This window comes from Streptomyces sp. NBC_00569 (assembly GCF_036345255.1).
Taxonomy (GTDB): Bacteria; Actinomycetota; Actinomycetes; order Streptomycetales; family Streptomycetaceae; genus Streptomyces.
In genome coordinates this window covers 2854898-3085583 of sequence record NZ_CP107783.1, presented here as the reverse complement: position 1 = coordinate 3085583, position 230686 = coordinate 2854898, and the positions used below count along the sequence as shown (strand labels likewise).

187 protein-coding genes and 1 pseudogene (2 of these 188 cut by a window edge) are annotated in these 230686 nt (G+C 71.8%); 100 read left to right on the top strand and 88 right to left on the bottom strand.

What is annotated here, in order from left to right:
* Positions 1-45, top strand: the final stretch of a protein-coding gene (locus OHO83_RS13870; RefSeq protein WP_266675034.1) for a glycosyltransferase family 2 protein. 1431 nt of this gene lie to the left of the window's left edge; 45 of the gene's 1476 nt are visible here — the last part of the coding sequence; its start codon lies beyond the left edge, outside the window; its stop codon occupies positions 43-45.
* 50 nt (positions 46-95) lie between these two features.
* Entirely contained in the window at positions 96-2843 is a 2748-nt protein-coding gene (locus tag OHO83_RS13865; RefSeq protein WP_330279550.1) for a bifunctional glycosyltransferase/CDP-glycerol:glycerophosphate glycerophosphotransferase, read from the top strand.
* A 22-nt stretch (positions 2844-2865) separates the two neighbouring features.
* Here the strand turns inward: OHO83_RS13865 and OHO83_RS13860 are convergent, their stop codons facing one another.
* From OHO83_RS13860 to OHO83_RS13830, 7 genes are all read right to left on the bottom strand, one after another.
* The gene (locus OHO83_RS13860; RefSeq protein WP_330279549.1) at positions 2866-3216 is read right to left on the bottom strand and encodes an NTP pyrophosphohydrolase; all 351 of its coding nucleotides are present in this window, start codon (positions 3214-3216) and stop codon (positions 2866-2868) included.
* 98 nt (positions 3217-3314) lie between these two features.
* Positions 3315-5447, bottom strand: a complete 2133-nt coding sequence (locus tag OHO83_RS13855) for a 3-hydroxyacyl-CoA dehydrogenase NAD-binding domain-containing protein (RefSeq protein WP_330279548.1) — start codon at positions 5445-5447, stop codon at positions 3315-3317.
* Complete coding sequence (locus OHO83_RS13850; RefSeq protein ID WP_266675038.1) at positions 5444-6670, bottom strand: thiolase family protein; 1227 nt, start codon at positions 6668-6670, stop codon at positions 5444-5446. The genes OHO83_RS13855 and OHO83_RS13850 overlap by 4 nt, the downstream gene beginning before the upstream one ends.
* 134 nt (positions 6671-6804) lie before the next feature.
* Positions 6805-7515 (bottom strand): ferritin-like domain-containing protein, encoded by a 711-nt coding sequence (locus OHO83_RS13845; RefSeq protein WP_330279547.1) that lies wholly within the window; start codon positions 7513-7515, stop codon positions 6805-6807.
* A 100-nt stretch (positions 7516-7615) separates the two neighbouring features.
* The gene (locus tag OHO83_RS13840; protein ID WP_266675040.1) at positions 7616-8899 is read right to left on the bottom strand and encodes a ribonuclease D; all 1284 of its coding nucleotides are present in this window, start codon (positions 8897-8899) and stop codon (positions 7616-7618) included.
* A gap of 84 nt (positions 8900-8983) precedes the next feature.
* Positions 8984-9646, bottom strand: a complete 663-nt coding sequence (locus OHO83_RS13835) for a response regulator transcription factor (RefSeq protein ID WP_266675041.1) — start codon at positions 9644-9646, stop codon at positions 8984-8986.
* A gap of 357 nt (positions 9647-10003) precedes the next feature.
* Complete coding sequence (locus OHO83_RS13830; RefSeq protein WP_266675042.1) at positions 10004-10681, bottom strand: DUF3000 domain-containing protein; 678 nt, start codon at positions 10679-10681, stop codon at positions 10004-10006.
* A gap of 110 nt (positions 10682-10791) precedes the next feature.
* Between OHO83_RS13830 and hemE the strand changes: the two genes are divergently transcribed.
* Together hemE and OHO83_RS13820 are read left to right on the top strand one after the other, a co-directional pair.
* Positions 10792-11859 carry a uroporphyrinogen decarboxylase gene (hemE, locus tag OHO83_RS13825; protein ID WP_329433690.1) on the top strand — a complete coding sequence of 356 codons (1068 nt, stop codon included), beginning with the start codon at positions 10792-10794 and terminating at the stop codon, positions 11857-11859.
* 316 nt (positions 11860-12175) lie between these two features.
* Complete coding sequence (locus OHO83_RS13820; RefSeq protein ID WP_266675044.1) at positions 12176-12529, top strand: hypothetical protein; 354 nt, start codon at positions 12176-12178, stop codon at positions 12527-12529.
* A gap of 19 nt (positions 12530-12548) precedes the next feature.
* On the opposite strand, the gene OHO83_RS13815 is transcribed toward OHO83_RS13820, so the two are convergent.
* Complete coding sequence (locus OHO83_RS13815) at positions 12549-13928, bottom strand: FAD-dependent oxidoreductase (protein WP_329433688.1); 1380 nt, start codon at positions 13926-13928, stop codon at positions 12549-12551.
* Positions 13929-13955: 27 nt separating this feature from the next.
* Positions 13956-14948: a DUF4349 domain-containing protein gene (locus tag OHO83_RS13810; RefSeq protein ID WP_330279546.1), complete on the bottom strand. Its 993-nt coding sequence runs from the start codon at positions 14946-14948 to the stop codon at positions 13956-13958.
* Between the two features lie 149 nt (positions 14949-15097).
* Between OHO83_RS13810 and hemG the strand changes: the two genes are divergently transcribed.
* Complete coding sequence (gene hemG / locus OHO83_RS13805; protein ID WP_329433685.1) at positions 15098-16564, top strand: protoporphyrinogen oxidase; 1467 nt, start codon at positions 15098-15100, stop codon at positions 16562-16564.
* A 4-nt stretch (positions 16565-16568) separates the two neighbouring features.
* Positions 16569-17288, top strand: a complete 720-nt coding sequence (gene hemQ / locus OHO83_RS13800; RefSeq protein WP_266675048.1) for a hydrogen peroxide-dependent heme synthase — start codon at positions 16569-16571, stop codon at positions 17286-17288.
* An 80-nt stretch (positions 17289-17368) separates the two neighbouring features.
* Here hemQ and OHO83_RS13795 read toward each other — a convergent pair whose 3' ends face one another.
* The 4 genes from OHO83_RS13795 to OHO83_RS13780 all read right to left on the bottom strand — a co-directional run bounded on the left by OHO83_RS13795 (position 17369) and on the right by OHO83_RS13780 (position 22180).
* Positions 17369-18961, bottom strand: coding sequence for an alpha/beta hydrolase (locus tag OHO83_RS13795; RefSeq protein WP_330279545.1), 1593 nt, complete (start codon positions 18959-18961; stop codon positions 17369-17371).
* A gap of 150 nt (positions 18962-19111) precedes the next feature.
* Positions 19112-19882: a TIGR04222 domain-containing membrane protein gene (locus tag OHO83_RS13790; RefSeq protein ID WP_266675050.1), complete on the bottom strand. Its 771-nt coding sequence runs from the start codon at positions 19880-19882 to the stop codon at positions 19112-19114.
* A gap of 107 nt (positions 19883-19989) precedes the next feature.
* Entirely contained in the window at positions 19990-20733 is a 744-nt protein-coding gene (locus OHO83_RS13785; protein ID WP_266675051.1) for a DUF4142 domain-containing protein, read from the bottom strand.
* A 103-nt stretch (positions 20734-20836) separates the two neighbouring features.
* Positions 20837-22180 (bottom strand): DUF692 domain-containing protein, encoded by a 1344-nt coding sequence (locus tag OHO83_RS13780; RefSeq protein ID WP_330279544.1) that lies wholly within the window; start codon positions 22178-22180, stop codon positions 20837-20839.
* A gap of 649 nt (positions 22181-22829) precedes the next feature.
* Between OHO83_RS13780 and OHO83_RS13775 the strand changes: the two genes are divergently transcribed.
* The 20 genes from OHO83_RS13775 (at position 22830) to OHO83_RS13680 (ending at position 52381) form a co-directional block, all read left to right on the top strand.
* Entirely contained in the window at positions 22830-24695 is a 1866-nt protein-coding gene (locus OHO83_RS13775; protein WP_330279543.1) for a phage tail sheath family protein, read from the top strand.
* A gap of 34 nt (positions 24696-24729) precedes the next feature.
* Positions 24730-25254, top strand: coding sequence for a phage tail protein (locus tag OHO83_RS13770; RefSeq protein ID WP_100591276.1), 525 nt, complete (start codon positions 24730-24732; stop codon positions 25252-25254).
* A gap of 133 nt (positions 25255-25387) precedes the next feature.
* Complete coding sequence (locus OHO83_RS13765) at positions 25388-26116, top strand: T4 family baseplate hub assembly chaperone (protein WP_330280773.1); 729 nt, start codon at positions 25388-25390, stop codon at positions 26114-26116.
* Positions 26109-26831: a hypothetical protein gene (locus tag OHO83_RS13760; protein WP_266675055.1), complete on the top strand. Its 723-nt coding sequence runs from the start codon at positions 26109-26111 to the stop codon at positions 26829-26831. The genes OHO83_RS13765 and OHO83_RS13760 overlap by 8 nt, the downstream gene beginning before the upstream one ends.
* A 60-nt stretch (positions 26832-26891) precedes the next feature.
* The gene (locus OHO83_RS13755) at positions 26892-27722 is read left to right on the top strand and encodes a Pvc16 family protein (protein ID WP_266675056.1); all 831 of its coding nucleotides are present in this window, start codon (positions 26892-26894) and stop codon (positions 27720-27722) included.
* 33 nt (positions 27723-27755) lie between these two features.
* Positions 27756-29717, top strand: coding sequence for an ATP-binding protein (locus OHO83_RS13750; protein ID WP_266676705.1), 1962 nt, complete (start codon positions 27756-27758; stop codon positions 29715-29717).
* Between the two features lie 71 nt (positions 29718-29788).
* Entirely contained in the window at positions 29789-30040 is a 252-nt protein-coding gene (locus OHO83_RS13745; protein WP_266675057.1) for a hypothetical protein, read from the top strand.
* Complete coding sequence (locus tag OHO83_RS13740; RefSeq protein WP_330279542.1) at positions 30037-36558, top strand: eCIS core domain-containing protein; 6522 nt, start codon at positions 30037-30039, stop codon at positions 36556-36558. The genes OHO83_RS13745 and OHO83_RS13740 overlap by 4 nt, the downstream gene beginning before the upstream one ends.
* A gap of 79 nt (positions 36559-36637) precedes the next feature.
* Positions 36638-37186, top strand: a complete 549-nt coding sequence (locus tag OHO83_RS13735) for a HEAT repeat domain-containing protein (RefSeq protein ID WP_266675059.1) — start codon at positions 36638-36640, stop codon at positions 37184-37186.
* Between the two features lie 57 nt (positions 37187-37243).
* On the top strand, positions 37244-37930 hold the full coding sequence (locus OHO83_RS13730; protein WP_266675060.1) for a hypothetical protein: 687 nt from the start codon (positions 37244-37246) through the stop codon (positions 37928-37930).
* An 11-nt stretch (positions 37931-37941) separates the two neighbouring features.
* Complete coding sequence (locus OHO83_RS13725) at positions 37942-38307, top strand: hypothetical protein (protein WP_330279541.1); 366 nt, start codon at positions 37942-37944, stop codon at positions 38305-38307.
* Positions 38300-39439, top strand: a complete 1140-nt coding sequence (locus OHO83_RS13720) for a hypothetical protein (RefSeq protein ID WP_329433670.1) — start codon at positions 38300-38302, stop codon at positions 39437-39439. The genes OHO83_RS13725 and OHO83_RS13720 overlap by 8 nt, the downstream gene beginning before the upstream one ends.
* 62 nt (positions 39440-39501) lie before the next feature.
* Entirely contained in the window at positions 39502-40038 is a 537-nt protein-coding gene (locus OHO83_RS13715; protein ID WP_266675063.1) for a phage baseplate assembly protein V, read from the top strand.
* Positions 40039-40057: 19 nt separating this feature from the next.
* Positions 40058-40393, top strand: coding sequence for a hypothetical protein (locus tag OHO83_RS13710; protein ID WP_266675064.1), 336 nt, complete (start codon positions 40058-40060; stop codon positions 40391-40393).
* On the top strand, positions 40390-40782 hold the full coding sequence (locus OHO83_RS13705; protein WP_266675065.1) for a GPW/gp25 family protein: 393 nt from the start codon (positions 40390-40392) through the stop codon (positions 40780-40782). The genes OHO83_RS13710 and OHO83_RS13705 overlap by 4 nt, the downstream gene beginning before the upstream one ends.
* The gene (locus tag OHO83_RS13700; protein ID WP_330279540.1) at positions 40779-43904 is read left to right on the top strand and encodes a putative baseplate assembly protein; all 3126 of its coding nucleotides are present in this window, start codon (positions 40779-40781) and stop codon (positions 43902-43904) included. The genes OHO83_RS13705 and OHO83_RS13700 overlap by 4 nt, the downstream gene beginning before the upstream one ends.
* Entirely contained in the window at positions 43891-47721 is a 3831-nt protein-coding gene (locus OHO83_RS13695) for a putative baseplate assembly protein (protein ID WP_330279539.1), read from the top strand. The genes OHO83_RS13700 and OHO83_RS13695 overlap by 14 nt, the downstream gene beginning before the upstream one ends.
* A complete protein-coding gene (locus OHO83_RS13690) occupies positions 47721-49889 on the top strand; it encodes a hypothetical protein (protein WP_330279538.1) in 2169 nt (722 codons plus the stop codon). The genes OHO83_RS13695 and OHO83_RS13690 overlap by 1 nt, the downstream gene beginning before the upstream one ends.
* 54 nt (positions 49890-49943) lie before the next feature.
* Positions 49944-51500 carry a DUF6519 domain-containing protein gene (locus OHO83_RS13685; RefSeq protein ID WP_330279537.1) on the top strand — a complete coding sequence of 519 codons (1557 nt, stop codon included), beginning with the start codon at positions 49944-49946 and terminating at the stop codon, positions 51498-51500.
* The gene (locus OHO83_RS13680) at positions 51500-52381 is read left to right on the top strand and encodes a peptidoglycan-binding protein (protein WP_266675070.1); all 882 of its coding nucleotides are present in this window, start codon (positions 51500-51502) and stop codon (positions 52379-52381) included. The genes OHO83_RS13685 and OHO83_RS13680 overlap by 1 nt, the downstream gene beginning before the upstream one ends.
* Before the next feature lie 49 nt (positions 52382-52430).
* Here the strand turns inward: OHO83_RS13680 and OHO83_RS13675 are convergent, their stop codons facing one another.
* From OHO83_RS13675 to OHO83_RS13650, 6 genes are all read right to left on the bottom strand, one after another.
* Positions 52431-53207, bottom strand: a complete 777-nt coding sequence (locus OHO83_RS13675; protein WP_389564412.1) for an aminoacyl-tRNA hydrolase — start codon at positions 53205-53207, stop codon at positions 52431-52433.
* Between the two features lie 58 nt (positions 53208-53265).
* Positions 53266-53460: a hypothetical protein gene (locus OHO83_RS13670; RefSeq protein ID WP_266675071.1), complete on the bottom strand. Its 195-nt coding sequence runs from the start codon at positions 53458-53460 to the stop codon at positions 53266-53268.
* Complete coding sequence (locus OHO83_RS13665; RefSeq protein WP_330280772.1) at positions 53453-54361, bottom strand: polysaccharide deacetylase family protein; 909 nt, start codon at positions 54359-54361, stop codon at positions 53453-53455. Before OHO83_RS13665 ends, OHO83_RS13670 begins: the two co-directional genes overlap by 8 nt.
* A gap of 98 nt (positions 54362-54459) precedes the next feature.
* The gene (locus tag OHO83_RS13660) at positions 54460-55323 is read right to left on the bottom strand and encodes an ABC transporter substrate-binding protein (protein WP_330279536.1); all 864 of its coding nucleotides are present in this window, start codon (positions 55321-55323) and stop codon (positions 54460-54462) included.
* Positions 55324-55471: 148 nt separating this feature from the next.
* Entirely contained in the window at positions 55472-56305 is an 834-nt protein-coding gene (locus OHO83_RS13655) for a polyphosphate kinase 2 family protein (RefSeq protein WP_266676711.1), read from the bottom strand.
* Between the two features lie 198 nt (positions 56306-56503).
* On the bottom strand, positions 56504-57895 hold the full coding sequence (locus tag OHO83_RS13650) for an alkaline phosphatase PhoX (RefSeq protein WP_266675073.1): 1392 nt from the start codon (positions 57893-57895) through the stop codon (positions 56504-56506).
* 178 nt (positions 57896-58073) lie between these two features.
* Here OHO83_RS13650 and OHO83_RS13645 point away from each other — a divergent pair, with 178 nt between their 5' ends.
* Positions 58074-58616, top strand: coding sequence for a hypothetical protein (locus OHO83_RS13645; protein ID WP_329433657.1), 543 nt, complete (start codon positions 58074-58076; stop codon positions 58614-58616).
* 13 nt (positions 58617-58629) lie between these two features.
* Here OHO83_RS13645 and zapE read toward each other — a convergent pair whose 3' ends face one another.
* Positions 58630-59772 (bottom strand): cell division protein ZapE, encoded by a 1143-nt coding sequence (zapE, locus tag OHO83_RS13640; protein ID WP_330279535.1) that lies wholly within the window; start codon positions 59770-59772, stop codon positions 58630-58632.
* Between the two features lie 37 nt (positions 59773-59809).
* On the opposite strand from zapE, the gene OHO83_RS13635 reads away from it, so the two are divergent.
* From OHO83_RS13635 to msrB, 4 genes are all read left to right on the top strand, one after another.
* Positions 59810-60583, top strand: coding sequence for a pyrimidine reductase family protein (locus tag OHO83_RS13635; protein WP_329433655.1), 774 nt, complete (start codon positions 59810-59812; stop codon positions 60581-60583).
* Between the two features lie 144 nt (positions 60584-60727).
* Positions 60728-61201, top strand: coding sequence for an indole-3-glycerol phosphate synthase (locus OHO83_RS13630; protein ID WP_266675077.1), 474 nt, complete (start codon positions 60728-60730; stop codon positions 61199-61201).
* 105 nt (positions 61202-61306) lie between these two features.
* The gene (gene murC, locus OHO83_RS13625; protein ID WP_266675078.1) at positions 61307-62701 is read left to right on the top strand and encodes a UDP-N-acetylmuramate--L-alanine ligase; all 1395 of its coding nucleotides are present in this window, start codon (positions 61307-61309) and stop codon (positions 62699-62701) included.
* A gap of 13 nt (positions 62702-62714) precedes the next feature.
* Positions 62715-63122: a peptide-methionine (R)-S-oxide reductase MsrB gene (gene msrB / locus OHO83_RS13620; RefSeq protein ID WP_227297957.1), complete on the top strand. Its 408-nt coding sequence runs from the start codon at positions 62715-62717 to the stop codon at positions 63120-63122.
* Between the two features lie 26 nt (positions 63123-63148).
* On the opposite strand, the gene OHO83_RS13615 is transcribed toward msrB, so the two are convergent.
* The 3 genes from OHO83_RS13615 to OHO83_RS13605 form a co-directional block, all read right to left on the bottom strand.
* Positions 63149-63610, bottom strand: coding sequence for a hypothetical protein (locus tag OHO83_RS13615; protein ID WP_266675080.1), 462 nt, complete (start codon positions 63608-63610; stop codon positions 63149-63151).
* Positions 63611-63720: 110 nt separating this feature from the next.
* On the bottom strand, positions 63721-65028 hold the full coding sequence (locus OHO83_RS13610; protein ID WP_330279534.1) for a cytochrome P450: 1308 nt from the start codon (positions 65026-65028) through the stop codon (positions 63721-63723).
* On the bottom strand, positions 65025-65816 hold the full coding sequence (locus OHO83_RS13605; RefSeq protein ID WP_330279533.1) for an alpha/beta fold hydrolase: 792 nt from the start codon (positions 65814-65816) through the stop codon (positions 65025-65027). Before OHO83_RS13605 ends, OHO83_RS13610 begins: the two co-directional genes overlap by 4 nt.
* Positions 65817-66132: 316 nt before the next feature.
* Here OHO83_RS13605 and OHO83_RS13600 point away from each other — a divergent pair, with 316 nt between their 5' ends.
* The gene (locus OHO83_RS13600; protein WP_266676713.1) at positions 66133-66918 is read left to right on the top strand and encodes a pentapeptide repeat-containing protein; all 786 of its coding nucleotides are present in this window, start codon (positions 66133-66135) and stop codon (positions 66916-66918) included.
* A gap of 14 nt (positions 66919-66932) precedes the next feature.
* Here OHO83_RS13600 and OHO83_RS13595 read toward each other — a convergent pair whose 3' ends face one another.
* Together OHO83_RS13595 and OHO83_RS13590 are read right to left on the bottom strand one after the other, a co-directional pair.
* Positions 66933-68999, bottom strand: a complete 2067-nt coding sequence (locus OHO83_RS13595) for a prolyl oligopeptidase family serine peptidase (protein WP_266675082.1) — start codon at positions 68997-68999, stop codon at positions 66933-66935.
* Positions 69000-69067: 68 nt separating this feature from the next.
* Positions 69068-69538 carry a universal stress protein gene (locus OHO83_RS13590; RefSeq protein WP_266675083.1) on the bottom strand — a complete coding sequence of 157 codons (471 nt, stop codon included), beginning with the start codon at positions 69536-69538 and terminating at the stop codon, positions 69068-69070.
* Positions 69539-69682: 144 nt separating this feature from the next.
* Between OHO83_RS13590 and cyc2 the strand changes: the two genes are divergently transcribed.
* Positions 69683-71995 (top strand): germacradienol/geosmin synthase Cyc2, encoded by a 2313-nt coding sequence (gene cyc2 / locus OHO83_RS13585; RefSeq protein WP_330279532.1) that lies wholly within the window; start codon positions 69683-69685, stop codon positions 71993-71995.
* Here the strand turns inward: cyc2 and OHO83_RS13580 are convergent.
* Positions 71992-73230: an RNA-guided endonuclease InsQ/TnpB family protein gene (locus OHO83_RS13580; RefSeq protein ID WP_330279531.1), complete on the bottom strand. Its 1239-nt coding sequence runs from the start codon at positions 73228-73230 to the stop codon at positions 71992-71994. The genes cyc2 and OHO83_RS13580 overlap by 4 nt on opposite strands.
* Positions 73231-73292: 62 nt before the next feature.
* On the opposite strand from OHO83_RS13580, the pseudogene OHO83_RS13575 reads away from it, so the two are divergent.
* Together OHO83_RS13575 and OHO83_RS13570 are read left to right on the top strand one after the other, a co-directional pair.
* A pseudogene (locus OHO83_RS13575) lies at positions 73293-73649 on the top strand (multicopper oxidase domain-containing protein); the annotation flags it as partial.
* Positions 73650-73739: 90 nt separating this feature from the next.
* Positions 73740-74336, top strand: coding sequence for a PDZ domain-containing protein (locus OHO83_RS13570; RefSeq protein ID WP_330279530.1), 597 nt, complete (start codon positions 73740-73742; stop codon positions 74334-74336).
* A gap of 36 nt (positions 74337-74372) precedes the next feature.
* Here OHO83_RS13570 and OHO83_RS13565 read toward each other — a convergent pair whose 3' ends face one another.
* The gene (locus tag OHO83_RS13565; RefSeq protein ID WP_330279529.1) at positions 74373-75170 is read right to left on the bottom strand and encodes a metallophosphoesterase; all 798 of its coding nucleotides are present in this window, start codon (positions 75168-75170) and stop codon (positions 74373-74375) included.
* A 185-nt stretch (positions 75171-75355) separates the two neighbouring features.
* Here OHO83_RS13565 and OHO83_RS13560 point away from each other — a divergent pair, with 185 nt between their 5' ends.
* Positions 75356-76510, top strand: a complete 1155-nt coding sequence (locus OHO83_RS13560; RefSeq protein WP_443066045.1) for an aminopeptidase P family protein — start codon at positions 75356-75358, stop codon at positions 76508-76510.
* Between the two features lie 5 nt (positions 76511-76515).
* Positions 76516-77442 carry an aminoglycoside phosphotransferase family protein gene (locus OHO83_RS13555; protein ID WP_330279528.1) on the top strand — a complete coding sequence of 309 codons (927 nt, stop codon included), beginning with the start codon at positions 76516-76518 and terminating at the stop codon, positions 77440-77442.
* 6 nt (positions 77443-77448) lie between these two features.
* Here OHO83_RS13555 and treZ read toward each other — a convergent pair whose 3' ends face one another.
* Positions 77449-79197 carry a malto-oligosyltrehalose trehalohydrolase gene (gene treZ, locus OHO83_RS13550; RefSeq protein ID WP_330279527.1) on the bottom strand — a complete coding sequence of 583 codons (1749 nt, stop codon included), beginning with the start codon at positions 79195-79197 and terminating at the stop codon, positions 77449-77451.
* A 136-nt stretch (positions 79198-79333) separates the two neighbouring features.
* A complete protein-coding gene (locus tag OHO83_RS13545) occupies positions 79334-80284 on the bottom strand; it encodes a GNAT family N-acetyltransferase (RefSeq protein ID WP_329433642.1) in 951 nt (316 codons plus the stop codon).
* Positions 80285-80479: 195 nt separating this feature from the next.
* Between OHO83_RS13545 and OHO83_RS13540 the strand changes: the two genes are divergently transcribed.
* Positions 80480-81037 carry a DUF1707 and FHA domain-containing protein gene (locus OHO83_RS13540; protein WP_266675091.1) on the top strand — a complete coding sequence of 186 codons (558 nt, stop codon included), beginning with the start codon at positions 80480-80482 and terminating at the stop codon, positions 81035-81037.
* Positions 81038-81081: 44 nt separating this feature from the next.
* Here the strand turns inward: OHO83_RS13540 and OHO83_RS13535 are convergent, their stop codons facing one another.
* On the bottom strand, positions 81082-82332 hold the full coding sequence (locus tag OHO83_RS13535; protein ID WP_329433641.1) for a M14 family zinc carboxypeptidase: 1251 nt from the start codon (positions 82330-82332) through the stop codon (positions 81082-81084).
* A gap of 175 nt (positions 82333-82507) precedes the next feature.
* On the opposite strand from OHO83_RS13535, the gene OHO83_RS13530 reads away from it, so the two are divergent.
* Positions 82508-84061 carry a cytochrome P450 gene (locus tag OHO83_RS13530; protein ID WP_330279526.1) on the top strand — a complete coding sequence of 518 codons (1554 nt, stop codon included), beginning with the start codon at positions 82508-82510 and terminating at the stop codon, positions 84059-84061.
* Between the two features lie 111 nt (positions 84062-84172).
* Here OHO83_RS13530 and treY read toward each other — a convergent pair whose 3' ends face one another.
* The gene (gene treY, locus OHO83_RS13525; protein WP_330280771.1) at positions 84173-86596 is read right to left on the bottom strand and encodes a malto-oligosyltrehalose synthase; all 2424 of its coding nucleotides are present in this window, start codon (positions 86594-86596) and stop codon (positions 84173-84175) included.
* A 90-nt stretch (positions 86597-86686) separates the two neighbouring features.
* Between treY and OHO83_RS13520 the strand changes: the two genes are divergently transcribed.
* Entirely contained in the window at positions 86687-87970 is a 1284-nt protein-coding gene (locus OHO83_RS13520) for an MFS transporter (RefSeq protein WP_330279525.1), read from the top strand.
* Here the strand turns inward: OHO83_RS13520 and glgX are convergent.
* A complete protein-coding gene (glgX, locus tag OHO83_RS13515; protein WP_266675095.1) occupies positions 87924-90038 on the bottom strand; it encodes a glycogen debranching protein GlgX in 2115 nt (704 codons plus the stop codon). The genes OHO83_RS13520 and glgX overlap by 47 nt on opposite strands.
* A 160-nt stretch (positions 90039-90198) precedes the next feature.
* Between glgX and OHO83_RS13510 the strand changes: the two genes are divergently transcribed.
* The 4 genes from OHO83_RS13510 (at position 90199) to OHO83_RS13495 (ending at position 94530) form a co-directional block, all read left to right on the top strand.
* Positions 90199-90987 (top strand): Tat pathway signal sequence domain protein, encoded by a 789-nt coding sequence (locus OHO83_RS13510; protein WP_266675096.1) that lies wholly within the window; start codon positions 90199-90201, stop codon positions 90985-90987.
* A gap of 43 nt (positions 90988-91030) precedes the next feature.
* Positions 91031-92344, top strand: coding sequence for a copper amine oxidase (locus OHO83_RS13505; RefSeq protein ID WP_330279524.1), 1314 nt, complete (start codon positions 91031-91033; stop codon positions 92342-92344).
* Positions 92345-92444: 100 nt separating this feature from the next.
* The gene (locus OHO83_RS13500) at positions 92445-93698 is read left to right on the top strand and encodes an SAV2148 family HEPN domain-containing protein (protein WP_266675098.1); all 1254 of its coding nucleotides are present in this window, start codon (positions 92445-92447) and stop codon (positions 93696-93698) included.
* A 109-nt stretch (positions 93699-93807) separates the two neighbouring features.
* Positions 93808-94530, top strand: a complete 723-nt coding sequence (locus tag OHO83_RS13495; protein ID WP_266675099.1) for a 3'-5' exonuclease — start codon at positions 93808-93810, stop codon at positions 94528-94530.
* An 80-nt stretch (positions 94531-94610) separates the two neighbouring features.
* Here OHO83_RS13495 and OHO83_RS13490 read toward each other — a convergent pair whose 3' ends face one another.
* The gene (locus OHO83_RS13490) at positions 94611-97448 is read right to left on the bottom strand and encodes a glycosyl hydrolase family 95 catalytic domain-containing protein (protein ID WP_330279523.1); all 2838 of its coding nucleotides are present in this window, start codon (positions 97446-97448) and stop codon (positions 94611-94613) included.
* Between the two features lie 191 nt (positions 97449-97639).
* A complete protein-coding gene (locus OHO83_RS13485; protein ID WP_329433631.1) occupies positions 97640-98512 on the bottom strand; it encodes a phosphotransferase enzyme family protein in 873 nt (290 codons plus the stop codon).
* 293 nt (positions 98513-98805) lie between these two features.
* Between OHO83_RS13485 and OHO83_RS13480 the strand changes: the two genes are divergently transcribed.
* Genes OHO83_RS13480 through OHO83_RS13470 form a run of 3 tightly spaced genes read left to right on the top strand, consistent with a single transcriptional unit; the run spans position 98806 to position 101875 of the window.
* A complete protein-coding gene (locus tag OHO83_RS13480) occupies positions 98806-99741 on the top strand; it encodes a carbohydrate ABC transporter permease (protein ID WP_389564358.1) in 936 nt (311 codons plus the stop codon).
* A gap of 17 nt (positions 99742-99758) precedes the next feature.
* Positions 99759-100592 (top strand): carbohydrate ABC transporter permease, encoded by an 834-nt coding sequence (locus OHO83_RS13475; RefSeq protein WP_329059487.1) that lies wholly within the window; start codon positions 99759-99761, stop codon positions 100590-100592.
* Complete coding sequence (locus OHO83_RS13470) at positions 100589-101875, top strand: ABC transporter substrate-binding protein (RefSeq protein ID WP_266675103.1); 1287 nt, start codon at positions 100589-100591, stop codon at positions 101873-101875. Before OHO83_RS13475 ends, OHO83_RS13470 begins: the two co-directional genes overlap by 4 nt.
* A gap of 21 nt (positions 101876-101896) precedes the next feature.
* Here OHO83_RS13470 and OHO83_RS13465 read toward each other — a convergent pair whose 3' ends face one another.
* The 3 genes from OHO83_RS13465 to OHO83_RS13455 are packed head-to-tail and all read right to left on the bottom strand — an operon-like array spanning position 101897 to position 104081.
* Complete coding sequence (locus OHO83_RS13465) at positions 101897-102847, bottom strand: PDR/VanB family oxidoreductase (protein ID WP_266675104.1); 951 nt, start codon at positions 102845-102847, stop codon at positions 101897-101899.
* The gene (locus tag OHO83_RS13460; protein ID WP_330279522.1) at positions 102844-103008 is read right to left on the bottom strand and encodes a hypothetical protein; all 165 of its coding nucleotides are present in this window, start codon (positions 103006-103008) and stop codon (positions 102844-102846) included. The genes OHO83_RS13465 and OHO83_RS13460 overlap by 4 nt, the downstream gene beginning before the upstream one ends.
* Entirely contained in the window at positions 103005-104081 is a 1077-nt protein-coding gene (locus OHO83_RS13455) for an aromatic ring-hydroxylating dioxygenase subunit alpha (protein WP_330279521.1), read from the bottom strand. Before OHO83_RS13455 ends, OHO83_RS13460 begins: the two co-directional genes overlap by 4 nt.
* A 462-nt stretch (positions 104082-104543) precedes the next feature.
* On the opposite strand from OHO83_RS13455, the gene OHO83_RS13450 reads away from it, so the two are divergent.
* The 4 genes from OHO83_RS13450 (at position 104544) to OHO83_RS13435 (ending at position 109344) form a co-directional block, all read left to right on the top strand.
* The gene (locus tag OHO83_RS13450; RefSeq protein WP_329433626.1) at positions 104544-105383 is read left to right on the top strand and encodes an SDR family oxidoreductase; all 840 of its coding nucleotides are present in this window, start codon (positions 104544-104546) and stop codon (positions 105381-105383) included.
* Positions 105384-105389: 6 nt separating this feature from the next.
* The gene (locus OHO83_RS13445) at positions 105390-106727 is read left to right on the top strand and encodes an NAD(P)/FAD-dependent oxidoreductase (RefSeq protein WP_266675108.1); all 1338 of its coding nucleotides are present in this window, start codon (positions 105390-105392) and stop codon (positions 106725-106727) included.
* A 92-nt stretch (positions 106728-106819) separates the two neighbouring features.
* Complete coding sequence (locus tag OHO83_RS13440; protein WP_266675109.1) at positions 106820-108304, top strand: cytochrome ubiquinol oxidase subunit I; 1485 nt, start codon at positions 106820-106822, stop codon at positions 108302-108304.
* On the top strand, positions 108304-109344 hold the full coding sequence (locus OHO83_RS13435) for a cytochrome d ubiquinol oxidase subunit II (protein ID WP_266675110.1): 1041 nt from the start codon (positions 108304-108306) through the stop codon (positions 109342-109344). Before OHO83_RS13440 ends, OHO83_RS13435 begins: the two co-directional genes overlap by 1 nt.
* Before the next feature lie 37 nt (positions 109345-109381).
* On the opposite strand, the gene OHO83_RS13430 is transcribed toward OHO83_RS13435, so the two are convergent.
* The 4 genes from OHO83_RS13430 to OHO83_RS13415 all read right to left on the bottom strand — a co-directional run bounded on the left by OHO83_RS13430 (position 109382) and on the right by OHO83_RS13415 (position 114412).
* Complete coding sequence (locus tag OHO83_RS13430; RefSeq protein WP_266675111.1) at positions 109382-110962, bottom strand: GMC oxidoreductase; 1581 nt, start codon at positions 110960-110962, stop codon at positions 109382-109384.
* A gap of 172 nt (positions 110963-111134) precedes the next feature.
* A complete protein-coding gene (locus OHO83_RS13425) occupies positions 111135-111650 on the bottom strand; it encodes a gluconokinase (RefSeq protein ID WP_330279520.1) in 516 nt (171 codons plus the stop codon).
* Entirely contained in the window at positions 111647-112588 is a 942-nt protein-coding gene (locus tag OHO83_RS13420; protein WP_329433620.1) for a cyclase family protein, read from the bottom strand. Before OHO83_RS13420 ends, OHO83_RS13425 begins: the two co-directional genes overlap by 4 nt.
* 3 nt (positions 112589-112591) lie before the next feature.
* On the bottom strand, positions 112592-114412 hold the full coding sequence (locus OHO83_RS13415) for a glycoside hydrolase family 15 protein (RefSeq protein WP_330279519.1): 1821 nt from the start codon (positions 114410-114412) through the stop codon (positions 112592-112594).
* 544 nt (positions 114413-114956) lie between these two features.
* Between OHO83_RS13415 and OHO83_RS13410 the strand changes: the two genes are divergently transcribed.
* Together OHO83_RS13410 and OHO83_RS13405 are read left to right on the top strand one after the other, a co-directional pair.
* Positions 114957-115877 (top strand): aldose 1-epimerase family protein, encoded by a 921-nt coding sequence (locus OHO83_RS13410; RefSeq protein WP_330279518.1) that lies wholly within the window; start codon positions 114957-114959, stop codon positions 115875-115877.
* 290 nt (positions 115878-116167) lie between these two features.
* On the top strand, positions 116168-117946 hold the full coding sequence (locus OHO83_RS13405) for a cation:proton antiporter (protein ID WP_330279517.1): 1779 nt from the start codon (positions 116168-116170) through the stop codon (positions 117944-117946).
* Between the two features lie 141 nt (positions 117947-118087).
* Here the strand turns inward: OHO83_RS13405 and OHO83_RS13400 are convergent, their stop codons facing one another.
* Entirely contained in the window at positions 118088-118864 is a 777-nt protein-coding gene (locus OHO83_RS13400) for an IclR family transcriptional regulator (RefSeq protein WP_266675117.1), read from the bottom strand.
* 10 nt (positions 118865-118874) lie between these two features.
* On the bottom strand, positions 118875-119300 hold the full coding sequence (locus OHO83_RS13395) for a MarR family winged helix-turn-helix transcriptional regulator (protein WP_266675118.1): 426 nt from the start codon (positions 119298-119300) through the stop codon (positions 118875-118877).
* Between the two features lie 245 nt (positions 119301-119545).
* Between OHO83_RS13395 and OHO83_RS13390 the strand changes: the two genes are divergently transcribed.
* The 6 genes from OHO83_RS13390 to OHO83_RS13365 all read left to right on the top strand — a co-directional run bounded on the left by OHO83_RS13390 (position 119546) and on the right by OHO83_RS13365 (position 125833).
* A complete protein-coding gene (locus OHO83_RS13390; protein ID WP_330279516.1) occupies positions 119546-120502 on the top strand; it encodes an SDR family NAD(P)-dependent oxidoreductase in 957 nt (318 codons plus the stop codon).
* Positions 120499-121386, top strand: a complete 888-nt coding sequence (locus OHO83_RS13385) for an amidohydrolase family protein (RefSeq protein ID WP_389564334.1) — start codon at positions 120499-120501, stop codon at positions 121384-121386. The genes OHO83_RS13390 and OHO83_RS13385 overlap by 4 nt, the downstream gene beginning before the upstream one ends.
* A gap of 11 nt (positions 121387-121397) precedes the next feature.
* Positions 121398-122885, top strand: a complete 1488-nt coding sequence (locus tag OHO83_RS13380) for an acyl-CoA synthetase (protein ID WP_330279515.1) — start codon at positions 121398-121400, stop codon at positions 122883-122885.
* 71 nt (positions 122886-122956) lie between these two features.
* Complete coding sequence (locus OHO83_RS13375; protein ID WP_330279514.1) at positions 122957-123412, top strand: MaoC family dehydratase; 456 nt, start codon at positions 122957-122959, stop codon at positions 123410-123412.
* A gap of 46 nt (positions 123413-123458) precedes the next feature.
* Positions 123459-124670 (top strand): macrolide-inactivating glycosyltransferase, encoded by a 1212-nt coding sequence (gene mgt / locus OHO83_RS13370; RefSeq protein ID WP_330279513.1) that lies wholly within the window; start codon positions 123459-123461, stop codon positions 124668-124670.
* A 203-nt stretch (positions 124671-124873) separates the two neighbouring features.
* The gene (locus OHO83_RS13365) at positions 124874-125833 is read left to right on the top strand and encodes a CDP-alcohol phosphatidyltransferase family protein (RefSeq protein ID WP_266675124.1); all 960 of its coding nucleotides are present in this window, start codon (positions 124874-124876) and stop codon (positions 125831-125833) included.
* A 74-nt stretch (positions 125834-125907) separates the two neighbouring features.
* Here the strand turns inward: OHO83_RS13365 and OHO83_RS13360 are convergent, their stop codons facing one another.
* Positions 125908-128160 (bottom strand): MMPL family transporter, encoded by a 2253-nt coding sequence (locus OHO83_RS13360; protein WP_330279512.1) that lies wholly within the window; start codon positions 128158-128160, stop codon positions 125908-125910.
* A gap of 398 nt (positions 128161-128558) precedes the next feature.
* On the opposite strand from OHO83_RS13360, the gene OHO83_RS13355 reads away from it, so the two are divergent.
* The 3 genes from OHO83_RS13355 (at position 128559) to OHO83_RS13345 (ending at position 130756) form a co-directional block, all read left to right on the top strand.
* The gene (locus OHO83_RS13355; protein ID WP_266675126.1) at positions 128559-129770 is read left to right on the top strand and encodes a S8 family peptidase; all 1212 of its coding nucleotides are present in this window, start codon (positions 128559-128561) and stop codon (positions 129768-129770) included.
* A 73-nt stretch (positions 129771-129843) separates the two neighbouring features.
* On the top strand, positions 129844-130395 hold the full coding sequence (locus OHO83_RS13350) for a DUF1697 domain-containing protein (RefSeq protein WP_266675127.1): 552 nt from the start codon (positions 129844-129846) through the stop codon (positions 130393-130395).
* Complete coding sequence (locus tag OHO83_RS13345) at positions 130388-130756, top strand: nuclear transport factor 2 family protein (RefSeq protein ID WP_266675128.1); 369 nt, start codon at positions 130388-130390, stop codon at positions 130754-130756. The genes OHO83_RS13350 and OHO83_RS13345 overlap by 8 nt, the downstream gene beginning before the upstream one ends.
* Positions 130757-130786: 30 nt before the next feature.
* On the opposite strand, the gene OHO83_RS13340 is transcribed toward OHO83_RS13345, so the two are convergent.
* Positions 130787-131221, bottom strand: coding sequence for a hypothetical protein (locus tag OHO83_RS13340; RefSeq protein ID WP_266675129.1), 435 nt, complete (start codon positions 131219-131221; stop codon positions 130787-130789).
* Positions 131222-131313: 92 nt separating this feature from the next.
* Here OHO83_RS13340 and OHO83_RS13335 point away from each other — a divergent pair, with 92 nt between their 5' ends.
* Positions 131314-132321: a ketopantoate reductase family protein gene (locus tag OHO83_RS13335; RefSeq protein ID WP_330279511.1), complete on the top strand. Its 1008-nt coding sequence runs from the start codon at positions 131314-131316 to the stop codon at positions 132319-132321.
* A 51-nt stretch (positions 132322-132372) separates the two neighbouring features.
* Complete coding sequence (locus OHO83_RS13330) at positions 132373-132960, top strand: TIGR03086 family metal-binding protein (RefSeq protein ID WP_266675131.1); 588 nt, start codon at positions 132373-132375, stop codon at positions 132958-132960.
* A 104-nt stretch (positions 132961-133064) separates the two neighbouring features.
* On the opposite strand, the gene OHO83_RS13325 is transcribed toward OHO83_RS13330, so the two are convergent.
* The 12 genes from OHO83_RS13325 to OHO83_RS13270 form a co-directional block, all read right to left on the bottom strand.
* Positions 133065-133814 carry a sirohydrochlorin chelatase gene (locus tag OHO83_RS13325; protein WP_330279510.1) on the bottom strand — a complete coding sequence of 250 codons (750 nt, stop codon included), beginning with the start codon at positions 133812-133814 and terminating at the stop codon, positions 133065-133067.
* Positions 133815-133821: 7 nt separating this feature from the next.
* Positions 133822-134745 carry an ABC transporter permease gene (locus OHO83_RS13320; RefSeq protein WP_266675133.1) on the bottom strand — a complete coding sequence of 308 codons (924 nt, stop codon included), beginning with the start codon at positions 134743-134745 and terminating at the stop codon, positions 133822-133824.
* Positions 134732-135523: an ABC transporter ATP-binding protein gene (locus tag OHO83_RS13315; RefSeq protein WP_266675134.1), complete on the bottom strand. Its 792-nt coding sequence runs from the start codon at positions 135521-135523 to the stop codon at positions 134732-134734. Before OHO83_RS13315 ends, OHO83_RS13320 begins: the two co-directional genes overlap by 14 nt.
* Positions 135524-135572: 49 nt before the next feature.
* Positions 135573-136688 carry an aliphatic sulfonate ABC transporter substrate-binding protein gene (locus tag OHO83_RS13310; protein WP_266675135.1) on the bottom strand — a complete coding sequence of 372 codons (1116 nt, stop codon included), beginning with the start codon at positions 136686-136688 and terminating at the stop codon, positions 135573-135575.
* A 230-nt stretch (positions 136689-136918) separates the two neighbouring features.
* Complete coding sequence (locus tag OHO83_RS13305; protein ID WP_266675136.1) at positions 136919-138277, bottom strand: sulfate adenylyltransferase subunit 1; 1359 nt, start codon at positions 138275-138277, stop codon at positions 136919-136921.
* Positions 138278-139216 carry a sulfate adenylyltransferase subunit CysD gene (gene cysD, locus OHO83_RS13300; protein ID WP_266675137.1) on the bottom strand — a complete coding sequence of 313 codons (939 nt, stop codon included), beginning with the start codon at positions 139214-139216 and terminating at the stop codon, positions 138278-138280.
* A 91-nt stretch (positions 139217-139307) separates the two neighbouring features.
* Positions 139308-139874 (bottom strand): adenylyl-sulfate kinase, encoded by a 567-nt coding sequence (gene cysC / locus OHO83_RS13295; RefSeq protein WP_266675138.1) that lies wholly within the window; start codon positions 139872-139874, stop codon positions 139308-139310.
* Positions 139874-140596, bottom strand: coding sequence for a phosphoadenylyl-sulfate reductase (locus OHO83_RS13290; protein ID WP_266675139.1), 723 nt, complete (start codon positions 140594-140596; stop codon positions 139874-139876). Before OHO83_RS13290 ends, cysC begins: the two co-directional genes overlap by 1 nt.
* Complete coding sequence (locus OHO83_RS13285; RefSeq protein ID WP_100591340.1) at positions 140593-140772, bottom strand: hypothetical protein; 180 nt, start codon at positions 140770-140772, stop codon at positions 140593-140595. Before OHO83_RS13285 ends, OHO83_RS13290 begins: the two co-directional genes overlap by 4 nt.
* 28 nt (positions 140773-140800) lie before the next feature.
* The gene (locus OHO83_RS13280; protein ID WP_266675140.1) at positions 140801-142498 is read right to left on the bottom strand and encodes a nitrite/sulfite reductase; all 1698 of its coding nucleotides are present in this window, start codon (positions 142496-142498) and stop codon (positions 140801-140803) included.
* Between the two features lie 116 nt (positions 142499-142614).
* Complete coding sequence (locus OHO83_RS13275; protein ID WP_323136396.1) at positions 142615-142698, bottom strand: putative leader peptide; 84 nt, start codon at positions 142696-142698, stop codon at positions 142615-142617.
* A gap of 197 nt (positions 142699-142895) precedes the next feature.
* On the bottom strand, positions 142896-143462 hold the full coding sequence (locus OHO83_RS13270; RefSeq protein WP_266675141.1) for a GNAT family N-acetyltransferase: 567 nt from the start codon (positions 143460-143462) through the stop codon (positions 142896-142898).
* Positions 143463-143572: 110 nt separating this feature from the next.
* Here OHO83_RS13270 and OHO83_RS13265 point away from each other — a divergent pair, with 110 nt between their 5' ends.
* Positions 143573-144628: a M36 family metallopeptidase gene (locus OHO83_RS13265; protein ID WP_330279509.1), complete on the top strand. Its 1056-nt coding sequence runs from the start codon at positions 143573-143575 to the stop codon at positions 144626-144628.
* Between the two features lie 152 nt (positions 144629-144780).
* Positions 144781-146340: a right-handed parallel beta-helix repeat-containing protein gene (locus tag OHO83_RS13260; protein ID WP_330279508.1), complete on the top strand. Its 1560-nt coding sequence runs from the start codon at positions 144781-144783 to the stop codon at positions 146338-146340.
* A 36-nt stretch (positions 146341-146376) separates the two neighbouring features.
* Here OHO83_RS13260 and OHO83_RS13255 read toward each other — a convergent pair whose 3' ends face one another.
* Entirely contained in the window at positions 146377-147573 is a 1197-nt protein-coding gene (locus tag OHO83_RS13255) for a DUF3472 domain-containing protein (protein ID WP_330279507.1), read from the bottom strand.
* Between the two features lie 881 nt (positions 147574-148454).
* Here OHO83_RS13255 and OHO83_RS13250 point away from each other — a divergent pair.
* From OHO83_RS13250 to OHO83_RS13230, 5 genes are all read left to right on the top strand, one after another.
* Entirely contained in the window at positions 148455-149504 is a 1050-nt protein-coding gene (locus tag OHO83_RS13250) for an ABC transporter permease (protein ID WP_266675145.1), read from the top strand.
* Positions 149505-149617: 113 nt separating this feature from the next.
* Positions 149618-150481: a carbohydrate ABC transporter permease gene (locus OHO83_RS13245; protein WP_266676723.1), complete on the top strand. Its 864-nt coding sequence runs from the start codon at positions 149618-149620 to the stop codon at positions 150479-150481.
* A gap of 39 nt (positions 150482-150520) precedes the next feature.
* Positions 150521-152173, top strand: coding sequence for a hypothetical protein (locus tag OHO83_RS13240; RefSeq protein WP_330279506.1), 1653 nt, complete (start codon positions 150521-150523; stop codon positions 152171-152173).
* 68 nt (positions 152174-152241) lie between these two features.
* Positions 152242-153429, top strand: coding sequence for a Gfo/Idh/MocA family protein (locus OHO83_RS13235; RefSeq protein WP_330279505.1), 1188 nt, complete (start codon positions 152242-152244; stop codon positions 153427-153429).
* Between the two features lie 156 nt (positions 153430-153585).
* Positions 153586-154371: a DeoR/GlpR family DNA-binding transcription regulator gene (locus OHO83_RS13230; RefSeq protein WP_329433593.1), complete on the top strand. Its 786-nt coding sequence runs from the start codon at positions 153586-153588 to the stop codon at positions 154369-154371.
* Positions 154372-154418: 47 nt separating this feature from the next.
* Here the strand turns inward: OHO83_RS13230 and OHO83_RS13225 are convergent, their stop codons facing one another.
* Positions 154419-155546 carry a ricin-type beta-trefoil lectin domain protein gene (locus tag OHO83_RS13225; RefSeq protein WP_266675149.1) on the bottom strand — a complete coding sequence of 376 codons (1128 nt, stop codon included), beginning with the start codon at positions 155544-155546 and terminating at the stop codon, positions 154419-154421.
* A 223-nt stretch (positions 155547-155769) separates the two neighbouring features.
* Between OHO83_RS13225 and OHO83_RS13220 the strand changes: the two genes are divergently transcribed.
* Positions 155770-156654 carry an SIS domain-containing protein gene (locus OHO83_RS13220; protein WP_329433589.1) on the top strand — a complete coding sequence of 295 codons (885 nt, stop codon included), beginning with the start codon at positions 155770-155772 and terminating at the stop codon, positions 156652-156654.
* A 42-nt stretch (positions 156655-156696) separates the two neighbouring features.
* Here the strand turns inward: OHO83_RS13220 and OHO83_RS13215 are convergent, their stop codons facing one another.
* On the bottom strand, positions 156697-157974 hold the full coding sequence (locus OHO83_RS13215) for a GAF domain-containing protein (RefSeq protein WP_330280770.1): 1278 nt from the start codon (positions 157972-157974) through the stop codon (positions 156697-156699).
* A 330-nt stretch (positions 157975-158304) separates the two neighbouring features.
* On the bottom strand, positions 158305-159951 hold the full coding sequence (locus OHO83_RS13210; protein ID WP_330279504.1) for an acyl-CoA dehydrogenase family protein: 1647 nt from the start codon (positions 159949-159951) through the stop codon (positions 158305-158307).
* 18 nt (positions 159952-159969) lie between these two features.
* On the opposite strand from OHO83_RS13210, the gene OHO83_RS13205 reads away from it, so the two are divergent.
* Complete coding sequence (locus tag OHO83_RS13205) at positions 159970-161145, top strand: YihY/virulence factor BrkB family protein (RefSeq protein WP_266675152.1); 1176 nt, start codon at positions 159970-159972, stop codon at positions 161143-161145.
* Between the two features lie 51 nt (positions 161146-161196).
* Entirely contained in the window at positions 161197-161889 is a 693-nt protein-coding gene (locus tag OHO83_RS13200; protein ID WP_266676727.1) for a DUF6597 domain-containing transcriptional factor, read from the top strand.
* A 14-nt stretch (positions 161890-161903) separates the two neighbouring features.
* Here OHO83_RS13200 and OHO83_RS13195 read toward each other — a convergent pair whose 3' ends face one another.
* A complete protein-coding gene (locus OHO83_RS13195; RefSeq protein WP_330279503.1) occupies positions 161904-162920 on the bottom strand; it encodes an Lrp/AsnC family transcriptional regulator in 1017 nt (338 codons plus the stop codon).
* Between the two features lie 112 nt (positions 162921-163032).
* Between OHO83_RS13195 and OHO83_RS13190 the strand changes: the two genes are divergently transcribed.
* Positions 163033-164484, top strand: coding sequence for an MFS transporter (locus OHO83_RS13190; protein ID WP_330279502.1), 1452 nt, complete (start codon positions 163033-163035; stop codon positions 164482-164484).
* Positions 164481-165665: a M20 family metallopeptidase gene (locus tag OHO83_RS13185; protein WP_330279501.1), complete on the top strand. Its 1185-nt coding sequence runs from the start codon at positions 164481-164483 to the stop codon at positions 165663-165665. The genes OHO83_RS13190 and OHO83_RS13185 overlap by 4 nt, the downstream gene beginning before the upstream one ends.
* A 31-nt stretch (positions 165666-165696) precedes the next feature.
* Here OHO83_RS13185 and OHO83_RS13180 read toward each other — a convergent pair whose 3' ends face one another.
* From OHO83_RS13180 to OHO83_RS13155, 6 genes are all read right to left on the bottom strand, one after another.
* Complete coding sequence (locus tag OHO83_RS13180; RefSeq protein ID WP_330279500.1) at positions 165697-166110, bottom strand: VOC family protein; 414 nt, start codon at positions 166108-166110, stop codon at positions 165697-165699.
* A gap of 91 nt (positions 166111-166201) precedes the next feature.
* Positions 166202-167116, bottom strand: a complete 915-nt coding sequence (mmuM, locus tag OHO83_RS13175) for a homocysteine S-methyltransferase (protein WP_330279499.1) — start codon at positions 167114-167116, stop codon at positions 166202-166204.
* Positions 167117-167162: 46 nt separating this feature from the next.
* Positions 167163-168074, bottom strand: a complete 912-nt coding sequence (locus OHO83_RS13170) for an SAM-dependent methyltransferase (protein WP_266675157.1) — start codon at positions 168072-168074, stop codon at positions 167163-167165.
* Between the two features lie 91 nt (positions 168075-168165).
* Positions 168166-169245, bottom strand: a complete 1080-nt coding sequence (locus OHO83_RS13165; RefSeq protein ID WP_330279498.1) for a hypothetical protein — start codon at positions 169243-169245, stop codon at positions 168166-168168.
* Between the two features lie 98 nt (positions 169246-169343).
* The gene (locus tag OHO83_RS13160; protein WP_330279497.1) at positions 169344-172223 is read right to left on the bottom strand and encodes a glycoside hydrolase family 2 TIM barrel-domain containing protein; all 2880 of its coding nucleotides are present in this window, start codon (positions 172221-172223) and stop codon (positions 169344-169346) included.
* Between the two features lie 15 nt (positions 172224-172238).
* Positions 172239-173465 carry an ROK family transcriptional regulator gene (locus OHO83_RS13155; RefSeq protein ID WP_330279496.1) on the bottom strand — a complete coding sequence of 409 codons (1227 nt, stop codon included), beginning with the start codon at positions 173463-173465 and terminating at the stop codon, positions 172239-172241.
* 139 nt (positions 173466-173604) lie between these two features.
* On the opposite strand from OHO83_RS13155, the gene OHO83_RS13150 reads away from it, so the two are divergent.
* On the top strand, positions 173605-174297 hold the full coding sequence (locus OHO83_RS13150) for a pyridoxamine 5'-phosphate oxidase family protein (protein WP_266675161.1): 693 nt from the start codon (positions 173605-173607) through the stop codon (positions 174295-174297).
* A gap of 60 nt (positions 174298-174357) precedes the next feature.
* Positions 174358-175677 carry a radical SAM protein gene (locus OHO83_RS13145; RefSeq protein ID WP_330279495.1) on the top strand — a complete coding sequence of 440 codons (1320 nt, stop codon included), beginning with the start codon at positions 174358-174360 and terminating at the stop codon, positions 175675-175677.
* A gap of 388 nt (positions 175678-176065) precedes the next feature.
* Here OHO83_RS13145 and OHO83_RS13140 read toward each other — a convergent pair whose 3' ends face one another.
* The 3 genes from OHO83_RS13140 to OHO83_RS13130 form a co-directional block, all read right to left on the bottom strand.
* On the bottom strand, positions 176066-176533 hold the full coding sequence (locus OHO83_RS13140) for a peroxiredoxin (RefSeq protein ID WP_266675163.1): 468 nt from the start codon (positions 176531-176533) through the stop codon (positions 176066-176068).
* Positions 176530-176952: a DoxX family protein gene (locus OHO83_RS13135; RefSeq protein WP_389563782.1), complete on the bottom strand. Its 423-nt coding sequence runs from the start codon at positions 176950-176952 to the stop codon at positions 176530-176532. Before OHO83_RS13135 ends, OHO83_RS13140 begins: the two co-directional genes overlap by 4 nt.
* Before the next feature lie 89 nt (positions 176953-177041).
* The gene (locus OHO83_RS13130; protein ID WP_329433577.1) at positions 177042-178316 is read right to left on the bottom strand and encodes a DUF1906 domain-containing protein; all 1275 of its coding nucleotides are present in this window, start codon (positions 178314-178316) and stop codon (positions 177042-177044) included.
* A 424-nt stretch (positions 178317-178740) separates the two neighbouring features.
* On the opposite strand from OHO83_RS13130, the gene rsgA reads away from it, so the two are divergent.
* The 3 genes from rsgA (at position 178741) to OHO83_RS13115 (ending at position 181863) form a co-directional block, all read left to right on the top strand.
* Positions 178741-179850 (top strand): ribosome small subunit-dependent GTPase A, encoded by a 1110-nt coding sequence (gene rsgA / locus OHO83_RS13125; protein WP_266675165.1) that lies wholly within the window; start codon positions 178741-178743, stop codon positions 179848-179850.
* A gap of 124 nt (positions 179851-179974) precedes the next feature.
* A complete protein-coding gene (locus tag OHO83_RS13120; RefSeq protein WP_266676733.1) occupies positions 179975-181375 on the top strand; it encodes a DNA-3-methyladenine glycosylase 2 family protein in 1401 nt (466 codons plus the stop codon).
* Positions 181372-181863 carry a methylated-DNA--[protein]-cysteine S-methyltransferase gene (locus tag OHO83_RS13115; protein WP_266675166.1) on the top strand — a complete coding sequence of 164 codons (492 nt, stop codon included), beginning with the start codon at positions 181372-181374 and terminating at the stop codon, positions 181861-181863. The genes OHO83_RS13120 and OHO83_RS13115 overlap by 4 nt, the downstream gene beginning before the upstream one ends.
* Here the strand turns inward: OHO83_RS13115 and OHO83_RS13110 are convergent.
* The 6 genes from OHO83_RS13110 to OHO83_RS13085 form a co-directional block, all read right to left on the bottom strand.
* Positions 181860-182228 carry a PPOX class F420-dependent oxidoreductase gene (locus tag OHO83_RS13110; protein ID WP_266675167.1) on the bottom strand — a complete coding sequence of 123 codons (369 nt, stop codon included), beginning with the start codon at positions 182226-182228 and terminating at the stop codon, positions 181860-181862. The genes OHO83_RS13115 and OHO83_RS13110 overlap by 4 nt on opposite strands.
* 77 nt (positions 182229-182305) lie before the next feature.
* Positions 182306-183736, bottom strand: coding sequence for an amidase (locus tag OHO83_RS13105; protein WP_330279494.1), 1431 nt, complete (start codon positions 183734-183736; stop codon positions 182306-182308).
* A complete protein-coding gene (locus tag OHO83_RS13100) occupies positions 183733-185427 on the bottom strand; it encodes an MFS transporter (RefSeq protein WP_330279493.1) in 1695 nt (564 codons plus the stop codon). Before OHO83_RS13100 ends, OHO83_RS13105 begins: the two co-directional genes overlap by 4 nt.
* A gap of 175 nt (positions 185428-185602) precedes the next feature.
* Positions 185603-187930: a glycosyl hydrolase family 95 catalytic domain-containing protein gene (locus OHO83_RS13095; RefSeq protein ID WP_330279492.1), complete on the bottom strand. Its 2328-nt coding sequence runs from the start codon at positions 187928-187930 to the stop codon at positions 185603-185605.
* A 153-nt stretch (positions 187931-188083) separates the two neighbouring features.
* On the bottom strand, positions 188084-188566 hold the full coding sequence (locus OHO83_RS13090) for a DUF456 domain-containing protein (RefSeq protein ID WP_266675171.1): 483 nt from the start codon (positions 188564-188566) through the stop codon (positions 188084-188086).
* 85 nt (positions 188567-188651) lie between these two features.
* Entirely contained in the window at positions 188652-189677 is a 1026-nt protein-coding gene (locus OHO83_RS13085) for a winged helix-turn-helix transcriptional regulator (RefSeq protein WP_330279491.1), read from the bottom strand.
* A 198-nt stretch (positions 189678-189875) separates the two neighbouring features.
* On the opposite strand from OHO83_RS13085, the gene OHO83_RS13080 reads away from it, so the two are divergent.
* The 4 genes from OHO83_RS13080 to OHO83_RS13065 all read left to right on the top strand — a co-directional run bounded on the left by OHO83_RS13080 (position 189876) and on the right by OHO83_RS13065 (position 197796).
* Positions 189876-193622: a S8 family peptidase gene (locus OHO83_RS13080; RefSeq protein ID WP_330279490.1), complete on the top strand. Its 3747-nt coding sequence runs from the start codon at positions 189876-189878 to the stop codon at positions 193620-193622.
* A gap of 154 nt (positions 193623-193776) precedes the next feature.
* Entirely contained in the window at positions 193777-195318 is a 1542-nt protein-coding gene (locus OHO83_RS13075) for a protein phosphatase 2C domain-containing protein (RefSeq protein ID WP_330279489.1), read from the top strand.
* A gap of 68 nt (positions 195319-195386) precedes the next feature.
* Positions 195387-197132: a pyruvate dehydrogenase gene (locus OHO83_RS13070; protein WP_266675175.1), complete on the top strand. Its 1746-nt coding sequence runs from the start codon at positions 195387-195389 to the stop codon at positions 197130-197132.
* 136 nt (positions 197133-197268) lie between these two features.
* On the top strand, positions 197269-197796 hold the full coding sequence (locus tag OHO83_RS13065; protein WP_330279488.1) for an ATP-binding protein: 528 nt from the start codon (positions 197269-197271) through the stop codon (positions 197794-197796).
* Between the two features lie 62 nt (positions 197797-197858).
* Here the strand turns inward: OHO83_RS13065 and OHO83_RS13060 are convergent, their stop codons facing one another.
* On the bottom strand, positions 197859-198938 hold the full coding sequence (locus OHO83_RS13060; RefSeq protein WP_266675177.1) for a DUF2637 domain-containing protein: 1080 nt from the start codon (positions 198936-198938) through the stop codon (positions 197859-197861).
* Positions 198939-199154: 216 nt separating this feature from the next.
* Complete coding sequence (locus OHO83_RS13055; protein ID WP_266675178.1) at positions 199155-200000, bottom strand: (2Fe-2S)-binding protein; 846 nt, start codon at positions 199998-200000, stop codon at positions 199155-199157.
* A gap of 141 nt (positions 200001-200141) precedes the next feature.
* Between OHO83_RS13055 and OHO83_RS13050 the strand changes: the two genes are divergently transcribed.
* On the top strand, positions 200142-200918 hold the full coding sequence (locus OHO83_RS13050) for a GntR family transcriptional regulator (protein ID WP_323186947.1): 777 nt from the start codon (positions 200142-200144) through the stop codon (positions 200916-200918).
* 53 nt (positions 200919-200971) lie between these two features.
* On the opposite strand, the gene OHO83_RS13045 is transcribed toward OHO83_RS13050, so the two are convergent.
* Positions 200972-201733 (bottom strand): hypothetical protein, encoded by a 762-nt coding sequence (locus tag OHO83_RS13045; protein WP_266675180.1) that lies wholly within the window; start codon positions 201731-201733, stop codon positions 200972-200974.
* Between the two features lie 164 nt (positions 201734-201897).
* Positions 201898-203628, bottom strand: a complete 1731-nt coding sequence (locus OHO83_RS13040; protein ID WP_330279487.1) for a PucR family transcriptional regulator — start codon at positions 203626-203628, stop codon at positions 201898-201900.
* 336 nt (positions 203629-203964) lie between these two features.
* On the opposite strand from OHO83_RS13040, the gene OHO83_RS13035 reads away from it, so the two are divergent.
* The 5 genes from OHO83_RS13035 (at position 203965) to OHO83_RS13015 (ending at position 210873) form a co-directional block, all read left to right on the top strand.
* A complete protein-coding gene (locus OHO83_RS13035; RefSeq protein WP_266675182.1) occupies positions 203965-204855 on the top strand; it encodes an FAD binding domain-containing protein in 891 nt (296 codons plus the stop codon).
* A complete protein-coding gene (locus tag OHO83_RS13030; RefSeq protein WP_330279486.1) occupies positions 204855-205475 on the top strand; it encodes a (2Fe-2S)-binding protein in 621 nt (206 codons plus the stop codon). The genes OHO83_RS13035 and OHO83_RS13030 overlap by 1 nt, the downstream gene beginning before the upstream one ends.
* 4 nt (positions 205476-205479) lie before the next feature.
* Positions 205480-207879, top strand: a complete 2400-nt coding sequence (locus tag OHO83_RS13025; RefSeq protein WP_266675184.1) for a xanthine dehydrogenase family protein molybdopterin-binding subunit — start codon at positions 205480-205482, stop codon at positions 207877-207879.
* Between the two features lie 305 nt (positions 207880-208184).
* Positions 208185-209642 carry an NCS2 family permease gene (locus OHO83_RS13020; protein WP_330279485.1) on the top strand — a complete coding sequence of 486 codons (1458 nt, stop codon included), beginning with the start codon at positions 208185-208187 and terminating at the stop codon, positions 209640-209642.
* A gap of 55 nt (positions 209643-209697) precedes the next feature.
* A complete protein-coding gene (locus OHO83_RS13015; RefSeq protein ID WP_266675186.1) occupies positions 209698-210873 on the top strand; it encodes an XdhC family protein in 1176 nt (391 codons plus the stop codon).
* Here the strand turns inward: OHO83_RS13015 and OHO83_RS13010 are convergent.
* A complete protein-coding gene (locus OHO83_RS13010) occupies positions 210822-212609 on the bottom strand; it encodes a hypothetical protein (RefSeq protein WP_330279484.1) in 1788 nt (595 codons plus the stop codon). The two genes, OHO83_RS13015 and OHO83_RS13010, sit on opposite strands and share 52 nt — an antisense overlap.
* Before the next feature lie 85 nt (positions 212610-212694).
* Between OHO83_RS13010 and OHO83_RS13005 the strand changes: the two genes are divergently transcribed.
* Positions 212695-214158: a hypothetical protein gene (locus tag OHO83_RS13005; RefSeq protein WP_330279483.1), complete on the top strand. Its 1464-nt coding sequence runs from the start codon at positions 212695-212697 to the stop codon at positions 214156-214158.
* A gap of 34 nt (positions 214159-214192) precedes the next feature.
* On the opposite strand, the gene OHO83_RS13000 is transcribed toward OHO83_RS13005, so the two are convergent.
* Positions 214193-214633 (bottom strand): SRPBCC family protein, encoded by a 441-nt coding sequence (locus tag OHO83_RS13000; RefSeq protein ID WP_330279482.1) that lies wholly within the window; start codon positions 214631-214633, stop codon positions 214193-214195.
* A 137-nt stretch (positions 214634-214770) separates the two neighbouring features.
* On the opposite strand from OHO83_RS13000, the gene OHO83_RS12995 reads away from it, so the two are divergent.
* Positions 214771-215985 carry a cytochrome P450 family protein gene (locus tag OHO83_RS12995; protein WP_330279481.1) on the top strand — a complete coding sequence of 405 codons (1215 nt, stop codon included), beginning with the start codon at positions 214771-214773 and terminating at the stop codon, positions 215983-215985.
* 26 nt (positions 215986-216011) lie between these two features.
* Here OHO83_RS12995 and OHO83_RS12990 read toward each other — a convergent pair whose 3' ends face one another.
* Positions 216012-216809, bottom strand: a complete 798-nt coding sequence (locus tag OHO83_RS12990; protein ID WP_266675191.1) for a polysaccharide deacetylase family protein — start codon at positions 216807-216809, stop codon at positions 216012-216014.
* A gap of 651 nt (positions 216810-217460) precedes the next feature.
* Here OHO83_RS12990 and OHO83_RS12985 point away from each other — a divergent pair.
* The gene (locus tag OHO83_RS12985) at positions 217461-218912 is read left to right on the top strand and encodes a hypothetical protein (RefSeq protein ID WP_330279480.1); all 1452 of its coding nucleotides are present in this window, start codon (positions 217461-217463) and stop codon (positions 218910-218912) included.
* Here the strand turns inward: OHO83_RS12985 and OHO83_RS12980 are convergent.
* From OHO83_RS12980 to OHO83_RS12970, 3 genes are all read right to left on the bottom strand, one after another.
* Positions 218885-219814, bottom strand: coding sequence for an oxygenase MpaB family protein (locus tag OHO83_RS12980; protein ID WP_330279479.1), 930 nt, complete (start codon positions 219812-219814; stop codon positions 218885-218887). The genes OHO83_RS12985 and OHO83_RS12980 overlap by 28 nt on opposite strands.
* A 137-nt stretch (positions 219815-219951) precedes the next feature.
* Positions 219952-221316, bottom strand: coding sequence for an MFS transporter (locus OHO83_RS12975; RefSeq protein WP_266675194.1), 1365 nt, complete (start codon positions 221314-221316; stop codon positions 219952-219954).
* A gap of 217 nt (positions 221317-221533) precedes the next feature.
* The gene (locus tag OHO83_RS12970; protein WP_330279478.1) at positions 221534-222199 is read right to left on the bottom strand and encodes a TetR/AcrR family transcriptional regulator; all 666 of its coding nucleotides are present in this window, start codon (positions 222197-222199) and stop codon (positions 221534-221536) included.
* Between the two features lie 128 nt (positions 222200-222327).
* Between OHO83_RS12970 and OHO83_RS12965 the strand changes: the two genes are divergently transcribed.
* Together OHO83_RS12965 and OHO83_RS12960 are read left to right on the top strand one after the other, a co-directional pair.
* Positions 222328-223203 (top strand): shikimate dehydrogenase, encoded by an 876-nt coding sequence (locus tag OHO83_RS12965; RefSeq protein ID WP_266675196.1) that lies wholly within the window; start codon positions 222328-222330, stop codon positions 223201-223203.
* Between the two features lie 64 nt (positions 223204-223267).
* Entirely contained in the window at positions 223268-225100 is a 1833-nt protein-coding gene (locus OHO83_RS12960) for a bifunctional sugar phosphate isomerase/epimerase/4-hydroxyphenylpyruvate dioxygenase family protein (RefSeq protein WP_330279477.1), read from the top strand.
* A gap of 26 nt (positions 225101-225126) precedes the next feature.
* On the opposite strand, the gene OHO83_RS12955 is transcribed toward OHO83_RS12960, so the two are convergent.
* The gene (locus OHO83_RS12955) at positions 225127-225588 is read right to left on the bottom strand and encodes a VOC family protein (RefSeq protein ID WP_266675198.1); all 462 of its coding nucleotides are present in this window, start codon (positions 225586-225588) and stop codon (positions 225127-225129) included.
* 271 nt (positions 225589-225859) lie between these two features.
* Between OHO83_RS12955 and OHO83_RS12950 the strand changes: the two genes are divergently transcribed.
* From OHO83_RS12950 to OHO83_RS12935, 4 genes are all read left to right on the top strand, one after another.
* The gene (locus OHO83_RS12950; RefSeq protein ID WP_330279476.1) at positions 225860-226693 is read left to right on the top strand and encodes an FAD binding domain-containing protein; all 834 of its coding nucleotides are present in this window, start codon (positions 225860-225862) and stop codon (positions 226691-226693) included.
* Positions 226690-229473: a molybdopterin-dependent oxidoreductase gene (locus tag OHO83_RS12945; protein ID WP_330279475.1), complete on the top strand. Its 2784-nt coding sequence runs from the start codon at positions 226690-226692 to the stop codon at positions 229471-229473. The genes OHO83_RS12950 and OHO83_RS12945 overlap by 4 nt, the downstream gene beginning before the upstream one ends.
* Before the next feature lie 61 nt (positions 229474-229534).
* Positions 229535-229696 carry a hypothetical protein gene (locus OHO83_RS12940; RefSeq protein WP_329433553.1) on the top strand — a complete coding sequence of 54 codons (162 nt, stop codon included), beginning with the start codon at positions 229535-229537 and terminating at the stop codon, positions 229694-229696.
* A 198-nt stretch (positions 229697-229894) separates the two neighbouring features.
* A protein-coding gene (locus tag OHO83_RS12935) for a diacylglycerol/lipid kinase family protein (RefSeq protein WP_330279474.1) crosses the window boundary here: on the top strand, positions 229895-230686 show its 5' portion. 567 nt of this gene lie beyond the right edge of the window; only the first 792 of its 1359 coding nucleotides appear in the window; its start codon is at positions 229895-229897; the stop codon falls past the right edge of the window.

The following is a 230686-nucleotide window of genomic DNA, read 5'->3' as shown; positions in this document are numbered from 1 at the left end:
GAGGGCTCGGACGCCCGCCTCGTCATCGAGTCCACGCAAGCCTGATCAACATCCGCTCCAGAGATGGGGTATTCGGCAGAAAACAGGAGTCATAAGTGTTCGATCCCGTCTACGACGTCGCCGTCGTCGTCCCCGTCTTCAACGTGGAGAGATATCTCCAGGAGTGCCTGGACTCGCTGGCGCGCCAGACGATATTCGACCGCTGCCAGGTGATTCTCGTCGACAACGGCAGCAGCGACAGCTCGCCTGCCATCGCCGCGGGATTCGCCGCCCAGCACCAGAACGTATGGGCGTTCGTCCACCCCACGGGGAAGGCCGGCGGCGCCCGTAACGCGGGAATGGACCTGGTCAGTTCCCGTTACATCACGTTCTGCGACTCCGACGACGTACTGCCCGAGGACGCCCTCGAAGTCATGTGGCGGACCGCGGTGAAGGAGCGCGTGCCGCTCACCATCGGACGTATGGAGACGTTCCCGGAGGCGACCAACTGGCCCTGGCTCCGCTACTTCGGGGCGAATGTCCAGGTGCATCCCGGTATCGAGAACATTCCGGAGATGATTCACGGCGGAAGCGCCTGCCACAAACTCTTCGACGTCGAGTTCATCCGCGCGAACAACATCCGGTTCCGCGAAGGCGTGCACTTCGAGGACGCGTTCTTCTCGGTTCCCGCCATGCTGCTCGCGGACCGCATCGCGATGGTGCCCAGCACGGTCTACCAGTACCGCAAGCGCGCCGCCGAGGACTCCACGATGGACAAGCTGTGGGAGCGCAAGGCGAACTACTGGGACCACCTCCTGCTGGAGGAGTACCTGATGACGCTCCGCCACCGCCTCTCCGGCCACCGGCAGGAGGTCCTCAACCGGTTCCTGGTGCGCAGCTACCAGGGCTTCGCCCTGCGCGCGCCGCAGGTCATGGAGGAGCAGGAGCTGTTCCAGCTCTTCACGCGGGCCCGCGCCGTCTACACCCAGCTGACGCCCGACGCGGTCATGACGTCCACCCACGACACCCGCCACCGGGTCCCGTTCCTCGCGATGTACATGAACTGGTTCGAGCTCTTCGCCCGCCGGGAGCAGGCGATCACCGGTGTGTACGGGCGGGCCGGTGACCTCTACCTCGACCTCTCGGTGCCGAGCGCGCTGCTCCCGCTGACCAAGGTCTCCTCCACCAGCGTGCACGTGGAACGCATCCAGGAGGACCCCGAGTCCGACGGGATCGTCGTGGCCGGCCGCTTCGTGCTCAACGGACTGCCGATGAACCGGCCCATGCGCAACCCCATGCAGCTGTGGCCGGAGACGAGCGGCCAGATGGTGACCGCGCGGCAGGTGTGGCGCAGCGACCTGAAGGCGACCCGTGACGATCTCGAATGGGGCGGATTCGAGGCGGTGGTCCCCGTAGGGGCCATCAAGGACGGCGAGTTCCCGCTGAAGCTGGTGTTCTGCACCTCCGGTCGTGACGTCTCCCGCCCGTGCATGACCACCACCGCGATGCTGCGCAGCGCCCGCGGCATGAACGTCGGGGGCCGCTGGGTCCTGCCGATGTCGAAGGGCAAGGACAACGCCGTTCTGCTCGTCCGGGAGGTCCAGGGCAAGGGAAGGGGAGCCGACAAGGACTGGGAGGAGTTCCTCCAGGGCATGGACGAGGACCAGAAGAAGCGCAAGGCGCCCTTCTGGCGGGCCCGCGCCATCCGGCGCGCCACGCTCAGGTTCTTCCGCCGCAAGGAGATCTGGCTGATCGCCGAGCGCAGGGACACCGCACAGGACAACAGCCTGCACCTGTTCAGGTACCTGCGTACGCACGAGCGCCGCCGCAAGGCGTACTACGTCATCGACAAGGCGAGCGCGGACCGGGCCAAGCTGAAGCGCCTGGGGAACGTGGTGGCCCACAGCTCGTGGAAGCACAAGCTGCTGATGCTGCACGCGTCGCTGCTGATCAACGCCTATGACATCGACTCGTACATGCTCCCCGACGGCTGGGACCGCGGGCAGTACCTCAAGCACCTCAACTGGCGCGTGGGCGCCAAGCGGGTCTTCCTCCAGCACGGAGTCACCGACGAGGACGGCAGCAAGGCCCTGCACCGCAACAGGACCGGCGTGGACCTGGTGTTCGCCACCAGTGACCGGGAAGCCCAGTACTTCTCCGAGCACATGCACTACGGCGAGCAGGCGAAGGCGCTCGGCTTCCCGCGCTTCGACGCGCTCCAGCCGGACCGCGGCGGCCGCCGCATCCTCCTCATGCCCACCTGGCGCAAGTACCTGACGATCCCCTCCTACCTCCAGCAGGAGGGCGCCGACCAGGACGCCGTCAACGAGATCTTCCGCGAGTCGGCCTACCGGGACTTCGTGGTACGGCTGCTGCGCGACCCGAAGCTGATGGAGGCGCTGGAGTACTACGACTACACGCTCGACTTCCTGCCGCACTACGAGATGCGGAACATGATCGACGGAGTCGTCCCGGACCACCCCCGGGTGCAGCGCCTGGACCAGACGAAGGTCAGCGTCCAGACAGCCCTGCGCCAGTGCGACCTGTTCATCACGGACTGGTCCTCGGTCCACTTCGACATGGCCTACCTCGGCACGCCGCTCGTCTACGCCCGGTTCGACCCGGACGAGTACTGGGCGAAGCACGCCAGGAAGGGCTACTTCGAGGCGGAGCACGACGGGTTCGGGCCGGTGTGCGGCAATGTCGACGAGGTCGTGACCGAAGTGATCCGCTACCTCGGCAACGGGTGCGCGCGCGAGCCGGAGTACGACCGCAGGGCGCGGGCGTTCTTCGCCTTCGAGGACCGCGACAACTGCGTTCGCGCGACGGCCGCGATCGCGGAGCTCGCGGCGTCGGACGGCTAGGACGTGTCGCGGCGCGCGTGTCTCACGCGGGCCGCACCGTCCGGGGTCCCACGCAGGTGGCACCCAACTCGCCCACGCGGCGACGCAGTTCACGGTCGGCGGTCACCACGGTGCACGGCCCTCCGGCGGCGGCGACCAGTTCCACGACGCGGTCGTCGCCGCTTCCCGCCGCCGATTCGACCCGTACGCCCGGCACCGACCCCACCCCGCGCGCCGCGCCCTCGACGACGAGCACGATGTCGACGTCCTCGCGCTCGGCGTGGGCCACCAGACTGTCCCGCAGCCGTTCGGCCGCGCCCCGCCGGTCGCGCCACCACCCGTCGGGAACCGAACCGACGACATTGGCACCGTCGACGATCAGCAGCATGGTCATGGGGTCCCGCCCTTCTCCCGCACGAGCGTACCCAGACCCCGCAAACGCCGGTGCCCGGCACGCCAGTTGGCATGCCGGGCACCGGGAACGCCGGGGAGTTACGCCGGAACGCTGGCCACGCCCTGCGCCAGGAACCGCTTGCCGGTCACCCGCTCGCTGACGCCCTCACGGTCCAGGTACGCGGTGATGCCGCCCAGGTGGAAGGGCCAGCCGGCGCCGGTGATCAGGCACAGGTCGATGTCCTGGGCCTCGGCGACGACGCCCTCGTCGAGCATGAGGCCGATCTCCTGCGCCACCGCGTCGAGCACGCGGTCACGGACCTGCTCCTCCGTCAGGACGACATCGCCCTGCTCGAGGAGCGCGGCGACCTCGGGGTCGAGCTCCGGCTTCCCGGAGTCGTACACGTAGAAGCCACGCTTGCCGGCCTTGACGACCGCCGCGAGGTTCGGGGACACCGTGAAGCGCTCCGGGAAGGCGCGGTTCAGGGTCTCCGAGACGTGCAGGCCGATCGCGGGACCGACCAGCTCCAGGAGCACCAGCGGGGACATCGGCAGGCCGAGCGGCTCGACGGCCTTCTCGGCGACCTCGACCGGGGTGCCCTCGTCGATGACGTTCTGGATCTCGCCCATGAAGCGGGTGAGGATGCGGTTCACGACGAACGCGGGGGCGTCCTTCACCAGAACCGCGGTCTTCTTCAGCCTCTTGGCGACACCGAAGGCCGTGGCCAGCGAGGCGTCGTCGGTCTGCTCGCCGCGGACGATCTCCAGGAGCGGGAGGATCGCGACCGGGTTGAAGAAGTGGAAGCCGACGACCCGCTCGGGGTGCTTCAGCTTCGACGCCATCTCGGTGACCGAGAGGGACGAGGTGTTGGTGGCGAGGATCGCGTGCGCCGGGGCGACCGCCTCGACCTCCGCGAACACCTGCTGCTTGACGCCGATCTCCTCGAAGACGGCCTCGATGATGAAGTCCGCGTCGGAGAAGCCCTCGGCCTTGTCCAGGACGCCGCTCACCAGCGCCTTGAGGCGGTTGGCCTTGTCCTGGTTGATGCGGCCCTTGCCGAGCAGCTTCTCGATCTCGGCGTGGACGTAGCCCACACCCTTGTCGACGCGCTCCTGGTCGATGTCGGTCAGGACGACCGGCACCTCGAGGCGGCGCAGGAAGAGCAGCGCGAGCTGCGAGGCCATCAGGCCCGCGCCCACGACGCCGACCTTGGTGACCGGACGCGCGAGCGACTTGTCCGGCGCACCCGCCGGGCGCTTGCCGCGCTTCTGGACGAGGTTGAACGAGTAGATACCCGCACGCAGTTCGCCACCCATGATCAGGTCGGCGAGCGCCTTGTCCTCGGCGTCGAACCCGGCCTGCAGGTTCCCGTCCTTCGCGGCGGCGATGATGTCGAGGGCGCGGTACGCGGCCGGGGCGGCGCCGTGCACCTTGCTGTCGGCGATGAACTTGCCGCGCGCGACGGCCTCGTCCCACGCGTCGCCGCGGTCGACCTCGGCGCGCTCGACGGCCACGTCGCCCTTGAGGACGTTCGCCGTCCAGATCAGCGACTGCTCCAGGAAGTCGGCGCCCTCGAAGATCGCGTCCGCGATGCCGAGGTCGAAGACCTGCTTGCCCTTGAGCTGGCGGTTCTGGTTGAGCGAGTTCTCGATGATGACCGAGACGGCCTTGTCGGCGCCGATCAGGTTCGGGAGCAGCGCGCAGCCGCCCCAGCCCGGGACCAGACCGAGGAAGACCTCGGGGAGCGAGAACGCGGGCAGCGCCTTGGAGACGGTGCGGTAGGTGCAGTGCAGACCGACCTCGACACCGCCGCCCATGGCCGCGCCGTTGTAGTACGCGAACGTCGGCACGGCGAGGCCCGAGAGGCGCTTGAAGACCTCGTGGCCGCCCTTGCCGATGGCCAGCGCGTCGTCGTGCTTCTTGAGGAGCTCGACGCCCTTGAGGTCGGCGCCGACGGCGAAGATGAACGGCTTGCCGGTGATGCCGGCGCCGACGATCGTGCCGTCGGCCGCCTCCTTCTCGACCTGGTCGATCGCGGCGTTCAGGTTCGCGAGCGAGGCCGGGCCGAAGGTGGTCGGCTTGGTGTGGTCGAAGCCGTTGTCGAGCGTGATCAGCGCGAACCGGCCCGCGCCGAACGGCAGGTCGAGGTGGCGTACGTTCGCCGACGTGACGACCTCGTCCGGGAACAGCTCGGCGGCGCCCTTCAAGAGCTCAGCGGTGGTGGTGCTCACTTGTCGCCTCCGGCGTCCTTGTGGTGCGGGTTCTCCCAGATGACCGTGGCGCCCATGCCGAAGCCGACGCACATCGTCGTCAGGCCGTAGCGGACCTCGGGCTGCTCCTCGAACTGGCGGGCAAGCTGCGTCATCAGGCGCACACCGGAGGAGGCCAGCGGGTGACCGAACGCGATGGCGCCGCCGTACTGGTTGACGCGCGCGTCGTCGTCGGCGATGCCGTAGTGGTCCAGGAAGGCGAGGACCTGGACGGCGAAGGCCTCGTTGATCTCGAAGAGGTTGATGTCCTCGATCGACAGACCGGCCTTGGCGAGGGCCTTCTCCGTCGCCGGGATGGGGCCGTAGCCCATGACCTCGGGCTCGACGCCGGTGAAGGCGTAGGAGACCAGGCGCATCTTGACCGGGAGGTTGTGCTCGCGGGCGAAGTCCTCGGACGCGATGATCGACGCGGTCGCACCGTCGTTCAGACCGGCGGCGTTGCCCGCGGTGACGCGGCCGTGCACGCGGAACGGCGTCTTGAGGCCGGACAGGTTCTCCAGCGTGGTGCCCGGGCGCATCGGCTCGTCGGCGGTGACCAGGCCCCAGCCGGTCTCGCCGACGTCCGGGTTGGTGTTGCGCACGGAGACCGGGACCAGGTCCTGCTGGATCTTCCCGTTCGCGTACGCCTTCGCCGCCTTCTCCTGCGAGCGCACGGCGTACTCGTCGGCGCGCTGCTTGGTGATCTGCGGGTAGCGGTCGTGCAGGTTCTCGGCGGTCATGCCCATGAACAGGGCGGACTCGTCGACGAGCTTCTCCGACACGAAGCGCGGGTTCGGGTCGACGCCCTCGCCCATCGGGTGGCGGCCCATGTGCTCGACACCGCCGGCGATGACGGCGTCGTACGCGCCGAAGGCGATGGAGCCCGCGGTGGCGGTGACGGCGGTCAGCGCGCCGGCGCACATGCGGTCGATGGAGTAGCCGGGCACGGACTGCGGGAGGCCCGCGAGGATGCCGGCGGTGCGGCCGAGGGTCAGGCCCTGGTCGCCGATCTGCGTGGTCGCGGCGATGGCGACCTCGTCGATCTTCGCCGGGTCGAGGGCCGGGTTGCGGCGCAGCAGCTCCCTGATGGCCTTCACGACGAGATCGTCGGCGCGGGTCTCGTGGTAGATGCCCTTCGGGCCCGCCTTGCCGAACGGGGTGCGGACGCCGTCGACGAAGACGACGTCCCTGACGGTACGAGGCACGATGGCTCTCCTCCAGATGCGGGATGGCACTGCCGCGCGGCACGCACCCGGGATGCGGGAAGCGCGCTGCGAATACCGTCATGCTACTTGCGGGTAACCAAGACGTGTAGTCCCCCCGGCCGGAGCGGCGAAGGTCACACCGCGCGATCGAGGATCGAGCGCACCACGGGCCCCGCCGAAGCGGTCACGTCACGGACGAACCGCACCCGTCCCACCCCGAACCCGCGCAGTGCCGAGCCGTGGTCGCAGGCGACGACGAGCGCCGCGGCGAGGAGCAGCGCCCGCCACCCCAGGAGCACCAGGCGCCCCAACGGGCGTGGCATCCGCGCGAAGGCCTCGCGCAGCCGCTCGCAGTGGAACGGCACATGCCGCACCTCGTCGGCGAGGATCGCCCCGGCCACCCGCGTCGTGAGCGCGTCGCCGGTGCCGTCGCGCAGCGCGCGGTAATAACGCAGCGCCACGACCTCGGCGACCATCAGGACCAGGAGTTCGAGCCGCAGCCCGAGAAGCCGGCGCAGCCGGACGAAGACGGTGTCGCTCCAGTGCGAGGTGAGCTGCGGCACCCCGCCGGCGCCGAGCAGCAGCCCGAGCAGCCGGGCGTGGTTCTGCTCCTCGGCCACGAAGAGCCGTACGGCGCGCGCGTACGGCGCGTCGCCCGCCCGGTCGGCCTTGGCGATCAGGTTCGCCCCGTCACCGCTCTCGCCGACCTGGAAGCGCCGCACGCTCCGCCAGATCGCGGGATGCACCCGCGCGCCTTGCTCCCAGGCGGGCTCCGGTGCCGCGGCCCGGCGCTCCCGCTCGTCCTCGAAGTCGCGCAGCCATGCCTCGTACCCCCTGGTGATCATGGGAGTGACCGTAGGCATGCCCTCCCCGCCGCGACGAGCGAAGAGGGGCCACCGGTACGAAACCGCGACGAACCCGGGGCGCCGCGCGGCGCCCCGGGTGTCAGGCGGTCTGCTTCAGTGCCGCGGTGAGCAGCGGCGTGACCTGCTCGATCTGCCAGAGCCGCGCCCCGTACCCGCGCAGCGCCTCGGCCACCGCCGCCTCGGAGCGGTCGCCCGGGGGCTCCCAGCACACGCGGCGGACCGTGTCCGGCGTGATCAGGTTCTCCTGCGGCATGGTCAGCCTCTCGGCCAGCGACGACACCGAGGCCCGCGCGGCGGAGAGCCGTGCCGCGGCGACGGGGTCCTTGTCGGCCCAGGCCCGCGGGGGAGGAGGCCCGGCGAGCGGGGCCCCGGGCTGCGGCAGCTCCGCGTCGGGCAGCTCCTTCGCCCGGTCCACGGCCGCCTGCCACTGCTCCAGCTGACGCCGGCCCGTACGGTGCCCGAAACCGGGCAGCGCGGCCAGCGCGTGCACATTCGCGGGAAGGGCAAGCGCCGCCTCGACGATCGCGCCGTCCCCGAGCACCTTGCCCGGCGACACGTCACGACGCTGCGCGATCCGGTCCCGCGCGGTCCACAGCTCCCGTACGACGGCCATCTGCCGACGGCGCCGCACCTTGTGCATCCCGGACGTGCGCCGCCACGGGTCCTTGCGGGGCGGCGCGGGCGGAGCCGAGGCGATGGCGTCGAACTCCTGGTGCGCCCAGTCCAGCTTTCCCTGCCGGTCGAGCTCCTTCTCCAGCGAGTCCCGCAGGTCCACGAGGAGCTCCACGTCCAGCGCGGCGTAGCGCAGCCACGGGTCGGGCAGCGGCCGCGTCGACCAGTCGACGGCGGAGTGGCCCTTCTCCAGGACGTAGCCGAGGACGTTCTCCACCATCGCGCCGAGCCCCACGCGCGGGAAGCCGGCCAGGCGCCCGGCGAGCTCGGTGTCGAAGAGGTGGCCGGGGACCATACCTATTTCGCGCAGGCACGGCAGGTCCTGCGTCGCGGCGTGCAGCACGCACTCGGCGTCGGCGATCGCGTCGCCGAGAGCGGACAGGTCGGGGCACGCGACGGGGTCGATGAGCGCGGAGCCCGCGCCCTCGCGGCGCAGCTGCACCAGGTAGGCGCGCTGCCCGTAGCGGTAGCCGGAGGCGCGCTCGGCGTCGACGGCCACGGGCCCGGTGCCCGCGGCGAAGGCCGCGACCACCTGGGCCAGGGACTCCTCGTCGGCGATCACCGGCGGGATGCCCTCGCGCGGCTCGAGCAGGGGGATCGGCACCTCCGCAACAGAGCCGCCGTCGTCCGGGGGTGCGCCCCCGGTGGTTCGCAGTGAACTGTCTGCTGCGGTCTCTTGGGCGTCGGTCACGTGTCAAGGGTATCTGTGTATGTACAGCGCCCGTCGACGGAACGTTCCGTCGACGGGCGATGAAGGTACGTAAACCAGTCAGGGTCAGTGGATGATTCCGGTGCGCAGAGCCACGGCGACCATTCCGGCGCGGTCTCCCGTGCCGAGTTTGCGCGCGATGCGGGCGAGGTGGCTCTTGACGGTCAGCGCGGACAGGCCCATCGAGACTCCGATGGCCTTGTTCGACTGGCCCTCGGCGACGAGCCGGAGCACCTCGACCTCACGGCCTGACAGTTCGCGGTAGCCGCCCGGGTGGCTCGGAGCACCCGGGGGGCGGCGGTGCATACGGGCCGCTGCGGACCCGATGGGGGCGGCGCCGGGGCGGGAGGGCATCCCGACGTTGGTGCGGGTGCCGGTGACGACGTAGCCCTTGACGCCACCCGCGAGGGCGTTGCGTACGGCACCGATGTCGTCGGCTGCGGAGAGGGCGAGCCCGTTGGGCCAGCCCGCGGCACGGGTTTCGGACAGAAGGGTCAGGCCGGAGCCGTCGGGAAGGTGGACGTCGGCGACGCAGATGTCGCGGGGGTTGCCGATGCGGGGACGAGCCTCCGCGACGGACGAGGCCTCGATGACGTCACGTACACCGAGCGCCCACAGGTGGCGGGTGACAGTGGAACGGACGCGGGGGTCGGCCACGACCACCATGGCGGTCGGCTTGTTCGGGCGGTAGGCGACCAGGCTTGCGGGCTGCTCGAGGAGAACGGACACCAGGCCTCCTGGGGTGCGGGACGGGACCGGCTCGGGGATGAAGCCGGGGCGAACCGTGCTTTCAAGGTCACAGACCTCTTCGGCAGTAAACCCGCCCGCCTTTAGAGAAAGATCACGATTTAGTGAGTAACAATTCGTGCAATTCGGACACGCGATCGATCATCCGAAGATCGAACCGAATCACAACGGGACCGGAACTCTTCGAGGTCCGGTCCCGATCGGTGCGGTCACTTCCCCTCGCCACCGGCGACGGAAGGCCGAAAATCGTCTGCCGATGGCTGTTCCTCGCCGCCCGTCAGGACTTCCGCATCGCCGCCGAGGTCTCTGGCGTCGCCGTTCGGGACTTCCGCACCGCCGTCAGGACTTCTGCGGACCCCGGCGCTGAGGCAGGGTCACCACCGACGCGTCCCCGGGAGCGGTCGGCGGCAGGCCCGCGATCTGGCTGAGCAGATCGCACCAGGCCGCCAGGTGAGAGGCCGTGTCCGGCACCCCGCCGAGCCCCTCACGCGGCGTCCACGAGGCACGGATCTCGATCTGTGACGCCGGCGCACGCTCACCGAGCCCGCCGAAGTAGTGGGAACTCGCCCGCGTCACGGTGCCGCTCGCCTCCCCGTACGACAGACCCCGCCCCTTGAGCGCGCCCGTCAGCCACGACCAGCAGACCTCGGGGAGCAGCGGGTCCGCCGCCATCTCCGGCTCCAGCTCCGCCCGCACCAGCGTCACCAGGCGGAACGTCCCGCGCCACGCGTCGTGCCCCGCCGGGTCGTGCAGCAGGACGAGGCGGCCGTCCGCGAGGTCGTCGTCGCCGTCCACCACCGCGGCCTCCAGCGCGTACGCGTAGGGCGCGAGGCGCTGCGGCGGCTTGGTCGGGTCCACCTCGATCTCCGGGCGCAGCCGCGTCGCCCGCAAGGCCTCGACCGCCGCCCGGAACGGCGGTGGAGCCGAGTCCACCGGATCCTTCGTCTTGCGCCCCTCCCGCTCCGATTCACTCATTCCCTCAGCGCCGTCCGACAGTCGTCCCTCAGCCGCAGCCATGCGGGGAAGATTAAGGGGAACGCGGGCTTCGCGCAGGGAGAGACACCCGGCACCCCCACCTCGATGTCCCCGCGCCCGGCGGGGTTCGCGCCCGTGCGAGACTTTCCGACGTGAGTGCCAACCTCCGCCCCACGGGCCAGCAGCCGACAGCGACGTACGAATCCGCCTTCCTCAAGGCGTGCCGGCGTGAGCCGGTGCCGCACACCCCGGTGTGGTTCATGCGGCAGGCCGGTCGCTCGCTGCCCGAGTACCTCAAGGCGCGCGAGGGCATTCCGATGCTCGAGTCCTGCATGATGCCCGAGCTCGTCGCCGAGATCACGATGCAGCCCGTGCGCCGCCACCACGTCGACGCGGCCATCTACTTCAGCGACATCGTCGTACCGCTCAAGGCCATCGGTATCGACCTCGACATCAAGCCGGGCGTCGGTCCCGTCGTCGAGCAGCCGATCCGCTCGCGCGCCGACCTCGCGCGGCTGCGCGACCTCACGCCCGAGGACGTCTGGTACGTCACCGAGGCGATCGGCCTCCTGACCGCCGAGCTCGGCTCCACCCCGCTCATCGGTTTCGCCGGCGCGCCCTTCACCCTCGCGAGCTACCTCGTGGAGGGCGGTCCGTCCAAGAACCACGAGCACACCAAGGCGCTCATGTACGGCGACCCGCAGCTGTGGGCCGACCTGCTCGACCGCCTCGCGGAGATCACCTCCGCGTTCCTCAAGGTGCAGATCGAGGCCGGCGCCTCCGCCGTCCAGCTCTTCGACTCGTGGGTCGGCGCGCTCGCCCCCGCCGACTACCGGCGCTCCGTGATGCCCGCGTCGTCCAAGGTGTTCAAGGCCGTCGAGGAGTACGGCGTGCCGCGCATCCACTTCGGCGTGGGCACCGGTGAGCTCCTCGGTCTCATGGGCGAGGCCGGCGCCGACGTGGTCGGCGTCGACTGGCGCGTCCCGCTCGACGAGGCCGCGCGCCGCGTCGGCCCCGGCAAGGCGCTCCAGGGCAACCTCGACCCGGCGGTCCTCTTCTCCACGCCGCAGGCGGTGGAGGTCAAGGCCCGCGAGGTGCTCGACGCGGCGGCCGACCTGGAGGGCCACGTCTTCAACCTCGGCCACGGCGTGCCGCCGACCACCGACCCGGACTCCCTGACGCGTCTCGTCGAGTACGTCCACACGCAGACCGCCCGCTAGGGCCTGTCCGGCGGATCTTGTCGCGGGCGCGGGGTCCGGCACGCCGATCTGCGGCGTTGTCGTCGGTTGCCAACGCTCCGCGTTGTCGCCCTCCTCCGCCTTGCATCTCGACGCACCAGACCCCGCTCACCAGCACAGATCAGCGCGGGCCCCCGAGTGCGACCTGATCCGCCGGACAGACCCTAGGGGTGGTGGGGGCGGGCCGGTGCCCGCCCCCGTCCCGCTGAACGAACAGCGCCCGCCTGAACGCAAGCCGCCCGCCGCGCGTACGTCATGCCGAGCAGTGTCCCGCCGCCCCACGCGAGGAGACCAGCCCATGACCGACCACCAGCCGGGTGCGCCTGTACCTCCCCTCACCGCCCTGCCGGACGGTGAGGCCCAGCTCGCCGTCGTGCTGCGCCTCACCTGGGAGGACCTGGCCGCGCTCGGCCAGGAGGCGGGCCGTATCGCCGCCCGCACGCACCGCCCGGTCACGCTCGACGAGGCCGTCAGCCACCGCCTGCGCACCCGCCTGCCCGCGTCCCACGCCAAGCCCCCGCAGCCCACGGCCGCTTCCGCCCTGAGCGCGGCCACCCCCCGCACCCCCGGCGACCAGGCGCGCCAGGCCATAGAGCAGATCAACGGCACCTCCACCCCGATGCCGCCCACCTCGGGCCCGGACGCGCCCTAGGGGGTGTCCGGCGGATCCCCTAGCCCCTGCGCACCGCCGCGCTCGACTTGCGGGCCGCCACCAGGATCGGGTCCCACACCGGTGAGAAGGGCGGTGCGTAGCCGAGGTCGAGGGCCGTCATCTGGTCCACCGTCATGCCCGCGGTCAGCGCGACCGCCGCGATGTCGACCCGCTTCGCGGCGCCCTCGCGGCCGACGATCTGCACGCCGAGCAGGCGGCCCGTGCGGCGCTCGGCGATCATCTTCACCGTCATCGGGGCCGCGCCCGGGTAGTAGCCCGCACGGCTCGTCGACTCGATCGTGGCGGACACGTACTGCAGACCGGCCCGCCGCGCGTCCTTCTCGCGCAGGCCGGTGCGTGCGATCTCCAGGTCGCACACCTTGCTCACGGCCGTCCCGACGACGCCCGGGAACGTCGCGTAACCGCCGCCCGCGTTCCTGCCGATGACCTGCCCGTGCTTGTTGGCGTGCGTGCCGAGCGCGATGTGGCGCTCGCGTCCCGAGACCAGGTCGAGGACCTCCACGCAGTCGCCGCCCGCCCAGATGTTCTCGTGGCCGCGCACCCGCATGGCGAGATCGGTGAGGAGCCCGCCGTGCTCGCCCAGGGGGAGCCCCGCGGCGCGCGCCAGCGAGGCCTCCGGGCGGACGCCGATGCCGAGGACGACGACGTCCGCCGGATACTCGTCGGACGTCGTCGCGACCGCCCGTGCCCGGCCGTCGTCGCCCGTGAGGATCTTGGTGACCTCGGCGTCGTCGACCATGGTGATGCCCATGCCGGTCATCGACTCGTGCACCAGGCGGCCCATGTCGGGATCGAGCGTCGACATCGGCTCCGGACCGCGGTTGACGACCGTGACCTCGTATCCGCGGAGGATCAGCGCCTCCGCCATCTCGACGCCGATGTAGCCCGCGCCGACCACGACGGCCCGCCGCCCCTGAGTCACGGCGAGCGAGTCGAGCAGCGCCTGGCCGTCGTCGAGGGTCTGCACGCCGTGCACGCCCGGCGCGTCGATCCCGGGAATCCGCGGCCGCACCGGCCGGGCACCCGTAGCGATCACGAGTTTGTCGTACGAGGTCCAGGCCTCCGTCCCCGTGTCGAGCGCGCGTGACCTCACCCGCCCGCCCTCGACGTCGAGTTCGGTCACCTCCGTGCGCATGCGCAGGTCGATGGATCGCTCCCGGTGCTCCTCGGGCGTGCGCGCGATCAGCTCGTCCCGCCCGGCCACCTCGCCGCCGACCCAGTAGGGGATGCCGCACGCCGAGTACGAGGAGAAGTGCCCCCGCTCGAAGGCCACGATCTCCAGCTCGTCGGGGCCGCGCATCCTGCGGGCCTGCGACGCGGCGGACATGCCCGCCGCGTCGCCGCCGATGACCACCAGTCGCTCACGTGTAGGGCTCATGCCCACCAAACTACGTCCGCGCCCCCGTCACTCCTCCTCGCCCCGCTCCCCGGCCGGCGGATGCGCGGGCAACGGGCCGAGCGCCGACGTCGGCGGCTGCGCGGCGGCGGTGGCCCCGCGCGGCAGCCGCGGCCGCACGAGACGCAGCCACACGAAGACCAGCAGGCCGCCCACCACGGCGAACGGCAGCACCGCGCCGACGGCCACCGCGAGCCAGCGGAGCATCGTCACGAACGCGCCCCAGCCACCCGCGACCGCGTCGGTGAATCCCGGGTCCTCGTCCTTGTGCCCCGCCGGCTTCACCGGGGTCTCGGTCAGCGACAGCGTGATCGTCGCCAGGCTCGTGCGGTCCTTGAGGGACGCCTGCTGCGCGAGCAGGGCCTCCAGATCGGATTCGCGGGTGCTCAACTCCCCTTCCAGAGCGACGACATCACTCAGCTTCGTCGCCTTGTCCATCAGCTCCCGGACCCGCGCCACACTCGCCCGCTGCGACGTGACGCGGCTCTCCACGTCGACGACCTGGTCGGTGACGTCCTGCGCCTTCACGTTCCGCTCGACGAGCCGGCCGGCGCCCGCGAGGTCCGCGAGGACCTGCTCGTAGCGCTCCTGCGGCACGCGCAGCACGACACGGGAACGCTCGTGCCCCCTGCCGTCGCGGTCGGTCGACTCGTTGCCCACGATGCCGCCCGCGTCCTCGGCCGCCGTGCGCGCCTTGTCGAGCGCCTGCGGGACGTCCTTGACCTGCACGGTGAGCGTCGCCGTACGGATGATGTGGACACCGGTCAGCTTCGGCGGCTCACGCCGGGACGACTTCGCGTCCGACTGTCCCCCGCCCGCCCCCTTCGCGGCGCCCCGGTCCGCGGCGGCCGCCTCGCCGCCCGCGGCCTTGGAGGTGTCCCCGCTGTCCGAGGCGCCGGCGCTGCACCCCGTCAGCGCCAGCGCCGCCACGAGCAGGACGGCGCCGGCCGCCCGTGTGCCGCGGCGCCCCGGCCGCTTTCCTGTGGTGCCTGATTTCCGCATCGACGTACCCCCGGAGGTTGGGTGGGACGGTCGGCCCCATGGACGGGCCCTGGCCGCCTCCTTTGACGGCCCGGCGACCCCTTTCGGTGGTTGCCGGGCGGTCCCGATGCGGTCACGGTCGGGACTCGCCGGTCTGAGACAGTGGGGGCATGCGCGAAGCGGACACAGGCACGGGAACGGGACAGGCCCCCAGGGCTGTCGTCATCGGTGGTGGCATCGCGGGGCTCGCCGCGGCCCACCGGCTGCTCGCGGCCGGCGCGCGGGTCACCGTTCTGGAGGCCTCGGGCCGCCTCGGCGGCAAGCTGCGCGCCGGGGAGATCGCGGGTGTACGGGTCGACCTCGGCGCCGAGTCGATGCTCGCCCGGCGCCCCGAGGCGGTCGGCCTCGCCCGTGAGGTGGGGCTCGGGGACCGGCTTCAGCCGCCGAGCACGGCCACGGCCTCGCTCTGGACCAGGGGCGAGCTGCGCCCGATGCCCAAGGGCCATGTGATGGGCGTCCCCGGCACGGCCGCCGCGCTCTCCGGGGTCCTGTCCGACAAGGGCCTGGCCCGCATCGAGCAGGACCGCGACCTGCCCGCCACCGAGTGCGGCGACGACGTCGCCGTCGGCGAGTACGTCGCCGAGCGCCTCGGCCGCGAGGTCGTCGACCGGCTCGTGGAGCCGCTGCTCGGGGGCGTCTACGCGGGCGACGCGTACCGCATCTCGATGCGCAGCGCCGTCCCCCAGCTCTTCGAGGCGGCCCGCGCCCACCGCTCCCTGACCGAGGCCGTCCGCGCCATCCAGGAGCGCGCGGCGCACAACCAGCAGACGGGCCCCGTCTTCATGGGCATCGAGGGCGGCATCGGACAGCTCCCGCTCGCCGTCGCCGAGTCGGTGCGCGCGCGGGGCGGCGAGATCCTCCTCGACAGCCCCGTCCACGGACTGCGCCGCACCCCCGACGGCTGGGAGGTCAGGGTCGACGACCACGTCATCGAGGCCGACGCCGTCGTCCTCGCCGTGCCCGCGCAGCAGGCGGCCCGGCTCCTCGACACCGAGTCGCCGGCCGCCGCCGCGGAGCTGCGCACCGTCGAGTACGCCTCGATGGCCCTGATCACCCTCGCGTTCCGGCGCGACGAGGCGAACCTGCCCGAGGGCTCGGGCTTCCTCGTGCCCCCGGTCGACGGCCACACGATCAAGGCGTCAACGTTCGCCTCGAACAAGTGGGGCTGGATCGCGGCCGAGGACCCCGGCCTGGTCGTCGTCCGCACGTCCGTGGGCCGCTACCAGGACGAGAAGGACCTCGCGCGCGACGACGACGGGCTCGTCGAGGTGTCGCGCCACGACCTGCGGGAGGCCACCGGCCTGGGCGCCACGCCCGTCGCCACGCGTGTCACGCGCTGGCACGAGGGCCTGCCCCAGTACCCCGTCGGCCACCACGCGCGCGTGGCCCGCATCCGCGGCCACGTCGCCGAGATCCCCGGACTCGCCGTGTGCGGGGCGGCGTACGACGGCGTGGGCATCCCGGCCTGTATCGCGAGCGCCTACGCCGCCGTCGACCAGCTGGACGGTGACCTGACCGGCGTGGAGGAGCTCACCGCACACCCGGTGCAGAGTCTGCACGGCGGCGCGGGAGAATAGCCCTATGAGTGACGACGCCCCCGCCAGGATCCCGAACGCAGGCAAGAAGGCAAAGGACCTCAACGAGGTCATCCGCTACACCCTGTGGTCCGTCTTCAAGCTCCGAGACGTCCTCCCCGAGGACCGGGCCGGCTACGCCGACGAGGTCCAGGAGCTCTTCGACCAGCTCGCCGCGAAGGACGTGACGGTCCGCGGCACGTACGACGTGTCCGGTCTGCGCGCCGACGCCGACGTCATGATCTGGTGGCACGCGGAGACCGCGGACCAGCTCCAGGAGGCGTACAACCTCTTCCGCCGTACGAAGCTGGGGCGCACCCTCGAGCCGGTCTGGTCGAACATGGCGCTGCACCGGCCCGCCGAGTTCAACCGCTCGCACATCCCGGCGTTCCTCGCCGACGAGACGCCGCGCAACTACGTGAGCGTGTACCCGTTCGTGCGCTCCTACGACTGGTACCTGCTGCCCGACGAGGACCGCCGCCGCATGCTCGCGGACCACGGCAAGATGGCCCGCGGCTACCCGGACGTCCGCGCCAACACCGTCGCCTCGTTCTCGCTGGGCGACTACGAGTGGCTCCTCGCCTTCGAGGCCGACGAGCTGTACCGCATCGTCGACCTGATGCGTCACCTGCGCGCCTCCGAGGCCCGTATGCACGTCCGCGAGGAGGTCCCGTTCTACACGGGCCGCCGCAAGACCGTCGCCGAACTCGTCGCGGGTCTCGCGTAGCTCATGTAGTTCCCGGGCCTGTACGCGAAGGGGCCGACCGGTCGTCCGACCGGTCGGCCCCTTCGTATGTGTGCCCGCGCTCAGCCCACGGCGAGCGGCGCAGGCTCGGGGTGCGGGGCGCAGGCGGCGGCGCGGGTCACCGGGACCCGCCCCTCCATCAGATACGCGTCGAGGTGGCTGTTGACGCACTTGTTGGGGCCGGCGGCGATGCCGTGGGTGCCAGCGCCGCGCTCCGTGACGAGGACCGACCCCGGAAGCCTGCGCCACAGCTCACGGGCGCCCTCGTAGGGGGTGGCCGCGTCCCGTTCGGCGGCCAGGATCAGCGTCGCGGGCAGCGCGCCGGGCGCGGTCCGTACGTCGACGGGGCGCTGGCGCGGGGCGGGCCAGTACGCGCAGGGCAGGTTCATCCAGGCGTTGTCCCACGTCTCGAACGGGGCGCGGCGCGCCAGTTGGGTGTTGTCGCGGTCCCAGACGCGGAAGTCGGTCGGCCAGGCCGAGTCGTTGCACTCGACGGCCGTGTAGACGGCCGTGCTGTTCTCGTTCCCGGCGGCCGCCGCGGCCTGCGGCGCGGCCTGCTCGGCGAGCGGCTTCGGATTGCCCTTCAGATACTCCGACAGCGCGCTCGCCCGCATCGCCCAGTAGTCGTCGTAGTACCCGGCCTGGAGATACGCGGACTGGAGCCGGCCGGGGCCGACGGTGCCGCCCGCGGGTTCGCTCGCGAGCCGCGCCCGGACCTTCTCGTAGCTCTGCTGCACATCGGAGGCGGTCGCGCCCAGGTGGTACGTCTTGTTGTGCTTGGCCACCCACTTCCGGAAGTCCGCCCAGCGCCGCTCGAAGGCCACCGACTGGACGAGGTTGTTGGTGTACCAGATCTGCTTCGGGTCGGGGTTCACCGCCGAGTCGAAGACCATGCGGCGCACATGCGTGGGGAAGAGCGTCGCGTACACGGCCCCGAGGTAGGTGCCGTACGACGACCCCATGAAGTTCAGCTTCTGCTCGCCGAGCGCGGCGCGCAGCACCTCCAGGTCGCGGGCGTTGTTGAGGGTCGTGTAGTGCCGCAGCGCGTCCCCGGCGTTCTTCGCACAGCCCTGGGCGTACGCCTTGGCCTGCGCGATCCGCTCCAGCTTGTACGAGGCGGAGGGCCGGGTCGGCGCCTGCGTGGGGGCCTTCGCGAACCGCTTGGGGTTCTCGCAGGACAGCGGGGCCGAGCGGCCCACCCCGCGCGGGGCGTAGCCGACGAGGTCGTACGCGGAGGCGATGCGCTTCCACTCCGGCATCGGCCCGACGAGCGGGAAGTACATGCCGGACGCCCCGGGGCCGCCGGGGTTGAAGACGAGGGAGCCCTGCCTGCGGACGGGCCTGCCGCCCTTCCGCGCCGTCGTGCCGGTGGCCTTCACCCGGCTGACGGTCAGTTGGATCCGCTTGCCGGCGGGGTGGGCGTAGTCGAGGGGGACGGAGACGGTGCCGCACTTGATGTGGGCCGGGAGGTGCTCCGCGGCGGCGCAGGTCCCGAAGGTGATTCCGGTGGCCGCGGCGCGGGCGGCTGCCACGGCGGTGCCGCGCAGTTCGGCGGTGTCGGGCGGGGTCCGGGTGTCGGCGCGGCCAGGGGCGGCGACGAGGGCGGTCAGGACCAGGGATCCGGCGGCCGCGTAGACGGCGGGGGCTGCTTTCATCGCTCTTGTGGGTCCCTTTCGTCCGGCCCTCGCACGGCCGTTTCGCGCGGCCTCTCGGGGCTGTCACCCGCCTGCCGGGAGCAGACGCGAACAAAAGGGATACTTCGTGCGGCAGTTGGCGAAGTAAAGCACCGGCCTGCCGGTGTCGGCTCAATGCCCCCGTTGAGCCGTCCCGAAGGCCTCGCGCAGGGCCGGGTCGGACACCGCGCGGACGCCGTGCACGGCGACGGCGGTCAGCAGGGCGGCCTCCCCGACGCCGTCACGTACGCCCCTCGGCAGGGCGCCGATCAGCCGCTGTCCGGTGGGGGAGGCCCAGCGCGTGTAGGGGTGGACCTCGAAGCGGGCGATGGCCAGACAGGACAGCGTGAGGACGAGGGGCAGCGCGAACCATGCGGCGACCAGCACGCCGTCTCCCTGCTCCCCGCCCGGCATCGTGAGCGACACCCCGGCCAGGACCACGACGGCGAGCGCGGCGGCCCGCACCTGGCGGACCGCGCCCGCGACCCCGCCGCGCGCCCCGTCGGGAACGGCGAGGCCCGCCGCGACGAGCCGGTCGGCCAGCGCCCGTACCGCGTCCGCGGCCGCCGTCGCCCGGCGCACCGCCCCTATCCGGGACTGCCCGTCGGGCCCGATGGCGCCTATCACCGAGCGCTCGATGTCGTCGCCGCCGACCGGGTCGACCACGGTGGCCCAGCCGGTGTGCGCGAGCAGCAGCCGCCGGCTGCGCGCCATCGAGACGAGGGTGAGATCGGCGACCCGGAACGGGCCGCCCGAAAGGAACGCGGCCTCGTACAGCGTCAGCTCGTGCGCCCCGCCCCCGGCCGGCTCGCTGTGCGCGGCGTGCGCCGCGGCGAGGCAGAGGCGCGCGCAGGACAGAAAGGCCGCGGCGCAGGCCATGAGCAGGAACAGAACCCAGAACATGGCGTTTTTCTATGTCACCTGTTCGGGTGGCGCCACGGGTTGTTCACCATATGGACAGAGCGTTGTCCGTATGTGACGTTCCGTTTTCCTCGCCTCCCCTTGTCGTGTCAGGGCTTGGGCCGGGAGGCCGCCGGAGGCAGCGGGAAGGACGGGGACGGGGAGAGGGGCGTCGGGGGAGCGGGGGACGCCACGGGGCCCGGCGGGGCGGGGGAGCGGGTCTCCGGCGGCGTACTCGCGCCGGCGGCGTCCCTCGCGAGGGCGTCGAAGTCGACCAGGCCCGTGGACTCCAGGACCTTGATGTGGTCGAGGACGGTCCTGTTCGCGTCGTCCGCCAGGTCCCGTACGAGCGAGTTGCGTGTCGTCGCGCGAACCTGGGCGACCAGCGAGAAGACCTTCCCGTGGGCCCGGCGCAGGATGTTGGCGAACTTCCGCTCGTAGTCGTCGCCGTGCGCCGCGCTCAGCTCGGACAGCCAGTGCCGCTGCCGGCTGTCGGGCTGGTTGGGGAGTTCGAGGCCGAGCCGCGCGGCGACCTCGCGCACGCGCGCGTCGAGGAAGGTGTGCCCCTCGACGAGGTGCTCACCCGCGGTCCGCACCGCCGTGCCGGTCCCTCTCGCCTCGGCCTGCTGCCCCGCGGGCAGCTCCCACAGTCCCGCGAGCCGCACCTTCGTGACGAACTCGCGGTCCAGGGCCGACAGGGGGCCGAACCCGGTCGGCACGGTCCCCGCGTCGAGCAGGTCCACGCCCGTGCCGGAGCGGTCGGCGTACGACCAGACCGGGAACACGAGAGCGGCGAGCGTGGTGACGAGCCCGGCGACGATGAGTCCGGTGCCGTTGACGAATCGGATGCGCATGGTGCCTCCTGGTGCGGCACCGCACGCTAGTCCGCTTCATGGACGTGGGCTCGGGTAACCCGGGGAATACGTCAACTGCGGTACGGGCGCGGGGTGATGGCGCTCAGGCCGACCGGAGAGCCGGCCGGCCCCGGTGCAGGACCGACCGCGCCGCGCGCGCCAGGCGTGCCCCCGGGTGCGTGGCCGGCGGGGTGGGCCCCGACCGCTCCCGCCACCACCGCTCCAGCTCCCGTCGCGCCCCGGCGTCCCCGGGTCCGCCGGAGTCGAGCAGATGCTCGGCGAAGTCGAGGGCGTCCCGGCGGTAGCCGTCCGTCATGGGCCGGCACCGCGCGTACGACAGGAACGCCGGGCGGTACGCGGCCGCGCCGAGGATCTCCGGCAGTTCGGGCGCCACCTTCGCCACGACGTCCGCCCGCTTGGCGCACAGTGCCCGGCTCTGGACCTTGAGCCGCACGCGGTCGAACCCCTCCGGCGCGGGCGTCCCCGCGACGAGGGCGGACAGGAGTGCTGCCTGCGCGAGCGCGAGCCGCTGACGGGTGGGGCCGGTGTCCTGCACGGCGCCGGTGTCCCGCGAGGCCGTGTCCGAGGGGGGCCGCACGGTGCGCCCCTCGGCGGGCGCGGTCGTCAACGTCCGCCTGATCTCGTCGAGTTCACGCTCCAGCTCCTGCGGGGCCGGGAAGTTCTCGTCGCGCTCCAGGAGGACTCCGGGGGGCGATACCCGGGACGCCAGGTCGGCGAGGATGTCCAGGACGGGGCGCGGCACGGGGTGCGCGTGGCTGTCGTGCCACACGCCGTCGCGTTCGAAACCGCCCGCCACATGCACGTACGCGATGGCCTCGACCGGAAGTTCACCGAGGGCCTTCGCGGGGTCCTCGCCGCGGTTGACGTGGTTCGTGTGCAGGTTCGCCACGTCGATCAGGAGGTGGACGCCGGTGCGCTCCACCAGCTCGTAGAGGAACTGGCCCTCCGTCATCTCCTCGCCGGGCCAGGAGAACAGGGCCGCGATGTTCTCCACGGCGAGGGGGACGGGCAGGGCGTCCTGGGTGATGCGGATGTTCTCGCAGAGCACGTCGAGGGCGTCCCTCGTACGCGGGACCGGCAGCAGATGGCCGGCCTCCAGCGGCTGTGACGCGGTGAGCGCGCCGCCCGCCCGTACGAAGGCGATGTGCTCGGTGACGAGCGGGGAACCGAGGGTCTCGGCGCGGGCCGCGAGGTCGGCGAGCCTGCCCTCGTCGGGCCGGTCGGCGCCGCCGAGGCCGAGCGAGACGCCGTGCGGCACGACGGTGACGCCGCGCTCGCGCAGCCGCAGCAGGGAGTCGGGGACGTGCCCGGGGCACACGTTCTCCGCGACGGCCTCGACCCAGTCGATGCCGGGCATCGCCTCCACGGCCTCCGCGATCTCCGGACGCCAGCCGATGCCCGTACCCAGACGCTCGATCCGCTGCATGGTTCCCCTCCTCCACCCCGGCCCGTGTGCCGTGCGATGCCGGTGTCATGACCCCGGCGGGCACCACCGAACCCAGGAGGGCGGACGTTCAGAGCTTCATTTGAGGTTCCGCGCGACGCCGGCGCGCGGGGCCGGGAGCTCGGCGCCGCGGCCTTACCCCGGTGGAATCGGCCACGGCGCGCTTCGTGCGTTCCGCAAGACTGCGCGGGCAGGAGAGCCTTGCGAACCGGCGCGGAGCCACGCCACCGCCGGAATTGTGAGCTACATCAGGACATGAGTTCCCTTCCCCTGCACCATCGGCTGTGTGAGTTCCGTGAACTACCTGCCCCGACATGTGCGCATCGTGTGCAGGTCACACAGGCCCCACTTCATCGAACCGACTTTCGGGCTGGCGTGAACGCGCCTTGCTCCCGCCATGCCCAACTACCCAAGGTGGGTGGGCACTTGAGCATCAGGAGTCACAAGCACGCGTGCTTGACCCGGGCGGCCGTCCGTCCGGGGCATCGACGGGGGAAGCTGATACGAGGTGTGCGGGCCGGCGCGGAATCGACGCGTCCGGAGACCACCGCGCGCCGCCTTTTGCCACACCTCTCCCTCTGCCGCCTCTTGGTGCCTTTCACCCGGTGCCCGAGAAGGGATAGGAGGGGGAATGCCGACGAATGCCGTGAGCGCCGCGAGGCCGACTTACCCGGGCGTCTACGTCGAAGAACTTCCCAGCAGCACGCGCGCCATCTCCGCCGTGACCACGTCGGTGACCGCGTTTGTGGGGCACACCCGGCGCGGCCCGCTCAACGAGCCGGTGCGCGTCACCGGATTCACCGAGTTCGAGCGGCGCTTCGGAGGGCTGAGCGCGCAGAGCCCGCTCGCCTACGCGGTGCACCAGTTCTTCGGCAACGGCGGCTCCGTCGCCGTGATCGTCAGGGTCGCCAAGGCGGGCAGCGGCAAGACCGCCTGCGTCGTCCTGGAGTCCACCGACGGCCGCAGCGAGAGCCCTGTGCTCGAGGTCCACGCCAAGGAACCCGGCGTGTGGGGCAACAGCCTGCGGGTCGCCGTCGACTACGACACGACGTGCCCCGACGAGACCTTCAACCTGCGGGTCCACGACGCCAGGGGCGAGGCCCGCGAGAGCTTCACCGGCCTGTCCATGGACGCCGGCAGCGGAACCTACGCGCCCACCGTGATCAACGCCGGATCGCGCCTCATCCGCGTCGACGCCGTGGGCGAGGGCCGCCCCGACCCGTCCGGCACCGTCTCCAAGCCGTTCGGCCACGAACTGCCCGACCTGGCCGTCGACCTGACGGTGAAGATCGGTGACGTGGAGCGTGAGTTCAAGCTCTACGACGCCGACTGCGACGGCGAAGCCCCGTCCTCCGTGGCCGAGCTGGCGCTGCTTCTGGAGCGCAAGCTGCGGGCGCTGCCCGACGCGCCGGGCCGGCACGCCTTCGCGGGTGTCGAGGTCACCGCGTTCGGCCGGCGCCTCCAGGTCGTCGCGGGCTCCACCGACCCCGAGGACGTCGTCCGCTTCCTGGGCGAGTGCGCCAACGACCTGGGCCTGGAGGCCTCGGTCAACCCGCCGGTGTTCCCGCTGGAGGGCGGCGAGGACGGCGAGGCCCCCGGCCCGCGCGACCTCATCGGCTCCGAGGCCGACAAGACCGGCATCCAGGCGCTGCGCGGGGTGGCCGACGTCAACCTGCTGTCGCTGCCGGAGCTGGCGTCGTACGAGAAGACCGAGGACGCGCTCACCGTCGTGTCCGCCGCTCAGAGGCTGTGCGAGGAACGGCGGATCTTCCTGCTGGTCGACGCGCCCGCCACCTGGGTGAGCGTGGACTCGGCGCGGGCGGGCCTGTCCGCCTTCGACGCCGTGCGCGGCAACCACGCCGGCCTGTACTTCCCGCACCTGCAGCTCACCGACCCGCTCACCGGGCGGCTGCGCGCCTTCCCGCCGTCCGGCGCGGTGGCCGGTGTCATCGCGCGCACCGACTCCGAGCGCGGTGTCTGGAAGGCGCCGGCCGGTACGGAGGCGCAGCTCGTCGGAGTGCGCTCCCTGACCGTCGATCTGACGGACCGCGAGACGGGACTGCTCAATCCGCTCGGTGTGAACTGCCTGCGCACCTTCCCGCTGGCCGGCCCCCTGGTGTGGGGCGCGCGCACGCTGGAGGGCTCCGACGCCCTCGACAGCGCGTGGAAGTACGTGCCGGTGCGGCGGCTCGCGCTGCAGGTGGAGGAGAGCCTCCAACGCGGGTTGCAGTGGGTCGTGTTCGAGCCCAACGACGAGAGCCTGTGGCAGCAGATCCGGCTGTCCGCCTCCTCGTACCTGCACACGCTCTTCCGTCAGGGCGCCTTCAAGGGCAGCACCCCGCGGGAGGCGTACTTCGTCAAGTGCGACAGCGAGACCACGACGGACGAGGACGTGGCGAACGGGATCGTCAACGTGCTCGTCGGTATCGCGCCGGTCCGTCCGGCCGAGTTCGTGGTCGTCAAGATCCAGCAGACGTCCGGGCAGTTCGCTCTCTAGCGGCCCGGGATCCAGGGAGAGCTGAAGGAAATCGATGGCTGAGTTCACGGTCAACGCCCATCGCTTCGACCCGTACAAGAACTTCAAGTTCCTGGTCCTGTGGGACGGACGTACGGTCGCCGGCATCAGCAAGATCAGTCCGCTGAAGCGGACCACGGAGGTCGTCAAGCACCGCCACGGCGGTGACCCCTCCTCCCCGCGCAAGTCGCCGGGGCGCTCGGAGTTCGAGGGCATCACCCTCGAACGCGGAGTGACCCACGACCCCGAGTTCGACCGCTGGGCCAACAAGGTCTGGCAGGTCGGCGCGGGCCTCGGCTCGGAGGTGTCCCTCGCGGACTTCCGCAAGGACCTCGTCATCCAGGTCCTCAACGAGGCGGGCCAGGTGGCCGTCTCGCACAAGCTGTACCGGACCTGGCCGAGCGAGTACCAGGTCCTCGGCGAACTGGACGCCAACGCCAACGCGGTGGCCATCCAGTCGCTGAAGCTCGAGTGCGAGGGCTGGGAGCGGGACTACGAGGTGCCCGAGCCGGAGGAGCCCTCGTTCCTCAACCCGGCCTGAGCGCTCCGCTGGAAGTGCCGCGACGGGTTGTCGTTCGTCTGCGGCTTCGTCGTGGCCGGTCGTGCGGTTCCCCACCCTCGCAAGGGTGTGCCGAACCGCCGCGACCCGCTCGGTCGAGGGAATCGGGGTGGGCATGGTGATCACCGGGGCGGCCGAACTGCTCGCTGCCTGGGAGGCGGGCCTCGGCGAGCCTCCGGTCGGGCGCGCGCTGCTGCTGCACCGCACGGCACGACCGGACGTCGGGGCGGAACGGCTGCCCGCACTGCCGGTGGGCGAGCGCGAGGCGGACCTGTTCGCGTTGCGCCGGGCGCTGTTCGGAGAGCGGATGCAGGTGCGCCTGGCGTGCGGGGCGTGCGGGGAGGACATGGAGTTCGACCTGGACGCCGGGGAACTCGCCGGGTCACTGGGCGGGCGCGGCGAGCCGGCCGTGCGGGTGCAACAGGACGGCTGGGACGTTGAGTTCAGACTGCCGGGCATCGCCGACCTGACCACCGCGGCCCGGGCGGCGGACCCGCGTACGGCACTGCTCGCGCGCTGCCTGGTCTCGGCGGTGCACGACGGGACGGCGGTAACGGCGGGGGAGTTGCCCGCGCCGGTGCAGCGCCGGATCGTCGAGGCCGTCGAGGCGGCCGACCCCGGCGCCGACCTGGCGCTCAACGTGGCCTGCCCCGAGTGCGGGCAGGCCACCCGGGCCGAACTCGACATCGCCACGTACTTGTGGACCGAACTGGACGCCTGGGCACGGGACGTGCTGCTCGACGTCCATCTGCTCGCCACCACCTACGGCTGGAGCGAGCCGGAGATCCTGGCGCTCAGCCCGACGCGGCGCCGCTACTACCTGGAGCTGTGTGCGGATGTCTGACTCCGAGGCCCCCGGGGGCTCGCCGGACTTCCTCGACCGGCTGCTCGCGCGGCACACCGCCCCGCGACCGGCCGCGGCGCGGGTACGGCCCCGGCTGCCCGGCCCGTTCGAGCGGGTCGAGGCGGTACGGGCCGCCGCACCGGCACCGGACGACGACACGCTGCTGTGGCCCGCGGCCGCGCCGCCGGCCGTCCCGCCGCCGGATGCGCCGGCGCCGACGGCCGTGGCGGCACGGACACACACGGAACGGGAGCGGACCGTCGTACACACGGAGCGGGCGGCCGAGCCGCAGGGGCCGCGTCCTGCTGCTCCGGCCCGCGCCGAGGCGCCGTCGCCGCGTCCCGCCGCCACCGTCGCGCGGGCGCTGCGGCCGCCGCCCGACAGCGGGCGGCGTGCGGCGGTGCGCGCGGAGCGGGAACCGGCACAGACCGCGGTGTCCGTGCCCGTCCCCCCGGGCAGGGACGTCGCTCCCCACGCCGTGTCGGCTGCGCTGCCCCCCAGCGCCGCCGACACGGCGGCAACGCGCGAAGCCGTACGGCAGGCCGCGGCCCGGCGACCGGCACGCGCCACCGAGCAGGTGGTGCAGGTGCAGATCGGGCGGCTCGAAGTGACGGCGGGCGAGGCGCCCGGCGCAGGACGGCCCCGGACCCCCGCCGCGGGGAGGACCGGGGCCACCCTGAGCCTCGCGGAATACCTGGCGCGGGGGCGCGAGTGAACCGCGAACACGGATCAGCACGACGACCAGCAGGCCGAGAGGAACCGAGGAACTGACGCCATGAGCAACGCACTTGCCCTCGCGCATGTCACCCAGGCCCTCGCCCTGCTGCTCGAGTCCAACCTGGGGCCCGAGATCGACATGGCCGTCAAGGTGGAGCCGCGCAAGCCGCCGGCCGACCCGCCGACCGAGCCCACCATCTCCGTCTTCCTCTACCAGGTCACGCCCGACACCTCGCAGCGCAACAACGACCTGCCGACGCGTGCGGCCGACGGCACGCTGGTCAAGCGGCCCGTCGCGGCACTCGACCTGCACTTCCTGATCACCGCGTACGGCGACGAGACGGAGCTGGTCGGGCAGCGGCTGATCGGCTCCGTGGTGCGCGCCCTGCACGAGATACCGGTCCTGCCGAAGGACATCATCGAACTCGCCGGGGAACGGCCGTACTTGGCGGGCAGCGATCTCGCCGAGTCGGCGCAGCGCGTGCGGTTCACGCCGACGGTGATGGACGTCGACGAGACGTCGAAGCTGTGGGGGATGCTCTACCAGACGCCCTACACCCTGTCGGTGGTCTACCAGGCGGCCCTCGTCCTCATCGACGGCCGGGAGACTCCGGTGGCGGGCAAGCCGGTGGAGCGGCCGGAGGTACGGGTGCTGCCGTTCGGCGCGCCGGGCGCGCCGGTCCCTCCAGGGGCGGAACCGTCTCCTGACGCGACATCAAATGATCGTTCTGCAGGCGACGCCGGGAAGCAGGAGACCGAAACCCCGGCCCGCACGAGCGCCAAGAAGGCGGCCAGGACCCCTGCGAAGGCCGTCGCGAAATCCCCGGCCAAGGCCCCGGCGCGCACACGCAAGACAGCGCCCCGGGCAGCCAAGCCCGCACAGGAGTGACACGGCATGGAGACGACGGGGGCAGGTGAGGACATGGGGACGCACGGACAGAACGCGGCGGAGGCCGACCCGGGCGGTGCGACGCTGACCGCGGAGATCCGGCGCGTCCTGGCCCGCGTCGACGCGCATGCGGCACGTGTCACGCACGGGAGCGGCGGCGCTCCCGGGGCGGAACTCGCCACGGCGCCCGGCGGCCCCGGCGCCGCCCCGCTCGACGCCCTCGTCTCCTGCTTCAGCATCACGCCCTTCGAGCGCGACCTCGTACTCCTCGCCGCCGCCCACGAACTGGAGCCCACGACCGCCGCCCGATGCGCCGCCGCCTGCGGTGATCCCGAACGGACCTACCCCACCTTCTCGCTCGCGCTGGCCGCGCTGGCCGAGCCGCACTGGAGTGCCCTGACGCCCGTGGCGCCGCTCAGACGCTGGCGGATCGTCGAGCTGGACGACGAGTCGCGGCTCACGACCTCCCGGCTGCGTCTCGACGAGCGCATCCTGCACTTCCTGCTGGGCTCGCCCTATCTGGACGCACGGCTGCACGGCCAGTTGCGCCGCACGCCGGCGCCTCAGGAGCTGACGCCGTCCTACGACCTGGCCGCGAGCCGGCTCGCCGAGGGCTGGGCGACGGCGGCGGACTCCGACGCGCCGCTCGTCGAGGTGACCGGCGGGGACCTGCGCAGCCGCGCCGACCTCGCCGCCGCGGCCGCCGCACGCTCGGGACTCGGGCTCTACTCGATGAGCGCCGAGGACGTGCCGTCCGACCCGGTCGAGCGCGACCGGCTCTCCCGGCTGTGGCAGCGTGAGGCGGTTCTGCTGCCCTCGGCCCTCCTCGTCGAGGTGGGCGAACTGGACCGCGACCAACGGGCGGCGACCGAGTCGTTCCTGGCCGGGGCCGCTGTACCGGTGGTGGTGTCGAGCGAGGATCCGCTGCGCTCGGAACGGTCGTACGGGGCCCGGGTCGTCGTGCCACGACTGGACGACGAGGAGCAACTCGCCCTGTGGGCCGGCGCGTTCGAGGGCGTGGACCTGGCCGGGAGCGAACTGCGGTCCCTGGTCGCCCAGTTCCAGCTGCCGCCGCATGTCGTGCGTTCCGCGGCCGCCGCCGTACACCGCCGGCTGCCGCACGAGGACGAGCTGGACGCCGCGGAACTCGCGTGGCGCGCCGGGCTCGACGAGGCGCGGATCGGCATGGACGAGCTGGGGCGGCGGATCGCGCCGCAGGCCGGCTGGGACGATCTGGTGCTGCACGATCGGCAGACGAGCGTGCTGCGCGAGATCGTCGCGCATGTGCGCCAGCGGGCAACCGTGCACCAGGAGTGGGGGTTCGCGGCCACCCTGCGCCGCGGCCTCGGCGTGACCGCGATGTTCGCGGGCGGCTCCGGCACCGGCAAGACGCTGGCCGCCGAGGTCATGGCGAAGGAACTCGGCCTCGACCTGTTCGTCATCGACCTGTCGCAGGTGGTGAGCAAGTACATCGGCGAGACCGAGAAGAACCTCCGCCGGGTCTTCGACGCCGCCGAACGCGGCGGCGCGCTGCTCCTGTTCGACGAGGCCGACGCGCTGTTCGGCAAGCGCAGCGAGGTCAAGGACAGCCACGACCGGTACGCCAACCTCGAGGTCAGCTACCTGCTGATGCGGATGGAGGCCTACCGGGGTCTGGCCATCCTCACCACCAACATGAAGAACGCCCTCGACACGGCCTTCCTGCGGCGCATCCGCTTCGTCGTCGACTTCCCCTTCCCGGCCGAGCACGAGCGCGCCGAGATCTGGCGCCGCGTGCTGCCGCCGCAGGCTCCGGTGAAGGACATCGACGCGTCGCTGCTCGCGCAGCTCACCGTGGCCGGCGGCTCGATCCGCAACATCGCCCTGTCCGGGGCCTTCCTGGCCGCCGAGGAGGGCGACCGGCTGCAGATGCGGCACATGCTCGCCGCCGCCCGCACCGAGTACCTGAAGCTGGAGCGCTCGCTGACGCCCACGGAGGTGCGCGGATGGGTGTGAGTTTCTCGCGCGATCAATCGCGGGGCCGATCGCGGAGCCACGCGCGGGACCGGGAGCCCTCGGCGATCCGTGTGGAGATCGGGGAGCTGGTACTCGACGGCTTCCGGGCGGATCCGGAGCGCGTCTCGGCCGCGTTCGAGAGTGAACTGACGCGGCTGGTACGGCTGCACGGCGTACCCCTGGCGGCGGACGGTTCCCTCGCGGTCGACGCGCTGTCCGGGCTGCCGCCCCTGCCCGCCGGACTGTCCGCGCGACGCCTCGGGCAGGAGCTGGCGCGTGCCGTGCACGAAGGGCTGAGCGGTCACGGGGAGGTGGGCCGGTGAGCTCCCGGACCCAGGACGCCCGTGCGGAGCAGACCGCCGAGCAGCGGCGCCGCAAGCGCAAGGAGCGGGCCGCCACGTCCCGTGCGCCCGAGCCGAAGAACATCGTCAGCGGCGCCGGACAGCCCCTCGACCCGGGCCTGCGACGTGAGTTGGAGGAGCAGCTCGGACACGATCTCGGTCGGGTACGGCTGCACACCGGCCGGGACGCCGGGCAGCTGACCGAGCTGCTCGGCGCGGACGCGGTCGCGGTCGGCCAGGACGTCTTCTTCCGCGAGGGCGCCTTCCGGCCCGGCACCGACGAGGGCCGCCGGCTGCTCACCCACGAGCTGCAGCACACGGTGCAGAACCCGCACGGCCTCGGCGCGCTGCGGGCCGGCCGCGAGCTCGGCGCCGTGAGCCTGCCGCAGCAGGCCATCGAGCGGGAGGCGGAAGCAGCTGCTCAGGCGGTCGTTCAGGAGGAGTCCGCCCCGCAGGTCGAGGAGGGGCAGGCCACTCCCGGCTGGCTGCGCTACGCCACCGTCGACGCCGACCGGATGCGCGCCGAGGCCGTCGACCCGGCCACCCTCGTGGACCGCCTCGCGGGCAACGTACTGCGTTCCCTGCGCGGCGACCCGACCGACGCGTCCGGCCGAGTGCGGCTCCAACTGGCGCGGATGTCACAGGAGTTGGAGGACGCGGTTGTCGAACGCCTGGAGAGCCGGCTGCTGACACCGGAGTACGACCGGCTCCTGGAGATCGCCGACGAGGCCCGCCCCGGACCGGTCGAACTCCAGCCCGGCGAGGTGCCGTTGCCCGAGCTCGACCTCTTCGAGGAACTCGGCGTCGAGCGCGTCCAGTGGCAGAAGAAGCAGGAGTCCGAGCGCAGTGCGGGCGACAAGCGTGCCGCCGACTCCCGCGAGGAGCAGCGGGACGCCGAGGCCCGCGACCAGAAGAGCGGCAGCGACCGCAGCCGGGCCCGCTCGGACGCCGCCGCCGAGGAGCAGGACTCCGACCGGCGCACGGAGCAGGAGGACGAGCGCAACGCCTCCCGGCAGCAGGCCAAGGAGGAGGAGCAGCAGGGGGAGGAGCAGGCGGCCGGCGACCGCGAGCGCACCGACCAGGCCTCCGACGAGCGCGCCCAGGGCGGGCAGGAGGGCACCGAACAGGCCAAGGAGGAGCGCAAGGAACAGCGCGAGCGCGAGGAGGCCGACCCGCAGCAGGCGAGCGCGCCGGGCGCCGACAAGCGCAAGCGGCAGGACGACCAGACCCAGCCGGGCGCCGGGTCGAAGAACGAGCAGCCGGACCCGAAGCAGAAGGCCCAGCCCGGACCCGTACGCCCGGAGAAGGTGGACGAGCGGGCCGAGCAGGCCGACTCCGCGCTGTCCGAACACGGCCTGAACGAGCAGGACGAGGACGGCGGCGCCGAGGCCGAGGCTCGGGAAGAGGAGCGGCCGCTCGGCCTCGAAGCGGGCGCCGACCAGGAGGTCGCGGGCGGCGAGGACGACGGCGACCGGGCGCCGGGCGCGCAGGACGAGCCCGCGATCAAGCCCGAGGACTACCTGCCGGACGCCGACCTTGACCTGTCCGCCGTACCGACCGCGGACCAGCTCGGGCCGGGCGCCGCCGCACCGTCGCCGCCCTCCTTCCCCACCCCGCCGCCGACAAAGGCGGAGAAGACCGAGCAGGAGCGGGAGAAGCGGGACCAGGAGGCGGACGAGGACAGTGCCGGCCCCGAGGCCAAGGCCCCCGGCCAGGACGACGGGCCCGTCGAGGGTGAGGCCCCGCAGCCCGAGAACGGGCCCGCCGCGCAGGCCCAGGACCGCAACACCAAGGACCTTCAGGAGACCGACAAGCCGCTCGACCAGGAGGTCGGCCCCGACCTCGCGACCCAGGACAAGGACCGGCCCGAGCCCGAGGCCGAGAAGCCCGACCCGGAGCAGCGGCAGGAGAAGGAGCAGACCAAGGGACCCGAGGACGACGGCATCGAGGCGGACGGCGACGACGAGCAGCCGGATGCCAGGGACGCGCAGGAGGAGAAGAGGGACCAGCAGGACCGTACGACCGCGGAGTCCCAGTCGGCCGCGGGTCCCGCCCCCACCGTGGTGAGCCCGGTGGCGGCGGCCGTGTCCCGGCCCGCCGGTGCGCAGACGCCCAGGACCCCGGTCGAGGACCGCGACCCCTCGCCCGCTGCCCGGCGCGGTGCCGAACCGCCCCGGTCCGAGCGCGAGGCGCCGCAGGCCAAGAGCCGGGTGCCCAAGGAGACCGGCCCCGGCGCGGCGCCGCGTGGACCGGTCGGTGCCGCCGAGAAGACGGGGCCGAACGTCGCCGCCGGACCGGGCGCCGCGCCCTCCGTCGCTCAGGCGGCGGTCAGCCCGGCGGCCGAGCAGACCGACGCGCCGGGCCAGACCGCTTCCGACACGGCCGCGCCCAGGCCCGAGGCGTCCCTGGAGAAGGACGGCGGCGGCTGCGCGCCGCCCGCGCCCGCGCCGGAGAAGGACGAGGGCGGGCAGGGCAGTTGTGGAGGGGGCGGCGGCGAGGCAGCACCCGAGGAGAAGCAGCAGGACCCGCCGGACGTCTCGGGGCAGGACCCCAAGGCCGCCGTGCAGACCGTCAGCAAGCTGGCGCCCGACCAGGCGGCGGCCGCCATGCCCGGGGTCGACAGGGCCGCGGACAAGAAGATCGGCGAGGAACAGAAGCGGCTCGACGCCGCCCCGCCGACGCGTGAACGTCCTTCGGGGGCACCGCAGACGCGTTCGGCGCCGGCCCAGGCCGCCCCCGCGGCCGCCCAGGTCACCGGCAAGGTGGAGAGGGTCGGCCCGGAGGACCAGGGCGAGAAGCAGAAGGCCAAGGGCGGTGACAAGGCCGGGGGCAAGGAGGCCACCGCCGATGTGCCGCCGCCGACGGCCCCCGCCGTGCCCGACAAGGGGCTCAGCGAGTCCGAGGCGAAGAACGTCGAGGCCGCGGCCGACGCCGTCCCGACCACCGACCCCGAACTCGAGAACAAGACGGTCGGCCCGGCACCCAAGATCCGCCTGGAGGGCGCCAGCGACCCGACCCGCACCGACGACCAGGCCAAGGCGCTCAAGGACAAGCAGGCCGACCTGCAGACGACCGGCCGCGACGACGCGGCCAAGCCCATGGGCGAGGACCAGATTTTCCCCAACGCGCCCCGGGAACAGCTCACCGGCAAAGCGTCCGGCGGTTCGGGGGGCGGCAAGGGGGGCGCCCTGGAGGCCACTCCCGCGCCGAAGGCCGGGGTCGGCGCCGTGGCCAAGCAGGAGAAGGGCACCGAGATCACCGGTGCCGCGGGCAAGGCACAGGGTGACCTCGGCACCAAGGAGAAGGAACACCAGCAGAGCGAGCAGCAGGCCAAGCAGGACAAGCAGACCGAGGTCGACCGCGAGGTCGACCGCAACACCCAGCAGCAGACCGCCGAACGCGGCCGCGTCGCGCGCGAGACACAGAAGCAGCGCGAGGACTGGCGGACCGAGCAGGACAAGAAGGTCGAGGACGCCGACAAGCAGTCCGACAACGAGCACGGCAAGAAGAACAAGGAGATCGTCAAGGCGCGCGACGACAAGGACAAGGAGGTCGGAGCGCGCAAGGACAAGGACAACGGCCAGATCGACACGGAGCGCGAGAACGCCGAGAAGGAGGCCAAGAAGAAGAAGGAGGAGAAGAAGCCCTCCGGAGGCCTGTTCGGCTGGATCGCCGACAAGGTCGCCGACTTCTTCAAGGGCCTGCTCGCGGCGGTCACCGCGGTCTTCGACGCCGCCCGCAAGGCCGTCAACGGGATCATCGACCAGTTCAAGGAGTGGGCCAACCAGGCCATCGACTTCGTACGGGACCTGGCGGTCAAGGCGATCAACGCGCTCGCCGACGTCCTGATCGCGCTCGGCGACACGCTCCTCGCGGCCTTCCCGGCACTCAGGGACCGTTTCCGCAAGGCGATCGAGGGCCTGCGGGACGCGGCGATCGCGAAGGTCAATCAGCTGGCGGACAGCCTGAAGAAGGCGGTCAACAGCCTCCTGGACGCACTCGCGGCCGGCCTGAACAAACTGCTCGACGTCCTGGAAGCGGGCGTCAAGGCGGTCATCAAGGCCTACCAGGCGATCATCGTCGGCGCGATCAAGTTCGCGCAGGCGGCGATCGAGGCGCTGGGCAAGTTCGCGGCACTGGTCGCCGACATCGCACCCGACCCGGGCGGCTGGATCTCGAAGGCGGGCAGCTCGGCCAGGACCGGTATCACCGACCACCTCTGGGGCGCCATCAAGGTGGCGGTCAAGGGCTGGTTCGACACCAAGGTCGAGGGCATCCTCGGCCTCGGCAAGGCGGTCATCGACGTCCTGGTCAAGGGCTGCGTCTCGATCAAACAGATCGGCAAGATGGCGTGGGACGCGATCATCGCGTCCCTGCCGATGATGATCGCGTCGCTCGTCATCGAGAAGGTCGTCTCGATGATCGTGCCGGCGGCCGGGGCGATCCTGACGATCGTCCAGGGACTGATGGCGGCGTGGTCGACGGTCAGCTCGATCCTGTCGGCGTTCTCGAAGTTCTGGGCCTATCTGAAGGCGGTGAAGGCGGGCCCGGCGGCGTGCCTGTTCGCGGAGGCGGTGGCGGCGGGTGTCGTGGCCCTGCTGGACTTCATCACCAACTTCCTGCTCCAGAAGCTGTCTTCGGCGACAAAGGGCGTCGGCAAGCGGCTCAAGGGCATGGCCCAGAAGATCATGGACGGCCTGAAGAAGGTCGGGGGCGGGGCGAAGAAGGCGGCGGGGGCGGCGGTCAATTCGGCTCGGGGGGCGATGCGCAACGCCCGACAGAAGCTCGCCGGGCCAGCCGGCTTCCGGAAGCCGAAGGGCGAGCCTTCACCTGACCTGAAGTCGCCTGTGAAGCCGAAGGACCACGCGACGCCCAAGGGGCCGGCGAAGAAGCCGGACGGGGCGGAGACGAAGCCGAAGGAGAGGGAGCCCGAGAAGGAGCAGGGTCCCGCCAAGGACAAGACGCCCGAGTCCGCTCCGAAGAAGAAGCAGAAGGAGATCGAGGGCCCCAAGCCGACCAAGCCCAAGAAGCCCAAGTCCCCGGTGGGTAAGGCCCTCTCGAAGGCCAAGGGCGCAGTCAAGGCTGCCCTGAAGAAGGTCGGCAACGCGGCGAAGACCCTCGGTCGGAAGCTGAAGAAGTCGAAGCTCGGCAAGGCACTCAAGAACGGCGCGTCCAAGCTGCGGAACTTCTTCAAGAAGAAGAAGGACCAGCTGCGGGACCACAAACGGCGGCAGCAGGAGCAGAAGAGGCAGAAGCAGGATCAGCGGAAGAAGGACGAGAAGTCGAAGGAGTCAAAGGAGGCGCGGCTCCAGAAGATCGCCGCGCGGATACGGCCGCTGCTTAAGCGACAGCTGGACAAGGGCACCGACCGGCGTGTTCTGCGGCTGGCTCTGGCCGCGCTGCAGCGCTGGTACCGGCTCACCGGTCTCGACATCATCGGCTCGGCCCTGTTCAACATCAGGGGCAGGCTCAACCCGGACGTCGAGATCCTCAGCGGCTGTGCCGAGGTCGACCGCGACGAGCTCCTCAAGTACATCCGGGTACTTGGCGCCGAGCTGCGGACGGGCACGGACCGGGAACGCAACGCCGGGCCCGGGGCAGCCCCGCCCGTCTCCTTCGGTCAGGTCACGCACCACGGCGGAACCAGCTTCGACGTGGAGCGCGACGTGCAGGGGGCCTCGGCCGGGGCCCTGGCCGAACACCTCGACACCGCGGCCGATCCGCAGACGGGCATCGATCTCCGAAAGCGGCGCAAGCAGGGCGACACCGACAACCTGAACTTCATCGGCAACCCGCCCCAGACGCCCACCACCCGGGTGGAGCGCAGGCTCAAGAAGGGCGGGAACCCGAGGAACTTCCTCATCACGGTCCGCGACCCCTTCACCGGCAAGATGGCGGATCCGAGCTATGCCCAGCTGAAGACGTGGATGGAGAAACTCAAGAAGAACCCGGGCCGCTTCGGCAACATCAATACAGGTCTACGGGAGTTCATGCGGAATACGACGCACGCCACGGGTTCCGGCCTGGACGACGATTTCATCCGGGGCGTGGGAACCTGGGTGATTCTTGCGGAGGGTTCGAGGAATCCCGCCGCGATGGTGACCCAGGCCATGGCGGTGGATCTGGCGACACAGGGGAAGATGGACTGGAACACCGCCGTAGATATGATGCCCATGGCAAAGGCCTGGAAGCAGGAGCAGGCCCTGGATGCGCACGGAAATCCCGTCGTCAAACCGAACGGGAGGCCGAAGTTGGTCACCGTCCAGGAAGGGGCGGTCGCCGAGGCGGACAGGCTGCAGTCCCAGCTCTTCGGTAGGGGATTGAGGTCGCCGAAGAGTATCGCCATGGCGGAATCGATCGCCGAGCGCGAAGTGGCCATCATTCGGGCGTGGATCAGCCAACTCAACGTCGTGGTCGACGATCCCTCGTCGAAGCAGGCAGTGCTGGAGAGGATCAAGAGCGAGATCCGGGCGAAGATGGAAGCCCTTTACGGGCGTTGAGGACATGACTGCTGCGGAACGAAGCAAGGGACAGGGCATGGTCTACCGGACACGACGGCGAGTGCTGCGGCACTCCCCGATGGCCGACGAAATCAACGAGTTGGCGCAGTCCTACGGCTGGCCCGTCGTGTACGAAGCTGACCGGGACTTCGACCGGGGCACTGGGCGCGAGGTGAATTGGGGGGTTACGGAACAAGTGGTGCTCGGCTATCTGGAAAGTCACATCTCCAACGACTGCTGCCTCGTCGGCGTCGGCAAGGATCCGGAGCTCGCCGAGCGGGTCGTCCGGCAAATGGATGTCGACCTCGAGGACGAAATCGAGAGCCTCGTCGAATTGCTGGCAGCGATCCAGGAGGACGAGGATCCGCGGCGCCTGGCCCAGTCGCTTGTGCGTGCCGGTTTTGGTGCGCCGCGCGAGTTCGACGAGGAGTTTTTCGACGCCTTCGCGAAGGCCGCCCGTGAAAACGACGAATACCGGGTTCGGGACATCGCCATCTCGTCGCTCGCCTACATCGAATGGCCGGAATTCAAGCCGATGCTCGAGGAGATCAAGGCCCACGATCCCGAGGAGCAGGTGCGCGCCCGGGCCTCCATGGTCCTGCGGGCGTACGAGGCCGCCGGAATGTAGGCGATGTCGTTCCCCACGTCCAAAACTGGCGAATTCCTGAAGCAGGAGGCTCATCGGGTGACCCGCTACGCAGACATCCCCAAACCCATCCGCTCCGGAATAGTCGTGGTCAACCCCGACACCGGCACCCCCCAGCGCATCATCGTCCTCCAGTTCAACCCCGACACCCTGGAGCGCAGCATCGCCCCCCAGACCGCCGGCGACAGCGGGGACGGTGGCGGTGGAGGCAGCGGTGGGGGAGACAGGAACGAGGCGCTGCGTCTCAAAGGGCCGGCCCAGGAGACCTGGAAGTTCACCGCCGAGATAGATGCCACCGACCAGTTGGAGATCGCTGCTCCCGACGGGATTCATCCGCAGCTCGCCACGCTGGAAATGCTGGTGCAGCCCACCACCGCTCAGCTCCGCGCCGCGAGCCGGCTCGCGCAGAGCGGGACCATCGAGATCAGCCCGATCGAGATGCCGTTGACGCTGTTCACGTGGGGCAGCAAGCGGGTCATGCCCGTCCGGCTCACCGAACTGTCCGTCAACGAGTCGGCGTTCGACGTGAATCTCAACCCGATCCGGGCCTCCCTCGGTATCGGCATGAAGATCCTCACCGTCAGCGACCTGCCCGCCGGGCACCGCGGCGCCGACCTCTACATGGCCCACCTCGCCCAGAAGGAGCGACTGGCCGCGGCCGCGCGGGGCGGGAGTCTCGGGGCCTTCGGGCTGCCGGGAGCAGACGTACTGAGCGGAAGGGGCTGAGGAGCACCGCCATGGCTGACATCGAGTCCTATGGGAGTGCGCTGGGGGCGATACCGGGCTCCCATCCGTATCCGCGGACGAGCCGGTACCACGACGCCGAGATCGGCATTCACCGCCAGGAGGACGGCACCGAGGTCCGCTACGCCAAGCGCCGGTTACTGCCCCCGCTCGACGCGCAAGAGACGCAGGACCACGTCGTCGGCGCGGGTGAGCGCCCCGATCTGCTCGCCCAGCGCTTCTTCGGCGACCCCGGCCAGTGGTGGCGCATAGCCGACGCCAATCCCGTACTGGATCCGAGGGAGTTGACGGACGAGGCCGGGCGCGTCGTCGAGGTCCCGTTCGCCGGCGGGCTGCCCCGAGGGGACCGGCGTGTCTGAGCAGCCCGTGGGACAGGGTCCCGTCCACATCACGCTCCTCATGGGGCCGAAGCTCGCCCGGCCGGTGCCGGCCGAGGTGACCGAGGCGTTGCTGTCGGCGCAGATCACGGCCACCGCGGGGGAGCGCAGCGGCTTTCAGATCGCCTTCGACCTCACCAAGACCGGGATCATCAACCAGAGGCTCCTGCCCGAGGGGTTCTTCGACCCCAAGACGCGGATCATCGTCACGGTCAGCGTCCGGGGTACCCCCGACGTGCTCTTCGACGGGCTCATCGTGCGGCAGGAGGTCGGTGCCAGCAACCAGCCCGGCCACTCCACCCTCACCGTCACCGGCGAGGACCTGACGCTGCTGATGGACCTGGAGGAGCGCACCGCCCGGTATCCCAACCTTCCGCCCTCCGAGCGGGTGCTGGCCATCCTGCGCCGGTACTCCGACTACGGTGTGCGGCCCGACGTCTACGCCGAGAAGGTCGCCCAGCCCCCGCACCAGGATCTCCGCGTCCACTACCAGACCGGTACCGATCTCCAGTACGTCACCGACCTCGCCCGGGCCAACGGCTACACCTTCTACCTGGAGCCGGGCCCCAACCCCGGCCAGTCCTCCGCCCGTTGGGGCCCGGAGGTCCGCCTCGGCATCCGTCAGCACGCCCTCAACGTCAACATGGATGCCAATACGACCGTTGATCAGCTGACTTTCGCCTACGACGGGACTGCGCGCGAAGAGCCCCAGGCCCGTTGGCAGGATCCCGGGACCCGGCAGTCGACTCTCCTTCCCCAGCCGCCGATCAGCCCGCTGCGCCCGCCCCTCGGGCGCCGGCCCACCCCGGCCCTCAAGCGCAGGACCCTGTCCGGGACGGCCAAGCAGCAGCGTGAGCAGGCCGAGGCCGAGCTCCTCGCCCGTGCCGCCGTGTCCGCCGACGTCGTCTCCGGTTCCGGTTCGCTCGACGTCAACCGGCACGGATACATCCTGCAGCCCCGCCAGCTGGTCGGCGTGCGCGGCTCGGGGCGGGCGTACGACGGCGACTACTACGTCAAGTCCGTCACGCACAACCTGCGACCGGGCTCCTTCCAGCAGAACTTCACCCTCTCCAGGGAGGGGCTGGAGGCGCGCAGCGACTACGTCCGGCCCTGACCCACCCAGCTCGCAGAGCCCCCAGAACCTCGTAACTCCGCACAGACCAGGAGCAGTTCAGCATGGCGGCAGACGGCAATCGCTACCTCGGCAAGTTCCGCGGCCGGGTCGTGGACAACAACGATCCGCTGCGCATCGGCCGGATCACCGTCGAGGTCCCGGACGTCCTCGGTGACGAGGCGTCCACCTGGGCGCTCCCGTGCCTGCCGTTCACCGGGCCCGAGGCCGGACAGTTCGTGGTGCCGCCGCCGGGCGCGGGCGTCTGGGTGGAGTTCGAGCAGGGGGACCCCAGCTTCCCGGTGTGGACCGGGTGTTGGTACGGCGCCGCCGAGGAGCTGCCGCCCGACGCGCGGCGTGAGCTGGCGGCCGACTCGCCCAGCAAACCGGTGGTCGTACAGACGCCGGCCGCGCACAAGCTCGTCATGAACGACACCGTCGGCGCCGAGCAGGGGATTCTGCTCCAGGCCCAGGGCGGCGCGTACATCCGCATCACCAAGGAGGCCGTGGTCGTCGCGACCGGCGCAGGCGCCCAGATCGTGCTCCGCGGCAACGAAGTAACCATCAACGAGGGCCAGTTGACCGTGCTCTCGAAGCGATAGAAGACGGGGGAAGCACCAAGTGTCCGGGAGTCTGCTCGACGCCGGCGCCGTGATCGGCTGCCCGCACGGCGGCCGGGTCACCGCCGCCACCACACCCTCCGGCGGCGTACGCATCGGGGGAGCGGCCGTCGCGACGGCCGCTCACGCGTACGTCGTCACCGGTTGCCCGCACACCCAGGACGGTGTGCACAAGCCCTGCGTCTCGGTCCGCTGGACCGCCGACGACGCCGGCATCACCGTCGACGGCGCATCCGTGCTGCTCGACACCTCCGCGGCCCAGTGCTTCACCGCGGCGTTCGTGCCGCAGGGGCCGCCCGTCGTCCAGGCCGCACAGCGAAAGGTGACCGTCCGATGAGCCCGACGAGCCGGGGAACCCGCCCGCGCAGCGACATCGCGTTCCCCTTCCGTGCCGACCGCCGGGGGCGCACCGCGCACGCCGCCCATGGAGAGCACGTCCACGACCTGATCGAGCAACTGCTGTTCACCAGCCCCGGCGAGCGGGTCATGCGCCCCGACTTCGGCTGCGGGCTCCTCGATCTGGTCTTCGCCCCGAACAGCCCCGAACTCGTCAGCACGCTCGAACTGTCCGTGCAGGCCTCGCTCCAGCGCTGGCTCGGCGACCTCATCGACGTGGTGGCCCTCGACGTGGAGAGCACCGACGACGCCGTCCGGGTCCACCTGTCGTACGTCCTGCGCGCCACCGGAACCCGCGCGGACGACGTCTTCGAAGGGAGGGCGGCGTGACCACCGGTACCACCACCTCCCGCCGCGTCAAGGTAAGAGCCGCTCAGCTCAACGGAGTCGACTGCGTCGAGGTCGGTGACGACGGGCTGCTGCTCACCGTCCTGTTCCTCGGCAAGGCGCCCCACGGCCTGGGACCGGAGAACGTCCGTGTCGACGGCGGCCGCCGGATCACCGGCATCACCGCCGTCGATGTGAGTGTCGAACGTGAGGAGGATCCCGAGCTCGACGACCGGCTCTACGTCACCCTCGACCGGGCCGGAGACACCTCGGAGTACGTGTTCTCGCTCGTCGAGACCGACCCGTACGGCCGCCCGGGAACCGAGCCCTTCCGCGGTTTCGACCAGCGCTACCACCGCGCGTCCTTCTCCTTCCTGCCGGACTGCCCGACCCCCTTCGACTGCAAGGAGGCCGAGCCCCAGGAGACGGACTTCCCGGACGCGCCCGTCATCGACTACACCGCCCGCGACTACGACACCATCCGCAAGCTCCTCCTGGACCGGCTCGCGCTCACCACCCCCGACCGGGTCGAGCGCAACCCCGCCGACCTGGGCGTCACGCTCGTCGAACTGCTCGCGTACACCGGCGACCAGATCAGCTACCAGCAGGACGCGGTCGCCACCGAGGCCTACCTGGACACCGCGCGCCGCCGGGTCTCCGTGCGGCGGCACGTCCGGCTCATCGACTACGCGATGCACGACGGCTGCACCGCGCGCGCCTACGTCACGGTGCAGACCGCCGGCGACACCACGCTCGCGCCGGGCACCTTCCGCTTCGCCTCCGTCGACGTCCGCACGCTCGACCCGCACGACCGGCCCGAGCCCGGCACGGTCATCGACGAGAACGACCTCGGCGACCTGGACGAGCGCGGCTCGGTCGAGGTCTTCGAACCGGTCGTCGCCGCCGACCCGTTGGAACTGAAGGTCGCGCACAACAGGATCCGGCTGTGGACCTGGGGCGGCGAGGTGTGCACCCTGCCCACGGGCGCCACCTCAGCCACCCTGCGCGACGAGTGGGACGACCCGGAGACCTGCCGGGAGCGCCGGCTCGCCCTCAGCCCCGGAGACGTACTGGTCCTGGAGGAGGTGAAGGGTCCACGCACCGGCACCCCCGGCGACGCCGATCCCCGCCACCGCCAGGCCGTGCGTCTCACCTCCGTCACCCCGGGCGTCGACCGCATCGAGGACCAGCCGGTCCTGGAGGTCACCTGGGCCGCCGAGGACGCCCTGCGCTTCCCGCTCTGCCTCACCACGCGCGGCGGCCGAGACTGCCTGCCCGTCGAGGACGTGACCCTGGCCCGCGGCAACGTCGTCCTCGTCGACCACGGCCGCACCCTCACCGGACTGCCCCCAACGTCCACCGTGCCGCCCGAGCCGGCCGTCGTCGCCCCCTGCGATCCTCCCGCCTTCGGCTGCTACGACCGTAAGGAGGGCAACGCACCCGCCCGGCTCGTCAACTCCCTCACGGACACGGCGGAGAGCGGCGAGGCGCTGCGGCCCGACGACGTCCGCGAGCTGTTCGAGGTCGTCGGCGAGGCGGCGACCGTACGCGCCGGACTCGGCCTGGAGCGCGCCGGGCAGCGGCACGAACGCGTCGTGCCCGGCACGGCGTACGCCCAGACGGCCGCCCTGCGCACCCTGCTCGCGCAGTCCGTCTACCCGGGCATCGCGCCCCGCTTCCGCCCGGTGCTCGGACGGTCCCCGGTCGTCCAGGCGGTGCCCTTCCCGGACGCACAGGCCGTGGCCGCCGGACAGGCCGAGCGGATCGCCGCCATTCCGGGGCGGGTGCGGCAGCGGCTCGTCGAGCTGTGGCGCAGCGCCCGCGACCGCGACGGGCTCGCCGACGGCGAGATCGCCGAACTCACCCTGATCTACGGCCTGAAGGTCGTCGAACGGTACGAACTGCGGGCGCACCCCGTCCGCGCTCTGCGCGAACTCCTTCACAGGAACGACGAGTTACTCGACACCAAGCTGCGCCGGGTGGCGGTTCTCGCGTCCCGGGCCCGTGCGGGCGCGGTTCTCGACGGACACATCGCCTGGGAGATCGCGCACAGCTGGGGACCGGCGTACGCGGCAGGACTGCACCCCGACGAGCCCGTGCTGCGGGGATCCGCGGCCGCCGCGCTCGGCCAGGACCCGCGCAGGGCGCTGCCCGCCGTACACGTCGAGGACGGTGATCTGACCTGGACGCCCCGCCGCGACCTGCTCCACAGCGGGCCCCGCGACCGGCACTTCGTCGGGGAGCTGGAGGACGACGGCCGTGTCGCCCTGCGCTTCGGCGACGGCCGGCACGGCGCCAGGCCGACGCCGGGCAGCCGGCTCGCCCTGCGCTACCGGCTCGGCGGCGGCATCGCCGGCAACGTCGGCGCGGAGGCCATCAACCACCTGGTCATCCAGAGCGACTGCGAACAGCCGCGGGCCACCGTGGTCCGCAACCCGCTGCCCGCCACCGGCGGGGTCGAGCCCGAACCCGTCGAGCAGGCACGCCAGTTGGCCCCGCTCGACCTGCGCCGCACCCGCCTGCGCGCGGTCACCGCCGAGGACTACGCGGACCTCGCCCGCGCCCTGCCGGGTGTGCAGCGGGCCGCGGCGGAGATCCGCTGGACCGGCAGCGTCCAGGAGGCCCATGTCGCGATCGACGCCTACGGCAGCGCGGAGCCGCCGGCCGAGCTGCTCGCCCGCGTCGAGCAGTCCCTGGAGGCGTACCGGCGCATCGGCCACGACCTCGTGGTCGGCCCCGCCCGCCCGGTGCCGATCGAGATCGCGCTGAGCGTGTGCGTCACGCCCGGCCATCAGCAGGGGCAGGTGCTGGCCGAGCTGTACCGCGTCCTCGGCAGCGGCCGCCTCTCCGGCGGACGGCTCGGGTTCTTCCACCCGGACGCGCTGACCTTCGGCGAGCCCGTCCGCCTGAGCCGCCTGATCGCCGTCGCCGCGGCCGTGCCGGGCGTGCGGGACGTCCAGGTCGACCGTTTCCGGCGACTGTTCGAGCAGGACCGAGGAGAGAGGGAGGACGGCGTGCTGCGGCTCGGCCCGCTGGAGATCGCCGCGTGCGACAACGACCCGGACCGGCCGGAGAACGGCCACCTGGCGATATCCCTGGGAGGTGCCCCCGATGACCGCCTCTGAAGAGTGCGCCTGCGGCTGCCGCGGCGGCCACGACGAGCGTCTCGCGCCCGCCCCGCCGCACAACCCGCCCGGCCGCACCGCCCTCGATTACCGCGTCGGTGAGTACGGCTCGTTCCTGGCCGCCCTGCTCGACCGGCTCGCCTCACCGGCGTACCCGGCGCTCGGCGGTCTGACCGTCCGTACCCCCGACGACCCGGCGATCGGCCTCCTCGACGCCACCGCCGTCCTCGGTGACCTGCTCACGTTCCACTCGGAGCGGATCGCCGACGAGGCCTACCTCCGTACGGCGGGGGAGCACCGGTCGCTGGTGCTGCTGGGGCGGCTCGTCGGCCACCGCCCGCGGCCCGGTGTCGCCGCCACCACCCACCTCGCGTACACCCTCGAACGTGACCCGCGTGCCGAGGCGCTGCCCGTGCTGATCCCGCGCGGCGCGCGCACCCACGGCGTGCCCGCCTCCGCCGACGAGGAGTCCGTGACCTTCGAGACCGGCCGGGACCTCACGGCCCGCTGGGACTGGAACGAGCTGAAGGTGCGCAGGCGCCGGCCGTCCCTGGTCACCCCGGAGGATCTGGAGCGCCGCTCCGAACTCTTCGTCGAAGGCACCGCGAACTCCCTGCAGACCGGCGACCAGCTGCTCTTCGTCTTCGGCGAACAGGCGGCCGGCGAACGGAAGTTGCTGCCCGTCGCAGGCGTACGCATCGACCGGGACGACGACCTCACGGCGATCTCCCTGCAGAAGTCGCCGCCGCCCACGCTGAAGGAGCTGGTCGACGAGGTGCGGCGGTGGACCGCCGAGCCCGCGGCGCCCGGGGAGCCGGGGGACGAGCCGCCTACGCCGCAGGTCCCGAACCCGCGGCCGGTGAGCCGGTTGATCGAGGACTTCGAGGACCAGGTGCTGGCCCCGCTCCGTGCGGCCCTGGACGACGTGAAGACACCCGGGAGCCTCGCGGCCTGCCTCGCGGAGCCCGTCGCCCGCCTCGGTGAGGCGCAAGTGCTCGCCGAACCGTGGCAGGACGTGGCGGCCTGGTTCGAGCGGCTGCAGGCGGTACTGGCCGAACTCGCCGAGCAGGCACGGGAACTGGCGCCGGCGACGAGCGCCGAGGGCGGCGCGGAGGCAAGCCGCCGGGCCGCGGCGCCGTCGGGGCTCGTCCCGCAGCTCCCCGCACCCTCGAAGGGCGACCCACGCGCCGCCGCCTACCAGGCGCTGTCCGCCGTACTTCCCGCCCTGCGTGCCACCGGTCCCGCCCCGGAAACCGGTGCTTCACGTCCCGGTCCCGACCCCGCCGCCGTCCTCGCGGCCCTCAATCCCGGCCTCTACCCGGCCTGGCGCAGGGCGGCGGCCGTCGCCCCCGGCAGCGCGCAGCTCCTGCGCGACCTGCTCGCGATGCGGGTCACCGCGGCCCCCTTCGGCGCCACGGCCCCGCTCAAGCCCGTCCAGGACGACAAGGGCCGGGTCATCCGCAGCGCGGACTGGCCGCTCACCGGGGCCGTACTGACCAGCCTGCGGGTCGTCCACGACACCGCGGGCAAGGCGCCGATCCGGGCGGAGTTCCAGTACGTCGAGGGCAACGGCTCCGACCAGCGGGCGGTGCCGCTGCCTCTCGCCGGGCAGATCTCCTTCACGCTGGGCCCCGGCCAGGTCGACCTGTCGACGCGCTCCGCCCAGGACCGCGACCTGAACCGGCTCACCTTCCCCCACTCCCGAACTCGTACGGGCGGGGTGACCCCCGCCGCCGACTCCCAGGAGCCCGGCGTCACCGCGCGCCTTCGCGACGGTCTGCCCGATTGCACCCTGTTCGTGTCCCGTCCGGACGAGGACGGCCTGATCCACGTCGGCATCCACAACGGCACCACGCAGGAGATCCCCCTGCGCCCGGGCACCACCCAGCAGGTCACCCACGGTGAGTACGAAGTGAGCCTGCGCTACGGGGTGGGCAGCAGCGAGCCCAAGGTCGAGATCGTCATCGCCGGCAGGCCCGAGTCCGTCGACCGGCGCGTGCTGCAGCTCGACACCGTCCACACCGGCATCACGGTCGGCAGCTGGGTCGCGATCCAGCGCCCCGCCAAGGGTGCCGAGGACGGCATACCCGGCGACGCCGAGCTCGCGTTCGTCACCACCCAGGTCGTCGCCGTGCGCACGGCGGCGTACAGCAACTACGGGATCACCGGCCGCGGCACCGAACTCACCCTCGCCGACCCCTGGCTGGACGAGTTCGACGTCCTGCTGTCGCACATCCGCGACACCACCGTGCACGCGGCGGGCGCGCCGCTGCGCCTGGCCGACGAGCCGCTCGGCGAGGAGGTCCACGGCAACGGGATCGAACTCGCCGAGCTGTACGACGGGCTGGGAGCCGGACGCACGCTCGTCGTGACCGGTGAGCGCAGCGACATCCCGGGGACGGTCGGCGTCACCGCCACCGAGGTCGTCACGATCGCCGCCGCCGACGCGACCGTGGACCCGCGACTGCCGGGGGACCGCGTCCACACCCACCTCACCCTGACCACCGACCTCGCCCACCGCTACCGCCGCGAGACGGTCCGCATCCTCGGAAACGTCGTCGAGGCCACCCACGGCGAGAGCAGGGAGGAGGCCATCGGCAGCGGCGACTCGGACCGCGTCAACCAGACGTTCGCCCTCTGGCAGTCCCCGCTCACCTGGCTTGCCGACGACAACCCCCTCGGGGCCACACCGGTGCTGGAGATCCGGGTCGACGGCGTCCTGTGGCACGAGGTCGACAGCCTTGCCGGACGCGGCCCGCGCGAACGGACCTACATCACCGGCACCGCCTCCGACGGCCGGACGACGGTCACCTTCGGCGACGGCGTGCACGGGGCGCGGCTGCCCAGCGGTCACGAGAACGTCCACGCCCGCTACCGCTTCGGCACCGGCAGGGCCGCCAACGTCCCTGCCGACCGCCTCACCCAGCCCCTCACCCGCCCGCTCGGCGTCACCGCCGTCACGAACCCCCGCCCGGCGACGGGCGGCGCCGACGCGGACGGCCCCGGCCTGACCCGCCGGACGGTCCCCCTGGCCGTGTCCGCCCTCGACCGGCTCGTCTCGGCGGCCGACTACGAGGACTTCGCCCGCTCCCGGGCAGGCATCGGACGGGCCGCCGCACGCGAACTCTTCGACGGGCGGCGGCGCGTGCTGCACGTGACGGTCGCGGGCACCGACGACGTGCCCCTGGACGCGGACAGCCGGGAATCAGCCACCCTGCGCGCCCTGCGCGGGGCGCTCACCGAGTACGGCGACGTCAACCTGCCCGTCCGCGTGGACGCGCGCGAGCTGGTCCTGCTGCTCGTCGCCGCCAGGGTGAAGGTCGCCCCGGACCACGCCTGGGAATTCGTCGAACCACGGCTGCGGCAGGTGTTGCTGCGCCGACTCGGCTACGAGGGAAGCGAGTTGGGGCGGCCCGCCCGGCTCTCCGACCTTCTCGCGGCGGCCCACACCGTGCCGGGTGTCGACTACGTCGACGTCGACGTCTTCAACGGCGTCCCCGCGTCCGCCACCCCGGAAGAGCTCGCCGAGCTGCTCGCCGACCCCGGCCCGCCGCGGCCGAGTGTTCCCGCGCGCGAGGCGACGTACGACGAGAAGATCCACACCGTCCGTGACGCGAACGGCGAGACCCTGTCGGCGGTCTGCGCGCGCCACGGCATTGCGCTCGCCGAACTCCTGCGCCTCAACCCGGACATCACCGACACCCGGCGCCTGGTGAAAGGCCGGTCGGTGTTCGTCTTCCGCGGCATCCGCCCCGCCCAGCTCGCCCTGCTGTCCCCGCGAGCCGTGGACACCCTGATCCTGACGGAGGTCAAGTGATGTCTGCGAACTCTTCGGATGTCCAGTTCGACCCGACAGCCCTCGCCGCGAACCGGGAGCCCGACGGCCTCGCCGCCCTGCTGCCCCGCTGGCACCTCCTGCGCGACGCCGAGGAGGGCGAGCCGCTGCGCGCGCTGCTGGCGGTCATCGCCGAGCAGCTCGACCGGGTCCGCGACGGCGTCGAGCAGGGCTACGAGGACCTGTTCGTGGAGACGGCCGCCCCCTGGGTGCTGCCGTACCTCGGCGACCTGGTCGGATACCGCACCCTGCCGGGCTACGAACGCGTCCTCACCGCGGGACTGCACGAGGGCGGGCGCGCCGCGCTGGCCGAGGCCGTCGCGCCGCGCGCTGACGTGGCGGCCACGGTCGCGGGCCGCCGCCGCAAGGGGACCCTGCACCTGCTGGAGGAGATCTCCGGGCAGGTCGCGGGCTGGCCCGCGCGGACTGTCGAGCTGTCGCGGCTGGTCGCTCATCACCAGTCGGTGAAGCTGTACCGGGACGCGGCCGCGGAGAGGGGCCGCCTCCTCGACCTCCGGGACGGCTCGGCGCTGGCGCTCGCCGGCGGCCCCTTCGACAGCACGGCCCGCACCGTCGACGTCCGCCGCGCCGACTCGTCCAAGACGCAGGGTGGTTGGACCCCGGCGGGTGTCGGCCTCTTCGTCTGGCGGCTCAGGGCGTACTCGCTGACGTCCTCTCCGGCGTACTGCATCGACCGCGCCCGCAACCTCTACACTTTCTCGATCCTCGGCCATGACAGCCCCCTGGTCACCGAACCGGTACCGGAGCCGTCGCCGACCCACATCGCCACGGCCGACAACGTCCCCGCGTTCATCACCCGCCGGCTGCTCCACGACCGCCTCCTCGACTACTACGGCCCCGGCAAGAGCTTCGTCGTCCGGCGCGACGGCGAGGACAAGCCCGTACCGCCGTCCGACATCGTGGTCACGGACCTGTCCGACTGGCGCTACCGGCCGAAGCGTGGTCAGGTCGCCGTCGACCCGGAGCTCGGGCGGATCGCGTTCGGTGCGCGCTCGGCGCCCCGGCAGGGCGTGTGGGTGGACTACCACTACGCGTCCGGCGCCGACATGGGCGGCGGCGAGTACGAGCGGCCCGACCGCGTGGACCGGCCCGACGCGGCGTTCTACCGGGTCGGCCCCGGACAGCCGTACCGGCAGATCATGGACGCGTACCGGGCCTGGCGGGACGACCGCCGCGCGGACCGCACGGGCCCCGACGGCATCATCGAGATCACGCACAGCGGCGCCTACCAGGAGCAGCTGGACTTCGACCTGGACCCCGGCGACCGGCTGGAGCTCCGGGCGGCCGAGGGCACGCGACCGGTGATGCGCCTGCTCGACTGGTACAGCAACCGGCCCGACGCTCTCAACATCCGTGCCGTGGACGACGATTGCGCGCCGCACGAGCGGCCGCGCATCGTCCTCGACGGGCTGCTGGTCGCCGGGCGCGGCATCAATGTCACCGGGCCGATGGGAGCCGTCGTCCTCCGGCACACCACCCTCGTACCCGGCTGGTCGCTGGAGCCCGAGTGCGAGCCGCACTCGCCCGACGAGCCCAGCATCGTCCTGGAACGCACCACCGCCTGCCTCCAGATCGAGCACAGCGTCCTCGGCACCATCGAGGTCATCGGTGACGAGGTCGGCGAGGACCCCCTCGACATCCACCTGCGCGACAGCATCCTGGACGCCACCGGCCACGACCGCGAGGCCCTCTCCGCGCCGGACTGCCGCCTCGCCCACGCCGTGCTGCACGCGCACCGCACGACCGTCATCGGCGAAGTCCACACGCACGCGGTGGAGATCGCCGAGAACTCGGTCTTCACGGGCAGGCTGCAGGTGGCCCGGCGCGGCATCGGCTGCCTGCGGTACTCGTACGTCCCCACCGGCTCGCGCACGCCACGACGGCACCGCTGCCGGCCCGATCTCACCCCGGGCGTACAGCCGTTGTTCGCCGCCGTGCGCTACGGGACTCCCTGGTACGGACAGTTGGCCGACGGCTGCCCCGAGGAGCTCCGGCGCGGCGCGGACGACGGCGCCGAGATGGGCGCCTTCCACGACCTGTACCGGCCGCAGCGCGAGGACGGTCTGCGCGCACGGCTCGCGGAGTACACGCCCGCGGGCACGGACGCCGGAATCTTCTTCGTGACATGAGCAGTGCCGCCGTACGACCCACCCGCACTTTCCTGAACCAGGGGGACCCCCTTCATGCACGCTGATCTCTCCCGTCTCACCTTCCACCCGGAGCGGCACTACTCCGCGGTCGTCGCCCAGCAGGGCCGCGTCCAGCTCGACGCCGACGCCAACGAGCAGACCGCGATCCAGCTCCACCGGGCCCGCACCCTGGCCGCGGACCTGATCGGCCGCTACGGCGGGCCGCGTGACGCGGCGGGCTTCCGCGTCGAGTACGTGGGCGGCAAGCACGACATCGACACCCTCTACATCCACGGCGGCCGCTACTACGTCGACGGCATCCTGCTCGACGCGGACCGCCCGGCGCCCGGCACGCCCGTGCCGGACGAGGACGCGGAGGCCGAGGACGCCGAGGACACGGCCACCGCGCCGTCGTACTGGACGTACTGGGACCAGCCCGACGCCTTCCGTGACCCGGAGAAGCCCGGCGACCGGCTGCCCTCGCCCGCGCAGTCGCCGTTCGTGGTCTACCTGAACGTGTGGGAGCGGTCGGTGAACGCGGCCGAGGACCCGGCGCTGAGGGAGGTCGCCCTGGGCGCGACGATGCCCGACACCGCCGCCCGAGTGAAGGTCGTCTGGCAGGTCCTGCCGCTGTCCCTCGCGGCGCTGGCGATCGAGGACGCCGACCCGTCGAAGGAGGTCGTCCGCGCGGCCTTCGACAAGTGGGCGCAGCGCCGGGCGGCAGCCACCGCCCGGCTGGCCGCCCGCAGCGAGCGGCCCGACCACGCCGACGAGGACCCGTGCCTGGTCAGGCCCGACGCCCGCTACCGCGGTCCGGAGAACCAGCTGTACCGGGTCGAGGTCCATGCCGGCGGCGAGGCGCAGGACGCCACCTTCAAGTGGTCCCGCGAGAACGGCTCGGTCGTCTTCCCGGTCGACGCGCTCGACGGCACCTGGGTGCAGCTGGCGTCCCTCGGCCATGACGACAAGCTCGACCTGGACGTCGGCGACTTCGTCGAGTTCACGGACACCGCCCATGCCTCCCGCCTGGAAGCCCTGCCCCTGCTGCGAGTGGAGGAACTCGACCTGCCGGGCCGCCGGGTCCGCCTGTCCGCCGAGCCCGAGCCGGGCGTCGGCCGGCTTCCTCACCTGCACCCGTTCGTGCGCCGCTGGGACCACCGCGAGGGCCCGAGGCGCAGGGGCCGTACCGCAGCCCTGAAGGGCGGCGCCGTCCCGGTCGCGGAGGGGGAGTGGCTGCCTCTGGAGGACGGTGTCGAGGTGTACTTCGCCAAGGGCGGCACCTACCGGACCGGCGACCACTGGCTCGTCCCCGCCCGCACCGCCACCGGCAGCGTCGAATGGCCGACGGACCCGGCGCGCCGCCCGCTGCTCCAGGGGCCCGCCGGTATCGCCCGCCACTTCGCCCCGCTGGCCCTGGTCAAGGGTGAGGAGAGCGCCGTCGACCTGCGCCTCGCCTTCGGACCGCTCGCGAACGGCATCCCGGCCGCGGACGAGGCGACCCTTGCGGCGGAGGAACAGGCACACCGTGAGGAGCTCGCGGCCGAGAGCCCCTCGCACGGGAGGTCGCAGACCACCGCAGCAGCGGAGTCCGCCGTGGAAGGAGACGAGTGATGGCCACACCTCTGAGCGCGTCCAAGCTGGTGGAGATCCTGCGTAAGGAGGGTCTGACGGTCCACGAGGTGCGCAACTGGCGCACGCACAACCGCAATACAAAGGGTCCCTGGGGCCCGGTGAACGGCGTGATGATCCACCACACCGTCACCTCGGGCACGGACGCCTCCGTGAACATCTGCTACAACGGCTACTCGGGCCTGCCGGGACCGCTGTGCCACGGCGTCATCGACAAGAAGGGCGAGATCCACCTCGTCGGCAACGGCCGTGCCAATCATGCGGGGCTGGGCGACAGCGACGTCCTGCGCGCCGTGGTCGACGAATCGAGACTGCCGCACGACAACGAGGCCGACACCGACGGCAACCGGCACTTCTACGGCTTCGAGTGCATCAACCTCGGCGACGGCAAGGACCCCTGGCCCGAGGCGCAGAAAGAGGCCATCGAGAAGGTGTCCGCCGCGATCTGCCGGCACTACGGCTGGAGCGAGCGGTCGGTCATCGGCCACAAGGAGTGGCAGCCGGGCAAGCAGGACCCGCGCGGCTTCACGATGGACGGCATGCGCAAGCGGATCGCCGACCGGCTCGCCGGGAAGTCCCAGGGTTCCGACCCGAAGCCCACGCCGTCCAAGCCGTCGCACGCCCCGTTTCCGGGCAGCGGCTTCTTCCACGACGGCCAGAAGTCCGCACTCATCACGGCCATGGGCCGCCGCCTGGTCGCCGAGGGCTGCGACCACTACGAGGAGGGGCCCAGCCCCGAGTGGACCGACGCCGACCGCAAGTCCTACAAGGCCTGGCAGCAGAAGCTCGGCTTCAAGGGCAAGGACGCGGACGGCATTCCGGGCAAGACCAGCTGGGACAAGCTGAAGGTCCCGGCGTCCTGAGAGCCGTCAGCGGGCGGGCTGCCCCGGACACCGACGCGGAGCAGCCCGCCTACGGCCGTCGTGCGCGCGGGAGAGGACAGAAGCGGCTGCCCCCTTCGGCCACGACGGTGTTCCCGGGGGCGATCTCCGTGAATCCGGCGTCCCGGACCACCGGCAGGCCGCTCGTGGTCAGCTCGGCCCAGCGGTCCGCGTCCGCGGTGCGCACGGAGAGCGGGAAACCGGCGTCGCGCCACTGCGCGCGCTGCTCGTCCGTCAGTTCCCACCACGCCAGCTGCGCGCCGTGGCCCACCTGGGCCATCGACTTGCCCGCCGTCATGCCGAGGTCGGGGCTCAGCCACAGGACGGGTGCCGTGCGGTCGGGCTCCGCCGGGGGCTCCGGGTCGTCCAGCTCCGTTCCCGACACCTGGAGCCGGGCCAGATCCTTGGGCCAGCCGTCGAGCGGGACCGGCGGGAACACCCGTACCTCGGCCGACTCGCCCGTCACCGTGATCCCGTCGAGCGCCTCCGCCCTGCGCCACTCCGCGCCGCGCGCCCGTCGCACCACCTTGCGGATCCGGGCGTCCTGCCAGTCGCGCATGACCTCTGCCCACTCGCCGTCCCCGGTCGCGCGCGGATCGGAGAGGATCACGAGGACGGCGCGGGCCGCCGTCTCCAGGGCGTCGGTGCGCGCCGGGGGAGCGGCCCGCTCGATACGCACCACGAGAGGCAGCACGAACTGCTGAGCCTCGTCGCGTACGGTCCGCTCGGACCGGAAGGGGCTGTCCTGCGGCACACCGGCGGAGGCGTCGGCGGCATCGTCAAGGAGGGTCTGGTCGTCACTGCTCACCGGACCAGTCTGCCAGGCGGAAGATCGGTTCTTCGCGGGCGTCGTGCGACAGCCGCGGTCACCCCGAGCAGGACGTGCGCTGTGCCTCCTGCCATGCGCACACGGGGCACAGCGTCACCCCCTTGTGGGACTCCGGGTACTCGGTGGGCTCGCGGCACAGCACGCACTCGGCGAACGGTTCCGGGGTCGCGCCGGCCGGTTCGGACACGTCGGGGCCCGTACGCGGATCCGGCCCGTCGCAGTAGTCAGCCATGACTCCCACCGTAGTCCGGGCCCCCGACAGCGCTCTGGTGCCCGGCCGCCGACCTGATCAGCTCCGACACCCGCACGAACCGGTACCCGCGCTCCCGCAGTCTTGGCACGACGGCGCGCACCGCGGCTTCCGTGGCGGGCGCCGCACTGCGCGTGCAGTGCATGACGACGACCGAACCGGGCCGCACCCCGTCGAGCACCTGCTGCGCCACCGCCGCCGAGTCCGTCGCGAACGCGTCACCGCTCACCACGTCCCACTGCACGGCAGTGACGCCCGCGGGGATCAGCTTCCGGAGCACCTCCTTGTCGTAGCACCCGCCCGGGAAGCGGAAGTACGGCACCGTGCGCTTCACCCCGGCCTTGCGGAACGCGGTGAAGGCGCGCTCCACGTCCGACCGCATCCGCGCGGGCGGCATGGTGGGCAGCCCGTAGCACGCGCCGGTGAAGGCGTAGTGGCTGTACGAGTGGTTGGCGACCTCGAAGAGCGGATCGCTCCCGATCGACTTCGCCTCGGCCGGGTACTGCTCGGCCCACCGGCCCGTCATGAACACCGTCGCGGGGACCTTCAGCCGGCGCAGGGTCGCGATCAGAGCCGGGTTGTCGAAGTGCTCACCGGCCGCGGCGCGGGGGCCCTCGTCGGCGGTCATGTCGGCGTCGAAGGTGAGGGCGACGGTGCGGTCCCGCGGGTGGGGGGCGCTCTTGAACACGGGGGTGAGACCGGCGGGGCCCGGTGCGAGTGTGGGCGGGCGCGAGGGTGCGGCGGACACGGACGCGCTCACCTTCCCCCGCCCCGGGTGCCCGGTGGATCCGCCGCCCCCACCGCACGCGGCAGCTCCGACCCCCAGCGCGCCCAGGGCGCAGACCAGTGCAAGTCTCCGTACATAGGTCCGTACATAGGTCATCACGCGGCGACGATAAATGTACTAATGGGATTAATTGCGCATCATGTCGCGTGTGCGGAGCGGCGTCGGGCCAGGTGGGCGATGGGCGCGGCCGGGGCTCAGGTGTCCCGAAGCGCCCCGGTCACCTGGGCGAAGAGCCGCGCGTGGGCGGACTCGCTCGCCGGGAGCTCGGGGTTCCAGGGGAGCAGACGTGCCCCGGCCGCGACCTGCCGCCAGTGCGGGTCCGCCGCGTACTGCTCGCGCGCGGCCGCGTTCGCGCGGGAGTCGACGAGCACGATGTCGGGGGCGAGCGCTGCGGCCTGCGCCCACCCGGCCGTGTTCCAGTTGGCGCCCGGCCCCTGTGGCGGTTCGACGGTGCGTACGCCGAGGGCCGTCAGCGCGCTCAGGTCGGGCCACTTGGCGGGGCGGGCGAGATGGACACTGTCCGGGCCGCCCGGTGACAGGGCCAGCACCCGCCCCCGGTTGTCCTGTGCGGCCTGCTCCAACTCCCGCATGGCGCGCTCCAGTTCGGTCCCGGCCCGGTCCCGCGCCCCGAGCGAGCGTGCCAGCCCGGCGAAGCGCTCCCTGACCGCGGTGAGCGAGCGGCCCTGCCCGACGTCGACCACGACGACCGGGACGTGCTCCTCCAGGTGCTTCGCCACGTCGGGATCGACGCCGTACACCTGGCCGCCGCCGTAGGTGACGGCGACGACGAGGTCGGGCTCGGCCGCGAGCACGGCCTCCAGGCCGAGTCCCGCGCCCGCGCCGAGGTAGCGGACCTCGCCGAGCGGCAGCGTCCCCGCCTTGGCCGGGTCGGCGGCGTCTCCGTCGTGGAACGAACCGAAGATCCCCACCGGCCGTATCCCGTGGTCCCACAATGTGGCGCCGGCCTGTATGTAGGCCACCACCCGTAATGGCACGTCCCCCGCGGCCGCCACATGTCCGCGGTCGTCGGTGAACTCCCAGACTGCCTGTCGTTCCATGTGTCCGTGTCCTTGTCCCTAGGGGGCGACGTCCTGAAGGGCTCATGGGCCCGGCAGGACCCCTAAGACCCTGCCCAGGGGGCGGGACCGGCACGCTCGGTGAATCGGCCGCAGTTGTGGGCGGCGCCGGTGGGGCCGCAACCCCGCCTCACCCCTGCGCGAGCAACTGCTCCCTCGCCCCGGCCACGTCGAAGTCCGCCTTCGGGTACTTCGGGTCCAGCGCCTCCAGATGTTCCAGGAGCAGCTTGCTGACGGCCCAGTTGCGGTACCACTTGCGGTCGGCCGGCACCACGTACCAGGGCGCGGTATCCGTCGAGCAGCGCTCCAGCGCGATCTCGTACGCCTCCTGGTACGCGGGCCACAGGGTGCGGTCCTCGATGTCGCCCATGCTGAACTTCCAGTACTTGTCCGGGTTGTCGAGCCGTTCGAGGAGCCGCTCGCGCTGTTCCTCGTACGAGATGTGGAGGAAGCACTTGACGACCGTCACGCCGTCCTCGGCCAACGACTGCTCGAAGCGGTTGATCTGGCCGTAGCGGCCGCCAAGCCGGCGGCTCGGGACGAGGCCGCGGACGCGGGCGGCGAGGACGTCCTCGTACTGCGAGCGGTCGAAGATGCCGATCTCGCCGGGCTCGGGGAGCGCCCGCATGATGCGCCACAGGAACGGATGGCCGCGCTCCTCGGCGGTCGGCGCCTTGAAGGCCTTGATACGGCAGCCGGAAGGGTTGAAGAGGCCGATGACGTGCTTGACCGTGCCGCCCTTGCCGCTGGTGTCCATGCCCTGGAGGATCAGCAGGATCCGGCGCCGTTCGCCCGCCGTGCCGGAGGCCCACAGGCGCTCCTGGAGGTCCGCGAGGCGTTCCCCCATACGGGCGGTCGCCTCCACGCCCGCGGCCTTGCCGGAGGGGCCCGCGGGCGTCGCCCGTGCGTCGAAGGAGGCGAGATCCACGGGCTTGCCCGCGGGGATGCGCAGCAGCTCACGCAGCGCGACGGGCGACTTCGGGCCGGAGGACTTCCCGGACGGCTTCCCGGGAGCCTGTCCGGCCTTGGCCCGGGACTTCCCGGCGCCCTTGGCCGGCTTGCCCTTGCCCTTGCCCTTCCGCTTCGTGTCCTTGTCGGCCTTGGCCACCGCGCACCCCTTCCCGTCAGGTCCCTCGATCGTGCGACGGACCGGGCACCGGCGCTACCGCTGCCAGGGCCCTGTCACGGCGAAGGTCGTCCCCGGCGTGTAGCAGTTGACGTACATCGTGTCGCCGTCCGGGGAGAACGTGACGCCCGCGAACTCGCCCCACGCCGGTTCCTGCGCCGTGCCGATGTTCTGGCGCCCGCGCGCCATCGCGTACACGTCGCCGCGGCGGGTCACACCGAAGACGTGCTGCGCGCCCTCGCCGTCCTCGCACACCATCAGGCCGCCGCTGGGAGCGAGGCAGATGTTGTCGGGCTCCTCGCCCGGCAGCTGGACGTCCGTGCTCGGGCCGAACACGATCACCAGCGTGAGCCGGCGCCTGTTCGGGTCGTAGCGCCAGATCTGCCCGAAGTGGTCGGCCGCCGAGCCCTCCGCGCTGTGGGCGAAGGAGGAGACGAAGTAGACGGACGAGCCGCCCCAGTAGCAGCCCTCCAGCTTCTGCGCGTGCGTGATGCCCTTCGGGCCGAAGTCCTGGAGGCGGATGGGGGTCTGCGCGGCCAGCGGGTCGGGTACGTCGACCCACTCGATGCCGTCGAAGGTCGCGCCCGTCTCCTGGACCACGGACAGGTCGGGCACCCCGGGCACCCGCATCGCCTGGAGCGTTCCGCCCGCCCGCAGGGAACCGAGGCCGCCCTCGGGCTTCTTGGGCAGGAAGCGGTAGAACAGGCCGAACGGCTTCTGGAAGGCGTCCTCCGTCTCGTAGACGACGCCGCGCTTCGGGTCGATCGCGATCGCCTCGTGCTGGAAGCGGCCCATCGCGGTCAGCGGCACGGCGCCCGAGCGGTGCGGGTCGGCCGGGTCGACCTCGAAGATGAAGCCGTGGTCCTTGGTGTAGCCGTTCGTGCCGGCCTTGTCCTCGGTCTCCTCGCAGGTCAGCCAGGTGCCCCAAGGCGTGTGCCCGCCCGCGCAGTTGACGGCCGTGCCGGCGATGGCGACGCGCTCCGACAGGACATTGCCCCGATGGTCGAGCGTGAGCGCCGTACAGCCGCCCTTGCCCATCGGGTCGTAGGTGAGCCCCTCGACGGTCGGTACGGCGATCTTCGCGGTGACGCGGTTCTCGTGGTTGCGGACCAGGTGGACCTGGCCGTGTCTGCCTTCCAGGGCCGTCATGCCGTCGTGGTTGCTGGGCACCTTGCCCTCGCCGGAGCGCAGCGGGTCGCCCTCGCGCGAGAGGACCTTGTAGCGGAACCCGGCGGGCAGGTCGAGCAGTCCGGCGGGGTCGGGCACCAGCGGGCCGTAGCCCTTCTTCCCGAGGCTCTGCGCGGCGGCCGTGCCCGCGAAGAGCTCGGAGAGGCTTCCGGCGAAGGCGATGGCGGCGACGGAAGCACCGCTGCGCGCGAGGACCTGACGTCGTGTTGCGGGGGACTGAGCGGTACGTGCTTCAGACATGGGGCAACCTCCTGCTGGCGGACAGGAACTGTGACCTGGCTGTGTCTATCACGGGCCATTCGTCACGGGAACCACGCGCGTAGCAGCGCCGGGTGGGGGTGGTTTCTCGTGTAACCGCCCTACTGTCGCGTCGCGTACGGCTCAACGGGGCCGGGCGGGTGGCGGACGAGGAGGGGACGTGAAGGTGCTGCTGCGGGCGGTGCGCGCGATCGACCGGGCGGTGGTCCGCGCCTTGGTGAACCGCGAGCGGAGCCTTGCCCGTGCGCCGCGGCGTCCTGGCCGGGTCCAGGCCTACGGCCATCGGCATCCGGTGCGCGCAGGTGGCTTGCTGGGGGCCGCGACGGCGGCGCTCGTGGTGGGGATCTGCGCGGCCGCGGGGTGGCGGTTCACGGGGTCGGCCGATGTCCTGGCGCTCGTCGCCGTCGGTACGGGGGTCGGCCTTCTCTTCGCCCTGACGCTGCGGTGGGAGCGCATGGCCAAGGAGGCACATGAGCACATCGACCGCGCAGAGCCGTTCAAGGCGCCGTCGTTCCGGAAAGCTGCCGCCTGGATCGGTGGTACGTGGGTGGTGTTGACGGTGATGTGGTGGAGCGAGGACGCGAGGCAGGGCAGGGATGCCGACTGGCTTGTCAGCGCGGTGTGCGCCGGTGTCCTGACGCTGCTCATCAACTCGGCGGCCTTTGTGGTCGGGCTTGTGACCGGCAGGCGGCGCCGCAGGTGACGCCGGGCGGCCCTTATGCGTGTACCAGCCCCTTCGCGTCCCGCGCGAGGGCGGTCAGGCGGGAGATCGCGCGGAAGTACTTCTTGCGGTAGCCGCCGTTCAGCATCTCTTCGCTGAACAGCTGGTCGAAGGGGAGTCCGGAGGCGAGCACGGGGATCTCGCGGTCGTAGAGCCGGTCGGCGAGCACGACGAGCCGCAGCGCCGTCGACTGGTCGGGGACGGGCTGCACGTCCGTGAGGCAGACCGCCTTCAGGTCGTCCGTCAGGGCGCCGTAGCGGCTGGGGTGCACGCGCGCGAGGTGGTCGAGCAGATGCGGGAAGTCGTCGAGCGAGGCGCCCGGCGTCGCGTACGCCGCCTTCGTCACCAGTTCGTCGGAGAACGGGGCGGGCGCTTCGGGCAGGCCGCGGTGGCGGTAGTCCTCGCCGTCGATGCGCAGGGGGCGGAAGTGGGCGGACAGGCCCTGGATCTCGCGCAGGAAGTCGGCGGAGGCGAACCGGCCCTCGCCGAGCTTGCCCGGCAGCGTGTTCGAGGTCGCGGCGAGCGCGACGCCGGCCTCGACCAGCTTGCCCAGCAAGGTCGACACCAGGACCGTGTCGCCCGGGTCGTCCAGCTCGAACTCGTCGATGCACAGCAGCCGGTGCTCGCCGAGCGTGCGCACCGTCTGCTGGAAGCCGAGCGCGCCCACCAGGTTCGTCAGCTCGACGAACGTGCCGAACGCCTTCTGCTCGGGGGCAGCCGGGGTGGCGTGCCAGAGCGAGGCGAGCAGGTGGGTCTTGCCGACGCCGTAGCCGCCGTCCAGATAGACGCCGCGGGGCCCGGTGGGTGCCGCGGGCTTCTTGGCGAACCAGCGCCCACCCGTCTCCCACCACCGCCCCTCTGCGGAAGCGCTGGGCGCCTTTCTGATTTTGCCCGAGCCGCTCGCGTGGGCGCCGCCGAGCCCGGCCGCGAAGTCGCTCAGGACCCGCACCGCCTCGGTCTGGCTGGGCTGATTCGGGTCCGGGATGTACGTCTCGAAGCGGACCGAGTCGAAGCGCGGCGGGGGCACCATCTCGGCGACCAGACGGTCCGCGGGGACGAGCGGCTCACGGGCGCACAGGGACAGCGGGGCCGCGTCGGCTATCGGACTCTGGGCCGGGGCGGTGGTGGAGGACGACACAGCACCCAACTCTAGACGCCGTGGGAGACTGCGTGACATGCGACGCCTGTTCCCTGTGACGTACGAAACAGCAGATCACGCGGCCCACGAACCCCGTGAATGGAGTCTCGACGAGCTCGCGGACGCCTACGCCTACCCCTCCGGGCAGGAGGTATGGCTGCGGGCCAACATGGTCTCGACGCTCGACGGTGCCGCCCAGCACGACGGCCGCTCCCAGGGCATCTCGTGCGCCGCCGACATGCGGATCTTCGGCACCCTGCGCGGTCTCGCGGACGCCGTCGTGGTCGGCGCGGAAACGGTCCGTCTGGAGGGCTACCGCCCGGCACGCGCGCGTGAGGCCTTCGCCGCGCGCAGAGAGGCGGCCGGACAGGGCCCTGCCCCGGCCATCGCGGTGATCACCGCGAGCCTGGACCTCGACTTCTCCCTTCCGCTCTTCACGTCGCCCCTCGTCCCCACGTACGTGGTCACCGGCGCCGGAGCTCCGCCCGACCGCATGGAGGCGGCGCGCAAGGCGGGCGCCGAGGTGCTGATCGCCGGCGAGGGCGCCACGGTCGAGCCGGAGCGCGCGGTCGGGGCGCTCGCGGAGCGCGGGCTCACCCGGCTGCTCACGGAGGGCGGACCCCGCATGCTCGGCCAGTTCGTGGCCGCGCAGGTGCTCGACGAACTCTGTCTGACGCTGTCGCCGATGCTCACCGCCGGAGACGCCCAGCGCATCGCCGGGGGACCGTCCTTGACCGTCCCCGAGCGTTTCGAGATGTCTTCTGTACTGGAAGAGGCCGGGTTCCTGTTCACCCGATACCGTCGGAGCTGACAATCAGCGGAATCTGCCGTTCCGTTTAGCTTCCGCTGGGCACACTAAATCTCGCAGACCCCGTGCGGCCACGGGGCAGGATGGTTTCCGCAGGGACCGGTCGAGAGTCGACGGCCCACGGAGGAGAGAAGAAGGGCGCCTGTCGTGTTCACGAGCGTATTGATGATCGAGAAGGCCCTGACGTCCGCCGACGTGGAGTTCGTCACCACCTTGCACGGTGATGAGGAAGTCTCGTTCCACGTGCTGCTCCAGCCCCGCGGCGACCAGGCCGACCGCCTGCTGCGGGCCATCGACGACGTCGCCATGGGGGAGCTCGACGACGCGGCGAAGGAGAAGGACGTCCCCGAGGGCCAGGACGCGACGGAACCCGGCGAACAAGCGCTCCAGGTCTCCCTCACCGCACTCCACCAGGCCGGCTGCGCGGCGGAGGGCCGCCTCGTCGAGGACCACCCCCTGGACGCGCTGAAGTCCCTCGTCGACGAGATCGGCGCCGACGAGGTCATCGTCCTGACCGACCCGCACTACGTGGAGGAGTTCTTCCACCGCGACTGGGCCTCGCGCGCCCGGCACAAGGTGGGCGTTCCGGTCCTGAAGCTCTTCTCGTACAGCAAGGCGTAGCCGCCGGGGCGGTACGGGGTTGCACAGGCGGGGTGCACGGAGAAAGTAGGCTGAGCCTGCCCGCACAGTGGGCACGCAGCAGCACACCGTCCCAGGGAGAAACCAATGGCACCCGGCCTGCCCACCGCCATGGACCGACCGCACTTCATCGGCATCGGCGGCGCCGGAATGTCGGGCATCGCGAAGATCCTCGCGCAGCGCGGCGCCCAGGTCGCCGGCAGCGACTCCAGGGAGTCCGCCACGGCAGAGGCGCTGCGCTCGCTCGGTGCCACGGTCCACATCGGCCACGACGCCGCGCACCTCGCGCCGGACGCCACCTGCGTCGTCGTCTCCTCCGCGATCCGCGCCGACAACCCCGAGCTGGCCCGCGCCGCCGAGCTCGACATCCCGGTCGTCCACCGCTCCGACGCCCTCGCCTCGCTCATGGATGGCCTGCGCCCCATCGCGGTCGCCGGCACGCACGGCAAGACGACGACCACGTCGATGCTGGCGGTGTCCCTGTCCTCCCTGGGCCTCGACCCCTCGTACGCCATCGGCGGCGACCTCGACGCCCCCGGCTCGAACGCGCTGCACGGCGCGGGCGAGATCTTCGTCGCCGAGGCCGACGAGTCGGACCGCAGCTTCCACAAGTACGCGCCCGAGGTCGCCATCGTCCTCAACGTCGAGCTCGACCACCACGCCAACTACGCGTCGATGGACGAGATCTACGAGTCCTTCGAGACCTTCGCCTCCAAGATCGTCCCCGGTGGCACGCTCGTCATCGCCGCGGACCAGTCCGGCGCCGTCGAGCTGACCCGCCGGCTGCGGGACACGACGTCCCTGAAGGTCGTCACCTACGGCGAGTCGGAGGCGGCCGACGTCCGCATCCACAAGGTCACCCCGCGCGGCCTGACCAGCGAGGTCACCGTCCTCCTCGACGGCAAGCTGCTCACGTTCACGGTCTCGGTCCCCGGCCGCCACTACGCGCACAACGCGGTCGCGGCGCTCGCCGCCGGCGTCGCGCTCGGCATCCCCTCCCGCAACCTGGCCGCGGCGCTGAAGTCGTACACCGGCGTCAAGCGCCGCCTCCAGCTCAAGGGTGAGGAGAACGGCGTACAGGTCATCGACTCGTACGCGCACCACCCCACCGAGATGTCCGCCGACCTCGAGGCGATGCGCTCGGCCGCGGGGGACTCCCGGATCCTCGTCGTCTTCCAGCCCCACCTCTTCTCCCGCACCCAGGAGCTCGGCAAGGAGATGGGCGACGCCCTCGCCCTCGCCGACGCGTCCGTGGTCCTGGACATCTATCCGGCCCGCGAGGACCCGATCCCCGGCATCACCAGCGGCCTCATCATCGACGCGGCCCGCGCCGCGGGAGCCGACGTGGACGCCGTCCACGACAAGGCGACCGTGCCCGACGTGATCGCGGGAATGGCCAAGCCGGGCGACCTTGTTCTGACCATGGGCGCGGGTGACGTCACGGAGCTCGGCCCGCAGATCCTGGATCGTCTTGCCAAGTGAAGGACTGAGCTGAATGTCGTACGACGTCGAAAAGCCGGACGAGGAGTGGCGCGCGGAGCTGACCCCGGCGGAGTACGCGGTACTGCGCCAGGCCGGCACCGAACCCGCGTTCGTCGGTGAGTACACGGACACCAAGACCGAGGGTGTCTACTCCTGTCGCGCGTGCGGCGCGGAGCTGTTCACCTCGGGAGAGAAGTTCGAGTCGCACTGCGGCTGGCCGTCCTTCTTCGACCCGAAGGACACGGACGCCGTCGAGCTGATCGCGGACCGCTCGCACGGCATGGTCCGCACCGAGGTGCGCTGTGCCCGCTGCGGTTCGCACCTCGGACACGTCTTCGAGGGCGAGGGCTACCCCACCCCGACGGACCAGCGGTACTGCATCAACTCGATCTCGCTGCGGCTGGCGCCGGAAGCGGGCTGAGCCGGGCTCGGGGCTCCGGCGGAGGCTCAGTCCTCCGCCGGCGTCTCCGGGCGCATCATCGGGTGGACGACGCCCGGGAAGACACGGGCCCGGACCACCGGCTCCGCGGAGCCGCCCTGCACGATCGTCTCGGCGATGCCCCACGGGCGGCCGGACAGGACGACGGTCAGCGTGTACGAGGACGCGCAGCCCATGCAGTCGTACTTGTCCATCCACGTCTCGACGTCCGTGAGGCTGCCGGGGGCGCGGCCCACGTGGCGGTGCCGGGCGTGGCAGCGGTCGCACTTCTCGCCGGGCTCGCACGTGCCGCCGCAGGGGCAGGGGACGTCCAGGGAGTCCGCGGGCCGCCAGCGCTGGGTGCGCACGGCCTCCGCGGTGGCGCCCATGTCCTTCATCGCCTTGAGGTTCTTGGCGGCGACGACGTACGACTCTCCGGTCGACGTCATCCGGTGCCGGATCACGTGCTTGCGTCCGCGGTTCGTCGTCATCTGGTTCCTCCTGGGTTCACGCAGCCCGCCAGGAGGCCCACGAGTTCGTTCCTCCCCCACGGTACCGGGCCCGGCGGGTGCACCGGGCCAGGAGAGACCGGGGAGAGACCTCAGCCGGGGGCCGTGGCCACCGGGAGCTCCTTCACACCGTTGATGAAGTTCGACAGCAGCCGCCGTGGTGGCCCGGCGGGCTCGAGCACCGGCAGGGCCCGGCAGGTCTCCTCGTACAGCACCCGAAGCTGCAGGCGCGCGAAATGCGAGCCCAGGCAGACGTGCGGGCCGTCGCCGAACGAGACGTGCGGGTTGGGGCTGCGGGCGAGGTCGAGGCGGTGCGGGTCGGTGAAGACGCGTTCGTCGTGGTTGGCCGAGGCGTGGAAGACGACGACCTTGTCGCCCGCGCGGACACGGCGGCCCGCCAGGATCGCGTCGCGGGCGGCGGTGCGCCGGAACGTGAGGACCGGCGGATGGCGGCGCAGGAGCTCGTCGACCGCCGTCGCCGGGTCGGCCCTCCCGTCGCGCAGCAGACCGTACGCCTTCGGCGCCCGGGCCAGCTCCAGAAGGCCGCCGGGGGCCGCGCTGCGCACCGTGTCGTTGCCGGCGACCGTGAGCAGGAAGAAGAACATCTCGAGCTCGGCCGCGGTCAGGTCGGGGTCGGTGGCCAGGACCGTCATGACGTCGTCCGCCGGGTGGGACCGCTTGTGCGCGGCGAGCGAGCGCGCGTACGCGAACATGTCGCGCAGCATCGCGGGGGAGCGCGGGTCGACCGGCCTGCCGTCGGCGCCGAGGACGGGCTCGTCCGCCTCGTCCGGGTCCTGATAGCCGATGACGCGCTGCGTCCACTGCAGGAGAAGGCCGCGGTCGGAGTCCGGGACGCCCAGGAGGTCGGCGAGGTTCAGGAGGGCGTAGTCGTCCGTGACGGCCGAGACCAGGTCGACGGTGGGGCCGGGGGTCGCGACGGCCGCCGTGAGCAGGGCGCGGGCCCGGTCACGGGCGAGCGCGGCGAAGCGGTCCACGCGACGTGGAGTGAACGCGCGGCTCACGAGCCGGCGCAGCCGGCCGTGGTCCGGCGGGTCCTGGTTGAGCATCATGGAGCGGATGAACGGCAGGTCCGCCGGGTCGGGGTCGCGGATCTGCGTGGCACCCAGACACGACGAGTACGTCGCCGTGTCCTTGAGGACGCGGACCACGTCGGCATGACGCGTGACCGCCCAGAACCCGGGGCCCGCGGGCCAGCCCAGCACTTCCGGCTCCTCCTGCCAGACGACGGGGTGGTGGTCACGGAGCGTGCGGTAGCTGTCGTGGGGGACACCCAGGGCGTAACGGCGCGGGTCGAAGACGTCCGGGATGTCCGGGGTATCCGGGGCGTCCAGGGTGTCAGGGCCCTCCGGGGTGGGCGGCGCGCAGTTCGGTTCCGTCATACGTGCGCCTCGTCGCCCGGCCCGTCCGCCCTCAGGAAGTCCTCCACCGTCCGGATCAGGGCGAGCGGCGTCTCGTCCATCGCGTAGTGGCCGCACGCGGGGAGTTCGGTCAGCTCGGCGCGGGCGTACCAGCTCATCCACGTGGCCCGCATCAGGTCGGCCGAGAGCGCCGGGTCGAGCGCCCCGGTGACGGCGAGCGCAGGGACCGTGGTGCCCTCCACCCGGGTGTGGAAGTCCTCGCCGGCCCAGGAGTCCAGCCAGGCCCGGAACGCCTTCGCGTCGCTGACCTCCAGCGACCGCTCCACCATCCGGTCGAGCCAGGCGGCGGGGCGGGCGCCGCCGGTCGTGATGTCGAGGATGGCGCGGCGGTTCGCCGGGGTGTGGGACGCGCCGGAGAAGAGGTCCCACTGCTCGGGCGGCAGCGGCAGCCCGCACGCCGGGACAGGGGAGACGCCGACCAGCCTGCGCAGCCGGTGGGGCGCGGCGGCCAGGATCCGCTGGGCGACGCTCCCGCCCATCGAGTGGCCGATCACCGAGAACCGCTCCCAGCCGAGTCGGTCCGCCAGCGCGATCACGTCGGCGGCGGCCTCCGCCGTGGTGTACGCGCCGCCCGCGTCCCTGGCCTCCCCATAGCCCCGCAGGTCCACGAAGGCGTACTGGAAGGCGGAGCGGTCGAGGTCGGCGAGCAGCGGGGTGTAGGCGCCGCGGTCGGCGAACCAGCCGTGCACGGCGACCACTTTGTGCGGTCCCGTGCCGTGCAGTTCGTGCGGGAGGACGAAGGAGGCCACGATGACTCCTGACGGTCGGTGAGAGGGACGAGCGGTCCCTCCCTGCGCCGCACCACCGTGGCCCGCAACCCCAGGGGCGCACAAGGGCGCGCGGCGGCATCGGGGACAATGAAGGCTCCACTCGGGCGCAGGCGGCGACGCCGTACCCGTCGAGCAGACACCACGTAGGAGACCGGGCCCGTTGTCCCAGAAGCGCGAGAACCGTCCTGAGGCCGTGGCGTCCGACGGCGCCGTCCCGGGCAGCGCGAGCGTCCAGAGCGCCTCCGTCCCGGGGACCGGCACCGTTCCGGAGGCCGGGCACCGCCGCCGTCTCGACCTGCGCGCCGACTGCGGGAACTGCTTCGGGCTGTGCTGTGTCGCCCTGCCCTTCGCCAAGTCCTCCGACTTCGCCGCGAACAAGCCCGCGGGCCGGCCGTGCCGCAACCTCCAGGACGACTTCCGCTGCGGCATCCACGCCACGCTCCGGGACAAGGGCTACGCGGGCTGCACGGTCTTCGACTGCTTCGGCGCCGGCCAGCAGGTGTCACAGGGCACGTTCGGCGGCGAGGACTGGCGTACGTCGCCCGGGACCGCGCGCGCGATGTTCGACGTCTTCCCCGTAATGCGCCAACTGCACGAACTGCTCTGGTACTTGACCGAGGCGCTGGAGCTGGAGCGGGCCCGCCCGGCGCACCAGGAGGTGCGGCGCGCCCTCGACGGGATCGAGGAGCTCACCCGCGCCGACGCCGCGACCCTCGCCGCGGCCGACGTCCCCACCCTCCGCGGCGAGGTCAGCGAGACGCTCCTGAAGGTCAGCGAACTCGTACGGGCGGCCGTGCCCGGCCGCAGGAAGAACCACCGGGGCGCCGACCTGATGGGCGCCCGCCTCAAGGGCGCCGATCTGCGGGGCGCCAACCTGCGCGGCGCCTACCTGATCGCGGCCGACCTCACCGGCGCCGACCTGCGCGAGGCCGACCTCATCGGAGCCGACCTGCGCGACGCGCGCCTTCAGGGCGCCGATCTGACCGGCAGCATCTTCCTCACGCAGGCACAGGTCAACGCGGCCCGCGGGGACGGCTCGACGAAGATCCCGGCCTCCTTGAGCCGCCCCGCGCACTGGTAGGCACCTGCGAGTCGTCAGATGCCCAGGGACTTCTTCAGGAAGTCGAGCTGGAAGAGCAGCAGGTTCTCCGCGACGTCCTCCTGCGTGACCATGTGCGTCGCGCCCGGCAGGGGAAGCACCTGGTGGCTGCGGCCCGCCGCGAGCAGCGCCGCCGACAGGCGCAGAGTGTGCGCGACCGCCACATTGTCGTCGGCGAGCCCGTGCACCAGCAGGAGCGGGCGGCGCAGCAGCGGCGCGTCGGCGATCAGGGAGCAGCGCTCGTAGTTCTCGGGCTCCTCGTCGGGATGGCCGAGATAGCGCTCCTTCCAGTGGGTGTCGTACAGCCGCTGGTCGGTGGGCGGGGCGCCCGCCACCGCCGCGTGGAAGACGTCGGGCCTGCGCAGCACGGCGCCCGCGGCCAGGAACCCGCCGAACGACCAGCCACGGATCGCGACCCGCGTCAGGTCGAGGTCGGGGAACTCCGCCCCGGCCGCCTGCACGGCGGCGACCTGGTCGTCGAGGGCATGGGTCAGGATGTCGCCGCGGATCTCCTTCTCCCACGCGGGACCGCGCCCCGGGGAGCCGCGCCCGTCCGTGACCAGGACCGCGAAGCCCTGCTCGGCGAACCACTGCGACAGATGCGCGGGCCAGCCGAGGCCGCGCGTGGCAACCAGCAGGTGCTGACCGCCGTAGGGGTTCAGCAGGACGGGCAGCTCGGCGCTGCCCGGTGTGTGCCACGACGGCAGGAACAGCTGGCTGCGCAACTCCCGCTCGCCCAGCCGAAGATGGAGGGGGCGCGTGGGGACGACCGGATGCTCGGCGAGCGAGGCGATCTCCCCGTCGGGGCTGCCCTTCTTCGTCACCTCCACGGTCACGGCGTCCTCCCGGCGGCTCACCAGCACCGTGGTGCCGCCCGCGGAGACCGCCGTGTGCACGCCCGGTGTGTCCGTGAGCCTGACGCGGCCCGCGTCGGGCGCCCAGGTCCACACATGGGTCTCGGTGGGCTCGTCACCGCCCTCGAACAGCACCGACTCGCCCTGGGTGCCGAGCACTTGACGGACCTGGAGGCCCACCGGGGTCACCGGCTTCCCGTCCACGACGAGGCGGCGGGTGTCCTGCTCGTCGCGGGTCGTCACCAGCGCGCCGGACGCCGTGCGGCACGGGGCACCGGGGACCAGCTCGACCCAGGCCGCGTCGTGCTGTTCGTCCAGGAGGCGGGTGGTGCCTGTCACCGGGTCCACGGCCAGCGTACGCAGTGTCCGCTGGTCGCGGCTCTGCACCGCGGTGAACGGCCCGTGCGCGTCCCATCCGACCACGGGCACGTACTCGAACGCCCCACGGTCCCAGTCCACTTCGGCCCGCGAGCCGTCCAGGTGCAGCACATGGAGTGACACGTCGGCGTTGGCGGTACCCGCCGCCGGGTAGCGCACGGCGCGCGGCGGCGCCGAAGGGTCGGCCGGGTCGGAGAGGTACCAGCGCTGCACGCGCGACGTGTCCACGCGCGCGGCGAGCAGCGCGCCACCGTCGGGCGCCCACCAGTGACCGCGCGGCCGGCCCATCGACTCCGAGGACGCGTGGTCGGTCAACCCGTAGGTGATGTCGGGGCCTTCGGGCGCCGCGAGGAGCCGGTCCTGGCCGTCGAGTGTGACGACGTGCAGCGCGCCGCCGGTGACGTACGCGACGAACCGGCCGTCGGGGGACAGGCGCGGGTCCACGACCGGGCCCGCCGCCGACACGGGGAACGGGACGCCGTCCGCGACACGGACCGCCCAGAGCGCTCCCGACAGGGCGTACACGACGGTGCGGCACTCGGCGTCGGCCGAGTACGCGACGAGCCCGACCGCGCTCTCTCGCGCCCGCTCCCTGCGGACCCGCTCGGCGGCCGGCACGTCTCCCGAGCGTGCGGTGCGCGAGACGTCCACGAGCACGCGCTCCGCACCGTCCTCGTGGAGCCACAGGGCACTCACGGGGTCCGCGCCGCCGCCCGTGCGCAGGAACAGGACGCGCTCGCCGTCCGCCGAGACCGTGAACCGGCTCGGGGCGCCCAGGGCGAAGCGGCGGGTGCGGGCGTACTGGCGCGGGAACTCTCGGGCATCGTCCATGAGGGCACTCTGGCATGCCCCGCTGACACCCCGTCGGGTGGGCGCCGGGGCCCGGGTCACCGCTCGCGTCAGCTGTCGGACTTCTCCCGCACCACCACGACCGAGCAGTGCGCGTGCTGCGTCACCTGCTGGCTCACCGAGCCGAGCAGCGCCCCCTTGAAGCCGCCGTAGCCGCGGGTGCCCACGACCAGGAGATCGGCGGCCCCGGACGCCTCGACGAGGACCTTCGCCGCGGGCCCCTGCACCATGCGGCTGTGCACCGGGACGGGCGGGCTCTCGCCCACCGTCTCCGTGACGACGTCGATGAGCCTCACGCGCGAGGTCTCCTCCGGGGAGAGCAGCTCGCGACCGCCCGCCACCGTGTCCCCGTCGGTGGGCCCGCCGAGGCTGAAGGGGTTCGTGGACCACTCCCAGCTCATGACGGCGTGCACCCGGCCGCCGACGAGCGTGGCCTGCCGCACGGCCCAGCGGAGGGCTTCCTTCGAGTGCTTCGAACCGTCGACACCTACGACGATCAACGGCTCCGTGGCCTGGCTCACCGAGGACTCCTCCGATGGGGATCGGGTGGACTTGGGTACCGCCCTTTTCCCCGTACGGGTGTCCCTCAGTCGCGGGTTCACGCGATGGTGCGATCATGTGCCGCCGTCCGGATGCCCGCCGGGGGCCACGGGTAGGGCCGGGCCATGACGCAGCCGTTCGAACTGCCGCACTTTTACATGCCGTACCGGGCGCGGCTCAATCCGCACCTCGACGAGGCGCGGGCGCACTCCACGCAGTGGGCCCGCGAGACGGGCATGCTGGAGGGGTCCGGCGTCTGGGAGCAGAGCGACCTCGACGCGCACGACTACGGACTGCTGTGCGCTTACACCCACCCGGACTGCGACGGGCCCGCCCTGTCGCTCGTCACCGACTGGTACGTGTGGGTCTTCTTCTTCGACGACCACTTCCTGGAGACGTTCAAGCGGACCATGGACCGCGAGGGCGGCAAGGCCTATCTGGACCGCCTGCCTCTGTTCATGCCGATGGACCTGTCGACCCCCGTGCCCGAGCCGCGGAACCCCGTCGAGGCGGGCCTCGCCGACCTCTGGGCGCGCACCGTGCCCGCCATGTCGGTGGACTGGCGCCGAAGGTTCGCCGAGTCGACCGAGCACCTCCTCAACGAGTCGATGTGGGAACTGTCCAACATCAACGAGGGGCGGATCTCCAACCCCGTCGAGTACATCGAGATGCGCCGCAAGGTCGGCGGCGCGCCCTGGTCGGCGGGGCTCGTCGAGTACGCGACCTCCGAGGTGCCCGCGTCCGTCGCCGGGTCGAGGCCGCTGCGCGTGCTGACGGAGACGTTCTCCGACGCCGTGCACCTGCGCAACGACCTCTTCTCGTACCAGCGGGAGGTCGAGGACGAGGGCGAGCTGAGCAACGGCGTGCTCGTCCTGGAGACCTTCTTCGGCTGTACGACGCAGGAGGCGGCGCGGACCGTCAACGACGTCCTCACCTCACGCCTCCACCAGTTCGAGCACACCGCGCTCACCGAAGTGCCCGCCCTCGCCGTCGAGAAGGGGCTCACGCAGCCCGAGGTCGCCGCGGTCGCCGCGTACACGCGGGGCCTCCAGGACTGGCAGTCCGGCGGCCACGAATGGCATCTGCGCTCCAGCCGGTACATGAACGAGGGGGCGACCGGGAGCGACCCCCTGGCGGGGCCCACCGGGATCGGCACGTCCGGTGCGGACGTCGGGGCGCTGCTCGCGGCGGCCGGCGCCGAGCGGCTGCGGGCCTACACGCATGTGCCGTACCAGAAGGTGGGCCCGTCCCTGCTCCCCGACTTCTTCATGCCGTTCCGACTCCGGCTGAATCCCGGCCTGGAGGAGGCCCGCCGGCGCGTCACCCCGTGGGCGCACGCCATGGGCATCCTGGAGGAGGGCGTCTGGGACGAGGACAAGCTCGCCGCCTACGACCTGCCCCTGTGCTCGGCCGGCCTCGACCCCGACGGGGACCAGGACGCCCTGGACCTGAGCGCGCACTGGCTGGCCTGGGGGACGTACGGGGACGACTACTATCCGCTCGTCTTCGGGCACCGGCGTGACCTCGCCGGGGCGAAGCTGTGCACCGAGCGGCTCTCCGCCTGCATGCCCGTCGACGGCGGCGGGATCCCGTCGCCCGTGAACGCGCTGGAGCGCGGCCTCGCCGACCTCTGGGCCCGCACCGCCGGGATGACGACCGCGCAGCGGCGCACCCTGAAGGCGTCCGTCGACGTCATGACGGAGAGCTGGGTGTGGGAGCTGTCCAACCAGCTCCAGAACCGCATCCCCGACCCCGTCGACTACCTGGAGATGCGCCGCGCCACGTTCGGCGCCGACCTCACCATGAGCCTGTGCCGCCTCGGCCACGGCACCGCCGTGCCCCCCGAGGTCTACCGCAGCGGCCCCGTCCGCTCCCTGGAGAACGCGGCCGTCGACTACGCGATGCTCCTGAACGACGTGTTCTCGTACCAGAAGGAGATCGAGTACCAGGGCGAGATCCACAACGGCATCCTCGTCGTGCAGAACTTCTTCGGCTGCGACTACCCGACCGCGCTCGGCGTCGTGCACGACCTGATGACGCAGCGCATGCGGCAGTTCGAGCACGTCGCCACCCATGAACTCCCCCTCCTCTACGACGATTTCAAGCTGTCGCGGGAGGCTCGGGCGACCATGGACGGCTACGTGGTGGAGCTCCAGAACTGGCTGGCCGGAATCCTCAACTGGCACCGCGACTGCCGCCGTTACGGAGCCGCCGACCTGGCCCGGCGCGCGCATGGCTTCGTACCCGGACAGTTGCCGACGGTTCCGGGCGGGGTGCCCTCCCTTCCGGGCCCGGCACCCACCTCTTTGTATCGAAAGGGGGGTCCGGGAACTTTCGCGGGGTACGGTGAGTCCCATGGGGTGAAGGCGACCACTGACCGGCCGCACAACCACGTTGCAGCTACGAGCAGTGGAGCTTCGTCGACAGTCCGGGACTAGAGTCCCGGGTTTGCAGAGCGGGCGCCAGTGGCTGTGGTGCTGCGCTTGCGTCTGGTCCCACGCCCCGATGCCGGGGGTGGGTCTGGGACGGTTGACTGCGCCCCGCGTCGCCACAACTGTTCCGCGCGATGGCGGATGTTGCGGGAGCCGTTACGGTCCGCGTGATCAACGAATCCGCAGGACCGGCACGCGAACCAGGCCTGGGAGACCCGGTTCGCTTTGTCTGTGTGGCCGCATTCGGCGCAGGTGCGGGAGGTGTACGCCGGATCGACGTACACCACCGGCACCCCCGCTCTGCGGGCCTTGTACGCGATGAACTGCCCGAGCTGAGCGAAGCTCCAGCTGGAGTGGGTGGCCCGTTGGGGCTTGCGAAGCCGTACCCGTTCGCGGATGCCCGTCAGATCCTCGAGGGCGATTCCGCGGCCGGTGCGTTCTGCCTCGGCCACCACATGTTTCGCGATCTTGTGGTTGATGTCCTTGGCCCGCCGCGCTTCCTTCCTGCGCCGCTTCTTGAGCCGGCGTTTGGCGGACGGGGTGTTCTTGCGCTGCAGCTTGGTCCGCAACGTGCGCTCGCGCAGCCGCGCTCGGTTCAGGGCGCGTTCGGCCATGATCTCGCCGTCCGAGGTGGTGGCGATGTTCACAATGCCGAGATCGATGCCGAGGAAGCCGTCCGGGTCGGTGTTTGGTTCCGTCTCGGGGATCTCACAGGTGGCGTTCAAGAACCACATGCCGTCCCGGTACAGCAGGTCGGACTCGCCCGTGCGGTACAGGGCCAGGCGCGCGAGCTGTTCGGGGGAGGCGGTGATTACCACCCCCTTGATCCGGCCTGACAGGGTCCAGATCGAGACCGTACGGTCCGGGATCTGCCAGGACAGCATCCGGTCGTCGTAGGGCTGAGCGCCCTGAGACCGGAAGGCGATCGGCTTCTCGGTGGCCCGCCGATAGCGCACCGACCCGGGCCTGCCCAGGTTCCCGGCCCTCAGGTTCGCCGCCAGCGTGGTGTACGCGTCGCACGTCTTCTTGATCGCATGTTGGGCGGCTTGTGCGCCGAGCTCCCAGCGGTGCTTGATTTCGGTGTAGGTGTGCTGGCGCAGGGCGAAGTTCCGCTTCACATCCTTGATGAAGGCAACCTCGGACGCCCAGGTGGCGGCCTCGTTGCAGGCGCGCAGGGTCCCTTCAAGTGCCGCCGCCTGTACGGGCGTCGGCAGCAGCTTGACCTGCACCACCAGCTTCATGACACCCGACCCTATGCACATAGCCATACAAACAGACGACCTCCGCACACCTGCCCCACCATCACATCCATCTCGCCGACTTCCAGATCCTCGGCCGTGACACCTACGACGTGTCGGGGTTCGACGTGACGGCCGGCGGGACACGCGCGCCGCTCGCGCCCGACCCGGCCACGCCGGTCCCGCTCCCGCCGAACGAGCGCGGCTACAAGGACGTCTTCCGGGCGCTGCCCGGCCAGATGCTCCGCGTCATGGGCCGGTTCGACGGCGCGTACGGGCGGTTCATGTACCACTGCCATCTGCTGGAGCACGAGGACATGGGCATGATGCGGCCGTTCGTGGTGATGCCCGCCGAGGCGATGAAGTTCGACCACGGGGCGGGGCGCGGCGGACATGGGGGACACGGAGGGCACGGCGGCTGACCGGATGCCAGAAATGCCCGGTTCAGTCTCACTCGTTCGGGAATCGTCGCGCCGGACGCGGACGGGTAGAGCTGTGGCCGGAGGTGGGCCATGGAACAGACCGCGTTGCGCCCCAAGTCGATGCCCGGAGCTCCGCGTCGTGAGGCGGCGGCCGCCCGGGGGAACGGTTCGGGCGGCCGTCGCCCGCACGCGGCGCGGCGCCGCGGCAAGCGCCTCGTCACCCTGCTGCTCGGCCTGCTGTTCGGGGCCGTGCTCGTGCTGTCGGGCGTCGGCCTCGGCACGGTCGGCGCGGCCGTCATAGGGATGAGCAAGCTGGCCGAGATGCAGCAGCAGGCGGGGGCGGCGCCGCGGCCTTCCGTGCTCGCGCCGTCCCGTCCGCCGGCCGCGTCCACCTCCCCGTCGCCTTCCGTCCGCCCCGTGCGGGCGGCGCTCGGCGTCGAGGCGGTGGACGCACCCGAGGGGGCGGGGGCGCTGCTCGTGGGCGTGCACGTCCCCGGCCCCGGCTACACGGCCGGCCTCGTCCGGGGCGATGTGCTGATCGCCTTCGGCGGGAACCGGATCGGCTCGGCGGGCGCGCTCGCCCAGGCCGTGGCGGCCGTGCGCCCGGGACAGCAGGTCACTTTGACGGTCCGGCACGAGTCGGGCGCGCATCAGGTGCTGGCGGTGACTCCCGGGGTGGTGACCTAGGGATCGCCACGGGGCCGCTCTCGTTCCGAGGGAGGATCACACGACCCGGAAGTGCGTCGTCAGCCGCCGCTCGTCGTCGAGGATGTGGAAGGCCAGGCCCACCGGAGCCTCCCGGTCGGCCACACCCTCGCCCTCCCAGGGCAGGCGCAGCGTCCATGTCACGCCCGGGCCGATCGCCAGGGGGCGGCCCGCGAACACCGTGGCGGCCGGGGTGTGCGCGTGCCCCGCGATGATCCCGGCGATCTCCGGCCGCCGCGCCAGCAGGTCTGCCAGCGCCTGTGGCTGGGCCAGTTGGTACGCGTCGGGCAGCGGGTGGTGGAGCGCCACCGGCGGGTGGTGGAACGCGAGCAGGACGGGCGTCTCGCCGTCGAGCCCGTCGAGGGTGTCCTCCAGCCAGCCGTACGTCTCCTCGTCGAGCCGGCCCTCGTCGGCGCCCGGAATGCTGGAGTCGCACATGAGGACCACGGCGCCGCCCACGCGGTGGGCGCGGTTCACCGGCCCCTCGGCGGCGGGTTCGCGGAGCAGTGCCTTGCGGTAGGGCGCCCGGCTGTCGTGGTTGCCGGGACAGGTCAGAACGGGAAAAGGCAGGACGGGGGACGGCGGGCCGGGGAAGGGTGGATCGTCGTCGTTCGGCCCGCCCGTGCGCAGCCCGAGCAGCCCCGCCGCCTCCTCGTACTCGGACTCCGCGCCGTGGTCTGCGATGTCGCCGGTGACGAGGAGGGCGTCCACGGGGCCCGGCAGTTCCCGGAGATGGTCGATCACGCGCCGGGCGCGTTCCGTGGCGCGCGGGGTCCCGTCGAGATGCAGGTCGCTGATCTGGGCCAGAACAAGCATGGGCGTACGTCCTCCGGAGAAGCGGCTTAACGGATGAGGCCGATCTAACCATTAGCCATAATGGTTGGGCAATGGGTTGGCATTAGGTGGCGGTCCGGCCGGGTGGCGCGCGCATGCGGGAACGGACTCGCGTCAGGCCCGGCGGGCGGGCAGGATGCTGCCCGTACGTCCTTTTTGCAGAAGCGATGTTCAGCTCGGAGTACCCGGAGGACCGGATGACCGCCACGCCCGCGCCGTTCACGGCCGACGACTACAAGGCCCGCATGGAGCGCGCCGCCCGGTCCGCGGCCGAGGCGGGACTCGCCGGCGTCCTCGTCGCCCCCGGGCCCGACATGGTCTGGCTCACCGGCTACTCGCCCACGGCCGACACCGAGCGCCTCACGATGCTCGTCCTCACCCCGGGCCAGGACCCCGTCCTCGTCGTGCCGACACTGGAGGCACCGGACGCCGCGAAGGCGGTGGGGGCGGACGCCCTCACCCTGCGGGACTGGACCGACGGCAAGGACCCGTACGCGGTGACCGCGCCCCTCCTCGACAACTCCGGGCGCTTCGGCGTCAGCGACAACGCGTGGGCGATGCACCTCATCGGGCTGCAGAAGACGCTGCCCGACACCTCGTACGCCTCTCTCACCGAGGCCCTGCCGATGCTGCGCGCCGTCAAGGACGCGGCCGAACTCGAACGGCTCGCGGCGGCCGGCGAGGCGGCCGACGCCACGTACGAGGAGATCAAGAAGGTGCCCTTCGCGGGCCGCAGGGAGACTGACGTCGCGGGCGATCTCGCCGGTCTGCTGCGGCAGTTCGGGCACTCCCAGGTCGACTTCACCGTCGTCGGATCGGGCCCGAACGGCGCCAACCCGCACCACGAGGCGGGCGAGCGCGTCATCGAGAACGGCGACATGGTCGTCCTCGACTTCGGCGGCCTCAAGCACGGCTACGGCTCCGACACCTCCCGCACCGTGCACGTCGGCGAGCCGACCGCCGAGGAGCAGCGCGTCCACGACGTCGTGCGCGAGGCGCAGGCGGCGGGCTGCGCGGCGGTCAGGCCGGGCGCCGCCTGCCAGGACGTCGACCGCGCCGCCCGCGCCGTGATCACCGAGTTCGGCTACGGCCAGTACTTCATCCACCGCACCGGCCACGGCATCGGCGTCACCACCCACGAGCCGCCCTACATGATCGAGGGTGAGGAACAGCCCCTCGTCCCCGGAATGTGCTTCTCCGTGGAGCCGGGCATCTACCTTCCGGGCCGCTTCGGGGTGCGCATCGAGGACATCGTGACGGTCACCGAGGACGGCGTACGACGGCTGAACAGCACGTCGCGGGACATGGCGATCGTGAGCTAGACGCCATGTCCGACGCCCCGAGGCCCACCCAGGACACCGTGCGCACGCTGCTGGGTGCCCTCTTCCCGGACGGCGGGCAGCTCGACGTCAGTGCCGCGGCCGAGAGCGGTGAGCACTCCACCTGGTGGGTCGGCACCCGCTATGTGCTGCGCCTCGCCCTCGACGCGCCGGCGTCCGCGCGCCAGCGCCGCGAGATCAGGCTCCGCGACCTCGTGCGCCAGCACGTCGGCATCGCCGTCCCCGCCTCGCTCGCGTCCGGCGAGTGGGCGAGCGGGCGCACGTACTCCCTCGACACGCGGCTGCAGGGCGCTTCGGGCGACGTCGTCGACGTGACCGCGGCCGGCGAGGAGGATCTCGCGGGGCTGCTCGGCGGACTGCGGGAGGTGCCCGCGGCGCGGGCCGAGGCGCTCGGGCTCGCGAGGACGGCGCCGCGCTCGCTCGACGTACTGCGCCGGGAGGCGGCGCGCGCCGCCGAACTCCTCGGCGGTGACGGCGAGTTCGAGCCCGCGCGGCTCGCACAGCTGACCGCGCAGGCCGCCGCACAGCTCGCCCCGCAGCCCGGCGCCGTCGTCATCCACAACGACCTCAAGGGCGAGCACCTCACCGTGACCCCCGACGGCCGGGTGCGCGGCGCCCTCGACTGGTCCGACGCCGTCATCGGAGACCCGGCGGAGGACATCGCGGGCTTGAGCATCGCGGTGGGCGCCCGCGCGGCCGTCCGCGCGGCGACCCTCGCCGGTTACGGCGCCCGCGCCAGCCTGCGCGGCCTGTGGCTGGCCCGCTGCGACACGCTCGTACGCCTCGGTGAGCGCCTCCACGGCACGGGCGACAGCCCCGTGCCGCTGCTGCGCACCCAGCTGGAGCGGGCGTGGGAGGCGATCCTCCTCGAACTCGTGACGGAGCTCGCCGACAAGGACCCGGAGACCGGCTGAAGCCCTCTACGGGCTGACGAGCACAGCGCTCGACTGCGGCGGGACGGTGAGCAGACCGTCCGCGCCGGGCAGCCCCGCCGGCTCCCACGCGGCGAGCACCCGGTAACCGTTCCGCCCGACCGGCACCGCCGCCGGCTCGTCCGACAGGTTCACCGCCACCCGCAGATCACCCCGCCGGTACGCGATCCAGCGGGCCTCCTCGTCGTACGCCACCCGCACGGCCGCGAGGTCGGAGTCCGTCAGGTCGGCCCGGGCATGGCGCAGCGCGATCAGTTCGCGGTACCAGGCCAGCACGCGCGCGTGAGGACCGCTGTCCGGCTCCGACCAGTCCAGGCAGGAGCGCTCCCGGGTCGCCGGGTCCTGCGGATCGGGGATGTCCTCCTCGGCCCACCCGTGCGACGCGAACTCCCGCCGCCTGCCCTTGCGTACGGCCTCCGCGAGCGCCGGGTCGGTGTGGTCGGTGAAGAACTGCCACGGGGTGCGGGCGGCCCACTCCTCGCCCATGAACAGCATCGGCGTGAAGGGCCCGGTCAGCACGAGGGTGGCCGCGCACGCGAGGAGCCCGGGGGACAGGCTCGCGGAGAGGCGGTCGCCCTGCGCGCGGTTGCCGATCTGGTCGTGGGTCTGGGCGTAGCCGAGCAGCCGGTGCGCGGGGGTGCGGGTGCGGTCGATGGGACGCCCGTGACGCCGCCCCCGGAACGTCGAGTACGTGCCGTCGTGGAAGTAGCCCCGGGTCAGGGTCTTGGCGAGCGCGGCCATCGGCGCCTTCGCGAAGTCCGCGTAGTAGCCCTGGGCTTCGCCCGACACCGCCGTGTGCACGGCGTGGTGGAAGTCGTCGCTCCACTGCGCCTGGAGCCCGAGGCCGCCGTGATTGCGCGGGGTGATCACGCGCGGGTCGCCGAGGTCGGACTCGCCGACGAGGAACAGGGGTCTGTCCTGTTCTTCGGCGAGGGAGTCGACGGCCGTGGACAGCTCCTCCAGGAAGTGGACCGCGCGCGTGTCGCACAGCGCGTGCACCGCGTCGAGGCGCAGCCCGTCGATCCGGTAGTCGCGCAGCCAGGCCAGCGCGCTGCCCACGAGGTACGCGCGCACCTCGTCGGAACCGGGGGCGTCGAGGTTGACCGCGGCGCCCCAGGGCGTGTGGTGGGTGTCGGTGAAGTACGGCCCGAACGCGGGCAGATGGTTGCCCGAAGGGCCCAGGTGGTTGTGGACCACGTCGAGGACGACGCCGAGCCCGAGCCCGTGCGCCATGTCGACAAAACGCTTCAGCGCCTCAGGGCCCCCGTACGGCTCGTGCACCGCCCAGGGGCTGACCCCCTCGTAGCCCCAGCCGTGCCGCCCGGGGAACGGACACAACGGCATCAGCTCGACATGGGTGATGCCCAACTCGACGAGATGCCCCAGGTGTTCGCCCGCGGCGTCGAGCGTGCCCTCGCGCGTGAAGGTCCCCACGTGCAGTTCGTACAGGACCGCGCCGGGGAGTCCGCGTCCCGGCGCCGACTCCGAGCGCCACGTGTACCGCGCATGGTCGACGACCGCGCTCAGGCCGTCGGGCCCGTCCGGCTGGCGGCGTGAGCGGGGGTCGGGCAGCGCCGGCCCGTCGTCGAGCGCGAACCCGTAGCGCGTGCCGTCCTGCGCGTCCGCCTCGCCCGTCCACCACCCCTCGCGGTCCGGGTCGCGCTCCATCGCCCGCGTGGTGCCCTCGCAGTGGAGCGCGACCCGCTCTGCCTGTGGTGCCCACACCTCGAACTGCACGAACGGTTCCCCCTTGTCTGCCGACAGTGACGACCCGTCCATCCTGCGTCAGCGGAGATCGATCCGCTGGGATTCGCGGCGGGTTCCGCTCATTCCTCGCCGGATCGGACCCGTCGGCCGAACCGGCCGGTGAACCTCAGACGAAATTGATGCGCTTCTCCGTGACCGGATACCCGGCCTTCGTGAAGTTCGCCGCCATCGGGAAGTTCCCGTCGTCCGTCGCCCCGGCGATGAACTCGGCGCCGTGCTCCACCAGGAGGTGCGTCGACTCGACCAGCAGGTCGTACGCGTACCCGTGGCCGCGCTGCTCCGGCACCACGCCGATGAACCCGATGCACGGCCCGCCGGGGTTGTGCGCGGGAATGTGCAGGCCGACCAGGTCCCCCTCGGGCGTGTACGCCAGCTGCCACCACTCGCGGGGCGAGGGGCACCAGTGGAAGAAGTCCAGCTCCTCCTGCGCGGCCGTGTCGAGGCCCGACTCCTCGATGGCGTGCCGCGCGTGCGCGTCGAGCGTCGCCGAGTGCACCCGGCGCAGCACGTCGAGGATCACCTCGTCGTCGGGTTCGGCCCGGAACTCCAGGCGGCCGGGGCGTTCCGGCAGGCCGTCGTCCGGCGTCCACCGGTAGCGCAGCCGCTCCACGAGGAGCTTCTTGCCGGCCCGCGTGACCGCCTCCATCCGCGCCTCGGCGGCCGCCCGCGTCCGTGGGTCCTCACTCCAGCCCGCGGGCAGGATCAGCTCGTACTCGACGTCGAACGGGGCCTGCCGCAGCAGTTCGGCCCCCGCCTCGATGTCGTCCTCCAGGACGTCGAACCAGTTCAGGTTCACCGGTTCCGTGTCGTCCTTGCCGCCCCACCAGGCGGCCCGCGCGACCACGCGCCCCTCGCGCAGGGCGACCCAGGTCCAGTCGGGGCGGTAGTCGCCGCCCTCGGCGACGGTGCGATATCCGACGCCGGTGATGACGCGGCCCACGAGACCCGGATCCTCGAACGTACGGAAAAGCGGAACGTCTTCCTCGGTCAGTGCGCGGACGACCAGGCGGGCGTCGTCGTGCGTCGGGTGGGCGCTTCCATGCGGCGCAGCAGTCAAGAAATCTCCTGGTTCACGCGAACGCGCCCGGTGGCGGCTCGGGCTGCCGAACGTAGCACCGGGCCCGCGCCGGGCGCGCCCGGATTTCCGCACACGGCGTCAAGACACTGTCCTTGCTGGTCAAGGCCGTACGGGGGCGGGCTGAAGTTCGTCGTTTTCTGGACACCTCGGCCGCGCTGCCGGACAATCACGAACGTGACCTCCTCGTTCGAGCACCATACGTACCCCGCGCGGCTGTCCGACGCCGAGCGCGACAGGGCGTTGCGGGAGCTCCGCGAGGGCGCCGCACTCGGCAGGCTGTCGCACGACACGTTCGTACGGCGCATGGAGCTGGCACTCGCCGCCCGCCGCTCCGACGAACTCGCCGCGCTCACCGCCGACCTGCACACCGAGGGCCGCTGGTCCCGCGTGGTCTTCGGCACCGTGGCGGCGGTCTCCGGCTTCACGGTGCGGCTGCGCGGGGCGTGGCAGCGCGAGCGCCTCCCGAAGCTGCAACTGCCTTCGCCGGACAACCCCTACCCGCTGCGCATCGGGCGCGACCCGGCGAACGGGCTGCGGCTCAGCCACGAGACCGTCTCCCGGGTGCACGCCGAACTGAGCAGACAGGGCGGCATGTGGGTGCTGCGTGACCTCGGCTCCACCAACGGCACGTCCGTCAACGGGCGGCGGGTGGTCGGCGCGGCGGTCGTCCAGGACGGCGACCAGGTCGGCTTCGGACGGATGTCGTTCCGGCTCTCCGCCGACTCCGCCTGACTCACGGGTGTTCCAACTCCGGTCGTTCCAGGCGGCGTTCGCGATCAGTCGCCCGCCGCGAGCGTGTGCCGCACGGCCGCGACGGTCGTCCGCGACTGGTGCTCGACCTGGTGCTCCAAGGGCACCCAGCGCGCCCTGAACCGCTCGGCGAACGCGTCGCACCAGTGCGTCACCAACTGCTCAAGACGCTCCGCGTCCGGGTCGCCCGTCTCCTTCAGGACCCGCAGGAGCATCGCGGCGGCCCGCAACGGCAGCCGTCTGGAGAACGCGTCGATGCTCCCCACATACGCCATCGTGGCGTCCGGCGGCGGAGGTTGCAGCCAGTCGCCCGCGAGGCCCGGAACCAGCGCGACGGCCCAGCGCGTCGCCCGCATCAGCGGCCCGTCCACCTCGGGAAGCCGCGGCAGCGCCGACTGCAGGATCTCCTCCACCAGGAGCGTGTCCCGGCTCAGCCGCTGTGCCAGGCGCCGCAGCGCCCGGTCGGGGGCGGGGTGCGGCGCCGGGTCGTCCACGAGGTCGCTCGCCCACATCGGGACCTCGACGATCGCCGTGCGGCCCCCGTAGCGGTGGGCGTGGTGCCAGGTGCTGTGCCGGGCGTCGTCCGGCAGGCTCGGGAACGCGGCCTCCGCGCCGGGCTCCGGCATCACATGGACGCCGGGGCCCGTCGCGGGCCAGCCCGCCGCGTCCGAGGCCCCCGTCTCCACCGGGATGTGCAACTCCGCCGCCGACTTGGCGAACGGCTCCGCGAGTCCCGGTATGTCCCGCGTCAACTGCACCCAGCTGCCGCCCAGATCGGTGCCGTGCAGCGACACCTGGAGAAAGGGACGCAGCTCGTCGATGACCCCGGTCAGGATCCGCGTCTCGGGCGGCAGCCGGTCCGGCGGCAGCACGGAGGGCGACCACTCGGGCTGCTCGGGGCCCGCGGGGCGGAAGAAGTGCCGGTGGTAGTCGAGCAGGGACCGCGGCGCGGGCGTGCGGTGCAGAGCCGCGCCGTCCGGGTCGGCGCACAACAAGAAGTGCCAGGAGCAGTCGGTGCGCAACTCCCGCTCCATCAGAGCGCGTTCGGCGAGGCGCAGCAGAGTGGAGCCACCGGCCGGCTCGTTCGCATGGGCTCCCGCGACCACGAGCACCGCGCGGTGGTCGTGCCCCACCGACAACAGGTGCAGCGGCCGGCCCGCGCGTGAGGTCCCGACCTGGCGCAGAACGCACAGGTCGGGTCGGTGAGTGGCCAGCTCCCGTGCTGACTGGACCAGTTCGGCCACATTCGGGTAGCGCTGCTCCGTCAGGTGACTCACCCCCGTTGGTGCTCCACGCGTCGCATCCCGCAGTACCCCACGCTCCGCGGCACCTGTCAAGAAGGCCGCGTCCGGTGCCGCGCCGCTGGTGCGACCCGCGGGCCGCCGGACTGAGGAACGTCTCGCCGGCGGGCTCGCGGAGCGTGGGGCGGGCGTGGAGGTGCCGGGCCACGTCATGCCCTTCGCGACGGCCGGGTGGAGGCCCCTGCGGAAGGCGGCCGGAGCGGTCGGTGAGGCCTGCGTGGCCCTCTCGGCGGAGCCGCCGTGGAAGCGCGCCCTGACGGTGACTCCAGGCCTCTCCGACGGGCGCCGCGGCGGACCTCGTGGAGCTGCTGCGCAGGTCATGGCCGTACGCCCGAGCGCCCGTCTCACCCGTACGGGCGCACGAGGACTGCGCGGGGGAGCCCGCGGTGGTCCGCTGAGAAGACTCGCGCGTCTCCCGGCGCGCACCGGGACGAAGGCTGGGGGCGCGGCGATGCGCGCTGTTCCGGGTGCCCAGGACCCGGCCGGGATCACCGGCCCTCCGGCGGAAGGCCCCGCCACGTGCCCCTTCGTGCCGTCCGCCGTCGCGGAGGCGCCCGGCGCCGGTGGGCTCCGCTCCGCGCCCGGCCTCCGCGGTCCCGGCGACCCGCCCCCGCCCAGCCTCCGCGCACCGGGGACCGACCGCGACCCCTACCCTCTGTACCGGACGCTCAGGGCGTCGTACCCGCTCGTCCACGACGAGGCCTTCGGGGCGTGGCTCATCAGCCGCTACGGGGACGTGCGCGCCGCGCTCGCCGATCCGCGGCTCGTCGCCCCGCCCCCGGGGCGGACCCTGGCCCATCTGGAGGACCGTACGCACGCCGTGCACCGCGCACTGCTCCAGCCGGCGCTGCGCGGCCGCGCCCTGGCCGCTCTGCGGGCCGGCGTGGAGCGCGCCGCGTACGTGCTCGCCCATCGCCTGTCGGAGCGTCAGGAGGCCGATCTCGTGGCGGAGTTCTGCCAGTGGCTGCCGGCCGTGGCGGCGGTGGCCGCGCTCGGGCTGCCCCACGAGGACACGGCGCGCGTGCGCGAGTGGTGCCGCGAGGGCCTCACGCATCTCGGCGACGGCCACGGGGACCTGGACGCCTTTCTGCGTCCGCATGTCGCACGCCGCCGCGCGCGTCCCGGCGGCGACCTGCTGTCCGTCCTCAGCACCGCACGGGCGGACGGCAGCCACCTCCCTGACGAGACCGTCGTGGGCCTCGCCGGGACACTTCTCGGAGCCGGAGGCGAGGCCACGCATCTGGCGCTCGCCTCGTTCCTCGCCAACCTGCTCGACCACCCGGCCCAGTTGAGGCTCGTACGGGAGCGTCCCGTGCTGATACCGGCGGCCTGGGCGGAGTCCCTGCGCCGCGACCCCGCCGTGCACATCGTGCTGCGCCGCGCCCTCGTGCCCATGGTCACCGGCGCCGGGACGATACCCGCGGGCGCCGACGTCGCCTGTCTCATGGGCGCCGCGGGCCGCGACCCGACGCGCTTCGCCGTCCCCGACCGCTACGACATCCTGCGCCCGGCGCCCGGACAGCTGGCCTTCGGCGCGGGTCGCCACCGCTGTCTCGGCGTGCAGCTGGCCCGCCTCACCGCCGAGTGCGCGCTGCACGCCCTCCTGGAGGCCCTCCCGCACCTGCGCTGGGCCCCCGGCGGCCGACCTGACTCCGCAGGCCTCATCACGCGCGGCCCGAAGACGCTCCCGGTACTCCTCTGCTGACGGCCGCGCGTCCGGGGAGCGCCACTGGATGCCGGTCGAACCGGTCCTCCTACGCGCGCGTGGCCGGTGAGCACTCCTGCCGGTGGCGCCCTGAGACGCTTCCGGGTCACCTCAGTCGACCGACGCCCGTACGAGGAGCGCCACCGGATGCCGGTCGAACAGCTTCTCCACGCGTGCGTGACCCGTGAACTCGTTTCCCGGGGCGAGCAGATCGACCCACTGGCCCTCCGGGAGTGACAGCTCGGTGTCGCGCCAGCCGCCCGCCTCCGTGAGGCGCAGCGACAGCCGAGTCGCGGCGGCGACGACCTCCCCGGAGCGTGCGAACGCCACACAGTGCGCTGCGCCCGCCCCCCGCGCGGCGACCGGTGCGTACGTCGACCCGCCGCCGAACCACTCCGGGTGCGCCCGGCGCAGCCGCAGCGCGGCGACGGTGAGCGCCAGTTTCTCGTCGGACAGATCGCCGGGGACGGACCCGTCATCGGAGTCGAGCCGCTCCAGCAGATCAGAGTCGAAGCGCGCCGGCGCACGGTTGTCCGGGTCCACCAGCGCCCGGTACTCGCGCTCCGTGCCCTGGTAGACGTCCGGCACCCCCGGCATCGTCAGATGGGCGAGAGCGGCCCCCAGGACGTTCGCCCGGACATGGGGCCGCAACGAGTCCGCGAACGCGGCGACGGCCTCCCTGGGCGGCCCGCACGGGCCCGCGGCCACGAAGTCGCGCACCGCCTTCTCGTAGTCCGCGTCCGGTTCGGTCCAGCTCGTGTGCAGCCCCGCCTCGCGCACGTGCTTGAGCATCGCGCCCTGGAGCCGCTCGCCCTCCTGGTCGCCGAACCCGACCGCCGTCTGCCAGGCCGCCCAGGCCAGTTGGGGATCGGGCGCGCTCGTGCCGCCCTCGCGCGCGGTCCGCTCGGTGACGTCCGCGAGCAGATCGGCCCAGCGCCCGGGGCACTGCGTGAGCACGGAGATCCCCGCCCGCACATCGGCGCTGCGCTTGGTGTCGTGCGTCGAAAGGACGGTTCCCGTGCAGGGCCAGTCGCGCTGCACGCGTGTGCAGTACGCGTGGAACGTCTCCGGGTCCACCGCCGGGCTCTGCGGCGTCCCGCCGACCTCCGTCGCCGACAGGAGGGGCGCGTGCCGGTAGAACGCCGTGTCCTCGACCGCCTTGGCGCGCAGCGCGGACGCCGTCTGCGCGAACCGCGCCCGGAACGCCTCGTGCTCGGGCCCCGAACCGCTCTTCCCGAGCGCCAGGTCCCGCACGGTGTCCACCGCCTCGGCCTCCTCGGCGACGGTGAACACCCCCTTGGCGTCCTCGGCGTCACCGGGTGTGAGCACGGTCTCGGGGTCCGCGCCCCCGGTCACGTACGGCCGGTACACGTCGAGGCGCACCAGGAGTTCGCGTACGGCGGTGCGCAGGGCCCACGGAGCGTGGTCGCGCAGGGCGGCGTCGGCGGCGCACAGCCGCCCCGCCTCGCGCGTGAGGCGGTCCACCTCGGCCGCCAGCTCGTGCGTGACGACCTTGTACGCGGCGCGGCGCGCCGTGGCGTCCCAGTCGCCGCCCCGGTCGGCGGGGGCCGCCGTGAAGCGCCGGAACAGGCCGAGCAGTTCGTCCGCGCCCGACGGATCGGTGAACAGGCCGTCGATGTGGCGCAGCGCGTCGTAGCCCGTCGTACCGGCCACCGGCCAGGCGGCGGGCAGTCGTTCGTCCGCGCCGAGGATCTTCTCGACGACGGTCCAGCGCCCGGCGGTCGCGTCGGCGAGGTCCTTCAGATACGCGCCGGGGTCGGCGAGGCCGTCGGGATGGTCGACGCGCAGCCCGTCGAGAACGCCCTCGCGCAGCAGCTGGACGATCTTCTCGTGCGTGGCGTCGAACACCTCCCGGTTCTCCACGCGCACCCCGATCAGGTCCGAAATGGTGAAGAAACGCCGGTAGTTGAGCTCGGTGCGGGCCAGGCGCCACCAGCCGAGCCGGTACCACTGCGCGTCGAGCAGCTCGGGAAGGGGCAGCGTCTCCGTGCCCTCGCGCAGCGGGAACGCGTGCTCGTAGTAGCGCAGCACACGCCCGTCCACCTCCAGACGGTCCAGCTCATGGCTCAGCCGGTGGCCGAGCACGGGCAGCAGGACCCGCCCGCCCTGCGCCTCCCAGTCGATGTCGAACCAGTGCGCGTAGGGGGAGTGCGGCCCGTCCCGCAGTACCTCCTGGAGGGGCCGGTTGAGCCCGGCCGCCGACGCCATGTGGTTGGGCACGATGTCGGCGACCAGGCCGAGCCCGTGCTCCCGCGCCGTCCGCGCGAGCGCCCGCAGCCCGGCCTCACCACCCAGCTCGTCCCGCACGCGCGCGTGGTCCACGACGTCGTACCCGTGCGTGGAACCGGGTACGGCCTCCAGGACCGGCGACAGATGCAGGTGCGAGACACCCAGCGAGGCCAGATACGGGACGGCTCCGGCGGCCGCGGCGAACGGGAACGCCGGCTGGAGCTGCATCCGGTACGTGGCCGTGGGCGGGGCGGGGACCCCGCCCTCTTGATGGTCCGGTGTCATGCGCGTCATGCGAACCTACGTACCCGCCCCGGCGTCTTTCGTGTCATCGCCGCATGCGTATGTCACCGGCGCCGTCGATAGCTTCGAACGATGGCACAGGCAGCGGGGGGAACGTCGGCGACATACCGCGAGGTGCTCGGGGCGACCGGGGCGCTGCTCCCGGCGCTCTCGTTCTTCGGGCGGCTGCCGGTGGCGGTGATCCAGTTCGGCAGCGTTCTGCTGATCACCAGGACGAGCGGTTCCCTCGCGACCGGAGGGACCGTGGCCTGCGCGCTCGCGCTCGGACAGGTGGCCACGGGGCCCGTCGTCGGCCGGCTCGCCGACCGGCGCGGGCAGCGGAGCGTCGTCCTGTGCTGCTCGCTGCTGAACGCCCTCGCGATCACCTGCTACACGCTCGGCGCCCTCGCGGGACTCCCCACGCCGCTCCTCGTGGCGCTCGGCGTGCTCGCCGGGGCCACGGTGCCGGGGATCGGTCCGCTGGCCAGGGCCCGGGGCGTCGCGCTCGTCCGCCGCGGGGGTGCGGACGAGCGCGTCGTGAACACGGTGCTGTCACTGGAGAGCACGATGGACGAGCTGTCGTTCGTCCTCGGGCCCGCGCTGATCGGTGTCGCGGCCTTCGCCGGCCACCCCGCGTACGCGTTCGGGGCCGCCGCTCTGCTCGTCGCCGGCTGCGGTTCGGCGTTCGCGCTGCACCCGACGGCGACGGCGACGGCGACGACGGTCCGGCCCGCGACGGCGCACGCCCCCAGGGAGCCGCGGTCCCGGCGTCCCCGCATGCCGCGCGAGGTCCGGCTCGTGCGCCTCGGCCTCGTCCTCCTCGGTGTCCTCCTGGGCGGCTGCGGGGCCGGGATCACGGCGCTCACCCAGAAGCTCGGCCAGGAGGACCAGGCGGGCCTCGTCTACGCCGCCATGGGCGTCATGAGCGCCGTCGTCGGCCTGTCCATGGCCGCGCTGCCGGAGCGCTTCGGGCTCGCGCTGCGCTGGCGGGTCGCCACCGCCGCCGCCGCGCTCCTGTCCCTCCTGCTGATCGGCACGCAGAGCATGCCGGGCCTCTACGTGGCGGTGACCGTGTTCGGCGCCGTCTTCGCGCCGAACCTGATCACCGGCTTCGGACTCACCGAACGCGCCGTGCCGCGCGAACGCCTCGCCGAGGGCATGACGTCCGCCGCGAGCGCCTTCGTCGGCGGGCAGGCCGTCACGCTCGCCGTGGCGGGCCGCCTCGCCGAGTCCCACGGCCCCGCCGCGGCGTTCACCGTCGGCAGCGTGGCCGCGGCCCTCGCGTTCGGCGTCGCACTCCTCGTCAAGGCGGCCCCGGCGGCACCAGGAGTCACGCCGGTCGCTGCAACACCGTCAGGCTCCGGTCGAGGAGTGTGACGCGGTCACCGGCCTTTACCTTCGCGCCGGTCCCGAGGGGCACGCCTTCGGGCAGCGCCGTGTCCACCACGACCTCCCACTGTCGGCCGTGGTTGACCGGAACGAGGAACTCCAGCGCGTCGGGCGACGCGTTGAACAGCAGCAGGAACGAGTCGTCCGAGATGCGCTCGCCCCGGGGGCCCGGCTCCGAGATCGCGTGCCCGTTGAGGAACACCGACAGGGCCCGCGCCTGCGCCGCGCCCCAGTCGTCCCGCGTCATCTCCGCGCCCTCCGGAGTGAACCAGGCGATGTCGCTCAGCTCGTCGTGGGTGCCCTCGACCGGCCGCCCGTGGAAGAAGCGGCGCCTGCGGAACACCGGGTGGTCACGCCGCAGCCGCGCCATCGCGCGCGTGAAGGCCAGCAGGGCGTCCTGCTCGCCGTCCTCGGGCCAGCGCACCCAGGCCAGCTCGCTGTCCAGGCAGTAGGCGTTGTTGTTGCCGTTCTGCGTGCGCCCCAGCTCGTCCCCGTGGCTGAGCATCGGCACGCCCTGGGAGAGCATGAGTGTCGCGATGAAGTTGCGGATCTGACGGTCCCGCAGGCCGAGCACCCCGGGGTCGTCGCTGTCGCCCTCCGCACCGCAGTTCCACGACCGGTTGTGGCTCTCCCCGTCGCGGTTGCCCTCGCCGTTCGCCTCGTTGTGCTTCTCGTTGTACGAGACCAGGTCGCGCAGGGTGAAACCGTCGTGGCACGTGACGAAGTTGATGGAGGCGAGCGGGCGGCGGCCGTCGTCCTGGTAGAGGTCGGACGAGCCGGTCAGCCGTCCGGCGAACTCGGCGAGGGTCCGCGGCTCGCCCCGCCACAGATCCCTGACGGTGTCCCGGTACTTGCCGTTCCACTCCGTCCACAGTGGCGGGAAGTTGCCCACCTGGTAGCCGCCCTCGCCGACGTCCCACGGCTCGGCGATCAGCTTCACCTGGGAGACCACCGGGTCCTGCTGCACGAGGTCGAAGAACGACGACAGCCGGTCCACCTCGTGGAACTGCCGTGCCAGCGTGGCCGCCAGGTCGAAGCGGAACCCGTCGACGTGCATCTCGGTGACCCAGTAGCGCAGCGAGTCCATGATCATCTGCAGGACGTGTGGCGAGCGCATGAGCAGCGAGTTCCCGGTGCCCGTGGTGTCCATGTAGTAGCGGCGGTCCTCGGCGAGGCGGTAGTACGAGGCGTTGTCGAGGCCCCTGAAGGACAGCGTCGGGCCCAGGTGGTTGCCCTCGGCCGTGTGGTTGTAGACGACGTCGAGGATGACCTCGATTCCGGCCTCGTGCAGTGCCCGTACGGCCGACTTGAACTCCAGGACCTGCTGTCCCCGGTCGCCCCAGGACGCGTAGGCGTTGTGGGGCGCGAAGAACCCGATGGTGTTGTAGCCCCAGTAGTTGTTCAGGCCCATCTCCACCAGGCGGTGGTCGTTCACGAACTGATGGACCGGCATCAGTTCGAGCGCTGTCACGCCCAGCTCCGTGAGGTGCTCCAGGATCGCCGGGTGCGCGAGCGCCGCGTAGGTGCCGCGCAGCTCTTCCGGGAGCGCCGGGTGCGTCATCGTGAGGCCCTTCACATGGGCCTCGTAGATCACCGTGTGGTGGTACTCGGTGCGCGGCGGACGGTCGTCGCCCCAGTCGAAGTACGGGTTGACCACGACCGACGTCATCGTGTGCGGCGCCGAGTCCAGGTCGTTGCGCTTGTCGGGCGCCCCGAAGGGATACCCGTACACCGCCTCGCCCCAGTCGATCTGGCCGCTGATCGCACGTGCGTACGGGTCGAGGAGCAGCTTCGACGAGTTGCACCGCTGCCCGCGCTCCGGGGTGTACGGGCCGTGCGCGCGGAAGCCGTACCGCTGGCCCGGCATGATGCCGGGCAGATACGCGTGCCGCACAAAGGCGTCGGTCTCCCGCAGCTCCACCGCGGTCTCCGACCCGTCGTCGTGCAGCAGACACAGCTCTATGCGCCGGGCGGCCTCCGAGAAGACCGCGAAGTTGGTGCCGGCGCCGTCATAAGTGGCACCGAGTGGATACGCCTGTCCAGGCCAGACCTGCATGGGTACGACTCTTCCACTCCCGGCCCGGATGCCCCGGGCGACTTCCGCCTGAGTCTTCCCGAAAGTGACGGAACCACCTAGGAATTGGACCCCTCTTAAAGGAAGACCACGCATACCCGTCCGCCCACAGGTGGGGCCGCGGGGACAACAGGGGGAAGATGTGCGAGAGCTCGCAAGACGCCATCTGGGGAAAATGATGGCGGGAGCGGCCGTCGCGGCCGTGGCGACCGCCGTACTGCTGGGGGTGACCCTGCCGGGGGAGGCGGGCGCGGGTGACCAGGCCAAAGCCGGCTCCGCCCAGCAGGACGCGATCCCGAAGGACGGCGTGGTGGAGGCCGCGCCGAAGGAGGGCGACAAGGGCGTCGGCAGGGACCCGCTGACCGACGACGAGATCAAGCGCGCCGAACAGATCGCCGTCGCGAGCAACGGACTGCGCCTCAGCGCGCGGGACGTCGAGGGCGACCGGGGGCCGCAGCACCTGTCCACGAACCTCAGCGAGGTGGACCCCACGCAGAGCGGCGCGCAGGCGGCGGAACGCCGCGCCGAGGTCGTCTACTACGACTACAAGGCCGACACGGTCGTGACCAGGACCGTGAACCTCGACAGCGGCAAGGTCGAGAACACCGACACGGCGCACGGCGTGCAGCCGCCGCCGAGCCCCGGCGAGCTGCGTGAGGCCACCCAGCTCCTCATCGCGGACCCGCTCGGCGCCGGCCTGAAGAAGGACTACAAGGACGCCACCGGCAAGCAGCTCACGAGCACGGACCAGCTCGAACTGAGCGGCATGGTCTTCCGCAAGAAGACCGTCGCCCACGTCCCATCCGGCCTCACCGCCTGCGGCGAGCACCGGTGCCTGCGCGTCGTCACCAAGGTCAGCAACGGGCCGTGGATCGACACCCGCGCCCTGGTCGTCGACCTCAGCGCGCGCACCGTCGGCCGCCTCGGCTGAGCCCCACGCCCTCTTCTCCTCCTGTTCGAAGGAGTCATTCCGTATGCACGTCAACAGACTTCGGCGCGCCCGCGCAGGCGCCCGGGCCGCCGTCGCCCTCACCTCCCTCGCGCTGCTCGGCACCGCCGTCAGCGCCGCGGGCCCCGCCACCGCCGCCCCGCAGGCGCCCACCGCCGCGGCCCCGGCCTGCAGCACCGCCTACAAGATCGAGCAGGTCCTCGACGGGGGCACGACCTGGCGCATGTGCTGGCACTACAACACGCTGTCCGGGCTCGTCCTCGACAACGTCAGCTACCAGCCGAAGGACGAGCCCAAGCCGATCGCCGTCCTCACCAGTGCCCGCCTGGCGCAGGTGCACGTCCCCTACGACGACGGCGAGAACGAGTACGACGACGTCACCGGTACCGACTTCGGGTACGCCCTGCAGAACCTGAAGCCCGGCGAGTGCCCCGGCGGCACCATCAAGACCGTCAAGGTGCCCGACCGGGGCGACGTGCAGGGCCTGTGCACCACCACGCGCGCGCGTGGGCACGCGTACCGGCTCAACGACGACCAGAGCACCGGCGGCAGCGGCAAGGTCTACACCGCCCAGGGCAAGGACCTTCTCGTCTACACGGTCAACAAGGCGTCCTGGTACGAGTACATCACCGAGTGGCGGTTCTCCTCCGACGGGACGATCACGTCGAACGTCGGCGCGACCGGCAGCCTCTCCCCGTACGACTACAACGGCACGGACGGCAAGGGCTGGCCGATCGGCAAGGGTGCCCGCGCCTACGCCGAGAGCCACGCCCACAACGTCTTCTGGCGGCTCGACTTCGGCCTCGACGGCTCCCCCAAGAGCAAGGTCGAGCAGTACGACTCCAAGGTCACCGCGCCGCGCGGCAGCGGCAGCCCCACCACGAAGACCACCCGCACCCCCGTCACCAAGGAACTCGCCGGCGACGCGAAGGACATGCGCTGGTGGCGGGTCGTCAGCACCGCGGGCAAGAACAAGGACGGCCACCCCAGGTCCTACGAGTTCGTGCCCGGCCGCTCCAGCAAGTTCCCGGGCCGTTCGTTCACCAAGCACGACGTGTACTTCACCGAGTACAAGAAGTGCGAGCAGTACGCGAGCGACAACCCTGCCGGGCACTGCGGCGGCGCCAGCGTCGACAAGTGGGTCGGCGGGCAGACGCTCACGCACCCGATCACCTGGGTCAACATCGGGTTCCACCACATCGCCCGGGACGAGGACCAGCAGCCGATGCCGGTCCACTGGCAGGGCTTCTCATTGGCCCCCAGGGACGTGACCGCTATGAATCCGCTCACTCCCGCCGACCTCGCGGACCAGAACGGCGTGCCCAGAAACGGCAGTTGAGAAACTACCCTGCCCATCCGGCTGCACCGCCGACCGCTCCCGGAGTACCCTTCCTTGATCGTTGCTGGGGTTGCTCGGGGGAGCGGAAGGCGGTGCGTGGGTGAGCTCGGGTGGGCTGGAGCTGCCCCCTGGTGACGCGGGTCACGAGGGGAGCTCCGCTGACGTCCCGCCCGGAGCGGTGTCCTTGGCGCGGCCCATGGACATGGGATCCCAGATCGGACCGGAGTCGGAGTTCGCCTGGGGCGCCGACGCCTGGAGCGAGGTCCGTACGCGCGCGCAGCGGGCCGGCCGCGCCTACATCTGGCTGAACCTGGTCGAACAGCGGCTGCGGGCCGTGGTGGCCGCCGTGCTGCGGCCCATCTACGAACCCGTCCACGGGGACGACTGGGTCGTGGCGGCCGCCGGGCCCGCCGGGCAGGAGTGGGTCCAGCGAGCCGTCGCCGTGCGCGAGGTGAGCCGCCGCAAGGGCTATCTGCTCGACCCGGCCGACGACAACGTCCTCAGCTTCCTCACCCTGCCGCAACTGCGCGAGCTGATGGTCCAGCACTGGCCCTGCTTCGAGCCGTACTTCGACGACCGCCGCGACGTCGAGCTCGCCCTCGACGAGCTGGAGGTGACGCGGAACGTCGTCTCGCGCAACCGAGCCCTGTCCGAGGCCGTCCTCGCCCAGGCCGAGCGCGCCTCCGGGCGGCTCCTGGAGATGCTCGGCGCTGGCTCGGACGTACCGTCCGCCCGGAGGCTCCCGGTGGACGCCGTCGAGGAGCTCGTCGGCGACCGGTACGGCGACGTCGTGGGCGTGCACCCGGACCGGGTGCGTCTCCTGCGCCAGTTCCCGGCCGAGGACATCTTCGGCGGCGCGCGCCGCCTCGACGCCATCGGCATAGGCCTGAACATGCTGGTGCAGAACTTCTCGGGCCGCCGCCTCGTCCGGCTCGCCGAGTCCGGCTGCCGGGTGCGGCTGCTCTTCCTCAACCCCGCCTCCAGCGCCGTCAAGCGCAGGGAGCGCGAGCTGGGTCTCAAGCGGGGCGAGCTGAGCCGCGCCGTCGAGATGAACATCCTGCACATGCGCCGGGTGCGGGCCCGGCTGCGCGACCCGGGCGCCTTCGAGATCCAGGTCTACGACGAGACGCCACGGTTCACCGCCTATCTCGTCGACGGCGACGGGTCGGACGGCGTCGGGGTCGTCCAGTCGTATCTGCGCCGGGCCAGGGGCATGGAGGCGCCGGTCCTCGTGCTGCGCGGGCCCGGGCGCGTGGTGAAGGCCCACGCCCGGGACGGGGAGGAAGCCGGACTTTTCCCGACGTATCGCGAAGAATTCGAGCTGGCGTGGGCGGACGCCCGGCCCGTGTCCTGACCCCGCCGCCGCGCGGAAGCGGAACGCTCCCGGCCCGTTGTCAGTGCCCCATGTCATCGTGGTGGCCACTGGGGAGACACGGGGACGCACCATGAAGAAGGGGGCCGCGATGGGATGGCACCAGGAACTGCTGGTCGGCTTCGACCTGGAGACCACGGGGACGGATCCGCGCGAGGCGCGCATCGTCACGGGCGCGGTGATAGAGGTCAAGGACACGAGGCCGCTGGGTCACCGGCAGTGGCTCGCGGACCCGGGGGTCGAGATCCCGGCCGACGCGGTCGCCGTGCACGGGATCAGCAACGAGAGAGCGGCGTCCGAGGGTGAGCCGGCCGACCGGGTCGCGGACTCGATAGCGCAGACGCTCGTCGGGTACTGGCGCACGGGCGTGCCCGTCGTCGCGTACAACGCCGCGTTCGACCTGACCCTGCTCTCCGCCGAGCTGCGCCGCCACGGCCTGCCGTCGCTGCGGGAGCGGCTGGGCGGCACGGACCCGGCGCCCGTCATCGACCCGTACACGATCGACCGCTCGGTGGACCGCTACCGCAAGGGCAAGCGGAACCTCGAGGCGGTGTGCGCGGAGTACGGCGTGACGCTCGAATCCGCGCACGACGCCTCCGCCGACGCCCTCGCCGCCGCACGCCTGGCCTCCGCGATAGCCGGCCGCCACCCGAAGGTCGCCTCCCTCGGACCGGCCCGGCTCCACGAATCCCAGATCGAGTGGTACGCGCAGTGGGCGGCGGACTTCCAGTCCTTCCTGCGCCGCAAGGGCGACGCACAGGCGGTGGTGGAGGCGACGTGGCCGATGCGGGAGCTGACGGGGCCCGGGGTCTGAGCCGTGAGGCGGCAGTTTCACGGAGCCACCGGCCCCGGGGGCCGGTGAAGCCGTGAAGATCCCGCCGCCACCCGGCCGCCCTACACGGCCACCAGCCTCCACTGCTGCGACGCCGCGCCCGTGTACGTCTGCTGGACGACCGCGGTGCCCGTCGCCGTGGAGCCGCCGGCCGGGCCGAGGGACTTGCCCGTGCGGACGCACACCAGGCGGACGTGGCCACCGTCCGTGGACTCCGCGCGCCAGTGCTGGTTGTCCGCTCCGGTGGCCCGGTACTGGACGATCGGCGCGTTCTCCGTGGCCTGGCCACCGCTGACGTCCGCCGTCAGGCCGGAGTGCACGTTGGTCAGTCGGTCGCCGCCGTCCAGGGCCTCTGCGAACTTCCACTGCTGCGACGCGCCGCCCGTGCGCGCGGCGAGGACCAGCGGGGCGGACTCGGCGGTCCCCGACACCTCGATCGCCGTGCCGCTGTCGGCCCGGTTGACGAGTACGTAGCGCCGCGACGCGTACGAGGGGGCCAGGGTGATGCTCGCGCCCGGCTTCAGGCTGACGTCCTTCGTCCAGGAGCCGGCCCGTACGCGGGTGGTGCGGCCGCCGGTCGAGGTGAGCCGGAGCTTCGTCGCCACGCCGTCCTTCCACTCCAGGTCGGCCGTGAACCCGCCGCGCACGCCGATGCCGGTGACCTTGCCCGACGCGCCCCACGCGACCGGCAGGGCGGGCAGGAGTTCGACGAGGCCGGGGCGGGAGTAGAGGAGCATCTCGATCACGGCGGCCGTCGTGCCGAAGTTGGCGTCGATCTGGAACACCGAGCTGTTGCCACCCAGTTGGTACATGTCGAAGAAGTTGGGCGCGGTGCCGTTGCTGTGGTTCACGGAGGGCCGCAGCACCGTGCCGACGAGCTGGTACGCCTTCTCCGCGTCCTTCATCCGCGCCCAGCACAGGGCGCGCCACGCGCAGCCCCAGCCGTAGGTGTCCATGCCGCGGGCCGTGAGGCCCTTGTCGACGCCGACGAGGACGTCGTGCGGGCTGCGGTCCCGGCTGACGCGGTCGCCGGGGAACAGCCCGACGAGGTGGGAGAGGTGCCGGTGCTGCGTCTCACCGAGGTTCGCGCCGCCCATCCACTCCTCCAGCCACCCGGTGGTGGGGCTGACGCGCGGCAGGTACAGCCGGTCCTGGAGGGCGGCGACGCGGCGGGCATGCGCCTTGGAGGCGCCGAGGGCAGCCGTGGCGCTGCGGAAGTTCTCGAAGAGCTGCCAGACCAGCTCCTGGGCGTACGTGATGCCGCGCGCGTCGGTCGGGCCGTGCTCCGGCGACCAGTCGTGGTCGTCGACGAGCACCTCGATGTCGGCCCCGGTCCTCGGGTCCTTCACCGTCGCCGTGACGAGCCGCTTCTCCCAGAACGCGCAGGCCCCCTCCAGGAGCGGCAGGATCTTCGCCAGGTAGCGCCGGTCGAGGGTGAACTCGTAGTGCTCGAAGAGGGAGTTGCACAGCCAGGCGTTGCCCGCCGGGTGCCACCACCAGCCGGGGCCGCCCATGGTGTTGGTGGAGATCGCCGTGGTCCACCCGGCGATCTCGCCGCTCGTGTTGCGGAAGCCGTTGCGCGGGTCGTTGAACAGCTCGCGGGTGCGCTTCTCCCAGTGCGGGACCTGGGCGATGCAGTAGTCGGCGAGCGCGTCGAAGCAGTCGGGCAGACCGGTCCTGTCGGTGGGCCAGTAGTTCATCTGGAGGTTGATGTCGGTGTGGTAGTCCGCCATCCACGCCGGGTCGTTCCGGTCGATCCACAGGCCCTGGAGGTTGAGCGGCAGCGAGGAGCGCGAGCCGCACACGGTGAGGTAGCGGCCGAACTGGACGTACGACGCCTCGAGTTCGGGGTCGGGGCGGCCACCGGAGGCCTGCCGGGCGAGGAGTCGCTTGTCGGTGTCCAGGGCCCGCTGCGCGGCGGTGGACGCGCCCAGGTCGACGCTCATCGTGTCGAACAGGGCGCGGTGGTCGGCGACGTGGGCGGCGAGGAGACGGGTCGCGCCGGTCTTCGCCGCGGCGGCGGTCCGCGCGGCGGCGGTGGCGTGCGGGTCGGCGTCGCGGTCGATGAACCCGTCGGCGTCGGGGGAGTAGGAGGTGCCGCCGCTCAGGACGAGGAGCACCTCGTCGCAGCCCTCGAAGGTGACCGAGGAGCCGCTCGCGCCGACCGTGCCGCCGTGGTGCGCCGCGGCCCGCGCGACAGCGGCGTGGGCGAGGCCGTTGTCGAGTTCCGCGGTGAAGCCGGCCGAGGCGGTGGCGGGGTCCACGGTGATCGGCTCGCCGCGTGTCCCGGTCAGCGTGAGGCGTCCGCTCCAGGTGCCGCCCCCTACGCGTGTGAGCCGGACGACGATCACGTCGTCGGGGTGACTGCAGTAGATCTCCCGCCGGTAGCGGGTGCCACCGAGCTCGTACTCCACCGTCGTCAGGCCGTTGCTGAGGTCGAGGCGGCGCCGGTAGTCGCTCACGGCGGACGGGTCGTGCCCCGGCACCTCCAGATACGCCTTGACGAGGACGCCGTACGAGCCGAAGTGGGCCGTGTCGTAGGGGAACTGGCCGTCCGACTCCAGCGCGTCGTTCGCCCCGCCCGTCCACAGGGTGATGTCCGAGACGGACAGGACCTCGCGGGACGGGTGTCCGGAGACGACGGCCCCGAGGCGGCCGTTGCCGATCGGCAGCCCCTCCCGCATGAGCTGGTCCTCGGCGGCCGGGGACCCGTAGCGCAGTGCGAGCGCGTCGGCCTCGGGGACGAGGTGTGGCGCGGCCGGGCGCCCGCCGGGTCTCGGCGCTGCCTGTGCCGTGAAGGCGGGGACTTGACTCAGAGCCAGGAGAGATCCGATGGCTGAGCCGTATTTGAGAACGGAGCGGCGAGAGACGGCGGAGCCGGGCTCAGGGTGTGCGGGCATCAGGTCCTCCAGGCGAGGGTCGGCCAACTCCGCCGTACCTTGCTCCAGGACCCCACTGTGCGAAAGAGATCGGATGAATTCGGCGCGAAAGTCCAACAACAAGTGCGCGGAGTCCAACCGATGTCTCGCGAGCGGAAGTTCAGCAGCCCGCGCCGAGCGGAGGTTCAGTCACCCGCCGGGAACGGCACCCGTCAGAACGGGTACCAGCGCACCGCCGGATTTCCGTCCCGCAACGACGCCACCCTGCGCTCGAACTCCGCGAGCGCCTTGGGGTTGGCCGGCGCGTGCTGGGCGACCCACGCGCAGCTCGCCGTCTCGCGCGCGCCGCGCAGCACGGCGCACCCGTCCCATTCCCGCACGTCCCAGCCGTACGTCCGCGTGAACGCGTCGTACGCCTCGGGGTCGAGGCCGTACCGGTCGCGGGAGAGCGCCATGACGACCAGGTCGTGCTCGCGCAGGTCGCAGGAGAACGTCTCCAGGTCGACGAGGACGGGCCCGTCGGCGCCGATGTGCACGTTGCGCGGCAGCGCGTCCCCGTGGATCGGTCCCGGCGTCAGACGCGGGACGAGCGCCGCCGCCGCGTCCGCGAAGCCGTCGCGCCGTTCACGCAGGTACGCCGCGTCGGCCGGGTCGATCGCGTCGCCCGCGAGCCGCAGCCACCGCTCGACGCCGCCGAGCAGCTCGCGGCGCGGCAGCGTGAAGGGTGGGGCGGGCAGGGCGTGCACGAGGCGGAGCAGCTCGGCCAGGTCGCGCGGTTCGGCGGGGCGCAGCGCGGCCGGAACGCGGTGCCACAGTGTCACCGGGTGGCCGTCCACGAGGAGCGGCTCCGGCTCGGCGGCGCGCACGGCCGGCACTCCCTGGCCGGCGAGCCAGCCCGCGACGGTGAGCTCGTGCCGCGCCCGCTCCAGGAGTTCGGGGTCGCGGCCCACCTTGACCACGAGGTCACCGAGCGCGAACACGGCGTTCTCACCGAGCGCCAGCAGCTCGGCCTCCTGCCCGCCGTCCCGCTGCCCGCCGGGGAGCCCCGCCGCAGCGAGCACCTTCCGCGCCTGCGCCTCGTCCATCACTTGCCTCCCGCCGATCACATGGTCCGGGCCCAGTCTCGCACCCGTTTCACGTGCGCATACGCCCCGGTGGGCGCCGTAACGGACAACGTCGTGCGCAGCGGCTTGACGAGGCACGGGTCCCTCAGCACGATGACGGGGGCCGCCAGGGCCTTTCGTCTGGATCATGCCGAAGCCGCGTGGCCGCGCTCGTGAAGTGCCGGCGTGCCGGACCCCGCGTCGCCGGCATGACCCGCCGGACAGGCCCTGGGGAGCGGCCGGACCCCCACCCGCCGCCCGAAGGAGCCGAATCCGTGACCTTGACGACCGCGACGACGCGGCCGGTGGAGCGCGCGTCCGGGCCACCCGGGCGGGGGCGCCCGGCGGACCGCGGCGCCTGGTTCCTGGTCCTGCCCGCCCTCATCCCCATCCTCGTGCTCAGCGTCGGCCCCCTCCTCTACGGCATCGCGCTGGCGTTCACCGACTCGCAGGCGGGACGTACGGAGCCGACCCAGTGGGTGGGCGCACTCAACTTCCAGGACCTGCTGCACGACACGCTGTTCTGGGACTCGTTCCGGATCGGCCTGCTGTGGGCGGTCGGGGTGACCGTCCCACAGTTCCTGCTCGCGCTGGGCCTCGCGCTCCTGCTCAACCAGAACCTCCGCTTCCGCTGGCTGGCGCGGGCGCTCGCGATCATTCCCTGGGCGATGCCCGAGGTGGTCGTCGGCATCATGTGGCGCCTCGTCTACAACCCGGACGCGGGCATCCTCAACGAGACCGTCCGCGACCTCGGCCTCGGTGACGGGCGCGACTGGCTCACCGGTCTGGCGACCGCGCTGCCCGCGGTGATCGTCGTCGGCATCTGGGCGGGCATGCCGCAGACCACCGTCGCCCTGCTCGCCGGACTCCAGAACACCTCGCCCGAACTCCACGAGGCCGCCGCGCTCGACGGCGCGGGCGCCTGGGGCCGCTTCCGCGCGGTGACGTGGCCCGCGCTCAGGCCGGTCGCCCTCGCCATCACCGCGCTCAACTTCATCTGGAACTTCAACTCGTTCGCCCTGGTCTACGTCCTGACCAACGGCGGCCCGGGCGGCCGGACCCGGCTGCCCATGCTCTTCGCCTACGAAGAGGCCTTCCGCTACGGCCAGTTCGGCTACGCGGCGGCGATGGGCTGCGTGATGGTCGCGGTCATCTCGGTCATCCTCGCCTTCTACCTCGTGGGCCGGCTCAAGGGAGGCGACGAGAGTTGAGCCGTACCCGTACAGGCATCCGGCCGAGCAGGCCGGCGCGCGCGGGCCAGTACCTCGCGCTGCTCGCCTATCTCGTCTTCCTCGCGTTCCCGTTCCTGTGGCTGATCTCCACGGCGTTCAAGCCGCCCCGCGAACTCGCGAGCCTGCACCCCACGTGGATACCCAAGGACCCCACACTCGCCAACTTCCGCCAGGCCTTCGACGAGCAGCCCCTCCTGAGGGCCGCCGCCAACTCCGTGCTCGTGGCGGTCTGCGCGGCCCTGATCGCCGTCGTCATCGCGACCCCGATGGCGTACGTGATGGCCCGCCACCGCTCCGCGCTGTCCCGCGCGGCGACGGGCTGGGTGGTGGTCAGCCAGGCGTTCCCGTTCGTCCTGCTGATCATCCCGCTCTTCCTGATCCTGAAGAACCTGCACCTGATCAACTCGCTGCCCGGCCTGACCATGGTCTACGTCGTGTGGTCGCTGCCCTTCGCGCTGTGGATGCTGGTCGGCTACGTCCGGGCCGTGCCGCCCGAGCTGGAGGAGGCGGCCGCCGTCGACGGAGCCGGAAAGCTGCGCACGCTCGTCTCCGTCACGGCGCCGCTCCTCGCGCCGGGCCTGGTGGCGACGGCCCTGTTCGCGTTCATCACCGCGTGGAACGAGTTCTTCTTCGCGCTGGTCCTGATGAAGACCCCGGAGCGGCAGACGCTGCCGGTGGTCCTGACGCACTTCCTCGGCGCGGAGGGCGTCGCCGACCTCGGGCCACTGGCCGCCGCCGCGTTCCTCGCGACCCTGCCCTCACTGGTGATCTTCGCGCTCATCCAGCGCAGACTCACCGGCGGGATGCTGACCGGGGCGGTGAAGTCATGAGGCGCATGTCCCGGCCGGCCGCCGTCGCCGCGGCCGTGACCCTGCTGCTCACCGGCTGTTCGTCCGGCGGGACGGCCGACGACGGCAAGATCACTCTGGAGTTCCAGTCCCTCGCCTGGCAGAAGGAGTCCGTCGACGCCAACAAGCAGCTCGTGAAGGAGTGGAACGCGGCCCACCCGGACATCCAGGTCAAGTACGTCCAGGGCAGCTGGGACAGCGTCCACGACCAGCTGCTCACCTCCTTCGAGGGAGGGGAGGCGCCCGACGTCATCCACGACGCCTCCGACGACCTCGCGGACTTCGCGTACGGCGGCTACCTCGCCGACCTGCGGGACCTGCTGCCCGACCGCCTCAAGTCCGACATCCCGCAGCACAGTTGGGAGACGGCGACCTTCGGTGACGGCGTCTACGGCGTGCCGTTCCTCCAGGAGCCGCGCGTCCTCATCGCCAACGCGAAGATCCTCGACGCGGCGGGTGTACGCATCCCGACGCCCGAGAAGCCCTGGTCCTGGGAGGAGTTCAGGGCCGTCACGAAGAAGCTGAGCGGCGACAAGAAGTTCGGTGTCGCGTGGCCGCTGAAGGAGCCCGTCTCGGCGACCCTCAACCTCTCCCTCTCGGCCGGCGGACGCATGTTCCACCGCGGCGCCGACGGCAAGGTGACGGTCCGCTTCGACGCCGCGGACCAGGTCGCGCCCCGCACGGTCCACGATCAGGTCAACACCGACGCCAGCGCCTCGGGCGCGACGCTCGGCATGGGCGGCTCGGACACGCTTCCCGGCTTCTTCGCGGGCAAGTACGCGATGGTCCCGCTCGGGTTCTCCTACCGCCAGCAGATCGTCCAGCAGGCGCCCAAGGGATTCGACTGGAAGGTGCTCCCGGCGCCTGCGGGCCGTGACGGGCTCGCTCAGGGCGTCTCCCCGCAGACCCTGTCTGTCGCCGAGGACAGCCCGCACAAGAAGGAGGCGGCGCAGTTCATCGACTTCCTGCTGAGGCCGCCCAACATGGTGCGCCTCGCACTCGGCGACTGGATGCTGCCCACCGGCACCGAGGCGCTGAAGGACCCGGCCCTGCACACGGAGAAGAACGACTGGGCGACCGGCACGGCCCTCGCCGGTGACCTCCGCTCGGCCCCGGCGCAGTCGGTGCGCGGCTACGCGGAGTGGAAGGACAAGGTCGCGACGCCCGCCCTCCAGGAGTACTACAGCGGCTCGATCGGCCTCGGTGAACTGCGCAAACGCCTGGTGAAGGACGGAAATCTGGTGCTCGCCAGGTATCAGAGATAGGGCGGGACACCACCACCGGGTTCACATGTCGAGGACGAGGCGCGGGCCCAGGCAGCGCGAGACGCAGATCATCAGCGTCTCGCCCGCCGCCCGCTCCTCGGCGCTGAGCACCGAGTCCCGGTGGTCCGCCGCGCCCTCCACGATGTCGGTCTCGCAGGTCCCGCAGGTGCCTTCCGCGCAGGAGTACAGCACCTCGACCCCGGCCTCCTGCACCGTGTGCAGGATGCTGCGGCCGGGCGGCACGGTCAGGGTGCGGCCGGAGCGCCGCAGCTCCACCACGAAGGCGTGGTCCGTGCCGCCGGCGCCGTCCGGTCCGTCCTGCGCCGGCCGGAAACGCTCGGTGTACGCGGCGCCCCGGGCCTCGACGGCGTCGAGGAGCGGTCCCGGACCGCAGCAGTAGACCAGGGTGTCGTCGCCGTCCGTGTCCGGCGGGCCGAGATAACCGTCGAGGTCGAGGAGGCCCGTCTCGTCCTCCGGCGCGACGCGCACCTTCGGGCCGTAGGCGGCGAGTTGGCCGAGGAACGCCATCGAGGCGCGTGTCCGGCCGCCGTACAGCAGGCTCCACTCGGCGCCCGCCGCCTCGGCGGCGGCCACCATCGGAAGGATCGGGGTGATCCCGATGCCGCCCGCCACGAAGCGGTAGACCGGTGCCTCGTGGAGCGGGAAGTGGTTGCGTGGCCCCCGGACGCGTACGACCGTGCCAGGGGTCAGCTTCTCGTGCACGTACGCCGATCCGCCGCGTCCGCGCGGTTCGTGGAGGACGGCGACGGTCCAGGCGGTGCGGTCGTCGGGGTCGCCGCACAACGAGTACGGGCGGACCAGGCCGTCGGTGAGGACCAGGTCCACGTGGGCGCCCGGCTCCCAGGAGGGCAGCGGCTCCGCCTCCGGGTGGCGGAGCGTCAAGGACACGACACCGGCGGCCTCTTCGGTCCGCGCGGTGACGACGAGGTCGGCTTCGTGGGGCGGGGTCACCGGTCGTCCTCCTGGTGATCGGGGCGGGACAGCATCCACTGCCACATCGCCACGGGGTCCTGCGTGTCGTGCTCGGCACCGCAGTGGCAGATGCCGTGCAGTTCGTCGGTGCCGGGGACCCAGTCGACGCGGTACACCTCGGCGGTGGGCGGGCGGCTCATCGCGCGACGTTGTCGGGGGCCGCGGCCCGGTCGCCCGCGGCGGCGAGGCGGGACAGGATCCGGCGGGCGGCGAGGCCTCCCGTGTCGATGTTGATACTGAGTTCCTGGTAGCCGGCGGGCTCGCTCTCCAGGGTCTTCTGGAGCAGGTTCAGCGCGTTCACGTCCTGCATGACCACCTCGTGGTTGAAGTCGCGCAGGAACGTGGACATCTCCTCGTCGCCGTGGCCGAAGTCGCGGGAGACGGCCCAGAAGTCGTAGACCTGGTCCGGCGTGGACGGTGTGATCGCGTAGGTGATCTCGACGTGGAAGGCGTCCGGGTCGGTGCCGTCCGGGTTCGGCAGGACGCCCTGCGGGGCGATGCGGCTGTGCAGCAGGTACAGACAGGGGGCGTGGTACTCGATGTCCTGCCAGCGGGTGATACGGCCCTTGATGCCGGTGGAGTCGGCGTAGAACGGCGGACACTCGGCGTCGTCCATGTGCCGGCTGACGCGGACGATGCCCGCGCCCTCGTCGACCTCGGTCGTCATGGGGGTGTCGGCGACCTCGGGCGTGCCGATGTAGCCGCCGTGCAGATACGTCTCGTGAGAGAGGTCCATCAGGTTGTCGACCAGCAGGCCGTAGGCGGCGTCGATGGGCTCCATCCCGCCGACCGACGTCCAGTGCGCGGAGTCGGCCAGGTGCGGGGCCCGCGGGATCGTCGTCCGGTCCGCGAGCGCCGGGTCGCCGATCCACACCCACACGAAGGAGTCCAGCTCGGCCACGGGGTACGAACTCACCCTGGCGGTACGGGGGATGCGCTTCTGCCCGGGGACGTACACGCAGGTGCCGGTCGTGTCGTAGGTGAAGCCGTGGTAGCCGCAGACCACCCTGTCGCCGTCGAGTCGGCTGTGCGAGAGCGGGAAGCGGCGGTGCACGCAGCGGTCCGCCAGGGCGACGACCTCGCCCGTGTCCTCGGTCCGGTAGAAGGCGATCGGTTCGCCGAGGACGGTGCGGGCGAGCAGCTCCCGCCCGACCTCCGTCCCGTACGCCGCTACATACCACTGGTTCCTGGCGAAGGCGGTCGTGTGAGGCATGGATGCGGCTCCTGTCCCTGGTGGTGGTCGCATCGTCGGGGAGAGCGTCACGGAGGCGCAATGCGTCTTCCGCCTCACGGAAGAGCCTCGGTGTACGCCCTGGTCGGAGCAGGGTTCGGATCCACGAGTGGGGTCGTAAAGCTGCTCGGGCGACCCTCTTGAAGGGCGTCCGCAGCGATGCCTTGTGCTTCGCGTGCCCGTTGGCCCCCAGGTGGCCCGCGTGTCACCCGCCCGGGCGGCCTTCGGGGGCGGCTCGTAGCCCGACCGTGTGACGCGCTCGGCTGAAGCACGGCTGTCTCGCGCGCCGGTCTGCCCCATCGCGGCGCAGGGTGCTTTCGTCTGGGGGCCGGGTGTGCGACGGCTCCTGTAGCTGCCTGACGGGCCGGCCGACGTTCCGTTCTCCTCCTGCGCGTCGTCCGGTCATCGAGGGCGTCCGTCGAGAAGGCACAAGGAGAGAACGTGGTGGCAGGCAACTCCGACGAGAGCCGCGGGGCGGTGTCCGCGCAGCTCCTCAAGGGCCAGAAGGCGCTCGTGACCGGTGCCAACTCGGGCATCGGTCTGGCGACCGCCATCGCCCTTGGCCGGGCCGGAGCGGACGTCGTGGTGAACTACGTCGTCGGCGCGGACGAGGCGGACGAGGTCGTGAAGAAGATCGAGGGCTTCGGTGTCCGCGCCTACGCCCACGAGGCCGACGTGTCCGACGAGGACCAGGTGACCGCCATGGTCGCGCGGATGGTCGAGGAGTTCGGCACCATCGACATCATGGTCGCCAACGCGGGCCTCCAGCGGGACGCAGCCGTCACGGAGATGACACTCGCCCAGTGGGAGAAGGTCATCTCCGTCAACCTGACCGGCCAGTTCCTGTGCGCGCGGGAGGCCGCCAAGGAGTTCGTGCGGCGCGGCGTCGTGGAGGAGGTCTCCCGTTCCGCGGGAAAGATCATCTGCATGAGTTCGGTCCACCAGATCATCCCGTGGGCGGGGCACGTGAACTACGCCTCGTCCAAGGGCGGCGTGGGCATGCTGATGCAGACCCTCGCCCAGGAACTCGCACCCAAGCGGATCAGGGTCAACGCGGTCGCCCCCGGCGCCATCCGCACGCCGATCAACCGCGACGCCTGGTCCACCCCCGAAGCCGAGGCCGACCTCCTGCGCCTGATCCCGTACCGCCGTGTGGGTGACCCGGACGACATCGCCAACGCCGTCGTCGCCGTGGCGTCCGACCTGCTCGACTACGTCGTCGGCACCACCCTCTACGTCGACGGCGGAATGACGCTCTTTCCCGGCTTCGCCACCGGAGGCTGATCTCCGATGCGGGATCACGTCACGCCCCGCCGGGTGGTGATCCTCGGCGGCGGGTTCGCGGGGCTGTTCGCCGCCCGCGCCCTGCGGAAGTCACCGGTCGCGGTGACCGTGGTCGACCGCCGCGCCCACCACCTCTTCCAACCTCTGCTGTACCAGTGTGCCTCCGGGATCCTGTCCGAGGGGCAGATCGCACAACCGCTCCGCGGGGTCCTGCGACGCCACCACAACGTGCGCTGCGTGCTTGCCGAAGCCACCGACGTGGATGCCGACGCCCGGCTGGTCCACGCCCGGCGGCCCGAGGGCGGAGACGTCGTGCTGCCGTACGACGACCTCATCGTCGCGGTGGGCATGCGTCAGTCCTACTTCGGGCACGACGAGTTCGCCGCGCACGCCCCCGGCATGAAGACCCTGAACGACGCGCTCGAGGTCCGCCGACGGATCTACCGGGCGTTCGAGATGGCCGAAACGGCAGTGGACGACCGGGAACGGCAGCAGTGGCTCACCTTCGCTCTCGTGGGCGGCGGGCCGACCGGTGTCGAACTCGCGGGACAGATCCGGGAGATCGCCGGTCACACGCTCGATCGGGAGTTCCGGAAGATCGATTCCGCCCAGGCCCGGGTGCTGCTCTTCGAGGGGTCCGACGCGGTGCTGGGCGCGTTCGGCCCCCGGCTGGCCCACCGTGCCGCCCGAACCCTGCGGGGGCTCGGAGTGGAGCTCCACCTGGGCACCAGGGTCACCGACGTCGGCGCGGACGGCCTGACGGTACAAAGCCATGACGGCAGGACGACCCGGTTCGACGCACGCACCGTGCTGTGGACGGCGGGCGTCGAGGCGCCGCCGATCGCGGCCGCGCTGGCCCGTGCGACGGGTGCCGAACAGGACCGGGCCGGTCGCATCCTCGTCGAACCCGACCTCACCGTCCCCGGCCATCCGGAGATCCGTGTCGCCGGCGACGTGATGAGTCTGAACCGGCTGCCGGGACTGGCCGAGGTCGCCATGCAGTCGGGCGCGTACGCGGGCCGGAGGGTGCGCCACGCCGTCGAAGGCAGGACGAAGGAGCCGAAGCCCTTCGCGTACGTGGATCTCGGCAGCGCCGCCTACATCGCCCGCGGCCGGGGTGTCGTCAAGGCCGGCCCGCTGCATCTGTCGGGCCTCACCGGCTGGCTGGCCTGGCTCTTCATCCACCTGGCCTTTCTCACCGGCTTCCGCAACAGGCTGGGAGCGGTGCTCAGCTGGTCCGTCGTCTTCGCCACCGGCTCCCGCCGCGAACGCGCCTTCACCATGCCCGACACCGACGCGTCGGCTGCCCGTACGGCCGGGCCGAAGGCGCCCGAGCCTCCCTGAGGACGGCCCCGGCCGACCCCCTACGGGCACCCCTCCGCATCCTGTCCCTCCGCAGCCCCGCCACCCCCGCAGGGCAGACCATCGAGGCTCACATGCTCAGCACCGCTGCCCAGCTCGCGAACAGCACCCCGCCCCAACTCCTGCCGGCGCGACAGCTGATGGCCTTCACCCTGGCCTCGCACATCCTGCTGGTCCCGTTCGGGGTGGCACTGCCGTTCATCACGTTGCTCATGCACCACCGGGCGCTTCGCCGCAACGACCCCGTCGCCCTCACGCTCGCCCGGCGCTGGTCGGCGGTGATGGCCGTGCAGTTCGCCGTCGGTGTCGTCACCGGCACCGTGCTGTCCTTCGAGTTCGGTCTGCTGTGGCCCGGCATGATGGGGCGCTGGGGCGACGTCTTCGGCCTCGGGTTCGGGATCGAGGCGTGGGCGTTCTTCCTGGAGGCCGTCCTGATCGCGATCTACCTCTACGGCTGGCGACGGCTCAAGCCCTGGACCCACTTCTGGCTCGCCGTACCGCTGCCGCTGGCCGCCCTGATGGGGGCGTTCGGCATCATCGCGGCCAACTCCTGGATGAACACCCCGCAGGGGTTCCGCCCGGACGCCCAGGGCAATCCCGTCGACGTCGACGTGCGGCAGGCGATCTTCACACCGATGTTCGGCCCGGAGTACTGGCACTTCGTGGTCGCGATGCTCCTGACCGCCGGCTACGTGGTCGCCGGTGTGTACGCGGTCGGCTGGCTGCGCGGGCGCCGCGACCGCTACCACCGGCTCGGCTTCACCGTGCCGTTCACGGTTGCCGCGATCCTCACCCCGGTCCAGTTCATGCTCGGTGACTCCGCCGCTCGCGCCGTCTTCCACAAGCAGCCGATCAAGTTCGCCGCCATGGAGATCGTCTGGAAGACCGACACCCACGTACCGGAGTACATGTTCGGGCGCCTGCACCCCGACGGGACGATCTCCGGCGGCGTCAAGATTCCCCAGCTGGACTCGATCCTCGCCGGACTGAGCCCGGACACCAAGGTGACGGGCCTGTCGTCGGTCGCGGCGAGCGACCGCCCGACGGCGACTCAGGCGACCATCGCCCACTGGGCCTTCGACATCATGGTCACCATCGGCAGCGTGCTGATCCTGCTCGCGCTCTGGTACGGCTGGTGCTGGCTGCGGCGCCGGGACCTCCCGCGCAGCCGCTGGTTCTTCCGCTGCGCCGCGATCGCGGGAGTCGCGTGTCTGGTCACCGTCGAGTGCGGGTGGATCACCACGGAGGTCGGCCGCCAGCCCTGGATCGTCTACCACCACATGAGGGTCTCGGAGGCGGTGACCGGCACTCGTGCCGCATCGCTGTGGGCGATGCTCGGCATCGTCATGGCCGTGTACGTGGCTGTCTTCGGCTCGTTCCTCGCGGTCGTCCTGAAGATGCGCACCCGCTGGCGCATCGCCGACGAGGGCTCGGCCGCCGCGCGCGCCGACCTGCCGCCGGAGACCGACACCCCCTACGGGCCCAGAAGCGAGCCCGAACCCAGCACCACCGGGGCCGAGCCCGGCGGCTCCGACCGCACCGCCGGCGGTGCGTCGTGATGGCCGACTTCATCGCATGGGTGATGGTGCTCGCGATCGCCGCCTACGCCTGCGCCGGAGGTACCGACTACGGCGCGGGATTCTGGGACCTCCTGGCCGGCGGCGCGGAGCGTGGCAAACGGCCCCGCTGGCTGATCGACCACGCCATGGCACCGGTCTGGGAGGTCAACAACGTCTGGTTGATCTTCATTCTGGTGATCATGTGGACCGGCTTCCCGACGATGTTCCAGGCCGTCTTCTCCGCGATGTGGCTGCCGCTCGCCCTCGCCGCGGTCGGCCTGGTGCTCCGCGGCGCCGGGTTCGCCCTGCGCAAGCCGACCCGCCGCCTGGCCCAACAGCGGGTCTTCGGCGCCGCGTTCGCCATCGCGTCGTTGCTCACGCCGTTCTTCCTCGGGGCGGTGCTCGGCGGCATCGCCTCCGGTCGGGTCAAGGTCGGCACCACCGCGTCCGCGGACGCCTGGGCCAATGGAACCTCCGTCCTCGTGGGACTGCTGGCCATCGCCGCCACCGCGTTCCTCGGTGCGGTCTTCCTCTGCTCCGACGCCCTGCGGTTCGGCGCCGACGACCTCGTCGCCTACTTCCGCCTGCGGGCGCTGATCGCCTTCGCCGCGGTCGTCGTCCTCGCACTCATCGGCCTGCCCGTCACCCACGACGACGCCCGGTACGTCTGGGACGGCCTCACCGGGGGGCTCGGCCTGCTCCTGATCATCCTGGCCGCGGTCTGTGGTCTGGCCACCGTGCTGCTTCTGTGGCGCCGCTCCTACGGCTGGTCCCGCCACACCTCGGTGGCGAGCGTCGCCCTGGTCGTCGGCGCCTGGGGCTGCGCGCAGCGGCCGTACCTGCTGCCCACCTCGCTGACGGTGGCCGAGGCGGCCGGTGCCGGTCACACCCTGCGCTGGCTGGTGATCGTCACAGCCATCGCGATCCTGCTGGTCGGTCCGGCGCTGGTGCTGCTGTACCGGCTCGACACGATGGGTGAGCTGGAGGAGCTCACCGACGCCGACACGCGGGCTGCCGGAACGCCCGGCGACCACCTGTAGCGGCGCTCAGCCGGTTCACGGACCGACGGAGCCCTCGTCAGCGCAGGCGGGCGGCGATGTGATCGCCGACCCGCAGGGCGTTGGCGATGGCGGTCAGTGACGGGTTCACCGCGCCGATGCTGGGGAAGAAGCTCGTGTCCACGACGTAGAGGTTGTCGAGGTCGTGGGCCTTGCAGTTGACGTCCAGGGCGGAACTCTTCGGGTCGTCGCCGAACCGCACGGTGCCGGCCTGGTGCGCGGTGGCTCCGATCGGCATGCCCTTGTGCAGGTAGATGCTGTGATCCAGCAGGTGGTGTTCGTGCATGCCCAGGTGTCCGAGCATCCCCTGCAGCTTGTGCTGGAGGCGCTTCAGACCGGCGATGTTGTTCTTCTCGTCGAGAGCCAGGTGGATGGCGTCGTCCTTGTCGAGGGTGACTCGGCTCTCGGGCAGCGGAAGGTCCTCTCCGCACAGCCAGAAGTCGACGGCATGGTGCGCCAGCACGTCGAAGGGCATGTCGGGCATGACGGCACCGGCCCAGCGCGGTGCCTCGCCATGGATCTGGTCGGCGTCCGACTTGCCGAGCATCTGGATGCCGCCGAGGGGGTACTCCCAGTCGTCCGCGCCCAGGTACCAGTCGTTCAGCGCCAGGGTCTTCTGGAACCTGGTCGGGTTCGGTTCCTTCGACACCGCCATCAGCGCAAGGTTGTTGTGACGCATGTAGTGGCGTCCCACCACGTCCGAGCTGTTGGCGAGCCCGCCGGGGTGCCTGTCGCTCGCCGAACGAAGCAACAGGACGGCGGAGTTGACCGCGCCGGCCGCGACCACCACGATGTCGGCGCTGAATTCCTCGGTCGCTCCGTCGTTGAGCTCGGCGACGACCTTGGTGACCGTGCGTCCGGTCGGATCGGTCTCCAGGCGCCGCACATCGGCGTCCGTCACCATCGTGACGTTGTCGTACGTCAGCGCCGGGTCGACGCAGATCACCTGTGCGTCGGACTTCGCGCCCATGAGGCAGGGGAAGCCGTCGACCCGGTCGCAGCGGATGCAGGCGCTGTCATGGGTGGCCCGGCCGTTCTCGTCCTGGGTGAGGTTCACGCCGATCGGCAGGTGGAACGGGTGCAGGCCTGCCTTCGCCAGATCGTCACTGAGTTGCTGGATGCGCGGCTCGTGCTCGACCGGCGGACAGGCGTACTGCGCGCTCGCCGGTCCCTCGGTGGGGTCCTCGCCGTGCCGCCCGTGCACCAGGTAGAGGTGTTCGGCCTGGGTGTAGTAGGGCTCCAGGTCCTCGTAGCGGATCGGCCACGCCGGAGAGATGCCGTCGTGGTGGCGCAGTTCGCCGAAGTCCTCGGGCCGGAGCCGGAAGAGCGCGGCTCCGTAGAACTTGGTGTTGCCCCCGACGTAGTAGTTGACCTCCGGAGGGAACTGGTTGCCGTGCTTGTCGTACCAGAACTCCGGGGCACGGTACTTGCCCTTGACGAAGACGGCTGTGGAGTCCCAGTTGTCCCGCTCCCTGGGCAGGTAGCCGCCGCGTTCCAGGATCAGGACCCGCTTTCCCGTGGGCGCCAGCCGGTGCGCGAGCGTACCGCCCCCCGCCCCCGTACCGATGATGATGACGTCGTAGTGCTGATCGTCGGCCATGAGGGGGTCCCGTTCTAGGAGTCGTCGGCTGTCCTGGCCGTGGCGCCCGTCCGGGGGTCTCTGAGCTGCGCTGTTCCCTGCGGAGGTTCGCGCAATCGGGACATTCGGCACCATTTCCAAGCTATCGGGTGGGTCGGGCGGCGGCGACCCGGCGGAGTCGTGCAGGCGCCGGTCACCTCAATTCCCGGACGGCGCCCACCGCCTGGTCGACGATGGTCCGCGGGTCGGCCGCCGCGTCGACGGTCAGGCCGGGCTCGTCCGACCGCAGCGGGTCGAGAGCTTCGTACTGGGAGTCCACCAGCCGACTGGGCATGAAATGGTCCGTACGGCCCGCGACCCGCCGGTCGGCGCTCGCACGGTCGAGCGCCAGATACAGGAACCACACGCCTGCGCCCGCCCTGCGGAACAGATCCCGGTACTCGTGCTTGAGGGCCGAGCACGCCACCACCCCGCCCCGGCCGGCGTCGGTTGCCTCCCGGATCCATGCGGCGACGGACAGCAGCCACGGCCGTCGATCCGCGTCGTCTAATGGGTGACCCGCGGCCATCTTGGCGCGGTTCGCGGCCGGGTGGACGTCGTCCGCCTCCAGGAAGGGTGCCGTGAGCCGCCGCGCGAGCAGCGCTCCCACGGTGGACTTGCCCGATCCCGAGACGCCCATGACCACCACGACCGTCGGCTCGGGGGTCACAGGACGGCGATCGGGTTGACCGGCGAGCCGGTGGCGTCCGGCAGCCTCAGCGGGGCGATCACGCAGAGGAACGTCCAGCGCCCCTCCGCCTCGCACACCGGTACCAGGTCCTCGAACTGCAGGTAGTCCAGCAGGTGAAGGCCCATGGCGTGGACCGCCAGCACATGCACGGGGAAGCCGACACCCTCGGTGGAACTCGGGGCGGTGTCGTTGTTCCCGTCGCCGCCGAGCACGGCGACCCGCCGGTCCGCGAGGAACTCCAGCGCGGACGGGTGGAGACCGGCGCGCTCATGTGCCGCGTCCCACGGCCCGAGTTCGGCGCGGCGCCGGCGGTGGCCGACCCGGACGAGGAGCAGGTCGCCTTCTGTCACGCGGAGGTGCTGGGCGGTCTCGGCCGCGGCGAGGTCGTCGAGGGTCACGTGATCGCCCGGTTCGAGCCAGGGCACGCCGCGCAGCCGCGGGATGTCCAACAGCACGCCGCGGCCGACGATCCCGTCGCGCGCCGCCTCGATGGAGAGCCTCGTCGCCCCGCCCGCCGTGACGCTGCTCGCGGGCACCCCGCCGTGCAGTGTGCCGTCGTAGATCACGTGGCAGAGGGCGTCGATGTGGCTTTCGGCGTCGCCGTGCACGTTCATCGCGAAGCTGTCCCTCGCGAAGTGGAGGCCGCTGGAGGTGTCTTCCTCCGGCTGCCCGCTCATCCGGTGCTCGGCGGGCTCCGGGTTGTCCGGGCCCGGCAGGGTCTCCACCGGCGCGGCGAGCGAGACCGTCCGGCCGGTCCGCACCTCGCGGGTCGCGGCCAGCACCTGGGCAGGAGTGAGCGCGCTCAGAGCCCCCCGGTCGCCCGCGGCCCAGGCGGTGCGCGAGCGCAGGTGCCGGTACAGCACGCCGAACTCGTCGTGCGTCAGCCGTGACGGTCCTGCCGGACCATGCGTGACCATGGCTCAGCGCCGGCTCTCCGCGTCGAGCGCCTCGTCGAGGGTCGTGGCCGCCATGATCAGCGACAGATGCGTGAACGCCTGGGGGAAGTTGCCCAGTTGCTCCCCGCTCGGTCCGATCTCCTCGGCGAAGAGCCCGATGTGGTTGGCGTGGGTCTGCATCTTCTCGAAGGTGTAGCGGGCCTGGGGCAGCCGCCCAGCCCGGGCCAGCGCGTCGACGTAGAGGAAGGTGCACAGACTGAAGGTGCCCTCCGAGCCCCGCAGCCCGTCCGGCGACGCCGCCGGGTCGTAGCGGTAGACGAGACTGTCGGAGACGAGCTTGCGGTCCATCGCGTCGAGGGTGGCGAGCCAGGTCGAGTCCCGGGGGGCGATGAACTGGACCATCGGCATGAGCAGCAGGGAGGCGTCCAGGACGTCGCCGCCGTAATGCTGGACGAAGGCGCCCTCCTGCTCGCTCCAGCCGTGTTCCATGACCTGCTCCAGGATGGCGTCCCTCGCGCTGCGCCACTTCGCCACGTCGGCGGGCCTGCGGAAGTGCTCGGCCAGGCGCAGCCCTTGGTCGAAGGCGGCCCAGGACATCACCCGGCTGAAGGTGAAGTCCTGGCGGCCGCCGCGGGTCTCCCAGATGCCCTCGTCCGGCCGGTCCCACGCCTCGGCGAACCAGTCCAGCGTCCTGGTCAGCGCCTTCCATCCCCGGTACGTGGACTGCTGCGCGATCTCGCGGCCCTGGGACAACGCGTAGAGGGCCTCACCGTAGATGTCCAGCTGGAGCTGGTCGGCGGCTCCGTTGCCGATGTGGACGGGGGAGGAGCCGCGGTAGCCCTCGAAGTGTTCCAGCGTCTCCTCGGGCAGGTCCGGGTCGCCGTCGACCCGGTACATCGTCTGGAGCGGCTCTCCTTCCTTGCCCTCGCGCTCCTGCAGCCTGTCGATCAGCCAGTGGAGGAAGGCGGTGGCCTCCTCGGCGAAGCCGAGGTCCAGCATGGCGCGCACGGACAGCGCGCTGTCACGTACCCAGGTGAACCGGTAGTCCCAGTTGCGTTCTCCGCCGACCTGCTCGGGCAGGCCCATGGTGGCCGCCGCGACGAGGGCGCCGGTGGGGGCGTAGGTGAGGAGCTTGAGGGTGATGACCGAACGGTGCACCAGCTCGGGCCAGCGGCCCCGGTAGCGGGACTGGCGCAGCCACTCCTGCCAGAACTGTCCGGTGTCGTCGGCCTGTGCGGTGAGCCCGTCGACCGTGAGGGGTGCGGGTGCCTCGCCGCCGGACGCGCAGACGGTGAACACGACGCCGCCCGACTCCCCGGCACTCAGCGTCACCTTGCCGCGTACGTCCTGGCCGTCCCGCTCCAGCGGGAAAGAGGCCTGCACGTGCGCGTCCATCTGCGGGGACCGGAACAGGCCGGTCTTCTCGCCGAGCTCGAGCTCGTGCTCGGCCCGGCCGTAGTCGAAGCGCGGGCGGCACTCGAGCGTGAACTCGACGGTCCCCCGCACGGCCCGCACGACACGTACGAGGGTGTGACGGTCGGTGGCGGTGCGGGTCCGGTCCGGAGGCATGAAGTCGACCACCTCGCCCACCCCGTCCGGTGACATGAACCGCGTCACCAGAATGGCCGTGTCGGGGTAGTAGAGCTGCTTGCAGGTCACGTCGGAGCGCTCGGGGGCCAGCAGCATGTACCCACCCCCGTCGTGGTCGAGCAGGGCGGCGAAGATGCTGGGCGAGTCGAACCGGGGAGCGGCGAACCAGTCCACGACGCCCTGCGACGAGACGAGTGCGGCAGTCTGCAGGTCGCCCACCAGGCCGTGTTCGGCGATGGGAGGGTAGCGATCCATGACTGCTCCGAAGTCTCGAAGGAGGCCCCTGCTCCCACTATCGGCCACCGTGGTGGCCCTTGCCCGTCGGAGCGGTCGACGACCGCTCGCCCATGGCGGCCGGCGGGACGACCGTCCGCCGGCCGGGGACCAGCACTCTTTCGGCGCAACGCCGACCTTCCGCAGGCCCGCCGCAGCCAGGGCCTCGGCCGGGCGACCGGAGCGACCTGAGGCGCCGGAGCCGAGCGCCGCGCCCGGCTCGCCGCCCCATCGGGAGTTGCCGGCCGGAGCCGGTCGATCACAGGGGAGAAGGGGCCGGCGCCGGGGCATCGTGGCGTCTCGGTGGGTCCGGCGGACGGGCGACGGAGGCTGTGCGCGGAGATGATCCACGTCCGGCCGGTGAGCCGGGCGAACAGGCCCGGCGATCTCACCGGCAGGAACGTGTCGCGCTTGACCGGGTCGATGCGGGGCCGCAGGCTCCCGAGGGGAGGGGCGGCGCCGCGGGCCACCACACCACAGCGTCGGCGCCCGGCGGCACCGACAGGGCGGACCGAGGAGGCCACGCGTGCAGCAGAGCCGCACTGGACGGCAACTGACCCTCTGCCACGGCACGCACAGGGCCGTCGTCGTAGAGCTGGGAGCGGCCGTCCGGTCCTACGAGGTCGGTGAACGCACCGTGATCGACGGATTCGCCGAACAGGACCGGATCACCGGCGGGCGCGGCCAGATCCTGGTGCCGTGGCCCAACCGGATCCGTGACGGCCGATACCCCTGGGACGGGCAGGATCTGCAGCTGCCGCTCACCGAGCCGGCCGGCGGCAACGCCATCCACGGGCTGCTCCGGTGGGTCGCGTGGCGGGTCGTGGAGGCGAGCGGCAGCCGCGCCGTCCTGGAGGTTCCGCTGTGGCCGCAGCCGGGCTACCCGTTCCACCTCCACGTCCGCGCCGAGTACTCCCTGGGCGAGGGCGGGCTCGAAGTAGCCGTCACCGCGCGCAACCTCGACGCGAACGCCGCGCCCTACGGTTTCGGCCAGCATCCCTACATCGCCCCGGGCACGGAGGCCGTCGACCAGGCGGTGCTGACCGTCCCCGCACGGACATGGCTGCGCACCGATGAGCGCGGCCTGCCGGTGGCCGCCGAGCCGGTCGCCGGGACCGAGTACGACCTGCGAACGCCACGAGCCGTCGGTGCGCTCCGGCTGGACACCCCTTTCGGTGACCTCGACCGGGACGCGGACGGCCGCGCCGTGGTGCGCCTGGCCCACCCGTCGGGTGCGTTCGGTACGGACGTGTGGCTGGGGGAGGGCGCCGAATACGTGCAGCTCTACACGGGCGACACCCTGCCGCCGCGGGAGCGCCGTCGGGCGGTCGCCATCGAGCCGATGACCTGCCCCCCGGACGGATTCCGCAGCGGCACCGGGCTCGTCAGCCTCGGCCCCGGCGAGCAGTACACCGTCCGCTGGGGGATCACGCCGTGGCAGGAGTGACGGCGCCGTCACGGTCCCCGACCTGATCCTCGCGGGCCGAGGACCACCGTGCGACGCGGACCTGCCGGGTGTTCGCCGCGGCCGCCGCGTCCGAGGTCGTGCAGGATCGCCACCGCCTCGTGGGCCGTCCCGCTCCCGCGATCCGTCGTCCGTGGCTTTCGGCCGGCCCTGCTCCCCATGGCGATCCGCGCGGCAGCCGCGCGGCACACAGCGGAGGCCGGACCCGGCCGGCCGCGCAGTCGGCCCGCTGGAGCGCCGGACCGTCCCACCACGCTTCGAAAGGGCCAATTGTGACGACGAATCAGGTACTCATCGGCGTGGGCCTGATCCTTGTCCTGGCCGTCGGATCGCAGATCCTGGCCGGCCGCCTGCGCATCCCCGCCCTCATCGTGCTGCTCCCGGTCGGCTTCGCCGCCGGTGTGCTGATCGACGACGTCGACCCCGAGAAGCTGCTGGGGCCGGCGTTCTCGCCGCTGGTGTCGCTGGCCGTCGCCGTCATCCTCTACGACGCGGGCCTCGGCCTGGAGCCGGCGAGGCTGAAGGGCCACACCCGTCGCGTCGTCGTACGGCTGATCTGGATCGGTGTCCTGGTCACCGGGCTGCTCGGCGCGCTCCTCGCCGCGCCGCTGCTGGGCATGTCCCGACAGGCGGCCGTCATGATCGGCGCGATCCTCGTGGTTTCCGGGCCGACGGTGGTCGGGCCTCTGCTCGGCTTCGTGCGACCGAAGGACCGGCTCCAGCGCATCCTGATCTGGGAGGGCTCCCTCATCGACCCGGTCGGCGGTGTCGTGGGGGCACTGGTCTACCACGGGGTCGTGGCGAGCTCGGGCCACCACCTGGGCAGTGGGACGGCGCTGTTCCTGGCCAGTGTGGGCATCGGGGCGGCCGGAGGAGCGGTCGGGACGGCTCTGCTGTGGGTGCTGTTCCGGGTGCTGCGACTCGGCGAGGTCCTCGGTACCACGGCGCAACTCGCCGCGGTGATCGGTGTGGCGGCGCTCTGCGATGTCCTGCGCGACGACACGGGACTCATCGCCGCCGTGGTGATGGGCCTGGCCGTCGCCAACCTCCCCAGCTTCGACGTACCCGCGCGTCGGCCGTTCTTCGAGGCCCTGGTCAGCCTGATCCTCGGTCTGCTCTTCATCTCGATCTCGGCCACCGTCACCCCGCACTCGTTGCGCCATGTGTGGCTGCCCGCACTCGGGCTCGCCGCCTTTCTGGTGCTGGTCGTCAGGCCGCTGGTCGCCGCTGTGTCGACCCTTGGCACCGACCTGACACGCGAGGAGCGGGGCTTCATCGGCTGGATGGCGCCGCGCGGCATCGTGGCGGCCGCCACGGCTTCGACGTTCTCGGCCGGCCTGGTGGCCAAGGGGATCGGTGGCGCGGCGAAGATCCTTCCGGCCACGTTCGTGGTCATCGTCGCGACCGTGACGCTCTACGGCCTGACCGCCTCACGCGTCGCCCGTCGCCTGGGCGTCGTGCGCCCGTCCCGCTCACGCCCCCTGTTGGTCGGCGGTGACCGCTGGGTGGTCGACCTGGGTGTGGCGCTGAAGGCGGCAGGGCTGGAGGTGCTGATGTGGGCAGGGGAGGAGGAACAGCGCGAACGTATCCGGCGGGCCGGGGTCGATCTTGCGCCCGGTGAGCTGCTGGGCGCCGCCACGGGGGGCGGCGCCCAGCTGGAAGGCATCACGGCGGTCTACTTCCTCACCGCGGAGGACGACTTCAACGCACTGGCGGCGGCGCTGCTGCGAGGCAGCGTGGAGGGCGCGGTCCACCGTCTCGGCGCACCGGCCGACAGCCATGGCGTGGTGGCGCCGTTCATCGGGGGCGAGGTCCTGTTCGCCCCGGATCTGACCTGGCAGACGTTCGCGCGCAGGTACGAGGAGGGCGCAGCCGTTCTCGGGCGGCCCGCCGGGGACGCCCTCCTGCCCGGTGGCGATCTGCTGTTCCTCGTGCGGCGGGACGGCCGCCTCGATCCGGTCACGGAAGGCAGCACGCCACTGCCCCGGCCGGGAGACACGGCCGTCCTGCTGGCCCCGGGCGGACGGGGTTCCGAGCGTCCGGCGCAGTAGGCCGGCTGCCGGCTCCCAGGTGCCCGGACCCCGTCGTTCCCGGCCGGCGTTACCTGGGGCCGTGACTCAGACGGCCCGACTCACCGGGGTCCGCGTACGTCACGTGCACGGACACCGGCGCGGCGGTCTCCCGTCGTCTCCTCAGGGCCGCCAGCCCAGGGTGCGCGAGATGCCCCGGCCGGCGAGTCGTACGGCCGGGATCAGCGAGTGCGGCTGTGTCCCGGCCGAGGGGACCACGAGCGAGACCGCGGCCACGACGTCGCCCCCGGGCCCGCGCACGGGTGCGGCCACCGAGACCGCGTCGTCCGTGATCTGGCGGTCCGCCACCGCGCAGCCGGTGCGCCGTACCTCGGCCAGGGCGCGGCGCAGCCGGACAGGGTCGGACAGGGTGTGCGGGGTGAAGGCGGCGAGCGGGCGCCCGCAGACCTGGTCCTGGAAGGTCCTGGCGCTGTGGGCGAGGAGGACGAGTCCGACGCCCGTGGCGTGCAGCGGCCAGCGTGCGCCGACCCGGCTGCGCACGCCGACCGCGTGGCGGCCGGACAGCCGCTCGATGTAGACGACGTCGAGGCCGTCGCGCACCGCGAGGTGCACGTTCTCGTGGGTCGCCTCGTAGAGGTCCTCCAGGAAGGGCAGCGCGGCCTCGCGCAGGGCAAGGCCGCGCGGGGCCAGCGCCGCGAGTTCCCAGATCCGCAGCCCGACGTGGTAGCTGCCCGCCGCGTCGCGCTCCAGGGCGCCCCACGCGGTGAGCTCGCCCACCAGGCGGTGGGCGGTGGCCAGCGGCAGTCCGGCCCGGCGGCCTATCTCGGTGAGGGACAGCGCGGGTCGGTGGTGGTCGAACGCGCCGAGCACCGCCAACAGCCGCTCCGCCGCGGAACGGCTGTGCGCGGCGCCCGCGGGGTCCTGCGACGGCTCGGCCATGTCCGGCGGGTCAGCCCCGGTCCGCTTCCGCGACCCGCGCCAACAGGGCCTGCAACGTGGCCCGTTCCCCCGGGGCAAGAGGTGCGAGCAGTTCGTCGGTGACGCGCCGGCTGCCCTTGTCGGTGTCGCGCAGGACGTCCTTGCCCCGGTCCGTGAGGGCGACGATGCGGCTGCGCCGGTCCCCGGGTGCGGGTCCCCGCTCCACCAGGCCGAGTTCCTGGAGGTCGTCCACGAGGCTCACGATGGCGCTCGGGTCGTAGCCGAGCCGGTCGCTCAGTTCGCGTTGCAGGGCGCCCTCCACGGTGGCGAGGTAGCGCAGCAGCGCGTAGTGCCGCAGCCGCAGGCCGAACTCTTCGAGCGTGGCGTTGAACAGCCGGCCCGAGTGCAGCCCGAGCCGGTAGAGGAGATAGCCGGTGTCGGCGTGCAGCGCGCGCATCCAGGGCGCGTCTTCGTCAGAGATGTCGGGGATATCGGGCTCCGGGGTCGGCCCGTGCGGGCACGGGGGTGCGTGAGGTCGGCTCCAGCATGAAGGACTTAAAGGCTTCCGGCAACTATTGACGACAACAATGATTGGTCATAGCGTCCTTCTCGTCGGCCGGTACGGATTGAGCGCATCGGATCTCCTCGGCCGTCTCCTCCCCGCCACGTACCTCTCCTCGCCACCGGAAGGGCACAGCTGCAATGTCTGACGCGTCATCAGCACCATCGACCTCTCTCGACGGAAAGGTCGCCGTCGTCACCGGAAGCGGCCGCGGACTCGGTCTCGCCTACGCCACCGCCCTCGCCCGGTCCGGGGCGAGCGTCGTCGTCAACGACGTCGACGCGGACGTCGCCGGGCAGGCCGTCGAGACGATCACCGAGGCAGGTGGCCGGGCCGTCGCCGAGGTCGTCCCCGTGGGCACCGCAGAGGCCGCCGAGCGCCTGGTCGGCCGGGCCGTCTCGGAGTTCGGCCGGCTGGACGTCATGGTCACCAACGCCGGAATCCTGCGCGACAGGGTGCTGTGGAAGATGACCGACGACGACTTCGACGCCGTCGTCACCACCCACCTCAGGGGCACCTTCACCTGCGCCCGCGCCGCCGCCGTGCGCCTGCGTGAACAGGGCGAGGGCGGCAGCCTGGTGCTCGTCGCCTCCCCGGCCGGCCAGCGCGGCAACTTCGGGCAGACCAACTACGCGGCCGCCAAGGCCGGGATAGCGGCGATGGTGCGCACCTGGTCCATGGAGCTGGCCCGCGCGGGCGTCACGGTGAACGCCGTCGTGCCGGTCGCCGCGACCGCGATGACCGAGACCATCCCCGCCTTCGCCCCGTACGTCGACGCCCTGCGCGGCGGTGAACCGCTGCCCGGCTTCCTGCGCAAGGGTGAGGGCTTCGGGACACCGGAGGACTGCGCCGCACTCGTGCCCTTCCTCGCCTCCGAAGCGGCCCGGGACGTCACGGGCCAGTGCATCGGCATCGGCGGCGACAAGCTCGCCCTGTGGTCGCACCCGCAGGAAGTGTCCGTCGCCTACACGGACGGCGGCTGGAGTCCGCGGACCATCGCCGAGACCTGGCACACGTCGGTCGGGCGCGAGCCGCAGGCCGTCGGCATCCCCGCGCCCCGCCTCCCGAAGGCGCCCGAGGGCGTGATCCCGGCATGAGCGGGATCGACCTGGCACAACTCACCGCGATCGACGTCCACACGCACGCCGAGGTGTCGTCCAAGGGGCGGGCCTCGCTCGACGACGAGCTGCACGCCGCGTCCAGCACCTACTTCAAGGTCGAGGGGAACCGGAAGCCCACCCTCGAGGAGACCGCCGCCTACTACCGCGAGCGGCGGATGGCCGCCGTCGTCTTCACCGTCGACGCCGAGTCCGCCACCGGCACCGAGCCCGTCCCCAACGAGGAGGTCGCCGAGGCCGCGTACGCCAACCCCGACGTGCTGATCCCGTTCGCGAGCATCGACCCCTTCCGGGGCCGCGCCGGAATCCGGCAGGCCCGGCGCCTGGTCGAGGAGTACGGGGTGCGCGGCTTCAAGTTCCACCCCAGCATCCAGGGCTTCTTCCCCGACGACCGGATGGCGTACGGCCTTTACGAGGTGATCGAGGAGACCGGCGCCGTCGCGCTCTTCCACACCGGCCAGACCGGCATCGGCGCGGGCGTGCCCGGCGGTGGCGGCATCCGCCTGAAGTACTCCAACCCGATGCACGTGGACGACGTCGCCGCCGACTTCCCCCAACTGAAGATCATCCTCGCGCACCCGTCGTTCCCCTGGCAGGACGAGGCGCTCGCCGTCGCCACGCACAAGCCCGGGGTGCACATCGACCTCTCCGGCTGGTCGCCGAAGTACTTCCCGCAGCAGCTCGTCCAGTACGCCAACACCCTTCTGAAGGACAAGGTGCTGTTCGGCTCGGACTACCCCGTCCTCACCCCCGACCGCTGGCTCGCCGACTTCGCGAAGCTGCCGATCAAGGACGAGGTCAGGCCGAAGATCCTCAAGGAGAACGCCGCCCGGCTGCTCGGACTCACCGATGCCGGTTCCTGAAAGGGCACTTGATGCGCAACGAGGGACTGGGGTCGTGGCCCGCACGCCGGGCCCGCAAGACCCCGCACCGCACCGCACTGATCCACGGCACCACCACCGTCAGCTACGCCGCACTGCACGAGCGCACCACGCGGCTCGCCCACGCCCTGCGGGCGCTCGGCGTCCGGCGCGGTGACCGCGTCGCCTATCTCGGCCCCAATCACCCCTCGTTCCTGGAGGCACTGTTCGCCGCCGGGCTCCTCGGTGCGCTCTTCGTACCACTCAACACCCGGCTCGCCGAGCCCGAACTCGCCTTCCAGATAAGGGACTCCGGGGCCACGGTGCTCCTGCACGCCGCAGCGGCGGGGGGTGACCTGCCGGGCGTCCGTACCGCTGTCGAGGCGGACGGACCGGCCTACGAGGAACTGCTGGCCGCCGCCCCGGTCCACCCGATCGACGAGCAGGTCGGGCCCGACGACGTAGGCATCATCATGTACACCTCCGGGACGACGGGCCGCCCGAAGGGCGCCATGCTCACGCACGGGAACCTCACCTGGAACGCCGTCAACGTCCTGGTCGACCAGGACCTGATCGCCGACGAGGTCGCGCTCGTGGCGGCGCCGCTCTTCCATACCGCCGGCCTGAACATGCTCACCCTGCCCGTTCTGCTCAAGGGCGGCAGCTGTGTCCTGGTGGGATCGTTCGACGCGGCGGCGACCCTGGAACTCGTCGAGCGCCACCGGGTCACCTTCATGTTCGGCGTCCCGACGATGTTCGACCGGCTCACACGGCAGCCGAACTGGCCGGACGCCGACCTGTCGTCGCTGCGGATGCTCAGCTGCGGCGGCTCGCCCGTCCCGACCCCGCTCATCGCGGCCTACCAGGACCGCGGCCTCACCTTCCTGCAGGGCTACGGGATGACCGAGGCGGCGCCCGGCACCCTCTTCCTCGACGCCGAGCACGCCGTCAGCAAGGCGGGCACTGCGGGCGTGCCGCACTTCTTCAGCGACGTACGCGTGGCGCGCCCCGATCTCGCGCCCGTGGAGCCGGGCGAGACGGGTGAGGTCCTGGTGCGCGGGCCGCATGTCATGCCCGGCTACTGGGGCCTGCCCGGCGAGAGCGCCGCCGCGTTCGCCGACGGATGGTTCCGGACGGGGGATGCCGCCCGGATCGACGCGGACGGCTACGTCACCATCGTCGACCGCTTCAAAGACATGATCATTTCGGGCGGCGAGAACATCTATCCCGCGGAGGTCGAGGACGCCTTGCTCGCCCACGCGGACATCGCGGAGTGCGCGGTCATCGGTGTGCCCGACGAGAAGTGGGGTGAGGTCGGAAGGGCGGTCCTCGTCGCCCGCGAAGGCCGGGCGGCCGACCCGCAGGAGGTCCTCGCGTCGCTCTCGGGCCGCCTGGCCCCCTACAAGATCCCCAAGTCGGCCGTCGTCGTGGATGCCCTGCCCCGCACCGCGTCGGGGAAGCTCGTCAAGGCCGACATCCGCCGCCTGCACGGCACTTCATGACCCCTGAATGCCCCGTCCCCGATACCCGCCCCGCATCGCACCCTCATCAGCACGCAGCGAAGGAGCCCCTGATGGGCATCACCGTCAACGGCCTGGACGAACTGAAGAAGCTCGCCGGCAGCGACCTGGGTTCCAGTGAATGGACCGACGTCACACAGGAGCGGATCGGCACCTTCGCCGACGCCACCGGTGACCACCAGTGGATCCACACCGATCCCGAGCGTGCCAAGGAAGGGCCCTTCGGCGCGCCCATCGCGCACGGCTATCTGACGCTCTCCCTCTTCATCCCGATGTTCACCGAGCTCCTGGACGTGGAAGGCGTCACCACCAAGGTCAACTACGGCCTGAACAAGGTCCGTTTCCCCGCCCCCGTGCCGGTCGGCTCCCGCATCCGCCTGGCCGCGAGCCTCGCCGGGGTCGAGGACGTGCCGGGTGGCGTGCAGATCACGGTCGACGGCACCGTCGAGATCGAGGGAGCGGCCAAGCCCGCATGCGTCCTGCAGAGTGTCTCCCGGTTCTACGTGTAGAAGATTCAGATTGCACGAGACGTATCGTCTCACTTACGGTGGCGTCATGACCGTCCCCAGGAACGCCCATATCGCCATGTTCTCCATCGCTGCCCACGGGCACGTGAACCCGAGCATCGAGGTGATCAGGGAGCTCGTCGCCCGCGGGCACCGCGTGACGTACGCGATCCCGCCGCAGTTCGCCGAGAAAGTGGCCGAGACCGGGGCCGAGCCGAAGATCTGGCACTCGACGCTGCCCACCGACGACGACCCGGACGCGTGGGGCACGGAGCTGATCGACCACCTCGAACCCTTCCTCACCGACGCGGTCCAGGCGCTGCCGCAGCTCATCGACCTCTACGAGGACGACGAGCCGGACCTCGTCCTCTACGACATCACCGCCTACCCCGCCCGCGTCCTGGCCCACCGCTGGAACGTCCCGATCGTGCAGTTCTCGCCGAACCTCGTGGCCTGGGAGGGCTACGAGGAAGAGGTCGGCAAGCCGATGTTCGAGCCGTTGAAGCAGACGCCGCGCGGCAAGGCGTTCTACGAGAACTTCGAGCACTGGATCCGGTCGAACGGGATCGACCGTTCCGTCGAGGACTTCATGGGCCGCCCCGGCCGCTGCCTCGTCCTCATCCCCAAGGCGCTCCAGCCGAACGCCGACCGGGTCGACGAGAGCCGTTACACCTTCGTCGGTGCCTGCCAGGGCGAGCGGGCGGCGCAGGCCGAGTGGCAGCGCCCGGCCGGCGCGGAGAACGTCCTGCTCGTCTCGCTCGGTTCGTCCTTCACCAAGCAGCCGGCCTTCTACCGCGCCTGCATCGAGGCCTTCGGCGACCTGCCCGGCTGGTATGTGGTGCTCCAGGTCGGCAAGTTCGTCGACGAGGAGGAGCTCGGTGAGATCCCCGCGAACGTCGAGGTGCACCACTGGGTACCGCAGCCGGCGATCCTCAGGCAGGCCGACGCCTTCATCACGCACGCGGGCGCGGGCGGCAGCCAGGAGGGCCTCGCCACCGCGACGCCGATGGTCGCGGTCCCGCAGGCCGTCGACCAGTTCGGCAACGCCGACATGCTCCAGGGGCTCGGCGTCGCACGCCACGTACCGATGGAGGAGGCCACGGCCGACAAGCTCAGGGAGACCGTGCTCGCCCTGGTGTCCGACCCCGAGGTGGCGCGCCGCCTCCAGGAGATCCGGGCGGAGATGGAGGGCGAGGGCGGTACCCGGCGCGCGGCGGACCTCGTCGAGCGGTTCGGCGGCCTGGTTCCACGAGAGGCGTGAAGTGATCGCGCGTTTTAGGTAACGGTGAGGTCATTCCGTAACGCTCGGGTAACGCAGGTGGTGCCTGGCGAAGACATCGACTTGGTCATGGGGTTCGACCGTTACCCCCGGCCAAAGGTTGCACGCTGCGCTACTTGAACCTCATGTGAAGGGCTTTCTAGCGTGAGATGAACTCACGTCGAACGCCAGGAAGTTGACCAGCCATGCGCCGAGACATACCGCCCCTCGACGAGGTGCGCCGCATCACCCAGAAGAAACGGGACGCGTGGTGGACCGTGCTCCTCGTCGACCCGGTCGCCACGCCGCTGGTGCGGCTGACGGCGATGCGTACGAGGATCACACCGAACCAGATCACCTGGGGCGCCTTCGTCCTGGGCCTCGGCTCCGCCTTCTTCTTCTGGCTGGGCGACTGGCGCTGGCTCATCGCCGGCGCCGTCGTCTACCACCTGTCGTTCGTCCTCGACTGCATGGACGGCAAGGTCGCCCGGCTCACCGGTCAGGGGTCGGTCTTCGGCGCCTGGCTGGACTTCGTCTTCGACCGCATCCGCGTCATGGTGTGCGGAGTCGCGCTCATGGCGGGCCAGTACGAACGCACCGGTGACGAGCTCTACATCTGGCTCGCCCTGGCCGTCGTCGGTCTCGACACCCTGCGCTACATCAACTCCCTGGAGATCTTCAAGATCCGCCATTCCATGCGCAAGCAGATCAAGGAGCGGGTCAAGGAGGCACGGCGCGCCGAGAACGAGGCCGAGCTCGCCTTCATGGAGGACCTCCTGCGCGACAACCCCGAGGCGGACATCGAGCAGGACCTCCAGAAGGCACACTCGGCCCAGGGGATCGCGGAGGCCGCACCGCAGCCCGCGCCTCAAGTGGTCGACCTGCACCAGGAGTTCAGGAGTCGCTTCCCCGTATACCTGCGGATGCGCTCCTTCCTGCTCCGTCACCGCATCCGTACCCATCTGATCAGCGGGATCGAGTTCCAGATGGGCGTCTTCATGATCGGCCCGCTGATCGACCAGGTCCTGTGGGCGACCGTCGTCTCCGGAGCGCTCCTGCTCGTCTTCGAACTCGCCATCGTCTACAAGCTGTTGCTGTCGACCCGCGACTTCACGCGCACGATCGACTCGTTCGCGGAGCGCGGCCGGCGAGCCGCGACGGCCTGAACGCGAGGGGTGCCCCGCCGGACCCGACGGTCCCGCGGGGCACCCCCGGCGCCCACCTCAGCCGAACGCCGCCGTCACACCCCCACCCTCTCGTCCGTCACGGCCGGCGGGGGAGCGGCCACCTCGTCGTGCGTCAGGTCGGGCAGCCGGTGCAGCCACTTCGGCAGGTACCAGTTCCGCTCGCCGAGCAGCGCCATCACGGCGGGGAGCAGGATGCCGCGGATGACCGTCGCGTCGATGAGCACCGCGGCCGCCAGGCCCACGCCCATCTGCTTGAACGACTGCATGGACAGCGTCCCGAAGATCGCGAAGACGGCCACCATGATGACCGCCGCGCTGGTGACCACACCCGCGGTCGTCACCACGCCGTGCGTGATGGCGTCCCTGTTCGTACGTCCCTGGAGCCGCGCCTCCCGGATGCGCGACACCACGAACACGTGGTAGTCCATCGAGAGCCCGAAGAGGATCACGAAGAGGAACAGCGGCAGCCAGGAGATGATCGCGCCCACGCCCTCCGCGCCGACCAGGGACGCGCCCCAGCCGTTCTGGAAGACGGCGACCAGGATGCCGTAGGCGGCGCCCACGGACAGCAGGTTGAGGGCGATCGAGGTGATCGCCACCGTCAGTGAGCGGAACGACAGCAGCATCAGCAGGAACGCGAAGACCACGACGAACGCGAACACCGGGACCACCGAGCCGACGATCTGGTCGTTGAAGTCCTTCGATCCCGCGACCTGACCGGTGACGGGCGCCTCGACCCCGTCGACCTTGCCGAGCGTGTCCGGGCGCACCCGGTCCCTGATCAGCGCGAGGCTCTTCTCGGCCCGGTCCTGGTCGGAGCCGCCGACCAGCGGGACGCTGATGAACGCCACGTTCTCGCGGCCGTGCACGGCGAGGTCCACCGGGCCGCGCGACGCTCCCGAACTCACTGCCTCCGCACGGAAGTCGGCGATCGCGCTCCGCACCTCGGGGGCGTTGATGTCCGCGGCCCTGACGACCACCTCGGCCGGCTCGGAGCCGCCGGGGAACGCCTCGTTGAGCCGGTCGTACGTGGCCACGATCGGCAGCGAATCGCCGAACTCCTGGTCCAGGGTGAGGTTCTGGGTCTTCATGCCGAGCGCCGGGGCGGTCACCGCGAGCAGCGCGCCGATCGCGACGACCACGGACACGGCGGGTCGGGCGAGGACGACGCGCAGCACGGCCTGCCAGAACCGGCTGCCCTCCGGAGCCCCGGTCCCGGCACGTCGCCTGCCGCGGTTCAGGAACGGCAGCCGCCCCTTCTCCACGCGCTCGCCGAGCAGTGAGAGCAGTGCCGGCAGCACCGTCACGGAACCCACCATGGCGACCGCCACGACCATCAGCGAGGCGAGACCCATCGCCTGGAACTCGGCGAGTCCCGTGAACAGCATGCCCGCCATCGCCACGCAGACGGTGACGCCCGAGACGATGATGGCCCGGCCGCTCGTCGCCGCCGCCACCCGCAGCGCGGTCTGCGGGTCGTGGCCCTTCATCCGCTCCTCGCGCTCGCGCCGCAGATAGAACAGGCAGTAGTCGACGCCGACCGCGAGACCCACCAGCAGCATCACGGAGTTGGCGGTGTCGCTCATCGGCTGGAGATGGCTGACGATGCCCATCAGGCCCATCGTCGCCATGATCGCGGTGATGGCCAGGGCCACCGGCAGGAGGGCGGCGACCAGCGCGCCGAACGCGATGAGGAGGATGCCGAGCGCGACCGGGACCGCCGAGTACTCGGCCCGCTGGAAGTCGTTGCCGAAGGCGTCCTCGAACGTCTTGCCCATGCTCGCGCCGCCGATCTCCTCGATCCGCAGCGAGCCATGGGTCCGCTGGACCTTCTCGACGGCCTTGAGCACCGGTTCCACGCGGTCGCTCGCCGTGCCGGGGTCGCCGCGCATGTCGAACCGGACGAGCGCGCTGCAGCCGTCCTTGGAGATGGTCTTCGCCCGCGGGTCGTAGGGCGACGTCACGTTCGTCACGGCGCCCGAGCCCTGGACCGCCTTCACGACCTCGTCGACGGCCCGCCGGAAGTCGGCGTCCGTCGCCCGCACGTCGCCGTGCCTGCCCTGGACGAGCACGGTCTCGCCCGCGGGCTCCTCGATGCCGGCGTCGTCGATGATGCGCGCCGCCTGTGTGGTCTCGCCCTGGAGCTGATCGCTGTCCGACACGTCGACGCGGCCGGCGGCCGAACCGATCCCCATGGCCAGGACCACGAACAGCACCCAGATCCCCACGGCAGCCCATCGGTGCCGCACACTCCAGCCGCCGGCCCGGGCCGCCAGGCCCCGTACCCGCGTGTCTCGGTTCCCCATGACGGGCTGCCCCCTTGTGTGCGGTGACAGCACCGTGCCGTCACCTCCGTATCGAAGGTATGGGCCCGATAAGTGCGTCTCGTCGTGCTGTCCGGTGAGCCGGCGGGGGCCCGGCTCCTCCTTGCGGGCGGGGTGCGCTCCCCACTCAGGAGGATTCAAGTCCCCTACATCTATAGGGAATTCCCGGAGTCCGAAGTGTCGGCCGAAGCCCGAATTGTTATTACGAAGGCTTGTTGAACAAGTCACAGCTGTATGTAGGTCTTGATCTGGTCGCGTCAATCGGACAGGGTTTCGTGCCAACCCCCGGAGATCTTCCGGAGATTGCCGGGGGATGCATGAGATCCATCAGTGAACCCCCCACAAAACCCCCCACAGAAACCACGAGGAGACCCCTCTTCATGGCAAATCACAAGCGTGCCCGCAGCACGATGAAGCTCACCGCGGCGATAGCCACCGCTGCCACCGCGGTCGGAGTGACCGTCTTCGCGGGCTCCCTGGCCGGCGCCTCGACCCCGGCCGAGGGCAAGGTCTACGGGCTCGACGCCAAGGGCGCCGTCTCCGGCAGCTACGTCGTGCTGCTGGACCAGAAGGCGAACACGGACGCCAAGCAGGACCTCGCCAAGGAGTACGGCGGCAAGCTGAAGCGCGCCTACTCCTCCGCCGTCAACGGATTCTCCGTGAACGGCCTCTCGGAGACCGAGGCCAAGCGCCTCGCCGCCGACTCGTCGGTCGCCAAGGTCGTCCAGAACAAGAAATTCCACATCGACGCGACCCAGGACAACCCGCCGTCGTGGGGCCTCGACCGCATCGACCAGGCGGACACCGCGGGCGACAAGAAGTACACCTACCCGGACAGCGCCGGTGAGGGCGTGACCGCGTACGTCATCGACACCGGCGTCCGCGTCAGCCACAAGGACTTCGGCGGCCGCGCCACCTCCGGCTTCGACGCCATCGACAACGACGACAACGCCGACGACGGCAACGGCCACGGCACGCACGTCGCCGGGACCATCGCCGGTGAGGCGCACGGCGTCGCCAAGAAGGCGAAGATCGTCGCCGTCCGCGTCCTCGACAACGAGGGCTCGGGCACCACCGAGCAGGTCGTCGCGGGCATCGACTGGGTCACCAAGAACCACAAGGGCCCGTCCGTCGCCAACATGTCCCTCGGCGGCGGCGCCGACGAGGCGCTCGACGCGGCCGTGCAGAAGGCCATCGCCTCCGGCGTCACCTTCGCGGTCGCCGCGGGCAACGAGTCGACCGACGCGTCCGGCGGCTCCCCGGCCCGCGTCAAGGAGGCCATCACCGTCGCGTCCTCCACCAAGGACGACAAGCAGTCCGACTTCTCCAACTACGGCTCCGCCGTGGACATCTACGCCCCCGGTTCGGACATCACCTCCGACTGGAACACCGGCGACGACGCCACCAACACCATCTCCGGTACGTCGATGGCGACCCCCCACGTGGTGGGCGCCGCCGCCGTCTACCTGGGCGGTCACCCGGACGCGACCCCCGCGGACGTCTCCAAGGCACTGACCGACGGCGCGACCCCCGACAAGATCTCCAACGCGAGCGAGGGCACGCCGAACAAGCTCCTCAAGATCGTCGAGTAGCACGCGCAGCGCCCCTGACCGGCGGTCGCCGTGCCCTCCCCCACGGGGCGCGGCGGCCGCCTATCGTGTCCCCATGGCGACAAAGGCGTACGCGGCACTGCTCCGCGGCATCAATGTGGGCGGCAGCAAAAAGGTCCCGATGGCGCGGCTTCGCCCCCTGATCGAAGGGCTCGGGCACGGCGACGTACGGACATATCTCCAGAGCGGCAACGCGGCGTTCAGCAGCGAACACGGCGACGAGGAAACCCTCGCGGCCCAGCTGAGCGAGGCCATCGAGAAGGAGTTCGGGTTCGCCGTGGACGTGATCGTGCGCGACCACGCCTACCTGGCGTCGGTCGCGGCCGCGTGCCCCTTCGACGCCGGCTCGCTCGAAGCCAAGCAGTTGCACGTCACCTACTTCTCCGGGCCCGTCGACCCCGAGCGGTTCGCCCCCGTCGACCCGGCCGCGTTCGCCCCCGAGGACTTCCGGCTCGGCCCGCGCGAGCTGTACCTCTACGCCCCCGAGGGCCTCGGCCGCTCGAAGCTCGCCACCGTGCTCGCCCGGCCCGCCCTGAACAAGGGCCTCATCGCCACCACCCGCAACTGGAACACCGTCGTCAAGCTCGTGGAGATGACCGGTGCCTGAGCTCGACGCCGCCGTCGAGGCCGCCATCGAGGGTGAGCTGCGGCTGCTCGACCCGGCCGTGCGCCGCTCCCCGGAACTGCTCGGCGCGCTGCTGCACCCCGAATACTTCGAGTTCGGCGCGTCGGGCCGCCGCTGGGACCGCGCCTCGATCATCGCCGAGCTCTGCGCCACGCGCGAGCCGGGTGTGCGGCCCCTCACCGTCTCGCGGATGAAGGGCGTGCGGCTCGGCCCCGGAATCGTCCATCTGACCTTCGACACCGACCTCAACGGCGTCTGCGCACACCGCAGTTCACTCTGGCGGCAGGGTGACGAGGGCTGGCTGCTCTACTTCCATCAGGGGACACCGTTCAGCCGGGAGTGAGCGCCGCGCGGTGACGTCGGTACGCCGGCCTCAACGGGAGCGGCGGCGGACCCCGAGGGCGACGCCCGCGACGACGCAGGCACCGAGGGCTCCGGTGACCGTGACCAGGACGTACGTGGGATACATGTCGTCGCCCGACGGGTACCGCTCGCCGCAGAGCCGTACCGCTCCGGGGTGGCCGCGGTCGGCCTCCAGACACACCCGGTGGCCGGGCCCGGGGCTGCCGGGGCCCGTGCCCAGCGCTCTCCTGACGGTGTGCCGGTGCCCCTGGACCTCGTACGTGATCACCTGCTCGTCGCCACTCCTCGGCACCTTCTCGACGGCGGTGACCACGCCGGTGACGCGGACCGGAGCCGCGTCGATCCGCTCCGCCTGCCGCCACTGCCGGGAGGCCGAGCAGCCGCCCGGAACCGCCACGAGCAGGCAGAGGAGTCCGGCCCCCCAGAGGGCCAGGCGTGTACGCACGGGGAGCAGGCTGGCACGCCTGTGTGCGCGGGGCGCGAGAGTTTACCCGATCGTGAGTGGCCCCTACAGCCTTCTGTGACAGGCTCGTTGGCATGCGCTACCTCATCATCGGAGCAGGAGCGGTCGGCGGCGCCGTCGGCGGCCGGCTCGCACAGGCCGGGCACGATGTCGTCCTCGTCGCCCGCGGCAAGCAGTACGAGACACTGCGGGACCACGGGCTGCGGCTCGTCACCCCCGACGGCCCGCACGTCCACCGCCTCCCGGTCGTCGCCGGGCCCGAGGAACTCGGCGAACTGAGCCCGGACGACGTCCTCGTGCTCGCCGTGAAGACCCAGGACAGCGTCGCGGCGCTCGAGGCGTGGGCCGGGCGGCCGGTCGCCGGAGGCGGCACCGCCGCCGAGCGGCTGCCGCTGGTCTGCGCGCAGAACGGAGTGGAGAGCGAGCGCCTCGCGCTGCGGCTCTTCCGGCGCGTGTACGGCATGTGCGTGTGGCTGCCCGCCACGTTCGTCGAGCCCGGCGTCGTGTCCGCCGCGGGCACCCCGCTCACCGGCATCCTGCACATCGGCCGGTACCCGGCGGGCACCGACGAGACTGCCCATCGCATCTCCGCCGACCTGGAGAAGTCCTGCTTCGAGGCACCCGTCGTGCCCGAGGTGATGCGCTGGAAGTACGCCAAGCTCCTCGGCAACCTGGCCAACGCGATCGAGGCCGTGTCCGGGGTGATCACCAGCGAGGAGGGGCTCGCGCTCTACGGGCGCGCCCGCGCGGAGGGCGAGGCCGTGCTCGGCGCGGCGGGCATCGCGTTCGCCTCCAAGGAGGAGGAGAAGGAGTCGCGCGGCGACAAGATCCGGTTCGAGCCCTTCGACGGCTCGGAGCGCAGCGGCGGCTCGTCGTGGCAGTCCCTCAGCCGGGGTACGGGCACCATCGAGTCCGACTACCTCAACGGCGAGATGGGACTGCTCGGACGGCTGCACAGAGTGCCCACCCCCGTCAACGACGCCCTGCAGTCGGTGGCCGACCGCTTCGCCCGCGAGCGCCGGCCGGCCGGGTCCATGACGATCGCGGACCTCGTGGCGGAGGCCGACACGGCGACGCGGTAGCTGTCGCATTTCTTCAAGCCGCCGGCGGCCCCCGCGCGAGACGCTCTCCGCATGGAAACCGAGTACACGTCCATGATCGAGTACACGTCGATGAAGGAATGCGCCGCAGAGGCCGCCAGGGTCGCGCGCGGGGTCGACGCGGCGCGCCTGCCCGAGCCGAGCGGCTGCGGTGACTGGGACGTCCGCACCCTCGTCAACCACTGGGTCCTCTACTCCGCGCACGGCCTGGAGCACCGCGCCCTGCGCAAGCAGCTCCCCGACGAACTCACGGCCCGCGACTTCACCGCCGACACCGACTGGGCCGAGGCCTACGCGGCACAGCTCGAACGGGCCGTCGCCGCCTGGTCCGACCCGCGGGTCTGGGAGGGCGTGATCGACCTGGGCTTCGCGAAGTCGCCCGCGCCCGAGATCGCCCGCCTGCTCGTCGCCGAACTGGCCCTCCACGGCTGGGACGTGGCCCACGCCACCGGCCAGACCTTCCGGCTCCCGGACGACGCGGCCCGCCTGCTGCTCGACGTGGTCGAGGCGAACGCGGAGGAATACCGCCGGTACGAGGGCTTCGCCGACGCGGTCCCGGTGCCGGACGACGCGCCCTTGTTCCATCGGGCGGTTGCGCTGAGCGGGCGGGATCCGCGCTGAACGGCGAAGAGAACCGAATGCCTCGGAGGATCGGGAGGTCCAGGAGGAACTGAACGGCTCGGGGAAGACGGGAGGAGGGGACGGCGCTCTCCTGACGCGTCGCGTCAGGCGCCCACCGCCACCAACTCCCGTACCGTCGCCGCCTCATAGCGGCGCACGAGCAGCCGTGCCACCTCCGGGGCCGGGCCCAGTACGTCCGCGAGGACGTCCGCTTCAAAGGCGCCGCGGGCGATGCGGTCCGGGAGGAAGCCGGGGGCCAGGACGTAGGGGGCGACCGCCACCCGGCGGACGCCGTCGGCGCGCAGCTGTGCCACGGCGTCCTCCGTGCGGGGCAGAGATGCGGAGGCGAACGCAGGTCGCACGGCGCACCAACCGGTGTGCCGCCACTCCCGCGCGATTTCAGCGATCACTGCGATCGCCTCCGGGTCGGTGGAGCCCGCCGAGGCCAGGACGACCCCGGTCGTGGGCTTGTCGGCCGGGGTGAGCCCGGCCTCGTACAGACGGCGTTCGAGCGCCGCCGTCAGGAGCGGCGAGGGGCCGAGCACCTCCGCCTGGCGGATCCGCAGCCGGGCCGGGGCCTGCCGCAGGACCGCCGGGATGTCCGCCTTCGCGTGGAACGCGCGCGTCAGGAGCAGCGGGAGCGCGACCACGTCACGCACGCCCTCTGCCGCCAGGGACTCCAGGACGCCGTTCACCGAGGGGACGTTGAAGTCCAGGAACCCCGTCTCCACGCGCAGCCCCGGCCGCAGCGCCCGTACTTCGCGTACGAGCGCGTCGACCGTCGCGGCATGGCGCGGATCGCGGCTGCCGTGAGCGATCACGAGCAGGACCGGGCGGGCGGGGCGCTGGTGCATGGCGGGGTCAGCTCCTCACCAGGAGGCCGCGGCTGCGCAGGACGCGCCGCTCCAGGGGACTGAAGATCAGCAGGTCGATGGCGATGCCGACGATCAGGATCAGGAAGATGGCGAGGAAGACCATCGACATGGAGCTGGCGTTGCGGCCGTTCTCCAGGAGCTGTCCGAGGCCGATGCCCAGGTCCGGCGACGAGGCGATGATCTCCGCGGCCATCAGCGAGCGCCAGGAGAACGCCCAGCCCTGCTTCAGACCCGCGAGATAGCCGGGCAGCGCGGCCGGGAGCACGATGTGCCAGGTGTGCCGCAGGCCCGTCGCGCCGAGGGTGCGGCCGGCCCGCAGGAACAGCGGCGGCACCTGGTCGACGCCCGACACCAGGCCGTTGGCGATCGAGGGGACCGCGCCGAGCAGGATCACGGCGTACATCATCTTGTTGTCGAGGCCCAGCCAGATCACGGCCGGCGGGACCCAGGCGACCGAGGGCAGCGACTGGAGGCCGGAGAGGATCGGGCCGATCGCGGAGCGGATGAAGCGGACCCGGGCGACGACCAGGCCGAGCGGGGTGCCGATCGCCAGCGCCAGCAGGAAGCCGAGCAGGCCGCGCGACACACTCGTCCAGATGTAGTCGAGCAGCGTCCCCTGCAACCACGCGTCGGACACCTCGGCCCACACCGCGGACGGCGAGGGCAGCTTGCTCGGGTCGTCGACGATCTTGAACGACACCAGTCCCTGCCACACGACCAGGACCAGGAGCACCGCCGTCAGCGGCGGCAGCACCTTCTGGACCAGCGTCTGGCGCAGTGGGGTTCGTGCGGTCTGCACGGTCTCCAGGGCGTCGAGCCCCGCTTCGAGACCGGCCAGGTCCTGCCCGGGGGCCGCGTCCTCGACGGCGCCCGTGTCCTTGCTCGCGGTCGTCGTCTCAGTGCTGGCCATGGCGGCGGATCTCCCCACGCAGTTGTTCGGTGATCTCGACGGACAGTTCCGCCACGGCGGTGTCCTCGATGCGGCGCGGCTGCGGAATGCCGACCCGCCACTCGTGCGCCACCCGGCCCGGCCGCGAAGAGAGCAGTACGACCCGCTCGGCGAGCCGCACCGCCTCGCGGACGTTGTGGGTGACGAACAGGACGGAGACGTTCGTCTCGCGCCAGATGCGGGTCAGCTCGTCGTGCAGCACGTCGCGCGTGATGGCGTCGAGCGCGGCGAACGGCTCGTCCATCAGCAGCAGCTGGCTGTCCTGCGCGAGCGCCCGGGCCATCGCCACGCGCTGGCGCATACCGCCGGACAGCTCGTGCACCCGCTTGCCGTACGCGCCGTTCAGGCGGACGAGCTCCAGGAGCTCCTCCGCCCGGGTGCGGCGGTCCGCCTTCGGGACGCCGCGCAGCTTCAGGGCCAGTTCGATGTTCTTGCCCGCGGTCAGCCACGGGAAGAGGGCGTGCTCCTGGAACATCAGGGCCGGCCGGCCCTGCGTGCTGATCTCGCCGGACGAGGGCCGGTCGAGGCCCGCGACCAGGTTGAGCAGCGTCGACTTCCCGCAGCCCGAGGCTCCCAGGAGGGTGACGAACTCGCCCGGAGCGACATCGAGCGTGATGTCGTCCAGGACGAGCTGCTGCCCGGCGGGCGTGGCGAAGGACTTCGAGACGTGCTCGATCCGCGCGGCGTGGCCGGTGGTCTGCGTGCCGCCGTCCGCGGCCTTGGCGAGGGTCGTTGCCATGGTCGTCACCTCCTGGGAACTCAAGCGATTACGGGCTTGCCTGACGCGGTTACTTGACGCCGAGGCCGGCGTCGGCGACCGCGCCCTTGCCCTCGGCCTTGAGGACCTTGTTCAGCGGTGCGAGGTCGTAGATGCCCTTGAGGTCGGGCTTCTCCAGCAGGCCCGCCTTCACCGCGTGCGCCGCCTCGGTGTCGAGGGTCGAGGCCAGCGGGTCGTCGGTGAACCGGATCGACTTCCACGCCGGGTCGAGCACGTCCGTGGGCAGCGCCTTGCCGGAGTCGGCCGCCAGCTGCTTGTTGGCCGCCGACTTCGCCTCGTCCGGGTTGGCGTTGATCCACGCGTTCGTCTTCACCGAGCCGCGCAGCACGGCCTCGACAACGTCCGGGTGCTCCGTGAGGAACTTCTGCGACACGATGATGTTCGTGATCACGAACTTCTTGCCGGGCCACAGGTCGGACTCGTCGAGGAGGACCTTGCCGCCCTCGGCCACGAGCTTGGAAGCGGTCGGCTCCGGCACCCAGGCGCCGTCGACGGAGCCGGACTTGTAGGCGTCCGGGGTGATCTTGTTGTCCGTACGGACCACGGAGACGTCGCCCTTGCCGCTGTTGGCGTCGACCTTCCAGCCCTTCTCGGCGATCCAGTTGAGGAACGCGACGTCCTGCGTGTTGCCGAGCTGCGGGGTGGCGATCTTCTTGCCCTTGACGTCGTCCAGGGACTTGATCGTCTTCGGGTTCACCACGAGCTTCACCCCGCCGGACGCCGAACCGCCGATGATGCGAAGGCTCTTGCCCTGGGACTTGGTGAAGCCGTTGATGGACGGCGAGGGGCCGATCCAGCCGATGTCGATGGAGCCGCCGTTGAGCGCCTCGATCTCGGACGGCCCCGCGTTGAAGACCTGGTACTTGGCCTGCGTGCCCTTGAGCTCCTTCTGGAAGAAGCCCTTCTGGTTGCCCACGAGGGCGGTCCCGTGTGTCAGGTTGCCGAAGTAACCGATCTTCACGGTGTCGGCGGAGAGCTTCTTGCCCTTGGCGGCGACGTTCGTCTTGTCGGACGTGTCGTCCTTGGACTGTGAGCCGTAGCTGCAGGCCGTCGCGGCGAGCGCGAGGAGCGGCAGGGCGGCGACGGCGGCGAGGCCGCGGCGCCAGGAGGCGGAGTTGGCAGGCACGGGAGGTGTTCCTCTCGTTGGCCCGGCGGTCACGCTCTCAGGGCGTGGCCGGGAGGTCGGCAGGGTTTCGTCTTCGTACGAACAGGTCGCGGGGGGTGTGGGCGCGCAGGCAGTGCGCGTACGTCAGCACGCACATCGCCCGACCCCGCCCTGGCCCGCGCCGAGGGCGCCGCTGCCGACGCGGCCGCCCTCTTTCGCGAACGTCGCATAGACGTCGATGGAGTTCATGACTAGAAGTCCCAGCCGTCGTCGTCGGCGGCCTGCGCGGACTCCTCCGCGTGGGCCGCCTGCGGCTTGCCGCCGAACGCCTCGCCCGCCATGCCGGCGGCGAGCGTCGTCCCGTCGGCCGGGTCGATGAGGAGGAACGAACCGGTGCGGCGCGAGTCGGCGTAGTCGTCGAGCGCGATCGGCTCGGCGGTGCGGACCTTGACGCGGCCGATGTCGTTGGCGACCAGCTGCCCCGGCTCGGGGTGCTGGGACAGGTCGTCCAGGGTGAGCCGCGAGGGGATCTCCTTGACGATCGCCTTGACCGTGCGCGTCGTGTGCTTGAGGAGCACGCGCTGGCCGACGGCGAGAGGCTGGTCGGCCACGTGGCAGACGGTCGCCTCGACGTCCTGCGAGGTGGCGGGCGCGTCGCCGCTCGGCACGATGAGGTCGCCGCGCGAGACGTCGATGTCGTCCTCCAGGAGGAGGGTCACCGACTGCGGCGTCCACGCCACGTCGACCGACCTGCCCAGCAGGTCGATCCCGGAGACCTTCGACGTGCGGCCCGACGGCAGTACCGTGACGGACTCGCCGACGCGGAACGTGCCGGCCGCGATCTGGCCCGCGTAACCGCGGTAGTCGGGGTGCTCGGCGGTCTGCGGGCGGATGACGACCTGGACGGGCAGCCGCGCGTGGCAGCTCGTCAGGTCGTGGCTGACCGGTACGGTCTCCAGGTGCTCGAGGACGGTCGGGCCGCCGTACCAGTCCATGTTCGCGGACGGCTCCACGACGTTGTCACCGGCGAGCGCGGAGATCGGGATCGCGGTGATCTCGGGAACACCCAGGTCGGATGCGTACGCCGTGAACTCCTCGGCGATCTTCGCGAAGACGGGCTCCGCGTAGTCGACGAGGTCCATCTTGTTCACCGCGAGCACCACGTGCGGGACGCGCAGGAGCGCGGCGACCGCGGCGTGCCGGCGGGTCTGCTCGATGACGCCGTTGCGGGCGTCGACGAGGACGACGGCGAGGTCGGCGGTGGACGCGCCGGTCACCATGTTCCGGGTGTACTGCACATGGCCCGGGGTGTCGGCCAGGATGAACCGGCGCCGGGGCGTGGCGAAGTAGCGGTAGGCGACGTCGATGGTGATGCCCTGCTCGCGCTCGGCGCGCAGGCCGTCGGTGAGCAGCGCCAGGTCGGGCGCCTCCTGACCGCGGTTGCGGGACGCGTGCTCGACGGCCTCCAGCTGGTCCGTGAGGACCGACTTGGAGTCGTGCAGCAGGCGGCCCACGAGGGTGGACTTGCCGTCGTCGACGGAACCGGCGGTGGCGAACCGCAGCAGGGTGGTGGCCGACAGGTCGGCCAACTGCTCTGTGGTGGTGCTCATTTAGAAATACCCCTCGCGCTTGCGGTCTTCCATCGCGGCCTCGGACATCTTGTCGTCGGCGCGGGTCGCGCCCCGCTCGGTGAGCCGGGAGGCGGCGATCTCGGCGATCACGGCGTCCAGCGTCGTCGCGTCGGAGTCGACGGCGCCGGTGCACGACATGTCGCCGACCGTGCGGTAGCGGATGAGGCGCTTCTCGACGCTCTCGCCCTCCTTGGGGCCGCCCCACTCACCGGCGGTCAGCCACATGCCGGAGCGCTGGAAGACGTCCCGCTCGTGCGCGAAGTAGATCCCCGGCAGCTCGATGCCCTCCCGGGCGATGTACTGCCACACGTCGAGCTCGGTCCAGTTGGACAGCGGGAAGACGCGCACGTGCTCGCCGGGGGCGTGGCGGCCGTTGTACAGCTGCCACAGCTCGGGGCGCTGGCGGCGCGGGTCCCACTGGGAGAACTCGTCGCGCAGGGAGAACACACGCTCCTTGGCGCGGGCCTTCTCCTCGTCGCGGCGCCCGCCGCCGAAGACGGCGTCGAAGCGCTCCGCCTGGATCTTCTCCGTCAGCGGCACCGTCTGCAGCGGGTTGCGCGTCCCGTCCGGGCGCTCCTTGAGGGCGCCGCGGTCGATGTACTCCTGCACGGACGCGACGTGCAGCCGCAGCCCGTGCTCGGCCACGACGCGGTCGCGGTACTCCAGGACCTCGGGGAAGTTGTGCCCGGTGTCGACGTGCAGCAGCGTGAACGGCACCGGCGCCGGCGCGAACGCCTTGAGCGCCAGGTGCAGCATCAGGATGGAGTCCTTGCCGCCGGAGAAGAGGATCACCGGCCGCTCGAACTCGCCCGCGACCTCACGGAAGATGTGCACGGCCTCGGACTCGAGGGCGTCCAGGTGCGAGAGCGCGTACGGGCTGTCGGTCTCTTCGCCGGTGGTGGGTGCGACGGTCGTCATGCTGACTCCCTTTCGTTCGCTTCTCCGCCTGCGCGGCGCAGAGGTGCGGGCATCGGCGTCGTCTGTCGCGGGGTGGCCGCGTGTGCGTCGCTCACAGGACACCCCTTTCGGTGAGCAGCGCGAACAGCGCGGCCGCTGACTCCTGCACGGTCTGGGTGTGCGACTCGATGCGCAGGTCGGGAGATTCGGGTGCCTCGTACGGGTCGTCGACCCCGGTCAGCCCGGAGATCTCGCCCGCGGCCTGCTTCGCGTACAGGCCCTTCACGTCGCGCACGGAGCACACCTCGACGGGCGTGGCCACGTGCACCTCCAGGTAGCCGGTGCCGCCGGCCTGGTGGCGCTTGCGTACCGCCTCGCGGCTGTCCGCGAACGGCGCGATCACCGGAACGAGCGTCAACACGCCGTTACGGGCGAGGAGTTCGGCGAGGAAGCCGATGCGCTGCACGTTCGTGTCGCGGTCCGCGCGGCTGAAGCCGAGGCCCGCCGAGAGGAACTCGCGGATCTCGTCGCCGTCGAGCACCTCGACGCGGCGGCCGTCGGTGCGCAACTGCTCGGCGAGCTCGTTGGCGATGGTGGTCTTGCCCGCGCTCGGCAGACCCGTGAGCCAGACGGTGGCTCCGGTCACTTGCTTCTCCAGGGTCTCTGTGGTTCCGGGCATCAGCCGTGGATCCCGCACTCGGTCTTGTTGCGTCCCGCCCAGCGGCCGGCCCGCGCGTCCTCGCCCTCGAGCAGGCGCCGGGTGCAGGGGGCGCAGCCCACGGACCCGTAGCCGTCCATGAGCAGGGGGTTGGTCAGCACGCCGTGCTCGGCGACGTACGCCTCGACGTCGTCCTGCGTCCATCGGGCGATCGGCGAGACCTTCACCTTGCGGCGCTTCTCGTCCCAGCCGACGACCGGGGTGTTCGCCCGCGTCGGGGACTCGTCGCGACGCAGTCCCGTGGCCCATGCCGTGTACGAACTCAGGCCGTCCTCAAGGGGCTTGACCTTCCGCATGGCGCAGCACAGGTCGGGGTCGCGGTCGTGCAGCTTCGGCCCGAACTCGGCGTCCTGCTCGGCGACGGTCTGCCGGGGCGTGAGCGTGATGACGTTCACGTCCATCACGGCCTCGACGGCGTCCCGGGTGCCGATGGTCTCCTCGAAGTGGTAGCCGGTGTCGAGGAAGACGACGTCCACGCCGGGCCTGGCGCGCGAGGCGAGATGGGCGACGACCGCGTCCTCCATGGAGGAGGTCACGCAGAAGCGCTTGCCGAACGTGTCGACCGCCCACGTGAGGATCTCCAGGGCGGACGCGTCCTCCAGGTCGCGCCCGGCCCGCTCCGCGAGTTCCCGCAGGTCGGGCTCGGTCCGGTCGGCGACCTCAGTGGTCTGAGTAGTCGTCATATGTCTTCCCCTCCACCGTCGTTGCGCTGAACTCCCCGGGTCAGCAGCCCGAGGAACTTCAACTGGAAGGCCCGATTGCACGCCGCGCATTCCCACGCGCCGTGCCCGGTCTCGTTCGGACGCAGGTCCTCGTCACCGCAGTAGGGGCAGTAGAAGGGGGCGGCCCGCTCGCTCATACCGTGTCCTTCGCTTCGCTCGCTCCGCTCACGAAAGTGCCTCCTCGGAGGCGCGCGCCGTCCACGTGGCGAAGCGCTCGCCGTCCTCGCGCTCTGCCTGGAAGCGCTTGAGGACGCGCTCGACGTAGTCGGGGAGCTCGGCCGCGGTGACCTTCAGGCCGCGGACCTTGCGGCCGAACCCGGCCTCGAGGCCGAGCGCGCCGCCCAGGTGCACCTGGTAGCCCTCGACCTGGTTGCCGTCCTGGTCGAGCATCAGCTGGCCCTTGAGGCCGATGTCCGCGACCTGGATACGGGCGCAGGCGTTCGGGCAGCCGTTGATGTTGATCGTGAGGGGTTCGTCGAACTCCGGGACGCGGCGCTCCAGTTCGTCGATCAGCGAGGCGCCGCGCGCCTTCGTCTCCACGATCGCGAGCTTGCAGAACTCGATGCCGGTGCAGGCCATGGTGCCGCGCCGGAAGGGGGACGCGTTGACCTTCAGGTCCAGCGCCTCCAGCTCGGCCACCAGCGACTCGACCCGGTCCTCGGCCACGTCGAGCACGATCATCTTCTGCTCGGCGGTGGTGCGCAGCCGGCCGGAGCCGTGGGCGCCCGCGATCTCGGCGATCTTGGTGAGGGTCGTGCCGTCCACGCGGCCGACGCGGGGCGCGAAGCCGACGTAGAAGAGGCCGTCCTTCTGGGCGTGCACGCCGAGGTGGTCGCGCCAGGTGCCGGCGGGCTGCTCGGGCGCGGGGCCGTCGACCAGCTTCCGCTGGAGGTACTCGTCCTCCAGGACCTGCCGGAACTTCTCGGTGCCCCAGTCGGCGAGCAGGAACTTCAGGCGGGCGCGGGTGCGCAGGCGGCGGTAGCCGTAGTCGCGGAAGATGCCGATGACGCCGCCGTACACGTCCGGCACCTCGTCGAGCGGCACCCAGGCGCCGAGGCGCTGGCCCAGCTTGGGGTTGGTGGACAGGCCGCCGCCGACCCAGAGGTCGAAGCCGGGGCCGTGCTCGGGGTGGTTCACGCCGACGAACGCGATGTCGTTGATCTCGTGCGCCACGTCGAGCTGCGGGGAGCCGGAGATCGCGGTCTTGAACTTGCGCGGCAGGTTCGAGAACTCCGGGTTGCCGATGAAGCGCCGCTGGATCTCGTCGATGGCGGGCGTGCCGTCGATGATCTCGTCGGCGGCGACCCCGGCGACGGGCGAACCGAGGATGACGCGGGGCGTGTCACCGCAGGCCTCGGTGGTGGAGAGCCCGACCGCTTCGAGGCGCCGCCAGATCTCCGGCACGTCCTCGATGCGGATCCAGTGGTACTGGATGTTCTGCCGGTCGGTGATGTCGGCGGTCCCGCGGGCGAACTCCTGCGAGATCTCGCCGATGACGCGCAGCTGCTCGGTGGTCAGCCGGCCGCCGTCGATGCGGACGCGGAGCATGAAGTACTCGTCGTCCAGCTCCTCCGGCTCCAGGATCGCGGTCTTGCCGCCGTCGATCCCGGGCTTGCGCTGGGTGTAGAGCCCCCACCAGCGCATGCGGCCCCTGAGGTCGTTGGGGTCGATGGAGTCGAAGCCGCGCTTCGAGTAGATCGTCTCAATGCGTGTCCGCACGTTGAGACCGTCGTCGTCCTTCTTGAACTGCTCGTTGCCGTTGAGCGGCGTGAAGTGACCCACGGCCCACTGGCCCTCGCCGCGGTGACGGCTCACCTTGCGGCGCGGCGCGGCGGTCGTGGGCTTTTCAGGGGTGGCAGCCATGGGTGTACGTCCTTCAGGCGGGCGGAGGCTCTGACAGCTTTGACCAGCACACTTCGCGCGAGGGCGCGGCGGTGCGCAGGGTGCTGTAGGGAGAAAGTGCGGCGGTGCTGGTGGAGTCAGCTCACCGGACACATGGCGCTGGACATGCGGCAGAGATCGACGTGTCGCCGACTCACCAAGGCAATTCCAGCTCGATCCATGACGGAAGCGTGTCATGGGACTTTCGGCCCAGTCCACCACTGTCCAGAAGGTGGACAAGACTGTCTCGCATCGCGGACAGGTGTGTCGCGCGTCACTGGAGGGGACGGGAATGGACCGGAGAGAGGGGAGAGTACGGGAAGGGGCGCCACGGTCCCGTGACGCCCCTCATGTTCTTGTCCCTGTTCTTACGTCCCGACTACGCCCCGGGCCACGGCCCCGGCGTCGCCACCTCGGGCTCCTCCTCGACCTTCGTGTCGAAGAGGCGGAACCCGCGCCGCTCGTAGTTGGCCATCGCGTGCTCACCGTCCTTGCTGCACGTGTGCAGCCAGACCCGCTTCGTCGGCGTGCGGTCCGGCCACCGCTCGGCCAGGTCCCAGGCGCGGGCCACTCCGTAGGAGAGGAGGTGACCACCGATGCGCCGGCCCCGGAACGCGGGGATCAGGCCGAAGTAGACGACCTCGACGACGCCGTCGTCCTGCGCCTCCAGCTCGACGTAACCGGCCGGGGTCCCCTTCTCGTACGCCACCCAGGTCTCGGTACCCGGACGCGCCAGGACTTCCTGCCAGTGCGCGTAGGTCCAGCTCAGCCGGTCGGTCCAGAGGATGTCGCCTCCGACGGACGCGTACAGGAAGCGGCTGAACTCCGGCGAGGGCACCTCGGCGCGGACGACACGGAGGTCGCCGCCCTCGGGTGCGGCGGCCGGCCGGAGGTCGGAGGGAGCGGTCTGCTCCAGGGACCAGGTGGTCACAGCGATGTTGCTCATGCTGGTCAGGCAATCACGGGGCCCGCACCCTGGCCAAAGCGGTCCGCGATACGGGAAGATCCGCCCGCGCCATGCCACCCCCTGCGCACGACGTACCCGGAGGAATGTTCATGCCCCGCAGGACAGCTCGCCGCACACCCCGCGGTCTCCTCGCCACGGCCATCACCACCGTGGCCCTCGCGACCGTCGCGGCCCCGGCCTCCGCCACGGCCGGTGCACAGGCCGCGGACCCGCAAGGCCGCATCTTCATGGTCAACCCCGTCCAGTCGTCCGGCGACCAGACCCTCACCGACGCGAAGGACTCCGCGACCGCGGTACCCGCCTCCGCCTATACCCTCGCGGCCCTGCGAAACCTCGACGCCGGCGGCGGCCTCTCGGGCACGTGGGTCTCCGTGAGATCGAACACCGGCGGCGCCGCCTCGGTCGCCGGCGCCGGTGCGTATGACCGAAGGGACGACCAGTTCGAGCAGGTCATGGCCTACTTCTGGGTCAACGAGGCGCAGGAGTACCTCCAGAGCCTCGGCTTCGGCAGCGAGCTGCCGGGCGCCAACGACCGGCAGCAGCCGGTCCGTATCGACCAGTGGGGCGCCGACAACTCCTTCTTCACCGACAAGAAGGCCGAGATCCGCTTCGGCAAGGGCGGCGTCGACGACGCGGAGGACGCCGAGGTCATCGTCCACGAGTACGGACACGCCGTGCACAACGCGCAGGTCCCCGGGTTCGGCACCTCCGAGGAGGCCGGCTCCATCGGGGAGGCGTGGGGCGACTACCTGGCGGCGTCCGTCGGCTCCTACGCGGACGCCAAGTACGGCTGGCCCCGCAAGACCGACCTCGCCTGTGTCGGGGACTGGGACTCGGTCTCGTACACGGCGACCGCCCCGCACTGCCTGCGCCGCCTCGACACCGGCAAGACGTACGCCGACAAGGTCGGAGAGGTGCACGCGGACGGTGAGATCTGGTCCCAGGCACTGTTCGACATCAGGGGCGCGCTCGGCGCGCGCACGGCCGACCGCGTCATCGTCGACGCGCAGTTCGGCTTCGCCCCGGACACCAGCTTCACGGACGCGGCCCTGAAGACCGTCGCGACCGCGCAGAAGATGTACGGCAAGAGCGCGGCGGACGCCGTGCGCAAGGCGTTCCAGGCCCGGGGCATCCCCGGGGTGTGAGTCCGCGCGGGACCGGAGGGCGCTCCTGCGGATGTCCAGGACCCCTCCTCCATAAGTCCATGGAGTCGGGCCCGGCAGGGCGGCACGCTCTGAGCCACCCCGCCGGGCCACTTCATCCCCTCCGGCCCCGCAACCACACACGGAGGTACGTCATGAGACGCAGCCGCGTCAGCACCGCGCTCGTCGCTCTCTGCGCCGCCGCGACCGCCGGCGTCACGGCCCTCGCGGCCGCCCCCGCCGCCACGGCCGCCTCCCCTTTCTCGCCGCGCACCCACTACGTCGACTGCCGGGCCGGCACCGGCCCCGAGAAGGGCACCCGAAAGGCGCCGTGGCGCACGCTCGCCGCCGTCGACGCCCAGCGCCTCGGCCCCGGCGACCAGGTGCTCCTCAAGCGCGGCACCCACTGCACGGGCACCCTCGCCCCGAACGGCGCGGGCGCCCCCGGCAGCCCCGTCCGCATCGCCCCGTACGGCTCAGGGGCGAAGCCGGTGATCGACGGCGCGGGCGCACCCGACACCGTCCTCCTGCGCAACACGCAGTGGATCGAGGTCTCCGACCTGGAGATCACCAACGCGGCGAACCCGGGCACCAAGCGCCGCGGCGTGCGCGTCGTCCTCAGCGACTACGGCACCGGCAGGCACTACCGCCTCACCGGCCTCGACATCCACGACATCCGCGGCGACGACACCAAGGACAACGACGGCTCCGCGGGCATCCTCTTCTCCGTCACCGGGTCGGCGAAGGAGACGCGCTACGACGACGTGCGCGTCGAGAACAACACCCTCAGGACGATCGACCGCGAGGGCATCTTCTTCGCCTCCAGCTGGAACCAGCGGCCCGCCATCAGCGGCTACGACCCGAACGGCCCGCGCTGGGTCCCGTCCACCGGCGTCGTCGTGCGCGGCAACACCCTCGACGACCTCGGCGGCGACGGCATCGTCATGACCGCCACCCGGAACGCCCTGGTCGAGCACAACTCCCTGCACGGCTTCCAGCGGCGCTCCGCCGGATACAACGCGGGCATGTGGCCGTGGAACGCGGACGGCACCGTCTTCCAGTACAACGAGACGTCCGGCGGTGAGACCACCCGCGACGGCATGGCGTACGACGTCGACGAGGGCTCCTTCGGAACCGTCTTCCAGTACAACTACAGCCACGACAACGCGGGCGGCTTCTTCCTCGTCTGCAGCGCCGACGGAACCCTCGGCGACGCCGTGATCCGCTTCAACATCAGCCAGAACGACCACTTCAGAGGCATCGAGACCTGCCGCGGCTCGTTCTCCGGAGTCCGCTTCCTGCACAACACGATCTATGTCGGTGGCGGTGTCAGCCAGACCGTCGTCAACGAGAACACCACCAGTCGGCACGAGATCGCCTTCGACAACAACATCGTGGTGAAGGAAGGCGCCGGCACGGCGGCCTTCACGCTGCGCTCCGGCGGCGTCACCGCGTCCCACAACATCCTGTACGGGATCGGGGCGACGCCCTCCAACCCCGGCGGCACCACCGCCGACCCGCTGCTCACCCGCCCGGGCGCGGCCACGGGCTACGGCGATGCCGGGGCCGCCTATGCCCTGCGTGCCGGATCGCCCGCACTCGGCGCGGGGGCGCCGCTCGCCGACGCGGGCACCCGCGACTTCGCGGGCAACCCGGTGGTGCCGGGAGCGGCGCCCAACATTGGTGCATGGAACGGGAGTTCGTCCGACCGGTGATGACCGGCGGGGCGCCCTGAGCCCGGTCGGGGCGCCCTACGGGGCGCCGACCGGCAGCGGCGCGTTCCAGCCCTGCGTGTCCGGTCCGGCCGGCGCGAGCTTCACGCCGGAGCCCGCGCGGGCGAGGGAGCGCCCGGTCGCCTGGTTCACCAGGGTCTTCTTGCCCGGGTTGTACTTCCACAGCTTGGCCGGGTCGGTGACCTTGCCGCCCGTGGTGATGTCGCCCGCGCAGTCGGTGATGCGCACGCTCTTCTTGTCGCTCGCGGTCAGGCAGTAGTTCGACGGGAGCCGGACGGTGCCGTCGGCCGCGAGGACCCAGGACTGCTCGAAGGCGCCGGGACCGTTGTCCTTGCACGCGGCGAGCGTGAGCTCCGCGCCGTCCTCGGCGGCGCCGCTCGGGGCGAGGCACTTGTCGCCGGGCGCGGAGATCTCGGCGCGCTTCGAATTGCCCAGCGCCAGACGCTGGTTGGTGCTTCCGTCGGGACGCGTGTCCACGGCGGCGGCGCACGGCGGGTTGCTCTTCGTCTTGGTCACCGAGCTGACGGCCGCGCCGGCACCGACGGCGGTGCCGGTGGGCAGGCCGAAGTGGGCGTCGGAGTACGGCTGGTCGTAACAGGTGGCCCGCGGGTCGTTCCACTCGAAGTACTCGACCCAGTCGATCAGGCCCGTGGACTTGATAGCGGTGGCCGGCGTCTGCACGCTGCCGAGCTTGAACGACTCGCCCGTGGTCGTGTCGTGGATGGTGGCGCCGAACCAGCCGTCGCCCTCGTAGGCGACCGTGGAGGTGTAGGTGTGCCCCTCCTCCCAGTCGTGGTTCATGCGGCAGCTGGAGCCCTCGCCCTCGCCGCCGAACTGGAGACAGTAGCTGCCCTCCGAGCCGGGCTTGCGCTCGAAGCTGTCCCACACCGAGAACAGGAACGTCGGCTTGTCGCCGCCGTTGCGCTGCATCCCGATGTAGGCGCCGTTGCCGACGTTGAAGCCGAACTGGTGGCTCCAGAAGGTGTTCGCGTTGTAGCCGGGGTCCTTCTCGACCGTCGTGGACCAGGTGACCTCGCTGAGCCCGTCGGCCGCCGACGGGAACGAGTAGTAGGTGTACGTCCCCGGGGTCGTGCCGACGGTGTCGTCCGCGTTCGCCGCGGGGGCGGAGGCCAGGCCGGCTCCGGCGGCGAGGCCGAGCGCCGCGAGGAGCGGCACGGACCGCCGTCTGAGGGAACGGGTGAAGCGTCCAGTCATCGAAAACCCTGCCTGTGATGGAGGTGGATGCGTGAAGGAGTGCGTCGGGCTGTACTGCGCAACATCGTGCGCAAATGTGCTTGAAAGCGTGCGCCTTAGAGCATGATCGCGCGCGCCGGGCACATCTTGCGCCATCGGAGGACGTGGGGCAAGAGGGGGCGCGCGGGGCCGTCACGGTGCCGCGAAGGCCTCGTTCACGGCCTCGCGGGTGCGCCGGATGTCGTCTCCCCGGCCGTGCTCGTCGTCGCGGTCCGCCACGGCGTGGTCGTCGTCGGCCGGCTCGACCCGGCGACGAACGGCCCGTGTTCCGGGGCGGCGCGATCCAGGTGGGCGGCATCGTCTAACTCGCCGAGTTCCCCCTCACGCTCTATGACGCCGCCGTAACGTTCGCGTTCGTCTTCACACTCGCGCTGTCCTTCGGCCTCCTGAGCCACCGGGCTTCATTCGGGGTGCGCCGGCCCGAGGGCTCTGCTGAAGATTCCGCGCATCGGGTCGTCGGGCCGCCGACCCGGATACCGCGAACGGCATCGACCTGGGCCGCATGTCTCTCCCTGCCGCGACGGTGTGAACACGCGCTGTCCAGGGGGTGGCCCGGGCCCTACGAAGCAATTTCCACCAAAGTCCAAACAGCAGCGGTCGTCAGTCCGAACACGGACGGGCAGCTTCGCCCAGGTCGGGGGCGGTGCGTGTGACTGCGGTGTCCGTGTTCGTTGCCTGCGCATTTCATGCGTGAAGCTGCAAGATCTAAATAGTTACCAATCAAGTCTTGTCATTCATCGGCAGGCTGGCGCAAGATTCCGGTACCTCGCGCGCCGGGCCGCAGCCCCCGCGAGGGCCCTGTGAAATCAACCCTCGCTCGCCACTCGACGCAGGAGGTGAATGTGTCGGCCGCTGCGTCCGCATCGCCCACGCCCACATCGCAAAACCCGCCCGACCTACCGCACGAGACACCCGGAACGTCGGGCAGGAAGAAGGCGTCCGGCACGAAGGGGACGCCGGGCGGGAAGGGGCGCAAGCCCGCCGACCGGCGGAGCCTGCGCGAGCGTCTGAGACAGGACCGCACCCTGCTCCTGCTGTGTGTGCCGGGCATCCTCTACTTCGCGGTGTTCTTCTATCTCCCGCTCGCGGGCAACAGCATCGCCTTCCAGGACTACCAGCCCTACCTCGGCTTCAAGGGAAGCCCGCTGGTCGGCTGGGACAACTTCAAGGCCCTGCTCGAACAGCCGGAGTTCTGGACGGCCGTCTGGAACACGCTGAAGATCAGCGCCGTCCAGCTGATCCTCTACTTCCCCGCGCCGATCGCCCTCGCGCTCTTCCTCAACTCGCTGATCAGCAACAAGACCCGCCGCCTCATGCAGACGGTCGTCTACCTGCCGCACTTCCTGTCGTGGGTCGTCGTCGTCGGCATGTTCCAGCAGGTCTTCGGCGGCGCCGGCACGATCACGAGCTACCTGAACGACCACGGCGTCCATGTCGGCAACATCATGAACAACCCCGACACGTTCATCTACCTGATCACCTCCCAGAGCGTCTGGAAGGACGCCGGGTGGGGAGCGATCATCTTCCTCGCCGCGATGGCCTCCATCGACACCTCGCTCTACGAGTCGGCGGCGATGGACGGAGCGGGCTGGCTGCGCCGCATGTGGCACATCACGCTGCCCGGCATCAGGCCCGTGATGATCATGCTGCTCATCCTGCGCCTCGGCGACATCCTGTCGGTCGGCTTCGAGCAGATCCTCCTCCAGCGCGACAACGTCGGCCGGGACGCCTCCGAGGTCCTCGACACCTACGTCTACTTCCACGGCGTCGTCGACGGCGACTGGGGCATGTCCACCGCCGCCGGCCTGATGAAGGGCGTCATCGGCTTCGTCATGATCGTCCTCGCCAACAAGTTCGCGCACCGCCTCGGCGAGCAGGGGGTCTACCAGTGAGCACCGCGCCCATATCCACCACCCTGCGGCCCGAGAGCCAGGAGAGCCGGGAGAGCCGAAAGGGCCGCACCGGCAGCAGGAAGCGCCGCGGCTCCGCCGAGCGCCCCGCCTGGATGGAACAGCCCAACCCGGCCGCCCAGACGCTGAAGTTCATCGTCATCGTCGCGATGATCGTGGCGGTCGGCTACCCGTTCCTGCTGGCCATCGGTACCAGCCTCTCCTCCAAGGCCGAGCTCGCCGCGAACGGCGGCTATGTGCTGTTCCCGTCGCACCCCACGCTCGAGGCGTACCGGGTGGTCCTGTCCGGCGGTGTCATCACCCGCGCCGCCCTCGTGAGCATCGGCGTCACGGTCATCGGCACGGCGCTCAGCCTGCTCTGCACGATCGCGCTCGCCTACGGCCTCTCCCGGCCGCGGACCTTCGCGGGCAAGCCGCTGCTCCTGATCGTCGTCGGCACGTTCCTGTTCACGCCGGGCATCATCCCGAACTACCTGGTGGTCCAGGAGCTGGGACTGCTCGACACCTACGGGGCGATGATCGCGCCGATCCTGCTCAACGCGTTCAACATCATCGTGGTCCGGGCGTTCTTCCAGGGCATCCCCGACGAGCTGCACGAGGCGGCGCGCCTGGACGGCGCCGGTGAACTCACCATCCTGTGCCGGATCGTGCTTCCTCTGTCGAAGGCCGTCATCGCCGTGGTCGGCATGTTCTACGCGGTGACGTACTGGAACAGCTTCTTCAACGCGATGCTCTACATCAACGACCCGGACAAGCTGCCGCTCCAGGTGGTGCTGCGCAGCTACGTCCTCCAGGGCGACACCTTCAACGCGAAGGCGCTCGGCGTGAGCGTGCTGCCCGCCAGCACCGCTCTGTCGATGGCCGTGCTCATCCTCGCGGTCCTGCCGATCATCGCGGTCTACCCGTTCCTCCAGAAGTACTTCGTCAAGGGCGTTCTCACCGGCGCCATCAAGGCCTGAGCCACCACCCTCAACCGCTCCTCGCCCCTTAGGAGAGTCATGTCCTCCAGAGACTTCAACCGCCGCGGGTTCCTCGGTGCCGCGACCGTCGCCGGCCTCACCGTCGCCGGGGCCGGTTCCCTCACGGCCTGTGGTTCCGGCGCGGCCTCGAGCGGTGGCGGCGCCAAGGCGTCGGCCAAGCTGAAGCTGCCGACGTACGTCCCCGCGAACGTCCCGGCGCCGGACCTGCCGGGCAACGCGGCGGGCCTCGACCCGGCGTACCTGCGCTACCCCAAGAACCTGACCCGCAGCGTCACCAAGAAGCCGGGCGACGGCAAGCCGGTCACGGCCCTGACCGAGACCTTCACGACCGCGGCCCCCGCGATGAACCGCAACCAGTACTGGCAGGAGCTCAACAAGCGCCTGGGTTCCGACCTGAAGATGACGATCGTCAACGGCCTCGGCGCCGACGACGTCTACCGCGCGAAGTTCAACGCCACCATCGCCGGCGGCGACATGCCCGACCTCATGTGGTTCCCGCCGAACCAGGGCCTCAAGAACGTCCCCGCTCTCCTCGAGGCGAAGTTCCACGACCTCACCGAGTACCTGTCGGGCGACGCGGTCAAGAAGTACCCGAACCTCGCCAACATCCCCGGGTTCGCCTGGAAGACGGCCGTCTTCAACGGCAAGATCTGGGGCATGGCGGTCCCGTACGGCCGCATGGGTCAGGTCTACGTGGCGAACGAGGACTTCTGGAAGCCGGTCGGCGGCGTGCAGTTCGACAGCGCTCAGGACTTCTTCGACAAGGCGAAGGAACTCCTCGACGTCAAGCGCAAGAAGTACGTCCTGGAGCCGGCGTACGTGAACCACATCCTGCAGTTCGCGTACTGGCACGGCGCGCCCAACGGCTGGCGTTCGGAGGGCGGGAAGCTCACCCACTACTTCGAGACCGACGAGTTCCACGCAGGCCTGGAGTTCGCCCTCAAGTGCCAGAAGGCGCAGCTGTTCTGGCCGGACCCGAACCTGCCGACGACCCTGGAGAAGATGGAGGGCGGGTTCCTCGGACTGCACGTCCAGTCCTTCCCCGGTTTCCTCAACGACAGCAACATGTACGACTGGCCGGAGAAGGTCGTCGTTCCGTTCGCCGCGGAGAAGGGGATGACCCCCACCTGGGGCTATGGCTACGGATCGGTCGGCTTCACGGCCATCAACAAGGCCGTGAGCAAGGACCGTATCGACACCCTGCTCCAGGTCATGAACTACCTCAGCGCCCCCTTCGGCACCGAGGAGCGGCTTTTCCTGGACAACGGCATCGAGGGCACGCACCACACCCGCTCCAAGGACGGCGACGTGCTCCTCAACAAGAAGGGCAACGCCGAGGTCCTCACCACCCGGCAGGCCATCAACTTCTTCGGCAATGCCCCGCAGACCCTCTACCTGCCCGGCAAGGGGGACATCACCCGCGGCGTCCACGACGCCGAGGAGCAGCTGATGAAGATCGCCAAGATCAACCCGACCACGGGCTTCTTCTCCGACACCAACGCCAACAAGGGCGCGTCCTCCACCGACACGGTGTACACGGCGGTCAAGGACATCGTCGCCGGCCGCACCCCGCTCGCCTCCTTCAAGAAGGACATCCTGCCGACCTGGCAGCGCGACGCGGGCAACGCGATGCGCGACGAGTTCGAGAAGGCCATCGCCGACAGCAAGTAGCGCGCCCGGCACGGCAAGCACCGCTCAGCACCCCTATGCGTCCCGCACGCAGAACAGGACACCCGCACGTGGAAGACCTGCGCATCGCCGTCATCGGGCTCGGCCTGCGACGGAACCTGGCGACCGCCGCGCACCGCCCCGGCAAGGGATCGGTCGTGGCGGCGGTGGCCGACCTCGACCCGCAGATCCGGGCGAAGGTACCGGAGTTGTACGAGGGCGCGGTCGCCGTCGACGACTACCGAAGGCTCCTCGAGGACCCCTCGATCGACGCCGTCATCGTCGCCACCCCCGACGACACCCATGAAGCGATCGCCTGCGAGGCGCTCGAAGCGGGCAAGCCGGTCTATGTCGAGAAGCCGCTCGGCATCTCGGTCGAGCAGTGCGACACGATCCTGCGCACCGCCTACAAGACCGGCACCCGCCTCTACGTCGGCCACAACATGCGCCACATGGGCGTCGTGCGTCTCATGCGCGACATCATCGCGCGCGGCGAGATCGGCGAGCCGAAGACCGTGTGGGTACGGCACTTCGTCTCGTACGGCGGTGACTACTACTTCAAGGACTGGCACGCCGACCGCACCCGCACCACGGGCCTCCTCCTCCAGAAGGCCGCGCACGACCTCGACGTGGTGCACTGGCTGGCCGGCGGTTACACCAAGCGCGTCAACGCCCTCGGCGACCTCATGGTCTACGGGGACCTGCCGCGCCGCGAGCCGGACACCCCCCGCCCCGACGGCTGGCTGAAGGAGTTCGACTGGCCGCCGACGGAGCGCCACGACCTGCACCACGTCGTGGACGTCGAGGACGTGTCGGTGATGAACATGCAGCTGGACAACGGCGTCATCGCCGCCTACCAGCAGTGCCACTTCAGCCCCGACTACTTCCGCAACTACACGGTCATCGGCACCGAGGGCCGCCTCGAGAACTTCGGGGACAGCCCCGGCGACGAGGTCCGGGTCTGGAACACGGGGCCGACCGGCTACCGCAAGGACGCCGACATCGTGTACCGCGTGCCCGAGGCGACGGGCTCGCACGGCGGCGCCGACGAGCGCATCATCGGCGAGTTCTGCCGCTTCGTGCGCGAGGGCGGCGTCACCGACACGTCGCCCGTCGCGGCCCGGATGAGCGTCGCCGCCGGCGCGCTCGCCACCCGCTCGCTGCGCGAGGGGGGCGTGCCGTACGACGTCCCCGAGCTCGAGCCGGAGCTTCTCGCGTACTTCGACGGCGGGCAACTGCCGCGCGAAGCAGGGGAGTAGCAGCCACGGCGCAGGCGTGGGCGGGCCCGTTCGGAGGGGGCGGGCCCGCCCACGCCTGCGTGCGCACACAGACGGTCACGTGTACGTGCGCGCATGATCACGTCTGGATGCGGAGAACGGCGCGGGTTACGCTACGCGCGTCGCGAGGAGGAGCAAGTGGGCGCACATGCCCGATGGACCCAACTGCTGGAAATACTCGGCAATGAGGGTCATCTCGATGTCACGGAGGCGGCCGAGCGACTGGGCTGTTCCTCCGCCACGATCCGGCGCGACATGGACGAACTGGCGCGGCAGTCCCTGCTGACCCGCACACGCGGCGGGGCCGTGGTGAGCTCCGTCGCCTACGACCTGCCGCTGCGCTACAAGACGGCCCGCAAGGCGGACGAGAAGCAGCGGATCGCGAAGGCGGTCGCCGAACTCGTCCCGTCGGGCTCCGTCGTCGGCATCAACGGCGGCACCACGACCTCCGAGGTGGCCAGGGAACTGGCCGTCCGCACCGACCCGGGCGGCACGTCCGGAGGCGTCGCGCTCACCGTCGTCACCAACGCGATCAACATCGCCAACGAGCTGGCGATCCGCCCCCATGTGAAGATCGTCGTCACGGGAGGCGTGGCCCGGCCGAGCTCGTACGAGCTCGTCGGCCCGCTCGTCACGTCCGTCCTGCAGAGCCTTGCCCTCGACTACACGATCCTCGGTGTGGACGCGGTCCATCCGCGCTTCGGCGCGGCCACCCACGACGAGTCGGAGGCCAGCGCGAACCGCTCGCTCGCCGAACGCGCGGGCACGGTCATCGTGGTGGCCGACTCCTCGAAGCTGGGCCGCCGGGCGTTCGCCCAGGTGTGCGCGCTGAACGCGGTGTCGATCCTGGTGACGGACAAGGACGCCCCCGAGGCGCTCGTCGAGGAGATCACGGCGCAGGGCATCGAAGTCATCTGCGTGTGACCGGGCGCCCGTAGGGCGTGTGGTGGCGGCGCCCGGTCACGTCCGCATCAACTGGGCGTGGACCAGCGCTGGTTGGCGCCGCCCGAGCACGTGTAACTGATCAGCTTCGTGCCGTCCGTGCCCGCGCCGCCCTGGGCGTCCAGGCACTTGCCCTGGTTGACGAGGGTGTCCCCGGAGCGCTGCCACTGCTGCGCGGCCGAACCGTCGCACGTGGACAGCTGCACCGAACTCCCGCTCACCGTCATGCACTTGTAGAGCGCGCGTACGGTGCCGTCGTGGGACAGGACCCAGTTCTGGTTGTTGCCGCCGCCGCACGTCCACAGTTCGAGCGGGGTGCCGTCGGCGCTGCCGCCGCCCGTGACGTCGACGCACTTGCCGCTGCTGCCCGTGATGTCGCCCGAGGCGGAGTTGCCGGTCGCGTCGTCGTGCACGCTGCCGCCCGAGACCTGGGTGACGTCGGCGTACTGGGTGCAGGTGCTGCTCGTGGACGTCGAGCTGACGGAGGCGGTGACGGCGGAGCCGCCCGTCGACGTGCCCTCGGGGAGGTCGAAGCGGGCCCGTGAGTAGGGCTCGTCCTCACAGGTCGCCGAGTTGCTGTTCCAGTCGAAGTACTCGACCCAGTCGACCATGCCGCCCGCGCTGATCCGGGCGCCCGAGCCGACCTGGAGGCTGCCCAGGACGAAGGACGTGCCGGCCGTGACGTCGGAGATCGTCGCCTTGTACCAGCCGTCGGTCGTGTCGGGGGAGACGCGGTACGTGTAGTGGTGTCCCGCCGTGAACGCCTCGTTGTAGCGACAGGTGTACCCGGTGCCCGACTCGTCGAAGGTCTGGCAGTACGTACCGGCCGAGCCCGCCTTCGCCGCGGTCGAGCCCCACAGGGAGAACAGGAACATGCCGGTGCCGGTGCGCCAGCGCTGCTGGCCGACGTAGCCGCCGACGCTGTTGGTGAAGTCGAACTGGTGGGCCCAGTAGACGTTTCCGCGGCCCGGGTCCGCCTCGACCGTCGTACCCCACGTGGACTCGGTGAGGGCCGTCGTACCGGACGGGAAGCCGTAGTTGGTGTAGGTGCCGGGGGTCTGCCCCGCGGCCTGGGCCGGCGCGGACAGGCCCAGAGTGGCGGCGACCGCGACGACGGCGGTCACGCAGACGGATCCGATCGATCTGAAGCGACGCACAGGTTCCTCCTGAAGGGTGGGGGAGGGAGGTGCTGGCAGATATGCGCTCGTGCTCTGCTCGTGCTCGACAAGAGAGTGGCCGCGATGGGTGGGCAAGGGCATGGACTTCTGGAGCGCGCACATGGACTCTCTGCGGGATTCGACGCGGCCGACTGATCTCAAATGCTCGGAAACGCGCTATAACTTGCACAACCAAGCATGTGCTGGGATGTGAGGGTGCGCCATGAGCCATATCGAGAACGAGCTGTACAGCCAGCCCGAGTGCTGGGACCGGGCGGCCGAACTCGCCCTGAACCAGGGAGCGTTGCTCCCTGAGCCGGGCGAGCGGGTCGCCGTCGTCGGCTGCGGCACCTCGCTCTTCATGGCGCAGGCCGCCGCCGCGCTGCGCGAGGACGCCGGCCACGGCGAGACCCACGCCCACGCGGCCTCGGAGTTCCCGGCCGGACGCCACTACGACCGGGTCGTCGCCCTGACCCGCTCGGGCGCCACCACCGAGGTGCTCCGCCTCCTCGCCGGGCTGCGCGGACGCGTCAGGACCACCGTGATCACCACGGACGCCGCGACGCCGGTGGCCTCGGCCGCCGACGACGTGCTCGCACTCGACTTCGCCGACGAGAAGTCCGTCGTGCAGACCCGCTTCCCCACCTCGGCCCTCACCCTGCTGCGCACCCACTTCGGGCTCCACTCGCAGGATGTCGTGGACGACGCGCACGACGCGCTCGCCGAGCCGCTGCCCCCGTGGCTCGTCGACTGCACACAGTTCACGTTCCTCGGCCGGGGCTGGACCGTGGGGCTCGCGGGCGAGGCGGCCCACAAGATGCGCGAGAGCCAACTCCCCTGGACCGGCGCCCATCCGGCCCTGGAGTACCGGCACGGCCCGATCAGTGTCTCGACCCGCGGCACCGTCACGTGGATGCTCGGCGAGGCGCCCGCCGGACTCGCCGACGAGGTGCACGCCACCGGCGGCATGTGGGTGGCCGGCGGTCTCGACCCGCTGGCCGAACTGGTGCGGACGCAGCGCCTCGCGGTGGCGGTCGCGGTGGCCCGCGGCCGCAACCCGGACCTGCCCCGTCACCTCGCACGCTCGGTGATCCTCGCCCGGGTCTGAGAGTCAACTCCGCCTGAGGAAACCGCTGTTGTGGGGCCGGGGTCAGCGCGGCGGCGCCGACCGTGATCTCAGCACGCCGGGCGCCACCGAGTGCGGCAGCAGGTCCGCCGGGCTCTGCGGGAACACCACTTCCAGCTCCGCCTCCTCGTGGAAGCGGTACGGGCGGTGCCCGAGCAGGCTGCCGAGATAGCGGCGTACGCGCGACATCTCGGCGCGCACCGTCACCGTGCGCGTCGGATCGCCGAACATGTCCTCCGCGAGTCCCGACGCGCTGCGCCCGCCGGGGCGGTGCAGGGCGAGCAGATAGAGGAGTTCGGCGTGGCGCGGGCTCAGCTCGTGCGTCCAGGACCGCGTGCCGTCCGTCACCGTGACCGACCAGCGCCGGGGCCTGCTCACGTCCAGGACGACACGGGTGCCGCCGAGCGGTTCGGCCGCCCCGTCCGGGCCGTCGGGCCGCAGCAGCCAGCCCCCCGGCAGCGGCGCCACCGCGCACATTCCCAGCGTCGGCACCCAGGCCCGCCCGTCCGAGAGCTCCGAGAACGCGGACAGCGACTTGGGCAGCGCGATCCGGTCCACCGGCTGCATCCCCGTCACCGCCGCCGTCCAGCCCTGGACGTCCACCGCGGCCGCCCGGCCGCCGATCCGCGCGAGGATCGGCGCCGCGACGGCCCGCAACCGGTCGAGCGCCGCCGCATGCCGCTCCCGCAGCCGCGCCTCCGCCAGCTGCGCGACCGTCCCGACGAGCGACAGCGTCGCCGGGTGCATCGTCTCCAGCGGGCCGCTCACATCGACCACGCCGATCACCTGCCCGTCGCGCGGGTCCGTGATCGGTGCCCCCGTGCACGTCCAGGTGTGCAGCGACCCCACGAAGTGCTCTGCGGAGAAGACCTGTACCGGGCGCCGCGTCACGAGCGGCGTGCCCACCCCGTTCGTCCCGACGGTCTCCTCGGCCCAGTCCGCGCCCAGTTCGAAGCCGAGCCGGTCGGCCTTGTGCAGCACCGCCGCGCTGCCCTCGCGCCACAGGACGCGCCCCTGCGCGTCGGACACGACCATGATGTGCTGCGCCGCGTCCGCGACGGTCACCAGCGCCTCGCGCAGCACCGGCAGGACCTCCAGGAGCCCGGACGACTGGCGGCGCTCCTCCACGTCCTCCATGCTCAGCAGGCCCGAGCGCACGTCACGGTCCGGGTCGACACCGATGCGGAGCATGCGGCTCCAGGACTCGCCGATCACCGGGCGCGGCAGGATCTGCGGCTGCTGCCCCGACAGGGTCGCGGCGCGGACACCTTTCAGGAGCCGCGCGGCCAGGGAGTGGTCCATGGTGGACAGCCGGCCGAGATCGACGGTCGAGTTCTTCTGCGTCACGGGTCCTCCTGGAACAGACCAGTGCGTGGGGACGTGTGCTCATCCTGCCGCTTCTCCGGCGCTTGTGGGGCGGAAAGGCGGGCGTGACAGTTGCAACCCTCTGCAACTCTGGCGAACAGCCGTACGTCGGTCGAAGCTGAAACCGTGCCACTCCGGTGGCTCGAGAGCTCCTCAAGGGGGCCTGCAGGGCGGGGGTGATGCCGTGTCGGCGCAGCATCACCCCCGTGACCTCAGTGGTCAAGGCCTGTGACCTCGGCCGTCACCCGGTAGCCCCGGGCCGGCCGCTCAGCTCGCGGGGCGCGCCCGCTCGACGACCGACCGCAGGCCCAGGCTGTGCGGCAGCGTGCCGAACGCCCCACCCCAGTCCCCGCCGAGCCGCGAGGCGCAGAACGCGTCCGCGACCTCCGGCGGCGCGTGACGCACCAGCAGCGAGCCCTGCAGCACGAGAGCGATCCGCTCCACGACCCGGCGCGCCCGTGCCTCGATGCCTTCCAGGTCGGCGAGTTCGGTCAGCAGGTCCTTGATCGCGCCGTCGAGACGGTGATCGGCGCCGCGCGCTCTGCCGACCTCCTGGAGGAACGCGTTGAGCGCCTGCGGCTCGCGCTGCAACGCCCGCAGCACGTCGAGCGCCTGCACATTGCCGGACCCCTCCCAGATGGAGTTGAGCGGCGACTCGCGCAGCAGCCGGGGCATGCCGGACTCCTCCACGTAGCCGTTCCCGCCCAGGCACTCCAGGGCCTCGGCCGCCAGGGGCGTACACCGCTTCGTCACCCAGTACTTGGCGGCCGGCACCGCGATCCGCAGGAACGCCCGTTCCTGCTCCGACCCGGTGTCCTGCACGGCGTCCTGGGCCGCCGCGAGCCGCAGCGCCAGCGTCGTCGCGGCCTCCGACTCCAGCGCCAGGTCGGCCAGCACGTTGCGCATCAGCGGCTTGTCGACGAGCCGGCCGCCGAACGCCTCGCGGTACGTGCAGTGGTGGATCGCCTGCGCGACGGCCTGGCGCATGATCGCGGCCGAACCGAGCACACAGTCCAGGCGCGTGGCGGCGACCATCTCGATGATGGTGCGCACCCCGCGCCCCTCGTCGCCGACCCGGCGCGCCCACGTCCCGTCGAACTCGACCTCCGCCGACGCGTTCGACCGGTTGCCCAGCTTGTCCTTGAGTCGCTGGATCGCGAACGGGTTGCGCGTGCCGTCCTCCAGGACGCGCGGCAGCAGGAAACACGTGAGTCCCTCGGGGGCCTGCGCCAGGACGAGGAACCCGTCCGACATGGGCGCCGAACAGAACCACTTGTGCCCGGTCAGTTCGTACGCGCCGTCCTCGGCGAGCGGCGTCGCCCGCGTCGTGTTCGCCCGGACGTCGGAGCCGCCCTGCTTCTCCGTCATGCCCATCCCGAACACGACGCCCGCCTTCACGGAGGAGGGCCGCAGCCCCGCGTCGTACACCGTCGACGTCAGCCGGGGCTCCCACTCGGCGGCCAGCGCGGGGTCGGCCCGCAGCGCGGGCACCGCCGCGTGCGTCATCGACAGCGGGCAGGTGTGACCCGCCTCGACCTGGCCCCACACCAGGAACGCTGCCGCCCGCCGCAGATGGCCGCCGGGCCGCGACCAGGCCGACGTGAGTCCGGCCGAGACACCCTTGGCCATGAGCCGGTGCCAGGCCGGATGGAACTCGACCTCGTCGACGCGGTGCCCGTAGCGGTCGTGGGTGTGCAGCGTCGGCGGATTCGCGTTCGCGAGCACGCCCCACTCCTGCGCCTGGGTGGAACCGGCGGCGCGGCCGAGGCCGCCGAGTTCCTCGCGGGCCTCGGCCGTGAGCGAGGGCTCCAGATGCCGTTCGACCCCCTCGGTGAGGGCCCTGTCCGCGGCAAAAACGTCATATCCCACCAGGGGCGGAGCCTGGTTGGTCACTGCGTGGGTGGTGGCTGCCATGACAGATACGGTAAGGACGTGCACCAGGCAAAAGAAACACCCGATCGGCCACGCAGAGGCCGACTCCACCGGGCCCGCGCCCTCTATCGCAACGTCTCGAAGCGCAGGACCGCCTGGCTGCTGCTCAAGGACACCGTCAACTCGTGCATGGAGTACCGCATCCTGGGGCTCGCGGCCGAGGCCGCGTTCTTCACTCTCCTGTCCGTGCCCCCGCTGCTCCTGTCCCTCATCGGGCTGCTCGCCTACGTCGACACCTGGACCGGCGCCCACACGATCGCCGGAGTCCGGGACAACATCCTGGAGGCGTCGCGCACCGTCCTGACCGACGAGGGCGTGAAGGAGATCGCCCGGCCGATCCTCGACGACGTGATGAGGGGCCGCCCGGACGTCATCTCCATCGGCTTCCTGTTCTCGCTGTGGTCGGGCTCGCGCGCGGTGTCCACGTTCGTCGACACGGTGACGGTCATGTACGGGCTCGACGGTGTGCGCGGCATCGTCAAGACCCGCCTGCTCGCCTTCCTGCTGTTCCTCGTCGCGCTGATCGTCGGCTCGGTCGCGCTGCCGCTGATGATCGCGGGCCCGGACGCGGTGATCGCCCTGGTCCCGTGGTCGGAGACCGTGGTCCAGGTCCTGTACTGGCCCGTCGTCCTCCTTCTGTCCGTGGTCTTCCTGACGACGCTCTACCACGTGTCCGTGCCGGTGCGCTCGCCGTGGATCGAGGACGTCCCCGGTGCCCTCGTGGCCCTCGCGATGTGGGTGCCGGGCAGCTTCCTGCTCCGCCTCTACATCACCAGCACCATCGAGGGCCCCACCATCTACGGATCCCTGGCCGCGCCCGTCGCCGTGCTCCTGTGGATCGGCGTATCGGCGTTCGCGGTGCTCGTCGGCGCCGCGGTGAACGCGGCGATCGACCGGGTCTGGCCGTCCGTCGCGACCTCGGTCGCCCGCGCCGCCAACGAGCGGTGGCGGACCAAGCAGGCCGCGGAGTACGTGGCCCGCTCCGCCGCCCGCGAGGCGCACGGCGGCATCGACGACGCGGACGACCCCGACATGCCGTCCGAGTTCCCCGAGCGCTGGTCGAAGTTCCTGCCCCCGGACGACGTGTCGTCCCGCCTGCGCACGCACGTCCGCAAGAACGGCGACCACACGCAGGACCCCGACCGGCACGACCACGACCACCGCGACCACAACTGACCGGCCGGCGGCGCCCCGCGCACGCGGCGTAGCCTCGAAGACGTGGCTGACGTGTACCGGGAGCGGGCGGCACGGAGAGTGGCGGGCGCGGTCCTGTGGACCCGTACCGTCACTCCGGGCGGCGACGGCGCGGGCCCCGCACCGGACGTTCTGCCTGACGGCTGCATGGACCTGCTGTGGACCGAGGGACGCCTCTTCGTCGCCGGACCCGACACCCATGCGTACCGGCCCGGCATCAGCGGCGCCACCCGGTTCGCCGGCATCCGCTTCTTCCCCGGCACCGCGCCCGCCGTCCTCGGCGTCCCGGCCCGGGAGTTGCGCGACCGGCGCGTCGACCTCGCCGACCTGTGGCCGTCGGACCAGGTACGGCGCCTGACCGAACGCGTCGACGCGGCACACGACCCGGCCGCCGCCCTCGAAACCGTGGCCCTCGAACGGGGAGCCGCGCCGCCCGACGCCGTCCTCGCGCATATCGTGGCGTCGCTCGGCGCGGGCCGCACCGTCGCCGAGACCGCCGACAGCGCCGGGCTCGGCGCCCGCGGACTGCACCGGCGCTCCCTCGCCGCGTTCGGCTACGGACCCAAGACCCTGGCCCGCGTCCTGCGTCTGCAACGCGCCCTCGCGCTGGCCCGCGGGGGCGTGCCGCTCGCCGAGACGGCCGCGCGGGCGGGGTATGCCGACCAGGCCCATCTGGCACGCGACGTAAGGGAGTTGGCGGGCGTTCCGCTGACCCGGCTCGTCTGACGGGGCCGCCGCGCCTACCAGGGCGAGATCGGCTCGATCCCCACCCGGCGCCCCTCCTCGTCGAGCAGATGCCCCATGCGCTTGACGGTGTGCAGGCCGACGATGCGGTCCGTCACCGTGAGCGTGGGCAGTCGGGCGCACAGCGCGGTCTCGCGGCGCTGGATGTCTCCCAGGTCGTGCACCCACAGCGTGGCGAAGATGTTCGCGGGACCCGTGACGGCCGCGACGAGACGGCACTCCGGAAGCGCGGCGAGCGTGCGGTGGACGGTGCCGATGTCGCGCGCGGGGACCCGGCCGAGCAGTGACACCGGGACCGGGTGCCCGGCGAGCGCGGACGCGATGTCGCAGCGGAACGTCAGGACCGCCGAGTCCGTGAGGCGGCGCAGCCTGCGGCGGACGGTGGGCGGGCTGGTGTCGGTGCGCTCGGCGAGTTCGGCGAGGCCGAGCCGCCCGTCGCGCACGAGTTCGCCGAGCAGGGCCCGGTCCACGGGGTCGAGTTCGAGCCCGCGCGCCGGCTCCTGCGCCGCCGTGGCACTGCCGAGCGCCGTCATCTGCGAGGGGTCGAGGGAGCGCAGCCGCCAGCGGCTGCCCTCGACGTAGAGCGACGTGGCGAACAGGGCGCTGACCGACACGATCCCCGGCAGCTGGTCGAGCTCCCGCGTGAGGAAGCGGCTGAGCGAGGGAAGGTCGGGGGCCAGCACGTCGAGCAGCAGGTCGGAGCTGCCCGGGGCGGTCACCTCGATCGTCACCGCCTCCGGGAGCGCGCTCAGCCGGGCGAGCAGCCGCGCCCGCTCCTGCGGCAGGCAGCGCAGCAGCACGAACGCCGTGCAGCGGTTGCGGGTGAACTCGCGGCCCGGCGCCGCGTACACCCAGGCCAGCGCCTCCCGCGTCAGCCGGTCCCAGCGCCGCGCCAGCGTGCCCGCCGTCACGCCGAGCAGCGGCGAGAGCTCCGACCAGGACGCCCGGGGCCGCAGCTGGAGGGCGTTCACCAGAGCGAGGTCCAGTTCGCTGGCGGTGACCGTTTCTCGCATCACAAGCACTCCGTACGTACGAATCCATGAATATTCGGGGCCGTCCGTGCCTCGGCCCGCACAGTAGCGACCACATTCGGTTCCGGCCACCAGAAGATCCAGAGGTGAAGCTGTGTCCACACACACAACGGGAACGGGGCGCGGACCCAGAGCGGTGAGCTCCGGCCCGGCCATGGTCGCGACGATGGCCGTCGTCGTCCTGTTCAGCGGCATCGTCCAGGGCTATCTGACCCCGCTCCTCCCCGAGGTCGGCCGGAGCCTGCACATCGGCACCGTCGGGCAGAACAACATCTACCTGCTCTTCCAGCTGGCCTGCGCCGTGCTGACACCGCTGCTGTCCCGGCTCGGTGACCTGCACGGACACCGCAGGCTGCTGCGGGTGGCGCTCGCGATGGTGGCGGGCGGATCGCTCCTGATCGCCGCGTGGCCGTCCGCCGTGACCCTCGCCGTCGGCGTCACCCTCCAGGGCGCCCTCGTCGGCTTCTTCCCGCTCCTCGTGGGCATCCTCCGCTCCCGCGCCCCCGAGCAGAACCGCACCGGGATCTCCCTCCTCGTGGGCGTCCTGCTCATCGCGATCGGCGTCGGCGGGCTCGTGGCCGGCGCGCTCAGCGAGGGCCACGCGGAGGCCGGCCTGTGGACCGCGGTCCCCGTCGCCGTGCTCGCCGTCGTCGCCGGTCTCGTACTGCCGGACAGCGACATCCCGCGCGGCGGCCGCTTCCACTACGGCGCGGCGGCGCTGCTCACCGCGGGCCTCGTCGCGCTCGTCCTCGTCCTCGCCCAGGGCAGCACGTGGGGCTGGGCCTCGGCGCGCACGATCGGGCTCACCGTCGTGGCCGTCGCCGTCCTCGTGGCCTGGGTGGCCGTCGAGCGCCGGTCCGAGAACCCGCTGGTCAGCGTCCGCATGCTGGCCAACCCGCGGCTCGCGGTGGTCAGCGGCTACACGTTCTGCGCCGCGTTCGGCACGATCGGCTTCCTCGGCGCCAACGCCCTCTTCCTCGGCTCCTCACGGTCCGAGAACGGCTACGGCATGGACATGGGTCCGCAGGCCATCGCCACCATCTCGCTCGCCATGGTCGTCGCCGGATTCGCCGGATCCACGCTGACGCCGCGCCTCGCCCGGCGCATCGGCGACCGCGCCGTGCTCGCCACGGGCGGCGTCCTCGTCGCGCTCGGCTTCCTGGGCATGGCCCTCTTCCACGACAGCCTCGGCCAGTACGTGACCTCCGCCCTCGTCGTTGGCCTGGCGACCGGGCTCTTCGAGTCGATCACGCGGACCCTGTCGGCGGAGGTCGTCGAGGAGCACGAGACCGCGCTCGCCGTCGGCCTCAACGAACTCGCCCTCTCCCTGGGCGCGGCCATCGGCGCCGCCGTGATCGGCGGCTTCTTCACCGCCCACGCCGTGCCCGGCACCACGCGCATCGCGGAGTCCGGCTACCTGTGGGGCTGGGGAGCGTGCGCCTGCGCCGCCGTCGTGGGCACGGCCCTCGCCCTGCGCTACCGCGCGCCCCGCGCCGACGCCGCCGCCCCCGTACCGCACCTCGCCCCGACCGGAGACCTCGCATGACCGACATCCCGACCGCGCGCAAGACCGTGACCGGCGCTGTACGGAACTGGCGAGAGCCGGTCGTCGCCCTCAGCCACGCCCTGCACGACGACCCCGAGACCGCCCTGCAGGAGCACCGCGCGGCGGCCCGGATCGCGGACCTCATGGAGAGCGCCGGATTCACCGTCACCCGCGGCGCCGGCGACCTCCCCACCGCGGTGCTCGCCACCTACGGCACCGGCGACCTCGTCATGGCGTTCTGCGCCGAGTACGACGCCCTGCCCGGCATCGGCCACGCCTGCGGGCACAACGTCAACGGCGCCGCGTCCGTCGGCGCCGCGCTCGGCCTCGCCTCCGTCGCCGACGAACTCGGCGTCACGGTCAAGCTGATCGGCACGCCCGCCGAGGAGGACATCGGCGGCAAGGTGCTCCTCATGGACGCCGGGATCTTCGACGACGTCGCCGCCGCGATGATGGTGCACGCCGCCCCCGACGACACCGTGGGCGCCTCCTCGCTGGCCATCGGCGCCTGGGACCTCGTCTACCGGGGCAGGCCCTCGCACGCCGCGCTCGCCCCCTGGGAGGGCGTCAACGCGCTCGACGCCATGACCGTCGCCCAGACCGCCGTCGGCCTCCTGCGCCAGCAGCTGCCGCCCGGCGTCGTCGTGCACGGCATCGTCACCGACGGCGGCCAGGCCGTGAACGTCATCCCGGCCCGCACCGCCGCCCGCTACGAGGTCAGGGCGCGCACCGTGGAGCAGCTCGCCGAGGCCTGGCAGCGCGTCAGGGCGTGCTTCGAGGCGGGCGCGCTCGCCACCGGCGCCGAGCTCGAAGTGAGCGCGCACGGAAGGGACTTCGCCGACCTGCGCCAGGACGAGGAGATGACCCGGTCCTACGCGAGGGCCGCCGCCGAGCTGGGCCGTACGGTCACCTCGCTGCACGGCGAGACGATGGCGTCGACCGACATGGGCAACGTCTCGCAGCGCGTCCCGTCGATCCACCCGACGGTCGGCTACGACACGGGCGGTGCCAAGCAGCACACCCCCGAGTTCACCGCCCACGGCAAGACCCCGGGCGCCGACCTCGCGGTGCTCGACGGGGCGACGGCCCTCGCCCTCGTCGGCGTCGACCTCGCGACGTCCGGGGAACAGCGCGCCCGGCTGCTCGACGGGGTGCGCAGGCGCCGGGCGAACGCGTCCTAGCCGGGCGCACGGCTTCGTAGCCGGACGCTGCTTACGAGGTGGTGGCCGGCGGTGCGAACAGGTCGACACCGTTCCCGTCGGGATCGAGGACCACGGCGTACCGCTGGCCCCAGAACGCGTCCCAGGGCTTGAGCTCGCCCTCGTACCCGGCGGCCAGCAGCTCCTCGTAGACGGCGTCGACCCCGGCCGCGTCGCCGCAGTCGAAGGCCAGCCCGTGCCGGGAGGCACCACGGGCGGGAGCCCGCCAGGACGGGTGGAACGACTTCACGGTCTCCTCGGTGTCGAGCAGGACGCGCAGGCCGCCGGGCAGGACGGCCTCCGCGTGCGGCTGCTCCTCGGCCCCTTCGGGGAACGCGAGGCCGAGGCGGCGGTAGAACGTGACGGCGGCGGCCATGTCGGAGACGACGACGCCCACGGCGTCGAGTCGTGCGGTGATCTCGGTCATGCCCCCACCGTAGGCACGCGCCCCCGCACCGGTCTTGAACGAATCGGACAGCGCCGCGCCCCCGCTCAGCCCGGGGGGCCACCCGCGCCGCTCAGTGACGCACAGCCGCGGCGAGCGCCGCGATCTGGCCGGGTCCCACCCGGCAGCAGCCCCCGATCAGCCGCGCCCCGGCCCGCTCCCAGCCGGCCACGCGGTCCGCGGTGAACGTGGCCGCGCCCCGCCAGCCGCGCCCTTCCGCGTCCCAGGACTCGCCGCTGTTCGGATAGGCGACCACCGGCTTCCCCGTGACGCGCGCGGCCAGTGCCACCGCGGGTTCGACGTCCTCGGGGGCACAGCAGTTGACCCCCACAGCGACGATCTCGTCCGCGTCGGCGGCGAGTGCGAACGCCTCCTCCAGCGGCTGCCCGGCGCGCGTACGGTCACCGGCGACGCTGTACGAAAGCCACGCCGGGACACCGAGCCCCCGTACGGCCCGCAGCAGCGCCCGCGCCTCGTCGGTGTCCGGCACGGTCTCCAGGGCGAGCATGTCCGGCCCGGCCGCGGCGAGGGCGACGAGCCGGGGACGGTGGAAGGCCTCCAGCTCGGCCACCGTCAGGCCGTAGCGGCCCCGGTACTCCGAACCGTCGGCCAGCATCGCCCCGTACGGGCCCGCCGACGCGGCCACCCACAGCGGACCCGGCACCCCCTTCGCCTCCGCGCGCCGGGCCGCCTCGCGCGCCGACTCGACGCTCAGGGAGAGCAGTTCGGCGGCCCGCTCGCGGGAGACCCCGCGCCGCGCGAACCCCTCGAACGTCGCCTGATAACTCGACGTGATCGCCACCGAGGCCCCCGCCTCGTAGTACGCGAGATGCGCCGCCACGATCGCCTCGGGCCGCTCGGCGAGCAGCCGGGCCGACCACAGTTCGTCGCTCAGGTCGTACCCGGCGGACTCCAGCTGGTTGGAGAGCCCGCCGTCCAGGACGACCGTCCCGGCGGCGAGAGCTTCGGCGAGCGAGGGTGACGTCATACATCGACGCTAACCCTGTCGGACCCCTGACGGATCCCTGACGGGATCAGCGCTTGAAGGCCACCGCCGCGTACACGTTGATGTCGTCGTCGGTGACGTCGTTGATGTCGCGGTACATCGTCTGCTCGATCGGGTCGAGGCTCGCCACATACGCCTCGTCGCGGCCGGCGCCCCCGTCGTGGTCGGCGACGTGGTCGGGCCGCCAGTGATGGGCGGGCACGATGCCCGGCTCGACGATCTCCAGGCCGTTCTCCGTGAAGAACCGGCGCACCTCGTCCGCCGAGCGGAGCACGAACGTGAAGCCGCGCTCGTGGTACGTCTCGGCCACCTTGGCGATCTTCTCGGCGTTCAGGTCGGAGGTGAGATGGCTCAGGAACAGCGCACTGCCCGGAGGCAGCGCGTCCACCAGCGAGCGCACGATCTCGTACGCCTCCGCGTCCTCGATGAAGTGCAGGATCGCCACGAGCCCGAGCGCGACCGGCGCGTCCAGGTCGATGGTGCCCGCGGCGGCCTGGAGGATCTTCGCCGGGTCGCGCAGGTCCGCGTCGATGTAGGCCGTCGCGCCCTGCGGGCCGCTCGCCAGGAGGGCGCGGGCGTGCGCGAGGACGACGGGGTCGTTGTCGACGTAGACGATCCGCGCCCCGGGGGCGATGCGCTGGGCGACCTGGTGCACGTTCTCCTGAGTCGGCAGGCCCGTGCCGATGTCGAGGAACTGGCGCAGGCCCGCCTCGCGCGTCAGGTAGTTCACCGAGCGCCGCATGAAGTCGCGGTTGTGCCGCACGTCGAGGTAGCCGCGCGGGTTCGCCGCGAGGGCGGCGGCCGCCGCGTCCCGGTCGGCCGCGTAGTTGTCCTTGCCGCCGAGGAAGACGTCGTACACCCGCGCAGGGTGCGCCTTGGAGCTGTCGATCCGCTGGTGCAACTGCTCGGCGGAGTCGTGCCGGGGAGCGTCGTCGCCCATGAAGGCCATCCCTCGTTGCTGGTCGTCGTAGGGACAACAACCTAGCCCCTACGGGCATGCGCACGTGATCGACTCCGGCCGGCGCGTACCGTCAACTCCCGGGTACGGAACAGGTCTTGACGGTCGACCGGGCCGTCACGGTGCGGGCACGCAGGTCGACCCGGAACGCGTAGCAGCCCTCGTACCAGGGCATGCTGCGCAAGCCGTTCACGCGGGCGGTCAGGGTGATCCGGGATCCGTCCGCCGAGCGGTCCGTGTGCGACAGGTTCGCCAGGACCTGCTGCGGCGTGACCGCGTCCTCCTGCCGGAGCGCGAACACCCGCCGCGTCCCGGCGTCCGTGAGCCGGCCGTCTTGCGCCACCGCGTCCCCGAGCGCCCGCCGGATCCTTCCGGCCACCTCGTCGAGCTGGTCCCGCCGGGCCGCCTCCGCCCGAGCGTCCCGCTCCCGCTGGATCCGGTGACAGCCGTCCGGTTTCAGGGGCTTGAAGGTGGCGGTGTGCGGGGCCCGTACGCGGAACTCGTAACAGTCCCACCCCCGCGGTCCGCTCCCGCCGTCGAGCCAGACGAGCGCCACGGTCACCTGCGCCGCCCCGCTGCCCTCGTACGCGCGGTCCTGCAGCCGCACCCCCGGCGTCGACGTCAGGATCGTCCAGCGCGCGGAGTCGCCGGCCGTTCCCTTCGGCGCCGTCGCGCGCAGTTCGGCGGCCAGGTCCCGGGCGACGTCGGCCGGTTCCCGCGCCGGGCGCGGGAGCAGCCGCTCGCACCGCCCGTCCGGGACTTCGCGCGCGCGGACCGGGGGTGGTGCGGCGGCCGGCGTGACGGTGAACTCGTAGCAGCCGTCGGCGGTCACGGTCCCCATCCACACGCCCGTACTGCCGGTGAGGAGCGCGGTGACGGTGACGTGCCGTCCGTCGCGCTCCTCGGCCCAGCTGTCGGGACCCTTGCGGAACGCGCGGTCCAGCTCCGTCTCCAACAGCGAGCCCCCGGCGGCCGCCGCCGACAGCCGGGTCCTCGTGGCGGCGGCGGCCCGCGTGACGTCGTCCCTGGCCCTGGCCTCGGTACGCCCCGGGGCGGTCTCGAGCCGCCACCAGCCGTACCCCACCAGCGCCAGGGCCAGGACGAGCAACGTCACGCATCCGTTGAGCAGGCATCCACCGCGCTGTCTCTCCACGCAGTCAGGCTGAACCGCACCCGTTCCCGGCGGACGCCTCGTGTCCTATATGTGATCGAACCGAGCGCGGAGCCGTACCTTCCGGCTCGGCCCCCGGCTCACCCCGCCGCCGAGAACGTGAAGGCGAACGTGGCCGGGGCCACCTCGTGGACGTACCGCGGGAGCGGGCCGGGGCCGCAGGACTGGGAGCCGATGCCGTGCTGGACGTGGTCCAGGTTCACCCACACCGTGTCCCCGGCCACCAGGTCCGTGCGGTGCCCGGCCGCGTCGAGGTGTTCGCTCGTCCAGCGGCGGGCCGTGAACGAGAACTCCGGCTCTCCGGCGATCCGCAGGCCGCCGATCTCCACCCGGCGGACATCCGCGCGCGCACCGTTCTCCTGCGGGCGCACGTACGGAGTCTGGAGCTCGTCGACGGACGCCTCCCACAGGCCGAGCCGCGACGCGGCACGCGTGTCCGGGTAGGCCTCGCCGGGACCGCCGCCGAACCAGCGCGCGTGCGTGGCGGACGACGGCAGACCGAGACGGACGCCCAGGCGGGGGAGCGGCACCGTCCAGTCGCCCTCGGGGGTCACCGAGACCGTCAGGCTCAGACGGCCCGCATCGTCCGCGGTCCAGCGGTACTCCGTGCCGAGCGCGAACTGCTCGGCCGCGGGGGCCACCCGGGTCAGTACCGTCAACGCGCCTGATTCCAGGAGGACTTGGTCGAGGCGGTGCCGCATGCGGTGCAGCCCGGCCGTGCGCCACAGGAGGCCGAACCGCCGGTCCGCCTGCCAGTCGGCGCCGTTGTCGTTGTCCGTCGGCGCCCGCCACACGTCCAGGCGCACCCCGGTGACCGGCACCTGTCCGACGCTGCGCAGTTCGCCCGTACGCGCATCGAAGACGGCCGGGCCGAGCGTGATGACCTCCGCCTCCCGCACCGGCGACGCCCCGCTCGCCGGAACGACCGACTTCCGTCCTGACACGGGGAGTTGACCCCATGCGACCACATGCCCCCGGTCCGCCCACGCGGTGTCGTCGGCGAGCGCCGCCCGTACCGTCCACTGCGTCTCCGCGCCCCGCGCCGCGTCCGGCGGGGCGGGCAGCTTCACGTCCGCGCTCTCGCCGGGCGCGAGCGCGGGCACGGCGAGCGGACCGGACTCCACCGGCACGCCGTCCACCTCGTACGACCAGGTGAAGGCCAGCGTGGCGAGGTCCGCGAAGTCGTGGCGGTTCGTGACGCGGACCGTGCCGGCCGTCCCGTCGCCCTCGACCAGGACCGGCTCGATCACCTTCTTGTACTCGACGAGTCCGGGCGAGGGCGTGCGGTCGGGGAAGAGGAGCCCGTCGCACACGAAGTTGCCGTCGTGCAGCTCCTCGCCGAAGTCACCGCCGTACGCGTACCCGTACCTCCCGTCCGCGAGGCCGTGGTCGATCCACTCCCAGACGAACCCGCCCTGGAGCCGGTCGTACGTCTCGAACAGGCGCTGGTACTCGGAGAGTCCGCCGGGTCCGTTGCCCATCGCGTGCGCGTACTCGCACAGGACGAAAGGGAGTTCCCGGCGCGCCTCGGGGCCCTCGTCCTCGTGCCGGCCGATGCGTTCGACCTCGGCGTGGTCCGCGTACATCCGCGAGTAGACGTCGGTGTCGGCGCACGACGGGTCGCCCTCGTAGTGCAGCGGGCGGGACGGGTCGCGGTCGCGGATCGAGGCGGCCATCGCGCTCAGGCCCGCGCCCGTGCCGCACTCGTTGCCGAGCGACCACATGATCACCGACGCGTGGTTCTTGTCGCGCTCCACCATGCGGGCCGCCCGGTCGAGGAGCGCCGGGGTCCAGCGCTCGTCGTCGACCGGATTGCGCTGCCACCGCTCGTGGGTGAAGCCGTGCGTCTCCAGGTCGCACTCGTCGATCACCCACAGGCCGAACTCGTCGCACAGGTCGAGGAACGCCGGGTGGGGCGGGTAGTGCGAGGTGCGCACGGCGTTGATGTTGTGCCGCTTCATGAGGAGGACGTCCTGGCGCATCGTCTCCTCGTCGACGGCGCGTCCGCGCTCCGGGTGGAACTCGTGCCGGTTGACGCCGCGGAACAGGATCCGCTTCCCGTTGACCTTGAGGACACCGTCCTCCACGGCGACGGTACGGAAACCGGCGCGGAAGGGGATGGTCTCGCCGCCCTGTGTGGCCAGTTCACCCGCGTACAGGCGCGGCGTCTCGGCCGTCCACGGCTCCACCGGCAGCGTCACCGGCTCACCCGCCCCGACCTCCACACCGAGTTCGGGCACGGTCACGCGCCCTCCCGCGCTCGCCTCGACCCGCAGCGTGCCTTCCCCGGTGCGGTGGTCGTACGCGGTGTGCACGAAGAAGTCGGCGTCCGCGCCGTCGGGCCGGTGCAGCAGCGTGACCTCACGGAAGATGCCGGGCAGCCACCACTGGTCCTGGTCCTCCAGGTACGAGCCGGACGACCACTGATGGACGCGTACGGCCAGGACGTTGCCCGCCGCGCGCAGCAGCCCCTCGACCGCGAACTCGTGCGGCAGCCGCGAGCCCTTGAACTCGCCGAGCTCCTCGCCGTTCAGCCAGACCCGCGCACACGACTCGACCCCCTCGAAGCGCAGCACGGAGGCCCCCGACACCGGCCAGTCGTCCGGCAGGTCGAAGACGCGCAGATGGTCACCGGTCGGGTTCTCGGTCGGGACACGCGGCGGGTCGACGGGGAACGGGTAGACGGTGTTCGTGTACGCCGGTGACCCGTGGACCCCGCCGCCCTGGAGCACCCAGTGCCCCGGCACCGTCAGCTCCGTCCAGGCGGACGCGTCGTGGCCGGGACGCGCGAAGGACTCGTCGTGCGCGTCAGCCGTCGCCGAGAGGCGGAAGCGCCACGGGCCGTCCAGGGACAGGGACGCGGCGTCGGAGGCGGCGTACCAGGAGCGCGGCGCGACACCACCGGTCCCGGGGGACACCTGCTCGTAGTAGGGGAGTGCGGATTCCTCGGGGAGGGACATCGTTCTCCTTGACGGTCAGGTCGTGCGCGGAGTGAGGGTGGTGCCGGTCAGGCCCGGCGACGACAGCACGCCCTCCAGGGCGAAGGTCGCCGCGCCCAGGCTCACGGGGTCGGTCGGTATCGGGGACAGGACGATCTCGGTGGCCGCGAACGGGCTGCCCAGCGCGTGCCGCGCGACGGCCTCGCGCACTTCGGTCAGCAGGGGCGTACCGAGCGCGGCAGCCACCCAGCTGCTGAGCACGATCACTTCGGGGTTGAGCAGGTTCACCAGGTCCGCGACGGCGGCGCCGAGATGGCGGGCGGTCTCCCGGACGACCCGCAGCGCCACCGGGTCGCCGCCGGCGGCCGCGCGGCCGAGCGCGCCGATCGTGGCGGTCTGGTCCTCGTCGGTCGACAGCGCGCTGCCCGGGGCGAGTTCGCGCAGGGTCCGCATGATGGCGGGCGCGCCCACGTACGCCTCCACGCACCCGGCGTCGCCGCAGCGACACGGCCGCCCGTCGAGCACGAGAGTGGTGTGACCCCACTCGCCGGCGCTGTTCGTGACGCCGCGGTGCAGGGCGCCGCCGAGCGCGAGGCCCGCGCCGACGCCGGTGCCGAGGTTGATCACCACGGCGTCGTCGCGGCCGCGCGCGGCACCGAACCACAGCTCCGCGACCGTCGCCGCACGCAGCGGGTTGTCGAGGTGGACCGGGTAGGGGAGGCGCTCGCCGAGCAGCGCGGTCAGCGGCACGTCGCGCCAGCCCCAGTTCGCGGCGCGGACCGCGACCCCGCGCTCGCGGTCGACCTGCCCCGGCATCGTGACGCCCACCCCGAGCACCCGCGGCGGGCGGCGCGCGTCCCCGGCGGCGACCACGGCCCCCACCGCCGCCGCGATCCGGTCGACGACCTCCTCCGGGGAGGACTCGCCGGGCCGCAGCTCCTCCTCGGCGCGCGCCACGACGCCCAGCGCGAGATCGAAGAGCTCCGCGTGCACGTATGTCTCCGCCACGTCGACGCCGATGAGCGCGCCGCCCGCCGCGTCGACCGCGACGAGCGAGCGCGGACGCCCGCCCTCGGACTCCTCGAAGCCGACCTCGACGAGCAGGCCGAGCGCCGTGAGCTCCCCCACGAGCGTGGCGACGGTCGCCTGACTGAGTCCGGTCGCCGCCGCCAACTCGCCCCGGGAGGCGGGGGACCTGGCGATGAGGTGGCGCAGCACCGCGTAGCGGTTCGCCGTCCTGATGTCCCGGGATGTGCGCTTCACCGTGCCCCCTCCTGCCCGCTTCTCCTCCGCCCGCTTCGACGCTACGGCCGCCCCAGCCCTTCGACAAGGGGTTTGAAAAGGGGTTGTCAAAAGTCCCCGCCCGCGAGGGGGTGATCACCACGGAGTACCGTCCGACCGCATGACCCAGACCGAGAACGCGACAACGCTGTCGCGCACGCTCCCGCAGACCGACCGCACCCGCCACAGCAGGCTCCGCGAGCAGGGCAGCCTCGAACGCTCCGACCTCGAGGCGATCCTCGACGCGGGGTTCGTCTGCCACCTCGGCGTCCTCGTCGACGGCCGCCCCGTCGTCGTCCCCACCGTCTACGGCCGCGACGACACCCGGCTCTACCTGCACGGATCGGTGGCGAGCCGCAGCCTGGCCGCCGAACCCGATGCGCCGATATGCGTGACCGTCACCCACGTCGACGGCCTGGTCCTCGCCCGCTCCGTCTTCGAGCACGGCGTGAACTACCGCAGCGCGATGATCCACGGCGTACCGCGCACGGTCACCGACCCCGACGAGAAACTCGCGGGCCTGCGCCGCCTCACCGAGCACGCGACCCCGGGCCAGTGGACGTACGCCCGGCAGCCGAGCCGCAAGGAGCTGGCCGCCACCACCCTCCTGGTGCTCTCCCTCGACGAGGCCTCCGTCAAGATCCGTTCGGGCGCCCCCGACGACGGCGACGGGCCCGACGCCGCCCTCGGCCTGTGGGCCGGCACCCTGCCCCTGACCTCCCGCTGGGGCGCGCCCACCGCCGACCCGCTGCTGCCGCACGGCATCACCGCCCCGGCACACATCGTGGCGCGCGCGGGGACCCGGCAGGGCTGACCGGCAAGCGGGGGCATACCGTGAGTTCTCGAGCACTGTTCTGGGAGCGAGGAGTACGGGATGCAGAGCCGCACGGCACTGGTCGAGGACCTGATGGAGCGCTTCCCGCACGTACCGCGGGAAGCGGTGTTCAAGGAGGACCTGCTGCGCGGCGGCGTGGCGTTCGACAAGTCCGCGCTCAGCGACAACGAGTCCGGTGACGTCAAGCCGAAGTCGTACTTCATCTTCTCCTTCGACCACGGCACGCTCCCCGAGCTCGGCGAGGCCGCGCTGCGCCGCCCGCCGGAGGAGATCATCCTCACCGGCGGCCCGTACGACCTGCGGCGCACGGTCGTCTCGGTCCGCGTGAACCCGTCGTCGCCCTACCGCGTCGCGGCCGACGAGGACGGGATGCTCGGTCTCTACCTCGACGGGAAGCGGATCTCGGACGTCGGCGTCCCGCCGATGCCGGAGTACTACCGGCACAAGCTCTCCAACGGAAAGTCCGTCATGGAGGTGGCGCCCACCATCCAGTGGGGCTACCTGATCTATCTGACCGTCTTCCGCGTCTGCCAGTACTTCGGCGCCAAGGAGGAGTGCCAGTACTGCGACATCAACCACAACTGGCGCCAGCACAAGGCGGCCGGCCGGCCGTACACCGGCGTCAAGGACGTCGACGAGGTCCTCGAAGCCCTCGAGATCATCGACAAGTACGACACCACGAAGGCGTCCACCGCCTACACGCTCACCGGCGGCGCGATCACCTCCAAGCTCCAGGGCCGCGACGAGGCCGACTTCTACGGCCTGTACGCCAAGGCCATCGAGGAGCACTTCCCCGGCCGCTGGATCGGCAAGGTCGTCGCCCAGGCGCTGCCCAAGGACGACGTGCAGCGCTTCAAGGACTACGGCGTGCAGATCTACCACCCCAACTACGAGGTGTGGGACCGCCGCCTGTTCGAGCTGTACTGCCCCGGCAAGGAGCGCTACGTCGGCCGCGACGAGTGGCACAAGCGCATCCTCGACTCGGCGGACGTCTTCGGCGCGCGCAACGTGATCCCGAACTTCGTGGCCGGCGTCGAGATGGCCGAGCCCTCCGGCTTCACCACCGTCGACGAGGCCATCGCCTCCACCACCGAGGGCCTGCGCTTCTTCATGTCGCACGGCATCACGCCCCGCTTCACCACGTGGTGCCCCGAGCCGACCACCCCGCTCGGCAAGGCCAATCCGCAGGGCGCGCCGCTGGAGTACCACATCCGGCTCCTGGAGGCCTACCGCTCCACGATGGAGGAGTACGGCCTCTCCTCGCCTCCCGGCTACGGTCCCGCGGGCGCTGGCCGCGCCGTGTTCTCCGTCAGCTCGTTCATGGACAGCCTCGCGCCGAAGACCGCCCCGGCCGGCTAGCCGCGGCTCCGCCCCCACGGGCTGTGCCACTGGTCGGCGATGGCCGGCGCCCGCGCGAAGTGGTCGGCGGCATCGCCCTTCCGGCCCAGGAGCAGGGCGAGTTCAAGGCCCTGGCGAACTCCACCTCCTTCTCGAGGAGCCGCCGCACCCCGGCCGTGTCGCCCTGGGCGGCCACGGCGGTGGAGCGGATGAACCGCCGTACCAGCGGTGAGCGGGCAGGGCGTGCGCGGTGCCGAACACCTCCCGTTCGCGGCCGAGCGGGCCCGTTCACCCCCTCCGCCATCTGGAGCGCAGCGAGCAATGGGGCCGGGCCCGGGGCTGACCGGCGGCCGGCCCCGGTTCTCGCCGAGGCGCGGTGCCGGCCGACGCCCGCCCTGTCCGGCTGTGGTCAGGCCGCCCGTTCCCGCAGCGCCGCGAGCGCACGGTCGGCGTGGGCGCTCATCCGGAACTCGCTGCGGACCACTTCGAGGACGACGCGGTCCTGTCCGATGACGAATGTGGCCCGCTTCGTCGGCGCGATCGAGAAACCGCGAGCGACCCCGAACCGCTCGCGCACCTCGCCCTGCGCGTCCGAGAGCAGCGGAAAGCCGAGCGTGTGCTTCCCGGCGAACTCCGCCTGGCGTTCCACCGGATCGACGCTGACGCCCACGGGCCGCGCGCCGACGGCCGCGAACTCGGCGGCGAGATCCCGGAAGTGACAGGCCTCCGCCGTGCACCCGGGCGTCATGGCCGCCGGGTAGAAGAAGAGGACGACGGGCCCCTCGCTCAGCAGCTCCGACAGCCGCGTCGGGGTTCCGCTCTCGTCCGGCAGGGTGAAGTCCTCGACGGTGTCACCCGCTTCGACGCGCTTGCTCATGATCCGGCCTCCTGGGCCTTGGCCACGCCGCGCGCCCACAGGACGAGCGGCACCTGAAGGGGAAGCCGCGCGAGGGCCGCGGTCCGCAGCGGCGCGGGTTTGCCGCGCCAGTCGACCGCCATCTGCACATTGGCGGGGAAGACGCCCACGAAGAACGCGGCCGTGGCCTGAGCGGCCCTGCGGCGCGTCCACGGCAGCGCGACACCGGCCGCGAGCGCGAGCTCGACGGCGCCGCTCGCGTACGTCCACGCGCGCGCGGAGCCCGGCAGCGCGCGGGGCACCGTGGCGTCGAAGGACTTCGGGGCGGCGAAGTGCGCCACCCCGGCACCGGCGAGCAGCCCGGCGAGCGCGAGGGACTTGCGCGTGGACGAGGAACGGGACCTGGAACGGGGCCTGGAACCTGAAGCGGGGCGGGGCACGGAACCTCCTCGGATGACTGGCGCGCGATATTACTCGGGAGTAAGCGCGCTGGGGAAGCCTGCGTGACCGAGCCCCTGTCGCCCCTGGCCTATCCGACGTCGAGATAGTCGCGGTCGATGTTCACCTTGGCGCCGCCCCAGGTCTCCTGGACCTCACCGGCGTACTGGTGGATGCGCTGACTGCCCGGCCAGGCGGAAGCCGGGACGTAGCTGCCGGCGTCGGTGGTGGCGGCACCGTTCCACGAGGCGAACCAGATGTGGTCGACGCGCGTGTACGCCGGGTTGTCGTGCTCGGCCGCCGCGTCGCGGACACCGGAAGAGGCGCCGGAGTAGAAGCCGGAGAGATAGCCGCCGGCGTGCAGCGCCTCGGTCCAGCCGGACAGGTAGGAGAGGACGGCCGCCTTGCAGGAGGCGGTGGAGGCGTAGCCCTCGATGTCGTTGTAGAGGGCGCTCCCGGCCGGGATGCCGAGCGCCCGGGCGGCGGACACCGAGCCGACGGCGGCAGCGGCGCCCTGAGAGCGTGCGGTGGCCGGATCGGCAGACATCCTGTTGGAGAAGGTGGTGCAGGGGGCTTGCCTGCCGACCTCGATCGGGATGAGCCGCCACCCCTTCGCGGTCTGCTTGCTCACCCAGGAGGCGGTGAGGTTCGGCTGCGCGCAGGCTCGTGTCTGGCCGCTGATGTAGACGCCGACGGCGCCGTACGGGGAGTCGGCCCGCCAGGCGTCCATCGTCTTCTGGGAGGGCGCGGTGCAGGCGTCGAAGCCATGGCCGGTGAACTCGCCGGGCTGTGCCCCCGCGGCGGCCGCGGTCCGCGCCGCACGGCCCGTCGGCAGCGGCGCGGGACTGCCGCCCGCCGTCAGGGTCGCCGACCCCAGGACCTTGCGTACCGCGGTCTCGTTGGCATCGGTGTGCGACGCGGTGACGAGTACGCCCGCGCTCTCGACGGCGACCTGGATCTCGTCATTGGTGGAGACCGCGCCCGGAGCGACGGCCGAATGACCGGCGGCGCGTGCCGTGGAGGGCGTCACACGGTGGGGGTCGAGACCTGCAAGCGGTTCGACGACCAAACCCTCCGTGCGTCCGACCAGCCTCGCCGGGCACGTCGACCCGTTGCCGGGACGGCCGAGATAGACGGTGGGCCGGTCGAAACGTACGCAGGTGTCGGGGCGCCGTTCGAGGTCGACGACCTGCCACGTGGCCGGGACCCGCACCTGGTAGCCGTGGTACGTCACCACTTGTTCGCCGTCCTGCGCTTCCGCCGGAGCTGCCCCGACGGGCGCTGCGGACAGTGCCCCCAGTGCGACGAGCAGTGCCGCCGCGGTGGCGGCACGGCCGCGCCCGCGCCGGATCGGACGAAGTCGCACGAGGGTCTCCTCTTCGGAGGGGGAACAGGGTGACTGCAGCGCTAGGTGTACCGCGCCGGGTCAGCGAGGCGGCTGTGCGACGCGATGGATGTGACGAGGTGTCATCCGCCCTCCGTAGTCTCACTCGCCTGGTATCCGACTCAGGGCTGTGGGCTGGTGTCCGGGGGTCGGGCGCGAGGCCGATAAATGCCTGGTGCCGCGGCTCTTGCCTGAGCTAGTCTCCGAACCGTTCCAGCGGTGGTCCATGGCCACCGTACGCAGAGGCGTGTTCCAGGAGGTGTTGACCGATGACTGTCGTTGTGACGGGCGTTGCCCGCATCCAGAAGTTCATCGAGTCCACCTCTGTGGTCACCGGCTGACCTACCTTCTTTGTTCGCGCCGCTGGGCGCGACCAGCTGGGGCCGCCTCTGTGAAGGGTCACCCCTTGTCTTCCTCTTCTCTCCCGAGCTCTTCTCCCTCGAAATCGGCCCTGGCTGTGTACGGCTGGGACGGCGGCTGGGAGGCCGAGTTCGCCCGGTTCGCCGGGCAGGGCCTGCTGCCGGGCCGTGTCGTACGTGTCGATCGCGGTCTGTGTGACGTCGTCACCGCCGAGGGTGTGGTGCGCGCCGACACCGAATTCGTCGTCCCCCGCGACCCGATGAAGGTCGTGTGCACGGGCGACTGGGTCGCCGTCGACCCTGAAGAACGCGACCCGCGGTACGTGAGGTCGCTACTGCCGCGCCGCACGTCCTTCGTGCGGTCGACCTCGTCGAAGCGGTCGGAGGGCCAGATCCTCGCGGCCAACGTCGACCACGCCGTGATCGCCGTGTCGCTCGCCGCCGAGCTCGACCTCAGCCGTATCGAGCGGTTCCTCGCCCTGGCGTGGGAGTCCGGCGCCCAGCCCGTCGTCGTCCTCACCAAGGCCGACCTCGTGCCGGACGCCGCGATCACCGCGCACCTCGTCTCCGACGTGGAGACGGCGGCGCCCGGCGTGCAGGTCCTCGCGGTCAGCGCCGAGCAGGGCCACGGCATCGACGTGCTCGGCGCGCTCCTCGACGGGACGTCGGTGCTCCTCGGCCAGTCCGGAGCGGGCAAGTCGACGCTCGCCAACGCCCTGCTCGGCGCCGACGTCATGGACGTGCACGCCGTGCGCGACGTCGACGGCAAGGGCCGGCACACCACGACCACCCGCAACCTGCTGGTCCTGCCGACCGGCGGCGTCCTGATCGACACCCCCGGGCTGCGTGGCGTCGGGCTCTTCGACGCCGAGGCCGGCGTCGGGCAGGTCTTCTCGGAGATCGAGGCACTGGCACAGGGGTGCAGGTTCCACGACTGCGCCCACGACGCCGAGCCGGGATGCGCCGTGCTGGCCGCGCTCGACGACGGGACGCTGCCCCCGCGCCGCCTCGACAGCTACCGCAAGCTGCTGCGCGAGAACCAGCGGCTCGCCGCCCGCACCGACGCCCGCCTGCGGGACGAGATGCGGCGCGTCTGGAAGATGCGCGGCGCCCAGGGCCGCGCCGCGATGGAGGCCAAGCGGGGGCGTCTCGGCTGAGCCGGCCTCGCGCGCGGCCCCCGCCGTCCCGTACGGGGCGCGGGGGCCGCGGCACCCCCTCCCCAGCGTCACGTCCGAATTCCGCCAGCCCCCGGTGGCGCGCGGGCGCACACTGGAGGACGTGATGATCGATGAGGACACGCGGTACGAAGCGGTGCGCAGCCGTGACGCGCGCTTCGACGGGGAGTTCTTCTTCGCCGTCGAGACGACCGGCATCTACTGCCGTCCCAGCTGCCCCGCGGTCACCCCCAAGCGAAAGAACGTCCGCTACTACGCCACCGCCGCGGCGGCGCAGGGCTCCGGTTTCCGCGCCTGCCGGCGCTGCCGCCCCGACGCCGTGCCGGGCTCGGCCGACTGGAACGTACGCGCCGACGTGGTGGGCCGCGCCATGCGCATGATCGGCGACGGCGTCGTCGACCGCGAGGGCGTCGCCGGGCTCGCCGTGCGCCTCGGGTACAGCTCCCGCCAGGTACAGCGCCAGCTCACCACCGAACTGGGCGCCGGCCCCGTCGCCCTGGCCCGCGCCCAGCGTGCCCACACCGCGCGCGTCCTGCTCCAGACGACCGGTCTGCCGATCACGGAGATCGCGTTCGCCGCGGGTTTCGCGAGCGTGCGCCAGTTCAACGACACGATCCGCGCGGTCTACGCCCGTACGCCCACGGAGCTGCGCGCCGAGGCCCCCGCCACGCGCGCCACCGCCACCGCGGCCGGCATCCCCCTGCGCCTCGCGCACCGCGGCCCGTACCAGGCCCGCCCCCTCTTCGACACCCTCGCCCGCGAGGCCCTCGACGGCGTCGAGGAGATGACCGGAACACCGGGCGCCCGCATCTACCGGCGCACCCTGCGCCTGCCGTACGGCACCGGCGTCGTCTCCGTCGACGAGCGCACCAGGTCGACGCCCGCGAGCCGCGCCGCGCACCACGGCGGCTGGCTCGACGCCCGTATCCACCTCACCGACCTGCGCGACCTGACGACAGCCGTGGGGCGCCTGCGGCGCCTGTTCGACCTGGACAGCGACCCGTACGCGATCGACGAGCGCCTCGGCGCCGACCCGCGCCTCGCGCCGCTCGTCGCCGCACGGCCCGGCCTGCGCGCACCGGGCGCCGCCGACCCCGACGAGCTGGCCGTGCGGCTCCTCGCCGGGCGGGCGGAGTCGGCGCGGCTCGTCGAGCGGTACGCGAAGGCCGTCGACGCGCCCTGCGGCACCCTCACCCATGTCTTCCCCTCACCCGACGACCTCGCCGGGGAGCCGGGACCGGTCGGATCGCTCGCCACGGCCCTCGCCGACGGCACCCTGCGCCTCGATCCGGGCGCCGACCGCGACGACGCCGAGGCCGCACTGCGCGCCCTGCCCGGTGTCGACGCCCGCACCGCCGCCCTCATCCGCATGCGGTCCCTGGCCGACCCGGACGTGGCGCTGCCCGAAGGGCCGAGGCAGGAACCCGTACCGGACACCTGGCGCCCCTGGCGCACGTACGCACAGCAACACCTCTGGACACAGCGACAGTTGGAGCAGCAGTCATGACCGTCTACTACACCGTGCTCGACAGCCCCGTGGGTGAGCTCCTGCTCACCGGCGACGAGTCGGGCGCCCTCACCTCGCTGTCCGTACCCGGGCAGAAGGGCGGCCGCACGGTGCAGCCCGGGTGGCGGCGCGCACCCGAGCGATTCGCCGACGCCGAGAAGCAGCTCACCGCCTACTTCGCCGGTGAACTCAAGGAATTCCACCTGGAGTTCAGTACGCAGGGCACCGAGTTCCGCGAGAAGGTGTGGGCGGCGCTCGACGCCGTGCCGTACGGCGCGACGACCACGTACGGCGCCGTGGCCGCGAGCATCGGCGCGTCGCGCGCCGCGGTGCGCGCCATCGGCGGCGCGATCGGGGCCAACCCCCTCCTCATCGTCCGCCCCTGCCACCGAGTGATCGGCGCGGACGGCTCCCTCACCGGCTACGCGGGGGGTCTGGAGCGCAAGCTGCAGCTGCTGTCCTTGGAGGGAGTCCTCCAGGACCACTAATCGTCGAGCCCCCAGCTGTGGATCTTGCGCGGGTGGATGCGGATGAGCTCCTCGCTGAAGTGCGCGCCCAGGTGGTGCGGGCCGGTGAGGAGTTCGGCCTCGCCCCGGATGTCGACGCCCCGCACTTTCCAGGGCTGGACGCTGAGGATGTCGTCGACGACGAGCGCGACCTTCGGGTTCGCCTGGAGGTTGCGCCATTTCTTCGTCGTCCCGAGCGCGTATCCGCCGACCAGGATCGTCCCGTCGTCCTGCGGGAAGAATCCCACCGGGTTCGCCTGCGGCTGGCCCTTCGGGTCGACGGTGGCCAGCCGTCCAAGGCGCTGGGACTTCAGATACGCGATCTCGGCCTCGCTGAATTCGGTCATGGCCTCAGCCAAACACGATCGCCCCCGCCACGCATCGGGCCCCGGTCCTAAGGCCGTTGCCCGATGCGTGGCGACGGCTACGAGAAGAGGCGTGCGTACCTGTGGTGCCAGGGGTGCGCCTCCTCCAGCTGCGCGCTCAGGGCGATCAGGGTGGCCTCGTCGGCGGGGCGGCCCACCAAGGAGACACCCACGGGGATGCCGCCCTGCGGGGTCCAGTACAGGGGGACGTTGACCGCCGGCTGGCCCGTCATGTTGTACGGGCTGGTGAACGCGCTGAACGCGCTCTGGCGGCGCAGGTTGTCGAGCGGGTCGCCGGACTCGTCGAAGAACTCGAGCGGTTGCGGCAGCGTCGCCAGGGTCGGGGTGAGCACGGCGTCGTAGCCGGACGTCGCCCGTACCGCGTGGCGTGCGGCGCGCTGCATCCCGGTGATCGCGGCCGCGAGCTGCTCGCCGCCGACCCCGCGCCCGAACTCGCGCCAGGCCCGCGTCACCGGCCGCAGCAGCTCCTCCGCACCGGCGTCGAGGGCGTGGCCGAGCGACTGCACCGCCCACGCCGTCACGAAGTGGCCGCTGATCTCGGGGCCGAACGGCGTCGGGATGTCCTCCACGATGTGCCCGAGCTCCTCGAGCAGTCGCGAGGCGTGCTCCCAGGCCGCCACGCACACGGGATCCACCGTCACGCCTTCGGCGGCGGGCCGCGCGTACCGGCCGATGCGCAGCCGCCCGGGGGAGCGCTCGGCGTGGGAGAGGAACGTCTCGCCCGGCGGGAGCGGCGGCGCCCAGTGCGGGTCGCCCCGCTCGGGCCCGGCCAGCGCGTCCAGCATCGCCGCCGCGTCGCGCACGCCGCGCGCCAACGGTCCTTGTACGGAGAGGCCGTTGACCTCGATCCCGGTGGGTCCCGAGCTGACCCGGCCCCGCGACGGCTTGATGCCGAACAGGCCGCAGACGCTCGCCGGGATCCGGATGGAGCCGCCCCCGTCGCTGGCGTGCGCGACCGGCACGAGGCCGAGCGCCACGGCCACCGCGGCCCCGCCGCTGGATCCCCCGGCGGACAGGGCCGGGTCCCACGGGTTGCGGGCCGGACCCGCCACATCGTTGTCGGTGTAGCAACAGCAGCCGAATTCGGGGGTGTTGGTCTTGCCGAGGCTGATCGTGCCCGCCTCGCGAAGCCGGGTCACGCTGTAGGCGTCGGCCTCCGGCACATGGCCCGCGAAGGCCTTGGACCCGTACGTCGTGCGCACGCCGGCCGTGTCGACCAGGTCCTTGACCGCCGTCGGTACGCCGAACAGAGGGGGCAGGTCCCCCTCCGCGCGCCGCTCCTGCGCGGCCGCCGCTCCGGCCAGGGCGGCGTCGGACGTCACGGTCAGGAAGGCGCCGAACCGCTCGTCGTAGCGCTCGACCCGGTCCAGGTGATGTCGTACGAGTTCCACCGGGCCGACCTCGCCCTTGCGGACGGCGGCGGCCTGTTCGAGCGCGCCGAGTGCGTGCAGCTGGGCCGGGGCGGTCATGCGGTGCTCTCCTTCAGCTCGGCGACCTGCCGGGCCACCAGTTCCTCGTGCTCCTCGACGTCCCGGCGGGCGTCGCGCGGCCGCCACCTGCCCGTCATCAGGAAGATGAACGGCAGGAACAGCACCTGCCCGCCCAGGCACACCCACCACCAGGTCTGCCACGCGTGCGCGTTGTCCGCGCTCGCCCGCTGCACCTCGGGCCCGTGTTCGCGCAGGATCTTCAGCTGCGGCGCCGCCTGCTGCACGGTCCTCAGCCCTTCGGCGCCGACCTCCTTCTGCGCCTGGGCGAGCAGCGGGGCGGGCGCCTTGCCCGGCGCGTAGGTGCCGAGTTCGGCGAAGAGCTTCGGGTGGGCCTTCGTGATGGCGAGGGCCGGAGCCGCCTGCACCGACGCCGCCTTGACCTCCGCGCCGTGCTCGATCAGCGGGGTCACGGTGCTCACCACCAGCGGCACGAAGGCGGCGGACAGGGCGACGGTGATCCGCACGATCCAGCCCCACACGGCGAGCCCCGTGGCGGTGGCCGCCGGGTTGTGCCGCTCGACGGTCTCCGTGAAGCTCGCCATCCACGGCGAGTACGCGATACCGCTGGTGACGCCGATGCCGGCCACGATGAACGCGAACGTGTAGTAGCCGGTGTGCGGTTGGGTGGCGTGCAGGGTGAACGCCAGCGTGAAGCCTATGGACCCGAGCGCGCCGAGCAGCATGAAGGGCTTGCGCACGCGCAGGCGGTCGGAGAAGAGGCCGGCCAGGACGAGGGAGATCGCGTTCGCTCCCCAGTACCAGTTCAGCAGGGCGTTGGCGCGCTGCGGGGAGTACCCGAAGGTGGTGGCGAAGTAGAGCACGAAGTTGCCGACGGCGGCGAAGTACAGCAGGAGGTAGACGCTGATGGCGACGGCGGAGCCGATGACGTCGAGGCGGAGCATCTGGCGCCACTGACCGCGCAGCGCCGCCTCGGTGTCCATCCCCTTGGCCCGCGCCTCGACCAGCGCACGGTCGCGCAGGCTCACCATGATCTGGTCGCGCAGCGCAGGGGCGAGCTCGCGCAGTCCGAGCAGCGCGACGACGAACACGACGAGGCCGCTGATGCCCGCGTAGCGGATCTCGTCCTGCCAGGTGGTGGCGCCGCTGAAGGTGCGGGAGGTGACGGCGGTGACCACGAGGCTGCCGATGATCGGGCCCATCGTCCAGTAGCCCATCGCCGAGGCCCGGCCGAGCTGCGGAGAGAAGTCCCTGATCAGCGCCGGGGTGGCGACCAGGATCATGCCCTCGACGAGTGACACGGCCGAGTAGACGACCAGATAGCTCGCCTTGCCCGGCGCGTTGGGCAGGACGAACGTGGTGAGCAGACCGACCAGGAGCAGGCCGTAGACCACGATGTTCGCCCGGCCCCAGCGGTCGGCGAGACCGGCCACCAGGGACGAGAAGGCGCCCACCGCGTTGGCGGCCACCGATATGTACACGAAGTACAGGAACGTCATGTGGTAGTGGCTGATGATGGCTGTCGACACCGCGTACTGGATGTACAGCTGGTAGTAGAGGACGATCGTGGCGAGCACGACGATCGCCAGGTACCAGTAGCGGGGGCCGCTCTCGGGGTAGTGGTCGAGCCGTCTGCCGCCGAGGCCGTTCAGTGCCGAAGGGAACGGCCGGCTGGTGCGCCGCGCCGTGTCCGCCGGTGACGAAACCGACATCACGCCTCCCTGCTGTCGAGACACACGCCAGCGCGTGCATGGTCGGGGAGGCTAATACCGTCCAGTCGGTATCTCCTAGGGGTGGGACAAGGATTTGTGATCCCGTTACGGCGGGAGCGTGGGTCCGGTCCTGCCCGGAGCCGGGCAGGACCGGACCGCCGGTCATGGGTTCATGTCAGGCGGGCAGTCCCCAGCGCGCGGCCGGCGCGTTCGCCGTGACCGGCCCGACGCTCAGGTCGGGGCGGTCGCCCTTCGCCGTGACGAGCGCCGAGTCGCCCTTGCGCAGGGTGATCCGGATCGCCCCGTCGCCCGCGTCCTCGAAGCGAAGTGGCCTGCCCCGCCCGTCGCGGACGTCGACCGCGCCCGCGATCCCGTGCCGCACCACGCACGGCGCGCCCGCCTCGCTCACGAGCCGCACCCACCGCGTCGTACCCCCCTCGCGCACCGCACTCAGCAGGAAGGCGCCCTGCGTACGGAAGTTGTGGACGGTGAGGTCCTTCCAGGCGGCGGGCAGGGCCGGGAAGACGCGGATCACGCCGCCCCAGGACTGGCACACCATGTCGTGCAGGGACTGGGCGGCCGACAGGGGCGTCTCGATGACGGGGCCCGACTCCTTGTACATGGTGTTGGCCTGGATGAAGCGGGACATCAGCTGGCCCAGGTACTTGAGCGCGTCCTCGCCCTTGCCGAGCAGCGCCGACATCGAGGCCGCGCCCGTGAACGTATAGCCCTGGAGGGCCCCTTCGAAGCCGACCCAGTGGGCCAACGACTTCTCGATCAGGGCGAGTTCGTCGGGGGTGCGGCCGGTCAGCTCGTACAGCGGGTACACCGCGAGCATGTGCGAGTAGTGGCGGTGGGACTTCGCGAAGGGGATGTCCGCGCCGATCATGAAGCCGTTCGTGTCCGTCGGGTACGCCACACGCCTGGCGAGCACCTCACGCCAGCGCGGCGCCAACTCGTCCTCGATGCCGAGGAGTTCGGCCGAATCGAGTAGGGTTCGGCAGCCCCACGTCAGGAGCATCAGGTCGTAGTTGCAGTCGCGGGTGTTGCCGCCGTACTCGGGCGAGAACGTCGCGGGCAGATGCAGCTTGCCGTCGGCTCCCGGCTCCAGGAAGTGCAGGTAGTAGCTGATCGCCTTGCGCAGCAGGGGGAAGAGGACGTCGCGCAGGATCTTCTCGTCCATGGTGTGGCGGTAACTCAGCCACACGTTGTGCAGCGCCCAGGTGAGGTTGCCGACCTCGGGGGTCGGAGTGTCCTGGCCGGGGATGCCGACGCCGTAGCCCTGCGCGTTGCTCGTCGCGCCGCCGTTCACGAGATGCATGTCCGTGGTGCGCGGGATGCCGAGCGAGTCGGCTCGGTACGGGGCGGCCATCTCGGCGGTGAGGTTGTCCCGGAACTCGCCCAACGCCCTGGTGACGGCGTCGAGTTCGAGGTGGTTCGAGCCGTGGATCAGCCAGTACTCCAGCTGCACGTTGAGGTTCCACCAGGTCGCGGGCCACGGGGTGGGCTCCAGCCAGGGGCCGCTGGTCGCCATCACGGGGGCGTCCCGGCGGGCGGCGGACGCGGTCTTGTAGAGCTGGATCCAGTAGAAGCGCTGGATCCGCGCGTCCGGGACGGACAGGAAGCTCTTGCGGTAGTACGCGTGCCACCAGGCGCGATGGGTCACGGCGAGGGCGTCGTACGGGAGCCGGGCCGCGGCCCGCACCGTCGAGACGGCCCGGTCGCGGGCGGTGGACTTCGGGAAGGAGTGCGCCACGTTCACGTACAGCGTCCGCCGCTCGCCGCGGGCACGCTCGCGCCAGGCGGTGACGTGCTGGCCGCCGGACAGGAGCGGCTGGACGCAGACGGAGACGCCGTCGTCCTCACCGGACTCGGCGGGCGGATTGCCCTCGTAGCCGGCCGGGATCGGCTGGAACGCGGCGCGCGGGCTGATGGACTGCGCGGGGTGGAAGACCCATGCGAAGCCGCGCTCGCCCCCGGACGGGGTGACCTCGACGGCGAGGACGGAGAGCGCGTTGGTGACCTGGGCGCGGATCGTGAGCGTGCCCTTGTCGGTGGTGAGGGTGCCGGTCAGCTCCGCGTCACGAAGGCGCAGGCGCCAGTCGAGGCCGGTGACGGCGCCGACGGGTTCGAGAGTGAAGTAGCCGATGGGCAGCCGCGCCAGACCGAACAGGGACCCGAACTCCGGTCGGTGGTCCTGGACCTCGGAGTGCTGGACGTTGAAGCGGATCGCATTCTTCCCGGGCTCCTGGTAGATCCCGGAGCCGAGCAGGCCGTTGCCGAGGTACGGGCCCTCGTACCAGGTCTTCGGCATCTTCTGCCAGACGAGGTCGGCGTCGTCGAGGACGGTGCGCCAGGCGTCCTCGGAGGGAGCGCTCGCCGCTGTGGCGGGGGTCGAGACGGGGGTGGCGGCGGTGGCCTGTGACGGCAGCCCGCCCGCCAGCGCGGCGCCGGCGAGGGTGGATCCGGTGGCGAGCACGGTCCTTCTGGACGGTCTTGGCATGGCGCGGCCTCCACGTGTCGAAGCAGACGTCGATTCATCGGAGCTATCCCCTGCGGCAAGCTAGGGATGTGACGATACCGCGTCAATATGCCGGGAGAGATCCGATGTAATCCGCGCTATGTGGATGCTGTGCGTGTACGTGAACCGGAACGCCTAACCCCAGATCACGGCCCCGATCCAGGCGCCCACGATGAGCAGGCAGGCGAAAAGTTCGGCCAGGATGCTGGAGCCGCCGGCGCGCATCGCGGTCCGGGTGGAGGCGACGGCGTCGCCGTGCCGGCCGAGGCGCAGGCGCTCGCAGAGGTAGATGCCTCCGACGAACCCCGGGATCGATCCGATCACCGGGATCACGCAGAAACCGACGAGGGCTCCGGCCCCCGCCCATACCGCGGTGCGGCGCGTGGCCCCGCTCTCGCGCAGCCGGCGCGGCGGGAGCTGCCAGCGAAGCACCTGGGCGGCGAGCAGGACGGCGGTGGCGCCGACCAGAACACCCCAGGCCGGCCCGTTCGGGCCCTGGAGCGACCACACGAGGACCGCGGCCCACACGAGCCACGACCCGGGCACCCCGGGCACGAGCACCCCGCACAGGCCGAGCAGCATCACCACTCCCACCAGCAGGAGTTCCCACACGCCCATCTGCCAAGAGTGCCGGACAACGACGGAACCCGCAGATCGCAGAGCTTCACTCTCCGCCACCACCGACGGCTTCCGGCCGTGGAACTCAGCCCTCCGCGGCGTGCACCCCGCGCGGCTCCGCCAGCGCGTCCCGGGACACCCAGCCCCGCTCGTACGCATGCCAGCCCAGCTGGAGCCGCGTCGTCACACCGGCCAGTTCCATCAGGCGCTTCACTCTGCGCTGGACCGTGCGGAGCCCCAGGTCGAGCTGCTTGGCGACGCTCGCGTCCGTGAGTCCGGCCAGGAGAAGGGAGAGGATCTCCAGGTCCGTGCCGTCGGGGCCGTCCGGCTCCTGCTCGGTGATGGCGTGGCTGCTCTCGCCGAGCCGCAGTGGCAGGGCGTCCCGCCAGACCGCCTCGAACAGGCCGGACAGTGACTCCAGGAGCCCGCTCGCGTGGACGACGAGCGCCGCGGGCTCCGCCGCGCGGGAGGTCAGCGGCACCATCGCGAGCGCCCCGTCGGCGATCACCAGCTTCGTCGGCACCCGGTCGACGACCCGTACCTGTTCGTCGCGCCCGATCGCGGCCGACAGCTCGGTCAGCCCCGTCGGCATCGACAGCACCTCGCGCTCCACCACGACCCGGTACGCGACGCCCCGGCCTGCGGCCTGCTCCTCCGCCTCGTTGTCCATGCCCGAGACGGCGATCGGATTGCCGGTGACCAGCGCGCACACCTCGTCCGTCGCACCCAGCTGAAGCTGGAGGAACCGCTGTGAGACCGCCGCCGCGCCCGTGACCACCTCGACCAGATCGTGCACGGCGGGCTCGGCGGCCTGCGCCCGGTACTCCTCGGCGAGCAGCGCCGCCGCCAGCTCCGCCTTCTCCAGCTCGTGCCGCTGCTGCGTCAGGAGCGCCCCGAGGGCGACGCCCGGCGGAGCCGCGACCCAGCGCCCCGGCCGCGCGGACGACTGCGCGGCGAGCCCGTGCCGCTCCAGCCTGCGCAGCGCGTGTTCGGTCTCGTACTCGGCGAGGGCGAGCCGCCCCGCGAGATCGGGCACGTCGGCCGCGCCCAGCGACACGAGCGCGCGGTAGGCGCTCTCGTGCATCTCGTCCAGACCTATCGCACCCAGCATGCGGCGATGCCCCTCCCCGAGCCTCGGTTCCGGCGGCACCGTGGCGGGAAACGGCCACGGCGCAAACCCGCCGCGCCCCATCTTCCCCGCACCACCGCTCTCTCTGCCAATGTGGCGCCACCGCAGCACCAACATCCGCCGGGAATAGGGCCTTTGTGCCGTATTCACCTGCGCTTTCACCTGGGGAGAGGGAGAGCGATGCGCGCGATATCGCGTACGGCCTCGGTGGCGGCGACCGCCGTCGTCCTGGCCGTCACCGCGGCCCTGCCTACCGTGGCCGAGCCACGGGAGGACGCCAAGAGACCGCTCGTCGGCAGCGAGGCGGCCGCGAAGGAGGGGGCGGGTTCCGTCGTCACGCTCGTCACGGGCGACCGGATCCTGGTGACCAAGGACGGCTCGGGTCACAGCGTGGCCACCGCGCTCCCCGGGGAGGACGGCACCGCCCCGCTCGTGCAGACGCGGACGTCGGGCCAGGACCTCTACGTCTACCCCGCGGGCGCCGTCAAGGCGATCGCCGACGGCCGCGTCGACGAGGAGCTCTTCAACGTCACGGGCCTCGTCCGCCAGGGCTACGACGACGCGCACAGCAAGTCGGTGCCGCTCATCGCGGTCTACGACAAGTCCGTCGACGTCGCCCGCAGCGCGCCCGCCGCCCCGCGCGGCGCCGAGCGCGGCCTCGTGCTCGACCCCGTCGACGGCGTGGCGCTGAAGGCCGACAAGAAGAAGGCCGCCGACTTCTGGGCCGACGTCACCGACACCCGCTCCCGCGCCGCCGGCTCCCTCAAGAAGCTCTGGCTCGACCGGAAGATGCAGGCCAGCCTCGACCGGTCGACGAAGCAGGTGCACGCCCCCGAGGCGTGGGCCGCGGGCTACGACGGCAAGGGCACCAAGGTCGCCGTCCTCGACACCGGCGTCGACACCGACCACCCCGACCTCAAGGGGCGTGTCGCCGAGTCGAAGAACTTCACCGACTCCGAGGACGCGGGCGACCACCAGGGTCACGGCACCCACACCACGTCCACCGTCGGCGGCACCGGCGCGGCGAGCGACGGCAAGGAGCGCGGCGTCGCCCCCGGCACCACGCTCCTCAACGGCAAGGTCCTCAACGACTCGGGCTCCGGCGCCACTTCGTGGATCATCGCCGGTATGCAGTGGGCCGTCGACCAGGGCGCCGACGTCGTCTCCATGAGCCTCGGCAACCCCGCGAAGTCCGACTGCACCGACCCGATGGCCACCGCCACCGAAGAACTCGCGCAGTCGTCGAAGAACACCCTCTTCGTCATCGCGGCGGGCAACACCGGACCCGGCAACAACACCGTCTCCTCACCCGGCTGCGCCCCGAGCGTCCTGACCGTCGGCGCCGTCGACCACGACGACACCACCGCGAGCTTCTCCAGTCGCGGCCCGGCCTACGGCTCGCACACGCTCAAGCCCGAGATCACCGCGCCCGGCGTCGCCATCTCGGCCGCGGCCGCGGGCGGCCGTGGCATCTACGCGTACCAGTCGATGAGCGGTACGTCGATGGCGACCCCGCACGTCGCGGGCGCCGCCGCCATCGTCAAGCAGCGCCACCCCGACTGGAGCGCCCAGCAGATCAAGGCGGCCCTCGTGTCCTCCGCGGACGCGGCCATCCCCGGCGACGTGCGCGAGACCGGCGGCGGCCGCCTCGACGTGAAGGCCGCGATCGACGAGAAGGTGCTCGGCGCGAGCGCCGTCCAGGGCGGCAGTTTCAACTGGCCGCAGGACAGCAGCGACCGCACCACCGTCGACGTGCCCTACACGAACACCACCGACAAGGCCGTGCGGTTGAGCCTGGAGGTGAAGGGCGTCACCGGCAACGACGGCTCCGCCGTCCGCTCCTCGGTCGCGAAGCTCGGCGAGCACACCGTCACCGTCCCGGCGGGCGCGACCGTCAAGGTCCCCCTGAAGATCGACCCCACGGCCTCGCTCAAGGCCGCCCAGTACGGCGACGTCACCGGCCGTGTGCTCGCCACCGCCGACGGCGTCGGCGTCTCCACGCCCTTCTCGCTGTATGTGCAGCCCGAGACGGTCACCCTCCGCGTCAAGCTCGTCGACCGCTCGGGCAAGGCCGCGGCCGGGCAGTCGTCCGTCGACCTGATCGGCACCGACGACGCCAGCGGCGAGCGCCGCTTCAACGAGGGCGCGGCCGACCAGACGTACCAGATACGTCAGGGCCGCTACTTCCTCTCCAGCTTCGTCACCACGCCCGACACCGAGGGCACCCTCCTCAACTCCCTCTCCTACCTGGCCCGCCCGCAGCTCGACGTCAAGAAGGACACCACCGTCGTCCTCGACGCGCGCAAGGCCGGCCGCCTCGAGGTGAAGACCGACAAGGCGTCCGAGGTGCGGGGCGCCACCCTCGGGTTCGCCCGCAGCTGGGACGACACCTGGCTGCACGCGGCCACCGCGGCCGGCGGCCGCACCGTCGCCGGGTACTACGCCGACATCGAGGGCCGCGCCACCGACGGCACCTTCGAGTTCGACAGTTTCTGGCGCGCGGCGGCCCCGCAGCTCAGCGAGTTCGGCGTCGTAGGCGGCCCCGCGCTGCACGCGGTGGCCGGGGCGACGAACTCCGCGAACCTCGACGGCTCCGGCAAGGCCCAGGTCGTCGACGCCGGGTCCGGTACGGCCGCCGAACTCGCCGCGGCCGGCGTCAAGGGCAAGATCGCCCTGGTCAAGCTCGCCGACAACGGCGCGGCCGCGGCCGTGGCCAAGGCGGCCAAGGACGCCGGAGCCATCGCCGTCCTCGCCCACCGCTCGATCCCGGGGCGCTTCTACCCGTCCGTCGGCTTCATCGGCGGCCCGCTGCCCGTCATCGGCATCCCGTCCGACGAGGCAGCCGACCTGCTCGCCCGGATCGGCGCCGGCGACGTGACCCTCCACTGGAAGGGCACGGCGAAGAGCCCGTACTTCTACAACCTGGCCTTCCCCGAGACCGGCCCCGTGCAGAGCGCGCGCACCTACACCGTCCGCGACCGCGACCTCGCCGAGAACAAGGCGACGTACCGCGCGATGGGCACGCCCACCGACTACCTGGACCTGCCCAGCGTCACGCGCCCGAGCGGACTCACGGCCTACTTCGGTGACTTCGAGACCGTGGCGGCGCCTTCCCACCGCACCGAGCTCTACTCGGCGGGTACCACGGGCTGGGGCCACCAGGTCTCCAGCAGCTTCCCCTGGGGCGAGTACATGATCGACCCGGTGCGCACCTACAAGAAGGGTGAGCACCGCACCGAGGAGTGGTACGGCGACGTGCTCGCGCCCACCACGCCGCTGGACGACGCGGGCGAGCCGGCGCTGGCCGCCGAACGCCAGGGCGACCTGATCGGCGTCGCGCCCGGCTTCTGGGGTGACAGCGAACACCAGGGGGTCCAGGGCAGCTTCGGGGACTTCGGCTCCGTCGACCTCAAGCGCGACGGCGAGGCGCTCGGGCACAGCAATGTCCCGTTCGGCGTGTTCCAGGTGCCGGGCGACGACGCGCGGTACGACATGACGCTCAACACCTTCAAGCAGAGCTTCGGCGCCTGGAACCGGTCCACGCAGACGCAGACGACCTGGTCGTTCCGCTCACACCTCGACGAGAACGTCTACTCGCAGGGCATCCCGCTGCTCTTCCCGCACTACGCCCTGCCGCAGGACGACCTCAAGACGCTGCCCGCCACGGACGGCCAGCGGATCACGCTCACCGCGACCGGCCACGCCGGCTACACGCCCGGCAAGCTCACCTCGGCCGAGCTGTCGTACTCCTACGACGGCGGCACCACGTGGACCGAGGCGAAGACCGCCGAGCGTGACGGCAAGTGGAGCGCGACCGTGAACCACGCGGGCGCCTCCGGCAAGCAGGTCACCCTGAAGGCCCAACTGACCGACGCCAACGGCAACTCGGTCGAACAGACGGTGACGCGCGCCTACGACGTGCGCTGATCACCCGAACGAGCCGGTCCGCCGGGCGTCCTTCCCGTGGGGGGTGGGGTCGCCCGGCGGACCTTTTTCGCTTCAAGCCGGGTCATTCGGGGCCATTTCTGGTCGTTTTCGAGTGTCCCGTTTTCGTACGGCCCATGCGGTGGACAATAAGGGCATGAGCCAGCAGGGGGAGAGGAACTCCGGCCGACACGGTCAAGGCGACGACTGGTGGGGACAGTTGTACGACGAATCCACCGACGACACAGGTCCGACCCCGGCCCCGGACACCCTCGACGACCGCTTCGCCTCGGCGTCGGGGACGGTCTCGCCACCGGAATCCGAAGGGGGCGAGGAGCAACTCCCGGAGCCCGAGCCGGAGCCGGAGCCTGAGCACGACCCCGGGCCGGTGCCCGAGCAGGTCACGGAGCGGCCGCCGGTCCCGGAGCAGCGCATGCCCGGGGCGCGCGACGCCCGGAGGGTGCCGCCACCGTCGCCGTCATCACCGCCGGCGCCTGCCCGGCCCGTGGACCCGCCGCCGGCTCCGCGCGCCCCGTGGGAACCCCCGGCACACGCTCCGGGGCGCCCCGAGAGCTTCCCGTCCGTGCCACCGCCGCCCGGCCACCGGCCACCACCGCCCCCTCCCACCGCCGCGCCGGACCTCCGCGCGCCCGACGCCGATGCGCACGCCCCCGACGCGGCCCCCGACGCCGAGCCGGTCGTCGCCGAAGCGCCGGAGGCACGCACCGAACCCCCGGTCGTCCCCTACGTGGGCGACGGCCCGCCCACCTACGACGCCGAACCCACCGCGCTCCCGCCCGCCGACCCCGACACCCTCGACGACCTCGTCGCCGACACCGTCCTGGACGGCGCCAGGTACGGGTCCTCCACCCTGCGCGCGGTGTCCGTGCGGGGCGACTCCGCGCGCTACCGGGGCGAGCCCCGCCGCGACTGCCTGCTCACCGCCCGGTTCGGCACGGGCGCCGGCGCCCTCATCCTGGTCGCCATGGCCACCGGCGCCCGCGCCACACCCGGAGCGCACCGCGCGGCGGCCGAGGCCTGCGACTGGATCGGCCGAGCCGTCGGCCGCAGTCACGCGAGGCTCGCCGAGGACATCCGCGCCGCCCACCGGGGCGACCTCAAGTCGGGCCTGCACCGCCTGACCGACCGCAGCCTCGGAAAGCTCAGGGCGAGCGCCGCCGAGCAGGGCCTGGAACCGGAGGAGTACACGGCGAGCCTGCGCTGCCTCCTGCTGCCCGCCGACCCCGGCTGCCGCACCCGCGTGTTCTTCGGCGTCGGCGGGGGCGGCCTGTTCCGGCTGCGCGACGGCGAGTGGCAGGACATCGAGCCGCAGGTCTCCGAGGTGTCGGGCGCCCCCGTCGTCGGTTACGGTTCGCCGCCGCCGGAGACTCCCGACGGCGACCGCCTGACCATGGACCTCGGGATCACCACGCCCCCGAGCCCGTACGAGCCGGCGCCCGAGCAGCCCCGCGACCCGTTCCGCTTCCGTGCCTCCGTCGCCCGTCCGGGTGACACGCTCCTGCTGTGCACGGCGGGCCTCGCCGAGCCCCTGCGCGGCGAGCCGGAGCTGTCCGGGCACCTCACGCGCCGCTGGGACGGGAGCGGCCCGCCCGGCCTCACCGCGTTCCTCGCGGACACCCAGGTACGCGTCAAGGGGTACGCGGACGACCGCACGGCCGCCGCCGTTTGGGAGGCGTAACCGCGCCCGCTGTGGATTCATGGGGAAGGGAGTGTCCACAGGACGGTTCGTGAAGGGGCGCGTGAGTCATGGCCAAGCAGAACGTCGCCGAGCAGTTCGTCGACATCCTCGTCCGCGCGGGCGTCAAGCGTATGTACGGCGTCGTCGGCGACAGCCTGAACCCGGTCGTCGACGCGATCCGCCGCAACTCCGCGATCGACTGGATCCACGTACGGCACGAGGAGACCGCCGCGTTCGCCGCCGGGGCGGAGGCGCAGATCACCGGGAAGATGACGTCCTGCGCCGGCTCCTGCGGGCCCGGCAATCTGCACCTCATCAACGGGCTCTACGACGCCCACCGCTCCATGGCCCCGGTCCTCGCGCTCGCCTCGCACATCCCGTCGAGCGAGATCGGCCTCGGCTACTTCCAGGAGACGCACCCCGACCGGCTCTTCCAGGAGTGCTCGCACTACAGCGAGATGATCTCCAACCCGCAGCAGATGCCGCGCGTCCTGCAGACGGCGATCCAGCACGCGGTCGGCCAGTCGGGCGTCAGCGTCGTCACGCTGCCCGGCGACGTCGCCGACCGGCCCGCACCCGAGAAGTCGGTCGAGACGGCGATCGTCACGTCCCGGCCGACCATCCGCCCCGGCGACACCGAGATCGACCGGCTCGTCGAGATGATCGACGACGCCGCCAAGGTCACGCTCTTCTGCGGCAGCGGCACCGCGGGCGCGCACGCCGAGGTCATGGACTTCGCGGAGAAGATCAAGTCGCCGGTCGGGCACGCCCTGCGCGGCAAGGAATGGATTCAGTACGACAACCCGTTCGACGTCGGCATGAGCGGGCTGCTCGGGTACGGCGCCGCGTACGAGGCGACGAACGAGTGCGATCTGCTCATCCTGCTCGGCACGGACTTCCCGTACAACGCGTTCCTGCCGCAGAAGGACGTGAAGATCGTCCAGGTCGACGTCAGGCCCGAGCACCTCGGCCGGCGCTCGAAGCTGGACCTCGCCGTGTGGGGCGACGTGCGCGAGACGCTGCGCTGCCTGACCCCGCGCGTGCAGCCGAAGACGAACCGGCGCTTCCTCGACAAGATGCTCAAGAAGCACGCGGACACCCTCGAAGGCGTCATCAAGGCGTACACGAAGAAGGTGGAGAAGCACGTCCCGATCCACCCCGAGTACGTCGCCTCCGTGCTCGACGAACTGGCCGCCGACGACGCCGTGTTCACCGTCGACACGGGCATGTGCAACGTGTGGGCGGCGCGCTACATCTCGCCCAACGGCCGCCGCCGCGTGATCGGATCGTTCTCGCACGGCTCCATGGCCAACGCGCTGCCGATGGCGATCGGCGCCCAGTTCGTCGACCGCAACCGCCAGGTCGTCTCGATGTCGGGCGACGGCGGGTTCTCCATGCTGATGGGCGACTTCCTGACCCTCGTCCAGTACGACCTGCCGGTCAAGGTCGTCCTCTTCAACAACTCCTCGCTCGGTATGGTCGAGTTGGAGATGCTCGTGGCCGGGCTCCCGTCGTACGGGACGGCGAACAAGAACCCCGACTTCGCGGCCGTCGCCCGCGCGTGCGGAGCGTACGGGGTGCGCGTGGAGAAGCCGAAACAGCTCGCCGGGGCCCTCAAGGACGCCTTCAAGCACAAGGGCCCCGCCCTCGTCGACGTCGTCACCGACCCCAACGCCCTGTCGATCCCGCCCAGGATCAGCGCCGAGATGGTGACGGGCTTCGCGCTCTCCGCCTCCAAGATCGTCCTGGACGGCGGCGTCGGCCGCATGGTGCAGATGGCCCGCTCCAACATCCGCAACCTGCCGCGCCCGTAGTACCGCCGGACCGCGAGTTCGTTGGTGGATGAATCCACAGGAGTGCGGACATGCGTGCGGGGCATGCATTCCCGTGTACGCGTTCGAGCGTGGTCGCAGGAGAAGGGGCAAGGTCATCGGCGTGCGGGCGGGGGTCATGAAACGGCTGGTACGAGGGCGCGTTCCCACCACGGTGGCCGGACGCTCCCCAACGGAGGAAGCGCCAGGGAGCGACGGGGCGACGAACGACGGCACGGCGGACGACAACACGGCGCACGACGGCACGACGGGCGACGGCGGAGGCGCGCTGTTGAGGCGCACGCTGGGGCGGTCCGACCTGCGGGCGGTGCCCGAGGCGAGGCGCGCACTGCGCGAACTCCTGGACGACTGGGGCCCGCCGGAGAGGTCGGAGACCGCGGAGCTGCTCACCAGCGAACTGGTGACGAACGCCCTGGTGCACACCGACCACGACGCCGTCCTCACGGCCACCGTCGGGCCGAAGAGGCTCCGGGTGGAGGTCAGGGACTTCGTGGGGCGCAGGCCGAGGCTGCGCGTACCGGTCGCCGACGACGGTACGAACGGCCGGGGCCTCGTCCTGGTGCAGTCGCTCGCGGACGCCTGGGGCGTACGGGCACTGGGCGTGGGCAAGGTGGTCTGGTTCGAACTGGACGGCGGCCCCGCGTGACACCGTGGGACCGCCGCCCGGAACGGCGCACCCGTCCGGCCGAACTCCCTTCGGACGCCCCCCTAGCCGAATTGCTGCTCGAGGTCCTTGAGCTTCTGCTCCAGTGAGTCGAGCCGCGGCAGGGCCTGGGTGTCGTCCTCCGCCGTGAGGTCGACCGTGACGGGCTTGCCGGCTTCAGGGCCGCCTCTGACGGCCTGGAGGGAGGGACGCGCGCGCAGCGGGAGCTGTTCCTGGGGTGAGGGCGGCGGGTCCTCCGATATGGCAGGCTCCGCGCCCGCCTGCCCCGTGCCGGACCCCGCGGAGACGGCGGTCTGCACGTCCACCTGACGCCCTCCGCGCCCGCCGAGCGTGGGGTGGCCCCGGCTGATCGCCTTGAGCTGGGCCCGCTCCAGCTTCTCGTGCTCGCGCCTGCGCAGCCGGGTCTGCTCCTTCTCGCGCTTGTCCTCCCGCACCTCGTCCACCGCTTCGTCCAGGGTGCGCACACCCTCGAGCAGCATCAGCGACCAGGCGCCGTACGTCTCGCGGGGCGCGCGCAGCCACCGCACGATCCGGATCTGCGGCAACGGCCGTGGCACCAGGCCCTGTTCACGCAGGGCCGCGCGGCGCGTCTGCTTCAGCGCGCGGTCGAAGAGGACCGCGGCCGACAGTGACATGCCGGCGAAGAAGTGCGGGGCGCCCGCGTGGCTGATGCCGCGCGGCGCGTGCACCCAGTTGAACCAGGCGGCGGCGCCCGCGAAGGTCCACACGAGTATCCGGGAGCCGAGCGCCGCGTCGCCGTGGCTCGCCTCGCGCACCGCGAGCACGGAGCAGAACATGGCCGCGCCGTCGAGGCCGAACGGGACGAGGTACTCCCAGCCCCCGGACAGGTTCAGGTTCTGCTGGCCGAAGCCGACAAGCCCGTGGAAGGAGAGTGCGGCGGCCACGGCGGCGCAGCAGAACAGCAGCAGATAGGACGCGGTGCCGTAGACGGCCTCCTTGCGCCTGCGGCGTTCCTCGCTGCGCTCCCACGAGTCGTCGGACGACGCGGCCGCTCTTTCCCCGGCGCGCTTGCTGCGCGCGAGGACCGCCACCGCCGCCAGCAGGCCCAGGAGCAGCACGGCGCCGGGAAGCAGCCAGTCCAGCGATATGTCGGTCAGTCTCATCTGGGGTCCCTTGCGTCGCGGTAGGGCTTTTCGGCCGCCATATTGGCTCAAGGCCACCGGTGCGCAAGGAGTTTCGGGACAAGAGAACGCCATTGGAGTGCGAGGGGGCGCACGAAGCGGACATGCGCTCGAACTCCCTTGAGAATGAGGGAAGTTGAGTTCGAATTACGTCACTCGAAAGGGTGGTTCACGCCGAGGGGGTTGCCGTCGTCGCGTTCAGGCGGTTGCGCTCAGCCTCGCCACTCGGTCCGCGTCGCAGGTGCGGGGGCACGTCACGCAGGTGTCCTCGGGACGCAGCGTGTAGAAGAGGCAGCAGCTCGCCCGGTCGCGGGTCGGCAGCGACTGCCCGTCGGGGCCGGTGAGTTCACGGAACGCGGGCTTGCCGACGTACGGCTTCGTCGTGCCGGGCAGCAGCAGTTCGAGCTCCCGCATCGCCCGGCGCTCCTCGCCGAGCAGATGGGCGATGTACCAGAGCCCCTCGACGATCTCGTCCGTCGCCATGCCCCACAGGGCGCGCGGGCCACGTCGCATCCGCGGTCCGAATCCGGTGAGCACCGGGCCCAGGTGGTCGGCGACGGCCGCGCGCACCTCGGCCCGCAGCGCCTCCTCGTCCGGCACGACATGGGCGCCGGGCAGTGCGGCGGCGGGGTCGCCCGGCAGGCAGGCGAAGTCGGTGACGCGTACGGCCATCCGCCCCAGCGTGCGCTGGAAGGCGACGTTCGTCACGGGGAGGCGCGGGACGCGGCGGTCCAGGAACCACGGCACCGTGACCAGCAGGCAGGCGGGCCAGGCGTAACGGTGCAGGCCGAAACTGGCGACGACGTCCGGGCGGGCCTGCTGCCCGTAGTCCTTGAGCACCTGCGCGTTGTCCCACGCGAGGAACGCGTCGAGGGCGGGCCCGCCCTCCGCGAGCCGGGCGGCGGCGACCCAGCCGCTGCCCTGAGGGGGCTGCTCGGTCTCGGCGAGCTCTGTGATCCGCAGACCCGCGAACACCTCGGTCAGCCGGGTGTACGCGGGCGTGAGCGCGCTGGTGGCCACGGGGGCCGATGCGGGAAAAGGCATGCAGGGGACCACCGAATCGCGATCGTTTGCAGGTAAGCCTTACCTTACCCGAACGGTCGGGGGTTTGAACTGCGGGCCTGGCGGCCTATGGTTCTGCGTTGGACGAATTCCGCGGATTACCGACGACCGGGGAGGACCTGGGTGGAGCAGGCCAGAACGCGCGCCGACAGCGCCGCCTCAGGGCTGCCCGCGGGCGTTCCCGAGCAGCGGGGCACCGCCGGGTGGCACCAGGTGCCCGAGCAGACCCGGGGCGAGCACACCCACAGCGAGACGCCGCTGCCGCCGCGCCCCCGCGTCGAGCGCACCTCCGTGCGCGGGCAGGTGCTCGACGCGCTGCGCACCGCGCTCGTCGACGGCGAGCTCGTGCCCGGCGAGGTCTACTCCGCGCCCGTCCTCGGGGACGGACTCGGCGTCTCCGCCACGCCTGTCCGTGAGGCCATGCAGCAGCTGGCCCGCGAAGGTGCCGTCGAGGTCGTGCCGAACCGCGGCTTCCGGGTCACCGAGCGCAGCGCCCGCGAGCTCGCCGAGCTGGCCGAGGTGCGGGCACTGATCGAGGTGCCCGTGGTGCTGCGGCTCGCCCGTACGGTGCCGGTGGCGCGCTGGGCCGAGCTGCGGCCCCTGGCCGACGCGACGGCCGTCGCGGCCGCCGGCGGCGACCGCGCGCACTACGCGGAGACGGACCGCGCCTTCCACCGCGCGATGCTCGCCCTCGGCGGCAACGAACAGCTCGTCCAGGTCGCCGACGACCTGCACCGCCGCTCGCAGTGGCCCCTGCCCGGCGGCGGACCGCTGTCCCGCCGCGCCGACCTGGTGGCCGACGCCGCGGAACACATGGCACTCCTCGCGGCGCTGGAGGCCCAGGACCTCGCGGTGGTGCAGGCGCTGGTGCGGGAGCACTTCGCCGGAGCGGCGGACTAGGCCTCAACAGGCCCCCGGACCGTCAGGCCCCGGTTCGTCGGGCCCCCGGACCGTCAGGCCGCGGTCGGCAAGTGCTCCGCCAGCCACGTCGGGACGCCGCCCAGCAGGCGGAACAGGCGGGACGCCTCCGCGCGCAGCCGCGCCGCCGCCTCCGGATCGGGTTCCGCCTCCGCCAGGGACGCGAGCGCCGGGGCCGTGCCGACCAGGTAGCCGAGCTCCTCGCGGATGCGCAGCGACTCGGCGAAACCGTGCCGCGCCTCCGCCAACTCGCCGTCGCGCAGGGCGAGTCCGGCCAGATGGCGCCAGGTGAAGGAGAGCAGCAGCGGATCGGGGTGCGCCGTCGCGCCCGCGTGGGCCCTGCGGTACGCGGCCCTGGCCGCCTGCGGCGAGTCGGACAGGTTCTCCGCCATCAGGCCGCGCCGGAAGTCGAGCAGGGCGCGTCCCGGGGCGCCGGGCGGGAGCAGCGCGGCGGCCCTGCCGAGCGCGGAGCGTGCCTCGTCGGCCCGGTCTCGGACCCCCAACAGTGTCGCGGAGTAGGCGAGTTGGCCGCGCTCGCAGGCCGCGGCGCCGCGTTCGCCGTCGTTGTGGGCCAGCGCCTCGGCGGCGCGCAGCGCGTCCTCGGCGGCGGCCCAGCCCTGCTCGGTGTAGAGGCAGCGCTCCCCGAGCAGCGCGGCCCGCTGGAGCGCGGCCCGCGCGTCCGTCGCGGCGAGCCGCTCGAGCAGCGAGGCCGCGTCGGTCCAGCAGGCGCGCGAGCGCAGCCGCCATACCGCGGTCTGGAGTGGATCGTCCCCTGCAGTCGTTCCGGAACCAGACATGGCGGTATGCGCCACGTTGCCCTCCCCGAGCACACCATTGAGCCGAGCTGTCGTGCGCGCATCTCAGCATGGATGTGCGCACTCGGCCAAGGGGGTAGGTGAAAGATTTCACAAACGCATGGGGTGGCGGGCGGGGTTCGAAACCCCCCTCGGGGGGCCCGAGTTCAGCTCATACGCAGGGCCAGGAAGAAGTCCAGCTTGTCCTCGAGCCGCGAGAGATCGCGGTTGGTGAGCTGTTCGATCCGCCCGACGCGGTAGCGCAGCGTGTTGACGTGGAGGTGCAGACGGCTCGCGCAGCGTGTCCACGAACCGTCGCAGTCGAGGAACGCCTCCAGGGTCGGAATGAGTTCGGCGCGGTGCTTGCGGTCGTAGTCGCGCAGCGGGTCGAGGAGGCGGGCCGTGAAGGCGCGGCGCACGTCGTCCGGGACGAACGGCAGCAGCAGGACGTGCGAGGCCAGCTCCTGGTGGCCCGCGGCGCACACGCGCCCCGTACGGGCCGCGGCGACGCGACGGGCGTGCCGGGCCTCCTCCAGGGCCCCGCGCAGCCCCTCCGCCGAGTGCACGGCGGCGCTGACGCCCAGCGTGAGCCTGCCGTCGTCCGCGAGGCCGGCCGTCAGCGGGTCGCGTACGGAGTCCAGGAGCGCGTCGGCGTGCAGCCCCGTCTCCGCCCCGTCGTGCTCGTCCGGCACGGCGGACAGCGGCACGAGGGCGATGGCCTCGTCGCCGTTGTGGGCGACGGCGATGCGGTCGGAGGGCTCGGGCCCGGCCGACAGGGGGTCGACGAGGATCTCCTCCAGGAGCGACTGGGCGACCGGGCCGCCCTCGATGTCGCCGCCCTCCCATTCGACCTTCGCCACGATGACCTGCCAGTGCGGGGCGGCGCCGAGGCCGGGGAGCAGCACGGGCGCGGCGACGCGCAGGCGTGCGGCGATCTCGGCGGGGGCGGCGCCCGTCTGGACCAGTTCGAGGACCTCCTGCGCGAGCCGGCGGCGCACGGTGCGGGCCGCGTCGCGCCGGTCGCGCTCGACGGCGATCAGCTGGGTCACGCCCTGGAGCAGGTCGAGCCGCTCCTCGGGCCAGTCGCTCGCGTCCGCCTCGACGGCGAGCAGCCAGTCGGACAGGACCGTCTCGCGCACGTCGCGGGAGGCGGGCGTCGCGCCGCGGCCCGCGCTGCGGATCGGGAAGAGCGAGTACGTCGTGCCTCCCGCCGCGTCGCCCGGCCGCCGCCCCTCGTCGAGACGCTTCGCGCCGCCCGCGTCGATCGTCACCCGGTGCGGCCCGCGCCGCCCGGTGCGTGCGGCCGCCAGGTGCTCGGCGGCGAGACGGGCGCACACGGCGGCGGACAGCTCGGGGCCCGCCGCGCTCGACCCGGCGATGGCGCGGCCCGCGGGGGAGAGCACCCAGGCGCGCAGGTCGAGGTCGGTGCCCAGGAGGTCCAGGACCACGTCGGGGCCGCCGCCAGCCGGGCCGGACGTCATGAGGCGCCGGTGCCGGTCGACGACGGCGGCGAGGTCGCCGGCCCGCTCGCCCGAGACCTGGCGCACGACATGCTCGGTGACCGTCGCGAAGGCGACGGACTCGTTCACCGCGAACAGCGGGAGCCGGTGGCGCGCGCACGCCTCGACGATGTCGTCGGGGATGTCCCCGAGCTCCGCCTCACCGGCCGCGAGCGCGGCCACGCCGGCCGTCGCGAGGATGCGGACGAACGGTTCGGCGTCCGCCGCGTCGCGGCGCCACGCGAGTCCGGTGAGGACCAGCTCGCCGCCGGAGAGGTAGCGGCTGGGGTCCCGCAGGTCCGTGGTCATTACACCGCGCACGGTGCGGTCCAGTTCGTCCTCGCCGCCGAGCAGCCTGAGGCCCAGCGCGTCTGTATCAAGTAGGGCGCGCAGCCGCATCTCGTTGCCGCCGATCTGTCTCGAAGATTGTGCTGTCTGAAGGTGAGGCGGCCGTGGCCGCTCCCCGGGCGCCGCGTCCGTGTTGCGCGTGGTTCTGCGTTTCCAGGGGGAAGCGGTGAGGTTTCCGGTGACCGCCGTTTATATGAATCTACAAGACGTCCCGGTTGGCCAGCCAACTCCTTCATGGTTTCCGTGACTGACCACGCCGGAGTGCCGCGCTGTGTACTGAGCCCACTCCACGTAAACAGCACATGAACGAGCCTTCGAGGTCCGCACATCCCGTGGCTCGATCCGTTCGAACGACCGACCACGAGATCACGAAGAAGAGAGCCGCTCATGGACTTCCTTCGCCCCGCCAGCTGGGAGGAGGCGCTCGCCGCCAAGGCCGAGCACCCCACCGCTGTGCCGCTCGCGGGTGGCACCGATGTGATGGTCGAGATCAACTTCGACCACCGGCGCCCCGAGTACCTCCTTGACCTGAACCGCATCGGGGAGCTCGGCGAATGGGAGGTCGGACAGGACACCGTCCGTCTCGGCGCCTCCGTCCCCTACACCAAGATCATGCAGAATCTGCGCGCCGAGCTGCCCGGCCTGGCTCTCGCCTCCCACACGGTGGCCTCGCCGCAGATCCGCAACCGCGGCGGCGTCGGGGGCAACCTCGGCACCGCGTCGCCCGCCGGTGACGCCCACCCCGCGCTCCTCGCCGCCGACTGCGAGGTCGAGGTGGAGTCCGTACGCGGCTCACGCCGGATCCCGATCGACGCCTTCTACACCGGTGTGAAGCGCAACGCGCTCGCCCCCGACGAGCTGATCAGGGCCGTCCACATCAAGAAGGCCGACGGCCCGCAGCAGTACTCCAAGGTCGGCACCCGCAACGCGATGGTCATCGCCGTGTGCGCCTTCGGCCTGGCGCTGCACCCCGAGACCCGTACGGTCCGCACCGGCATCGGCTCGGCCGCGCCGACCCCGGTCCGTGCCAAGGCCGCCGAGGAGTTCCTGAACGCGGCGCTCGAAGAGGGCGGCTTCTGGGACAACGGCAAGATCATCACCCCTTCGGTCGCCAAGCAGTTCGCGGACCTCTGCGCGGCCGCCTGCAACCCGATCGACGACGTCCGGGGCACCGCGAGCTACCGCCGGCACGCCGTCGGCATCATGGCCCGCCGCACCCTGACGTGGACCTGGGAGTCGTACCGCGGCACCGCCGCAAGCACGGAGGGAGTCGCGTAATGCGCGTCAATTTCACGGTCAACGGCCGTCAGCAGGAAGCCGACGACGTGTGGGAGGGCGAGAGCCTTCTGTACGTCCTGCGTGAGCGCATTGGGCTGCCCGGCTCCAAGAACGCCTGCGAGCAGGGCGAGTGCGGTTCCTGCACCGTCCGCCTCGACGGGGTGCCGGTCTGTTCGTGCCTGGTCGCGGCCGGTCAGGTCGAGGGCCGCGACGTCGTCACCGTCGAGGGCCTCGCCGACTTCGCCAAGCAGCGCGCCCAGCACGGGGGCTGCGCGAGCGGCGCCTGCGGCGACGACGCGGGCAAGGCGGGCACCTCCCTCCAGGACGCCCAGCAGTGGCAGTCCAAGCCGAGCGACTCGCAGACCGGCGAGGGCGACGAGCTCTCGCCGATCCAGCAGGCGTTCATCGACGCCGGAGCCGTCCAGTGCGGCTTCTGCACCCCCGGTCTGCTCGTCGCGGCCGACGAGATGCTCGAGCACAACCCGGACCCGTCCGACGCGGACATCCGTGAGGGCCTGTCGGGCAACCTGTGCCGCTGCACAGGCTACGAGAAGATCATGGACGCGGTACGGCTCGCCGCCGCGCGCCAGTCCGCAGCCGTTCCGAGCCAGGGAGCCTGACGCCATGGCCGACACACGCACCACCGGCATCCCGTTCAACGTCACGCAGGGCTCCAGGACCAAGGGCGGCATCGGCGAGTCCACGCTCCGCCCGGACGGCACCCTCAAGGTCACCGGCGAGTTCGCGTACTCGTCCGACATGTGGCACGAGGACATGCTGTGGGGCCAGATCCTGCGCTCCACGGTCGCCCACGCGGAGATCGTCTCCATCGACACCTCCGAGGCCCTCGCGACTTCCGGCGTCTACGCGGTACTTACGTACGACGACCTGCCGACCGACGTGAAGAACTACGGCCTGGAGATCCAGGACACCCCGGTCCTCGCCCACGGCAAGGTCCGCCACCACGGCGAGCCCGTCGCCATCGTGGCCGCCGACCACCCGGAGACCGCGCGCCGCGCCGCCGCCAAGATCAAGGTCGAGTACCGCGAACTCCCCGTCATCACCGACGAGGCGAGCGCGACCGCGCCGGACGCGATCCTCGTCCACGAGGGCCGCGACGACCACCACATCGGCCACGTCCCGCACCCGAACATCGTGCACCGCCAGCCGATCGTCCGCGGCAACGCCGAAGAGGCCGCCAAGAAGGCCGACTTCATCGTCAAGGGCGAGTACTACTTCGGCATGCAGGACCAGGCGTTCCTCGGCCCCGAGTCGGGTCTCGCCGTGCCGTCCGAGGACGGCGGCGTCGACCTGTACGTCGCCACCCAGTGGCTGCACTCGGACCTCAAGCAGATCGCCCCGGTCCTCGGCCTGCCCGAGGACAAGGTGCGCATGACGCTGTCCGGCGTCGGCGGCGCCTTCGGCGGCCGCGAGGACCTGTCCATGCAGATCCACGCCTGCCTCCTGGCGCTGCGCACGGGCAAGCCGGTCAAGATCGTCTACAACCGCTTCGAGTCGTTCTTCGGACACGTCCACCGTCACCCCGCGAGGCTCTACTACGAGCACGGGGCGACCAAGGACGGCAAGCTCACGCACATGAAGTGCAAGATCGTCCTCGACGGCGGCGCCTACGCCTCCGCCTCGCCGGCGGTCGTCGGCAACGCCTCGTCGCTCTCCGTCGGTCCGTACGTGATCGATGACGTGGACATCGAGGCGATCGCGCTCTACTCGAACAACCCGCCCTGCGGCGCCATGCGCGGCTTCGGCGCGGTCCAGGCGTGCTTCGCGTACGAGGCCCAGATGGACAAGCTCGCCGACAAGGTGGGCATGGACCGGGTCGCGTTCCGTCAGCTCAACGCCATGGAACAGGGCACGCTCATGCCGACAGGCCAGCCGGTCGACTCCCCGGCCCCGGTCGCCGAACTGCTGCGCCGTGTCCAGGCGATGCCGCTGCCGATGGAGCGTCAGTGGGAGTCCAGCGAGGGCTCCGACGTGCGCCAGCTGCCCGGCGGTCTGTCCAACACCACGCACGGCGAAGGAGTCGTCCGGGGGGTGGGCTACGCGGTCGGCATCAAGAACGTCGGCTTCTCCGAGGGCTTCGACGACTACTCCACCGCCAAGGTGCGCATGGAGGTCATCAACGGCGAGGCCGTCGCCACCGTGCACACCGCCATGGCGGAAGTCGGCCAGGGCGGCATCACCGTCCACGCGCAGATCGCCCGCACCGAGCTGGGCGTCGGGCAGGTGACCATCCACCCCGCCGACACGCAGGTCGGCTCGGCCGGCTCCACGTCCGCGTCGCGGCAGACGTACGTGACCGGCGGCGCCGTCAAGAACGCCTGCGAGCTGGTGCGCGAGAAGGTCCTGGAGATCGGGCGCCGGAAGAAGGGCACCTACCACCCGGCGTGGGCGACGGCCGAACTCCTCCTGGAGGGCGGCAAGGTCGTCACCGACGGAGGCGAGGTCCTCGCCGATCTCGTCGAGGTCCTGGAGGGCGAGGTCGTCGAGGTGGAGGAGGAGTGGCGCCACCGGCCCACTGTCCCCTTCGACCTGGTCACCGGTCAGGGCAACGGTCACGTGCAGTACTCGTTCGCCGCGCACCGCGCCGTCGTCGAGGTCGACACCGAGCTCGGCCTGGTCAAGGTCATCGAGCTGGCCTGCGCCCAGGACGTCGGCAAGGCGCTCAACCCGCTGTCCGTCGTCGGACAGATCCAGGGCGGCACCCTCCAGGGCATGGGCATCGCGGTGATGGAGGAGATCGTCGTCGACCCCAAGACCGCGAAGGTCCGGAACCCGTCCTTCACGGACTATCTGCTCCCCACGATTCTCGACACGCCGACCATCCCGGTCGACGTGCTCGAACTCGCCGACGACCACGCCCCGTACGGGCTGCGCGGCATCGGCGAGGCCCCGACCCTGTCGTCCACGCCGGCCGTCCTCGCGGCGATCCGCAACGCGACGGGCCTGGAGCTCGACCGGACCCCGGTTCGACCCGAGCACCTCACGGGAACGGGCCCGGCCTGACAAAGCTCTCCGGACGGTGCGTGCCTCCCAGGAACGTCACACTTCCCAGCCCGCACCGTCCGGAGCCTTCAAGTACCGCACCGCTCGCGGTTCTTTCCAGCACCACCAGCACTGAAGGCACCACCAGCTCCACCAGCACCAACCGGCACAACACCAGCAGCACGGTTTCTTGCGTAACACAGCTACGCATTACCCCGTTCGTCTCGGGCCGTCCCCCGGGTCGTGCAGCCCACGCATCATCCCAAATCCCGCGATCTCCAACCACGTTCGTGCGGGTGTCCCTGTGAACCTTGGGAGTAGGCACCATGACCCAGCAGTCTCTGGAGCCGAAGACCACCGCCGAAGACGCGGGCGCAGGCTCGCGTCCGTCGGCCGGCAGGTCTTGGCTCGACCGGTACTTCCACATATCCGAACGAGGATCCACCGTGCCGCGTGAGGTGCGCGGCGGCGTCACGACCTTCATGGCCATGGCGTACATCCTGCTGCTCAACCCCCTGATCCTGTCCGGCAAGGACGCGGCGGGCGACACGATGGGCCAGAAGGCCCTCATCACCGCCACCGCCTTCGCCGCGGCGTTCACCACGCTCCTCATGGGCTTCGTCGGCAAGGTGCCCCTCGCACTCGCCGCCGGCCTCTCCGTCTCAGGCGTGATCTCCTCGCAGGTCGCCCCCGAGATGACGTGGCCGCAGGCCATGGGCATGTGTGTGATGTACGGCGTGGTGATCATGCTCCTGGTGGTCACCGGCCTCCGTGAGATGATCATGAACGCGATTCCGCTCGCGCTCAAGCACGGCATCACGATGGGCATCGGCCTGTTCATCGCCCTGATCGGCCTCTACAAGTCCGGCTTCGTGCAGGTCGGCAAGGCCACCCCGCTCACGCTCGGCTCCACCGGAGAACTCGCCGGCTGGCCGGTCCTGCTCTTCGCGGGCACCCTGCTCCTGATCTTCATGCTCCAGGCCCGCAACACCCCCGGCGCCATCCTCATCGGCATCATCACCGGCACCGTCGTCGCGATGATCCTCAACGCGCTCGACGTGATCAACCCCAAGCAGTGGGCCAACGGAGCCCCCGAGCTGCACGGCAGCGCGGTCTCCACGCCCGACTTCTCGCTCTTCGGCCATGTCGAGTTCGGCGGCTGGGGCAAGGTCGGCGCGATGACCGTGGGCATGATCGTCTTCACGCTGGTCCTGGCCGGCTTCTTCGACGCGATGGCCACCATCATCGGCGTCGGCACCGAGGCCAAGCTGGCCGACGACAAGGGCCGGATGCCGGGCCTGTCCAAGGCGCTGTTCATCGACGGCGCGGGCGGTGCCATCGGCGGCGTCGCCGGCGGCTCGGGCCAGACCGTGTTCGTGGAGTCCGCCACGGGCGTCGGGGAAGGGGCCCGTACGGGTCTCGCCTCCGCCGTCACCGGACTCTTCTTCGCCGCCTGCCTGTTCTTCACCCCGGTGACCGCGATCGTCCCCCAGGAGGTCGCGTCCGCCGCGCTCGTCGTCATCGGCGCGATGATGATGATGAACGCCCGGCACGTCGACTGGGCGGACCGGGCCACCGCGATCCCGGTCTTCCTGACCGTGGTCCTGATGCCCTTCACGTACACCATCACCACCGGTGTGGCCGCGGGCGTCATCTCCTGGGTCGCCATCAAGATCGCCCAGGGCAAGGCCCGGGAGATCGGGGCCTTCATGTGGGGCCTCACGGTGATCTTCCTCGTGTACTTCGCCCTCAACCCGATCGAAGGATGGCTGGGCGTCCACTGACGCCCGGCCCGAGAGGGCCCCGCGCCCTCCACGCAACCGACAAGGAGACCTAGAGATGCTGGACATCGCCGAAGAGCTGCACCGGTGGGTCGAGCAGGGACGCGACTTCGCCGTGGCCACCGTGGTGGCCGTCGGCGGGAGCGCGCCCCGGCAGCCGGGAGCCGCACTCGCCGTCGACAGCGACGGCACCGCGATCGGCTCTGTCTCCGGCGGCTGCGTGGAGGGCGCCGTCTACGAACTGTGCCGGCAGGCGCTCGAGGACGGCGGGACCGTCCTCGAACGCTTCGGCTACAGCGACGACGACGCCTTCGCCGTGGGGCTCACCTGCGGCGGAATCATCGACATCCTGGTCACCCCGGTTCGCGCGGACACCCCGGGACGGGAGGTGCTCGCGGCGGCGCTGTCCGCCGCCGCCCGAGGAAGGGCGGCGGCGGTCGCGCGCATCACCCGGGGACCCGCCGAGCTCATGGGCCGCGCCATCCTCGTGCACGACGGCAGCGACGCCGGGAGCGGCTTCGCGGGTGACTACGAAGGCAGTCTCGGCGGCCACCCCGAACTGGACCGCACCGCGGCCGGCGAGGCCCGCGCGCTCCTCGACGCCGGACGCACCGGCACGGTGGAGATCGGCGAGAGCGGCTCGCGCTGCGGTCAGCCCCTCACCCTCCTCGTCGAGTCGTCCGTCCCCCCGCCCCGCATGATCGTCTTCGGGGCCATCGACTTCGCGGCGGCGCTCGTCAGGATCGGCAAGTTTCTCGGCTATCACGTGACCGTGTGCGACGCGCGCCCCGTCTTCGCGACGCCGGCCCGCTTCCCCGACGCCGACGACATCGTCGTGGAATGGCCCCACAAGTTCCTGGAGCGCACGCGGACGGACGGACGCACCGTCCTGTGCGTCCTCACCCACGACGCCAAGTTCGACGTCCCGCTCCTCCAGCTCGCGCTGCGCCTGCCGGTCGCCTACGTCGGCGCGATGGGCTCCCGCCGCACCCACCTCGACCGCAACGAACGCCTGCGTGACGTCGGCGTCACCGAGCTCGAACTGGCCCGCCTGCGCTCGCCGATCGGCCTCGACCTCGGCGCCCGCACCCCCGAGGAGACGGCCCTGTCCATCGCCTCGGAGATCGTCGCCAACCGGCGCGGCGGAAGCGGCGTCGCGCTGACGGGCGCCCACACGCCGATTCACCCCGACGGAGCGCGGGCGCCCTCCGGACGGATCGGGTCGGTGGCCTGACCGGTCCGGAACCACAGCTCCGTCTCCCGTACGGATCCGAGCAGCCCGTCGAGCGCCATGACGAGCGCGCGGTGGGCCAAGTCCCGGACAAATGAGGGCTGTTGGTGCGAGAGGCCCGGGTCGTTCGCCGCTTCGGCGACATGGGTGAGCTTCCCGAGGACCGCGTCGAGACGGCCGCGGGCCTCCTCGCCGAAGGTGTCGTCCTGCGCGACGAGTAACGCCTTGAGCCCACCGTGCCCCCGGTCGGCCCGCTCCCTGATGAGCCCGAGAGCCCTGACGGTGACCGACCCCGCCTCCTGCTGCCTGAGCGCTCTGAGCTGGGTCTCAAAGGTGTCGTCGAGGTCCACGAGGAGCCCCGCGAGTGTGTTGTCCGGGGGCGATCCGTCGCCGGCGGCTTCAGAGGAGGCCGCGACGGACTCCCGGGCAGGGGCGGGGACGCCCAGGCGGTCGGGCGCGGGCCTGGATCCGGGCCTTGCCTCAGGCGGTCCCACCTGCTCCGGTACCTTCGCCGCGGCCACCACCGTCACTGCCGGTTCGGCCTCCCCTGGCCCCGGCACGAGCACCGCCTCACCCGGCTCGTACGCGTCGACCGACCTCAGGTACGCGCCTGCCGCCTCCGCCGCGAGCCGGAAGAACCACCACCGGTCCCGCGCGTCGTACCGGACGCGGGCCGTGAACATCAACGCGCACGCCTGCATCGACAGGAGCCACTGGCCGGCCCACTGGCCCGAGACGGTGCGCTGCCGCAGCCAGGCGTCCGGCGCACTGCGCACCTCGCCGACGGTCCGGGCGAGACCCTGGGGGATCAGCAGACCGGGGGTGTCCCGGCCGACGAGCAGGTCAAGGAGTTCGGCGCGGGCGTCGTCGGACATGTGCGGCAGGAAGTCGGCCACCAGACAGAGCAGCAGATGCACGGGGTCACGGGCGAGCAGCGCCCGCTCGTCGAACCGTGACAGGTCGATCAGGACGTAGCGGCCGATGTCCGCGTCGGGCTCCTTGGGCACCATGATGTTGCCCGGGTGCAGATCGCCGTGCGCCCGGCCGCGTATCGGGTAGTCGAGAGTGCGCTCCGCCAGGGGGCAACTGCCCTTCAGATGAACGGGGTTGGGCAAGGGGGCGGCGTTGGCGCGGCCCGGTCTGATCCACGCGGTTCGGAGGCCGAGGCCCAGTTTGTCGCGGACCCAGACGGCCAGTGGTTCCGCCGGTTCGAGACGCCGGTCGAGGAGCTCGGAGACGAACGCGGCCGCCGTCATCTCCCCGTCCCACTTCTCGTCCGGGTTCCAGTCGGCCAGCAGGGACCGCGTGATCTGCGCCGCGACGCCGGGCAGGCGCCGCTGCCGCAGGACTGTGCTGAGCGTCACCATGGTCTCGTCGTTGCCCGCGAAGCCCTGGAACATCAGCCAGGCGTCGTCCACCGGCATCGGATCGTAGAGCTGCTCCACGAGATGGTCGCGGGGGAACGAGGGGTCGCCGTTGGGCAGGGACCGCCGCGCGGCGATGAGCCGCCCCGGCTCCATCGAGGAGTCGCCGTCAGGGGAGCAGAGTTTGATGATCATCCGGCGTTTGGTGCGACCGGGATCGCTGTCCCGGACGAACACGGAGGCCAGGGACGCGCCGCTGCCCCCGGTGTCGAGCCAGGCCGGGGCGGTCAGCGGGCGGTGATTCTGCTGCTGCCACTGGTCGAGCAACGCGGCGGTGCGCGCACCGAACCGGGCGAACTGCGGGGAGCCGTCCATCAATTCAGTATCACCGCAAGGACCGCGCGCGTGTTCGCCCTCGCGTGATATCTCCTGCGAGGACGACGAGAAGGGGGAGGCGACGATGGCACGTCTCAGGGGGAGCAGGCGCCCGAGGTGGCGCCCGGCGCCGGGTGACACGGTCGACGCGGCACGGCTGCGCGAGGAGATCACCGGGCACGAGGACGGCACCGGCGGCCCGCTCAGATTCGAGGGGCTGCGCGTACGCGGCCAGCTGGACCTGTCCCGCTGCCGCGTCGACTCCGCGCTCGAACTGGTCGACTGCGTCTTCGACGAGCCACTTCGCCTCGCCGAACTCACTGTCGGCGCCCTGGACTTGTCGGGGTCGAGAGCGCCTGCCCTGCACGCGAACCGGATCACTGTCGACGGCGACCTGCGGCTGTCCAGGGCGGCGCTCGGCAGCGGAACGCCCGTACCCCGGCCGCTGACCGGCCCGCCCGCGGCCGGAGACGGCCCCCGAGTGCCGCGCCGGCTGCCGGAGGACTCCACCTCGGCCGTTGTCGAACTGGCCGACGCGCGCATAGAAGGCAACCTCGTCGTCGAACAGCTCACCGTCGCCGACTCGGGCCCCTGGTCCCTGCTCGCCCCCCGCCTGGACGTGTCGGGCTCGGTCCACGCGCGCGGCCTCACGGCCTCCGGCGCCCTCTATCTGAGGGACGCCCAGATCGCCTACGCCCTCAACCTCGACGGCGCGGACGTCGGCGGCCTGGACGGCACCGGACTCGCCTGCGGGCGCGGCCTGTACGCCGACTGGGGCTTCCGCAGCGCCGGGCAGGTGCTGTTGCGCGCCGCCACGATCGAGGGCGTGGTCACGTTCCACGACAGTGTCGTCGACGCGCCCGCCGGCGCGCTGCTCCTGAGCCGGCTCCGGGTGCCACGGCTGCGCCTCGATCTGCGCGAACCGCCGGCGGGCGCGGTGGTCCTCCAGGACGCGGCCGTCGACGTGCTCGTGGACTCGGCCGCCACGTGGCCCGCCCCGGGCCGGCTCAACCTCGAGGGCTTCACGTACAAGCGCCTCGAAACCGCCGGACCCGTCGACGTCCGCACCCGCATCGGCTGGCTGACCCGCGACCCGAACGCGGGCGCGGGCTCCTTCGAGCAGCTGGCGACGTCGTACGAGAGCGCGGGCGACGAGCGGTCCGCGCGCATCGTGCGGCACGCCAGGGAGCGTCATGTGCGCCGCCTCGACCGGCTGTCGGGGCGCGCGTGGGGCCTGGTCCAGGACCTGCTGTTCGGCTACGGCTACGCTCCGCGCCGGGCGCTCGTCTGGCTGCTCTCCCTGGCCGCCGCGGGTTCCCTGTGGTTCGCGAACCACGAGCCGCGCGCGGTCGGCGGCTCCGGGCAACGGGCCTGGGACCCGGTCCTGTACAGCGTCGACCTGCTCATCCCCGTGGCGAGCCTCGGCTACCGGGGCTCCTGGGATCCGCAGGGCGCGGGCAAGGCCGTCGCCGTCTTCCTCGTCGTCTCCGGCTGGACGCTGGCGACGGCGGTCCTCGCGGGCGCCAGACGCGTCATCGGAAAAGGGTGAGTGACCGGAAGAGAGACGTCATTGTTCGGTCGTCTCAATTCCCGTACTGCAGCAGCTTCTTGACGGCGTGTCCGAACACCATGCGGCCCACCCTCGCGAGCAGCGGGTCGCACCAGCGCGGCAGCGGGCCCACGCGGATCTCCTCGCGCCACGCGACCAGGGACCCGGCGCCGTACGGCGCCACCTCGATCTCGGCCCAGCCCGTGACGAAGATGCCGCGCTTCTCCAGGCGGCACAGCCCGGCCGAATCGCCGTACGGGGGCGCCCAGTCGACGACCTCCATCGGGTCCTCGAAGGTGAGACGCCCGACGCCGGTCCGCGGCACGAAGACGGTGCCCTCGCCGGTCGGCGGCGGGGTCGCGAGCCTGACGCGGGTGAGGGGGACGACGTCCCCGTGCCGCTCCCAGTCCGTCATGCGACGCCACGCCTCGGCGGCGGAAAGCGGCGATTCACGGGTGATTCGGAAGAAGGCCACGCCCGGATCCTAGAACCGCGGGCGCCCTTCCCGGCGCTGCCCGGCGCGCGCCGGATCTCCGTGCTTCCTAACTCCTAAGACCCTACGATCTGTTGTGCCTATTTGATCATGATCCCCCCACACCGGCTGGAGCGCACATGGCACACGCCCCCCACGTCATCGACCCCGCGGGCCGCGGCCTCCACGCGGAGGCCGATCTGCTGCGCACGCACGGCTGTGCGGCACTCGTGGAACTCCCGGGCGGCATACGCGCCTGGGCCCCGACCCGGTACGCGGTCCTCAAGCAGCTCCTCGCCGACGACCGCGTGTCCAAGGACCCCAACCAGCACTGGCCCGCCTGGATGAACGGGGAGTTCCGCGAGACCTGGGTCAACTCCTGGGTGGGCGTGACCAACATGTTCACCGCCTACGGCAGCAACCACCGCCGCCTGCGCAAACTGATCTCGCCCGCGTTCACCAAGCGCCGCACCGACGGCCTGCGCCCCCGTGTCGAGGAGCTGGCCGCCGGCCTCCTCGACCGGATGGCCGAGTCGCCCGACGGCCGCGTCGACCTGCGCGCCGCATACGCGCACCCGCTGCCCATGCAGGTCATCTGCGAGCTGTTCGGGCTGCCCGAGGACCGGCAGGCCGATGCCGCCCGCCTCATCGCCGGCATCATGGACACCACCGTCACACCCGAGCAGGCCATGGCCGTCTGGCAGGAGGTGCAGGAGCTCCTCGGCGGCCTGGTCGCCCTCAAGCGCGAGACGCCCGCCGACGACCTCACCAGCGTCCTGATCGCCACCCGCGACGAAGAGGACGGCTCGGGCCTGACCGAGCAGGAGCTCATCGACACGCTGCTGCTCGTCATCGGCGCCGGCCACGAGACGACCGTCAACCTCATCGGCAACGCCGTGCAGGCCCTTCTCAGCCACCCCGACCAGCTGGCCCGCGTCCTCGCGGGCGAGATCCCCTGGAGCGACGTGATCGAGGAGACCTTGCGCTGGGCCCCCTCGATCGCCAATCTGCCGCTGCGGTACGCCGTCGAGGACATCGAGCTGCCCGACGGCGTCAAGATCCCCCAGGGTGACGCGATCCTCGCGACGTACGCCTCGGCGGGGCGCGACCCGCTCCGCCACGGCGACGACGCGGGATCCTTCGACGTCACGCGCGTGGACAAGGAGCACCTCGCCTTCGGGTACGGCGTCCACTTCTGCGTCGGTGCCCCGCTGGCCCGCCTCGAAGCGGCGATCGCGCTGCCCGCTCTGTTCGAGCGCTTCCCCGGCCTGGCTCTCGACGTGAGCGAGGGCGAGGCCCCGCATGTGGAGTCCTTCATCGGCCACGGCTACAGCGAGTTGTGGTTCACGCTGTAGGACCCGGGTGAGCCGGGGGAGGCGGTTCAGGGCCGGTAGATCCTGCCCGGCTCGGCCTTCCCCGGCGCGAAGAGCTGCGGCACGGTCACGAACACGTAGCCCTTCGCCTTGAGTTCGTCGATGACGCCGGGCACCGCGGGCACGGTGCCCTTGTAGATGTCGTGCAGCAGGATGATTCCGTCGCGCTTCGTCTGCTCGACGACGCGCTTCCTGATCAGGGCCGAGTCGTTCGTCGTGTAGTCCTTGGCCGTCACGCTCCACAGGATCTGGGCGAGCCCCTCCTTCTCGGCGAGCTCGCTGACATGGTTGTTCGTGCGGCCCTGCGGCGGCCGCATCAGCGTCGGCCGCTTCCCGGTCAGCTTCTCTATCGCGTCGTCCGGCCGCTCGAACTCCTCCCGTATCTGCGCGTCGTCGATGTCGGTGAGGATCTTGTGGTCCCAGGTGTGGCTCGCGACCTCGTGCCCCTCGCGCTCCATGCGTCTGACCAGCTCCGGGTACTTCGCGATGTGGTTCCTGCCGAGCAGGAAGAACGTCGCGGGGACGTGCTTCTCCTTCAGGATGTCGAGCAGCCGCGCGCTGTTCTCGCTCGGGCCGGCGTCGAACGTGAGCGCCACGCACTTCGCTTTGCGGCAGTCGACGGTCCCCAGTGAGGCCCCCGCGTTCTTGGCGTCCGCGTGGCTCCTGTCGGCCCTGGCCCCGCTCGGGGCGGTCGTGTCGTACGACGTGCAGCCGCTCAGGCCGAAGGCCAGGGCGCCGGCGGTGACGAGCGCGGCGGCGTGGAACGCGGCCCTGGATTTCCTCATCTTCTGAATCGCGGTAGGCATGCCAGGACTATACATAGCGTGTATACGCACGATGTATAGCCAGGGTGTATAGCGGTCCGGCCTGCGGTGATGCCGCTGGGCGGTACTGATCCGACCGGTGGTCGCGGCAGGGAGGGCCTGACGGGGGTGTGCGCGCACGATTGACAGCGCGTGCGCCGTTGCGGATGGTGTCCCTCTGGCGCGACGCCTGACGGTTGGGGGACCGAGATGGGTGTGGGGGACGGGCACGCGGGGTCGGGATCCGGGTCGGATCCGGAATCGAGGTCGGGGGCGCCTTCGGGATCGAGGGCGCGGGAGCCGCGGGACGCGGTGCCGGCGGATGCGATTCCCCGGAATGTGGAGGGGGCGGGGCCGGCGTCGGGGCCGGAGGCCGGCCCGAGCGGCTCGGCTGCCGCCGACCCTGGGTCCGGCGCAGATCCGGGCCGGGGTGCCGCGCCGAGTTTCGGGCCTCCCGGGTCAGGGGCGCCCGTCACGACGGGGTCGGCGTCCGGACCGGCCGGCCCCCGGCCGCTGAGCCCCGTACGGCCGCAGGCGTACCCCGCCGCACCGCCCCCGCCGACCCGTCCGCCGGCATTCGGACCACCGCCTCCACCACCGCCACGACCACCGGTGGTCCCCGCACCCAAGGCTCCCGCCGATCCCGTGCGAGCCGTGGCCGCCGGCCTGCTCAACCTCACCGGACTCGGGGCCGGTTACTTTCTCCTGAGGCGCTGGGTCCTGGCCGTCGCCTGTCTCGCCGCCACCGCCGCGCTGCTCGTCCTCGCGCTGCCCGCCGATCCCGACGGCGTACCGGCCGGGCTGCTCGTCGCGTACGGGCTCCTGCTGCTCGTCGCCGCTCTGGACGCGGCACGGCGAGCGGCAACTACGCCACTGCGCAGTCCAGTTGTGGCGATGGCGCTCGGGATCGTGCTGCTCGCCGTGCCCGCGGGAGGCGTCGTCGCGTACGGCGCGGCGCGCGACGACGCCGTGGAGGAGATGCTGCTCGGCCGCCTCGACGGCGCCGACGCGCTCGTCGCGAAGGCCGCCGCCCGTACCTCGTTCGCCGAAGGCCGCGCCGACTACACCGCCGCGCTGGCCCGCTACCGCGAACTCGCCCACGACCACGCAGGATCCAAGGCGGCCGGACTGGTCCCCGACCGGCTCGACGCCTACTACAAGGCCGTGGCCAAGCCGTACACGGACAAGAAGGACTGCGAGGCGATCGAGCCGCTGACCTATCTGCGGACCGTCCCCGGCCGGCACATGGATCGCGGCGTGCTCGGTTCCCTCGCCACCTGGCCCGACAAGCCCCTGGCCGCCTCCCTGTATGCGTGCGGCACCGGCAGACTCGGCGCCGAGAACGCAGGCTCCGACGGCGGCGAGCTCGGCCGACTCCTGCGTACCTTCCCGAAGTCGGAGCAGGCGGGACAGGTGGGAGGCGCCCTGCGCGACGCCGTCGCCGCACGCGACCGCAGCCTCGGCGGCGCCGAACCCTGCACCGCGACGGACGAACTGCGCAGCATCGGCCGGACGGCCGACGCGCTCCCGGACGATGCGGGGGCGGGCGTGGCGGCCGAGGTCGACACAGCCGTGGAGAAGGGCGTCTACTCCTGCGGGGTCGACGAGTTCAAGGACAAGAAGTTCGGCGACGCCCGCAAGACCCTGGCCGACTTCGCGGACACGTACAAGAACAGCAAGCACCGGGCCAGGGCCGAGGACATCGCGATCGCCGCCGAGATCGCCGGGCTGCGTCCCGCCGCCGGCAATCACCTGCCGCCCGCCGGGAGTCCGGGCGGCGCCCGGATGACGCTCGTCGTCAGCAACGACGGCCCGGGCCCCGTCGAGGTCCTCTACACGGGCCCGGTCACCGGCAGCGTCAAGCTCGCCGCCTGTGGCTCCTGCACGATGTATGCGAGCGAGTCGGCGGGCCGGAGCAAGGCCTGCAAGGCGAACAGGAAGTACCCGAAGGCCACGATCAGGCTGCCCGCCGGGAAGTACCACTTCCTCCACAAGCACAGCGCGGACACGACGGCGGCCGTCTCCGACCGCGCCGCAGGGAGCGAGATCAGGCCGGGATACTCGTACACGCAGTGCAGTTACGTCGTGCGCGGCGGCGGCCTGTGACCGGCTGACCCCTCGCCGGGCGGCGCCGTGTGCGGGACGGGGCAGCCGCGCACGCCCGGCGTGGGGAACGTGCCGAGCTCGCTGACGCGGTAGCCCTTCGGGTAGCTCTTGATCTCCCGGTTCTGGCGGGCCTGGTGCGGCGCGCGGCGGGGCGGCATCAGGCGTACCGCACGGCCGCGCAGGCGGACGGCGCCCCGTACGAGCGTGCGCGTGAGAGGGCTCGGCGACTCGTAGTCGAAGGCGCGCAGGAGCGACTCGTCGAGGAGCGCGACCGTCGCCTTCTTCAGCACCGGTTCCAGGATGCCCGGATACCAGGACGCCATGAGGCTGAGCGTCGCGTCCGACACCCGCCGGCCGGCCTCGTCCCGGGCGAAGTGCTCGGCCTCGTACGCGTCGAGGCAGGCCTCGAACTCCTCGTAGCACTCCGGGATGCCCTGGATACCCATGTGCCGGCCCAGTGCGCGGTAGTAGTGCGCCGAGGCGATCACCTCGTGGCGCGAGAGGCGGCGCCAGCCATAGGTGTCGATCCAGCGTCTGGGCACGACGACGAACGTGCACAGGACGTACCGCATGTCGTCGTTGCTGATGTCGTAGCTGTGGTGCATCTGGTTGATGAGGCGGATCGCCGTGCGCCCCTGGATGCTGTCGAAGCCGTGCTCGACGACGGTGTCGAGCAGCAGCGAGGTGTCGTCGTAGCGCCTCTGCGGACGCTCCGTCAGTTCGGCCGTCAGGTCGAGCAGCCGGCCGATGCTCGGTACGGCGTAGGTGCGGTAGAGCGCCAGCTCCAGTGCCCGCGTGAGGTCCCACGGGAATTCGTAGGTGGCGGTCAGCCGGTAGATCGTCAGCCAGTCCCGGTCCGGGTCGAGCCGCCGGATCTGCCGGAGCCGTTCGTAGCGCTGCATGCCATCCCCCATCTGTGGCCTGGAGATCAACCCTACGGCGCCGCCGCCGCACCGGGACCGCTTCGGCGCGGTATGAATTCCGGCGGTGAAGTGCGGGGCGGCGCAAGGCAGTTCGGGTTTCTCGGAGAGGGGCCGGGTCAGACCCTCGTCGGTACGCGGCCGGCGGCCTCGGCCTCCCGGCCCAGGCCGAGTTGCTCCGCGGGCACCCGGTGCGTCTCGCGCGCGGTGAGGGCCGCGATGACCGGCGGGACGCAGAGCGCCGCGGTGAACAGGGCGACCGCGGACCAGTCGTCGCCGCCGGGACCCGCGATCTGGGCGGCGAACGTCACCGCGAACCCGGCCACCGCGAAGCCGATCTGGGTACCGATCGCCACACCGGAGAGCCGCACCCGGGTCGAGAACATCTCGCCGTAGAAGGACGGCCAGATGCCGTTGGCCGCGCTGTACACGACGCCGAAGGTGAGGATGCCGAGGACGAGGACCAGCGGGTACGACCTCGTGCTGATCGCCCACAGGTAGCAGGCCATCAGCACGGCGCTGCCGACGGCGCCCACGAGGTACACCGGCCTGCGCCCGATACGGTCCGAGAGCTTCGCCCAGAGCGGGATCGCGCCGAGGGCCGCGACGTTGGCGAGGGCGCCCACCCACAGCATCCCGGACCGGTCCATGCCCACCGAGTCGCTCGTCGCGTACGACAGGGCCCACACGGTGAAGATCGTGCTCACGGAGGCGATCAGGGATCCGGCGACGACGCGCAGGACGTCGGCCCAGTGGTCGCGCAGCAGGACGGCGAGCGGCAGCTTCACGACGCCCTCGGTCGCGGCCTGCTTGGCGAAGGCGGGGGTCTCCTCCAGGGAGCGCCGGATCGCGTACCCGACGACGGCGACGGCGACGCTCAGCCAGAACGGGACGCGCCAGCCCCACGAGAGCAGCTGGTCCTCGGGCAGCGCCGCGACCGGGATGAAGACGAGCGTGGCGATGAGCTGGCCGGCCTGGGTGCCGCTGAGGGTGAAGCTCGTGAAGAAGCCGCGGCGGCCCGGTGGCGCGTGTTCCAGCGTCATCGAGCTCGCGCTCGCCTGCTCACCCGCGGCGGAGATGCCCTGGAGCACACGGCACAGCACGAGCAGGAGGGGAGCGAGGGAGCCGACCTGCGCGCGGCTCGGCAGGCAGCCGATGAGGAACGTCGACAGGCCCATGAGGACCAGCGTGAAGACCATGATCTTCTTGCGGCCGAGCCGGTCGCCGATGTGGCCGAGGAAGAGGGCGCCGACGGGGCGGGCGGCGTAGGCGACGCCGAAGGTGGCGAGGGAGAGCAGCGTCGCGTTCGCCGGGTCGGACTCGTCGAAGAAGACCTTGGGGAAGATCAGCGCGGCGGCGCTGCCGTAGATGAAGAAGTCGTAGTACTCCAGGGCGCTGCCGGTCCAGGCCGCGAGCGCTGCCTTGCGCGGCTGGCCCTCAGGGGCCTGTGGCGGCGCGGCGGCGCCGGGGGAGGGGACGGTCACGGCGTACTCCTAGGGGGACACTTCGGCGATGAAGCGAGCGGAGGGGTGCGGGGTGGTGTCGTGGTGTCTTCGCCGGCCCTGGGGTGGGGGCGGTGGGGTTAATTAACCCACTGGGTAGTTAGTAGCGGATGGCTACGGATGTTGCGCTGGCGTTACCCGCGTGTCAAGGGGTGGGCCGCTAAAACTTCCGCACCGGCTGCCCGTCCGGCGCCCGGCCTCAGTCCTCGGCGCGGTCCGCCGTCAGATAGGCGATGACCATGTCGCCGAGCATGGTCCGGTAGTGCTCGCGCTGCTCCGCCGCCACCAGGTCGCGGCCGAAGAGTGCGCCGAACGTATGCCGGTTCGAGACCCGGAAGAAGCAGAACGAGCTGATCATCGCGTGCAGGTCGACGGCGTCGATCTCGGCCGTGAACAGGCCCGACGTGTGCCCGGCGTCGAGGATGCGCCGGATCACCTCGATCGCGGGCGAATTGAGCGCGCCGAGCTGTTCGGAGGCGGCGATGTGCTCCGCCTCGTGGATGTTCTCGATCGCGACCAGGCGGATGAAGTCGGGGTGCGCCTCGTGGTGGTCGAAGGTGAGCTCGGCGAGCCGGCGGATGGCCGCGACCGGGTCCAGATGGTCGACGTCGACCTCCTGCTCGGCCTGCCGGATCGCCGAGTACGCGTGCTCCAGAACCGCCGTGAACAGCTGTTCCTTGCCGCCGAAGTAGTAGTAGATCATCCGCTTCGTGGTGCGGGTGCGGGCCGCGATCTCGTCGACGCGGGCGCCCGTGTAGCCGGCGCGGGCGAACTCCTGGGTGGCGACGTCGAGGATCTCGGCCTTGGTGCGGGCGGCGTCGCGGATCCGTCCGGCGGGTCGCGTCGGCTCTTCGACTGTGGCCATGCGTTCCTCCGGGTCGGTTCGGTGCTGGTGATTGTAGAAGCAGCGCCGGGGCCGGTGAGCGGCTGCCCTTTCCAGGATGCCGCCTTCCTGGTATTACTAACGAACCAGTTCGTACATTAGGAGAAACGGTGCCTCAGGACTCCTGCCTCGTCGGCCTGATCGGTTCGGGCATCGGCCCCTCGCTGAGCCCCGCGCTCCATGAGCGGGAGGCCGACCGCCAGGGCCTGCGTTACCTCTACCGGCTGATCGACATCGACCCCCTGGGGGCCACCCCCGACCAGGTCGGCGACCTGGTGAGGGCGGCCCGGGCCGTGGGCTACGACGGCCTGAACATCACCCACCCCTGCAAGCAGCTCGTCATCCCGCACCTCGACGAGCTCGCTCCGCAGGCCGAGGCGCTCGGCGCCGTCAACACCGTCGTGTTCGAGGGCGGGCGCGCCGTCGGCCACAACACCGACGTCACCGGATTCGCGGCGTCCTTCGCCCGTGGCCTGCCCGACGCCGCGCTCGACCGGGTCGTGCAGCTCGGCGCGGGCGGCGCGGGCGCGGCCGTCGCGCACGCCGTGCTCACCCTGGGCGGCGGCCACCTCACCGTCGTGGACGCGATGCCCGAGCGCGCCGCGGACCTGGCCGCGTCGCTGAACCGGCACTTCGGCGAGGGCCGCGCGTCCGCCGAGACCCCGGACCGCATCGAGGAGCACCTCGCCCGCGCCGACGGCCTCGTCCACGCCACACCCACCGGCATGGCCGCCCACCCCGGACTCCCGCTCCCCGTCCGCCTGCTGCGCCCGTCCCTGTGGGTGGCGGAAGTCGTCTACCGGCCGCTGGAGACGGAACTGCTGCGCACCGCACGGGAGGTGGGCTGCGCCACGCTCGACGGCGGGGGCATGGCGGTGTTCCAGGCCGCCGACGCGTTCCGCCTCTTCACGCGCCGTGAGCCGGACAGTGCGCGGATGCTCGCGGACATCGCCGAACTGGCGGGCGCGGCGGCCGCACGGGGCTGACCCCGCCCCCCCCCGCAGCCGACTCGTCCACCGCCACCCCGTCCCCCTCCCAAGGAGCACCGCCGTGCGTACCTCGATCGCCACCGTCTCGCTCAGTGGATCCCTGACCGAGAAACTCACCGCCGCCGCCTCCGCCGGATTCGACGGGGTGGAGCTCTTCGAGAACGATCTCCTCGCGAGTCCCCTGACCCCCGAGGAGATCAGGGCCCGCACCGCCGACCTCGGCCTGACCATCGACCTCTACCAGCCGATGCGGGACATCGAGGCCGTGCCGCCGAAGGAGTTCGAGCGGAACCTGCGCCGCGCCGAGCACAAGTTCCGGCTGATGAACCGGCTCGGCACGGACACCGTCCTGGTGTGCTCCAGCGTCTCGCCCCTCGCCGTCGACGACGACGCGCTCGCCGCCGAACAACTCGACCGGCTCGCACAGTCGGCGCAGGAACACGGCGTCCGCGTCGCCTACGAAGCACTCGCCTGGGGTCGCCACGTCAGCACGTACGACCACGCCTGGCGCATCGTCGAGGCGGCGGGGCACCCGGCGCTCGGCACCTGTCTGGACAGCTTCCACATCCTCGCCCGCGGCTCCGACCCCAAGGGCATCGAGGGAATCCCCGGCGAGAAGATCTTCTTTCTCCAGCTCGCCGACGCCCCGCTGATGGCGATGGACGTGCTCCAGTGGAGCCGCCACTACCGCTGCTTCCCCGGGCAGGGCGGCCTGGACGTGACCGGACTCGTCCGGCACGTGATCAACGCCGGGTACACGGGCCCGCTCTCGCTGGAGGTGTTCAACGACGTCTTCCGGCAGGCCGACGCGGGCCCCACCGCCGTCGACGCCCGGCGCTCCCTGATGCTTCTCCAGGAGGCCGCCGGGATCGCGGCGCCGCCCGCACCGGTCCAGCCCACCGGCTTCGCCTTCGCGGAACTCACCACCCCGGACGCCGGTGCCGTGTCCTCGCTCCTCGGGGCGCTCGGCCTGGCCCGGACGGCCAGGCACCGCAGCAAGCCCGTCGAACTGTGGGAGCGCGGCGACGCCCGCATCCTCGTCACCACGGACCCGGTCCGCCACCGCGACGGGCTCGCCCTCGCCGCGCTCGGCCTGGAATCCCCCGACCCGGAGGGTGCGGCGGCCCGCGCCGAGGCGCTCCTCGCCCCCGTACTGCCGCGCTACCGGGCCCCGGAGGACGCCCCGCTGGACGCGGTGGCGGCGCCCGACGGCGTGGAGATCTTCTTCTGCGCGACGGACCGGGCGGGCCTGCCGAACTGGCGGGAGGACTTCCCACCCCTGACCGGCCCAGGCACAGGCACAGGCACCGGCGCCGGTGCCGGAGACCTGGACCCGCGGGGCGCCGTCCTGAGCATCGACCACCTCGCCCTGACCCAGCCCTGGCACCAGTTCGACGAGGCCGCGCTCTTCCACCGCACGGTCCTCGGGCTCAGGCCCCAGGAAAGCGTCGACGTCCCCGACCCTTACGGGCTGCTGCGCAGCCGCGCCGTCACGAACGACGACGGCCGGGTGCGGATCGCCCTGGGCATCGGCCCCGGCCCCGCCGACGACGCCGGCCGCGCCCAGCACATCGCCCTGGCGACGGACGACGTGATCGCCGCCGCGCGCGCCTTCCAGGACGCGGGCGGGCGCCCGTTGCCCGTACCGCCCAACTACTACGACGACCTGGCGGCGCGCTTCGAGTTCGCCCCGGGCGAGACGGAGACGTACCGGGAGCTCGGCATCCTCTACGACCGCGACGAGCACGGCACCTTCCGGCACTTCTATACGGAGACGGTCGGCCGGGTCTTCTTCGAAGTGGTCCAGCGCGAGGGCGGATACCGCGGTTACGGAGCCCAGAACGCCCCCGTCCGCCTCGCCGCCCAGCACGCACTGCGCCCCGGACGCAGGTAGGCCCCGCGCCGTACCGCCGCGACGCGTCAGTCCAGGCAGAACTCGTTCCCCTCCGGGTCGGTCATCACGATGTGGCCCGCGCTCAGCGGGGGAGCGGGCTCGTCGCGGCGCACCCGCGCAGCGCCGAGGGCGACGAGCCGGGCGCACTCGGCCTCGAGCGCCGTCATCCGCTCCTCTCCCTCGAGGCCGGGGGCGGCGCGGACGTCGAGGTGGACGCGGTTCTTGGCGGCCTTGCCCTCCGGCACCCGCTGGAAGAACACCCTCGGGCCCCGCCCGTCCGGGTCCTCGATGGCCGAGTGCGTGTTGCGCTGCTCCTCCGGTACGCCGATCCGCGTGAGGAAGTCGTCCCACGCGGCCAGCGGGTCGGCGCCCTCGGGCACCTCGACGCCGGGCGGCCCGGGGTGGACGTAACCCAGTACGTCGCGCCAGAACGACGACTGCGCCCTCGGGTCGTGGGCGTCGAAGGTGACCTGGATGTGTCGGCTCACAGGGTGCTCCGTTCGTGGCGGGGTGCGCGTGTGCGGGCAAGAGGTCCGCAGGACCGTGGGTCACAGTCGGCCCGCGTCCTGGAAGCCACCCTGACATCTCTTGCGGACAGATTCGGTCCGTGATCCCGGTGTGCCGAAGCCGAGAGCTGCTTGGTCGTTCAACCAATGCCCACGGCGCCGGGGTGACGTTTTCCGTGTGGTGCACCAGTCGTTTCCGGCCCTGCTCCCGGCTTCACTGGCTGTGAGGCAGCAGCTGAGGGGCGTGGGAGACATGGATCTGAACACGGTGAAGCAAGTGCGTGACGCGCGGCTGCGTGAGCCATGGCAGCCCGGCGACGCATGGCTCGGCGGGGGCACGTACCTGTTCTCCGAGCCGCAGCCCCATCTGCGGCGCCTGGTGGATCTGAGCCGCATGGACTGGGAGCCGCTCACCCTCGGCGAGGACGGCTCGCTGGAGATCGCGGCGACGTGCACCATCGCCCAACTCTCCCGTTTCGGACGGAAGTTCGGGGCAGCGGCGGCGCCGCTGATCGAGCAGTGCTGCCGTGCCTTTCTGGCCTCGTTCAAGATCTGGAACATGGCGACCGTGGGCGGGAACCTGTGCAACGGGCTGCCGGCCGGCCCCGTGATCTCGCTGACCGCCGCACTCGACGGCACCTGTCTGCTCCAGTCGCAGGCAGGGGTGCGCCGGACCGTGAAGGTCGCCGACTTCATCACCGGCGCGGGCCGCAAGGACCTCGGCGAGGGCGAACTGCTCCGCTCGGTCACCGTGCCCGCGCGGGCACTCGGCTGCCGTACGGCCTTCCGCCAGGCGTCGCTGTACGGGCTCGGCCGCTCGGGAGCGCTGGTCATCGGGACACTCGATCCGGTGGACGGGTCGATGGCGGTGACGATCAGCGCGGCGACCGTACGGCCGTTCCGCCTCTGGTTCCCGCTGCCGCCCGACAGGGGCGAACTCCGGCGGGCGATCGAGGCGGCCGTGGGCGAGGACGACTGGTTCGACGACATCCACGGACTGCCCGAGTGGCGGCGGCACATGGGCTTCCGCCTCGCCGAGGAAGTCCGCCACGAACTGACCCGGCTCTCCCAGGACGGTGCACGATGAGCTTCGACATCGAGGTCAACGCCCAGCACTTCGACACCGAGCCACGGGCGGGCCAGTGTCTGCGTACGTATCTGCGCGAGCGCGGCTGGTTCGGGGTGAAGAAGGGCTGTGACGCGGGCGACTGCGGCGCCTGCACGGTCCACGTGGACGGGGAGCCGGTGCACAGCTGCCTGTATCCGGCCGTACGGGCGCAGGGCCGCTCCGTGACGACCGTCGAGGGCCTCGCGTCCCCGGAGGGTGAACTCCACCCCGTCCAGCAGAAGTTCCTCGGCGCCCAGGGGTTCCAGTGCGGCTTCTGCACCGCCGGATTCCTGATGACGACGGCCGCCCTCGAAGCCGAGCAGGGCACCGAACACGACGACGGCAAGCTGTCGGACCTGCCCCGCGCGTTCAAGGGCAACATCTGCCGGTGCACCGGATACCGCGCCATCGAGGACTCCGTGCGGGGCGTGCGGCACACCGAACGCCCCTGTGCGGGCAAGGCGGTCGGCAAGAGCCTCGGCGCGCCCGCGGGCCCCCAGGTCGTGACCGGCACCGCTCGCTACACCTTCGACGTCGAGGTGCCCGGCCTCCTCCACATGAAGCTGCTGCGCTCCCCGCACCCGCACGCCCGCATCGTCTCCATCGACACGGCGGACGCGCTGCGCGTGCCCGGCGTGCACGCCGTCCTCACCCACGAGGACGCCCCCGGGACCCTGTACTCCTCGGCCCGTCACGAGCACCCCACCGAGGACCCCGACGACACCCGCGTCCTCGACGACACCGTCCGCTACGTCGGCCAGCGCGTCGCCGCCGTGGTCGCCGACAGCGAACAGGCCGCCGAGGAAGGCTGCCGACGGGTGGAAGTCGTCTACGAGCAACTCCCTCACGTCACCGACCCCGAGAAGGCGATGGCCCCCGGCGCCCCCGTCATCCACGAGGGCAAGGGCCCCGAGGCGCGGATCTCCCGCGTGGAGAACAACGTCGCCGGCGAAGTGCACGGTGAGATCGGCTCCGTCGCGGACGGCTTCGCCGACGCCGACGTCTTCTACGAAGAGACCTTCCGCACGCAGCGCGTCCAGCACGCCAGCCTGGAGACCCACGGCTGCGTCGCCTACTTCGAGCCCAAGGAGGACGGCACCGGTGAACGCCTCACCGTCCGCTCCTCCACCCAGACCCCGTTCCTGACGCGCCGCGCCCTGTGCGCCCTGTACGGGCTGCCCGAGGACGAGGTGCGCGTCGTCGCCGGGCGCGTGGGCGGCGGCTTCGGCGGCAAGCAGGAGATGCTGACCGAGGACATCGTCACGCTGGCGGCGCTGAAACTGCGGCGGCCGGTGAAGCTGGAGTACACCCGCGCGGAGCAGTTCTACGGAGCGACCACCCGCCACCCCTTCACCATCGGCATCAAGGTCGGCGCCCGCGCCGACGGCACGTTGACCGCGATCCAGATGCGCGTCGTCTCCAACACCGGCGCCTACGGCAACCACGGCCCCGCCGTCATGTTCCACAGCGTCGGCGAGTCGTTCGCCGTCTACCGCGCCCCGCACAAGAAGGTCGACGCGTTCTCCGTCTACACGAACGTCGTCCCGGCGGGCGCCTTCCGCGGATACGGCCTCGGCCAGGTCACCTTCGCCGTCGAATCGGTCATGGACGAGCTGGCCCGCCGTCTCGGCATGGATCCGCTGGTCTTCCGGGAGAAGAACATCATCGGCCCCGGCGAGCACATGCTCAGCCCGATCGGCGAGGAGGAGGATCTCCACATCGCCTCGTACGGCCTCGACCAGTGCCTGGGGGTCGTGCGCAAGGCGATCGCCGAGGACACCAGCGCCGAGCAGGCCCCCGAGGGCTGGCTGGTCGGGCAGGGCACGGCCATGGCGATGATCGCGACCGGCCCGCCCGGCGGGCATTACGCCGACGCCCGCGTGTCCCTCCTGGCCGACGGGACGTACGACATCGCCGTCGGCACGGCCGAGTTCGGCAACGGCACCACCACCGTCCACAAGCAGATCACCGCCGGCGCGCTGAACACCACCGAGGACCGTCTCACGGTCCGGCAGTCCGACACCGACGTCGTCCGCCACGACACCGGCGCCTTCGGCTCCGCCGGCACGGTGGTGGCCGGCAAGGCCGTCCTTCTCGCCGCCGGGTCGCTCGCCGAACGGCTGCGGACCTTCGCGGCCCGGCACACGGGGGTCGCCCGCCATCTGTGCGTACTCGGCGCCGAGGCCGTCGACTGCGCGGGCCGGGTGGTGACGCTGAAGGAGCTGTACGAGGCGGCCGAGGCGAAGGGCGCGACGGACGAGGTGGCCGCCGACGGCCACTGGGGCGGCTCGCCCCGCTCCGTCGCCTTCAACGCCCAGTGGTTCCGCCTCGCCGTCGACCCCGACACCGGCGAGATCCGCATCCTGCGCAGCGTCCACGCCGCCGACGCGGGCAAGGTCATGAACCCGATGCAGTGCCGCGGCCAGGTCGAGGGAGGCGTCGCGCAGGCGCTCGGGGCGACGCTCTTCGAGACGGTGCGCGTCGACGACCGCGGCGAGGTCACGACCGCCGCCTTCCGCCGCTACCGCCTCCCGCAGTACGCCGACGTCCCGCGCACCGAGGTCCACTTCATGGAGACCACCGACGCCATCGGCCCGCTCGGCGCCAAGTCGATGAGCGAGAGCCCGTTCAACCCGGTCGCCCCCGCCTTCGCCAACGCGCTGCGCGACGCCACCGGCATCCGGTTCACCGAGATGCCGGTCACCCGGGACCGCGTCTGGCTCGCCCTCGACCGGCACAACTCCGTTCCGGGCGCCTGACTCGGGCTGAACGGGGTTCGGGTGAAGCGGGGTTCGGGTGAAACGGAAGAGGAACGGCACCATGGCAGCACCCGACCGGATGGACGAACGGCTGCGCGCCCTGGGCCTCGTGGAGGGTCAGCGGATGGCCCAGGCCCTGTTCGCCGAGGTCGCCGCCCGGGGCCTGATCGCCCCGGGCCGCAGCGAACGTCCGCCCGACGGCCGGACGGGGCAGTTGCCCTGATCATCTCCGTCGTGGACGATCCAGTGCGCGGGTCGCCTCCGGTCGTGCACGGTCTGGGGTGCTTCGATTCGTTCTTGTTCGTCTCAGCGCGGTGTGCGGGGCCGCCTCACGGCCCGCTGGGATGCTGTTCGGTACGGGAGTGCGCAGGCAGGTTGCCCGGACCGGGCTCGCGGTCGGCAACGGCACGGAGAGGACGACATGGGCACGAAGCGTGCGAAGGGCCCCGAAGACAGTGGGGCCGCGCGCCTGTTGGCGCGTCTGGCCGTGCTCGCGGCGATGGCTTCGGTGGCCGTGCTCGCGCTCGCCCTGGGGGAGGGCGGGCTCGTCATCGTCGGAGCCGGGCTCCTCGGGCTGGTCGCCTGCGCCGCGGGCGTCTGGTGGTTCGTGGCGCACCGCGGCGCGGTGCGGCTGCTCGGGGCGCTCCTCGCGGTCGTGGCACCCGTCGCCGTCCTGATGGTCTTCGCGCACTACGGTGTGTGGCTGACGGCTCTGGGCCTGTGCCTGTGCTGGGCCGCGGCGGCGGCCTCCGGCCGGGCGGCGCTGCGCAGGTCGCGGCCGGAACGCCCGTGGCGGGCGATCGCCGTGCCCCCGCCGAACCGTCCGGTCCTGATCATGAATCCGAAGTCCGGGGGCGGGAAGGTCGGCCGCTTCGGGCTGGTCGAGCGCGCGGAGGAACTCGGCGCGCGGGTGATCCTGCTCGACCCGTCCGCCCCGGCCGACGTCGCCGCGCTGGCCCGGCGGGCCGTGGCGGAGGGCGCGGACCTGCTCGGCGTCGCGGGCGGCGATGGCACCCAGGCCCTGGTCGCGGCGGTCGCCGCCGAGCACGACCTGCCGTTCCTCGTCGTCTCGGCGGGCACCCGTAACCACTTCGCCATGGACCTGGGCCTCGACCGCTCCGACCCCTCTCGCTGCCTCGGCGCGCTGACCGACGGCGAGGAGCTCCGGGTCGACCTCGGCGACGTCGGCGGCCGGGCCTTCGTCAACACCGTG

Coding starts and splice junctions, on each gene's coding strand:
- OHO83_RS13860 (WP_330279549.1), bottom strand. CDS start 3,216: ATGACCATGCTGCTGATCGTCGACGGTGCCAATGTCGTCGGTTCGGTT.
- OHO83_RS13845 (WP_330279547.1), bottom strand. CDS start 7,515: ATGATCACCAGGGGGTACGAGGCATGGCTGCGCGACTTCGAGGACGAG.
- OHO83_RS13830 (WP_266675042.1), bottom strand. CDS start 10,681: ATGGCTGCGGCTGAGGGACGACTGTCGGACGGCGCTGAGGGAATGAGT.
- OHO83_RS13820 (WP_266675044.1), top strand. CDS start 12,176: ATGACCGACCACCAGCCGGGTGCGCCTGTACCTCCCCTCACCGCCCTG.
- OHO83_RS13815 (WP_329433688.1), bottom strand. CDS start 13,928: ATGAGCCCTACACGTGAGCGACTGGTGGTCATCGGCGGCGACGCGGCG.
- OHO83_RS13810 (WP_330279546.1), bottom strand. CDS start 14,948: ATGCGGAAATCAGGCACCACAGGAAAGCGGCCGGGGCGCCGCGGCACA.
- hemG (WP_329433685.1), top strand. CDS start 15,098: ATGCGCGAAGCGGACACAGGCACGGGAACGGGACAGGCCCCCAGGGCT.
- hemQ (WP_266675048.1), top strand. CDS start 16,569: ATGAGTGACGACGCCCCCGCCAGGATCCCGAACGCAGGCAAGAAGGCA.
- OHO83_RS13795 (WP_330279545.1), bottom strand. CDS start 18,961: ATGAAAGCAGCCCCCGCCGTCTACGCGGCCGCCGGATCCCTGGTCCTG.
- OHO83_RS13790 (WP_266675050.1), bottom strand. CDS start 19,882: ATGTTCTGGGTTCTGTTCCTGCTCATGGCCTGCGCCGCGGCCTTTCTG.
- OHO83_RS13785 (WP_266675051.1), bottom strand. CDS start 20,733: ATGCGCATCCGATTCGTCAACGGCACCGGACTCATCGTCGCCGGGCTC.
- OHO83_RS13780 (WP_330279544.1), bottom strand. CDS start 22,180: ATGCAGCGGATCGAGCGTCTGGGTACGGGCATCGGCTGGCGTCCGGAG.
- OHO83_RS13775 (WP_330279543.1), top strand. CDS start 22,830: ATGCCGACGAATGCCGTGAGCGCCGCGAGGCCGACTTACCCGGGCGTC.
- OHO83_RS13770 (WP_100591276.1), top strand. CDS start 24,730: ATGGCTGAGTTCACGGTCAACGCCCATCGCTTCGACCCGTACAAGAAC.
- OHO83_RS13765 (WP_330280773.1), top strand. CDS start 25,388: ATGGTGATCACCGGGGCGGCCGAACTGCTCGCTGCCTGGGAGGCGGGC.
- OHO83_RS13760 (WP_266675055.1), top strand. CDS start 26,109: ATGTCTGACTCCGAGGCCCCCGGGGGCTCGCCGGACTTCCTCGACCGG.
- OHO83_RS13755 (WP_266675056.1), top strand. CDS start 26,892: ATGAGCAACGCACTTGCCCTCGCGCATGTCACCCAGGCCCTCGCCCTG.
- OHO83_RS13750 (WP_266676705.1), top strand. CDS start 27,756: ATGGGGACGCACGGACAGAACGCGGCGGAGGCCGACCCGGGCGGTGCG.
- OHO83_RS13735 (WP_266675059.1), top strand. CDS start 36,638: ATGGCCGACGAAATCAACGAGTTGGCGCAGTCCTACGGCTGGCCCGTC.
- OHO83_RS13725 (WP_330279541.1), top strand. CDS start 37,942: ATGGCTGACATCGAGTCCTATGGGAGTGCGCTGGGGGCGATACCGGGC.
- OHO83_RS13715 (WP_266675063.1), top strand. CDS start 39,502: ATGGCGGCAGACGGCAATCGCTACCTCGGCAAGTTCCGCGGCCGGGTC.
- OHO83_RS13705 (WP_266675065.1), top strand. CDS start 40,390: ATGAGCCCGACGAGCCGGGGAACCCGCCCGCGCAGCGACATCGCGTTC.
- OHO83_RS13695 (WP_330279539.1), top strand. CDS start 43,891: ATGACCGCCTCTGAAGAGTGCGCCTGCGGCTGCCGCGGCGGCCACGAC.
- OHO83_RS13690 (WP_330279538.1), top strand. CDS start 47,721: ATGTCTGCGAACTCTTCGGATGTCCAGTTCGACCCGACAGCCCTCGCC.
- OHO83_RS13685 (WP_330279537.1), top strand. CDS start 49,944: ATGCACGCTGATCTCTCCCGTCTCACCTTCCACCCGGAGCGGCACTAC.
- OHO83_RS13680 (WP_266675070.1), top strand. CDS start 51,500: ATGGCCACACCTCTGAGCGCGTCCAAGCTGGTGGAGATCCTGCGTAAG.
- OHO83_RS13670 (WP_266675071.1), bottom strand. CDS start 53,460: ATGGCTGACTACTGCGACGGGCCGGATCCGCGTACGGGCCCCGACGTG.
- OHO83_RS13665 (WP_330280772.1), bottom strand. CDS start 54,361: ATGACCTATGTACGGACCTATGTACGGAGACTTGCACTGGTCTGCGCC.
- OHO83_RS13660 (WP_330279536.1), bottom strand. CDS start 55,323: ATGGAACGACAGGCAGTCTGGGAGTTCACCGACGACCGCGGACATGTG.
- OHO83_RS13650 (WP_266675073.1), bottom strand. CDS start 57,895: ATGTCTGAAGCACGTACCGCTCAGTCCCCCGCAACACGACGTCAGGTC.
- OHO83_RS13635 (WP_329433655.1), top strand. CDS start 59,810: ATGCGACGCCTGTTCCCTGTGACGTACGAAACAGCAGATCACGCGGCC.
- murC (WP_266675078.1), top strand. CDS start 61,307: ATGGCACCCGGCCTGCCCACCGCCATGGACCGACCGCACTTCATCGGC.
- msrB (WP_227297957.1), top strand. CDS start 62,715: ATGTCGTACGACGTCGAAAAGCCGGACGAGGAGTGGCGCGCGGAGCTG.
- OHO83_RS13615 (WP_266675080.1), bottom strand. CDS start 63,610: ATGACGACGAACCGCGGACGCAAGCACGTGATCCGGCACCGGATGACG.
- OHO83_RS13610 (WP_330279534.1), bottom strand. CDS start 65,028: ATGACGGAACCGAACTGCGCGCCGCCCACCCCGGAGGGCCCTGACACC.
- OHO83_RS13595 (WP_266675082.1), bottom strand. CDS start 68,999: ATGGACGATGCCCGAGAGTTCCCGCGCCAGTACGCCCGCACCCGCCGC.
- cyc2 (WP_330279532.1), top strand. CDS start 69,683: ATGACGCAGCCGTTCGAACTGCCGCACTTTTACATGCCGTACCGGGCG.
- OHO83_RS13580 (WP_330279531.1), bottom strand. CDS start 73,230: ATGAAGCTGGTGGTGCAGGTCAAGCTGCTGCCGACGCCCGTACAGGCG.
- OHO83_RS13570 (WP_330279530.1), top strand. CDS start 73,740: ATGGAACAGACCGCGTTGCGCCCCAAGTCGATGCCCGGAGCTCCGCGT.
- OHO83_RS13565 (WP_330279529.1), bottom strand. CDS start 75,170: ATGCTTGTTCTGGCCCAGATCAGCGACCTGCATCTCGACGGGACCCCG.
- OHO83_RS13560 (WP_443066045.1), top strand. CDS start 75,356: ATGTTCAGCTCGGAGTACCCGGAGGACCGGATGACCGCCACGCCCGCG.
- OHO83_RS13555 (WP_330279528.1), top strand. CDS start 76,516: ATGTCCGACGCCCCGAGGCCCACCCAGGACACCGTGCGCACGCTGCTG.
- OHO83_RS13530 (WP_330279526.1), top strand. CDS start 82,508: ATGCCCTTCGCGACGGCCGGGTGGAGGCCCCTGCGGAAGGCGGCCGGA.
- treY (WP_330280771.1), bottom strand. CDS start 86,596: ATGACACCGGACCATCAAGAGGGCGGGGTCCCCGCCCCGCCCACGGCC.
- OHO83_RS13520 (WP_330279525.1), top strand. CDS start 86,687: ATGGCACAGGCAGCGGGGGGAACGTCGGCGACATACCGCGAGGTGCTC.
- glgX (WP_266675095.1), bottom strand. CDS start 90,038: ATGCAGGTCTGGCCTGGACAGGCGTATCCACTCGGTGCCACTTATGAC.
- OHO83_RS13505 (WP_330279524.1), top strand. CDS start 91,031: ATGCACGTCAACAGACTTCGGCGCGCCCGCGCAGGCGCCCGGGCCGCC.
- OHO83_RS13495 (WP_266675099.1), top strand. CDS start 93,808: ATGGGATGGCACCAGGAACTGCTGGTCGGCTTCGACCTGGAGACCACG.
- OHO83_RS13490 (WP_330279523.1), bottom strand. CDS start 97,448: ATGCCCGCACACCCTGAGCCCGGCTCCGCCGTCTCTCGCCGCTCCGTT.
- OHO83_RS13485 (WP_329433631.1), bottom strand. CDS start 98,512: ATGGACGAGGCGCAGGCGCGGAAGGTGCTCGCTGCGGCGGGGCTCCCC.
- OHO83_RS13470 (WP_266675103.1), top strand. CDS start 100,589: ATGAGGCGCATGTCCCGGCCGGCCGCCGTCGCCGCGGCCGTGACCCTG.
- OHO83_RS13460 (WP_330279522.1), bottom strand. CDS start 103,008: ATGAGCCGCCCGCCCACCGCCGAGGTGTACCGCGTCGACTGGGTCCCC.
- OHO83_RS13455 (WP_330279521.1), bottom strand. CDS start 104,081: ATGCCTCACACGACCGCCTTCGCCAGGAACCAGTGGTATGTAGCGGCG.
- OHO83_RS13445 (WP_266675108.1), top strand. CDS start 105,390: ATGCGGGATCACGTCACGCCCCGCCGGGTGGTGATCCTCGGCGGCGGG.
- OHO83_RS13440 (WP_266675109.1), top strand. CDS start 106,820: ATGCTCAGCACCGCTGCCCAGCTCGCGAACAGCACCCCGCCCCAACTC.
- OHO83_RS13435 (WP_266675110.1), top strand. CDS start 108,304: ATGGCCGACTTCATCGCATGGGTGATGGTGCTCGCGATCGCCGCCTAC.
- OHO83_RS13430 (WP_266675111.1), bottom strand. CDS start 110,962: ATGGCCGACGATCAGCACTACGACGTCATCATCATCGGTACGGGGGCG.
- OHO83_RS13420 (WP_329433620.1), bottom strand. CDS start 112,588: ATGGTCACGCATGGTCCGGCAGGACCGTCACGGCTGACGCACGACGAG.
- OHO83_RS13415 (WP_330279519.1), bottom strand. CDS start 114,412: ATGGATCGCTACCCTCCCATCGCCGAACACGGCCTGGTGGGCGACCTG.
- OHO83_RS13400 (WP_266675117.1), bottom strand. CDS start 118,864: ATGGCCGAGCCGTCGCAGGACCCCGCGGGCGCCGCGCACAGCCGTTCC.
- OHO83_RS13395 (WP_266675118.1), bottom strand. CDS start 119,300: ATGCGCGCGCTGCACGCCGACACCGGCTATCTCCTCTACCGGCTCGGG.
- OHO83_RS13390 (WP_330279516.1), top strand. CDS start 119,546: ATGTCTGACGCGTCATCAGCACCATCGACCTCTCTCGACGGAAAGGTC.
- OHO83_RS13385 (WP_389564334.1), top strand. CDS start 120,499: ATGAGCGGGATCGACCTGGCACAACTCACCGCGATCGACGTCCACACG.
- OHO83_RS13380 (WP_330279515.1), top strand. CDS start 121,398: ATGCGCAACGAGGGACTGGGGTCGTGGCCCGCACGCCGGGCCCGCAAG.
- OHO83_RS13375 (WP_330279514.1), top strand. CDS start 122,957: ATGGGCATCACCGTCAACGGCCTGGACGAACTGAAGAAGCTCGCCGGC.
- mgt (WP_330279513.1), top strand. CDS start 123,459: ATGACCGTCCCCAGGAACGCCCATATCGCCATGTTCTCCATCGCTGCC.
- OHO83_RS13365 (WP_266675124.1), top strand. CDS start 124,874: ATGCGCCGAGACATACCGCCCCTCGACGAGGTGCGCCGCATCACCCAG.
- OHO83_RS13360 (WP_330279512.1), bottom strand. CDS start 128,160: ATGGGGAACCGAGACACGCGGGTACGGGGCCTGGCGGCCCGGGCCGGC.
- OHO83_RS13355 (WP_266675126.1), top strand. CDS start 128,559: ATGGCAAATCACAAGCGTGCCCGCAGCACGATGAAGCTCACCGCGGCG.
- OHO83_RS13350 (WP_266675127.1), top strand. CDS start 129,844: ATGGCGACAAAGGCGTACGCGGCACTGCTCCGCGGCATCAATGTGGGC.
- OHO83_RS13335 (WP_330279511.1), top strand. CDS start 131,314: ATGCGCTACCTCATCATCGGAGCAGGAGCGGTCGGCGGCGCCGTCGGC.
- OHO83_RS13330 (WP_266675131.1), top strand. CDS start 132,373: ATGGAAACCGAGTACACGTCCATGATCGAGTACACGTCGATGAAGGAA.
- OHO83_RS13325 (WP_330279510.1), bottom strand. CDS start 133,814: ATGCACCAGCGCCCCGCCCGCCCGGTCCTGCTCGTGATCGCTCACGGC.
- OHO83_RS13320 (WP_266675133.1), bottom strand. CDS start 134,745: ATGGCCAGCACTGAGACGACGACCGCGAGCAAGGACACGGGCGCCGTC.
- OHO83_RS13315 (WP_266675134.1), bottom strand. CDS start 135,523: ATGGCAACGACCCTCGCCAAGGCCGCGGACGGCGGCACGCAGACCACC.
- OHO83_RS13305 (WP_266675136.1), bottom strand. CDS start 138,277: ATGAGCACCACCACAGAGCAGTTGGCCGACCTGTCGGCCACCACCCTG.
- cysD (WP_266675137.1), bottom strand. CDS start 139,216: ATGACGACCGTCGCACCCACCACCGGCGAAGAGACCGACAGCCCGTAC.
- cysC (WP_266675138.1), bottom strand. CDS start 139,874: ATGCCCGGAACCACAGAGACCCTGGAGAAGCAAGTGACCGGAGCCACC.
- OHO83_RS13290 (WP_266675139.1), bottom strand. CDS start 140,596: ATGACGACTACTCAGACCACTGAGGTCGCCGACCGGACCGAGCCCGAC.
- OHO83_RS13285 (WP_100591340.1), bottom strand. CDS start 140,772: ATGAGCGAGCGGGCCGCCCCCTTCTACTGCCCCTACTGCGGTGACGAG.
- OHO83_RS13280 (WP_266675140.1), bottom strand. CDS start 142,498: ATGGCTGCCACCCCTGAAAAGCCCACGACCGCCGCGCCGCGCCGCAAG.
- OHO83_RS13275 (WP_323136396.1), bottom strand. CDS start 142,698: ATGGATCGAGCTGGAATTGCCTTGGTGAGTCGGCGACACGTCGATCTC.
- OHO83_RS13270 (WP_266675141.1), bottom strand. CDS start 143,462: ATGAGCAACATCGCTGTGACCACCTGGTCCCTGGAGCAGACCGCTCCC.
- OHO83_RS13265 (WP_330279509.1), top strand. CDS start 143,573: ATGCCCCGCAGGACAGCTCGCCGCACACCCCGCGGTCTCCTCGCCACG.
- OHO83_RS13260 (WP_330279508.1), top strand. CDS start 144,781: ATGAGACGCAGCCGCGTCAGCACCGCGCTCGTCGCTCTCTGCGCCGCC.
- OHO83_RS13255 (WP_330279507.1), bottom strand. CDS start 147,573: ATGACTGGACGCTTCACCCGTTCCCTCAGACGGCGGTCCGTGCCGCTC.
- OHO83_RS13245 (WP_266676723.1), top strand. CDS start 149,618: ATGGAACAGCCCAACCCGGCCGCCCAGACGCTGAAGTTCATCGTCATC.
- OHO83_RS13240 (WP_330279506.1), top strand. CDS start 150,521: ATGTCCTCCAGAGACTTCAACCGCCGCGGGTTCCTCGGTGCCGCGACC.
- OHO83_RS13220 (WP_329433589.1), top strand. CDS start 155,770: ATGAGCCATATCGAGAACGAGCTGTACAGCCAGCCCGAGTGCTGGGAC.
- OHO83_RS13215 (WP_330280770.1), bottom strand. CDS start 157,974: ATGGACCACTCCCTGGCCGCGCGGCTCCTGAAAGGTGTCCGCGCCGCG.
- OHO83_RS13210 (WP_330279504.1), bottom strand. CDS start 159,951: ATGGCAGCCACCACCCACGCAGTGACCAACCAGGCTCCGCCCCTGGTG.
- OHO83_RS13195 (WP_330279503.1), bottom strand. CDS start 162,920: ATGCGAGAAACGGTCACCGCCAGCGAACTGGACCTCGCTCTGGTGAAC.
- OHO83_RS13185 (WP_330279501.1), top strand. CDS start 164,481: ATGACCGACATCCCGACCGCGCGCAAGACCGTGACCGGCGCTGTACGG.
- OHO83_RS13180 (WP_330279500.1), bottom strand. CDS start 166,110: ATGACCGAGATCACCGCACGACTCGACGCCGTGGGCGTCGTCGTCTCC.
- mmuM (WP_330279499.1), bottom strand. CDS start 167,116: ATGACGTCACCCTCGCTCGCCGAAGCTCTCGCCGCCGGGACGGTCGTC.
- OHO83_RS13170 (WP_266675157.1), bottom strand. CDS start 168,074: ATGGGCGACGACGCTCCCCGGCACGACTCCGCCGAGCAGTTGCACCAG.
- OHO83_RS13160 (WP_330279497.1), bottom strand. CDS start 172,223: ATGTCCCTCCCCGAGGAATCCGCACTCCCCTACTACGAGCAGGTGTCC.
- OHO83_RS13150 (WP_266675161.1), top strand. CDS start 173,605: ATGACCCAGACCGAGAACGCGACAACGCTGTCGCGCACGCTCCCGCAG.
- OHO83_RS13145 (WP_330279495.1), top strand. CDS start 174,358: ATGCAGAGCCGCACGGCACTGGTCGAGGACCTGATGGAGCGCTTCCCG.
- OHO83_RS13140 (WP_266675163.1), bottom strand. CDS start 176,533: ATGAGCAAGCGCGTCGAAGCGGGTGACACCGTCGAGGACTTCACCCTG.
- OHO83_RS13120 (WP_266676733.1), top strand. CDS start 179,975: ATGATCGATGAGGACACGCGGTACGAAGCGGTGCGCAGCCGTGACGCG.
- OHO83_RS13115 (WP_266675166.1), top strand. CDS start 181,372: ATGACCGTCTACTACACCGTGCTCGACAGCCCCGTGGGTGAGCTCCTG.
- OHO83_RS13110 (WP_266675167.1), bottom strand. CDS start 182,228: ATGACCGAATTCAGCGAGGCCGAGATCGCGTATCTGAAGTCCCAGCGC.
- OHO83_RS13105 (WP_330279494.1), bottom strand. CDS start 183,736: ATGACCGCCCCGGCCCAGCTGCACGCACTCGGCGCGCTCGAACAGGCC.
- OHO83_RS13100 (WP_330279493.1), bottom strand. CDS start 185,427: ATGTCGGTTTCGTCACCGGCGGACACGGCGCGGCGCACCAGCCGGCCG.
- OHO83_RS13095 (WP_330279492.1), bottom strand. CDS start 187,930: ATGCCAAGACCGTCCAGAAGGACCGTGCTCGCCACCGGATCCACCCTC.
- OHO83_RS13090 (WP_266675171.1), bottom strand. CDS start 188,566: ATGGGCGTGTGGGAACTCCTGCTGGTGGGAGTGGTGATGCTGCTCGGC.
- OHO83_RS13085 (WP_330279491.1), bottom strand. CDS start 189,677: ATGCTGGGTGCGATAGGTCTGGACGAGATGCACGAGAGCGCCTACCGC.
- OHO83_RS13080 (WP_330279490.1), top strand. CDS start 189,876: ATGCGCGCGATATCGCGTACGGCCTCGGTGGCGGCGACCGCCGTCGTC.
- OHO83_RS13075 (WP_330279489.1), top strand. CDS start 193,777: ATGAGCCAGCAGGGGGAGAGGAACTCCGGCCGACACGGTCAAGGCGAC.
- OHO83_RS13070 (WP_266675175.1), top strand. CDS start 195,387: ATGGCCAAGCAGAACGTCGCCGAGCAGTTCGTCGACATCCTCGTCCGC.
- OHO83_RS13065 (WP_330279488.1), top strand. CDS start 197,269: ATGAAACGGCTGGTACGAGGGCGCGTTCCCACCACGGTGGCCGGACGC.
- OHO83_RS13060 (WP_266675177.1), bottom strand. CDS start 198,938: ATGAGACTGACCGACATATCGCTGGACTGGCTGCTTCCCGGCGCCGTG.
- OHO83_RS13055 (WP_266675178.1), bottom strand. CDS start 200,000: ATGCCTTTTCCCGCATCGGCCCCCGTGGCCACCAGCGCGCTCACGCCC.
- OHO83_RS13045 (WP_266675180.1), bottom strand. CDS start 201,733: ATGTCTGGTTCCGGAACGACTGCAGGGGACGATCCACTCCAGACCGCG.
- OHO83_RS13040 (WP_330279487.1), bottom strand. CDS start 203,628: ATGCGGCTGCGCGCCCTACTTGATACAGACGCGCTGGGCCTCAGGCTG.
- OHO83_RS13035 (WP_266675182.1), top strand. CDS start 203,965: ATGGACTTCCTTCGCCCCGCCAGCTGGGAGGAGGCGCTCGCCGCCAAG.
- OHO83_RS13030 (WP_330279486.1), top strand. CDS start 204,855: ATGCGCGTCAATTTCACGGTCAACGGCCGTCAGCAGGAAGCCGACGAC.
- OHO83_RS13025 (WP_266675184.1), top strand. CDS start 205,480: ATGGCCGACACACGCACCACCGGCATCCCGTTCAACGTCACGCAGGGC.
- OHO83_RS13020 (WP_330279485.1), top strand. CDS start 208,185: ATGACCCAGCAGTCTCTGGAGCCGAAGACCACCGCCGAAGACGCGGGC.
- OHO83_RS13015 (WP_266675186.1), top strand. CDS start 209,698: ATGCTGGACATCGCCGAAGAGCTGCACCGGTGGGTCGAGCAGGGACGC.
- OHO83_RS13010 (WP_330279484.1), bottom strand. CDS start 212,609: ATGGACGGCTCCCCGCAGTTCGCCCGGTTCGGTGCGCGCACCGCCGCG.
- OHO83_RS13005 (WP_330279483.1), top strand. CDS start 212,695: ATGGCACGTCTCAGGGGGAGCAGGCGCCCGAGGTGGCGCCCGGCGCCG.
- OHO83_RS12995 (WP_330279481.1), top strand. CDS start 214,771: ATGGCACACGCCCCCCACGTCATCGACCCCGCGGGCCGCGGCCTCCAC.
- OHO83_RS12990 (WP_266675191.1), bottom strand. CDS start 216,809: ATGCCTACCGCGATTCAGAAGATGAGGAAATCCAGGGCCGCGTTCCAC.
- OHO83_RS12980 (WP_330279479.1), bottom strand. CDS start 219,814: ATGCAGCGCTACGAACGGCTCCGGCAGATCCGGCGGCTCGACCCGGAC.
- OHO83_RS12970 (WP_330279478.1), bottom strand. CDS start 222,199: ATGGCCACAGTCGAAGAGCCGACGCGACCCGCCGGACGGATCCGCGAC.
- OHO83_RS12950 (WP_330279476.1), top strand. CDS start 225,860: ATGGATCTGAACACGGTGAAGCAAGTGCGTGACGCGCGGCTGCGTGAG.
- OHO83_RS12945 (WP_330279475.1), top strand. CDS start 226,690: ATGAGCTTCGACATCGAGGTCAACGCCCAGCACTTCGACACCGAGCCA.
- OHO83_RS12940 (WP_329433553.1), top strand. CDS start 229,535: ATGGCAGCACCCGACCGGATGGACGAACGGCTGCGCGCCCTGGGCCTC.